176 protein-coding genes and 1 pseudogene are annotated in these 230,686 nt (G+C 44.4%); 111 read left to right on the top strand and 66 right to left on the bottom strand.

The window, feature by feature from the left end; genetic code table 11:
* Positions 1-93: IS3 family transposase (locus tag M1P97_RS10355; protein WP_249388746.1), on the top strand; the 93-nt coding region annotated here is incomplete at its 5' end.
* A 347-nt stretch (positions 94-440) separates the two neighbouring features.
* Here M1P97_RS10355 and M1P97_RS10360 read toward each other — a convergent pair.
* Positions 441-3,548 (bottom strand): glycoside hydrolase family 2 TIM barrel-domain containing protein, encoded by a 3,108-nt coding sequence (locus tag M1P97_RS10360; protein WP_249389034.1) that lies wholly within the window; start codon positions 3,546-3,548, stop codon positions 441-443.
* Positions 3,549-4,079: 531 nt separating this feature from the next.
* Positions 4,080-6,395 (bottom strand): beta-N-acetylhexosaminidase, encoded by a 2,316-nt coding sequence (locus tag M1P97_RS10365; RefSeq protein ID WP_249389035.1) that lies wholly within the window; start codon positions 6,393-6,395, stop codon positions 4,080-4,082.
* A 520-nt stretch (positions 6,396-6,915) separates the two neighbouring features.
* On the opposite strand from M1P97_RS10365, the gene M1P97_RS10370 reads away from it, so the two are divergent.
* Complete coding sequence (locus tag M1P97_RS10370; protein ID WP_249389036.1) at positions 6,916-10,842, top strand: hybrid sensor histidine kinase/response regulator transcription factor; 3,927 nt, start codon at positions 6,916-6,918, stop codon at positions 10,840-10,842.
* Between the two features lie 6 nt (positions 10,843-10,848).
* Here M1P97_RS10370 and M1P97_RS10375 read toward each other — a convergent pair whose 3' ends face one another.
* A complete protein-coding gene (locus M1P97_RS10375) occupies positions 10,849-11,514 on the bottom strand; it encodes a porin family protein (RefSeq protein ID WP_195375504.1) in 666 nt (221 codons plus the stop codon).
* Positions 11,511-13,310 (bottom strand): LysM peptidoglycan-binding domain-containing protein, encoded by a 1,800-nt coding sequence (locus M1P97_RS10380; RefSeq protein ID WP_195375505.1) that lies wholly within the window; start codon positions 13,308-13,310, stop codon positions 11,511-11,513. The genes M1P97_RS10375 and M1P97_RS10380 overlap by 4 nt, the downstream gene beginning before the upstream one ends.
* Positions 13,311-13,391: 81 nt before the next feature.
* Between M1P97_RS10380 and M1P97_RS10385 the strand changes: the two genes are divergently transcribed.
* The 7 genes from M1P97_RS10385 to nhaA all read left to right on the top strand — a co-directional run bounded on the left by M1P97_RS10385 (position 13,392) and on the right by nhaA (position 22,184).
* Positions 13,392-14,741, top strand: coding sequence for a T9SS type B sorting domain-containing protein (locus M1P97_RS10385; RefSeq protein ID WP_195375506.1), 1,350 nt, complete (start codon positions 13,392-13,394; stop codon positions 14,739-14,741).
* Positions 14,719-15,693, top strand: a complete 975-nt coding sequence (locus M1P97_RS10390; RefSeq protein WP_195375507.1) for a lytic transglycosylase domain-containing protein — start codon at positions 14,719-14,721, stop codon at positions 15,691-15,693. The genes M1P97_RS10385 and M1P97_RS10390 overlap by 23 nt, the downstream gene beginning before the upstream one ends.
* Positions 15,694-15,713: 20 nt before the next feature.
* Positions 15,714-18,554 (top strand): excinuclease ABC subunit UvrA, encoded by a 2,841-nt coding sequence (uvrA, locus tag M1P97_RS10395; protein ID WP_249389037.1) that lies wholly within the window; start codon positions 15,714-15,716, stop codon positions 18,552-18,554.
* 89 nt (positions 18,555-18,643) lie between these two features.
* Positions 18,644-18,862, top strand: a complete 219-nt coding sequence (locus M1P97_RS10400; RefSeq protein ID WP_028726734.1) for a hypothetical protein — start codon at positions 18,644-18,646, stop codon at positions 18,860-18,862.
* A 3-nt stretch (positions 18,863-18,865) separates the two neighbouring features.
* Positions 18,866-19,462 carry an IMPACT family protein gene (locus M1P97_RS10405; RefSeq protein WP_249389038.1) on the top strand — a complete coding sequence of 199 codons (597 nt, stop codon included), beginning with the start codon at positions 18,866-18,868 and terminating at the stop codon, positions 19,460-19,462.
* 103 nt (positions 19,463-19,565) lie between these two features.
* Entirely contained in the window at positions 19,566-20,771 is a 1,206-nt protein-coding gene (locus M1P97_RS10410; protein ID WP_075557180.1) for a cation:proton antiporter family protein, read from the top strand.
* A gap of 60 nt (positions 20,772-20,831) precedes the next feature.
* Positions 20,832-22,184, top strand: a complete 1,353-nt coding sequence (gene nhaA, locus M1P97_RS10415) for a Na+/H+ antiporter NhaA (RefSeq protein WP_195375510.1) — start codon at positions 20,832-20,834, stop codon at positions 22,182-22,184.
* Here the strand turns inward: nhaA and M1P97_RS10420 are convergent, their stop codons facing one another.
* On the bottom strand, positions 22,185-22,625 hold the full coding sequence (locus tag M1P97_RS10420; protein ID WP_249389039.1) for a hypothetical protein: 441 nt from the start codon (positions 22,623-22,625) through the stop codon (positions 22,185-22,187). It abuts the gene before it with no gap.
* A 29-nt stretch (positions 22,626-22,654) separates the two neighbouring features.
* Positions 22,655-23,305 (bottom strand): outer membrane beta-barrel protein, encoded by a 651-nt coding sequence (locus M1P97_RS10425; RefSeq protein WP_195375511.1) that lies wholly within the window; start codon positions 23,303-23,305, stop codon positions 22,655-22,657.
* A 250-nt stretch (positions 23,306-23,555) separates the two neighbouring features.
* On the opposite strand from M1P97_RS10425, the gene M1P97_RS10430 reads away from it, so the two are divergent.
* From M1P97_RS10430 to M1P97_RS10460, 7 genes are all read left to right on the top strand, one after another.
* Positions 23,556-24,539, top strand: a complete 984-nt coding sequence (locus M1P97_RS10430) for a tyrosine-type recombinase/integrase (protein WP_249389040.1) — start codon at positions 23,556-23,558, stop codon at positions 24,537-24,539.
* A gap of 628 nt (positions 24,540-25,167) precedes the next feature.
* A complete protein-coding gene (locus M1P97_RS10435; protein WP_195375198.1) occupies positions 25,168-25,761 on the top strand; it encodes a DUF3575 domain-containing protein in 594 nt (197 codons plus the stop codon).
* Between the two features lie 13 nt (positions 25,762-25,774).
* On the top strand, positions 25,775-27,205 hold the full coding sequence (locus M1P97_RS10440; protein ID WP_195375195.1) for a DUF3868 domain-containing protein: 1,431 nt from the start codon (positions 25,775-25,777) through the stop codon (positions 27,203-27,205).
* A 24-nt stretch (positions 27,206-27,229) separates the two neighbouring features.
* Positions 27,230-29,116 carry an Mfa1 family fimbria major subunit gene (locus M1P97_RS10445; RefSeq protein ID WP_249389041.1) on the top strand — a complete coding sequence of 629 codons (1,887 nt, stop codon included), beginning with the start codon at positions 27,230-27,232 and terminating at the stop codon, positions 29,114-29,116.
* 20 nt (positions 29,117-29,136) lie between these two features.
* Positions 29,137-30,159, top strand: coding sequence for a FimB/Mfa2 family fimbrial subunit (locus M1P97_RS10450; RefSeq protein ID WP_249389042.1), 1,023 nt, complete (start codon positions 29,137-29,139; stop codon positions 30,157-30,159).
* Positions 30,156-31,547, top strand: a complete 1,392-nt coding sequence (locus M1P97_RS10455; protein ID WP_195375192.1) for a hypothetical protein — start codon at positions 30,156-30,158, stop codon at positions 31,545-31,547. The genes M1P97_RS10450 and M1P97_RS10455 overlap by 4 nt, the downstream gene beginning before the upstream one ends.
* 12 nt (positions 31,548-31,559) lie before the next feature.
* On the top strand, positions 31,560-37,118 hold the full coding sequence (locus M1P97_RS10460) for a T9SS type A sorting domain-containing protein (protein ID WP_249389043.1): 5,559 nt from the start codon (positions 31,560-31,562) through the stop codon (positions 37,116-37,118).
* 60 nt (positions 37,119-37,178) lie between these two features.
* Here the strand turns inward: M1P97_RS10460 and M1P97_RS10465 are convergent, their stop codons facing one another.
* The 4 genes from M1P97_RS10465 to M1P97_RS10480 all read right to left on the bottom strand — a co-directional run bounded on the left by M1P97_RS10465 (position 37,179) and on the right by M1P97_RS10480 (position 41,081).
* On the bottom strand, positions 37,179-37,592 hold the full coding sequence (locus M1P97_RS10465; protein ID WP_249389044.1) for a DUF5675 family protein: 414 nt from the start codon (positions 37,590-37,592) through the stop codon (positions 37,179-37,181).
* Positions 37,583-39,892 (bottom strand): BT4734/BF3469 family protein, encoded by a 2,310-nt coding sequence (locus M1P97_RS10470; RefSeq protein ID WP_249389045.1) that lies wholly within the window; start codon positions 39,890-39,892, stop codon positions 37,583-37,585. The genes M1P97_RS10465 and M1P97_RS10470 overlap by 10 nt, the downstream gene beginning before the upstream one ends.
* A gap of 115 nt (positions 39,893-40,007) precedes the next feature.
* Complete coding sequence (locus M1P97_RS10475) at positions 40,008-40,466, bottom strand: hypothetical protein (protein ID WP_195375184.1); 459 nt, start codon at positions 40,464-40,466, stop codon at positions 40,008-40,010.
* 9 nt (positions 40,467-40,475) lie between these two features.
* Positions 40,476-41,081: a hypothetical protein gene (locus tag M1P97_RS10480; RefSeq protein WP_195375183.1), complete on the bottom strand. Its 606-nt coding sequence runs from the start codon at positions 41,079-41,081 to the stop codon at positions 40,476-40,478.
* Between the two features lie 411 nt (positions 41,082-41,492).
* On the opposite strand from M1P97_RS10480, the gene M1P97_RS10485 reads away from it, so the two are divergent.
* Together M1P97_RS10485 and M1P97_RS10490 are read left to right on the top strand one after the other, a co-directional pair.
* Entirely contained in the window at positions 41,493-41,930 is a 438-nt protein-coding gene (locus M1P97_RS10485) for an HU family DNA-binding protein (RefSeq protein ID WP_195375197.1), read from the top strand.
* Positions 41,931-41,972: 42 nt separating this feature from the next.
* Positions 41,973-42,071 (top strand): smalltalk protein, encoded by a 99-nt coding sequence (locus M1P97_RS10490; protein ID WP_195375182.1) that lies wholly within the window; start codon positions 41,973-41,975, stop codon positions 42,069-42,071.
* On the opposite strand, the gene M1P97_RS10495 is transcribed toward M1P97_RS10490, so the two are convergent.
* Positions 42,055-44,439, bottom strand: a complete 2,385-nt coding sequence (locus M1P97_RS10495; protein WP_394803903.1) for a penicillin-binding protein 1C — start codon at positions 44,437-44,439, stop codon at positions 42,055-42,057. The genes M1P97_RS10490 and M1P97_RS10495 overlap by 17 nt on opposite strands.
* A gap of 69 nt (positions 44,440-44,508) precedes the next feature.
* Positions 44,509-44,730 carry a hypothetical protein gene (locus M1P97_RS10500; RefSeq protein WP_249389047.1) on the bottom strand — a complete coding sequence of 74 codons (222 nt, stop codon included), beginning with the start codon at positions 44,728-44,730 and terminating at the stop codon, positions 44,509-44,511.
* Between the two features lie 131 nt (positions 44,731-44,861).
* On the opposite strand from M1P97_RS10500, the gene M1P97_RS10505 reads away from it, so the two are divergent.
* Positions 44,862-50,414, top strand: coding sequence for an alpha-2-macroglobulin family protein (locus tag M1P97_RS10505; RefSeq protein WP_249389048.1), 5,553 nt, complete (start codon positions 44,862-44,864; stop codon positions 50,412-50,414).
* Between the two features lie 45 nt (positions 50,415-50,459).
* Here the strand turns inward: M1P97_RS10505 and M1P97_RS10510 are convergent, their stop codons facing one another.
* Positions 50,460-50,954, bottom strand: coding sequence for a GAF domain-containing protein (locus M1P97_RS10510; protein ID WP_195375177.1), 495 nt, complete (start codon positions 50,952-50,954; stop codon positions 50,460-50,462).
* Positions 50,955-51,030: 76 nt separating this feature from the next.
* On the opposite strand from M1P97_RS10510, the gene M1P97_RS10515 reads away from it, so the two are divergent.
* From M1P97_RS10515 to M1P97_RS10530, 4 genes are all read left to right on the top strand, one after another.
* Positions 51,031-52,380 carry an MATE family efflux transporter gene (locus tag M1P97_RS10515; RefSeq protein WP_249389049.1) on the top strand — a complete coding sequence of 450 codons (1,350 nt, stop codon included), beginning with the start codon at positions 51,031-51,033 and terminating at the stop codon, positions 52,378-52,380.
* Positions 52,381-52,447: 67 nt separating this feature from the next.
* Positions 52,448-52,741 carry a nucleotidyltransferase family protein gene (locus M1P97_RS10520; protein WP_249389050.1) on the top strand — a complete coding sequence of 98 codons (294 nt, stop codon included), beginning with the start codon at positions 52,448-52,450 and terminating at the stop codon, positions 52,739-52,741.
* A 38-nt stretch (positions 52,742-52,779) separates the two neighbouring features.
* Positions 52,780-53,421 (top strand): cytidylate kinase-like family protein, encoded by a 642-nt coding sequence (locus M1P97_RS10525; protein WP_028726701.1) that lies wholly within the window; start codon positions 52,780-52,782, stop codon positions 53,419-53,421.
* Positions 53,422-53,594: 173 nt separating this feature from the next.
* Positions 53,595-54,365 carry a sulfide-dependent adenosine diphosphate thiazole synthase gene (locus M1P97_RS10530; RefSeq protein WP_028726700.1) on the top strand — a complete coding sequence of 257 codons (771 nt, stop codon included), beginning with the start codon at positions 53,595-53,597 and terminating at the stop codon, positions 54,363-54,365.
* Between the two features lie 100 nt (positions 54,366-54,465).
* On the opposite strand, the gene M1P97_RS10535 is transcribed toward M1P97_RS10530, so the two are convergent.
* Complete coding sequence (locus tag M1P97_RS10535; protein WP_249389051.1) at positions 54,466-55,428, bottom strand: hypothetical protein; 963 nt, start codon at positions 55,426-55,428, stop codon at positions 54,466-54,468.
* A 462-nt stretch (positions 55,429-55,890) separates the two neighbouring features.
* On the opposite strand from M1P97_RS10535, the gene M1P97_RS10540 reads away from it, so the two are divergent.
* From M1P97_RS10540 to M1P97_RS10560, 5 genes are all read left to right on the top strand, one after another.
* Positions 55,891-56,286 (top strand): DUF6769 family protein, encoded by a 396-nt coding sequence (locus tag M1P97_RS10540; RefSeq protein WP_249389052.1) that lies wholly within the window; start codon positions 55,891-55,893, stop codon positions 56,284-56,286.
* Between the two features lie 95 nt (positions 56,287-56,381).
* Positions 56,382-57,593: an efflux RND transporter periplasmic adaptor subunit gene (locus M1P97_RS10545; protein ID WP_195375231.1), complete on the top strand. Its 1,212-nt coding sequence runs from the start codon at positions 56,382-56,384 to the stop codon at positions 57,591-57,593.
* Positions 57,594-57,608: 15 nt separating this feature from the next.
* Entirely contained in the window at positions 57,609-60,746 is a 3,138-nt protein-coding gene (locus M1P97_RS10550; protein ID WP_195375232.1) for an efflux RND transporter permease subunit, read from the top strand.
* Positions 60,743-61,924, top strand: a complete 1,182-nt coding sequence (locus M1P97_RS10555) for a TolC family protein (protein ID WP_249389053.1) — start codon at positions 60,743-60,745, stop codon at positions 61,922-61,924. Before M1P97_RS10550 ends, M1P97_RS10555 begins: the two co-directional genes overlap by 4 nt.
* Positions 61,925-62,091: 167 nt before the next feature.
* Positions 62,092-64,107, top strand: coding sequence for an SUMF1/EgtB/PvdO family nonheme iron enzyme (locus M1P97_RS10560; protein WP_249389054.1), 2,016 nt, complete (start codon positions 62,092-62,094; stop codon positions 64,105-64,107).
* A gap of 182 nt (positions 64,108-64,289) precedes the next feature.
* On the opposite strand, the gene M1P97_RS10565 is transcribed toward M1P97_RS10560, so the two are convergent.
* Positions 64,290-65,240, bottom strand: a complete 951-nt coding sequence (locus M1P97_RS10565; protein ID WP_195375235.1) for an NAD(P)H-dependent flavin oxidoreductase — start codon at positions 65,238-65,240, stop codon at positions 64,290-64,292.
* Between the two features lie 113 nt (positions 65,241-65,353).
* On the opposite strand from M1P97_RS10565, the gene M1P97_RS10570 reads away from it, so the two are divergent.
* Positions 65,354-67,471 carry a M3 family metallopeptidase gene (locus M1P97_RS10570; protein WP_249389055.1) on the top strand — a complete coding sequence of 706 codons (2,118 nt, stop codon included), beginning with the start codon at positions 65,354-65,356 and terminating at the stop codon, positions 67,469-67,471.
* Between the two features lie 19 nt (positions 67,472-67,490).
* Entirely contained in the window at positions 67,491-69,608 is a 2,118-nt protein-coding gene (locus M1P97_RS10575; protein WP_195375237.1) for a M3 family metallopeptidase, read from the top strand.
* 75 nt (positions 69,609-69,683) lie between these two features.
* Here M1P97_RS10575 and M1P97_RS10580 read toward each other — a convergent pair whose 3' ends face one another.
* Both M1P97_RS10580 and M1P97_RS10585 read right to left on the bottom strand, forming a co-directional pair.
* Positions 69,684-71,003: a Na+/H+ antiporter NhaC family protein gene (locus tag M1P97_RS10580; protein WP_195375238.1), complete on the bottom strand. Its 1,320-nt coding sequence runs from the start codon at positions 71,001-71,003 to the stop codon at positions 69,684-69,686.
* Positions 70,981-73,566 (bottom strand): DUF5686 and carboxypeptidase-like regulatory domain-containing protein, encoded by a 2,586-nt coding sequence (locus M1P97_RS10585; RefSeq protein WP_249389056.1) that lies wholly within the window; start codon positions 73,564-73,566, stop codon positions 70,981-70,983. Before M1P97_RS10585 ends, M1P97_RS10580 begins: the two co-directional genes overlap by 23 nt.
* Before the next feature lie 286 nt (positions 73,567-73,852).
* Between M1P97_RS10585 and M1P97_RS10590 the strand changes: the two genes are divergently transcribed.
* Together M1P97_RS10590 and M1P97_RS10595 are read left to right on the top strand one after the other, a co-directional pair.
* Positions 73,853-74,092: a type II toxin-antitoxin system RelE/ParE family toxin gene (locus tag M1P97_RS10590; RefSeq protein ID WP_249389057.1), complete on the top strand. Its 240-nt coding sequence runs from the start codon at positions 73,853-73,855 to the stop codon at positions 74,090-74,092.
* A gap of 2 nt (positions 74,093-74,094) precedes the next feature.
* A complete protein-coding gene (locus M1P97_RS10595; protein WP_195375241.1) occupies positions 74,095-74,421 on the top strand; it encodes a helix-turn-helix domain-containing protein in 327 nt (108 codons plus the stop codon).
* A 48-nt stretch (positions 74,422-74,469) separates the two neighbouring features.
* On the opposite strand, the gene M1P97_RS10600 is transcribed toward M1P97_RS10595, so the two are convergent.
* From M1P97_RS10600 to M1P97_RS10640, 9 genes are all read right to left on the bottom strand, one after another.
* Positions 74,470-77,070 carry a beta-mannosidase gene (locus M1P97_RS10600; RefSeq protein WP_249389058.1) on the bottom strand — a complete coding sequence of 867 codons (2,601 nt, stop codon included), beginning with the start codon at positions 77,068-77,070 and terminating at the stop codon, positions 74,470-74,472.
* Positions 77,071-77,092: 22 nt separating this feature from the next.
* The gene (locus M1P97_RS10605) at positions 77,093-78,994 is read right to left on the bottom strand and encodes an AMP-dependent synthetase/ligase (RefSeq protein ID WP_249389059.1); all 1,902 of its coding nucleotides are present in this window, start codon (positions 78,992-78,994) and stop codon (positions 77,093-77,095) included.
* A 12-nt stretch (positions 78,995-79,006) separates the two neighbouring features.
* Positions 79,007-82,354 carry a transcription-repair coupling factor gene (gene mfd / locus M1P97_RS10610; protein ID WP_249389060.1) on the bottom strand — a complete coding sequence of 1,116 codons (3,348 nt, stop codon included), beginning with the start codon at positions 82,352-82,354 and terminating at the stop codon, positions 79,007-79,009.
* A gap of 680 nt (positions 82,355-83,034) precedes the next feature.
* Positions 83,035-83,580: a 7-carboxy-7-deazaguanine synthase QueE gene (locus tag M1P97_RS10615; protein WP_249389061.1), complete on the bottom strand. Its 546-nt coding sequence runs from the start codon at positions 83,578-83,580 to the stop codon at positions 83,035-83,037.
* Complete coding sequence (gene queD, locus M1P97_RS10620; protein WP_249389062.1) at positions 83,567-83,899, bottom strand: 6-carboxytetrahydropterin synthase QueD; 333 nt, start codon at positions 83,897-83,899, stop codon at positions 83,567-83,569. The genes M1P97_RS10615 and queD overlap by 14 nt, the downstream gene beginning before the upstream one ends.
* 494 nt (positions 83,900-84,393) lie before the next feature.
* Positions 84,394-85,938 (bottom strand): STN and carboxypeptidase regulatory-like domain-containing protein, encoded by a 1,545-nt coding sequence (locus M1P97_RS10625; RefSeq protein ID WP_195375247.1) that lies wholly within the window; start codon positions 85,936-85,938, stop codon positions 84,394-84,396.
* Positions 85,928-86,776, bottom strand: coding sequence for a FecR family protein (locus M1P97_RS10630; protein ID WP_195375248.1), 849 nt, complete (start codon positions 86,774-86,776; stop codon positions 85,928-85,930). The genes M1P97_RS10625 and M1P97_RS10630 overlap by 11 nt, the downstream gene beginning before the upstream one ends.
* Positions 86,773-87,324 (bottom strand): RNA polymerase sigma-70 factor, encoded by a 552-nt coding sequence (locus M1P97_RS10635; RefSeq protein ID WP_195375249.1) that lies wholly within the window; start codon positions 87,322-87,324, stop codon positions 86,773-86,775. Before M1P97_RS10635 ends, M1P97_RS10630 begins: the two co-directional genes overlap by 4 nt.
* A 53-nt stretch (positions 87,325-87,377) precedes the next feature.
* On the bottom strand, positions 87,378-88,652 hold the full coding sequence (locus M1P97_RS10640; RefSeq protein WP_195375250.1) for a carboxypeptidase-like regulatory domain-containing protein: 1,275 nt from the start codon (positions 88,650-88,652) through the stop codon (positions 87,378-87,380).
* Positions 88,653-88,807: 155 nt separating this feature from the next.
* On the opposite strand from M1P97_RS10640, the gene M1P97_RS10645 reads away from it, so the two are divergent.
* The 3 genes from M1P97_RS10645 to M1P97_RS10655 are packed head-to-tail and all read left to right on the top strand — an operon-like array spanning position 88,808 to position 91,233.
* Positions 88,808-89,995, top strand: coding sequence for an aldo/keto reductase (locus M1P97_RS10645; protein ID WP_195375251.1), 1,188 nt, complete (start codon positions 88,808-88,810; stop codon positions 89,993-89,995).
* A gap of 12 nt (positions 89,996-90,007) precedes the next feature.
* A complete protein-coding gene (locus M1P97_RS10650) occupies positions 90,008-90,868 on the top strand; it encodes a DUF6599 family protein (RefSeq protein ID WP_195375252.1) in 861 nt (286 codons plus the stop codon).
* Positions 90,869-90,879: 11 nt separating this feature from the next.
* Complete coding sequence (locus M1P97_RS10655; protein ID WP_195375253.1) at positions 90,880-91,233, top strand: MGMT family protein; 354 nt, start codon at positions 90,880-90,882, stop codon at positions 91,231-91,233.
* Between the two features lie 647 nt (positions 91,234-91,880).
* Here the strand turns inward: M1P97_RS10655 and M1P97_RS10660 are convergent.
* Entirely contained in the window at positions 91,881-93,089 is a 1,209-nt protein-coding gene (locus tag M1P97_RS10660; RefSeq protein WP_249389063.1) for a DUF4861 domain-containing protein, read from the bottom strand.
* Positions 93,090-93,267: 178 nt separating this feature from the next.
* Here M1P97_RS10660 and M1P97_RS10665 point away from each other — a divergent pair, with 178 nt between their 5' ends.
* A complete protein-coding gene (locus M1P97_RS10665) occupies positions 93,268-93,903 on the top strand; it encodes a hypothetical protein (RefSeq protein WP_249389064.1) in 636 nt (211 codons plus the stop codon).
* Positions 93,904-93,984: 81 nt separating this feature from the next.
* Here M1P97_RS10665 and M1P97_RS10670 read toward each other — a convergent pair whose 3' ends face one another.
* Entirely contained in the window at positions 93,985-94,206 is a 222-nt protein-coding gene (locus M1P97_RS10670; protein WP_075557227.1) for a (4Fe-4S)-binding protein, read from the bottom strand.
* Between the two features lie 13 nt (positions 94,207-94,219).
* On the bottom strand, positions 94,220-94,519 hold the full coding sequence (locus tag M1P97_RS10675; protein ID WP_195375256.1) for a GNAT family N-acetyltransferase: 300 nt from the start codon (positions 94,517-94,519) through the stop codon (positions 94,220-94,222).
* A 355-nt stretch (positions 94,520-94,874) separates the two neighbouring features.
* Here M1P97_RS10675 and M1P97_RS10680 point away from each other — a divergent pair, with 355 nt between their 5' ends.
* Positions 94,875-95,102, top strand: coding sequence for a winged helix-turn-helix domain-containing protein (locus M1P97_RS10680; RefSeq protein ID WP_195371781.1), 228 nt, complete (start codon positions 94,875-94,877; stop codon positions 95,100-95,102).
* Between the two features lie 83 nt (positions 95,103-95,185).
* Here M1P97_RS10680 and M1P97_RS10685 read toward each other — a convergent pair whose 3' ends face one another.
* The 4 genes from M1P97_RS10685 to M1P97_RS10700 all read right to left on the bottom strand — a co-directional run bounded on the left by M1P97_RS10685 (position 95,186) and on the right by M1P97_RS10700 (position 102,699).
* On the bottom strand, positions 95,186-96,808 hold the full coding sequence (locus M1P97_RS10685) for an efflux RND transporter periplasmic adaptor subunit (protein ID WP_249389065.1): 1,623 nt from the start codon (positions 96,806-96,808) through the stop codon (positions 95,186-95,188).
* A gap of 4 nt (positions 96,809-96,812) precedes the next feature.
* Complete coding sequence (locus M1P97_RS10690) at positions 96,813-98,276, bottom strand: TolC family protein (RefSeq protein WP_262923233.1); 1,464 nt, start codon at positions 98,274-98,276, stop codon at positions 96,813-96,815.
* Entirely contained in the window at positions 98,266-102,117 is a 3,852-nt protein-coding gene (locus M1P97_RS10695; protein WP_195371778.1) for an efflux RND transporter permease subunit, read from the bottom strand. Before M1P97_RS10695 ends, M1P97_RS10690 begins: the two co-directional genes overlap by 11 nt.
* A gap of 195 nt (positions 102,118-102,312) precedes the next feature.
* Entirely contained in the window at positions 102,313-102,699 is a 387-nt protein-coding gene (locus M1P97_RS10700; protein ID WP_195371777.1) for an HYC_CC_PP family protein, read from the bottom strand.
* A gap of 164 nt (positions 102,700-102,863) precedes the next feature.
* Between M1P97_RS10700 and M1P97_RS10705 the strand changes: the two genes are divergently transcribed.
* Complete coding sequence (locus M1P97_RS10705; protein ID WP_195371776.1) at positions 102,864-103,460, top strand: recombinase family protein; 597 nt, start codon at positions 102,864-102,866, stop codon at positions 103,458-103,460.
* Here the strand turns inward: M1P97_RS10705 and corA are convergent.
* From corA to M1P97_RS10720, 3 genes are read right to left on the bottom strand one after another with little or no spacing between them, the layout of a single operon-like run.
* On the bottom strand, positions 103,457-104,539 hold the full coding sequence (gene corA, locus M1P97_RS10710; protein WP_195371775.1) for a magnesium/cobalt transporter CorA: 1,083 nt from the start codon (positions 104,537-104,539) through the stop codon (positions 103,457-103,459). The two genes, M1P97_RS10705 and corA, sit on opposite strands and share 4 nt — an antisense overlap.
* A gap of 13 nt (positions 104,540-104,552) precedes the next feature.
* Entirely contained in the window at positions 104,553-107,024 is a 2,472-nt protein-coding gene (locus M1P97_RS10715; RefSeq protein WP_249389066.1) for an endonuclease MutS2, read from the bottom strand.
* Positions 107,025-107,039: 15 nt separating this feature from the next.
* Positions 107,040-108,464, bottom strand: a complete 1,425-nt coding sequence (locus M1P97_RS10720) for a PDZ domain-containing protein (RefSeq protein WP_195371773.1) — start codon at positions 108,462-108,464, stop codon at positions 107,040-107,042.
* 221 nt (positions 108,465-108,685) lie between these two features.
* Here M1P97_RS10720 and M1P97_RS10725 point away from each other — a divergent pair, with 221 nt between their 5' ends.
* Together M1P97_RS10725 and dnaJ are read left to right on the top strand one after the other, a co-directional pair.
* The gene (locus M1P97_RS10725; RefSeq protein ID WP_249389067.1) at positions 108,686-109,270 is read left to right on the top strand and encodes a nucleotide exchange factor GrpE; all 585 of its coding nucleotides are present in this window, start codon (positions 108,686-108,688) and stop codon (positions 109,268-109,270) included.
* 36 nt (positions 109,271-109,306) lie between these two features.
* A complete protein-coding gene (dnaJ, locus tag M1P97_RS10730) occupies positions 109,307-110,467 on the top strand; it encodes a molecular chaperone DnaJ (RefSeq protein ID WP_195371771.1) in 1,161 nt (386 codons plus the stop codon).
* Positions 110,468-110,545: 78 nt separating this feature from the next.
* Here the strand turns inward: dnaJ and M1P97_RS10735 are convergent, their stop codons facing one another.
* From M1P97_RS10735 to M1P97_RS10750, 4 genes are all read right to left on the bottom strand, one after another.
* A complete protein-coding gene (locus M1P97_RS10735) occupies positions 110,546-112,012 on the bottom strand; it encodes a catalase (RefSeq protein WP_195371770.1) in 1,467 nt (488 codons plus the stop codon).
* A gap of 246 nt (positions 112,013-112,258) precedes the next feature.
* Positions 112,259-115,393 carry an efflux RND transporter permease subunit gene (locus M1P97_RS10740; protein WP_249389068.1) on the bottom strand — a complete coding sequence of 1,045 codons (3,135 nt, stop codon included), beginning with the start codon at positions 115,391-115,393 and terminating at the stop codon, positions 112,259-112,261.
* A 7-nt stretch (positions 115,394-115,400) separates the two neighbouring features.
* Positions 115,401-116,516 carry an efflux RND transporter periplasmic adaptor subunit gene (locus M1P97_RS10745; RefSeq protein WP_195371768.1) on the bottom strand — a complete coding sequence of 372 codons (1,116 nt, stop codon included), beginning with the start codon at positions 116,514-116,516 and terminating at the stop codon, positions 115,401-115,403.
* A 170-nt stretch (positions 116,517-116,686) separates the two neighbouring features.
* The gene (locus M1P97_RS10750) at positions 116,687-118,087 is read right to left on the bottom strand and encodes an efflux transporter outer membrane subunit (RefSeq protein WP_195371767.1); all 1,401 of its coding nucleotides are present in this window, start codon (positions 118,085-118,087) and stop codon (positions 116,687-116,689) included.
* A 102-nt stretch (positions 118,088-118,189) separates the two neighbouring features.
* Here M1P97_RS10750 and M1P97_RS10755 point away from each other — a divergent pair, with 102 nt between their 5' ends.
* A complete protein-coding gene (locus tag M1P97_RS10755) occupies positions 118,190-118,597 on the top strand; it encodes an FKBP-type peptidyl-prolyl cis-trans isomerase (RefSeq protein ID WP_195371766.1) in 408 nt (135 codons plus the stop codon).
* Positions 118,598-118,642: 45 nt separating this feature from the next.
* Here M1P97_RS10755 and M1P97_RS10760 read toward each other — a convergent pair whose 3' ends face one another.
* The 3 genes from M1P97_RS10760 to M1P97_RS10770 form a co-directional block, all read right to left on the bottom strand.
* Complete coding sequence (locus M1P97_RS10760; protein WP_394803904.1) at positions 118,643-119,692, bottom strand: alpha/beta hydrolase; 1,050 nt, start codon at positions 119,690-119,692, stop codon at positions 118,643-118,645.
* A gap of 304 nt (positions 119,693-119,996) precedes the next feature.
* Positions 119,997-122,282, bottom strand: a complete 2,286-nt coding sequence (locus tag M1P97_RS10765) for an NADP-dependent malic enzyme (RefSeq protein WP_195371764.1) — start codon at positions 122,280-122,282, stop codon at positions 119,997-119,999.
* Positions 122,283-122,404: 122 nt separating this feature from the next.
* Complete coding sequence (locus M1P97_RS10770) at positions 122,405-124,351, bottom strand: DUF4132 domain-containing protein (RefSeq protein WP_249389069.1); 1,947 nt, start codon at positions 124,349-124,351, stop codon at positions 122,405-122,407.
* Between the two features lie 94 nt (positions 124,352-124,445).
* Here M1P97_RS10770 and M1P97_RS10775 point away from each other — a divergent pair, with 94 nt between their 5' ends.
* The 3 genes from M1P97_RS10775 (at position 124,446) to M1P97_RS10785 (ending at position 127,721) form a co-directional block, all read left to right on the top strand.
* Positions 124,446-124,799 carry a hypothetical protein gene (locus tag M1P97_RS10775; protein ID WP_195371796.1) on the top strand — a complete coding sequence of 118 codons (354 nt, stop codon included), beginning with the start codon at positions 124,446-124,448 and terminating at the stop codon, positions 124,797-124,799.
* An 85-nt stretch (positions 124,800-124,884) separates the two neighbouring features.
* Positions 124,885-127,185 carry a TonB-dependent receptor gene (locus M1P97_RS10780; protein WP_195371763.1) on the top strand — a complete coding sequence of 767 codons (2,301 nt, stop codon included), beginning with the start codon at positions 124,885-124,887 and terminating at the stop codon, positions 127,183-127,185.
* Positions 127,186-127,286: 101 nt separating this feature from the next.
* Positions 127,287-127,721: an HIT family protein gene (locus M1P97_RS10785; RefSeq protein WP_249389070.1), complete on the top strand. Its 435-nt coding sequence runs from the start codon at positions 127,287-127,289 to the stop codon at positions 127,719-127,721.
* 115 nt (positions 127,722-127,836) lie between these two features.
* On the opposite strand, the gene yihA is transcribed toward M1P97_RS10785, so the two are convergent.
* The 5 genes from yihA to M1P97_RS10810 all read right to left on the bottom strand — a co-directional run bounded on the left by yihA (position 127,837) and on the right by M1P97_RS10810 (position 134,526).
* A complete protein-coding gene (gene yihA / locus M1P97_RS10790; protein ID WP_249389071.1) occupies positions 127,837-128,439 on the bottom strand; it encodes a ribosome biogenesis GTP-binding protein YihA/YsxC in 603 nt (200 codons plus the stop codon).
* A 5-nt stretch (positions 128,440-128,444) separates the two neighbouring features.
* Positions 128,445-129,905 (bottom strand): sodium:solute symporter, encoded by a 1,461-nt coding sequence (locus tag M1P97_RS10795; protein WP_195371754.1) that lies wholly within the window; start codon positions 129,903-129,905, stop codon positions 128,445-128,447.
* 329 nt (positions 129,906-130,234) lie between these two features.
* Positions 130,235-131,548 (bottom strand): SpoIID/LytB domain-containing protein, encoded by a 1,314-nt coding sequence (locus M1P97_RS10800; protein ID WP_195371753.1) that lies wholly within the window; start codon positions 131,546-131,548, stop codon positions 130,235-130,237.
* An 8-nt stretch (positions 131,549-131,556) separates the two neighbouring features.
* The gene (locus M1P97_RS10805) at positions 131,557-133,554 is read right to left on the bottom strand and encodes an OPT family oligopeptide transporter (RefSeq protein ID WP_195371752.1); all 1,998 of its coding nucleotides are present in this window, start codon (positions 133,552-133,554) and stop codon (positions 131,557-131,559) included.
* A gap of 393 nt (positions 133,555-133,947) precedes the next feature.
* Entirely contained in the window at positions 133,948-134,526 is a 579-nt protein-coding gene (locus tag M1P97_RS10810) for an HdeD family acid-resistance protein (RefSeq protein ID WP_195371751.1), read from the bottom strand.
* Positions 134,527-134,669: 143 nt separating this feature from the next.
* Between M1P97_RS10810 and rfbA the strand changes: the two genes are divergently transcribed.
* The 39 genes and pseudogenes from rfbA (at position 134,670) to M1P97_RS11005 (ending at position 177,618) form a co-directional block, all read left to right on the top strand.
* Positions 134,670-135,545, top strand: a complete 876-nt coding sequence (rfbA, locus tag M1P97_RS10815) for a glucose-1-phosphate thymidylyltransferase RfbA (protein WP_195371750.1) — start codon at positions 134,670-134,672, stop codon at positions 135,543-135,545.
* On the top strand, positions 135,542-136,615 hold the full coding sequence (locus tag M1P97_RS10820) for a GDP-L-fucose synthase family protein (protein ID WP_195371749.1): 1,074 nt from the start codon (positions 135,542-135,544) through the stop codon (positions 136,613-136,615). The genes rfbA and M1P97_RS10820 overlap by 4 nt, the downstream gene beginning before the upstream one ends.
* Positions 136,616-136,628: 13 nt before the next feature.
* Positions 136,629-137,780 (top strand): GDP-mannose 4,6-dehydratase, encoded by a 1,152-nt coding sequence (gene gmd / locus M1P97_RS10825; RefSeq protein ID WP_195371748.1) that lies wholly within the window; start codon positions 136,629-136,631, stop codon positions 137,778-137,780.
* A 112-nt stretch (positions 137,781-137,892) separates the two neighbouring features.
* Entirely contained in the window at positions 137,893-139,044 is a 1,152-nt protein-coding gene (locus M1P97_RS10830) for an OmpA family protein (protein ID WP_195371747.1), read from the top strand.
* 100 nt (positions 139,045-139,144) lie between these two features.
* Positions 139,145-140,542: an undecaprenyl-phosphate glucose phosphotransferase gene (locus M1P97_RS10835; RefSeq protein WP_195371746.1), complete on the top strand. Its 1,398-nt coding sequence runs from the start codon at positions 139,145-139,147 to the stop codon at positions 140,540-140,542.
* Positions 140,543-140,611: 69 nt separating this feature from the next.
* Positions 140,612-141,034: a Holliday junction resolvase RuvX gene (gene ruvX, locus M1P97_RS10840; protein ID WP_195371736.1), complete on the top strand. Its 423-nt coding sequence runs from the start codon at positions 140,612-140,614 to the stop codon at positions 141,032-141,034.
* A gap of 3 nt (positions 141,035-141,037) precedes the next feature.
* Positions 141,038-141,595: a peptide deformylase gene (gene def / locus M1P97_RS10845; protein WP_129734030.1), complete on the top strand. Its 558-nt coding sequence runs from the start codon at positions 141,038-141,040 to the stop codon at positions 141,593-141,595.
* A gap of 23 nt (positions 141,596-141,618) precedes the next feature.
* Positions 141,619-143,166, top strand: coding sequence for an acyl-CoA carboxylase subunit beta (locus M1P97_RS10850; RefSeq protein ID WP_195371734.1), 1,548 nt, complete (start codon positions 141,619-141,621; stop codon positions 143,164-143,166).
* A 26-nt stretch (positions 143,167-143,192) separates the two neighbouring features.
* Complete coding sequence (locus tag M1P97_RS10855) at positions 143,193-143,519, top strand: acetyl-CoA carboxylase biotin carboxyl carrier protein subunit (RefSeq protein WP_195371732.1); 327 nt, start codon at positions 143,193-143,195, stop codon at positions 143,517-143,519.
* 46 nt (positions 143,520-143,565) lie between these two features.
* Positions 143,566-145,698 (top strand): tetratricopeptide repeat protein, encoded by a 2,133-nt coding sequence (locus M1P97_RS10860; RefSeq protein ID WP_195371730.1) that lies wholly within the window; start codon positions 143,566-143,568, stop codon positions 145,696-145,698.
* Positions 145,699-145,854: 156 nt separating this feature from the next.
* Entirely contained in the window at positions 145,855-147,810 is a 1,956-nt protein-coding gene (thrS, locus tag M1P97_RS10865) for a threonine--tRNA ligase (protein WP_195371728.1), read from the top strand.
* A 33-nt stretch (positions 147,811-147,843) separates the two neighbouring features.
* Complete coding sequence (gene infC / locus M1P97_RS10870) at positions 147,844-148,485, top strand: translation initiation factor IF-3 (RefSeq protein WP_249389072.1); 642 nt, start codon at positions 147,844-147,846, stop codon at positions 148,483-148,485.
* A 54-nt stretch (positions 148,486-148,539) separates the two neighbouring features.
* Positions 148,540-148,737: a 50S ribosomal protein L35 gene (gene rpmI / locus M1P97_RS10875; RefSeq protein WP_075557265.1), complete on the top strand. Its 198-nt coding sequence runs from the start codon at positions 148,540-148,542 to the stop codon at positions 148,735-148,737.
* Positions 148,738-148,846: 109 nt separating this feature from the next.
* Complete coding sequence (gene rplT / locus M1P97_RS10880) at positions 148,847-149,191, top strand: 50S ribosomal protein L20 (protein WP_022455800.1); 345 nt, start codon at positions 148,847-148,849, stop codon at positions 149,189-149,191.
* Positions 149,192-149,646: 455 nt separating this feature from the next.
* Entirely contained in the window at positions 149,647-151,821 is a 2,175-nt protein-coding gene (locus M1P97_RS10885) for a glycoside hydrolase family 20 protein (RefSeq protein ID WP_249389073.1), read from the top strand.
* Positions 151,822-151,864: 43 nt separating this feature from the next.
* Positions 151,865-154,108: a GH92 family glycosyl hydrolase gene (locus M1P97_RS10890; RefSeq protein WP_249389074.1), complete on the top strand. Its 2,244-nt coding sequence runs from the start codon at positions 151,865-151,867 to the stop codon at positions 154,106-154,108.
* Between the two features lie 461 nt (positions 154,109-154,569).
* Positions 154,570-156,486, top strand: a complete 1,917-nt coding sequence (locus tag M1P97_RS10895; protein WP_249389075.1) for a polysaccharide biosynthesis protein — start codon at positions 154,570-154,572, stop codon at positions 156,484-156,486.
* Between the two features lie 19 nt (positions 156,487-156,505).
* On the top strand, positions 156,506-157,558 hold the full coding sequence (locus M1P97_RS10900; protein WP_249389076.1) for an endonuclease/exonuclease/phosphatase family protein: 1,053 nt from the start codon (positions 156,506-156,508) through the stop codon (positions 157,556-157,558).
* Between the two features lie 3 nt (positions 157,559-157,561).
* On the top strand, positions 157,562-158,863 hold the full coding sequence (locus M1P97_RS10905) for a nucleotide sugar dehydrogenase (protein WP_249389077.1): 1,302 nt from the start codon (positions 157,562-157,564) through the stop codon (positions 158,861-158,863).
* A gap of 3 nt (positions 158,864-158,866) precedes the next feature.
* Positions 158,867-159,925, top strand: coding sequence for an NAD-dependent epimerase/dehydratase family protein (locus M1P97_RS10910; RefSeq protein WP_249389078.1), 1,059 nt, complete (start codon positions 158,867-158,869; stop codon positions 159,923-159,925).
* Between the two features lie 159 nt (positions 159,926-160,084).
* On the top strand, positions 160,085-161,551 hold the full coding sequence (locus tag M1P97_RS10915; protein ID WP_249389079.1) for an MATE family efflux transporter: 1,467 nt from the start codon (positions 160,085-160,087) through the stop codon (positions 161,549-161,551).
* A gap of 4 nt (positions 161,552-161,555) precedes the next feature.
* The gene (locus M1P97_RS10920; protein WP_249389080.1) at positions 161,556-162,686 is read left to right on the top strand and encodes a glycosyltransferase family 1 protein; all 1,131 of its coding nucleotides are present in this window, start codon (positions 161,556-161,558) and stop codon (positions 162,684-162,686) included.
* Positions 162,676-163,578, top strand: a complete 903-nt coding sequence (locus tag M1P97_RS10925; protein ID WP_249389081.1) for a glycosyltransferase family 2 protein — start codon at positions 162,676-162,678, stop codon at positions 163,576-163,578. Before M1P97_RS10920 ends, M1P97_RS10925 begins: the two co-directional genes overlap by 11 nt.
* Positions 163,572-164,678 (top strand): glycosyltransferase, encoded by a 1,107-nt coding sequence (locus tag M1P97_RS10930; protein WP_249389082.1) that lies wholly within the window; start codon positions 163,572-163,574, stop codon positions 164,676-164,678. Before M1P97_RS10925 ends, M1P97_RS10930 begins: the two co-directional genes overlap by 7 nt.
* Position 164,679: 1 nt before the next feature.
* Complete coding sequence (locus M1P97_RS10935) at positions 164,680-165,840, top strand: EpsG family protein (RefSeq protein ID WP_249389083.1); 1,161 nt, start codon at positions 164,680-164,682, stop codon at positions 165,838-165,840.
* A gap of 6 nt (positions 165,841-165,846) precedes the next feature.
* The gene (locus M1P97_RS10940; protein ID WP_249389084.1) at positions 165,847-166,812 is read left to right on the top strand and encodes a glycosyltransferase; all 966 of its coding nucleotides are present in this window, start codon (positions 165,847-165,849) and stop codon (positions 166,810-166,812) included.
* Between the two features lie 2 nt (positions 166,813-166,814).
* On the top strand, positions 166,815-167,630 hold the full coding sequence (locus M1P97_RS10945) for a LicD family protein (protein ID WP_249389085.1): 816 nt from the start codon (positions 166,815-166,817) through the stop codon (positions 167,628-167,630).
* A 3-nt stretch (positions 167,631-167,633) separates the two neighbouring features.
* Positions 167,634-168,857, top strand: coding sequence for a polysaccharide pyruvyl transferase family protein (locus M1P97_RS10950; protein WP_249389086.1), 1,224 nt, complete (start codon positions 167,634-167,636; stop codon positions 168,855-168,857).
* Between the two features lie 2 nt (positions 168,858-168,859).
* Positions 168,860-169,747 (top strand): glucosamine inositolphosphorylceramide transferase family protein, encoded by an 888-nt coding sequence (locus M1P97_RS10955; protein WP_455430305.1) that lies wholly within the window; start codon positions 168,860-168,862, stop codon positions 169,745-169,747.
* A 10-nt stretch (positions 169,748-169,757) separates the two neighbouring features.
* Positions 169,758-170,816: an acyltransferase family protein gene (locus M1P97_RS10960; protein WP_249389088.1), complete on the top strand. Its 1,059-nt coding sequence runs from the start codon at positions 169,758-169,760 to the stop codon at positions 170,814-170,816.
* Positions 170,813-171,541 carry an IspD/TarI family cytidylyltransferase gene (locus tag M1P97_RS10965; protein ID WP_249389089.1) on the top strand — a complete coding sequence of 243 codons (729 nt, stop codon included), beginning with the start codon at positions 170,813-170,815 and terminating at the stop codon, positions 171,539-171,541. The genes M1P97_RS10960 and M1P97_RS10965 overlap by 4 nt, the downstream gene beginning before the upstream one ends.
* Positions 171,534-172,586: an NAD-dependent epimerase/dehydratase family protein gene (locus M1P97_RS10970; RefSeq protein WP_249389090.1), complete on the top strand. Its 1,053-nt coding sequence runs from the start codon at positions 171,534-171,536 to the stop codon at positions 172,584-172,586. The genes M1P97_RS10965 and M1P97_RS10970 overlap by 8 nt, the downstream gene beginning before the upstream one ends.
* Positions 172,587-172,656: 70 nt before the next feature.
* Entirely contained in the window at positions 172,657-173,478 is an 822-nt protein-coding gene (locus tag M1P97_RS10975; protein ID WP_262923234.1) for an ATP-grasp fold amidoligase family protein, read from the top strand.
* A 14-nt stretch (positions 173,479-173,492) separates the two neighbouring features.
* Positions 173,493-174,047, top strand: coding sequence for an acyltransferase (locus M1P97_RS10980; RefSeq protein ID WP_249389092.1), 555 nt, complete (start codon positions 173,493-173,495; stop codon positions 174,045-174,047).
* A 17-nt stretch (positions 174,048-174,064) separates the two neighbouring features.
* Positions 174,065-175,159, top strand: coding sequence for a glycosyltransferase family 4 protein (locus M1P97_RS26370; protein ID WP_249389093.1), 1,095 nt, complete (start codon positions 174,065-174,067; stop codon positions 175,157-175,159).
* A gap of 267 nt (positions 175,160-175,426) precedes the next feature.
* The gene (locus M1P97_RS10990) at positions 175,427-176,416 is read left to right on the top strand and encodes an MraY family glycosyltransferase (RefSeq protein ID WP_249389094.1); all 990 of its coding nucleotides are present in this window, start codon (positions 175,427-175,429) and stop codon (positions 176,414-176,416) included.
* Between the two features lie 26 nt (positions 176,417-176,442).
* Positions 176,443-176,790 (top strand): hypothetical protein, encoded by a 348-nt coding sequence (locus tag M1P97_RS10995; RefSeq protein ID WP_249389095.1) that lies wholly within the window; start codon positions 176,443-176,445, stop codon positions 176,788-176,790.
* A 221-nt stretch (positions 176,791-177,011) separates the two neighbouring features.
* Positions 177,012-177,212 (top strand): annotated as a pseudogene (locus M1P97_RS11000) (UDP-N-acetylglucosamine 2-epimerase (non-hydrolyzing)); the annotation flags it as partial.
* A gap of 10 nt (positions 177,213-177,222) precedes the next feature.
* A complete protein-coding gene (locus M1P97_RS11005) occupies positions 177,223-177,618 on the top strand; it encodes a WbuC family cupin fold metalloprotein (RefSeq protein WP_122373262.1) in 396 nt (131 codons plus the stop codon).
* Between the two features lie 63 nt (positions 177,619-177,681).
* On the opposite strand, the gene M1P97_RS11010 is transcribed toward M1P97_RS11005, so the two are convergent.
* Genes M1P97_RS11010 through M1P97_RS11020 form a run of 3 tightly spaced genes read right to left on the bottom strand, consistent with a single transcriptional unit; the run spans position 177,682 to position 178,927 of the window.
* Complete coding sequence (locus tag M1P97_RS11010) at positions 177,682-177,987, bottom strand: hypothetical protein (protein WP_229058390.1); 306 nt, start codon at positions 177,985-177,987, stop codon at positions 177,682-177,684.
* A gap of 33 nt (positions 177,988-178,020) precedes the next feature.
* Entirely contained in the window at positions 178,021-178,482 is a 462-nt protein-coding gene (locus M1P97_RS11015; RefSeq protein WP_249389096.1) for a glucosaminidase domain-containing protein, read from the bottom strand.
* A gap of 4 nt (positions 178,483-178,486) precedes the next feature.
* Positions 178,487-178,927: an HU family DNA-binding protein gene (locus tag M1P97_RS11020; protein ID WP_195371680.1), complete on the bottom strand. Its 441-nt coding sequence runs from the start codon at positions 178,925-178,927 to the stop codon at positions 178,487-178,489.
* 389 nt (positions 178,928-179,316) lie between these two features.
* Between M1P97_RS11020 and M1P97_RS11025 the strand changes: the two genes are divergently transcribed.
* The 15 genes from M1P97_RS11025 (at position 179,317) to M1P97_RS11095 (ending at position 194,525) form a co-directional block, all read left to right on the top strand.
* Positions 179,317-179,769 (top strand): hypothetical protein, encoded by a 453-nt coding sequence (locus tag M1P97_RS11025; protein ID WP_249389097.1) that lies wholly within the window; start codon positions 179,317-179,319, stop codon positions 179,767-179,769.
* Between the two features lie 303 nt (positions 179,770-180,072).
* Positions 180,073-180,582: a hypothetical protein gene (locus M1P97_RS11030; RefSeq protein ID WP_195371676.1), complete on the top strand. Its 510-nt coding sequence runs from the start codon at positions 180,073-180,075 to the stop codon at positions 180,580-180,582.
* Positions 180,579-181,952: a replicative DNA helicase gene (locus tag M1P97_RS11035; RefSeq protein ID WP_249389098.1), complete on the top strand. Its 1,374-nt coding sequence runs from the start codon at positions 180,579-180,581 to the stop codon at positions 181,950-181,952. Before M1P97_RS11030 ends, M1P97_RS11035 begins: the two co-directional genes overlap by 4 nt.
* The gene (locus M1P97_RS11040; RefSeq protein ID WP_249389099.1) at positions 181,949-183,136 is read left to right on the top strand and encodes a DNA primase; all 1,188 of its coding nucleotides are present in this window, start codon (positions 181,949-181,951) and stop codon (positions 183,134-183,136) included. Before M1P97_RS11035 ends, M1P97_RS11040 begins: the two co-directional genes overlap by 4 nt.
* The gene (locus M1P97_RS11045; protein ID WP_249389100.1) at positions 183,133-183,399 is read left to right on the top strand and encodes a DUF4248 domain-containing protein; all 267 of its coding nucleotides are present in this window, start codon (positions 183,133-183,135) and stop codon (positions 183,397-183,399) included. Before M1P97_RS11040 ends, M1P97_RS11045 begins: the two co-directional genes overlap by 4 nt.
* Before the next feature lie 12 nt (positions 183,400-183,411).
* The gene (locus tag M1P97_RS11050) at positions 183,412-184,146 is read left to right on the top strand and encodes a YjbH domain-containing protein (protein WP_249389101.1); all 735 of its coding nucleotides are present in this window, start codon (positions 183,412-183,414) and stop codon (positions 184,144-184,146) included.
* The gene (locus M1P97_RS11055) at positions 184,140-185,369 is read left to right on the top strand and encodes a YjbH domain-containing protein (protein ID WP_249389102.1); all 1,230 of its coding nucleotides are present in this window, start codon (positions 184,140-184,142) and stop codon (positions 185,367-185,369) included. The genes M1P97_RS11050 and M1P97_RS11055 overlap by 7 nt, the downstream gene beginning before the upstream one ends.
* A gap of 34 nt (positions 185,370-185,403) precedes the next feature.
* The gene (locus tag M1P97_RS11060; RefSeq protein ID WP_249389103.1) at positions 185,404-186,639 is read left to right on the top strand and encodes a carboxypeptidase-like regulatory domain-containing protein; all 1,236 of its coding nucleotides are present in this window, start codon (positions 185,404-185,406) and stop codon (positions 186,637-186,639) included.
* 20 nt (positions 186,640-186,659) lie between these two features.
* Positions 186,660-187,442, top strand: a complete 783-nt coding sequence (locus tag M1P97_RS11065) for a polysaccharide biosynthesis/export family protein (RefSeq protein ID WP_195371665.1) — start codon at positions 186,660-186,662, stop codon at positions 187,440-187,442.
* A 12-nt stretch (positions 187,443-187,454) separates the two neighbouring features.
* The gene (locus tag M1P97_RS11070; protein WP_249389104.1) at positions 187,455-189,821 is read left to right on the top strand and encodes a GumC family protein; all 2,367 of its coding nucleotides are present in this window, start codon (positions 187,455-187,457) and stop codon (positions 189,819-189,821) included.
* Positions 189,822-189,835: 14 nt separating this feature from the next.
* The gene (locus M1P97_RS11075; RefSeq protein ID WP_195371661.1) at positions 189,836-190,591 is read left to right on the top strand and encodes a tyrosine-protein phosphatase; all 756 of its coding nucleotides are present in this window, start codon (positions 189,836-189,838) and stop codon (positions 190,589-190,591) included.
* Positions 190,592-190,603: 12 nt separating this feature from the next.
* Positions 190,604-190,891 carry an HU family DNA-binding protein gene (locus tag M1P97_RS11080; RefSeq protein ID WP_195371659.1) on the top strand — a complete coding sequence of 96 codons (288 nt, stop codon included), beginning with the start codon at positions 190,604-190,606 and terminating at the stop codon, positions 190,889-190,891.
* 495 nt (positions 190,892-191,386) lie between these two features.
* On the top strand, positions 191,387-191,902 hold the full coding sequence (locus M1P97_RS11085; RefSeq protein ID WP_249389105.1) for a DUF3575 domain-containing protein: 516 nt from the start codon (positions 191,387-191,389) through the stop codon (positions 191,900-191,902).
* A 14-nt stretch (positions 191,903-191,916) separates the two neighbouring features.
* The gene (locus M1P97_RS11090) at positions 191,917-192,924 is read left to right on the top strand and encodes a DUF3868 domain-containing protein (protein ID WP_249389106.1); all 1,008 of its coding nucleotides are present in this window, start codon (positions 191,917-191,919) and stop codon (positions 192,922-192,924) included.
* 32 nt (positions 192,925-192,956) lie between these two features.
* Positions 192,957-194,525 carry an Mfa1 family fimbria major subunit gene (locus tag M1P97_RS11095; protein ID WP_195371656.1) on the top strand — a complete coding sequence of 523 codons (1,569 nt, stop codon included), beginning with the start codon at positions 192,957-192,959 and terminating at the stop codon, positions 194,523-194,525.
* Positions 194,526-194,623: 98 nt separating this feature from the next.
* Here the strand turns inward: M1P97_RS11095 and M1P97_RS11100 are convergent, their stop codons facing one another.
* Positions 194,624-195,550 (bottom strand): magnesium transporter CorA family protein, encoded by a 927-nt coding sequence (locus tag M1P97_RS11100; protein WP_195371654.1) that lies wholly within the window; start codon positions 195,548-195,550, stop codon positions 194,624-194,626.
* A 195-nt stretch (positions 195,551-195,745) separates the two neighbouring features.
* Between M1P97_RS11100 and dnaB the strand changes: the two genes are divergently transcribed.
* On the top strand, positions 195,746-197,275 hold the full coding sequence (dnaB, locus tag M1P97_RS11105; protein WP_195371652.1) for a replicative DNA helicase: 1,530 nt from the start codon (positions 195,746-195,748) through the stop codon (positions 197,273-197,275).
* Between the two features lie 49 nt (positions 197,276-197,324).
* Here the strand turns inward: dnaB and M1P97_RS11110 are convergent, their stop codons facing one another.
* The 5 genes from M1P97_RS11110 to M1P97_RS11130 all read right to left on the bottom strand — a co-directional run bounded on the left by M1P97_RS11110 (position 197,325) and on the right by M1P97_RS11130 (position 203,069).
* Entirely contained in the window at positions 197,325-198,773 is a 1,449-nt protein-coding gene (locus M1P97_RS11110; protein ID WP_249389107.1) for a mechanosensitive ion channel family protein, read from the bottom strand.
* 325 nt (positions 198,774-199,098) lie between these two features.
* A complete protein-coding gene (locus tag M1P97_RS11115; RefSeq protein ID WP_249389108.1) occupies positions 199,099-199,617 on the bottom strand; it encodes a GNAT family N-acetyltransferase in 519 nt (172 codons plus the stop codon).
* A gap of 3 nt (positions 199,618-199,620) precedes the next feature.
* Positions 199,621-200,274, bottom strand: coding sequence for a 3-keto-disaccharide hydrolase (locus M1P97_RS11120; protein WP_122373225.1), 654 nt, complete (start codon positions 200,272-200,274; stop codon positions 199,621-199,623).
* Positions 200,275-200,298: 24 nt separating this feature from the next.
* Positions 200,299-201,987: an energy-dependent translational throttle protein EttA gene (gene ettA, locus M1P97_RS11125; RefSeq protein ID WP_249389109.1), complete on the bottom strand. Its 1,689-nt coding sequence runs from the start codon at positions 201,985-201,987 to the stop codon at positions 200,299-200,301.
* Between the two features lie 170 nt (positions 201,988-202,157).
* Positions 202,158-203,069, bottom strand: a complete 912-nt coding sequence (locus M1P97_RS11130) for a helix-turn-helix domain-containing protein (RefSeq protein WP_195371643.1) — start codon at positions 203,067-203,069, stop codon at positions 202,158-202,160.
* 225 nt (positions 203,070-203,294) lie between these two features.
* Between M1P97_RS11130 and M1P97_RS11135 the strand changes: the two genes are divergently transcribed.
* Positions 203,295-203,660 carry a putative quinol monooxygenase gene (locus M1P97_RS11135; RefSeq protein ID WP_394803906.1) on the top strand — a complete coding sequence of 122 codons (366 nt, stop codon included), beginning with the start codon at positions 203,295-203,297 and terminating at the stop codon, positions 203,658-203,660.
* A 71-nt stretch (positions 203,661-203,731) separates the two neighbouring features.
* Positions 203,732-204,766 (top strand): alcohol dehydrogenase, encoded by a 1,035-nt coding sequence (locus M1P97_RS11140; protein ID WP_249389111.1) that lies wholly within the window; start codon positions 203,732-203,734, stop codon positions 204,764-204,766.
* Between the two features lie 167 nt (positions 204,767-204,933).
* Here the strand turns inward: M1P97_RS11140 and M1P97_RS11145 are convergent, their stop codons facing one another.
* The 4 genes from M1P97_RS11145 to M1P97_RS11160 form a co-directional block, all read right to left on the bottom strand.
* On the bottom strand, positions 204,934-205,500 hold the full coding sequence (locus M1P97_RS11145; RefSeq protein WP_249389112.1) for a sugar O-acetyltransferase: 567 nt from the start codon (positions 205,498-205,500) through the stop codon (positions 204,934-204,936).
* Positions 205,501-205,614: 114 nt separating this feature from the next.
* A complete protein-coding gene (locus M1P97_RS11150) occupies positions 205,615-206,418 on the bottom strand; it encodes an alpha/beta hydrolase (protein WP_195371635.1) in 804 nt (267 codons plus the stop codon).
* A 37-nt stretch (positions 206,419-206,455) separates the two neighbouring features.
* Positions 206,456-206,965, bottom strand: coding sequence for an HXXEE domain-containing protein (locus tag M1P97_RS11155; protein ID WP_249389113.1), 510 nt, complete (start codon positions 206,963-206,965; stop codon positions 206,456-206,458).
* Between the two features lie 132 nt (positions 206,966-207,097).
* A complete protein-coding gene (locus tag M1P97_RS11160) occupies positions 207,098-209,512 on the bottom strand; it encodes an outer membrane beta-barrel family protein (protein WP_249389114.1) in 2,415 nt (804 codons plus the stop codon).
* Between the two features lie 151 nt (positions 209,513-209,663).
* Between M1P97_RS11160 and M1P97_RS11165 the strand changes: the two genes are divergently transcribed.
* From M1P97_RS11165 to M1P97_RS11175, 3 genes are all read left to right on the top strand, one after another.
* Positions 209,664-213,710, top strand: coding sequence for a hybrid sensor histidine kinase/response regulator transcription factor (locus tag M1P97_RS11165; protein ID WP_249389115.1), 4,047 nt, complete (start codon positions 209,664-209,666; stop codon positions 213,708-213,710).
* A 110-nt stretch (positions 213,711-213,820) separates the two neighbouring features.
* Positions 213,821-214,732: an Rpn family recombination-promoting nuclease/putative transposase gene (locus M1P97_RS11170; RefSeq protein WP_195371627.1), complete on the top strand. Its 912-nt coding sequence runs from the start codon at positions 213,821-213,823 to the stop codon at positions 214,730-214,732.
* A gap of 327 nt (positions 214,733-215,059) precedes the next feature.
* Positions 215,060-215,371, top strand: a complete 312-nt coding sequence (locus tag M1P97_RS11175; protein WP_195371625.1) for a helix-turn-helix domain-containing protein — start codon at positions 215,060-215,062, stop codon at positions 215,369-215,371.
* A gap of 44 nt (positions 215,372-215,415) precedes the next feature.
* On the opposite strand, the gene M1P97_RS11180 is transcribed toward M1P97_RS11175, so the two are convergent.
* The 3 genes from M1P97_RS11180 to M1P97_RS11190 form a co-directional block, all read right to left on the bottom strand.
* Positions 215,416-216,030 (bottom strand): flavodoxin family protein, encoded by a 615-nt coding sequence (locus M1P97_RS11180; protein ID WP_249389116.1) that lies wholly within the window; start codon positions 216,028-216,030, stop codon positions 215,416-215,418.
* Between the two features lie 98 nt (positions 216,031-216,128).
* On the bottom strand, positions 216,129-217,535 hold the full coding sequence (locus M1P97_RS11185) for an aldo/keto reductase (RefSeq protein ID WP_249389117.1): 1,407 nt from the start codon (positions 217,533-217,535) through the stop codon (positions 216,129-216,131).
* Positions 217,536-217,565: 30 nt separating this feature from the next.
* Positions 217,566-219,038: a 4Fe-4S binding protein gene (locus M1P97_RS11190; RefSeq protein WP_249389118.1), complete on the bottom strand. Its 1,473-nt coding sequence runs from the start codon at positions 219,036-219,038 to the stop codon at positions 217,566-217,568.
* A 170-nt stretch (positions 219,039-219,208) separates the two neighbouring features.
* Between M1P97_RS11190 and M1P97_RS11195 the strand changes: the two genes are divergently transcribed.
* Entirely contained in the window at positions 219,209-220,108 is a 900-nt protein-coding gene (locus M1P97_RS11195; RefSeq protein WP_195371617.1) for a helix-turn-helix domain-containing protein, read from the top strand.
* Positions 220,109-220,111: 3 nt separating this feature from the next.
* Here M1P97_RS11195 and M1P97_RS11200 read toward each other — a convergent pair whose 3' ends face one another.
* Entirely contained in the window at positions 220,112-220,618 is a 507-nt protein-coding gene (locus M1P97_RS11200) for a hypothetical protein (protein ID WP_249389119.1), read from the bottom strand.
* 155 nt (positions 220,619-220,773) lie between these two features.
* On the opposite strand from M1P97_RS11200, the gene M1P97_RS11205 reads away from it, so the two are divergent.
* Entirely contained in the window at positions 220,774-221,868 is a 1,095-nt protein-coding gene (locus M1P97_RS11205; protein ID WP_317190557.1) for an MBL fold metallo-hydrolase, read from the top strand.
* A 131-nt stretch (positions 221,869-221,999) separates the two neighbouring features.
* Positions 222,000-222,767, top strand: a complete 768-nt coding sequence (locus M1P97_RS11210) for a LuxR C-terminal-related transcriptional regulator (RefSeq protein ID WP_249389120.1) — start codon at positions 222,000-222,002, stop codon at positions 222,765-222,767.
* Here M1P97_RS11210 and M1P97_RS11215 read toward each other — a convergent pair.
* Entirely contained in the window at positions 222,743-223,648 is a 906-nt protein-coding gene (locus tag M1P97_RS11215) for a helix-turn-helix domain-containing protein (RefSeq protein ID WP_249389121.1), read from the bottom strand. The genes M1P97_RS11210 and M1P97_RS11215 overlap by 25 nt on opposite strands.
* Before the next feature lie 210 nt (positions 223,649-223,858).
* Between M1P97_RS11215 and M1P97_RS11220 the strand changes: the two genes are divergently transcribed.
* From M1P97_RS11220 to M1P97_RS11235, 4 genes are all read left to right on the top strand, one after another.
* Positions 223,859-224,962 (top strand): efflux RND transporter periplasmic adaptor subunit, encoded by a 1,104-nt coding sequence (locus tag M1P97_RS11220; protein WP_249389122.1) that lies wholly within the window; start codon positions 223,859-223,861, stop codon positions 224,960-224,962.
* 18 nt (positions 224,963-224,980) lie between these two features.
* Positions 224,981-228,163, top strand: a complete 3,183-nt coding sequence (locus M1P97_RS11225) for an efflux RND transporter permease subunit (RefSeq protein ID WP_249389123.1) — start codon at positions 224,981-224,983, stop codon at positions 228,161-228,163.
* Between the two features lie 18 nt (positions 228,164-228,181).
* On the top strand, positions 228,182-229,543 hold the full coding sequence (locus M1P97_RS11230; protein ID WP_249389124.1) for a TolC family protein: 1,362 nt from the start codon (positions 228,182-228,184) through the stop codon (positions 229,541-229,543).
* Between the two features lie 203 nt (positions 229,544-229,746).
* Positions 229,747-230,592 (top strand): aldo/keto reductase, encoded by an 846-nt coding sequence (locus M1P97_RS11235; protein WP_249389125.1) that lies wholly within the window; start codon positions 229,747-229,749, stop codon positions 230,590-230,592.
* The last annotated feature ends 94 nt before the right edge of the window (positions 230,593-230,686 follow it).

The raw sequence follows: 230,686 nt of genomic DNA on the forward strand, positions 1-230,686 counted from the left end.
GAATATATAGACTATTATAACAATAAAAGAATTAAAATCAGATTAAATGGAAAGAGTCCGGTGCAGTACCGAACTCTTTATCAAAATATATAGTAGATAACTTGTCCAACTTTTCGGGGTCACTTCACATTTCCGGAGGGGATTTTTTATGCCTTATATTTAAGGATAAGAAATCAATTCCGACACTTGAAGAAATAATTTCCGAAACTTAAAGAAGTAAGTTCCGACACTTGAAGAAGTTTGCATCGGAACATGAAGAAGTATCTTTCGACACTTGAAGAAGTCTGTTGCGTGAGATGAAGAAGTTTGCTCTTCGAGATGAAGAGGTCAGCGTCGTGAGATGAAGAAGTCAGTGACAATAGTAACCTTTCCCCTCTCAAGAGGGGAATCAGTTACTATCTGTCGCTTAAATAAATACTATAAATAGTTCATTTCTTCCCTTATTTCATCGGCCGAATAACAAACTCGAACGTTGTCTCTTCTACCGGAACCAGATACTGCGGCAATACACCCGGACCGCAGGTAGCTGTACCGACACCGGCCTGTACGGCATCCAGATGGACGGTCACGGTTCCGCTTCTTTTCAGTTGGTTGATATGGGTGGAAGCGTCAATGTTATTGTCGGTAAAAGGAACGATACTGAACTGCCAGGGGCGTGATGCCGTGACGTACAGTCCGTTGCCTGCCCCGTTGCTGATCTCCGCCCAACGCATATCCGTGCGGTTTCCGGTCGACTGCGGTTTGACGTACTGGTGGAACATCCGTTCGGCATCCGTATGATCGATGGCTATACGGCCGCTTTGGATACGGTCGACGTAGGTTTCACCGGTACGTCCCAGGTAGGATACCTGTGCGTATTCGGCAGGCATTTCAAACGTAAGTCCGATACGTGCCAGCGATTTGACGATAGCGGTATCCGGAGCGAAAGAGGTTGCTACCTTTACTGTGCCATCGGGGGTAAGTCTATAGTGCTGCGTGGCTGTCGCTACTGTCTCACCTTTGTCATTCAGTAGTGCTACCGTAGCCTGCACGCTGTTCTTTCCTGTGCGGAAAGCAGTTGCCTGCTGGGTGAGCTTGTCCAGTCCGGCCGCTTTCCACAGACGTGCACCGTTACGGTCGCGGTTGTCGTTGTCGGTGATCGGACGGTAGAGGCTGATCGTCATCGGGGTTGAAAACAGTTCTTTTCCGTCGAGCTTGTAAGAGGTCATCGCACCTGTTTCCGGTGAGAAGGAGATATTTACACGATTGTTGCTGAATGTGTTGTCGTTCTGTTTCAGGGCAGAAGCCTGAAATGCCGTGTAGTCCGGCTGGTAGTTTTTGTTGGCTGTCAGGACGAACTGGTCGTAAGCTACCTCGTAGGTAGAGGGGATGAACGGACGTGCCTGTTTGGGGGTCCAGCTCAGGTTGAGGAATACCTCTTTGCAGTTTTTCGGCAGGGAGGTTTTACCCAGTGTGAGCGTGGCTGTTTCGTGCGGGAGACAGTCGACGGTTTCCGTTCCCTGGCGTATGATCTGGCCGTTGTCGGTTATCAGTTGCCAGTGGAGGGTATATTCGTTCAGGTTGCTGAAGTCGTACCAGTTTTTGACGGAAAGGGTCAGGTTGCGTTCGTCCGTCAGTTTTGTTTTGATATACTGGTAGACTTTTTTCACTTCGTTCAGATGCGGATGCGGTTCGCGGTCGGCATTTACCAGGCCATTCGTACAGAAGTTGTCGAAGCTGGGGATACCTTTGGGGCCGTAATCGCCACCGTACGACCAGTACCAGTTGCCATCCTTGTCGATTTCGCGGAACGACTGGTCCACCCAATCCCATACACAGCCGCCTTGTGCCATCGGTTCGTTTTCGAATACGTCCCAGTATTCTTTCAGGCCGCCTACGCTGTTACCCATTGCGTGTACGTATTCGCAGAGGATGAAAGGACGGTAGATTTTCGGTTCTTTCTGGTTCAGATATTCCTTGATAACGTCTACGCTGCGGTACATGCGGCAGTAGATGTCGGTATTGTAGTTCTGTTCGGCACGTTCGTACTGGACGGGGCGTGTCTTTTCGACCGATTTCAACCAGTCGTATGTACGTTCGAAGTTGATACCGTTGCCGGCTTCGTTACCGAGCGACCAGATCACGATGCAGGGGTGGTTTTTGGAACGTTCGTACATGCGTTGCGTACGATCCATGTGTGCCGGCAGCCAGGTACTGTCTTTTGCCAGCGACTCGGGACCGTATCCCATACCGTGCGATTCGATATTGGCTTCATCGATCATATACAAGCCGTATTCGTCGCAGAGGTCGTACCACAGCGGATCGGTGGGGTAGTGGGAGTTGCGGACGGTGTTGATATTATGCTGTTTCATCAGGCTGATATCTTTCAGCATCAGTTCGCGACTGACCGTACGGCCCAGCTGCGAATGTTCGTGGCGGTTGGTTCCTTTGACCAATGTCGGTACGCCGTTTACGCAGAAGCGGCCGTCTTTGATCTCGGAGGTACGGAAACCTACCCGGCATCCGGTCAGTTCCGTTTCTTTTCCACCGGCATCTTTCAGCGAGAGGACGAGGGTGTAGAGGTTGGGGTGTTCCGCGCTCCAGGGGGTGACTCCGGGGAGGGTCGCTTCTTTGAAAGCGATGCGGTTATTTTCTCCGGCAGGGATGTCGGCTTCTTCTTTCAGGACCGTTTTGCCATCGGCGTCTTTCAGTTGATAAGTGATGCGGGAGCCGGGATCGGCTTTGCCTGCAATCTGAATATCGAGATTGAAGATACCGTTTTTATAGGTGTCCTTGTCGAGGGTGGAGATTACTTTGTAATCGGCAATATATTGTTTAGGCGTGCTGTAGAGGTAGACGCTTCGTTCGATACCGCTCAATCGCCACATGTCCTGGCATTCCAGATAGGAGCCGGAACTCCAGCGGTATACTTCCAGTGCGACGGTGTTTTCACCCGGTTGCAGCAGGTCGGTGATATCCCATTCGGCGGGTGTTTTCGAACCTTGGTTATAGCCAATCTTTTCTCCATTGACCCATATATAGTAGAAGGAGATAACGCCTTCGCAACAGAGAACGACACGACGGCCGTCCCATGTCTTCGGAATGGTGAAGGTGCGGCGGTAAGAGCCGACTTCGTTTTCGGCATAAGGGACGAGAGGCGGATTTTTCTTGAAGTTGAACATCGGATCGTCGAATTCGTAAGTCTCATTCACATAGATAGCCGTGCCGTAGCCCTGGCGTTCCCAGTTGCCGGGGACGTTGATGTCGGCCCAGCCGCCGGTGTAGAAAGAGGGTTTGTAGAAATCCTTCGGACGGTTGTCGGGGTTCTTTGTCCAGTGGAATTTCCATTTCCCGTTCAGGGTCTGATACCAGGGGGACGACTCGTGATTGCGTTCGGAGAGAGCTTTCTCGTTCTCGAAAGGCCAGACGTAGGCATGAGGGGCCAGTTTGTTCTGACCGATTGCGTACTGGCTTTGCCATTCAGGTTGGTTGTTGTCTGTTGCGCCTGAAACTGCCTGGGTGAGTCCCAGGCAGCACAGGGCAAAGATTGATAATAGAGTTTTCTTCATGTATTTATAGAATTAATTTGTTTCACTATTTGTCAGAATTGAATGTTACTTTTCTCTTGAAAGAAAAGTAACCAAAAGTTCAAGGCTGCACCGGCTTCGCTGCTATGGTGAAAGACTACGCTGTCGTCTGCGAACTCGCTTCGCTCAAACAGCGCAGCCTCCTCACGCTTCGTCTTTCCCCTTCGCGGACGCTCACCCGCCGAAGGCCTTTCAGAGAACGCAAAGCGTTCTTTGTGGATGGCCGATACCGACACCTTTATAATACAACAGGTGTTTTCGACTTTAACTGACAGTATCGGCCATCCTAAGAGGAAGCTCCGCTTCCTATGAAAGGCCTCAGCTGGCGAGCGTAAAGCGCAGCAGCCGTAGAGAGCGCCCGGAGCATCCGCTGTTTGAGCGAAGCGAGTTCGGAGGCGACAGCGAACGTAGGATGCGGAGTAGCGAACCAGGTGCAGCCTTGATCTTTTGGCTACTTTTGGATCAAGCCAAAAGTAGGTTCACCTTTTGCTAATCATCTTCATTTCTCCCCAATTATTTAATAATTACTTCATCTATATAAACCCAGGTATCCTGTCCGGGCCGTGTATGGCCTTCGGGGCATTTGCCGGGGTTCTGGAGGTCGACTTTCAGGTAACGGCCGGAAGCCTTCAGGTTGTCGAAGAGCTGGTCTTCGATGCGGATACCTTCACGAAAGATCTGTTCCGGTGTGAAGCTGCGTTCGGCTATCCGGCTGAACGTTTGGTTGTCGTCTGAAACGGAGAGGGCAATCTGTTTGGGCAGATGGGCTCCCATACCGTAGTTCGTCATACAACCGATCGTTACTTTGTCGAACGAGTCTGTTTTTCCCAGGTCGAGCGTGAAGGAGGCATTTTTGCCGTACCAGCCGCTCCACTCGAAGTCGGACTGTTTGTCGCTGCCTCTCAGGCCGTTTGTCAGACGGTAGCTCTGTTCGTTACCGTTCGTTACGGGACGGGCTGTGGCCTTGTTCCAGTGGAGCGGAAGGGTGAGCGTTTTCCCTTTCTGTTCACCGTTCATAAAAGTGGCAGCCTTGATAGTCAGATCGCCAGTCGCGATCAGTGAATCCTGGTAGAGCGTGGAGGTGGCCTGCGGTTCGCTTCCGTCTGTGGTATAGCGTACTTCCATATCCGGGCGGATGCAGGTGAGGGCAACCTTCAGGGTGTCGTTACTGCCGGTCACCAGATGGTCGAGGTTGAACATCGAGCGAGCATAGTTCACACCCAGGTAGTCATAATGTTGTGTCAATATATCCAACCGTTTCAGGAATCCGGGCCACTCTTTCCGGTCTTTTCCCGACCAGGCGATTTCGCCAACAGCAGCCAGGCGGGGGAAGAGGAGGTATTCGACATCATCGGCCGAGGAGCAGAATTCGGTCCACATACAACCCTGTACGCCGATCAGTTTTTTAGCTACTTCCGGCTCCCACTCGGGTTGTATCGGTTCGTATTTGTAGACATTTTCCAGGGTGTTGTTACCGAAATAGGTACGCGGTTCAAACCATTGCGGTCCCTGGTAGCGAATCAGGTACAAGACGCGGGCCGGTGTCATGATAAAACGGTGTCCCATCTGTCCGGCTTTGTAACCGGCTGTACCGAGTCCCTGCCAGCCCAGTATGATCGCGTCATCGGGTATTTTGCTGTTGGTCAGTTCATCCCATCCGATCACTTCACGACCTTTACTTTTCACGTAACCGGCCATGCGTCCCATGAAGTAACCCTGCAACTCTTCGATGTCGGTAAATCCCTCCGCTTTCATACGGGCCTGGCATAGCGGACATATTTTCCAGTATCTTTTGGATGCTTCGTCGCCGCCCAGATTGATATAACGGGAGGGGAAGAGAGCCATCACTTCATCGAGCACATCCTGCAGGAAAGAGAAAACCTTGTCGTTGCCTGCACAGTAGACGATTTCGGAGCCGTGTCCGCCCATTCCGGGGATTACATGGATCGGGTCTTTCACTACCGGACATGCCAGTTCGGGGAAAGCTGCCAGGGAGGAATTGGTATGTGCGGGCATTTCTATTTCGGGGATGATCTCTACCTGCCGTGCACTGGCATAGGCAATGATCTCCTTCATATCTTCCTGTGTGTAGAAACCACCGACGGGTGTCGGTTCACCGGCTTTTGCGTTTTTGCGTTGGGAGAAATCCTTTTCACGTTCTACGCGCCAGGCTCCCACTTCGGTGAGGCGGGGATATTTCTTTATCTCCAGACGCCATCCGTTGTCGTCCACCAGATGCAGATGGAGCTTGTTCAACTTCAACATCGACATATAATCGATGATTTTGATCACATTCTCTTTCGGGATAAAACAGCGGGACACATCCAATAACAGGCCACGGTAAGGAAAGCGGGGACCGTCCTGGAGTGTTACTGCCGGTATGTTCCATTGAATGCCTTCTGCCGGCGTTTTACTTTCGATTGCCGGAGGAAGAAGCTGACGGATCGATTGCACGGCGTAAAAGAATCCGGCGGCATCGGCTGCCTTAATTGAAATATGCGAGGGAGTTATTTCCAGTTTATAGTTTTCTTCAGCCAGTGCAGTATCCGTAGAGAAAACAATGGAGGCGGAAGTATCGGACGAACCGATATTGACTGTCGGGGTGAATCCGGCAGAAACGGTAAATAAGTCCGCCAATAATTCGGCAACAGTTTCTTGTTCCTGGTTCTTCACTTCGATAGTAGTAGATTTGCTGAATGTGAAATGGCCTTTACCGGTTGTTTGCTGTTCCGGTTGCGGGATGATGCCTGCTTCCGGCGAAGTCAGGGATGTACAACCTGTGGTCAACCAAACGGTAAAGAAAAAGAGGAGTAGTTTGCTTTTTGTCATTTGATATATTTTTTGAGTTAACATATTCGATGCATATTATTAGATTTTGTAGTTACAAAATTAGAGATATGCATGTCGCCCGATGTCTGGTTTTGTACAAAAATGTTCAATATTTGTCCAGAAGAAGGAGAAACGATTGATTTTTGGACGTTACTTGAAGGGTGTGAGTTCCGTAAGAACTTATGTCGTTTGTATTTAGAACAAAGATATAAAAGATTTTTTTACACAATGATTCTTTTCTTATACTTTCTATAACAAGCCGTTATTTCATCTTTTACCTGACTAGAGGAATAATCCGGTAAGAAGTCAGTCCGGAGAGGAAGATAAAACAAAAAGACAAAGGCAGTCTCATTTCCCAAAATCAATTCCATTTCGAATGATATTTTACGTATAAAATCTACCCGTGAAGTATATCTGGATTTAGGTTTATTCTTTAATGTTTTAATACTCTTTTGTTTATCGCAAAACGACATGAGTTCTTACGGAACACTGGTATTAACTTACTTAACAAACCTTTAAGATGTTAACTATAAATAGATATATCTATTCCTTCTTTTTCATTATTTATTGCCTGACTGTTGCGGAAGCTGCCCCTGAGTATTATTTCAAGCAGATTTCCCTTAGAGAAGGATTATCGGAATCTATGGTGAAATGCGTATTGACGGATCATAAAGGATTGATTTGGATTGGTACCCGTTTTGGGTTGAACAATTTCGACCGTGAACGCGTAAAAAGCTACTATCATGATAAAAAAGATCCTTTCTCCCTACCTGGCAACGATATAACTTTTCTGGTAGAAGATTCTTTATGGAATTTATGGGTGGCAACAGAGCACGGGCTGGTACTGTATGATCGGGAAAACGACGATTTTATCCCGGTGACAATCGAAGGACATACTTTGAATGTCTTTTCCTATGTGTCCCTTGAAGACGGTATCTTGTTCTTTGGACGGGGAACGTTTTTCAAGTATGATTATAAGGATAAGGAAATTATTCCTTTGCCTGTCCGTTCGTCGGAGAATATACGAGTCGCTTTCGAGAAAGCATGCCTTTATGACAAAGAGAATGATCTGGTTTTACTGGCATCCCGTTGGAATGGTTTATGGGAATACAATATGCGGACCGGAAGTTTGCGACGGGCCTCTTTTACTACAATGTATCAGATAGCAGCATTGTATGTAGACTCTTCGGGTTGTTTGTGGTTGTCTCCCTATGGTAAAGGGTTGGTTGGGTTCGATCGTAACAAGAAACAGATCTGCCGTTTGACAGCCCCCGGAGACCTATCCAATGGAATTATCCTCGACATAAAGGAGCGGGACGGAAAGCTTTGGCTGGCTACGGATGGGGGAGGCATTAACGTATACGATCCGGCAACAGCTTCGGTTACCGTAATCAACCATATACCGGGAAAGCCGTCTTCATTGCCCGAAAATTCTTTCTGGTGTCTCTATAATGATCCCGATAACAATATCTGGGTAGGAAGTATCAGGGGCGGCCTGATCGGGATGAAGGAGGTGTATATACAAACCCACCGGGATGTCTTATTGAATTCTGCGTATGGTCTGAGCGAGAAAGCGGTTGTCGGTATGTATGAAGATAAGGAAAATATAATTTGGTTGGGGACAGACGGAGGAGGAATAAACCGTCTGGATCCTCAGACCGGACGATTTAACCATTATCCTTCGACCTACCCGTCGAAAGTCGTCTCCATCATTGGTTTTGATGCGACAACGCTTCTTTATTCCGGTTTCGGGGAAGGCCTGTTCCTGCTCGATAAAAACAGCGGTACGGTAAAAGCTTATCCTGTTATGGATAAGGGGAAGCATGACTTGCTGTTCAGGACAGGCAAATCGGTCCATCTGTTGCGCCTGGACGATAACCGTTTTTATATGTTGGCAGACAGTGTTTATTTGTATGAGCAGTCTTCCCGCAAACTAAAGACTGTAAAAAACAGAAATCCCGGATTGACCGTTGGGTCTCTTTATGTGGTAGGACGAGAAGCAAATGTAAGTTATTTACGGGGCGAAACGGATCTGTTTGAGCTCGACCATGCAAGTAATACAATGCGTGCCATTTATTCGTCTGCTGATTCGACCGGTATAATTGCAGCAGCCTGCAAGGATTCCCGGGGATGTTTCTGGATTGGGACCACGGTAGGTTTGTTCTGTTACGATCCGCTTGCCAAAACGTTGATACCGGTAGAAAGTAATCGCTTTCCCGGGATCACTTCTCTCGGATTCGACAATGCCGGACGCTTGTGGATCGGAACACATAACGGCTTGTACGCCTATATACCGGATAATAGGAAAATAATGGTGTTCGGAGAATCCGACGGCGTATATGCTAACGAATACATATCTAAATCCCCGTTGATAACCCGTAAAGGCGATATTTATATGGCCGGGGTGATGGGAGTGGTGCATATTAAGAATAATATTCCTTTTCCCGAAAATCCTGATCCTGTAATAGACCTGCTGGATGTAACGTTGAATGGGGCTTCCGCCGGTTCCCTGGCAAGCCGGAATGAAAATACGATCCTTGTCCCCTGGAACTATACTTCCTTAATGGCAAAGATCATTATCCGTGAAAACGATCTGATGAGGAAAAAACTATTTCGTTATTATATAAAAGGAAAGCAGGAGGAGATGATAGAGTCGACTGAGCGTACGATTGCGTTTCATGCTTTATCTGTCGGAGAGTATGAAGTCTGGGTGTCGTGTAATAAGAAAAACGGGGATTGGAGTGTGCCGGTCAAATTGTTATCCATCGAAGTAACCCCTCCCTGGTGGCGTACGAACTGGTTCCTGTTCTGCTGCATCTTGTTTCTGTTAGCAGGCCTGTCCTTCATCTTCTGGCTGGTGATGAAAAGGCAGGAAACCCGTATGATCTGGGCGATGAAGGAACACGAACAACGGACTTATGAAGAGAAGATACGCTTCCTCATTAACCTGAACCATGAACTCCGTACGCCTCTTACCTTAATCTATTCCCCGCTTAAACGACTGTTGAACTCGGGAGAGATCACCAACACCGGCCATGCCCGGCAATTGGGGGATATCCTGAAACAGACCCGTCGTATCAAAGATATAATCAATATGGTATTGGATGTCCGGAAAATGGAAACCGGGACGGAGACGCTTAAGATCGGATCGTACGATCTGAACGAGTGGATTCGGCAGGTGGCAGATACTTTCAAAGGCGAATTGCTGTACAAGAATATTCGCCTCGAATACCGGTTGGACGACTCGATAGGCGAAATCCCCTTCGATGTGGCCAAATGTGAGATCGTCTTGTCTAACCTGGTCATGAATGCATTGAAATTCAGTAATGGAAACTCCTGCATTACCGTATCTTCCCGGCTTTTACATGATTACGTGCGAATCTCGGTTTCCGACCAGGGGATCGGCTTGAATAATGTCGACCTTTCCCGGTTGTTCGACCGTTTCTATCAGGGAGTGCACGGCAGGCAAGGCACAGGAATCGGCTTGTCGTATGCCCGCCTGCTGGTTGAAATGCATAAAGGACGTATCGGTGCAGCCAATAATACGGATAAGGGAGCTGTTTTCTTTTACGAGTTGCCTTTAGATAATACAACCGCTTCGATCGTTGCCAAACCTTACCTGAATGAACTGCTTGTCTCGTCTGAAGAGAAAGAAGATGCCAACGTCGACTTCTCTGTCAGAAAATACTCCGTGCTCGTTGTGGAGGACGAACCGGAACTGCGGAATTACCTGAAGACCTCTTTAAAAGAATACTTCAAGCAGGTGTATGTAGCCGAAGATGGAGCCGAGGCTTTCGAAATGGCTGTACGTTATTTGCCGGACATTGTTATCAGTGATGTCATGATGCCCCGGATGGATGGCTTTGAGTTCTGCCGGCAATTGAAAAGCAACCTTGAAGTCAGCCATATCCCGGTGGTACTGTTGACTGCCCGGACCGGCCATGCCAACACGGTACAGGGATATAAGGAAGGGGCGGACTTTTATCTGCCGAAACCTTTTGACCTGGAATTTCTTCTGGCCATAGCCCGTAACCTGTTGAAGAACCGGGAAGCTGTCAGGCTGCGGTATAAAGAGAGTAAAGAAATCGTTTTGCCCAAAGAAGATACCGTTAGTAATGCGGACGAGAAGTTTATGGAAAAGCTGAATGAGTTGATAAGCGAACACCTGGATAACCCGGAATTGGATGTGAACTTCGTGGCCTCTCAAATGGCGATGAGCCGTGCTTCGCTGTATAATAAACTGAAAGCCTTGACGGACGTCAGTATCGGTGATTATATCAATAAGTTCAGGATGGCCCGCGTGATGGAGTTGCTGGCTGATAAGGAGCTAAGTATTATGGAAGTTTCGGAGAAAGCCGGATTTACCAACCAGCGGTATTTCAGTACGGTATTCAAACAGGTCTATGGCACTACCCCGTCTAAATACCGTCAGGAGCATTTCTCCTGATGTTATTTATTTACGGATAGGCAGCAGGTAAATGACACGTGCAGAGATTACCTGGCTGGAGGCTTTGCTGAAGTCGTCGCTTTTACGTGTGTTAAACATATCTCCTAATGCGTAATAGTAGCGTCCTTCAAGCAGGAAATAACCGATACCGGTACGCAACTCGATACCCGGACCTCCGCATAATCCCCAGTCGAATTTCTTTTGGATAGGTAGGTTATGCTGGTAGTTGGCACCGTCGTTCTGGTTGGGTTCATTTGGATTTGTGCTGGTCTTATCGCTGATGGCATAACCTATCTTGGGCCCCAGGTTGACATAAAACTTAAACCGGTTGCTCCCGAAATAAATATGGGTGAAGAATGGGATTTCAAGGTAGTTGACCGTGCGAGCGTATTTATAAGTCGGATTGTTATCAAACTTTTCTTCCCAACCCTGCTGGCTGAAGTTCAACTCGGTCTGTAAGCCCAGGTTCTTTTCCGAATTCCACCGTAATACCAGACCACCGTTGTATCCCTGTTTCATCTTGGTCGACACCTTGGGACTGAAACTGACAGACGAAAAGTTCATACCGAACGAAGCACCGACAGATACTTCCTGCGGGAATTTACTTTGTGCCTTACTTCCGATAATAACGGCCAGGCACAAAGAGGATAGGATTATAATCTTTCTGATCATCTTACTTCACTGCGTGTTACATTGTAGTCGTTCTGGTAGTGAACGATAAATATGTTGGTGTTGATAAAACCTCCCCAGTTATTAACCCGTTCGAAGTCGAAGCAGGTCTGTATTCCTTTGTAGCGGATGTTACCCAGGTTGTTCTCGAAGTTGGAACCGTATTTGCGGATGGCATCGAAGAAGAACATACCGGTATCGAAGCCTAATATTCCGTATTTAGGGAAGTAGTTGATCAGGCTCTTGCTGTACCAGGTCTTGTATTTCGAATAGAAGTCCGATACTTCGGGTGCGAGATTGTCTGCATAGAAGTTACTATATATATAGGTATTCAATGCAAAGAAATCGTCGAGGCACTCGCGTGTATAAGTCTGCCATTCCGGATAACCGAACATGGTGATGTTGTATTCCGGCTTTGTCTCGGAAAGCATGCGCAGGGGCGATTTGAATTTGTTCAGCGCTTCCAGTGTGCCGGAAGTGGGGACGATAACGCTTCGTTTTTCCTTGCTCAACAGGGCTTCCATATCGGTCGGGAATGTTTCAGCCGAGTAAGTCAGTTCGCGCCAGGGGATATTCCGTTGTTTCATTTCAGCTTTGAAGGCTTTGATGAAATCTGTTTTCTCTTCCGTTCCGGGAACTTTCAACAGGATCACATTGTCGTTGGCAAACAAGTCGCATCCGGCCTGTGATGCTTTGGCATACAGGTAGGAGTGAGGGGTATTTACTTGGAATATGTTAGCATTGGATAATACGTCGTCGTTCTTGGATGTGAACGGAATGACGTATTTGATATTGTTCTTCTCTGCAAATTCGGCAACCGGACCGATCTGGTCGTTGTATACGGCCCCAATGATCAGGTTGGCTTCTTTCAAAGCATCGTCTTTCAGTACCTCTTTCAGTTTCTTTGTACCGCTGCCTGTATCGAATACGGATAGCTCGATCGAACCTCCGCTGTTACGAAGACTGTCGACTGCTAGCAACATTCCTTCGTAATACTCGATGAAACGCAGGGTATTGGCCGAAGGTGTCTTCTCGTTTGTCATAAACGGTAACAATAGGGCTACCTTGATCATATTTACCCGTTTGATCTCTTTGGGAGCGGTAAGCAGGGCATTCACGTCTCTTTCATGCATGACCGGAGCGGTTTCGGTAACGACATCTTTTGTCTCCACCGGTATTTTGATAACCATGCCGGCTTTTACACCGTCTTTCAGTTTCGGGTTCCGTTTGATAAGTTCTGCACTCGAAACGTTGAACTTACGACAGATACGATACATGGTTTCTTTCTTCTCGATCGTATATTCGATCTCCTTGGTGACGGTCTTTACCTCTTTGGTAGGCAACGACTCGATAGGAGTAGCCGGGATACGGATGGTTTTGCCGATCGTAAAAGTGGAAGTCGACAACCCCGGGTTAGCTTCGATGATGTCCGGACCGGGTACAGCATACCGGATAGACAACGAATAAAGCGTTTCCTTCGGTTGGATCGTATGATATAAGAAGTTTTCTTCCGTCTTTTCCAGTGAGGCGGAACCGGCATCCCGTTGCGGGATCTTTAAAGTGGCACCCGCCTTGATCGACTCGCGGCTTTCGGGGTTCAGACGATAAATATCATCTACCGTCACTCCGTACATAGTAGCGATGGAGTAAACGGTCTGTCCCCGCTCTATGGTATGATAAAATATATTATCATTTAGTTCGTTAGTAGTAATAATCCGTGCTCTGTTGTTTTGTGAATGCAAAGAAATACAGGCAAAACTCAGGCATAATGTCAATACGTATATACTAATCTTATTCATTTGCTGATTGGAATATTTGCCGCAAAGATAGTGTATGTCCGTATAAAATACTAATTTTGGAAGCTAATTAGGTTATAATATATGCAAAGGAATTGTTTACGAAAAGTGGTCGGGACACTCTGTTTTCTATTGTTGGTACTTGCAGCACATGCTCAAAAATATACGGTGACGGGGGGGCAAGGGACGCCTCTGCTGGCGACAACTGTTGATGACTTACAAGTCTATCTTGTCTATGGAATGGAAAATGTGGAGATACGATATACTCCCGTTGCAGGCAATCATAAATGGTACAAGTATAAAAATAAAGCATTAGGAGACGGTGTAGAAATACCTTCATTTATGGAAGGTGCCACCACTGTGGTTCGTAATATCGAAGAAGGGTATGGATATTATGTTATGGAGAATGATAATATTGCTACTGCTAAATATGTATGGATTATTGATTATAGTAAATATGCTTTTGATATCTCCAGTTTTCATGTGGATACAGAAAAGAGCAATTGTGATGGTATGTATTTGGCCACTTCCGGAGAAGTAAAAGATATAAAATATAGTCGTCCGAAAGGTGTTCCCGGAACGTTGGAGCGAGAGTTTGAAGTTACTTATCAAACGATGGATTATGAAGAGAATAGTTCGATGATGGTTACGAAAACAGTAACAGAAACTATCAATGATCCGTTTAAAGACAAAATAGGTCCTCCTTTCTGTGATACGGATGTGACGTTGTCAGGAGATTTGTTTGCCCGTCATTTCGGGGTGGGGAAAACTATAACCTCCGATGTCTATCAAGCCGTAGCAGTAAAGGCTACTATGAAAATAGATACCTTGTCCTATGCAAGCGATATCCCTAACATGGTAGTGAAAGGAGATAGTTTGTCGGCTCCTGTCGAGTTTAATTTTACAGCAATAGCCAATATTCCTGTAGCTGCTGTATTCAAGTGGTCAATCTTCCAGAAGAATGAGGGTACGGAGAATACAAAGCTATTGGAGCAGAACGGAAATAGAGAAGAAATCAATTATACCTTCAACCGGAATGGTACCTATATTGTTTCTTTAGAGGTATCAGACCGAACGTTGCAATGTACGGATATTCTGCCTGAGGTTACAATAAATATCTCAGACACCTATCTCGAAGTCCCTAATGCATTCTCTCCCGGAACGACTCCCGGTATAAACGACGAGTTCAGGGTAGCCTACCGCTCCCTTAACAGTTTCAAATGCTGGATATTCAATCGGTGGGGGGCAGAGATCTATCATTGGACAGACCCGTCGCAAGGTTGGGATGGTAAGAAAGGGGGGAAGTATGTGGCTCCCGGTGTTTATTTTTATGTGATAGAGGCAACCGGCTCGGACGGTAAGCGAATAAAGAAAAAAGGTTCAATTAACATTCTTAGATCAAAGAGAATAGATGATGAAATTATCGAGGAATAGTATATTTAGTTTTTTGGCAGGTGGCTTGCTTTGCCTGACGGCCTGCCTGTCGATCAGTTCTAGTGATTCGGAAAAAGTATTGGAGGGAAAGCCTGTCGTTATGGCGATGACGGCTTCACCGGATGTCCCTGCGTCTTTGGATTTTTGTGGAGAACCGATAGACCTGACCCGCTACAATATGCGTGAAGGGTTCGATCGCGAGTTGAGTAGTTTTACCTATTTCCATTCTACTACCATGCTGTTGATCAAGCGTGCCAACCGTTACTTCCCGGTTATCGAACCGATATTGAAGGCGAACGGTATCCCTGACGACTTTAAATACCTGGCAGTGATAGAAAGTCACCTCGACCCCCGTGTCTCTTCCCCTGCGCGTGCAGTCGGAATGTGGCAGTTCCTGGAAGGAACGGGTAAGCAATATGGCCTGACGGTCACGCCCACGGTCGATGAACGTTGTCATGTAGCCAAAGCAACCGAGGCAGCCTGTAAATACCTGAAGTCCGCCTATGCCAAATATGGGAACTGGCCCAATGTAGCCGCCTCCTACAATGCCGGTATGGGACGTATCTCCGGTGAACTGACCAAGCAGACGGCCGACAGTACGTTCGACCTCTGGCTGGTAGAAGAAACAAGCCGTTACGTTTACCGTATCATGGCTATCAAACAGATATTTGAGAACCCCTATAAATACGGTTTCGTGCTTCGTGCCGAAGACCTGTATAAGCCGATTGAATGTGAAGATGTAACGGTGTCGGCCGATATCCAGGACTTGTCTGAATTTGCACAGAAGAACGGGATCACTTATGCAGACCTGAAACGTTTCAACCCCTGGTTGCGCGACCGCAAGTTGCAGACTCTGGGTAAGACCTATACGCTTCAGATCCCCAAACAAAACGAGATGTATTACAAAACTCCCAACACCTATGTCCATCATTCGGGTTGGGTGGTAAGATAAAACGCCGACAGTAAAAAAGTATGAACGATAAGAATGCATTGGAGGGCGGACGTATTTCCGTTTTAGGCGCCCGTGTTCACAATCTAAAGAATATAGATGTAGAGATACCCCGTAACAAACTCACTGTCATCACAGGGATGAGCGGTAGCGGGAAGTCGTCGCTGGCTTTCGACACGATCTTTGCGGAAGGACAACGCCGTTATGTGGAGACATTCTCCGCCTATGCCCGTAATTTCCTCGGGAATATGGAACGTCCGGATGTAGATAAGATCACGGGACTGAGTCCGGTTATCTCCATCGAACAGAAAACGACCAACAAGAATCCCCGCTCGACAGTCGGTACGACTACCGAGGTGTACGACTTTTTCCGTCTGCTTTATGCCCGTGCGGGAGAGGCTTTCTCGTACCTGAGCGGTGAGAAGATGGTTAAATATACAGAGGAAAAGATACTCGAACTGATTCTGGAGCATTATAGCGGAAAGAAAACTTATCTATTAGCCCCGTTGGTACGTAACCGTAAGGGACATTATAAGGAACTGTTCGAGCAGGTCCGTAAGAAAGGCTATCTGAATGTTCGCGTAGACGGTGAACTGAAAGAGATCTTCCACGGGATGAAACTCGATCGTTATAAGATGCACAGTATCGAAGTGGTGATCGATAAAATGGTCGTTTCCCCTTCCGACGAACGCCGGTTGAAGGAAAGCCTGCGTATTGCCATGAAGCAGGGGGATGGACTTGTATTGATCCTCGATGCCGATACGGACGAAGTGCGCCATTACAGCCGCCAGTTGATGGACCCTGCAACGGGATTATCTTACAGCGAACCGGCTCCCCACAACTTCTCTTTCAACTCCCCCCAGGGAGCTTGTCCGAAGTGTAAGGGACTGGGGCAGGTCAACCTGCTGGATATGGAAAAGATCGTGCCTGATCCTTCTCTGAGTATCTATAATGGTGGTATAGTTGCTCTCGGAAAATATAAAAATTCATTGATATTCTGGCAGATCGAGGCCTTGTGCGAAAAGCATGGGGTAACTATCAAAACCCCGATCAAGGATGTCCCGGAAGAGGCGATGGATGAGATCATGAACGGTACGGACGAACGCCTGCAAATCAAGAATGAGTCGCTGGGTGCTTCCAACTATTTCCTGTCTTATGAAGGGGTTGCCAAATATATCCTGATGCAGCAGGACAGCGAAGCTTCCGCCTCTGCCCAGAAATGGGCCGGACAGTTTATCAAAATGACCACCTGTCCCGAATGTAACGGTCAGCGCCTGAATAAAGAAGCCTTGCATTACCGGATTGCCGGAAAGAATATCGCGGAACTGTCCGCTATGGATATTGCCGAGCTTTACGAATGGCTCGACGGAGTGGAAGAAAAACTCGACCAGAAACAGATACAGATCGCCACAGAGATATTGAAAGAGATCCGTTCGCGTTTGAAATTCCTGTTGGATGTGGGACTGGATTACCTCTCCCTCAACCGTGCATCGGCAAGCCTTTCCGGTGGGGAGAGCCAACGTATCCGTCTGGCAACCCAGATCGGTAGCCAACTGGTCAACGTACTCTATATCCTGGATGAACCGAGTATCGGCCTGCATCAGCGGGATAATGTGCGTCTGATCAATTCACTGAAAGAACTTCGTGATACCGGCAACTCGGTCGTTGTTGTGGAACACGATAAAGATATGATGCTGAATGCCGACTATGTGGTCGACATGGGACCGAAAGCCGGTCGCCTGGGAGGCGAAGTCGTTTACGAAGGAACGCCCCAGGATATGCTGAAAGCAGGTACGCTTACTTCGGCTTACCTGAATGGGGAAACGGAGATCGCCATTCCCGCCGAACGCCGTCCGGGAAACGGCAAGTTTATTACGATAAAAGGAGCCGGCGGAAACAACCTGAAGAATGTAAACGTAACCTTCCCGCTCGGAACACTGATCTGTGTGACCGGTGTATCCGGTAGTGGAAAATCGACCTTGATCAACCGTACCTTGCAACCGATCCTGAGCCAGCATTTCTATCGTTCGCTGGAAGATCCGTTGCCTTACAAATCGATCGAAGGTATCGATAACGTAGATAAGATCGTCAATGTCGACCAGTCGCCTATCGGCCGTTCGCCGCGGAGCAATCCGGCTACTTATACCGGTGTCTTTTCCGATATCCGTAACCTTTTTGTCGATCTTCCCGAGTCGAAGGTAAGGGGGTACAAACCCGGCCGTTTTTCGTTTAATGTATCCGGCGGACGCTGCGAAACCTGCAAGGGTAACGGCTACAAGACCATCGAAATGAACTTCCTGCCGGATGTATTGGTACCTTGCGAAGACTGTCATGGCAAGCGTTATAACCGTGAAACGCTTGAAGTCCGTTTCCGCGGTAAATCCATAGCCGATGTGTTGGATATGACGATCAATATGGCTGTGGAGTTCTTCGAGAATATCCCGACCATCCTCTCCAAGATAAAAGTCCTGCAGGATGTGGGATTGGGGTATATCAAACTGGGCCAGCCATCCACTACCTTATCCGGAGGGGAAAGCCAGCGTGTGAAACTGGCTACCGAACTGGCCAAGAAGGATACCGGCAATACCTTATATGTATTGGACGAACCGACTACCGGTCTTCATTTCGAAGATATCCGTGTCCTGTTGGGTGTCCTGAACAAGCTGGTGGAAAAAGGCAACACCATCATTGTGATCGAGCATAACCTCGACGTGATCAAATGTGCCGACTACCTGATCGACATGGGCCCCGAAGGCGGACGCAAAGGCGGCCAGGTCTTATTCACCGGCACTCCCGAGGAAATGATCAAGAAGAAAAACAAGAGTTATACGGCTCCGTTCCTGAAAGAGGAGTTGAAACGATAACCTGGCACAGGCAAGCTGGGAATCTGACATGCCTATCCCGGTTTGCCGGCATAACTAAGACAGAATAGTAACTAAGTAAAGACAGATATATGAAGAATCCTATCCAAATGATCAAGCAATGCGTAGAGAAGGAAGAACCTTACTTCCTGCTGCGCGGACAAGATATATGTGCTTTGGCGGCTATTGAAACATATTACGCTGAAGTAAAGAAAAATGTTAAAGATCCTTACTTCATAGAAGAGATCGAAGAGATAATGAAAGACTTCCGGGCCTTCCGGGAAGAGCAGCAAACCCATATTCCGGATTGATCGATGGCAGACGACAGTTACAGAACCATTAAACAAGTAGCAGAGGGCTATTACACAGAGAAGCGCAGCCGCTTTATCTCGTATGCCATCCCCGTGCGTACGGTCGAAGAGGTGAAGGAGCAACTGGATAAATACCGTAAACAATATTACGATGCCCGCCACGTCTGTTGGGCCTATATGCTTGGAGCCGATCGTCTGACTTTCCGGTCGAACGACGATGGAGAGCCGTCGTCCACTGCCGGTAAGCCGATCCTGGGGCAGATCAATTCCAACGAGTTAACCGATATCCTGATTGTTGTCATTCGTTATTTCGGAGGAATAGAGTTAGGTACCAGCGGCCTGATCGTCGCTTACCGTACGGCCGCAGCCGAGGCGATTGCCGCAGCCGAGATCGAGGAACGCACGGTGGATGAAGATATCACTGTCGCTTTCGAATATCCTTATCTGAACGGAATTATGCGGATAGTGAAAGAGGATAATCCTATGATCGTATCGCAGAAGTTCGAAATGGATTGCGAAATGACCCTCCGTATCCGAAAGGGAGAAGCAGAACGTTTAAAGAATCGATTACTGAAAGTGGAGTCGGCGTATCTCAAGTAAATTATTAATAATCTGAAACATGGGTTATCGGCTATTTTCGATTTGAGAGGATTTTCTTAATTTTGTTCTCTCAAAATCTAAACAAAAAATAGCTGATAGAATAATGAAGAAGATTCTTTTATTTTCTTTTTTCTTAGTGATTGGTCTGGTCGTGTCGCAATTTCTTCCTACGATGGTAGGAGAGAGTTATTCGATGGTGAAGACAGTATCCAATACACTATTGTATGTGTGCCTGGCCTTTATTATGATAAATGTAGGGCGGGAGTTTGAAATGGACAAAACCCGGTGGAGATCTTACACGGAGGATTACTTTATAGCAATGGCTACCGCTGCTTTTCCCTGGATATTTGTCGCATTGTATTATATGTTCGTCCTGCTTCCCGATATCTACTGGTCGAGTGGCGAAGCCTGGAAAGAAAACCTGCTGTTAAGTCGTTTTGCCGCACCTACATCGGCGGGTATCTTATTTACCATGCTTGCCGCTGCCGGATTAAAAGCCTCCTGGGTCTATAAAAAAGTGCAGGTGCTGGCTATCTTCGACGACCTCGACACCATTTTATTGATGATCCCGCTTCAGATCATGATGGTGGGGTTACGTTGGCAATTGGGAGTCATTATCCTGATCGTGATGGTACTGCTTATGCTCGGATGGAAAAAGATGGGTGCTTATAATATGCGTCAGGACTGGAAGGCGATCCTGCTCTATGCGGTTATAACGTTGGCCATTACCCAGGGTGTTTATCTAATTTCGAAACATTTCTATGGCGAAGAAGCCAGTATCCATATTGAAGTGCTGTTGCCGGCATTCGTATTGGGTATGATCATGAAACATAAGCATATCGATACAAAAGTCGAGCATAATGTGGCAACGGCCATATCTTTCCTGTTCATGTTCCTGGTGGGAGTCAGTATGCCGGTGTTTTTCGGTATCGACTTTGCGAAACAATCGGCTGAAGCGGCAACGATAACAGGAGCACAGCCCATGATGTCGTGGCCGATGATCCTGCTGCATGTCCTTATCGTTTCTTTCCTGTCGAATATCGGAAAGTTATTCCCGCTGTTCTTTTACCGTGACAGACGCAAACGTGAACGTTTGGCACTGTCCATCGGCATGTTTACACGCGGTGAAGTAGGAGCAGGGATCATATTTATTGCCCTGGGTTACAATCTTGGTGGGCCGGCCCTGATGATTTCTGTGCTTACTATTGTGTTTAATTTAATTTTAACTGGTATATTTGTAGTCTGGGTGGAGAAACTTACCCGCAGCGCCTATCAGCTTGAAATGGCAGAGAAGCAACAAAAAGAATAAGAGTTAGAATAATAAACGGAGACAGGGCAGCAAGCTGTCTCCGCAAACTTTAAATACAGAATGGATCGTACTATTAATGTTATCCTGAAACCATTGCGCCGATTCGCTACACAAAAATCGAGTGCCAGTTTTCTATTGTTTATGGCCACTATACTGGCTATGATATTGGCAAATTCTCCCTGGGCGCATGCTTATCATCACATCTTGTCTTATCCTATCGATCTTCAGATCGGCAAATTTGGAATGTTTTCGCACCACGGTGAACCGATGCCGATGCTGGCCTTTGTGAATGATGCCCTGATGGCTGTATTCTTTTTCGTGATCGGATTAGAGATCAAGCAAGAGGTCTTGATAGGTGAACTTAGTTCGATGCGTAAGGCAATCCTTCCGGTCATAGCTGCTTGCGGTGGTATGATCGTACCGGTTCTTTTCTATATCCTTGTTTGTAACACCTCCCCGGAAATACGTGGTGCTGCTATCCCGATGGCTACCGATATTGCTTTTGCTCTGGCCGTTTTGGGACTGTTGGGTAAACGGGTGCCTCTGGGAATGCGAATTTTCCTGACGGCACTGGCGGTTGTCGATGATATTGGCGGTATAATTATTATTGCTTTATTTTATAGCGGGGATATTGCCTATCAGCCGTTGTTGATTTCGCTGGCCTTGCTTGCATTATTATATGTAGGAGGGAAGATGCGGATAAATAATAACCTGTTTTATTACGTTGTCGGTTTCTTCGTATGGGTGTTGTTCCTTGAATCGGGCATTCATCCGACGATAGCCGGTGTGTTGGTGGCATTCACCGTCCCTGCCCGTCCGAAGATCAACCTGAACGACTTCACCTGCGATATGACCGGCTATCTGAACATGCTGGATTATACGGAGGTTCGCCAATCCAAGAAAGCGGCGGTACTGACACCGACACAGATACAGGTTCTGAATAATATACACTCGTTGGCCGATAGAACGATCAGTCCGTTGCAGAGTATTGCCGACAAGCTGCATCCGTTGGTAAACTACCTGATCCTTCCCTTGTTTGCGTTTGTCAATGCGGGTGTTACGTTTGGCGATATCCAGCCGGCATCGTTGGTAAATGTTCCGTTGGCTGTTGTTGCCGGTCTGTTTATCGGAAAGACACTGGGAATTTTTTCTTTCACCTATCTTTTTGCCCGTACGAGTATGGGCTCTTTACCGACAGGAATGACCCGTATGAATTTATTCGGTGTATCCATGCTGGGTGGTATCGGATTTACAGTAGCGCTGTTTATCGCCAACCTCTCCTTTACCGGCATGGGTGATACCGGCATCGATTTATTGAACCAGGCAAAACTCGGTGTTTTTGCCGGCTCATTCATCTCCGGCCTCTGTGGTTATCTGATTTTGAAGAAGGTGCTGCCGAAGAATGTAGTATAGTTATTCACTATAATGTACATCGAAACGTCCGAACGTCACACGTTCGCCTTCAAAGCGTCCGCTGATGATCTGTGAGTTGCTGTCGTATCGGGTAATAAAAACCTTTCCGTCGGGTAGCTTTTCATTTCCCCATGAGAATGAAGTGTAAGGAATCTCCTGGTTCTCGACCGGGTTTTCTATGCAGAAGCTGATGGCCAGGTCTGGCTTTACCCATACTTTGACATGCATGGTTTCATCGTTGGATATATAATCGAAATTGATAGAGGGGTTATTGAAGGTGCTGTATCTGCCGCCGACATATAACCAGCCGTCAACCAGGCATCCGAAAGTCTCGGCACCGGTGGTTGTCTCTTCCGGCATCACGGTGACATCCACTGTTTCATCTTCTGTGCAGGAGAAAAGAAAGGACAGAAAGCATAAAAGGAATATATATTTTTTCATGATGTGACGAATTTAATGGTTGCTTATAATTAGAAATGATATCCGAGACCCAACGATATGTTTAGTCTGGAGACTTTCAGCCGGTCTTCCGACGGGAACTTGACCTGGATTGTCTCTCCGTGATATCTGGAATTAACTTTCCTGAGATTAGTAAATACATATTGTATATCAGCTGAAATACCCCAGCGAGGCGTTAGCATATATTCTGCATTAGCCCCGATATTCCCGGCAATACGTCCCCCGGATACACGACGCTCTTTTTCGTATACCATACTGTTATTTTTATAACGCAGGTAACCGGTACCTAGATTCAGGCGTACATTCATCCGTTCGCTACTTAAACAATAGAAAGCAAACTGCGGTGCGATATAATGTGTATATACATGATCGGAACTATGCTCTAAAGAGCCTTTCGAACTATATCCGGAATAAAGAAAACCGAAGCCGATCCATCTGAAAGGATGTAAATAGTATTGTGCATCCCAAGAGATTCCCGAACAGAGATCCCGCTCATAGCTATGTGCCGGATTTGTCAAACCGGCTGTCCCACCTGGCATATTTGCATATCCCAGATGTAGAGATACAGAATGCATCTTATCCGTTGGTTCTTCAGCATGTAAGTAACCCGAAATTAGTAATATACAGAATGTGGTCAGATAAAGAAACTTTTTGGGCTTCATAAGAATTAGAGTTTATATGTGGCACAAATATATAAAAGATTATCGGTTGATCAGATACGCCGTTTAGTTAAAAAACGAAAGGCGCAAACCTCTGACAGGGGCAGCGCCTTTGTTTTATGGATAAACATTTGTCAGCGACCGACCGGATCGGCTCCTTTTTATTTGGAAAAGGAGCTAGGGATGGATATCTTTGGGGGGCGTATCTGCCGTTGTAAGGACGGTGATGGGTGAGTTTATAAATAGTATGGTAATGAAAGTAACACAAGAAAACAATCGAAAAAGAAAAGGCCCTTTGTTGTACGACTATATTCGGCAACGGGCGGAAAGTAAACAACAGATGGGTAAAAACAGTACAGCTGACCTCTATTTGGCAGTCGGTCGTCATTTTTACCGATTTCAGAGAAACAAGGATATGCCGATTCGTGATCTGACTCCCACTTTGTTAAATGACTTTCAGACCTATTTGCAGGCAAAAAGATTAAAGATCAATACGATTAATAGTTATCTGAGTAGCCTGAGGGCTGTCTACAATGCGGCTTTCGACGAACAGCCGTTTAAAATGAAGTATCATCCGTTTCATAAGCTGAAACTGAAACGCGATCTGACAGTCAAAAAAACGTTATCTGACCGGCAAGTAAAGAAAATGGCGACAGCTGATTTTCGCGACCGTCCCGATCTAACTCTGGCTACCGATTTGGCACTATTCAGTTTCATGGCTTATGGCATGCCTTTTGCCGATATGGTTCGTCTGACTCGAAAGAATATCCGAGGACAAGCTATAGTATACAACCGTCATAAAACGGGGATCGAGATATGTATTGAGATTACTTCCGGTATGTGGCAAATTATTCATAAATATGAGTCTTCCGAAAGGAATTATCTTTTTCCTGTGATGTTTGCATCTGCTACTTATCGGCAATACAAGGGGATGCTCTCTAATCATAATTCTGCATTGAAAGAAGTGGGTCGGCTTCTGTCGATTTCTGATAACCTGACCTCTTACGTAATGCGTTATACCTGGGCTTCGGAGGCTCGTCGTTTACATGTGGACATCGCCGTGATCAGCCAGGCATTGGGACATACCAATGAAAAGACAACCCGCGGATATTTTAATCGGATGGAACAGCCGGAACTGGATGAGGCCAATCAAAAGATTACGGCCCCCATTAGTAAAATACTGATAAACAAACAAAAAGGAAGAGGAGTTTATCGGATAGAAGGAACTTATTTATGAAATAAGAATAATATCATAAAGTCTTTTGAAAATCACGCATTATCATTCATCTCAAAATGATTACTGAATGCAAAGTTAAGATATTAGTTGTTAAAATGGAAACAATTTCTTACTATTTTATCTATATCTTTAGGTTTGTTTTCAGGCTAAATAAAGACTACTCGAAATTTATACTATATTTTATATAAATTCAACCGCTAAGTCTATACTAATATTAAATGGAAGAATGTTTAGACATAGCCGGTTAACCCCATCATGCTTTAACTTTTCTTTAGTAAAGATATCCTTACCTTTTTTGTAGAATTAAACATGCTTGAGCTTCCATTGCTGGTTTTCTACTCTTCATAATAGCTGTCGTTTCTTTAGAATTTATACTCTAAAATGGACAAGCCTAACTTATTTCATAAATAAGTTTAGGTTCATTATGAGGAATGAAAACATAAAAAAACAGGAAAATGTTTCTCTCGGAAACATATATAGCAACTATATTCTTTATATCCTGTAACAAACGCCTTCGACAAACAGACTCTCGGCTTGTGCAAGGTGAGTTCGCCTGGTATTAGAACCTTTACTCCGCGATTTTTGAATCGGCGAATAAAATAACTATAATAAAACAATAACTAGTATGATGAGAAAACTTATCTTGATGATGTTCCTGTTTGTGATCCCTCTGTCGTTCTACGCACAGGACAGGTTGACCGGAGAAAAAGGTTCGACCGTCGGGATCAAGACCAATATTCCATATTGGGGAGCAATGGCAACTTTCAATGCCGGTGCGGAGTTCCGCCTGGCACGTCACTGGAGCCTGGACATAGAAACCGGCCTTAATCCGTTCGACGGAAAGAAAGATGACGGAAGCTATGGCAAATCTCTCAAACATTGGAGGCTGCATCCGGAGATGCGCTATTGGTTCTGTGAAACATTTTACAAACATTTCATCGGGCTACATGTCCCGTACATATTATATAATGTATCGGACATCAAGCTGCTCGGTACCGAAAACGAACGCCACCAGGGTTGGGGCGCGGGTGTAGGTGTCAGCTATGGGTATTCCTGGTTGCTCTCCAAGCACTGGAACCTGGAAGCGACTGTTGGCGTGGGCTATCTCTACCTCGAATCGGAAAAGTACCCCTGTACCAACTGCGGACGCCGCCAGGAGTATGTCAAGAAGCACTATTTCGGTCCCACGCAGGCCGCTATCAACCTGATTTATCAATTCTAAATAGGAGCGCTTTATGAAAATGAACAAACATATACTGATCGTGACAAGCCTGCTGGCGGCAGCCGCCTTGCAGGCACAGGAAATCAAAATCAAGGACAAGATTGTAGAGAAGTCGGATGGCACTCTCGTGATCGGCATGACACTCGACTTCGGCGAAATCAAGGTTCCTTCAGACCGCAGCCTGGTCTGCACGCCGGTCATCTCGGCGGGCGACAGTATCCGTCCCCTGACGCCGGTCATCGTCAGCGGTCGTGACCGCCACATCCTATATGAACGGACCGACCGCACCTATACGACACACGACGAATACGAACTGCGCCGCGAGAACGGCAAGCCGCAGACCTTCGAATACACCACCCGCACGCCGATGGCTCCGTGGATGAAGAAGTCGGAAGTCGCCCTTGTTATCGACGAATGCGGTTGCGGTTGGGAGGCATTGCAGAACGACCGCTCACCGCTCTTCCCGATCAACATGGCCGAACCGGTTGTCCTGAAACCGCAGCTCGCCTACCGTACGCCCGAAGCCGAAGCGGTCAAGGCGCGTTCGATCGAAGGCAAGGCGTTCCTCGACTTCCCGGTCAACAAGATTACGATCTATCCCGACTATCGCAACAACCCGCGCGAACTGGCCGCCATCCGTGCCACGATCGAGTCGGTGAAGGATGATCCCTACGCCACCATCACGGAGGTGTGGATCAAAGGTTTCGCCTCTCCCGAAGGAACTTACGCCAACAACACCTATTTAGCAGAAAACCGTGCCAAGGCACTGCGCGACTACGTGAAAAGCCTCTACCGCTTCGAACATGCCACGTTCAGCGTCGACTTCGAGCCGGAAGACTGGGAAGGTCTGGAAAAGCGGCTGGAAGATATGAACCTGCCCGACAAGGCGGAACTGCTCGCCATCATCCGCAACCCGGAACCGCGCGACATGGACAAGAAGGAACTGAAGTTGAAGGTGCTGAACGGCGGTACCTCTTACAAGATCCTGTTGCGTGACATCTATCCCGCTTTGCGTCACTCGGATTATGTGGTGAAATACAACATCCGTAACTTCACTGCCGAAGAGGCGAAGTCGCTGATCTATACCGACCCGAAGAAATTGAGCCTGAACGAAATGTTCATGGTGGCACAGCTTTTCGAAGCCGGCAGCGAGAAGTATAACGAAGTATTCGAAATCGCCGTCCGCATGTTCCCCGACGATCCGGTGTCTAATTTGAATGCCGCCAACACCGCCATTCGGACGGGCCAGTTGGACCGTGCGGAAAGTTACCTTGCGAAAGCTGCCGAAGGCGACGAGAAACAGTTGGCGCTTGCCTCCGTCCGGATGCTGCGTGGCGACCTGGACGGTGCGGAAACCATCTTGAAAACGTTGCAAAACAGCTCGGTAGCAGGCGAAGCAGCTCGTGCGAACCTCGAACAAATCAAGGCGAAGCGTGCAGAATGAGTAATTTTCAAAAAATGATAGGGTATGAATATTACACATAAATTATTGGTATATGCCTGTGCAGTCGGCGGCCTTTTGTTGGTCGGCTGTTCAGACGAGTTTCGTACGGAACGGGACGATGGCGGCGACAAGTCGGTCGAGGAGAACTATTTCAGCCTGACGCTCCATTGCCCGGATGCCAAGGCGCCACTCACCCGTTCGAACCCGACAGGGGGCGAGAACGGCGACGGCTACGAGCCGGGACAGGACTACGAGACACGCATCGATGACCTGATGCTGCTCTTCTACCGGGGGACGGAGGGGGTGAACTCGCCCGCCTCGACACCGATCGACAAGATCATCTATCTCGACCGCGACGCCATGCAGGGCGACAACCGTACCGAACCGGTGCTGGTGGGACTGCCCGCCGGATGGTACGACCTGCTGGTTATCACCAACACCGGCAACATCCGCCCGCAGCTCAAGGACTTGACGCTCGGAGAAGTGCGTGACTTCCTGCAAAAGCGTGCGTGGATGGAAAGAAACGGCGAGTATTCACATTTCGTGATGGCGTCGGACGGTCATCTGGACGAGAAGGTCTACATCTGCGGTGACAACACGATCGATAACCCCGCTTCCGCAACGGTCGAGGTGGAACGTCATGCGGCACGCATCGACTACCTGCCGGTACATGACTATTTCGACGTGATGGACAAGACGGCGGGAGCGGCCCGTGTGTCGATTACCGGTGCCATGATCGTCAATAAGCTGGATGCGGGTTCGTTCATGGTCAAACGAGTGGTCGGAGCGGTGGCCGACGATGCGTTCGGACCGGCAAGCGCAGTTGAGTTTTTAGGCCTGGAGCTGCCTGAATGGGGCGACCACCAGACCAACTACGTGCTCGACCCGTGGAGCCGATACAAGACGATGGCGAATGTTAACAGCGAGATGTTCAACCCCAACTGGCCGGAGCGTCCCGCTTCGGACGGCAAACCGGCCGAAGCCCTCTATGAAAACTACTTTATGAGTTTCGGTACTTCGGCAGGTAACTGGCGTTTCACCAACGGCATGGGCGACCGCGTGGGCGAATGGTACCGCGTGGGCTACACGAAAGAAAATACGGTGGCGCGTGCCGACCAGTCGCCTTACTATTGTACAGGCGTGGTGTTCAGGACATTATACGGACCTAGAAAGTGCCTCTTCTACGATCCCGCCACCGGCACGACCGACTACCGCAAAGGACTGGACGGTTCGCCGTTTACCTTCTTCGCTTTCGGGGGCGCGATATACGGTTCGCCCGAAGCAGCGATGCTGGCTTTCACCGAAGGGGCGTTGGACGTCTCTACTTACGACTTCACGGGCAAGACCTGGGGCGACGTGCGTTCGCTGGCATCGAGCTTGAAGGAGGGCGACCCGACCGGATACCGCCGTTTCCTTTCAAGGCAGTTGAAAGACAAGGAATCATCGGCTGCCCTGACTGCTGCCGAAGTTTCGACATTGGCGTGGAAGGAATATATGTATACGACGTTCGGATATGCCTCACGTACGGACGGCACGCCGCAGGTCAATCAGGGCGGTAAAGACACGCGCCGTCTGTTGGCACGCTATGGTCTGCATACCTACGTGGACGGTGTTTGTTTCTACACGCACTGGATCCGTCATTCCAACAATAATGCCCCGTCGAAGGGGATCATGGAGTATGCCATTGTGCGCAACAACGTCTACAAGCTGCGCATCCGCGACTTCTACGGCCTGGGGGACGACATTCCCTACGAACCGCCGTTCGATCCCGAGGAGCCGATAGATCCGGATAAACCGGATGATCCGAAAGACCCCGAAGATCCGGACAAACCCGATGAACCGGAAAAAATCAAGATCGAAGTGATTGTCAGACCTTGGGGATCGCTACCGGACGAAACGATTTATTTTTAATGTATAAAAACAGGAGAACAATGAAATACCATAAGATACTATACCTTTTATTCCCGGTGCTGGCGGTTCTCGGCCTTGCCGGACTCTCTTCATGTGATTACATCCATAACGAACTGCCTCTTTGCCGGCACACGCTCCGTTTCGTCTACCGGCACAACATCAAACACGCCGACGCGTTTGCCTACGAAATGGTGAACCAGGAGCGCGAAAAGAACGTCCGCCTCTACATCTACGACGACAAGGGCGCGTTCCTTTCTTCCCGGCTGATCGAGGGCGAGGAACTGAAAAAGAACGAAGTAGACCTCAGCGAATTGGCTCCGGGCGACTACCGCCTGCTTGCCTGGGCGGGGCTGAACGATACGGATTATACCTGGACGGAACCTGCCGCCGGCTCTTCCATCGATGATTTCCGCATGGCGGTGAAGGCGGCTAAAAACCGCGTGGACCGCGAGTTGTCGGGCCTCTTCCAGGGCGAACTCGACTACACGATCCCTGTAGGCGGAGCGACCGACACCGAGTTTCCGTTGGTGAAGAACACCAACAAAATCCGTTTCATCCTGGTGGATGCCAACCGGGGCACGAAACTGGAGGAAGACGCGTTCGACTTCGTGGTCACCACCACGAACAGCGACCTTGACGCGCACAACGAACCGCAATCCGCCACACGCATCACCTGGCAGCCCTACCTGCAACAGGTGGAAACGGTCAAGTCGGCTGATAATGCGACCGTTTCATACGATGCCGTCTGCACCGAACTGAACACTTTGCGCCTGATCGACAACGCGACCGGTACGCTGAGTGTCCGCTATGCAAGCGAAAAGACGCCGTTCATCAACGTCGACCTGGCAGGTCTGTTGAAACTGACGCAGATCGCTTCGCACAAGTTGCCGGGGCAGGAATACCTGGACCGTCAGGACGAATATGTGCTCACCGCCTACGTGGATATTGCCGGTGGACGGGCACACTGCCTTTACGTGGTAGTGGACGACTGGATCGTCCGCCTCGAAGACGTGACACTTGGTAATGAGGAGATGGGATTATGAAAAGCCGACTGAATCAATACAAGAACCTGCCGCTGCTTGCCAGCCTGCTTGCTCTCATCGCGTTCGGTTGCGTGAGTGGCGAACGGGGGGCGGGGGGCGAACCCGACCTTCCCGAAATGGTGGAGGTGGATTTGCAGGTGGGCGTTTCCGATGCTTCGAAGTCGTTGCAGACGAAAGCCGCAGATGTAAATGCCTTGCCCGGCGAACAGATCAACTCGTTGGTAGTGTTTATCGTCAACGCTTCCGGCGAGATTGAAAAGAAATTCCAACCGGATTTGACAGGTGATGAACAGGCGGAGAAAGGCGAACTGACAAGCTGGAAGTCCGGTTCTTTTGAGATTACCGGCGGCCCAAAGAAGATTTATGCGTTTGCCAACTGGGAGTCGCTAAAAAACAATCCGTTGGGAAATGTTGTAAATACACCGGAAGGACTAGATATGCCGCCACTTCCCGCTTCCGTTTCTTGGGAATCCGGTGTTAATGACATTTCTAAGACATCAAAATTCCTCCCCATGAGCGTGCTGGAAGAGTGGGTTCCGGCAAAAGGGGTGAAACCGATTTATTTGGTTCGTTTAGTAAGTCGTTTGAAAGTCAAGATGCTCAACAGAACGAGCCATCCGATTACCGTTACAAAGTTGGCTTTAGGTAAGTTCAACACGGCAGGAAATCTTTTTGAAGCGGACAAGTTTTTGGCTCTGACGGGAGACGGTTATTCGATTGACAAGCCTTTCGAAGAAAACAAACAACTTGCAGCAAGCGAATCCATAGAATCCGATTGGTATTACGTGAACGAATCGGAAGCAGCCGACGGTTTTAAGGTGGAGTTGGAAACGAGTAGTGACAAACATCCAACAGATGATGATAACCCCCATCAAGGAACAAAGTACACCGCTCTTCGCCAGATCCCCCGCAACCATTTTTGGAACCTGAATATCGAGTTTACGCCTTATAAATTGACGCTTTTAGCCGTAAGCAATGAGAATCCGCCGATCGGAGGGTATCCGGAGTCTTCGGTTACAAGCGATGGTATAACCGATTTGGTTTGCACGGTATATGGTGGCGGTCCGTTTACGATTATAATTAAAAAGTTGTTTTCGCAGGAGGAAAGTGGAGAAACGGATCTTTCTGATCAGGTAACTTGGAGTATCGGAAAGGTAGATAAGGGCGATTTGTTGGCGGAAGCTCCTAATAAAATAGAGCAAGCCACAATAGATGGTGCATTACGTTATCAAATAACAGGCGGTCGCATGGTCGGTGCAGCCACTAAGGATCAGAGCGCGACTTTCGAACTGATAGCAAAGACAAAGAGCAACGGCAGTGTCTTGGCCACTTTCCAAATCCAGTTACGCTTTGCAGATCTATTTGAACTGACAACAGATAAAAACTAAATTCAGAATACGATGAAACGAAATAAAATAATATATGACAGATGGCTCCGGATGCTGTTCTTGTCGTTCGCCCTGCTGACAGGCGGGGGCGTTGGGATGGCTTGGGGACAGGAAACGACGAATAGACCGGTGATTAGCCTAAAGTTTTCAGAAGATCATGATAAAGTTCATGTGAAAGAAGAGATTATTTATGTTGATCCGGCTAAGCCACGTGTATTGTCGATACCAGTGTTGAATGTAAATACGAGGAACGATAACGATAAATCTTACAACTGGTTTGTTCATTGGTATGTAAAAAATGGAGATAAATTTATCAAAGAAAGAATAGGACATCACTCAGTAACTGTTACTAAAAACATGTCTGCTAATAGAGGTGGATCTTTGAGTATATGTAATGGAAAATCAGCAGGAAATACAGGAAATGCGGATCTGTACATAACACATGATTATTTTGTCAAAGTCAAAGAAACCGATGGCTTAATTTGGTCGAATCGATTAAAAGATTCAAATGTTATTCCGGAACAAACCAACGGCATTTTGAGTGAATATAAGCGTGGTCTAGGAATCGATGCCTCTACTATTGCCTATACATTGCCGAACGACTATGCAGATGGTGATGTTGTGTATTGTGATGTAAGTGTTTATCAGGATGGAATTTGGACACCTTCAAGTTCTTCTGATATCAAAGGAACATATGCAGAACCCACCTTGCTTAAACGATACAAGTATGTAATTAAAAAAGCGGAAGAGTGTCCTTCTTATATTCAGGAGAAAACAATTTATTATATCGATTTTCCGAAAGATGCAGAATCTATAAACTTATCTATGCCTTATACACCGGATAATTATTTTTGGAACGATGGGAAGGTTCACCAAGGATCAAAATTTCAATATCGAATAAATAGTGATAATGATGCCGATTTTAAAGATTTTCATCTTGTAACAAGAAAGGCAGACTTGGATTTGCAACAGACGCAGAAAATAGAAATAAACGATGCGCTTAAAAATGATTTTAAGGTTGATATACGAGCCATTTGTAATGAAAACACTCCCCATCAAAGTGGGGTTATTGCCACTTTCAATTTTCATCCCATTGAGAATGCCAAGTTCATATTGGAAGATGAGATAAATAAGGATAGTGATAGATGGCCCAGAGGGAATATTAAGAAATATGAACAAATAGGTATTGTTGATTTTGACCAAAAGTCTATTGTAAATGAGATTCAAGCAGGTGATAATATGTCAAATAGTCCTTTGGGCTCTTTCAACCAGTCTGAAACAAGTTATGGATTTATATATATAAATGGTAAGTCCCTATTAGACCAAAATTCAAAGTGTTATACTTCATATCCTGGAATGTATGGCTTGTTTAGAAGTGCGAATGTTGAAGGTAAGTCTAAACATGATGATCTTTGTTCTACTGGCGATGTAAATAGATACTATAAGTGGGTAACACCTTATATAGAAGATGTATACAAATATGGAAATAAAATTTATGAAAACAGAGAATTGTATGATCGAACTTATACAGTAACAAAGGAAGCAGGGGCGGCAAAATACGGTTATTTTTGTTATATTGATGCAACGGATGAACCTGGTACTTTGGTATCTGTACCAATAGAAGGTTCTATTTGTGGAAATACGGAGTTGACCGTAACCGGATGGTTAGCCGATATGACGCGCCCGGGATGTGACGTATGGGCTGATGGCAATCCTCTTCCGTTGGCTCCAAATTTGAATATAATATTAAAAGGAGTAAAAGGTCAAGAAGAAGTTGTTCTTCATCGTTTTACAACAGGAGATGCATTGACGGATTATAGAGATAATAAGCTTGGTCATTCAAATGCTCCTAATGTAAAAGCAGAGACCAAAGATAAATTTAATTATAACCTCATGAAATGGCAACAATTCCATTACAAATTTGCCGTTTCGGAAGATGAGATCGCCGGCTGTACCGAATTCTATTTGGAAGTCCAAAACAACGAGCCCCACACCGATGGAGCCGACTATGCCATTGACGACATCCGTATCTTCAAAAGAAAGCCGGAAGTTGAAATTATCCAAGCCGGTGACTTGTGTGATACGGAATTAAAAACAGTCAAATATGTAACAAGTTATAGTAATATAATGAGTGTAATGGGGTTGACTGCGAACGCAAAAGTGGAAGGTATAAATAAAGATGTTGAATGGGATGACAAGTTGCCTCAGGAGTTGAAAGATTATATAAGTAAAACATATCCTAATGGCGAAAGTGATGCAGTAGAATACTTTACAAAAATTTATTATTCCGTTTATGTGGAGGATAATTTAAATAGTCCTATTGAAATCGACTACGATGGTGACGGCATCCCGGAATCATGTCGTGTGTCTTATCTTTCCACTCGTAAGGAAGATATGAAATGGGTGGATTCGTCTTTTGGTTCGGATGGAAAAACATCGGAAGATAAAATCTATTCTCTTCCTCTTAATATTGGTAAGTCATTTGATCCCAGTAAAAAATATATAGCCAGAATTTCCGCTCAACCGATAGGTCACCCTAGTGTGCCTGCTAAGTGCGATGCTTGTGCTTTAACCGGAGATCCGTTTAGTATTTCTCTTACGGGAGATCGCTTTAAGATATTTGAAGGGGATGATTTGAATACTGAAATCTCATCGCCGGAAAATGCGGAGCAGGGGAAAACATATAAAATAGCCGGTAATTTCCGTTATTTGGGTGAAAATGGATGGGAAACAGTAGAAAATGCCAAGTTTGATTGGTTTATAGGAGATGTCGTGGAGTTTAATGCATCAACAGTGACTGTGAATAGTCAAACATACACAATAGCACAGGCACTAAGGGAGATTTCTACGAATCCGGATGGGAGTGAGGCTATAAAAAATGCTTTAACAACTTATGGAGGAGAATATCGTAAAGACAATGCGAGCGGGAAATTTGTCTTTAGTCAACCATCCTTTGAATACATAATGGCAAACAAATACCAAACAATTATAGGTTTGCCACAAGCTCAACAAAAAGATGGTAATGGTAATGTGATTGATGACCATTTGTATTGCCCTGACCCTGTCGTAATCCAATTAGGTCCGAATCCTCCGACTATCGAGCCGGGTGATCCCGACGTGCCCGATCCAGAGGACCCGGATGATCCCAAAGACCCTGAAGACCCGGACCCCAAAGATCCGAATAATCCGAACCAACCGGATGATTTTGGAGGTAAACATGTCCGGTCTGTCCGTGTCGGATTAGTCCAGATACAAGATATGCAGAAGAATGATGGTACATTGCGTATTCCGGTTCATTTCCGGAAGTCGGCAGAGGGTGAGAAATTTGCTAAGGATACAAAGACCGATATAACGGTTTTGAAGACTTCTGACACGAAATATAATAACTCAAAATCGGTTGCTACTCTGGAGGAACTTGTCGATAATGCTACAACAGCAGCCTGGGCTACGAATTATTTCAAAATCAAATTCACCGAAGAGGCTGTTAACAACTTCAAAGAAGGTTTTTGGTATATGGTGGATATACCTTATGCTGTAAAGGACAAAGATGATAAGACCGCTTATTCCGGTTCTTTCCAACTCACCCTCAAAATCGTCCCCGAATATGTGACGTGGGTAGGTAGTGCCGAGAATATGCACAACTGGAATAACGACGGACCAAAGCATTGGAGACGGTCTAATGATGTCGAGCTTTATATGCCGGCTGCAAGCGGAAAAAGTGCCGAGGCAAACGGTAAGCATCAAGAAGCCTACACTCCGATGCGTTTCACAAAAGTGACAGTTGCAGATAATAACAGTAAAGCTTATGCTGCCTATCCGTATTTGTACAAATTGGAAAAGCAACAGAGCCAGCCTATATTAAATATGACAGCTTCTAAGGAAATCGGTGCCGCCACTAAGAACATCGAATACGACTTGCTTGCTGATCCGGATTATGAGAAAGAATTATTTGGAAATGCTACGAATCCGGATAAGTCACAAGGGAATTCTTACGCTTGTGTCCGCTTTTACGGCAACACCTGCGACGATATCTACATCAAGCCCGAATCGGAAATCCTGCATACGGAATACCTGACCTACAACACGGCACGGGTAGACTACGAAATGGCTCCGAACCGCTGGTATATGCTCGCTTCTCCTTTGAAAGGCGTGGTGTCGGGGGATATGTATTTACCGACAGGTACAAGTGTAGGTAAGTATGCACGCCAGGAGACACCGGCGTTTGATGATATTACCTATGGGAATAATACAAATTATACCCGTTGGGCACCTGCCGTCTATATGCGCGGATGGGATAAAGCTAGTGCAACAGTTGTTCGTCCAGGTACTGGTTCTAATAATCAAGTTAATTATGGATTTATAGGTAATTGGTCGAACCTGTATAACGATGTAAATGTTCCGTTTACGCCGGGTACAGGATTCTCGATTGGGACGAAGACGGATAGAACTACTACATTAACTAACGATAAAGTATTGTTTCGTCTGCCAAAGGCTGATACTGAATATATGTATTATGGTAGTAATAATGGTACAGAAGGAGATAAAACAAAGTTGACAAATCGTGAAGGTAACGGCCGCTTCCATATCAGCCCTGATGAAAAAGGACAGAACGCTATTGAGTTTTGTGAGGTTTCCTCTACAGGCGGTATGTTCGGTAACCCGTTCATGTCGCATCTGGATATGGAGAAGTTCTTAAACGGTAAGTCACAAAATACCTACTATATCATGACCGCTACCGGTACAACAGCCAATATCTTGGGTGATCAATATTCCATATCAACAAGTGACGCAGATCCGAAGTTTGTCGCCCCTCTCCAATCATTCATCGTTCCGGATTTGCCTTCTGCCACTTTCAACACCAAGATGATTGCGAAAGCCCCGGCAAATGGTACTAATATCGGTTTGCGCTCCGCCACCGCTGCCCCGGCCGAAGACCCCCTGCCGCAATTACGCATCACCGCCACCCGTGACGGTGTACGCAACACCGCCGTCGTTGCCGGTTTGGTTACCGCTTCGGACAGCTATGTGGAGGGGGAAGATGCCGCCTTGCTGATTAACGAGGAAGTCGCCGCACCGCAGGTTTATACCCTTGCCGGTAGCCAGATGACGGCCATCAACGTGACACCGGAGCTGAACGAAATACCGGTCGGCATCCACGGCAAAGACGCGACCCCGGTAGAGCTGAGCTTCAAACTGTCGGGTGCCATGAAGAACGTGAAATTGATAGACAAACAAACCGGCAAGCGCTATGACGTGACCGACGGCCTGACGCTGACCGTTCCGGGCAACACCTCCGGACGCTACTTCCTGAACGGCTCCATCGCCACGTCGAACGAGATCATTGCCCAGGGCCGCATCATTTTCTACAACAGTGCCCCCGGACGGATCGATATATCTTCTGTTGATCCACTGAACGAAGTGACGGTCTACGACATTGCCGGCCGTGCCCTGCGCACCTTGCGCAACCTGAACACGCCGACCGCCTTTGTCGACCACCTCGCACCGGGCTTCTACGTTGTCCGCGCCGAAAGCGGTTCGCAGGCTGTCAGCGATAAGGTAGAAGTGAAGTAAAAGTGAAGTAATAGTGTTTCGTGTAATCCGTGCCTAAAAAAAGCAGGGGCCGCATGATAGTCAGTCAATATTAATCCACACCGCTTCTCCTTCCGGGCGTTCGGTAAGCCGGCGTATGATTCGGTGTTCCCAAATACGGGAATCGATGATGCGCCCGGCGCCCCGGTAGATGCCCGGAAGGATACATCCGGTGGTATCGGCTACGCTATTTCCTGCATGGATGCGGATACCTTCTGCCTGGGGTACATGGAGCAGCAGAGGCAGCCATCGTTTGAACTTCGGACTTTGGGTAACCACTACCGGATAACGTCCGTCGGGGATGGCAGTATGCCCCGCTACTTTCCGGTCCGGACGTCCCCAGCCGATATCGCGCCAGGTGGGTTCGAGTGTATCGCATAGATAGACTCCGTTTATGAAAAGTTCTCCTACCGTATAATCGGGCTGTTTTTCGATGCGTTTCAGTGTCATTTCCATTTTTCGTCTTTTTTGTATGTTGTCGTTTCATTCGTTGTATTTTTGGTGATGTAATGGCGGTACGCCCATTGCCGTAGCATATTATGTGTTCCACCGGCATCCATTCCCAGCTTTTGGCGCATGTGCACGGCATCTGTCAAGGTGAACTCGTCGGGAAGCAACTTCAAGAGGTTCATGCGCCCCGAACGCGTTTTCTCCTGAGGTTCCTCTTTTTTCATGGCCCGCTCGATGTCTGCCCCGAAAAACTCCATCTTGCACCAGAGGTCGTATTCCAGGCTCCATCGTGCGAACTCTTCAATCGTTTTGTCCCATTTTTGCCCACCTGCCACATAGAGTACACATGCCTTGAGCCATGCGATAACCGTAGCCCGGAAGCTAAGGTTTTCGTAGACACGGCTTTGTGAAAGTCGGCTCCGGTCGGCACACGCTTCGCTTAATTTTCTGGCCAAACGAAACGTTTCGGGACAATCTATCCGTCCTGTGGCACGACACAAGTTTCCGATGTAGGGGCGGAGCGCTTCATCAAAAGCCGCATCATACAATCCGTACACCGGCATGTCCGCTCCGATTTCCCGTTCGGGGATGGTACAAAAGTTGATACGCGAAATAGGGCCGTCGGTCAATACCTGCGAGAAGTAGTTTTTGCCTTTCCCGATGGTGGTAGTGGCATTCCAATTGAAACGGATGGTTACTTTTTCCGTGATCGACTGGGTGCCTACGCGGGTTTGTCCGTAACGGTTGCCGGGATCGAAAGCGAGGCACATGATTTGGAAGTGCTGGTTTCCGCGCCCTCCGCCGCGCAAGGCATCGAACTGGTCGATTTCATTCATCTTGGTATAGAGGAAATGACCGTCCGCTTCGGCAGTACGCATCACGAAGGCCGGGTTGGTCATGTCCGCGTCGATTTCCTGGATAATCAATCCTTCGGGGCGCGACCGCTTGTCTTTGTTGGCTCCTTTGGTATTGATTTCGTTTTTCCATTCCCGTTCACGGCGCAAGTTTTCCTCATCGCGCCGGCGGATATCTGCCATGATGCGATTGATGGGTTCGGTGATGCAATCCTTACCGGCTCCCGTACCTGCCATCAGGACGTTCATCAGGGTTGCCTCGTGCGCCACATTGTCTATATAGCGGAAAGAAACCCGGTGCAAATGGGCGGCCAATGCCGGGAATACGGCGTGTGCCACGGCCGGCTGATAGACTTCGGGCGTACGGCTCAAAAGCAGCTTGATCAATGCGGGGAGCTTCTTGGGCATTGCGGGAGGAACATTGTTAATTGAAAATTGAGAATTGAGAATTGAAAATTGTTTTGTGTCGTCTTCATTTTCAATTTTCAATTTTGCATTGTCAATTGCCAGGCGTACGGCCTCGGTCATCTCTTTCGGTGTGGAGTAAAACTTGGCGGTGCAGGCGGAGTGGATCACCCCTTTCATCTCTTCTTCCGACAGTCCGTAGCGGGGCATGATCCGGAGCATCAAATTTTCGTCATTATCTGCTATATAGCGCAGATGCGAAGCCAGGCGATGCAAACGGGTGTTGCGTTCCCCTATTTGCGGATCGCCTCCCGTAAGGAGAAGCCATTCGGTGATGATGTTTTGATACGGAACTCCTTTGAATAATGGACAGTTGTCCATGCCTTTGTCCATGTTATTGTCCATGTTCCTGTCCATACTCTTGTCCATAGGCAAATTAGTTTTGTCCATGAGAATCGCTTTGCGTTCGGCAAACAGGCCTGCTTCATCCAGATAAAGGATATAATCGCGAGGTACAAGGAACGAGCACCGTGCGAGATCTTTCACCGCCCCGTCATAGTTGCCGTCGCCCAACTGTTCCGACATTCGGCGTTGCGCCTTTTCCAACGAATAATTTTCATTTTTCAATTCTCCGTTTTCAATTGCAAAGACCAACCGAAGCCCTTCGGTGCTGGGCGTGACGTGTGCCAGTACTACTCCCAATTCTTTTTCACGCCCTTTTACGTGTGCGTCATAATATCCCTGTGGGTCGGCGATATGATCTACGTCGTACATGGAAAGGCCCGACGGCACGGCGTCGGCATTCAAGCGTCGCCCGTTCCTGAACGTAGCGTGCGGTGTAATGACCGGAAGCATTTTCTTGCGTTCGGCTTTCAACGTATCGAAATCTTCTTTCGACATTTCACCCCGCCTTGCGGCTTCCAGGGCATCCGTTATCTCGGCACATACCTGTGAAACCACAGGCGAATCGACCGCTTTTCGGAACAATTCGGGGGTACATTCGCATACCACCCGGCTTCTTACATTATTCGAAATTCCAAAACTCATAGCGTTAATTTTTTTCTTTTTCTTACAGGGGCAAATTTACTATCGAAGAAAAAGAAAAAACTACTCCGTAGCTGGTACGGCGTAGTTGCTATGGAGTAGGTATATTAGTTGTGTTTCAGTCGATTACGAGTTTGATTTTTTCAATAAAACGGATTGTCTTTGCCTGGTCTTGCGCCTTGTTGTGGGCCACGCGCAAGACTTCGGTTTTCATCCCCCATAACGTGCCGAACACTTGCCAAAGGTTCCGGATCTCCAGCTTCGTGGCAAGCAAACCCGCCAACACGCCCTTTTCGGTATTGGACAGATTCAGAGGCTGAAAACTTTCGTCAAGGATCCCCGCGTCTGTCAACCGGGAGAGAACTGCCTGTGCCTGGGGCGTGTTTAATTGACAATCAGGCTTTGCCGGATTGTCCTTTGGGGAATTGTCCGCTGCGGGGTGTCTGCTGTCAACAGCTTTGTCAACCGGATTGATATACACGTTCGTATTGTCGTGTATGTCAAACATCGGGGCATTGAATGTCACCGGTGCGTTGAACGACATGCCGGGAATTCCTTTGTGCGTATCTTCTTTCATATCGATGGATTATTTGTGGATGATGACCCTTTCGTTGTCTTTCACCTCATACGCGGGAGCGTTGAATTGTACCGCGCTTTCTGTCTCTTTCCTCCCTAAGGCAGACAACTGTTCACGCTCTTCGGGCGTCAGGTACTCATAAAGCGTAAAAAGGAAATTCTTCACGTTATTGACTTCCTTATTTTGCGTTGCGGGATATCGTGCCAATATCGGCAGGCAATCCGCCAGCGAATGTCGTTCGGTCTGTTTCCAGGTATCGAAATCGTTGCGTAAATTTTTTACTTCTTCTTGCAACTTTGTCATTTCTTTCTCTTTTTCAGCTGCATTTGCCCGCAAGTTTTTGATTGCCTCCACAAACACCAATACGGCTTGTTCCAGTTTATTGATTTGTTTCGCTTGTCTGTAAATTTCTTCTTTTTGACGTTCGTTTTGTACTCCCAGCTCTTGCACACGTTTTTCAAGGTAGGAGGTATGTTCCTCTTCCTTTGTGCTTCCTAGTACATTGTTAACCAGATCCATTGCATCTATGGTTTGGGCTTTCTCCGTTTTTGTGAAAGAGCTGGCTACTTGGTCTAGCTTTTCAAATAGTGTTTGTTCGGTAACTTGAGATCCCATAATTATCATGATTTGAGTTTCCGGGTAAATGTATGAAAAAAAGCGTTACGTTACAATTGTTACAATTATTTTTGTGACGTTTTTGTGAATTTGTTTATATAAAATATTATTATATATATAATAATATTTCCTCTTGTTTGTAGGTGCGGATTTTTAATTGTAACAATTGTAACGTAACGCTATCCGGGGGTGTGGCGCATCGCGGGGAGATAGTGAAATACAGTTTTTTTTCCCGCGAAATATAGTTTTCTTGTCCGGGAAACATGGGTTAACAGATTTTCACACCTTAGCCCTGTCTCTTTTTAGGCAAGAGGCGAAAAGGGTGGTACATTTGCAGTAGATAAAGTTCACTAACCCTTTAAAAACAATAGCATTATGGCAACAGGTGTTTTAAAATTCAGAAAAGTCAGCATGAAGACCCGCGCTAAAAACGCGGAAGGCAATTATGTAGAACAAACCAAATGGTACGGGCGCACCGCACCAGACCGTACGGTTGAGTTTGAAGACTTCATTACCCACATGAGCGAGCACAACAGTCCCTATTCGCGTGGGGTCATCCGTGGTGTGTTGACGGATATGTTGGATTGCTTGAAAGAGATGGTGTTGGACGGGAGGAACGTGCGCTTCGGCGACCTCGGGCTGTTCTCGCTCTCCATGTCGTCGGAAGGGGCCGACACACGTGAGAACTGGACGGCCGCACAGGTCAAAGGCGTTCGCCTGATTGTAAGAAACACGAAAACGTGGAGTAATGCGGAACTTCGTAAGAAGGTTAATTTTATGGAATTGATGCCTTACGAGGGCGATGCGAAGAAAGATGAAGAAGAAGATGATCGTCCGGTCATCGAATAGGATTGAAAATTAAATAATTACTAACCCTTAAAAACTGAGTTTATGAGCAAGAACAAGGAGGTTTGGAAAATCGTCATTCAAACCATTATCACGATTCTGACGGCTATTGGTACTTCGTTGGGAATTACATCGTGCATGTAAACAGTATCTTGCGCTGGTTGCCCCAACCATCGATCAGCGTAAGTACATGTTTGCCGGACGGGACCCGGCAGGCGATCTGGTGGTCAGGTCCGGTGGTTTCGCCGAGGTAGGTGTCGTCGAGATGCCAGTAGATGGTTGCCTCTTCGCGGGCGTGGGCGGCTTTGAAGATAAACTTTTCACGTTTGCCGGAGAAGCCTTTCGGCAGGTATAAGACGGCATTATGTTCCGGGTAGATCAGTTCGATTTGCCCGGAACTTTTTGTTTGTTCGCATCCCGGTTGGATGGGCGGGAGGGGAACATAGTCGATATGGTAATTACGGTAATAATATTCCTGGGACGGAGGGAGAACGAACCAGGGACGGGCGATCATCCGGTCGACCGGATAGCAGGAGCTGTTTACGCGGAAACGTCCGTTGGCCGAGAGATGTATCAGTTTATGGTAAGGGCATACCGGGGTGTTAATACCGGAACGGGGGATATACAGGGTATCCGCCCGGTCGCATATCTGTGATGCTTTATGGCCGCTGCTGCGGCAGATGGCTACCTCTTCCAGTTCATCGTACGGCTTGTCGAACCAGCTACCGCCGGGAAGCAAGGAGAACAGGTCGAACAAGACAGGGGCGGCATTGCCTACACCGGTCAGTCCCGGGCGGCCTTCGCCCGATGCGTTTCCTACCCATACCCCGACCACATAACGGGGAGTCGTACCGATGGCCCAGGCATCACGTCCTCCGTAGCTGGTCCCTGTTTTCCAGGCAATCTGTTTCATCGATTCGAATTGTTGCCAGTCGGCTTCCTCTTCCGGACGGCCCAAGGCGGACATCGCTTCGTAGGTGAACCAGATGGAAGCGGCTGAAAGAAGGGGTTTGTCGGTAAGACGCGGGTCTGCGATCGATTGGATTGCCCCCGTAGGGGCGGTTCGCGAACCGCCCTTACCCGAACCGCCCGTACCCGAACCGCCCGTACCCGAACCGCCCGTACCCGAACCGCCCGTACGTGGCAGGGCAGTTAATGGGTGGATATCCTCCGGATTATATCGCCCGTTGTAAAGGCGGTAATGCGTGAGCACCCGGGAAAGGGATGCGTACATTCCCGTGAGGTCCCATAAGGTTCCTTCGGCTCCTCCGAGGATCAGGGAGGCCCCGTAGTGTTCTTCCGAAAAGCGGAGGGTGGTCATTCCCAATGCTTTCAGCAGTGTCATGAAACGTCCGGTGTTGTATTGCGATAACATGCGGACGAGGGGAACATTCAGCGAACGTTCGATAGCGCGGTGGGCGGGGACGGCCCCGTTGAATGTCTTATTATAGTTTTGCGGCATAAAGCCATTGATATTTAACGGAACATCGGAAACAAGGGTGGAAGGCAATATCTGCCCATCATGCAACATTCCGGCATAGAGGAAGGGTTTCAGTATACTTCCCGTGCTGCGGGGAGAGGTGATGACATCTACCTGGTTTCCCCGTTTCTCGTCGGCTTTGAAGCTGGCGTTGCCGGCATAGGCCAGCACTTCGCCGGTTTCGACATCGGCGATGATGGCAGCGAGGTTATGGATATGGTTGGAACTATATTCAAGGGCGTAACGGTTGACCAGTTCCTGTGTCTGTTTTTGCAGGGAGTAATGTACCGAAGTCGTGATACGTGTTCCGGGGGTAAGGGCGGCAAGCCGTTCCAACAGGTGAGGGGCTTCGTCGGGCAGGGGGACAGGGGCTTCCGGCAGGGGTTCCATGCAGGACAGTTCGTATTCGGTGCCCGTGATGATACCTCTTTCTTTTAGAGTGGACAGGAGGTTGTCGCGTTTCGCTTTCAGTTGTCTGCGGTTTCGCCCCGGATGTATCAGCGCGGGCGAGTTGGGCAGGACGGCGAGTGTGGCGCTTTCCGCCCAGGACAGGTCGGAGGCACTACGTCCGAAATAACGCCAGGCGGCTGTTTCGAGGCCGACTACATTGCCGCCGAACGGGGCATGGGAGGCGTATAGGCCCAGTATTTCTTTTTTGCTGTGGGTCGTTTCGAGGAAGAGGGCCCAGCACATTTCGATACTTTTCTCATAAACGGTACGGTCTTTGTTTCCTCTGGCGATACGTGCCAGTTGCATCGTCAGTGTACTTCCTCCGCTGACGACACGGTGATGCCGGGCATTCAGGTAGGCGGCACGCAAGATAGCTGTCACATCGATCCCGGGATGATAGAAGAAATGCCGGTCTTCATAGGTGGTCAGGCAGGTGACGAATTTCTCCGGCAGCGAGTCCGTAGCCGGAAACCGCCATTGCCCGTCCGGCGCAATACGTGCTCCCAACAGGTTGCCTTCCGAAGAATAAAGTAAAGTAGAATAGGGAACGGGAAATAAAACACGGGGAACCAGGAGGAACATGATGCCCCATAGGGATAAGAAAAATAGGATAGGATATAGTATCCGGGTTTTATTTATCGTCATAATGACCTAAGGGATGATACTTTCCCATATATTGTTGATGTCTTTCACTTTTGTTGTTTTCCCGTTACTGATTTCTTTTTCTGCTTCTTTGATTCGCTTGATTAGTGCTAGATCGTTAGTGCTTTTTGCGAGATGATCCATTAAGTCATCAATATCTTTTGCCGTATATACTCTACCTTTAGCAATATCATTCAGTGATCGGTCAATATTGTTTCTTTTTCTTCCCATATATTTTGTTTTAGTTATTACAAATGTAGTCCTTTTTTGCAAATAACTCATTCCTTTTAAAAAATAAATATGTACATTCGTGAATTGTCTGATTGGCTAAGAATAAGTAGTAACCGTTAATTGAATAAAATATGGCAAGGTATCTTTATTGGGTGTGTTTATGCTATTTGCTATGCTTGTTTAGTAGTTGTAATACAAAAAGTGCCGGGGGAGAGGCGGAGGAGCTGCCTTTTAATCCGCATGTGGAAGCATTTACTTCCGGCAAGATATCCCGGTATACGCCGGTCTATCTGATCTTTAACCAGGATATCGCACAGGATAAACTGAATAGTGACGGGTTGAGTAAGCTTGTCCGTATAAAGCCCGAGGTGGCCGGTGAGTTTTCTTTTGAGAATAACCGGACTATCGTATTCAAACCGACCAAAGCATTTGAACGGAATACAACCTATAAGCTGACTGCCAACCTTTCCGAATGGTTCGACGTGACTGGTAAAGAGAAGGAGTTCGCCTTTGAATTTTCCACCTTCCCGCTGGCACTTCGTGCAAACCTGGAGTCGATGGATATCAATGCAAAAAATGAGAACGGTTATGATATAGTCTGTACCCTATTTACTCCGGATAAGGAAACACCGGAGACGGTCGAGCCACTCGTGCGCTACTCGGAGAAAGCGGATGCGGTATGGCAGCACAGTCCCGACGGTAAGAAACATCAGGTGACCTTGCAGAATGTACAAGCCGGCAGTGACGGCACGCGGACATTCACCCTTTCGGTGGCTCCCAATAAATCGGGGGTGGCGGAAGACAAACTGCTTACCGTCCCTATTCCGGATGTGAACGATTTCGACGTATATGACGTGGCCTATGTGACAGAACCTGAACGTTATGTGGAAGTGACGTTCACCAAAGACCTGGACGTTTCGCAGGACATGCAGGGACTGGCTTTCATCGCAGGAAATACATCCGAGACGGTCAACGTGGAGGGCAACCGCCTCCGCCTCTATCCCGACAGCCGGCGTAAGGGCGTTATGAATGTACACCTGACCCGCCAGATCCGTAGCAAGAACGGGCTGACACTGAAAGAAGACGTTACCCGCCAGATCGAGATCAACACCTCTTTGCCCGACGTTAAGTTTATCGGACAGGGAGTAGTCATCCCGCAATCCACCGAACTGCTGGTACCTTTCCGGGCCGTTTATCTTCGGGGAGTGGTGGTTCGCGTGATAAAGATACTGGAACAGAATATCGGCCAGTTCCTGCAGGTGAACAACCTGGACGGGACTTCCGACCTGATGCGCGTAGGCCGTCTGGTTGCCCGTAAGACGATCTTCCTGGATGAAGACGGCAGCGACCTTTCGCAGTGGAACACCTATGCCGTCGACCTCAAGAAACTCATGGAGCCGGAGCCCGGAGCCATCTACCGGGTAGAGCTTTCTTTCAATAAAGACCTGTCGGCCTATCCTTGTGACGACTCGGTAAAAGTATCGCGCGAACAACTTCTGGCTGAAGACGAGATCAAGTTCAAGGAAGAAAGCTCCCGCTTTGATGATGGCGGTTACTATTATTATAACGGCGATTTCAACTGGAACGATTACAACTACAGCGAACGGAATGATCCTTGTTCGAACAGCTACTATTATAATAAGGTAGAGGGCAAGAACGTATTGGCCACCAACCTGGGACTGATGGCAATGGCCGGCGAAGACAACGAAATGACGGTATTGGTACATAACCTGCTCAGTACGTTTCCCGAAAACGGTGTCAATGTCTCCATCTATAATTACCAGAACCAGGTTCTGGCTTCCGGTACGACCGACAACAAAGGAGAAGTGAAACTGAAGATCGCTTCCGGTAAACCTTTCTATATTATAGCCTCGCAGGGTTACCAACGTTCCTACCTGCGTGTGGATGGAGGTTCGGCATTGTCGTTAAGTTCGTTCGACGTATCCGGTGAAGTGGTACAGAAAGGGATCAAAGGCTTTATCTACGGTGACCGGGGCGTATGGCGTCCGGGCGATACGCTTTTCCTTAGCTTTATGCTGAACGACCGGGCAAAGAAACTCCCCGCCAACCATCCGGTAGTGATGGAACTCTATAATCCGTTGGGACAGCTTTACCTGCGTAAGACACAGACACGCGGCGAACTGGGCGTTTATTCTTTCGCCATGCCGACCGAACCGGATGCACCGACCGGAGCCTGGAATGTGAATGTAAACGTAGGCGGTGTAAGTTTCACCAAACGTCTGCGTGTGGAATCGATCAAACCGAACCGTTTGAAGATAGACCTGTCCATCGGTAAGGGCGGTTCGCGAACCGCCCCTACGATATTGCGGGGCGAACCTCTGAACGGACGACTGCATGTGGAATGGTTGCAGGGAGCAACGGCAAGGAACCTTAAATACGATATCCAGGGAACCTTTATCTCGACCCCGACCACCTTTAAGGGCTATAAGGATTTCTATTTCGACGATCCGTCGAAGGTCTTTAACAGTGAAGAAAGTAAACTGATCTCCGGTACGACCGACGACAAGGGGGATGCTACCGTACAGGCCAGGTTCGAGATCGGTACGACCGCTCCGGGCATGTTGATGGCTAACTTCGTGACCCGTGTCTATGAAGAGTCGGGCGATTTCAGTATCGATGCGAACAGGATGCTTTATTCTCCTTACAAACGCTATGCCGGTATCAAGTCGCCGCAGCAGACACGTGAACAGTTGAATACCGGAAGCAATTATACGTACGAAGTCGCTTCGGCCGACTATCTGGGAAATCCGCAGGCAAACACGGAACTGGATGTGCAGGTATATAAGGTATATTGGTACTGGTGGTGGAGTTCGGACAACAGCAGCCTGGCTAACTACGTATCCGATTCTTATAATAAGCCGGTCAAGCAATTTACCGTCCGTACCGGCGAGAACGGCCGGGGCACCTTCCGGCTCTCGTTCAGCAACGAGGAATGGGGTACCTATTTTATCTCCGTGAAGGATAAGGAAAGCAAACACTCCACCGGAGTAATGAGCTATTTCGACTGGCCGTATAACGAAGGACGCCGCAACGCCGATGGTAGCGAGTCGGCCAATATGTTGAGCTTCAAAACAGATAAGGATAACTATCAGCCGGGCGAGAAACTGGTTATCACCATCCCGTCCGCCAAAGGAAGCCGTGCCGTTGTCAGTATCGAGAATGGGACGAAGGTTCTATCCGTTACCGAACATACCTGCGACGACCGGCAGACAACGATCAAGCTGGATGTAACCAAAGAGATGCAGCCGAATGCATACGTCTACGTCACGTTGTTGCAACCTCACGGGCTTACGCAGAACGACCTGCCGATCCGTATGTACGGCGTCGTACCTTTCACGGTGACTTCTCCCGAAAGCCATCTGTATCCGCAGATCAGTGTGCCCGACGAGATCAAGCCGGAAGCCAAATACGAAGTGGTCGTCTCGGAAAAGGACGGTCGCGAAATGGCTTATACGCTGGCTATCGTCGATGAAGGTCTGCTCGACCTTACCCGCTTCCGTACACCCGAACCCTGGAAAGCCTTTAATGCCCGTGAAGCATTGGGCGTAAGTACCTGGGATATGTATAACTATGTGGTCGGTGCTTACGGCGGACGTATCGAGCAACTGTTCAGTATAGGTGGCGACGATGCCCTGAACAAAGGGCCGAAAGCCATCGTCAACCGTTTCAAACCGGTGGTGCGGTTCGAAGGCCCGTTCCTGTTGCGGAAGGGGAAGCAGCAGCGTCATATCTATACGATGCCGAATTATAACGGTCGTGTCAAAGTAATGGTCGTAGCCGGAAACGGTGAGGCTTACGGGCATGCCGACAAGAGCGTATTCGTACGTAAGCCGGTCATGCTATTGGGTACTTTGCCGCGCGTGATCGGTGTAGGAGAGGAGATGGTCGTACCGGCCACCGTCTTTGCTACTGAAAACGGGGTAGGTGACGTTACTGTGTCAATCAGTTGTTCCGGTAATATGGAGATACTGGGTTCGGCAACCCGGCAGCTTAACTTCACTGAGATAGGTGACAAACAGGCTTCGTTCCGCATTCGGGTAAAAGACAGGCCGGGGGCCGGTCGGGTGACTGTTACGGCATCGGGCAAGGGCGACAAGTCTGTCTACACGACCGATATCGAGATACGTTCCGTCAGCCGTCCGCAGGTGAAGGTACTGCCTGTTACCCTCGAAGCCGGTAAGTCCTGGAAAGAAACCGTTAAGCTCCCCGGCATGGGGGGTACCAACTCCTTGTCGCTGGAAATGTCGGATGTGCCGCCGTTGAATCTTTCTTCCCGCCTGTCATACCTGATCGGGTATCCGCACGGGTGCGTGGAGCAGATCACATCGAAGGGCTTCCCGCAACTCTATGTAGGTGAGTTTGCCTCCTTGACGAAGCAGCAACAGAATACGACCGAAAATGCGGTGAAAGAGGTGATCCGCCGCCTGCGTTCTTACCAGACCGTAGATGGAGCATTCTCTTACTGGCCCGGTGGTACGAGCAGCAACGGATGGGGGACAGTCTATGCCACCCACTTCCTGTTGTCGGCCGAAGCGAAAGGATACCTGGTTCCCGACGGGATGAAGCGTAATGTTTTGAATAACCTGCGCCGTGTTGCCCGCGACTGGAAGCCGGTAAGCTCTTACTATTCCCGTTCGGAAGAAATGACACAGGCTTATCGTTTATATGTATTGGCCTTGGGGCAGGTGCCCGAAGTAGGGGCGATGAACCGTCTGAAGGAAAACAAATCGCTGGCTCCGATGAGTCGTTGGCTATTGGCTTCCGCCTATGCGTTGGTGGGCCGTACCGATGTGGCGAAAGGTTTGATAGAGAAAACAACGGAAGTGAAAACGGATTATTCCGGTTACGACCTGACTTTCGGTAGCGACTTGCGCGATCAAGCCATCCGGCTGATGACGCTGACCTTATTGGGCGATGGCAAAGAGGCTGCCATACTGACCCGCGATATCTCGAAAGTGCTTTCGTCGGACGACTGGCTGAGTACACAGTCGACGGCCTTTGCCCTTGTTTCTATTTCCGAATACATGAGTAAATATAAGGTGTCCGGCACGATGGACTTTACCTATGCCTGTGGCGGAACGACCGAGAAGGTAAGCACTTCCAAAAATATCTGGACGGAAGTCTTGCTCGATAAGGCCGCAGCTTCTGCTTCCGTAGAATTGAAGAATACGGGCAAGTCTACCTTGTTCGCCCGTGTCATCACCGAAGGCGTTCCGGCACAAGGCAAGGAGGAAGCCTATGCCAACGGCCTGTCGATGGCAGTCAGCTATACCGATCAGGAGGGGCGTGCGGTAGATATCACCAAGCTGCCGCAGGGAACGAACTTCGCCTGCGTAGTCACCGTAAAGAACCCGTCTGCACGTGGTTACAACAACCTGGTGTTGACGGAGATCTTCCCAGCCGGCTGGGAAATCCTCAATACCCGCTTCCTGGGTGAAGGGGCAGCCGACAGCAAGACAGCCGGTATCAACTATCAGGATATCCGCGATGACAAGGTGTATAGTTATATCGATCAGCTGCCTTCCGGTCGCCAGGTGACGGTAAAGATCAACCTTTGTGCCGTCTATCCGGGACGGTTCTATCTGCCGCCGGTCTATTGTGAAGCGATGTATGATAATCTGATCCGGGCGAATACGGAAGGGAAAGAGGTTGTCGTTGAGTAGGCATAAACTAACTGTTAAGTAGGGAGGAATGCATTAGTTTCTCCCTTATTTTGTGTTAGCCGGATAGGTAGCCGCAAGTCTTTGGCATATAGCTTCCAGATAGAAGGCATCCGTTTCATCGAAACTGTTCAACGTATCGCTGTCGATGTCGAGTACGCCGACCGCTTTGCCATCATGGATAATAGGCACCACGATCTCCGACTTGGAGGCGGAGTTGCAGGCGATATGACCGGGAAACAGCTCTACATCCGGTACAACCAGTGTACGTGCCTCTTTCCATGCCGTACCGCAAACGCCTTTTCCGATGCGGATACGTGTGCAGGCCAGTGGCCCCTGGAAAGGTGAGAGTACCAATATATCTTCTTTTACCCTGTAAAAACCCACCCAGAAGAAACCGAATGTCTGTTTCAGGGCTGCCGCGATATTGGCCATGTTGGCAATAACATCCGTTTCGCCGGCCAGTAACGACTCTATCTGCGGGAGCAGCGTCTGGTATTGCTGCTCTTTATTTCCATTGCTTACGATCAAGTTTTCTGCCATCTTTTAAACTATTATAGTAAAGCAAAGGTAAAAATTAATCGGAAATATCCGTACCTTTGCACATCAATTGGTTTTTATGACAAAACAAAACTCTCCCTTGGTACTGGGTACCGAACGTATTGGAAAACTGCTTACGCAGTATGCTATTCCGGCAATTATCGCCATGACAGCCTCTTCGCTTTATAACATGGCAGACAGTATTTTCATTGGTCATGGGGTTGGCCCGCTGGCTATCTCCGGTCTTGCCCTGACCTTCCCGCTGATGAACCTGGCGGCTGCTTTCGGTTCGCTGGTAGGTGTGGGGGCTTCCACGCTGGTGTCGGTGAAACTGGGACAGAAGGATTACGACGGTGCGAATAAGGTGCTGGGTAATGTGCTTGTATTGAATGTGCTGCTGGGGCTTGCCTTTACCTTTGCTTTTTTGTTTATGCTCGACCCGATCCTCTACTTCTTCGGGGCAAGCGAGAACACGATAGCGTATGCCCGCGACTATATGGAGATCATTCTCTATGGTAACGTAATCACTCATATGTATCTGGGGCTTAATGCCGTGTTGCGTTCATCCGGTTTCCCGAAACTGGCCATGTATGCCACGCTGGCCTCGGTCGTGATCAACTGTGTATTGAATCCGATCTTTATCTTCGGCTTCGACTGGGGAATCAAGGGATCGGCCTGGGCAACGGTCATATCGCAGGTTATTTCGCTGACAGGGCAGTTTATCCATTTTTCGCGTCCCACGCAGCTGCTTCATTTTAAGAAAGGCATTTATAGATTAAGGAAGGAGATTGTCAAGGGTATACTCTATATCGGTATGTCCCCTTTCCTGATGAATCTCTGTTCCTGTCTGATCGTAATCCTTATCAACCGCGGACTGAAGGAGTATGGCGGTGATATGGCGATCGGTGCTTATGGTATCGTAAACCGTATTATCTTCCTGTTCGTGATGATCATTATGGGCTTCAATCAGGGAATGCAGCCGATTGCCGGATATAATTTCGGTGCCCGCTTGTATCCTCGTGTGACGGAGGTGACGAAGCTGACGATGAAGTGGGCTATCGGGGTGGCTACGGCCGGTTTCCTGTTGTGCCAGTTGTTCCCTACACTGATCGTCAATATGTTTACTACGGATGACGAGTTGGTGAAAGCTGCTGTGTTTGGCCTGCATATCGTGTTTGCTGTTTTTCCGATCGTCGGTTTCCAGATGGTGGCGACAAACTTCTTCCTTTCGATCGGCATGTCGAAAAAAGCCATCTTCCTGTCGCTTACCCGGCAGATGTTATTCCTGATCCCCTGCCTGATTATCCTTCCCCGTTTCTTCGGAACCCTGGGGGTCTGGATCAGTATGCCCGTGGCCGATACGATCGCCACAATAGTTACGGCAATTGTACTGGTTAATCAATTCAAGCAGTTTAAGAAACAGAATTAAGTGGATTATCTGCTTGTAAATGAAAATAAGAAATCCTATCTTTGTCTTGTTACGAAAGAATTTTAGAATGAAAACAAAGGCTGAATATTTGGAATTGCTCCGTTTGTATAAACAGCAAATGGCAGATCGGTACGGGATTATCCGGCTGGGTATATTCGGTTCCGTGTCTCGTAACGAACAGAAGGAAGATAGTGATTTGGATGTTTGTGTGGAGATGAAGGAACCGGATGGTTTTATCCTCCTTAATATTAAGTACGAACTGGAAGAATTACTAAAGTGCAAAATAGATATAATCCGTTTGCGTGATAATATGAATGCTTTACTGAAACGGAATATCGATAGAGATGGCATCTATGTGTAGGGAGGGAGCGACTCTTAAAAGAAAATACTGAATAATTTATGGATAACAAGATCATATTGACTATTGGCCGTCAATTTGGCAGCGGTGGTCGCGAGGTAGGACAGAAGTTGGCTAAGGCATTGGGTATCGCCTATTATGATAAGGAACTGATGGCTGTGGCTGCTAAGGAGAGTGGTTTGAGTGAAGAGTTTTTCGAAAAGGCGGACGAGCGCGCTTCGAGCGGATTGTCTTATGCTTTTACGATGGGGTATTCATACATGGGGATGTTTACGCCTTACAACGATATCCTGTCCAACGACGGGCTGTTTAAGTTTCAGAGTGATGCTATCCGTAAACTGGCTGCCGAGCAATCATGCATACTGGTAGGGCGTTGTGCCGATTATATCTTGCGGGACGATCCGGATTGCCTGAGTTTCTTCATCCATAATAATATGGAAAACCGCATCCAGCGTATTCTCGAGTACCAGCCCGTAACTGTGGAACAGGCAAAAGAATTGATGGCGAAAACGGATAAATCGCGTGCCGCCTACTATAATTATTATACCAATAAAGAGTGGGGCGTAGCCTCTTCCTATAATTTCTCTATCGACGTATCCGTACTGGGTGTAGACGAAACCGTAGAGTTCATGAAAAGCTTTGTTGAACGGAAAATGGAAAAGCGGCCGCCACATTTCGGATAATTTACTATCTTTGTCCCTGACTTATCATAGGGGTGCCTTAATATACAGGCTGAGATTATACCCATAGAACCTGCCCGGGTAATGCCGTGAAGGGAGAATCGGTAGAATTGCTAAATAAAGGAGAGCTTAACCTCTATGTGCTCTCCGATGTTTAAACACTAATTATTATTGTAATGGAACAAATCGTTTCAACAGGGATTATTGACTCTTATTTTGCAAAACTGAAGAGCAACTTATCAATTGACGTGGCTATCGTAGGTGGTGGTCCTTCCGGTATCGTAGCAGCTTATTATCTGGCTAAAGCCGGTAAGAAAGTGGCACTTTTCGACCGTAAACTGGCTCCCGGCGGAGGTATGTGGGGCGGTGCCATGATGTTTAATGATATTGTTGTGCAGGAAGAAGCCATGCCGATCGTGAAGGAACTGGGCGTTACTTATCACGATGCCGGTAACGGTACTTATATTATGGACTCGGTTCATACAACTTCCGCCCTGATCTATCAGGCAACCAAAGCGGGGGCTACTATCTTCAATTGCTATTCGGTGGAAGATGTAGTGTTCCATAACGACGCCGTAGCCGGTGTTGTTGTAAACTGGGCCCCTGTTATCCGTGAGGGTATGCATGTAGACCCGCTGACTATTATGGCGAAAGCCGTACTGGAAGGTACAGGACACGACTGCGAAGTGGCACGCACAGTTGCCCGTAAGAACGATATCCGTTTGAATACCCCGACAGGCGGTGTGATCGGTGAACGTTCACTGAACGTGGAGCTGGGCGAACAGACCACAGTAGAGAATACAAAGGAAATCTATCCGGGATTATTCGTTTCCGGTATGGCAGCCAACGGGGTAAGCGGCAGTTTCCGTATGGGCCCTATCTTTGGCGGTATGCTGATGAGCGGCAAGAAAGCTGCCGAGCTGATCTGCGAAAAGCTCGATAAATAATACGAAGTAAGAAAGTATTATAATAAAGAAGGACGGTTATCCTGTTATCAGGGTTTCCGTCCTTTCTTACTTATAGTAACATAAAAACTCATGTCTTAAGTCACATCTTCTCTACGATCTCCCGTTGTTTCTTGAAGAACTGTATTCGTTGCATCTCACCGCTTTCGGATATCATTGTCGAGAATTTCCTTAGCGACTGGATCCATTCTTTCATGCTTTTGCACATGTCTTTGTCACTCGAAGTGATCGAGTTGATAGAGAATATCCGGATCAGGCTTAGTTGCAGACTGGAAGTCTCTACATAGCTGTAAGTCGCTTCGAAGTTGATGTTGGATATATAAATATGTACATCTTTCCCGGTTTCGAATTTCCCTTTGGATGCGATATTCTCCAAGTCGTCCAGTAACTGTAGGAGTTCCTCCTGTAGTTTGATTACTTCCTCATCAGTAATAAGATGGATACTTGCAAAATATTTAATATCGTTTACCAGATAGAAAAACATCATGCTGTCCCATATATAGTTTGTTGTTTGTATATATAAGGTAGCATTCACAAAATCCTTTTGTGCCTGTTTCAACTCATCAGAGATACTTAGCTCTGAAAAGTATTTTACGCAATTTACTTTCTCATTCTGATACATCCATTTGAATAGGCGGAACTTTGACAAGTTCTCATATTTCAGATAAAAAGTCTGTGGTATCATGTTTGACGCAGTACTCAACTCCGAAGTCGGATCGTCGTGTAGCGACTCAAACACTTTCAGATAGTGGTTAAGAAGAGTATAATACGTTTTGATAGGATCTGAATAATGTAAAAGATTCAGGTCGAACATTGCGTTATTAGTATAACTTATCCCCACGATCTGGACCAGAGAAACCCCCAGTTTCTTTGAAATGATGGAAGCTTCGTTGAGTGTGAAAGGAACTTCACCGCGTAACCTGCGGTACACAGCTTCTTTTCCTATATATAGAATATCCATAAGAGTATTCGCGAGGTTTACTCCGTCGGGTATTTTATTTTTCATCACCTCGATCAGGTTTGTATTTAATACATCTGCATTCATTAGCAATTCTCCCTTTTAAAAATATATATGTTCATTAAATAAACAATATACAAGATGTTTTGTTTCGGAAAACGCAACAAACCTGTTTGGGGCAATGCCTGTGTTTCGAATATCCGTCAGATAGATATCGTGTATATACGAATAAGAAATAGCTACAGGCCAAAATACCTTATATGCGAAATAAAAGTCCCGTTTTTGTGTAGTAAATTCGCATATCTCAATGAAAGAGAGAAAGCATTAGAATGGATGAACTTTATTTTATTTTAGTCTTAGAATTTTTGTTTATAAATTATTTGACCTAACCAAACATTTGCTTGTATAATCAGAATGAGTAGACCACTAATGCTAATACCATGACCAGCAGCCCGGCTGAGAGTTTGCCTCTCGGCCGGTTTTTTTTATTATATTTCTCGCGTTTGCAATTGTGTTGCAAAATAAACTTCCTATTTTTGTAGCAGAATTATGAAAGTGAAAGAAAAGATAATCCGTTATGTTATGTTGGTGGCAAGTATTGTCATGCTGCTTTCTGTGGCGGTGCCTCATCATCACCATAGTAACGGGTTGCCTTGCTTTAAATCGCTGACAACCGATACCCATAGCCACAAGAGTACTTCTTCGCACGACTGCGGATGCAACGGGCATAACCAGGCACTCTTTACTTCACTTCTTTCTCATGCGAGTGATCTCGATGTCAGTCACTTACTTTTCCCTTTGCAAGTTTTATTTGATTATATTAACCCTCCCGAACCGGCCTTCTGCGGACAACTTTTTGATCGTGGCCGAGCCTTTTATATTGAGTCCCTGCATGATACATGGATAACGTGTGCAAGTGGACTGCGAGCCCCTTCTGTGTTATAATTGTTATCGGTTAGAGCGAACCTTATTCGCTTTCCGGTGTTTCTATCTAAACGCCGGACTATTGTCTATTTGCATTAATAACACATTATAATACAATGAGAAAGATATATTTATTGTGGGTCTTATGTGCCTACCTATTAATAGGCTGTAGCGGTGGAGCTACCAAGCAGGACGAACATGATCATGAAGCACATGAACATGAAGAAGGACACGATCACGAACACGAGGGACACGATCATGAAGGACACGATCATGGCAAGGAAGCTGCCTCAGGAGCACATGCCAATGAGATCATTTTCAAAGAAGAATTGGCTAAGGCTGTCGGTTTACAAACAAAGGTAGTGGAACCGGCTCCTTTCACGGATGTAATAAAGACCAGTGGAAGTGTATTGGCAGCACAAGGTGATGAGACGACTGTGGTTGCAACAGTACCCGGTATAGTTACTTTCGGTAGCCTGTCATTTGTAGACGGTGCGGCAGTACGTAAAGGTCAGGCTATCCTGAGCCTGGCGTCCAGTACGCTTTCGGATGGGAACGTGGCGGCCCGTGCCAAGTATGCATACGAGAATGCCAAGAAAGAATATGAGCGTATGGAACAATTGGTGGGCGATAAGATCGTTTCCGCTAAAGACTTCGAACAGGCCCGTTTGAACTATGAGAATGCGAAGGTCGCCTATGAAGCGATTGCCGGCAAACAAACGGCCAATGGCGTATCGGTAGTTTCTCCGATGAACGGTTACCTGAAGAATTTGCAGGTGAAAGAAGGTGATTATGTGGCGGTAGGGCAACCGTTGGCTACTATATCGCAGAACAGCCGCCTGGTACTTCGTGCAGAAGTTTCGGAAAAGTACTATAAATATCTTCCGGCCGTTCAGTCTGCCAACTTCCGTACGCCTTATGATGAGATAGTCTATAAGCTATCCGATCTTCACGGACGTATACTTTCTTATGGAAAGGCTTCGGATAGCAATTCATTCTATATTCCTGTCACTTTCGAGTTTGATAACAAGGGAGCGGTAATACCCGGTTCGTTTGTGGAAGTTTATCTGCTGACTTCTCCGATTGAGGATGTATTGAGTGTTCCTGTTTCCGCCCTGATAGAAGAACAGGGCATTTACTCCGTGTTTATCCGCCTGGATGAAGAAGGATATCAGAAACGGGAAGTGAAACCGGGGGCCAACAATGGTTCGGAAGTACAGATATTATCCGGGTTGAAGCCTGGTGAAACGGTAGTTACACAGGGTGCTTATCAGATCAAACTGGCATCTGCTTCCAATGCTATTCCTGCTCATACTCATAATCATTAATGGGAGGAGCACTATATGTTGAATAAAATTATATATTACTCGCTGCATAACAGGCTGGTAGTCCTGATCTGTGCTTTGCTATTGATGATAGCGGGAACCTATACGGCCTTTCACACGGATGTAGATGTGTTTCCTGATCTGAATGCTCCTACCGTAGTTATCATGACGGAAGCTAATGGTATGGCACCTGAGGAGGTGGAACGCTTGGTTACTTTTCCTGTGGAGACGGCGGTGAATGGTGCTATGGACGTACGCCGTGTACGTTCTTCTTCCACTACCGGTTTTTCTGTCGTATGGGTGGAATTCGATTGGGGAACGGATATCTATCGGGCCCGTCAGATCGTATCCGAGAAACTGGCCGTAGTGGGTGAGAGCCTTCCTGAGAATGTAGGTAAACCGACGCTGGGCCCGCAGTCTTCTATCCTGGGTGAAATGATGATCATCGGCTTGACGACTAAGGATAATGGAAATGCCTCCGTCAGTACGGGCGGTTCGCGAACTGCCCCTACGGAAACCGCCACCACCCAGATGGATCTGCGTACGATTGCCGACTGGACGATCCGTCCGCGCCTGCTGTCGACCGGCGGTGTGGCACAGGTTGCCGTGATCGGTGGCGATATTAAAGAATATCAGATATTGCTCGATCCTGCCCGCATGAAACATTACGGAGTGGGGCTTAATGAGGTTTTGACCGTTTGCCGTAATATGAATCGTAACGCAAATGGTGGTGTACTCTATGAATATGATAACGAGTACATTATCCGGGGCGTTCTTTCAACTTCCAAAGCGGATGAACTGGCTAAAGGGGTAATAAAAACAGTAGACGGTTTCCCTGTTCTGTTGGAGGATGTGGCAACCGTAAAGGTCGGAAGTAAAAGTCCCAAACTGGGTACGGCTTCCGAACGGGGGAAACATGCCGTACTGATCACTGTCACCAAGCAACCCAATACCAGTACGATCGACCTGACGAATAAGTTGGACGGTATTGTTGCCGACCTAAGAAAGAGTCTGCCTTCGGATGTGAATGTGTCTACCGATATTTTCCGTCAGAGCCGGTTTATCGATAGCTCTATTAATAATGTAAAGAACAGTCTGTTTGAAGGTAGTATCTTCGTTGTGATCGTGTTGTTCCTCTTCCTGATGAATATCCGGACGACGGTGATCTCTTTGGTTGCGTTGCCGTTATCGTTGCTGGTTTCTATTCTGGTGCTTCATTATATGGGAATGACAATCAATACGATGTCGCTGGGAGGTATGGCCATTGCGATCGGTTCGTTGGTGGATGATGCGATTGTCGATGTGGAGAATGTGTATAAGCGGATACGGGAAAACCGGATGCTGCCGCCCGACGACAGGCGTTCGATACTGGAGGTCGTGTATGATGCTTCCCGTGAAGTCCGTATGCCGATCCTGAACTCTACGCTGATCATTGTCGTAAGTTTCGTCCCGTTGTTTTTCCTGCATGGGATGGAAGGACGTATGTTGGTTCCGCTGGGTGTCGCATTTATCGTAGCGCTTTTTGCATCGACCGTCGTAGCGCTTACACTGACTCCGGTATTATGCAGTTATCTTCTGAACCGTAAGGCGACTGATCAGAAGATAGATAAAGAAGCGTGGGTAGCCCGTAAGTTGAAAGAATGGTATGGCGGTGCACTGAAAGTGGCGTTGGTGCACAAGAAAACGGTACTGGGTTGTACTATCGGCTTGTTTGTAGTGGCACTGGGTATCTTCTTTACGCTGGGGCGTAGCTTCCTGCCTCCCTTTAACGAGGGATCTTTCACGATCAACGTAAGCTCTTTGCCGGGTATCTCCCTGGATGAGTCGGACGAGATGGGACACCGTGCAGAACAACTGCTGATGCAGGTTCCCGAGATCCAGACTGTAGCCCGTAAGACCGGACGTGCCGAACTGGATGAACATGCTTTGGGTGTGAACGTATCGGAGATAGAGGCTCCTTTCGTATTGAAAGATCGTAGCCGGGAGACTGTTATGAACGATGTTCGTAAGAAATTGTCTACCATCAGCGGGGCCAATATCGAGATCGGCCAGCCTATCTCTCACCGTATCGATGCTATGCTTTCGGGGACGGAGGCCAATATTGCCATCAAGCTGTTCGGTACGGATTTGAACCGTCTCTTTACGATCGGTAATGATATAAAGAACTCCATTCAAAGTATCCCCGGCCTGGTAGACCTGAAAGTAGAGCAGCAGATCGAGCGTCCGCAGCTGACCATCACACCCAAACGTGAACTGATGGCTAAGTATGGAATATCGTTGCCGGAGTTTGAAGAGTATATTAATGTGATGCTGGGTGGCGAGGTAGTCAGCCAGGTATATGACGACGGTAAGACTTTCGACCTGACCGTTAAGACTTCGGACGAAAGCCGTGCCACGATGGAAGATATACGCAACCTGATGATCGATGCAGGAGGGAAGAAGATACCGTTGAGCTATGTAGCGGAAGTACGTTCGGTGACCGGCCCGAATACGATCAACCGGGAGAATGTGCAACGTAAACTGGTTATCAGTGCAAACGTGTCCGAACGCGACTTGCGTAGTGTGGTAAACGATATCCAGAATAAGATAGGCGGTTCGATCCGGTTACCCGAAGGCTATCATATCGAATACGGCGGCCAGTTCGAAAGTGAGCAGGCGGCCAGCCGTACCTTGCTACTCACCTCGTTGATGTCGTTGCTGGTAATCTTTCTGTTGCTTTACAACGAGTTCAAGAATGCCAAGGAAAGCGGTGTGATCCTCTTGAACTTGCCGCTGGCGCTGATCGGGGGGGTGTTTATCCTGTGGATGACTTCCGGTGAGATCAGTATACCGGCCATTATCGGTTTCATCTCGTTGTTTGGTATCGCTACCCGTAACGGTATGTTGCTGATAAGCCATTATGCGCAGTTGCGCAGTGAGGGTTTTTCAATACATGATGCGGTGATACACGGTTCGCTGGACCGTCTGAACCCGATCCTGATGACGGCATTGAGTTCGGCACTGGCTTTGATACCGCTTGCATTGAACGGTGATCTGCCGGGTAATGAGATCCAAAGCCCGATGGCAACCGTTATTCTGGGTGGTTTATTGACTTCTACCTTCCTCAACGGCTTTATCATTCCTATTGTTTATCTTTTAATGAATAAGGAAAAATGAAACAATTCATAATAATAGCGACATTGGTATCTGCCGTATTTTCGGTTAATGGACAGAACTCCATTGATGCGGTCTTACGCAGTGTTGAAGCCAATAACAAAGAATTACAGGCGAACAGCCAGCTGACTGTATCGAAGAAGCTGGAAGCCAAGCTCGATAATAACCTGCCTGATCCGTCCGTTTCGTATGTTCATCAGTATGGCAACCGGGAGGGGATGGGAATCCAGGGGGAACTGGTCGCTTCCCAGTCGTTCGACTTTCCTTCGGTGTATGTGCAGAAGAATAAACTGGCGAAATCGAAAGCTGCCAGTTACGATAATCAGGGAGCAGAGTTCCGCCAGCAGATCCTGTTACAGGCAAAAGTGCTTTGCCTGGATCTGGTCCTGTTGAACCAGCAGAAAGCGTTATTGGATCAGCGCCGGCACAATGCGCAGCAGCTGTCCGAACTGTATGCGATGCGTCTGCAGTCGGGGGATGCCAATATCCTGGAGACAAATAAGATAGACCTGGAGTTGTTGAACGCAAAGACCGAAGCCCGTATGAATGAAGCTGCCCGTATCGCCAAATTACAGGAACTGGCAACGTTGAACGGCGGAATTGCCATCGACTTCACGGATACGGCTTACAGGCAGACGGATGAAGTCCTGTCGTTTGAAGAACTGCGTTCGGAAGCGATCACTTCCAATCCTCAACTGTTGACTTTGAAGAGTGAGCAGGTAGCTGCCCAACGTCAGTTGAGTGTCAATAAAGCGAAAGGACTGCCGGGTTTTGAACTTGGCTATCGTTTGAATACAGCGACAGGAGGCGAACGTTTCAATGGTTTCCTGGTGGGTGTAAGTATCCCGTTGTTCTCAAACCGGAACAATGTACGGCAGGCAAAAGCCCAGTCGCTTTATACCGACCTGCAACTGGAAAGTACTACCTCTGCCGTTGAGAGCGAATTACATCAATTGTATAATCAATCGCTGGCGTTGAAAACTTCTATGGACGAATATAATACCGTCCTGAAAAGTCAGAACAACCTGGCATTGCTGAATAAGGCGATCCAGACCGGGCAGATTAGTATGATCGAATACTTTGTGGATGTGACTACGCTTTATCAAAGCATGCAGAATTATATGCAGTTGCAGAATGAGTACCAGAAGGTAATGGCACAATTATATAAATACAAGTTGTAGACTAGTATTTGTTATTTTGCAAATTGTCAGGTTTGAAACAATATAGCAAACCTTGTAGGGGCAGGTTCTAAACCTGCCCTTTTTTGTATATAGATATATCGTTAGGTATTGTATTTGGAACAATATATCTATCTTTATTCCTTGAAATCAGAAAACAACGAATGAAGATGAAAAACACTACAATCTTATGTTATAGCCTTTCTGCCCTGCTGGCTACAGCTTCCTATGCCCAGGAAAAGAACAGCCTGGGAATGGAGTTCGTACGCATACCGGAAGGAACCTTCCACATGGGCGGCCACGGATTGGGAGAAGATTATGACGAAGCCCCGGTCCATCCGGTAACGATAACAACCCCTTTCCTGATGGGTACTACCGAAGTGACGAATGCCCAATATGAATCTTTCGATCCCACCCATAAAAAACTAAGAGGAAAATACGGTCTCTCAAAGGGAGATGATGAAGCCGTCGTCTTTGTAAACTATCTTGAAGCCCAGGCCTTCTGCGATTGGTTATCGAAAAAAGAAGGTAAAACTTACCGTCTGCCGACAGAAGCGGAATGGGAATATGCCTGCCGTGCCGGTACATACTGGAGTTTCTGGATGGACAACGGGCTTCATGGCGTATACCATAAGAACCAGCAAAATGTCTGGGGAACAGACTCAACGATCAACCTGACAGTAGGAAAGACCCCGGCTAATCCTTTCGGCTTGTATGATATGCACGGAAATGTGGAGGAATGGTGCAGCGACTGGTACGGTCCTTATGAACCATCAGCACAGACAGATCCTGTGGGGCGTGCCGACGGATTATACCGGGTGACACGTGGCGGAAGCCATAGCACCCCTGAAAAATTCCTGCGTTCAGCCAATCGTATGGCCATGTTGCCCGAAGATAAACATTGGCTTACCGGCTTCCGTGTAGTACAGGCCGACAGGGCTGCTACACAACCCCTTCCGGCTATCGAACCCGTTGCCGGACAAGTGATACAAAAGAAACATCACTGGGATGCTCCCCTGAAAACACCTTTCTTTAGTGAACCTCTGGTCTATGTAAAGACTCCTGACTGTTCGTCCGGTGTACCATTCTATAAACATAATCATTGTCCTGCTGTCAGTTGGTGTGATAATGGCGATTTACTTGCCATCTGGTTTACCTGTAATGAGGAATCGGGTCGTGAAATGGTTATTCTGGAAAGTCGCCTGGTAAATGGTAATACGGAATGGACCGAACCGCGTGAATTCTTTCAAGTGCCCGACCGGAACGTGACGGGCTCTTCCCTGCTGAATAACAATGGAACACTGATCCATATGAACGGGGTGGAGGCTGCCGGAACCTGGGAAACCTTGGCAATGGTCATGAGAACCAGTACCGACAACGGTGAAACATGGAGCCGCCCGCGTTTGGTCGCTCCCGAACATGCCCGCCGCCATCAGGTGATAGCCGGTTCATTCAAAACGAAAGAAGGTTGGCTGGTACAAGCCGCCGATGCAACTCCCCGTAGTAACGGAGGCACTGCTTTTCATCTCAGTAAAGATAACGGTCTGACCTGGGAAGATATGGGTAAGACTAATCCCGGCATTTTCGAGGCGGGAGCTTCTGGCGGAACCATTGCCGGTATCCATGCCGGAGTGGTTCAACTGGCAGACGGCCGCTTTATGGCCTTGGGGCGTGGGGACGGGATTGTGGGTAAAGACGGCCTGGAACGTATGCCCATGAGTATCTCGGAAGATAACGGACGTACCTGGACATATAGTGCATCCGAGTTCCCCCCGATCGACGGTGGCCAACGTCTCGTATTGATGCGCCTGAGAGAAGGGCCCATCCTTCTGGTCTCTTTCACCAACCATCCTTTCCGTTTGAAGAATGGTCTGAACGGGATGACTTTTAAAGATGGAAGCGGTAAAGAATATACAGGCTACGGAATGTATGCCGCCCTTTCTTTCGACGAAGGGAAAACATGGCCGGTGAAGAAGTTACTGACAGATGGCAAAAAACGTTTTATGGATGGAGGAGCATGGACCGGTTTCTTTGAAATGGATCAGACGCATGCCGAACCACTTGGTTATCTGGCGGCAACACAGTCGCCCGACGGGATCATCCATCTGTTAAGCAGTAAGAACCATTACCGGTTTAACCTGCCGTGGTTGCTTGAAAATACAGGCTTTCAAGGAAAAATAAAGTGATCCCTTCGGTTTTGCCTGAATAGGTTATCAGTCAGGGACTTGCAGTTTCCTTAATTTTTTCAATAAGGAAACTGTAGTTTCCTGCCCGGGGAACTGCAATTTCCTCGGCAGGGAACTAGCGTTTCCCAGGCAAGAAATTCCAGTTTCCTAACGAGGAAATTTTCAGGACACCGGATACTCGGTTAGAATAAGTTTGCTTCGTTGTTCAGTCCGGCAAGTGCTTTCCGATAATCGGCAATAAGTTCTTCCATCACTTCGCTGACTGTCTGTTCTTTTCTGAATAAGGCGGCTACCTGTCCGATCTCCAGTTCTCCCTCTTCCAGATTACCTTCGAATATACCTTTTTTGGCTCTGCCTTTGCCAAGTAAAGCGCGCATATCTTCTACGGATGCACCTTGTGCTTCGGCTTCTTCCACTGCCGTTTTGAAATTACCTTTAGCCAACCGGGTAGGAGCGAGCTTCTTCAATAATAGCTTCGTGTCTCCCTCATTGAGACTGAGGCAAAGCTGTTTGAAATTTTCATGAGCGGAACTTTCTTCCGTCAGGGCAAAACGGGTACCGATCTGTACACCTTCCGCACCGAGGGCAAAAGTAGCCAACATAGCATCACCGGTGCCTATACCTCCGGCGGCTATCAGTGGGAGAGAGGTAGCCCGGCGCACGGCAGGGATCAGGCAGAGCGTCGTCGTTTCTTCGCGTCCGTTATGTCCCCCGGCTTCAAACCCTTCGGCAACAACTGCATCGACACCTGCCTCTTCACACTTGACGGCAAACAAGGAACTGCTTACCACATGGACCACTGTCATATCATGTTCTTTCAGGAAAGGAGTCCATTTCTTAGGACTTCCGGCAGAGGTGAAGACTATTTTTACTTCTTCTTCCACCAGAATATTCATCAGGTTCTCTATTTCCGGGTACATCAGCGGGACGTTCACACCGAAAGGCTTGTCGGTAGCCGCTTTACATTTGCGGATATGTTCGCGCAGCATGTCGGGATGCATAGAACCGGCGCCGAGCAATCCCAGTCCCCCGGCATTGCTGACAGCCGAAGCCAGTCTCCAACCGCTGCACCAAACCATCCCACCTTGTATGATGGGGTATTTTATACCGAATAAGTCACATATTCTATTCATGGTTACTCTATTTATATTGTTAGAAGAGCAAAGTAAAATAAAACTTCCCTATCTTTGCACTACCTATTATATAATTAATGTAGACATAAATTAATTCTTACAATATCATAGTTATGAATAAAACGCTTATGGCTGCCAGTCTGGCAGTAGTCTTAGGAGCCTGCAACTCCTCAAAGAAAAGCGATGTAGCCGAGTCTACACCCAATCCGTTTTTTACAGAGTATACGACACCGTTCGGTGTTCCTCCTTTCGATAAGATAGAAGTGGCACATTATAAGCCCGCTTGTGAAAAGGGAATGGAAGAACACAAAAAGGAGATCGATGCCATTGTCAATAATACCGAAAAGCCTACTTTCGAGAATACGATTGCGGCTCTCGACCGGGCAGGTGAGTTGTTAAATAAGGTCATGTATGCTTTTGGTGGACAGTCAAGTGTGAACACGACCGATGAAATACAGGCGCTTGAACAGGAGTTTTATCCGATCCTGTCTGCCCATTTTGACGATATCAATCTGAACCCAACTCTTTTCGCCCGTGTGAAAGCGGTTTACGACCAGAAAGCATCACTGAACCTGGATAAAGAACAGGCCAGATTGCTGGAAGAAACATACAAAGGTTTTGTGCGTGGCGGTGCAAACCTGGATGCAGACAAACAAGCGAAATTGCGTGAGCTGAATGAGAAGATTTCTGTGCTGGAACTTACTTTCGGACAGAATGTATTGAAAGAAACGAATGCTTTCAAATTGGTAGTCGATAAGAAAGAAGATCTTGCCGGCCTGCCTGAATCAGTGATTGCCGCTGCTGCTGAGGCTGCCGCTGCCGATTCGATGGAAGGCAAATGGGTATTCACCCTTCATAACCCGAGTGTGATGCCTTTCCTGCAATACGCAGACAATCGTGCGTTGCGCGAAAAGATGTTTAAGGCTTACATCAACCGCGGAAACAACAACAACGAAAATGATAATAAGAATGTCGTTAAAGAACTGGTCGCCGCGCGTCTGGATAAAGCGAAGTTGTTAGGGTACGAAGACTTTGCAGCTTTCGTGCTGGATGAGAATATGGCTAAGAATGAAAAGAACGTGTATAACCTGCTCGACCAGGTCTGGACACCGGCATTGAAAAAAGCGAAAGAGGAACTCGCGGATATTAATGCTGAAATCAAGAAAGAAGGAGGTAACTTCGATGCAGAAGGTTGGGACTGGCGTTATTATACCGACAAAGCGCGTCAGGCAAAATTCAATATGGATGAAAACGAAGTACGTCCGTATCTGGAATTGAACAATGTGCGCGAGGGTGCTTTCTATGTTGCTAATAAATTGTATGGAATAACCTTTACGGAAATTAAGGATATCCCGAAACCGGATCCGGATGCTTTCGCTTTCGAATGTAAGGACAAGGACGGTTCTTTACTGGGTGTCCTTTATATGGACTTCTATACTCGTCCGGGTAAAAGCGGCGGAGCCTGGTGCGGCAGTTACCGTTCGCAGACCTACAAAGATGGAAAGAAAGTTACCCCGGTCGTTACGACTGTGTTCAATTTCAGCAAACCGGTTGCCGGACAGCCTGCTTTGTTGAGCGCGGATGAAGCTGAAACTGTCTTCCATGAATTCGGTCATGCGTTGCACGGATTGTTCTGCGATGTTCATTATTATGGTGTTTCGGATGTTCCCCGTGATTTCGTCGAGCTTCCTTCACAGGTCAATGAACACTGGGCGTTCGAACCGGAAGTCTTGAAAGTATATGCCAAACATTATCAGACAGGCGAAGTGATCCCGCAGGAACTGGTGGATAAGATCGTAAAGAGTGGTAAATACGGACAGGGTTTTGCTACCATCGAATACCTGGCAGCTTCTTTGCTGGATATGGATTATCATATTCTGAAGGAACAACCGGTAAATATGGATGTAGAAGCCTTTGAAGCCGATGCGATGAATAAACGCGGATTGATCAGCCAGATTCCTCCCCGTTACCGTACTACTTATTTCAGTCATACAATGACAGGCGGATATACTGCCGGTTATTACAGTTATATCTGGGCGGAAGTGCTGGATGCCGATGCTTTTGAAGCTTATAAAGAAACGGGTGATATCTTCAACCAGGAAGTGGCTCAGAAATTCCGTCAGTACATTCTTACTCCCGGCGGTATCGACGAGGGAATGGATATGTATAAGAATTTCCGGGGCAAAGAACCCAATGTGGAACCGTTACTTAAAAACAGAGGTTTAAAATAAGAAACTTAAACAGAACAACATGAAGAAAATGATTATGGCAGCCGGTATTGCCGTTGCACTTAGTGCCTGCAATTCGTCCGAGAAGAAGTCGGAAAACACAGCTCCCGGGGATATTTTCCTGACGGAGTTCACTACCCCCTTTGGAGTACCTCCATTTGATAAAATCACACTGGAGGACTATATGCCTGCCTTTAAAGCAGGGATAGCCGAACAGCAAGCCGAAGTTGCGGCTATCACAAACCAGCCCGAAGCACCAGACTTTGAGAATACGATTGTTGCCCTCGACCAGAGCGGTGAGACATTGCGCCGGGTCAGTGCCGTCTTTTATGGTCAGAACAGTGCCAATACGAATGACGAAATGCAGGCTGTGAGCCGTGAATTGTCACCGCTGTTGTCGAAAAACAGCGACGATATCCGTATGAACGCAGACCTGTTCAAGCGTATCAAGACGGTTTATGATAACCAGGAAGCGATGAACCTCGACAAGGAACAGAAAAAACTGTTGGAGGAGACGTATAAGAGTTTCGTTCGTGGCGGTGCAAACCTCGATGCGGAAAAGCAGGCCCGCTTGCGTGAACTGAACAGCGAGATCTCCATGCTTCAGCTTACTTTCGGACAGAATATGCTGAAAGAAACCAACGCTTTCAAGCTGGTGATCGACAATAAGGCCGACCTGGCAGGCTTGCCCGAAAGCCTGGTATTAAATGCCGAAGCGGCTGCCCGTGGCGCCGGAATGGAAGGTAAGTGGCTTTTCACCCTGCATAATCCGAGCGTAATGCCTTTCCTGCAATATGCAGATAATCGTGCTTTGCGTGAAAAGATATTCAACGGTTACATCAACCGTGGCAATAACGGTAACGATGCCGATAATAAAGAAGTCGTACGTAAACTGATCTCTCTTCGTCTGGAAAAGGCCAAACTGATGGGATACGACGATTATGCTTCTTTCGTTCTGGAAGACCGGATGGCAAAGACATCCGATAAAGTGTATGCCCTTTTGGATGAGATCTGGACACCGGCTATAAATAAAGCAAAATCGGAATTGGCCGACATCAATGCCGAGATAAAGAAAGAAGGCGGTAACTTCCAGGCTGAAGGTTGGGACTGGCGTTATTATTTCGAGAAAGCAAAGAAGGCAAAATTTGACCTGGACGAGAACCAGGTGCGCCCGTATCTGAAACTCGAGAACGTGCGCGACGGTGCTTTCTACGTAGCCAACAAGCTGTATGGAATTACATTTACTCCGATAAAGAATGTCCCTCTTCCACATCCCGATGCAGAAGCATTCGAATGTAAAGATAAAGATGGTACACATCTGGGTGTATTGTATATGGACTATTTCCCGCGTGCCAGCAAAAGAGGTGGTGCGTGGTGCGGTACGTATCGTTCGCAAACCTACCAGGATGGCAAGCGTCAGGGACCTGTTGTTACGATTGTTTGTAACTTCTCGCAACCTTCTCCCGGCCAGCCTGCTTTGCTGAGTGCCGATGAAGCGGAAACACTGTTCCATGAGTTCGGACATGGTTTGCATAATCTTTTCAAAGATGTACATTATTATGGCGTATCGGGTGTTCCCCGCGACTTCGTGGAGTTGCCTTCACAGATCATGGAACATTGGGTATTCGAACCGGAAGTGTTGAAGGTTTATGCCAAGCATTACCAGACAGGTGAAGTGATCCCTGCCGAACTGATTGAAAAGTTGGATAAGAGTGGCAAATACGGACAAGGATTTGCAACAACCGAATACCTGGCAGCTTCCTTACTGGATATGGATTTCCATGTATTGAAAGAAGTACATGACGGTGCAGACGTAATGAAGTTTGAAGAGACTGTCCTCGGTGAACGTGGCTTATTGAAGCAGATCCCGTCCCGCTATCGTACGACGTATTTTAATCACACGATGGGCGGTGGCTACACAGCCGGTTATTACAGCTACATCTGGGCGGAAGTGCTCGACTCGGATGCTTACCAGGCCTTTAAGGAAAGTGGCGATATCTTCAATCCTGAAGTGGCTGCTAAATTCCGTACGTATGTCCTGACACCGGGCGGCATCGACGATGCGATGGATATGTATAAAAACTTCCGTGGTAAAGAACCTAATACAGATCCGCTTCTGAAGAACAGAGGACTGAAATAAAAATATTGAGTTTATATTGTAGGAAGCTGTATCAAAAGACATTTAGATACAGCTTCTTTCTTTTTGAAGGTTTCTTTACTTTTTCAAAGCATACCTTTTCGGATACCCGAAGAAGATTGCCAATAAGGCGCCGAATCCTAATAAGTAAGGATAATATAAATACTGCATGATCTCGATAGGAGAGACACCGCCAAGGCCGGCAGCCATCAATAGTTGAGCCCCATAAGGGATAATACCCTGCACGAAGCACGAGAATATATCGAGTAGGCTGGCACTACGGCGTGGATCTACATGGAAACGGTCGGCTACGTCTTTGGCGATCGGACCGGCCATTATCAGGGCGATCGTATTGTTTGCCGTACAAAGATTGGCGAAGCTGACCAGGGCGGCAATACTCAGTTCGGCTCCTTTGACGGAACGGATATGCGAAGTCAGTTTCAGGATAATCCAGTCGATACCTCCGTTATAGCGTATCATTTCCAGCATACCACCAGCAAGCAGAGTAACGATAATCAGTTCACCCATGTTGGTGATACCGAGTCCCATCGAAGCTGTCCATCCCCATACATCGAAGCCTCCGGTGAACAATCCTACAATACCTGACAACAGGATACCGATAAACAATACCAACATCACATTTACTCCGAAGATAGCCGTAACAAGTACCACCACATAAGGGATTACTTTTGCCCACTCGATGGTGCCGGCTACATAGTGGCTGTCCATTCCGCTTCCTATCAAAATGTATATTATACCTGTTATGATCGCTATCGGAAGGGCAATACGGATATTCACTTTAAACTTATCGTTCATGTTGCATCCTTGTGTACGGGTTGCAACAATGGTTGTGTCTGAAATAAACGACAGGTTATCGCCGAACATAGCGCCGCTGACCACTACACCGAGCATCAGGGCATCGGGCATCCCTGTCTTGGTGGCAATACCTACTGCCACGGGAGCCAGAGCGACAATCGTTCCGACGGAGGTGCCTACGGAGATGGAGATAAAACAGGCTGCCAGGAAGATACCCGCGGCCAGCAGGTTACCGGGTAGGATCGACATGGCCAGGTTGACGGTCGCATCTACGGCTCCCATCGACTTGGCTGTCTGTGCAAAAGCGCCGGCCAGAATGAAGATAAGCACCATCAATATGATGTTGGTGTTGGCTGCTCCGCGACAGAACTGTTCGATGCGGTTGGATAGTTTGCCTCCCTTGGATATAGCGATGGCAACTACCGACGAGATAACAAAAGCTACCGTGATAGGCATCTTGTAAAAGTCGCCGGCCAATATCGAAACAACCAGATAGGTAAGCAAAAATACCAATAGCGGTATAAGTGCCCATGCATTCGGTGCATGATTTAATGGAGAACTAGAAAGAGAATCGTAACGCAATACGCACCCCTCCTTTCTTTATATTAGGTTCATTCAGGTAGGTCAGACGACGGTAATAGTCGATACGCAGTATCTTGAAGATATTTTCAAGACCGACACTTGCTTCCATGTAAGGTGTATTACCCAGAGGACGCGTGCCGTCGGGCAATATGAACAGGCCGGGAGTCATTGTCGGGTTATTCTTGTCGGTCAGACCGCCATAGATCCCATTAAAAGAGATTACTTCGCGAAGGCGTAACCACTTGACACCCGGTATACGGTTCAGTATCCATCCTTTCATATAGTAAGTGGCATTGAATGACACATACTGGTCGGTCACGAATTCCAATGCGTTCATCATGTGGAATGCTTCCGGCTGAATGGTGATCGACTGGTTGGTATTCGGCAGTATCAATAGAGGGAAAGGTACTTTGTTCCATACTTTTCCGGCTTTCAACTGTGTATCGATATGGCCGAATGAGGATAGCCAGATACGCTTTTCGGCACTGAGTTCCGTATGATTGTAGTTATATTCTCCGCCTAATACCCCTTTCAGACCCAGTTGATGGGACAGTTTGAATACAGGGGCATCTTTCGATAGGTTGAATACCGACTCTTTTCCGGAACGACCGTCATAAGAACGTTCTCTGGGGGCAAAACGAAGCTGTGTCCCGATTTCAGAGGTTGTGATACTTTTCTTATGGATCAGAGTACCATTTGCATCCTGTTCTATATATTTCAGTGTACCTGCTGCCTGGTTATTCTGGTTATATACCCACGATCTCCAGGTCAGGCCGTTCAGCCATTCCTTTTCATACTGGAACATCGACTTGCGGATATATTGCATCTTGGTCACAGGTTCACCCACTTTCCAGGCAACGAAGATGTTATCTTTACTGGTAAAGAGGAAGTCCTGTCCCGGAGTATATACATCATATTCCTGAATGAAGGAGAGATTGTTTACCGGGCTTTCTCCTTCATGGTAGAGTTTTTTATTGAAGCTGTGGGTCAGCTTGACATTATACTTCAGTTTACGGTCGTTCGTTCCGTAGGCCAGATAACCGCTGGCGAACCAATACGGGTTGAGGTTAGCTGTTGTCATACCTCCGACACGCAGGCGTACACCTTCCAGGCTGTTACCACTGATGGTCGTGTTCATCGGCCCGAAGTCGAACTTTGTCGATTTTTTGTCTCCTGCCGTAGGGATATACCCGGATATAAGTATCTCTGCCGTTTTGATGATTACGTTGAATGCCGGCACTTTGCGGAGTTGTGCCAACAGGTCGTCGAGTGCGTTCTCCTTTTCTTTCAGGGGAATATGACGGTTGTTGACCCAGAACGTATCGGGTTGTTCGATTGCTACGGGCAGGGTATGGAGCGGCCCCAACAAGTTAAAGACGGAGTCGGCCTTTTCGACGTTGAAGTTATATTTCTCGTAATTCCTTAATTGGTGTGCATAGAGTTGTTGTGCTCCTTTCACAATATAGAAATTAACGTAAGTGTTTTCGTTCTTGACAACCCAGGTACTGTCGGGCATGCGTTCGAACTCCTGTTCGATACGAAGTTTATCCACCCAGTTGAGGTTGATATTTACCGGTGTATTAAGCAGGAATTTCTTTACTGCATAGTTGCCGTCCAGTGTAATATATAATCTCCCGGTAAAACCGTAACTCTGGCTGTTGACCGGAACAAAGGCCAGGTCGACACATTTATCACCTCCTATATCCAGCGTATCCATGATGTAATACTTGTAATAACTGGTGGCCAGAGTAGAGGATAGCGGGCTGACAAAACGGTTCAGCAGGATATTGATGTTATTGTCGAAGATATTGATACCTTGGAATATTTCTTCCAGGTTAGAGGTGATGCCGCCACCATCGTCCAGCGTCTGGTCGACACCTTGCATACGTTTCCCTTTGACGATTGTCTTTTCGGTTTTCGGTTGCTTCCGGTAGTATTTATCCGCAATCGTTTCCCGTACGGAAAGGGTCAGGATCGGTTTTCCGTTGAACTCGGATGTGTCGAGATAGTTTCGGATGAACTTAAATTTCTTCATGAACTTGTTCTTCTCGAAGTCCGGGTTGAAGTCGTCCAGCGAGAGGGATAGTTTCTCGTAAACTTCCGTTTGGTATTCGTCTTTTGCTTCGATACGGTTATCGTTTTTATGCTCGATCACTTTCTTGATAAGTTCGACAGCCGGATTATCTTTGCGGGTATATTTTTCCCTTTTGGGCTTTACTACGACTTCCGAAATCTCGAAAGCGGTAGGACGTATCTTTATATCGAGACCATCGTTCTTCTGGTCTTTTTTCAGGTCGATCACTTTGGTGTCGTATCCCAGTGATGCAAAGGCCAGTTTATTATACCCTTTATCATTTTGCAGGGTAAACTTTCCGTTATCGTCGGTCATTGCACCGATCGTGGAACCGTCGAAATAGACGGATACGAAGGCCAAAGGCTCTCCGGTAATTGAATCTTTCACAATACCGGATGCAGAAGTAATGCTTTGAGCATATAAAACAGAGAGACCAGTCACTGCCTGCAATAGAACCAACAGCAATATAAAGCGAATTCTTTTTACCATGAAACTAACGTTATTCCTTCTCGGATAATGCAGTTGGCAAAGGTACTCTTTTTCTTTAGAGGGAAGGAGTATGCCTTATTAATAATATTTAATCAAGGGGGATGATAATGAAGAGGGAATTTATTGGAGGAGTTAATTAATTAGTTAACTTTGCGGATGTAATACTAAAATCGTAACTATGAAGTATAAGCGTGATCTTATCCTGTATAAGGATTATTTTAATGACTTCTATGGAGGTTTGTCATAGGAAGTCGAAAAAAAGGTAGATTATATTCTATGGGTAATAATGACGGAAGATATAATTCCGGCTAAGTATTTCAGACATATAGTAGGAGTGAAAGGCCTATATGAAATACGTATAGAATATGAGGGAAATATATATCGCATTTTTTGTTGTTTGGATGAAGGGCAAATAGTTGTTCTATTCAATGGCTTTCAAAAGAAAACGCAAAAGAGTCCGTTGCAACAGACCAGGCAAGCACGTAAAATCATGAATGAATATTTAAAGGAAAAGAAAGGAAAGTAATTATGGAAGAAATATATTTGTCAGAAGAGAAGAAGAAGCAGATTAAAGGTTGTCGTACTTTCGGAGAGTTGTTGGATGTCAAATATGGTCTGGAAGGAACTCCTGAACGTAATCAGTTCGAAGAAGAAGCACAGGCTTTTATCCTGGCCGAACGTCTGAAGGAAGAACGTCTTAAAGCCGGTCTTACTCAGGAACAATTAGCTGAAAAGATCGGAACAAAGAAAAGCTATATCTCACGTATTGAGAATGGCAAATGTGATGTGCAACTATCCACCTTATATAAGATATTCCGTGGATTAGGAAAGCAGATAAGCGTAACAGTTCTGTAAAGAAAAACAAGGGCTCTGATTGGAAGATCAGAGCCCTTGTCGTATCAACTAGTAAGCATCTACAATGCTTTGACTTTTCAGTTGCTTGTCGAATGCTGCTTTATCGAGCTGGGTGGTTACGTGGATCGTAACAGGTTCGTTCGGTAACAGGTCGAAATAATTGTCGGAGAAGAAATTGTCGATGCCGTCGATATTGAGGAATACGGCACGGGCAAAGACGTTGCTCTCGACAGTTACATCGTAGCCATCACCAGAGGGAACGGAAGTCATCTGTATATCCGCTTTCGGGAAGTCGATGTCTTTGAAGCGAGTAAAGAAATAGTTATTAGAGATAACTTCTGCCTCTTTACCGCTCTCGATGAAACGGGCATTAACTACGACTTCGTTCGGTTGCTTTCCGCCAAGTACGCTTTCAACCGGAGCAGAGAACTGTATTTTGCTGGTATTGGCAGGCAATGTTACATTACTTTTCTTTTCAAATAAAACATTGCCTTTCAGATCCATCACACGGATATCCAGTTTCCCTTTGACGGCTTTCAGGCGATCGGAAATTATCCAGATATTCAGTTGGCCGTCTTCTGCTATCGGAGAAACCAGGATATCCCGGAATGCCTTTTTGGTAAAGTAATGCTGGGCTTTCCAACGGCCGTAATAATCGCGGCTGGACCAGGAAGCCACAGGCCAGCAGTCGTTGTGCTGCCAGTAGAGCGATCCCATATTGTACGGCATCATGCGACGATGTGCTTCCATAGCAGTCTTCATGGCATCACCCTGCAACAGGATACTCATATAGAGTGTGGAGGGGAAGTCCTTCGGTTTGCGGTATTCCTCCAGAGTGATGTTTTCAATACGTGAGTTGGCAATCTGGCCTCCCCGTTGGTGTGCCATCATCACATCCGAATAAATATCGTGGTCGCGTTCCTCCGGTGCATATTTTAATACGGATTGGTATTCGGGGAATGACTGGAAACCATATTCGGAGAAGAAGCGGGCTCTTACTTTGTTGAAGTGAGACACAGAGTCGACGCCTTGCCATACACCCCAGTAATGCGCATCACCGTTCGGATTCCAGTTCGGTTTTCCGCTTTCGCACTTGGCATCCGGATCACCTCCGTAGGGAGAGGAAGGCCAGTAGAAGATATCGGGATCATACTCTTTTACAACATCAGCCAGGATAGTATTAAAGAGCTTTTTAGTGTCGTTGCGTAACTGTTCCGTCACACCGTATCGATCGAACTTCTTCATCCATCCCCAATTGAACCAGGCCGTGTGTATTTCGTTATTACCACACCAGATAGCCAGGCTCGGATGATTACGCAGGCGGATCACATTGTCGATTGCTTCCTGACGGATATTCTCTTCCAGTTCAGGTGTCAACGGATAAACGCTGCAGGCGAACATAAAATCCTGCCATACGAGGATACCGTATTTGTCACACAGGTCATAGAAAATATCTTCCTCATAGATGCCGCCTCCCCATACACGAAGCATGTTCATATTTACATCGACAGCGTCCTTGATTGTCTTTTCATATTGTTCGGCTGTTACGCGCGGCAGGAAGTTATCCTGTGGAATATAGTTGGCCCCTTTCATAAAGACGGGGACACCGTTCAGTTCGAAATAGAAGGTATGGCCGTCCTTATCCGGCTGGTTGATTACACGGATGCTACGGAGTCCGAGGTTGGTCTTGTGGGTATCGACTACCTTGTTGTCCATACGGATCGTTGCCGTGAACGGATACAGATGCGCTTCCCCCAGTCCGTGCGACCACCAGAGTTTCGGGTTGTTTACTGTCAGGTTGGTTTCGATCAGGTTGATTCCTTTCTTCACCTGAGCTTTCTTTGTCCAGGTTGTCTTGATGCCATCCGCCTTGATGTCCAGGGTTACTTCCCCATCTTTGTCGGCAATTACCTGTACGCAGGTTTTGATGTCGGCACGTTTGGCCGCCACGCTGGTCTGGTCGTAGAAGATATTGTCGATACGGGCATCATTCCAACCGATCAGGTAAGCCGGACGCCAGATGCCGCTGGTCACGATACGTGGACCCCAGTCCCAACCGTAATGGTAACCTGCTTTACGGGCGAATATGCTGACCTTTTTATCGAAGATACCACCGTTCTCGGACTGGTCGTTGCCGGCTTCTACCGGAAACTTCAATGCTTCGAATTTCGGCAGGTCTACTTTGATAGGAGAGTGGAAGTAAACGCGCAACTCATTACCGTCTTTCTTCAACAATCCTTTGACAGGGACACTCCATTCACGGAACATATTGTCGGCTTTCAGGATGCAGGAGTCATTCAGATAAACATCTGCGTATGTATCCAGCCCCTTGAAGTCAAGCTCGATATTATCTTTGTCGAATACATCCGCAGACACGTTCAGTGTCGTTTTGTATTCCCAGTCTTCTTTGTCTACCCATTGTATGTTCCGTTCGTTGAGGCGGTAGAACGGATCATCGATAATCTTGTTATCCATCAGGTCGGTTTGCACCGTTCCCGGTACGGTAGCCGGATACCAGTTATTGCCGCGTACCTGCTTAAAGGTCCAGCCTTTATCGATGTTTTGTTTAGCTACACCGTCTGCCAGGGCCGGAGAGGTCGTTGCCAAAGCGGCCAGGGCGACAGCGGATACTACAGTTTTGTAACGCATGGTTGTTGTGTTTAGTAATTCTTTATAGCGACTTCAAATTCTCTGCATTTACCGGGTTCTTGCCTTCCGGTGTGTATAGATGGTCGATGCGGTCGGCATACGTCTTTTCAACTTTACCGCGTACGATCTTCATGGTGCTGTTTACCAAACCGTTCTGTTCGGTAAAAGGTTCGGGAAGGACAGCGAATGTTGTCGGTAGCCAGCGGTCGGGAAATAGGGTAGACAAGTCGCCACCTTTACGGAAACGGTCTATCTGGCTTTGAAGGATACGGATGGCTTCTTCTTTGCCTTTTTCCGAGTTGAGATCCAGTTGGTGATGCGCCAGATGTTTCTTCAGACGATCCTTGTTGGGGACGAGCAAGGCAACGGTATAAGGATTCTGGTTATTATATAGCAGAAGCTGGTCGATACAGGATGAATGTTCGACCAATGCCTCCTCGATACCTTCCGGGCTGTATTTCTCACCGTCGCTACCGATCAATAAACTTTTGAAACGGCCTAATACATACAATAGCCCGTCTTTGCCCATATATCCCATATCGCCGGTATAAAGCCAACCGTCTTTGACGGTATCGGCTGTCGAAGACGGGTTCTTCCAGTATCCGGCCATTACGTTTTCTCCGCGGATAACGATTTCACCTTTCTCACCGAGCGGAAGTTCTTTGCCGTCCAGGTCGCATATTTTGAGATCGAGCGGCTGTACCAGTACCCCGCTGCTTCCGAACTTATGATGACGCGGCCCATTGGTAGAAATGACCGGAGTCGCTTCACTCAGTCCGTAGCCCTGATACATCGGCAGACCGATGGCATAGTAGAATTTCTGCAGGTCTTTATCCAGTAGTGCACCGCCGCCGATAAAGAACTTCAACTCTCCGCCGAAGTTCTCGCGAACCTTCGAGAAGATCACACTGTCGAACAGGCTGACAACCGGTTTCAATAGGAACCGCCAGCCGCGACCTTTATCATCCCCACCGTCTCCGTTGTAAGTATAGGCCACATCCAGTCCCATGTGAAACAGGCGGTTAACCATATTGCCCTGTGCACGGATGCCTTGCTCGATGTTTTTCTTGAAGTTCTTGGCCAGTGCCGGGACACTCAATATCAGGTAAGGTTTGAACTCCTTGATATTTATCGGGATATTCTTCAATGTCTCCATTCCCGTCTTTCCAACCTGTACCGTGGCAACGGAGGCTCCTTTATACATAAATATATAGAAACCGACCACATGCGCGAAACAATGGTCGAGGGGAAGGATAACCAATGTACGCCAGGTGTCGTCGATATCCACGCAGGTAAGCGATTGTTCGACATTGGCTGTATAATTACGGTGCGTCAGGATCACCCCTTTCGGATCGGCAGTCGTACCGGAAGTGTAGGTGATCGTAGCATAGTCGTCATTCGTAAGCGATCGGCCGATAGCCAGGAATTCTTCCAGGGGATGTGCCTGAAGATATTCCGTCCCCATTTTCATCACTTTTGAAAGCGGTATCTCTTTTTCTTTGTATTCCGGTTGGTCATCGAAAACAATTACCTGACGGAGCAGAGGCAACTTGTCCATAATGGCCCGTATCTTCTTCAACTGGTTGCCTGAAACCAGGATGTATTTCACATCGGCATGCGTCAGGCGAAATAATAGGTCGTTGGCTTCTTCCAGTTTAATGGAGAGGGGCACGTTGGTGGCTCCGGCGTAGAACATGGCCAGTTCGCCTATAATCCAAGCATTGCGGCCTTCGCTAAGCAAAGCCATATTGTCACCTTTATTTACTCCCAGGGCAACCAGTCCGGCTCCGAGAGTGTATACCTGATCCCTGACCTGTGTGTAGGTGGTAGGCTCAAATTTGTCCTTTGTCTTTTCCCATAGGAACGGGTTGTCGGGGAATTGTTTCACCGAACTCTCAAAAAGGTCTACCAATGTTTTTTTCATGACATCTTTGTTTTAGGATTTCTCAATTTCTTCAAGCAGTGCGCAGGCGGTTTCTACTGTACTGACATTCTTTACTACGATACTGCGCTTACCGTTCACATCCCGGATCATACATTCGCGGGGATGTTTCTGTATGAATGCCAGTAATTTATCGAATGCTTCGCTCTGGTAATACGGGCTGTCCTGGTTAGCAACCAGGAAGATACTCATCTGTCCTTTTTTCAGGACCAGTTTCTCCATACCCAGTTTCCTGGCTATACGGCGAAGGCGTACGATACGGATCAATTCTTTTCCTTCTTTCGGTATTTTACCGAAACGGTCTTTCAGGCGTTCGGTAAAGGCAAGGATATCACGTTCCTCTTCCATCTTATCCAGTTCGCGATAGAGCGAGATACGCTCCGAGTCGTTAGGGATATAGGTAGGAGGGAACATCAGTTCCAGATCACTTTCGATATATGTCTCGCGGATATATTCGCTGCCCGAATCCCGTTTGCCGTCGTCTGTGTCGGCATAGAGATCGGCGAACTCGTCGCTCTTCAGTTCGTCTACTGCTTCTTCCAGAATCTTCTGGTATGTCTCGTAACCGAGGTCGGCAATGAAACCGCTTTGTTCGGCTCCCAGCATATTTCCGGCACCGCGTATATCGAGGTCTTGCATGGCGATATGGATACCGCTTCCCAGCTCGGAAAAGTTCTCGATAGCTTGCAGGCGGCGACGTGCTTCCTGAGTCAGCGAAGAGAGAGGAGGGGAGAGCAGGTAACAGAAGGCTTTGCGGTTGCTTCGTCCCACACGTCCGCGCAACTGGTGCAGATCGGACAAACCGAACTGCTGTGCATTATTGATAATTATGGTGTTGGCATTCGGAACGTCGATGCCGCTTTCCACGATACTGGTGGCGATCAGTACATCGTATTCGTAGTTCACGAAGTCGAGGATGATCTTTTCCAGTTTATCCGGCTCCATCTGTCCGTGGCCGACAGCTATGCGGGCATCGGGGACTTCCCGGCGTACAAGCTGTTCTATTTCGTAAATGTTCTGAATGCGGTTGTTGATAAAGAACACCTGTCCGTTACGGCTCATTTCGAAATTGATCGCCTCGCGGATAATGTCCGGGTTAAAACGTTCCACTTCCGTTTGTACCGGATAACGGTTGGGCGGCGGAGTCGTAATGCTGCTCAGGTCGCGTGCACCCATCAGTGAGAACTGCAACGTTCGCGGAATAGGCGTAGCCGTCATGGTCAATGTGTCCACATTCACCTTCATCTGGCGAAGCTTTTCTTTGACGGAGACACCGAACTTCTGCTCTTCGTCGATGACCAGCAGTCCCAGGTCTTTGAACTTCACATCTTTGCTGACGATACGGTGTGTGCCGATCAGTATATTCACTTTTCCATCCGCCACATCATTCAATGTCGCTTTGATTTGTGCCGATGTCCGGGCCCGGCTGATATAATCGATCCGGCAGGGGAAATCTTTCAGGCGTTCAGAGAAAGTCTGGAAATGCTGGAAAGCCAGTACCGTAGTCGGCACTAACACAGCTACCTGTTTATTGTCGGAAACCGCTTTGAAAGCAGCTCGGATAGCTACCTCGGTCTTTCCGAAGCCCACATCACCGCAGATCAGACGGTCCATCGGGCGTGAGTTTTCCATATCTTCCTTTACATCGGCCGTCGCTTTCATCTGATCGGGTGTATCTTCATAGATGAAGCTTGCTTCCAGTTCGTGCTGCATGAAACTGTCGGGCGAGTAGGAGAAACCTTTTTCCTGTTTGCGCTGGGAGTAGAGGATGATAAGGTCGCGGGCAATATCTTTGACCTTTTTCTTCGTTTTCTCCTTCATCTTTTCCCAGGCTCCCGTTCCCAGTTTGTTCAGTTTGGGAGCTTCACCGCTGTCTTTCCCTTTATATTTGGAGAGTTTGTGAAGCGAATGGATGCTGACAAAGATAATATCGTTATTCTGGTAGATCAGTTTGATCGCTTCCTGTATCTTGCCGTTCACTTCGGTGCGCACCAGTCCGCCGAACTGTCCGACGCCGTGATCGATATGTACGATGTAATCGCCTGTGCTGAACTGGTTCAGTTCCTTGAGCGACAGTGTGAGCTTCCCGCTTCGTGCCTTTTCACTTTTCAGGTTGAATTTATGGAAACGGTCGAAGAGTTGGTGGTCGGTGAAAAGACAGATGCGCAGGGTCTCGTCGGCAAAACCTTCGTGTATGGTCTTGTTGACCGGCATGAAGGGGATATTCTCTCCCCGGTCTTCGAAGATGGCCCGGATGCGGGTAGCCTGCTTTTCTACGTCGCTTAATATATATAATGTATAGCCGTTCTCCAGATAACTCTGGAAAGAACTGCTTACCATATCGAAATTCTTATGATAGATAGGCTGTGCCTGTGTATTGAAAGACAGTGTTGCATCGGCAACGCCTGTGGGTCGTACCCCGAAATGCATCCGGCGGAAGTTTAATGCTGCCCGAAGGAAATCCTTCCCTGTCACCAGTTTGGCACGCATCATATTGATGTCGGCAAACGACTCTTCGTCTCCTACCACCGGCTCTTCGTTCCAAAGGCTGTCGATCCGTTCCTTTGTCCAGGCCAGGTCTTTAGTCGCCAGGATCGTTTGGGCCGGCAGCGAGTCGAGCAGCAGGGTATTGGTACGGTTGCTCTTGTTCATTTCCGGAACGATATAGATACTTTCCAGTTTCTCTTTGGATAGCTGCGTTTCCACATCGAATGTACGGATCGTTTCCACCTCTTTTCCGAAGAAGTCGATACGGTAGGGAAACTCGTACGAGAAAGAGAACACGTCGAGGATACTCCCGCGGAGGGCGTATTGTCCGGGTTCGTATACATAATCGACCTGCTCGAAACCATACTCGTCGAGAACATCGGAAACAAACATGTTGTCCAGCTTCTCGCCGACGCTGATCTTTAGTGTGTTCTTTTTCAGTTCGTCGCGCGATATAACCTTTTCAGCCAGTGCGTCGGGGTAGGAGACGATAACGAACGGTGCTTCCGGGTCTTGCAGGACACTGAGCACTTCGGTGCGCAGGATCTCATTTGCCGGATCGACATGTCCGTATTTGATTGCCCGCCGGTAAGCGGAAGGGAAAAAGTAAATATCGTTGCTTCCGGTCAGCTGTACCAGGTCGTGATAAAAGTAGCCGGCTTCTTCCTGGTCGTTAAGTATGCACACATAGCTTCCCCTTCTTTTTAAAAAAAGAGAAGCGATTGTCATTGCTGCGCCCGATCCGTTTAACCCTTTGAGGAATATATTGTTTGACGTATTATCGTTCAAAAGGGCATCTAAAGCGGTTATCTGTGGGTGGGCGCCAAATATCTTAAGTAATTCTTGTACCTCCAATAGACTGATTGAAAATTGATAGTTGATAATTGAAAATTATGTAAGCGCAAAAATACGGAAAATGTTGTAATCATATTCGTTAAATCAATGAAAATATCAACCTTCGCCTCTTAGTTGGGGATTGGAATAAATTGTAATTTTATTCTAGGCGGCTTTCAACAGCTCTTTCCCTTCTTCGATTATCCCGTCAAAAAATAGGTCTTGCCATGATTGTAATAAATTTATCAAAAGTGAATGTTTTAGTTATTGTCAGATATGAGCTATCATTGAAGCTATCCCCTTATCAAAGAGACTCCGCCATTACAGGTTCATTTGCCGTCTGCTTTAGCTGACGGATTACAAGTTGTTTCTCCTTCTTTGGCTTTAGCCACATTTCTCTGTAAATAAAGAGACTGTTTAAAATGGGACTAAAGTCCAGAGAAATAGATCATTTACGGATCCGTCAGTTAAAACTGACGGCAAATAAACCTGTAACTAAGCCTGCCTTATTAAGGACAGTTAGCCGGTGGGCACATAAGCTCATATCTTGCTATAATAGCTCAATTATTTCTATACTTGATAGCTCATATCCTTCTACATCCGAGCGCGAAGCCCAATTATTCATTATTAATTATTCATTATTAATAGAAAAAGGCTTCACCTTTTTCTACATTAGAATACCCTTTTATATATGTAACCGATCAAGGTATATCGATCAACTTATGGGTTTGTAAACTAAGTTGCCATTCCGGATGTTGCAAAATGTATTTTACTATCTCTGCCGTATTTCTACATGAACAAGGTTGTATGTAATGATGTTTTGCCGGCAGGTCGATGTAGGCCGATAGATCCTGGCCCAGATAGACTACCTTTACTTCATCCATCTTGTCAATGCAGATTGGTGCTCCTTCTTTGGGTGAACAGGTTACCCAGTCGATATTTTCTGGTAGTTTCCGGGTTCCGTTGGTCTCTATACATACGTATTTACCTGCTTGGTGGAGCAGGTCGATGAACTCTTCATCGATCCATAAAGAAGGTTCTCCACCGGTCAGAACGACCAGGTTGGACGGATAGACAGAGATAGCCTTGATGATTTCTTCATCAGACATCAATGTCCCTTCCTCATGTTCTGTATCGCAAAAACCACACTTTAGGTTACATCCTGAAAAACGGATAAAGATTGCCGCCTTTCCTGTGTGATAACCTTCGCCTTGCAGGCTGTAAAAAATCTCATTAATCTTTCTCATAGATCGCTGTGTTTGATTCTGATTCTTTTATTTCTACTTTGTAGCAGGTGGGTAACTGGTCACAGATCCACCGTGCAATGTTCTCTGCCGTCGGGTTAAAGGGGAGAACTTCGTTTAGATTTTGATGATCGAGCTTGCTCTTGATAATTTCTTTGATATGGCTGAAATCGATTACCATACCATCGGCGTTCAATTCTTTCGAGCGACAATAAACTGTGATGATCCAGTTGTGACCATGCAGGTTCTCACATTTGCTGGAATAGGAAAGTTTCAGGCTATGTGCTGCTGATACCTCCATTCGCTTAATTACGGTATACATGGGAAAAAGATAATTTAAACGTTTATACTCTGTACCTGATGTCACCTTGATACGGGTACAAAAATACACAAAATACAGATGCAATCATCAGCTCCCTACCTATCGTATTTATTAAAAAAACATTTGTATATTTGCAAGTATTAGAATGTTAACTCCCTTTCTTTGCGAGAAGGAAAATAGATATAAAGTAGCAATAAGTAAAAATACTTGCGTTATTTTGCTTGCTATTCGATAAAATATGTGTGCATTTGTGCTGGTAAACCAATATTTAAGTGACGGGAGAAAATGTTAAAAAATAGAAGAAGCTGCAAATAAGTTTCGATAATCTTAAAAATATGTTTTATAATATCTTTTTTAATTTGCCCAGTAATATAAAATCCCGCATCTTTGCATGCAGATAACCTAAACAATCTTTTTGCCTTAAAGACTAATACCTATTAAAAACCTATAAAGAGGGCCTTTGAGAAAAGGCCCTCTTTATGATTTTTAAGCCCTTAGTAACCTGTTTCTTCTATCTTCGACGATATTTTACCTATTGCTTCATTCAGTTTTTCTTCCGGTGGAATGACATTAAAGTTTCCCCAAAAACCTTCATCATAGCTAAATTTTGTTTCAGAAAAGACGGTTCGGGTCGATAATGTTTCTTTTCGTGTAAAACGGTTAACATTAACAGTATCTGTTTTACATATAACCATTTCGAACCAGACGTGTAGGGGCGTGCTACCGAAGATCTGCTTCTTTCGTTTTATTTTGAAATGCAGGTCGCCCCTTACATGATTAATATAATAAGTTCCGTTCCAGGGTTTGTAAGTAACGGTGTAAATAACCTTTTGGGGTATGATTTTCAAGTTTCGGCTCTTCTTTTCAACCAGCATGCCGGCAGCCTCTTTCACGTATTTGGGATGCAGTTCGAATTCGGCACGAAGTAGTGCACTGTTCTCTGCATCGATATATAAGTTTCCTTTGTAGAGCGGCAAAGTGATAAAGTCGCGTTGTTCGAAAGAGATCACGTTGGCCATCCGGTTGTCTATGACCGTTATATCTGAATGGGCAAAGACATAAGGATAGTTTATCTCGCTTTCAGGCATCAGGAAATCAGGCATATCCTTCATTACATCCAGCATAAGACTGGCATTGAGTCCTGATTTCATTTTAGCAATTACCGTGTCTTTATCCTGGTTGCTGGAGATACGCCGCATCTTTAAAAGTTTTAACTGATCGGTCCCGGGACGGTTCGTATAAGCCGTTTTATAAATTTTAAAAATGCCTTCTGTCAGGCTGACGAACTTATTTTTCCGTTCGATCCCTTCCCGGTAGAACGAGGTCATATAGACCGGTTGTTGCGAATAGTTTTCCTCCTTTTTATCCTGCATTTCGCGTAATAATCGTAGAGGGTTCGCGATGCGGACCACTACTTCCTGCAGTGAAATGACTTTGGGCTCCAGGGTAAGCATACTGTAACGCTCTGCCAGCAACGATGCTGACATTTCGAGCGGCTGATAACCTAAATGAGAAAAAGAGATTTGGGATTGGCGTAAAGAGTCCGGCAGACGGAGCCTGAATTCTCCTCCCTGGTTGGTGATGCTTCCGATTGCCTCCTCACTGATACCGACAGTGGCGAAGGGGATAGGCTCGTTCGTATATTTGTCGCGCAGCAGACCTTCCAGTGTGAAATAACGAATACTGTCCGGAAGAACCGGTTCTGCTTCTGTCGGAGTCGTTTTTATGGGGGGGGAGATCAGTATGTGATTTCCTATCACCCGGAGCCCTAGTTCTTTATTGCCTGTGATCAGGTAGATAGCTTCCCTGACGGAATATTTCCCGCCTGGTATTTTGACTATCTGTTCATTGTTGATAATTTTACTGTCGTAGATGAAAAGGTAACCGGATTGTTCGGATACTTCTCCCAACAGATGGTAAATCGTTTCCTTGTTTTTGGAAAGGTGAATGACACGATCGAGAATATCGTTATCGTCCGCCTGCAAAGGAACTGCTACGACTAATAGCAGTCCGATGAGGAAGTAGAGGTTAGTTCTCATGCAGCGTAAATACATTCTTATCACGTGTATATTTCAGGTTCAAGGCTGCGCAGATCAGTTCCGCTATGCTCTCCGGCGAATTGTTGGAGAAAGTAACGGTGAGTGTCCGGCTTTCTAAAGCAGGTATGGCCTGCAAACGTATATCCCCCGTGTTGAGGTTGATAATACGGAGGATGTCGGCCAGTCGTTCGTCTTTGAAACGTATTTGCTGTGTTATCTCGGAGAATTGTTCCGGGTTTTTCGTTTGGCTTACCTGAAGCTTACGTGAAGAGAGGGTTGCCGTTTCACCGGTTTTTACATATACATCCTGCCCGCTCTTTTTCAGCGTCACCTTCACCATTCCCCGCTGTACGGAGAGTTCGAAAGGTTGCGAGCCGTCGCTTTTCACATTAAAAGCTGTTCCGAGTACTTCGATACGTGTATCTTCCGTTTCGATCAGGAAAGGCCGGGTACGGTTTCCTGCTATATCGAAAAGAGCATTCCCTTGCAGGGATATTTCTCTTTTATCCGGCTGGAAATGTTCCGGGTAATGGATCGCTGCGTTCCCTGCCAGATATACGATGGAACCATCTTCAAGTGTGGTGGCCAGCGTTATTGTTTCTTTATTTTGCCGGGTAAGCAGGTTACGGTCGATAACCTTTTCTGTCTGATTGAAATAGTTTATTGATAAATATGTGCAAAATAATATGACAGCCGCTGCTGTCCATTTGAATGCAGTCAGACGAAGCGACGGACGAGGTGTCTCCGCTTGGGTGATCAGACCGTCCTTCTCCAGGCGATTGTAAAGTGTTGTCCATGCCTGGTCCGTTTTTCTGTTGTTCTTTTCTTTCCGAGTCATACTGTTTGTGTATAATTCTCAATTTCTTTTCTGAGCATCTGAAGTGCCTTTGTCATTTCGGCTTCCACTGTTTTGACCGACAGGGAGAGGGTAGAGGCTATCTCTGCATATTTCTTTCCCTCGAAGCGGTGCATCCGGAAGATGCGAAGCCGACGTTCCGGCAGCCTCTTGAGTGTGTTGTTTATCAGCGTTTCCAACTCTTTGTATTCCAGCTGATCCTGTGGGTCGGAAGATTTACTTTCCTGATCTCCCGAAAGTACGTTATCGCGGTATCGGTTGCGTACTTCCAGATGTTCACAGTATTGGAGAGCCTGGTTGCGTACTGCCCCGTACAGGTAACTTTTGATGGAGCGGAACACTTGCAGTTTCTCTTTTTCTTTCCAGAAAACATAAAACAACTCTTGAACAATTTCTTCGGCCACGTCCCTGTTACCCGTGATACCTGCGGCATACAGGCAAAGGGGGGAGTAATAGAGCCGGAAGATACCTTCAAAAGCTTTGACATCCCCCTCTTTAATCTTAGTAAGTACGAATAAATCGTTCAGCATGCCGTGGATCTTAATAATTAGAGTCCTTCAAATGTACGAAAAGATATTGAAATTTATTTCTGTTGCTTTTTTAATTTGTTTACAGCACTGTCCAGCGATTCCGTAGGTTCGATGATATTGTAAGCACCCCAGAAATCTTCGTCCATAAAGTTTTCCACTTTGTCGGACAGCGACTGTGATTCTTTAAATGCCATCTTGAACGGGATACCGCCTACGTTGTCCTCTCTACCATCTGTCACGACCATTTCCGAAATGATGGTGTAGTTGGTTGAGAACAGTTTACGTTTCCAGTCACATTTAAATCGTACCCCGTTGCGTACATAGTTCAGATAAGTTACACCATTCCTTTCTTTATAAGTAACCAGGTAGGCCACTTCAAGCGGGCGGAAACGTAATCCAAACGGTTTCTTTTTGAGGATGGCCTGGGTCGCTTTGTTGCGGTCGTCCATACTCAGGTTGAATTCTGCACGGGTAAATGAGAGTCGTTCCTTGTCGATGTAGAGTTTTCCGTAATACAGGGCATACGGCATGATGACCTGGGGCTGGAAACTGATTACATACTGCGGACGGTTATCGATATTGGTTGATTCTTCCATTTTGAAAGTATAATAAGGCAGGCATTCCAGGTCGAGCATTACATCCGGATTCTTCACAATATCGACATAGATCGACATGTTTGGACCACCGAGCAACTTAACGGCCAGTGTGTCGCTTTTTTTCTGGCTCAACAGCTTACGACCTTTATATATCTGTACCCGGTCGCGGTCTGCCGACTCGTTATACGGGGTTTTGTAGACATCGATCACTGCTTCCGATATGTTGATGTATCTTTTTCCCTTTTGGGCCGTTTCACGATAGAAACCGGTCAGCATATTCGTTTTTTTGCTGTAATTTGCCGGGATCTTCCGGATCGCTTGCTCTACGATGAGACGAGGGTCGCTGGCATGGATAATAATCTCGTCGAGCATGTTCTCGTAAGGAGTCATCCAGACGGTCAGGTCGGAGATATTATTGCCGTTGACTTCTACTTTATTATTATAGTATCCGATATGCGATACTTCTACCGCCTTTACATGAGAAGCATCTTTGATCTTGAAAGAGAATTCCCCTTCCTCGTTGGTGATGGTACCTGAGTTACTGCCCGGGATGGAGATATTTACATATTCCAGCCGTTTCTTGTTTTGCTTGTCTTTAACGACTCCGCTTACGGTGATGTATTCGGCGTTGGCATCGTCGCGTTCCAACTCTTGTGCCTGTAGCGGACTCATCCCTGCCACTAATAATATGATCAGCAAAAACCGGACGGATTGTCTATACTGCGTTTTCATTTCTATATTGTTTTAAAGGTGAATATTACTCGTTTGTATTACTAAGATCGTTCAGGAAGTAAATACCCTATGGAAAAAACGAATTATTTTGATAAATCTTTCTATATTTGTGAGGCACAGGCGGATAAATACACACACACATAATTATATATCCTATGAAAACCAAACGTGTTAATCGAAGAGATTTTTTCAGGCTTTCAGCCACTGCGGGTGTTAGTGCCATAGTTGTTCCGGGTGCTGCGGCCGCTGCCCGTACCGGTCTGTTATCCGGTAATGAGAGTGAAATCCCTGTCCGTACGCTTGGCAGGACGGGTGTAAAACTTCCTATCCTGAGTATGGGAGTGATGCGTGCCGATAATCCGAATGTGGTAAGGGCGGCCTACAATTCCGGCATATTCCATTTCGATACGGCTCATGGCTACCAGAATGGAAAGAATGAAGAGATGCTGGGGAAGTTCTTTACCGGCAAAGCTCGCGACAGTTTCTTTATTGCAACAAAAGGGAAGTTCGATTATCCCCTGAAAGAAGATTTCGAAGAAACGTATGGAAAACTGATGGATCTCAGTCTGCAACGCCTGAACATGGATCATGTAGACCTGTTCTACACACATGCACTGGATAAGGTGGAAGAGGTGAAAGACGAACGTGTGATTGCCGTCCTGAAGAAATTTAAGGAAGAAGGAAAAACCCGTTTCATCGGATTTTCTGCACATGCCGGTAAGCCGGAACTGCTGGATGCCGCTGTCGAAACCGGAGTGTATGATGTGATCCTGCTGAGTTATAATTTCAAGCTCTCTAACCTGAAAGAAACGGAAGACGCGATAGCCCGTGCCGCCAAAGCCGGGATCGGACTTGTTGCGATGAAGACCATGACCGGAGGAACCGAAGATGCCGCAGGTAAAAAGAAGATTAATGCCGAGGCCTGTCTGAAATGGGCCTGGAAGAATGAACATATAACGACTGCCATCCCCGGTTTTTCCAATTACGACGAACTGGAGGAATGTCTGGCGGCCGCCCGCAATCCCGAACTGACTTCCGGCGAACAGGAATATCTGGCTTCCCTCTGCGGACAGGAAATGTTGTATTGTCAGCAATGCGGAAAGTGCCGAACGCAATGTCCCGAACATCTTCCTATTCCTGATATTATGCGGGCTTATATGTATGCCTATGGCTATAAATATTCAAGAATGTCGAAAGAGACACTGGCGGAGTTGGAGCTTTCACCGGATATCTGTTCCAACTGTGAGACCTGTCAGGTGACTTGTCCGTCCGGTTTCGATGTATCGGCAAAGATTGCCGCTATCACACCGGTTATGCAGGTGCCGAATGAATTTCTGACTTAATAATACCGACATATGAGATACATTAATTATTTATTGCTCTTGTTTCTTTTACCTTTTTATCCGTTAAATGCCCAGACATCTGACGAGTTGAAATCGTGGTTGCCGGCAGTGGATGGCTGGACCATATCGGAAGAGGTGGAAGTCTTCAATCCCGATAATTTGTTTGACCGGATCAATGGGGCAGCTCCGCTTTTTATCGAGAATAATTTCAGGGAAATGACTTCGATGGAGTATAAGAAGGGGGCTGATTATATTACTATACAGGCCTACCGGCATGCAACACCGGAAGATGCATTCGGCATGTATTCTTCAGAGCGTTCGTCCGATCTCGCATACCTTCCGATAGGAGGAGAAGCGCAAGGGGATAAGACCAATCTGTATTTCTTTGCCGGGAATATGTATTTAAAGATATGGAGTAATTCCGCCGGGGATGTATCCGGAGAATTGCAGACGATAGGAAAGGGATTGGCTGAAAAGATAGATCCGAATGCCGCTTATCCGTTGGCAGTCCGTTTGTTTCCGAAAGAAGGTAAAGTGCCTTATTCAGACAGTTATATAACTTCCAATTTTATCGGTCATGAGTTTCTGCGTGCCGTTTACACTGCAAAATACGAATGCAACGGACAAAGTTTCCAGTTATTTATACTGGATGGAGGTAGTGCGGAAGGAGTAAAAGAGGTATTGACGCAATATATGGCTTTCACCAAGCAGTCACAGGAATTGAAAGAGGGTGAACTGCTTATAAAAGACCGGTATAACGGAGATATCCCGTCTATCTGGAAAGGACGTTACCTGATCGGTCTCTTCAATGAGAATGGAGATACGATAACCGGCGGGGATAAACTATTGAATGAAGTGGCGGGAAAACTTTAATGATTTTGTAAATGTCAAACTTTGATAAGGCAGACTTTATACAGGCTGTCTACCAGATGGTAAAAACGGTTCCGTACGGGCGTGCCACCAGTTATGGGGCAATAGCCCGTTCCATCGGTTACCCGAATATGTCGCGGATGGTCGGGACTGTGTTAGGTAATTGCAATAGTGAGGAAACGGGTATCCCTGCTTACCGGGTAGTAAACAGCCAGGGGATTTTATCCGGCAAAGATGCTTTCGGCACTCCGACTGAGATGCAAGAGAAGCTGGCAGAAGAAGGTGTTATGGTGGAGAATAATCGTATCAAGGATTGGAAGCATGTGTTCTGGGATCCGATGAAGGAGATTACCTCCTGTTTCAGTTGACAAGTGACAGTTAGGCTTCGCGATCGAATATAGGAGGAATTGAACTTCTACATGAACGAATATTGTCCAATAGAACTGTCATACTATCATTTTTGACTTTTTGCGTATTGAAATCCAATGCTTACAGACTATGATGGTTCGTGTGATAGTTCCATTTTTAACCATCATACTATCATAAAACAGCCAGACAAAGCCGACTGGGTATGTGACTTATTTTCAGCAAAGTAGGGACTTTTCTTTTCTGAGACCCGTGTGTGAAGGGTACTGGGATCCGGGTCTCAGCATCGTTCAAACCCGGGTGTAAAAAGGCCTGAAAAGGGGATCTCAAGTAGAAAGATAAGTAGTTTTCCTGAAAATAAGAGCCATATTTGAGCAAAAGATGTAGTGTACTATCGGAAAACAGCAGGCATCTGATCGTTTTTAATCCCTTTTTTTGCGATGCATTATCTCAAACAGGTCGATAGTTTATGATAGCGCCTTCATCCTGTTTTTATGAAGCTGATATTTAGTGTTTTAAACTATGAACCCACCTTTCTGATTACCTTCAGTATATGAATGCAATCTGAAAGGTGGGTTCATTTGTAACTGTTTGAATATTAGTGGATAAATGCCAATATGAATGATCTGAATGCAAATTCCTGAAAAACTTACTTAACAGTTACTTGCAACGGTTGCTTAACCTTCTGGGCAAATTCCTGCACATACTTAAACCATTCGGCAGAGTTCCGGAAACCCCATTTACTCCATCCGGCTCCGGTGTAATATGTATATTCGCTTCCCGGTGCATAAGTCGTATATGCCAGTACGTGGCCGTCTGCTCCGCGTTGTTTCTTTTCAGCATCGGAGAAGTTGACCGCTTTTGCATCACTGAGCTTTTCCGGGAATACAGCGCCAACGAAGATTTGTCCGTTTGTAGCATCTTCCGGGTCTGCATAAGCGATATAACCATTGGCTGCGTCAGCCTGATAATCTGTGCTCGGTTCATGTAGAACGATACCGGTTACCAACGGGGTCGGTTCGTTCAGGTTGGCAAACGAAAGTGCTATTTTATTCATCTGTGAACCGGCATCCAGGGAAAGTATGCGCGTTTCGATAACATTGTCATTCCCTTTTACAGTCAGCGGATTATAAACCAGCTTAACAGTGAAGCGCAATGGGCCGTTATCCAGGATCTCATACTCTTTATAGCAGTACGGATAAACAATAGAGTCGTTAGCCAAAAGGGCGGAAGTACCTGCACCCAATGTCGGGCCTACCTTGTAGTAATCCAGTCCGTTGCCATGATCGATGTGATAAGAGATGGAGTTTGCCAATTCCTGCGCCGCCTTCTTGTCTGTCTTTCGCAACTCGGCGATTTTGGCTCTCGACTCCGGATTCAACTCTGTCTTGTAACGCATGTCGACTACTGGCTCCGATACACATTTTACCCAGATATCATATCCGAAAGCCTGTTCGCCGGTAGCCTGTAAAGCCGGACCATAGGTACGGAAAGCGATACGGTCGTTTTCCCAGGCAATATCATCCACACGTTCCGGATAGAACTTACCGCAAGCTACAATGGCTGGCTTGTCTGGTGTGCCCGGTTTGATTTGATAAGTAACGTTGCTGTTTGCGTTCACATCAACGGGGAAAATAATTTTATTGTCATAGGTGATCTGGTAAGGGATCTGCGTACCGTTGTTGTCGGAGATGATGAAAGATTCACCATTCAACTTAGCTACTGCCTCCATTGAAATCTCTGTGATTTCGTTTGAACGGGCAATGGAAGAGGGGTTTGTAACTGTGATGTCCACGCTCTTTTCCTGTGTACAGGCAAAAGCGCTGGCAGCCAGAAATAGGGAAATAATCTTTTTCATACAATATTATAGTGTTAGTTCATAAATATTTCGTTACAGGTAATCTTAGAATGAAACCGGCAGTAAAAGTAGGAATATTCGGCAAGTTTACAAAGCTGATTTATGGTAAACAAAATAATTTCTGTTCGATGATGCTTCCGGTCATGCAGTATACTGTTCTTTTTATCGTTTCTATTATATGATGTTGAAGCAATGTTTACTTATTCTGATGTTGATGGGAGTCCCCTATGTCCGGTTGTATGCGCAGGAGTGGAGTGAAGAGGACTCAGTGTGGTTGTCGGGTATTCTGTCAGGAAAAGATACGATCCGTATCAATCCGGAATTTCAGAAAGCGATCCGTAGCGGTACGTTCATTCATCTGGAAGATGAACCCGGGCAGCAAATACTGGAAGCACCGGCGGAGTTGCCTATCCTGAAAGACTTTTCCGAATATCTGCGGGCGGATACGGACAGCATACATAAAAATCTGGATTATAAATCGATGCCTCCGAGCGTTTTTCGCCTGTATGTAATAGAGTTGGATACCGGTATGAAAATAAACAAAGAAGCCTATACACCGCCTCCCGCACGTTTTATTGATAAAAAAGAAATACAGATCGGAAAGCTTCCGGTGACGGCAGCGGCAGGAGGGAGGAATCTCTATTCATCGGATGTGGTGAAAGATGGGCAGAAACGTGGTACGGTAGGCGGATCGGTGAAACTTTATTTCTCCTTGGACGACATACTGAAATGGGTTTTCTCTAAAAAGGAAAGAAACAAGCGTCGGAATCGTAAACGGGATGATACATGGCGTTATTATAATTCGATGCCCTGACAGCCGTGTTTTTTTTCAGATAATAAAAAACTCCCGCCGGTATGTAAACAAATTCGGCGGGAGTCTGAAATTAAGTTATTGCTATTCTTTTTTATTAAGCCTGTAACTAAGTGCTCCCGACGGACATTTGTTGATCTGTGCGATCAGTTCCTCCGTAGTTGCATTTTCAATTTTTATCCAGGGTCTTTCCTTGGGGTTGTATACCTGTGGTAATGTTTTTACACAAATACCTGCATGCTTACACAATTCGGGCTGCCAGATAATGGTCAGCTCGCCATTTGAATATTCAATTTTCTTTCCCATACTCTATATCGCTTTATCCTACATTAATACCTTTCATAACTATATGTCGCCAGTCCGGATGCTTTTTAATATATCCTGCTACAAAAGGACATAGCGGCACCAGGCGTAACTCCTGCTTTTCGATATCCTTCAGTACTTTTTCGACCAGTTGGCTCCCAACACCTTTTCCTTCCAGTTGGACCGGAACCTCCGTATGTGTGAGATAGATTTCTCCCGTTTTATTTTTGATATACTCGATCTTTGGAATCAGTTTGCCAATATGAAACTCGTATTGATGATCCTCCCTGTTATCAATTAATTCGTAATCGTCCATTTTATACTCTTTTATTAATGTTCTGTTATATTTCAAACATTTTATGGAGAAGCTTTGTTTGGGATATTTTCGATTTTCTTTGGCCAAGTCCCTGATAACGAGATGATGTTAGGAGCCTGTTTCTGATTGTAAGTTATAATTCGTTTATTCTTACGAATTAATATGAATATATGCTGTTTGGTGAAACTTTTATTGTTTGTGATCTGTTTTATAATAGTAAAACAAAGTCATTTTGTTATCAAAGAGGGAATAATTGATGAATAATGGTATAATTGACTAATAAGGAAGTAAAATGGAACACCTCTGTTTTATTTTTAATTGTTAGTTTTAGGTCACATATCAAAAATGGAGTGTTATGAATAAGAATGACGTTGGTTCAGATGCCGGTAAGATCTGGCGTTTGCTTGCAGAAAGGGGCAACATGTCCATCAGAAAGATTGGAGAAATGACTCATTGCAGGGAGTCTGTAATTTTTCTTGCTTTAGGTTGGTTAGCCCGGGAAAACAAAATACGTTTCCGGAACGAGGGTGGCGATATGCTGTTTGTTGAAATAAATATTCCACTGACAGAAACGTATTATTAAACAGGGAACTGATATTTTAGGCGCAACGAATAAAGGGATACAAATAAGTTGTAGCCCTTTTTTTGTTGCGCCTGTCTGTGTTCCTATTTCCGGTAATGACAGCAGGCCGGAAGCTTGTCGTAAACATTTTGGTCTGCCTTGTACTTGTCATTGTCGTGCCCGGCTGCAGCAATGGCTTTGGCTATGGCATCGACAGATGTTTGTTTAGGGTCAAACTGTAAATGTACCATCTGGGCATCTTTGTCCCACATGGCGGACGAGACTCCTTTAATACTCTTGGCTGTATCTTCGATACGTTGTTTACACATATCGCAGGCACCTTTTACTCCGAACATGGCATGTTCGCTTTGTACATTGGAGGCTTGCATAGAATGTCCGGCGTGCCCGGTCATCGGTTGTGCAGCGTTTCCGTCATTGTTCATCATAGAAGGTTTTCCTTCCAGCTGGGCACTGGCATCGATTGAAAAGACCCCGTTTGTCACAATTTCTTCTCCATCGGATAATCCTTTCAGTATGACATAAGCATTGCCTAACGACGGACCCAATTCTACTTCCCGCATCCGGAAAGTGGGTGTGGAGATGTCCGGCTGTTTGACATATACTATTGCGCGTTTTCCGGTCCAAAGTACGGCTGTCTGTGGAACGACGATCTGGTCTTTGTATCCTTTTAAAGCTGCATTGACAGTAGCTGTCGCATACATTTCCGGTTTTAGTTCCATCTGGGGGTTGGATACCTCGACACGTACCCGGGAAGTACGGCTGGCAACGTTTACAATGGGGTCGATAAATGCGATCTTGCCTTTGTATACTTTGCCGGGAAGAGCCTGCAAGGTGAATTCCACCGGGTCGCCTTTACTTAAAAAAGGCAGGTCGACTTCGTAAGCATCGAACATAGCCCATACCTTGGAAAGGTTGGCTACATCGAATAGGATAGCTCCTTGTGATACATAATCTCCCTGGCTGACCTTTTTCGATATGACGATACCGCTGGTGTTTGATTTGATTTCTACTAACGGGGAAGTAGTATCCGATTGCTCGATGGCTGTAATTTGTGCATCGGTCATTTTCCAGAGTTGCAGTTTTTCTTTGGCCGCCTGGATCAATGCCGGTTGTTGCATTTTTATAGCTTCCAGTAATTCCTGCTGGGCTGTAAATAGTTCCGGCGAGTATAAGGTGGCAAGTGTCTGGCCGCTACGTACGGTTTCTCCTGTAAAATCGACGGCAAGGTTTTCGATGCGGCCTCCTACATGAGCTGTCTGCGATTGAAGACTCCGTTCGTCCGGTGCTATTTTGCCATAGAGACGTACTTGTTTTACCGGATTTTCTTTACTGACACGCGATGTTTGTACATCGGCCAGCGCCATAGCTTCTTCCGATAACTGAATAGACGAAGGATCGATGTTTTCGTTATTGTTACCGCTTTTGCGTACAGGTATCAGGTCCATGCCGCAGATAGGACATTTACCCGGTTTATCCTGTCGGATCTGAGGATGCATGGAACAGGTCCAGACCCCGTTTTCATCCTGTTGCAGATCGTGGCTATGGGAATGCCCGGCTATGCTGTCATGGGAATGATCGTGATGGCTGCTGTCAGTCTGCGGGGTGGAGGAGGGGCTGAATAATAACCAGCCGACTAATAATCCTGCAAGTGCGAATATTATATATTGAACTTGCTTTGTCTTGATCCATTCTTTTATCTTTTTCATACGATTAATCATTTAATGAGGTTGCTACTAACTTTTCCATGCCGGCTACCATTGTGTTGTATTCGGCAACTGCTTCACTTTTTTTGAGACTGTAATCCAGTAACTGGCGTTCGACTTGTATAATGTCGGTGAGGCTGGTCACTCCGGCTGAGAATTCTCGTACCATCAGTTGCCAGGTGGATAAAGCCAGGTTTTGCTGTTTTTTATATAAGCTGACTTTACGGGCTGCATCTGCCAGTTGTTGTTTGACTGTCTGATACTCGGCCTGCAACTGGTTCAGCGTATTTTCGTATTTTAGCTCACTTGCCTGGCGGTAATGTTTACTTTCCCGTTGTTGTGCGTTATATTTCTTTCGGAAAATGGGGATACTTATCTTGAACATGGGCATGACCATATCCATTCCGTTCATGTCAGGCATGACCATTGCATTATCTGATTTACCGACTACCGAATATTGCAGGCCGATACCGAACATCGGATAACTCATCTTCTTATCCATTATTGCTTTGGCCTTATAGGCATTCGCCTCTGCTTCCAGCATCGATAACATCGGGTTGGCCAGGATAATGCTGTCGGTCATCGTTTTGTCATCTGCCAGGAAACGAATTTGTATCAGTGAGTCGGGTATAGCCACTCTTGTCTGTTGATCGCGGTTTAATAAGGCATTGAACCGGGCTTCAGCTGCGGTACGGTTGGAGATAATTACTTCCAGATTATTCTCAAGTTCTGCTTTTTCTATCTGGATACGCAATACATCTGACATACCTCCGGAAGAATTTCCTGTCCCCATGGGGCTTCCTCCCATGCCGGACATTCCGCTATTATTGGATGCTGGCATGGCTGTTGTTGGCGAAGTATTACCTGTTCCTCCCATATTGCCCATACTGTTTCCGGATGAGGCAGGTACAGCCTGGGGGGTATTGGCTACAGGTGGAGTTACTGTCGGTGTGGAGGGGACACCGGGTGCGGAGAAACGCTTAAGTGCCAACTGTTCCAATTGCTCCAGCAAAATAAGATTTGCCTGTGTATTTTTATACTGTTCATTCAGATTACATAGTTGATACCACTGGCTTTTGACCTCATAGAACAGGTTGTTTCTGGCATCACGGAATTGATCGTAGGCCATACGTGACATTTCTGTCGCTTCGTTACGTGCTGCTTTTTGTGTTCCGAACCAGGGAAACATCTGCATGAGTGTGAAGTCTGCAATCTGTTTTCCTCCCAGTGTTTCCATGGGTTTTACAAAAAGGCCTATATCCAATTCCGGATCGGAGTAGGCTCCCGCTTGTGGAATTTTTTCCAGTGAAGCTTTATAAAGGGCGAAGTTGGAGTTGACCAGCGGATTATTGCGAGCGGCTGTTTCCAGATAATAAGCAAGGCTATCTGCCTGCTGTGAATATCCGGATAAAGTACCGAGCAGTAAGGCGATACCGATCAGATATAGTTGTATTTTGAGATTATTCTTCATCGCTTGTATCATTTTCAATGTTTTGTTTCTTTTGTTCTTTCTTAATTACGCTCTCACGCCACCAGCATTGCAGGACGGGTACGACAAACATGGTCATAGACTGTATCAGCATTCCCCCGAAGGTGGGTATTGCCATCGGCACCATGATGTCGGCACCTTTTCCTGTCGAGGTCAATACCGGAAGTAAGGCAATCAGTGTTGTTGCCGTTGTCATGGCGGCCGGTCGTACACGTTTTAATCCGGCAGTAACAACGGCTTCCCGTATAGCCTCTTTCGTACGGGGATTTTGCCGGAGGAATGTTTGGTGGATGTAAGTACCCATCAATACACCGTCGTCGGTTGCAACACCGAACAAAGCAATAAACCCGACCCAGACGGCAACACTCAGGTTGATGGTATGCATCTGGAAAAGATCCCTCATATTCTCTCCGCCGACGGAGAAGTTCATAAACCAATCCTGTCCATACAGCCAAAGCAGGATAAATCCTCCGGCAAAGGCAACAAATACACCTGAGAAGTGGATAAGAGAGGCTGTAACCGTCTTGAACTGGAAATATAAGACCAGCAGAACAATCAGTAATGCCAGAGGCACTACAATTGCCAGCCGCTGGGTAGCCCGTTCCTGTTGCTCATAGTTCCCTGCAAACTTGTAAGATACCCCTTTGGCCAGAGTCAGTTCACCATCCTTTATTTTTTGTTCAAGTAAGCGGGTGGCTTCTTTAACCACATCGACCTCTGCTTTACCGGATATTTTGTCGAAAATGACATAGCCGACCAAGAACGTGTTTTCACTTTGTATCATTTGGGCTCCACGGGTATAATCGATATCGGCCAGTTCTTTCAATGGTATCTGGGCTCCCGTTGCCGTAGGAACCAGTAACATAGACAATGCTTCCGGGTTATCCCGCAATTCGCGGGCATAACGTAGGCGGACCGGAAAACGCTCCCTTCCTTCGACCGTTGTCGTCAATACCATTCCACCGACAGCAGCACTTAATATTTCCTGCAAATCTTCTACATTCACTCCATAACGCGCCATGTTGTCCCTGTTTAAATTGATTTCGAGATAAGGAGCTCCTACCGCCCTGTCATAGAATACGGAGGAAGGGATTACGGAAGGCACTTCTTTTAATGCCTGCTCGATAACCTTACCGCTCTGTTCGATCGTTTCCAGGTCGGGACCGTATATTTTCAATCCCATCGGGGCACGCATACCGGTCGACAACATAACGAGACGGGCCTCGATTGGCTGCAACTTGGGAGCTGAAGTAAGACCCGGCAGATGGGTGACATTTACTATCTGTTGCCAGATATCGTCTGTGTTTTTTATTTCCGGACGCCATTGGCGGAAATAGTCTCCTTTACTGTCGGCTATCAGACTGTCTTTGGGAATGAGCCGGAAACCGTCAGCCGGATTGTATGTATCGCCGTTTTTCAGCATGTAGGCACCCTGTTTATTAACCTTGAAACGTCCCCTTTGCCCGTCTTCATTCAGAATGTATTCAGGACGATAGTTTATCGTATTTTCAAACATTTGTGCCGGAGCAGGGTCGAGGGCTGAGTTGACGCGTCCCCATTTTCCGATGGCTGTCTCCACTTCCGGAATGGCTGCCAGGCGTTTGTCGAGCGCTTCGATATAATCGAGGTTTTGTGCAATTCCGGTATGAGGCATGCTGGTGGGCATCAGGAGGAAGGAACCTTCATTCAGGCTGGGCATAAACTCTTCGCCTATACCGGGAAACTCAGCGGATGCTTTTTCCCAGAAAGTTGTCTGGCGGAAATCTTTCCATCCCAGCGTTTCCATACCTGATGCAACGAATCCGAATGTTTTATTAAATCCTATCCATATAATGATACCGAACAGGATTGTTGTCGTAGGAATGATCATGAACTGCCAACGGTGACTGAGGCACCATCTTAATATCTGTTCGTAGTAGATCACCAGCAACCATAGGAGGGTTAAGATGACAACGATACAAGCCGCTACGAAAAGTATGTTGGAGAATAATCCGGCCTGAGGTCCCATCGGTAGCCATTCTTCCGACAGATAATAAACTGCCACTAGTAAGGTGATACCTATATTGATATAGTTGCTAGTCTTCGGATTTTTCCAGTAGGAGACAAGAAGATTGTTTAGTCCGACAGCCGTAAGGCCAAGTACCGGAATACTACTGTAAATGATTGACAAAGCAATGCCTGCTACAATCAGGAGGTAATTGGCTATCTTTCGTATCGATCTGGAATTGATCCGGACAGAGAACAGCAAATAAGAAAGTGTCGGCAGGAGGATCAACCCTAGTATGAAAGCGGATGCCAGTGCATACGTTTTAGTATAGGCGAGGGGAGAGAACATTTTCCCTTCCTGAGCCTCCATGGCAAATACAGGTAAAAAACTGACTATTGTGGTGATCATAGCCGTTGCTATGGCTCCGGATACTTCACTGACAGCCTTGTAGATAAGGTTGATCAATGCTTTCCCGCCTTTGATACTCTTGTTCTCCGGCATTTCCATATAACGAATAATGCTTTCTACAAATACGACCCCTACATCGACCATGACTCCGATAGCAATGGCAATACCGGACAAAGCAACAATGTTTGCTTCTATCCCGGTGTATTTCATGATGATAAATGTAGCCAGTACGGCCACTGGGAGCATACTTGCTATTACTACGGATGCGCGCAGGTTAAGGACCAATACAATGATTACGATGATACAGATCAGTATTTCGTGTGAGAGCGAAGTTTCAAGTGTTCCGATCGTTTCTTTGATTAGGCCGGTCCGGTCGTAAAAAGGTATGACATTAACCTTCGACACAGTGCCGTCCGCCAGTGTTTTTTGAGGAAGACCGGCTTCTATTTCTTTAATCTTAGCTTTAACATTGTCGATCACTTCCAACGGATTCGCTCCGTACCGGGCGATAACAACTCCCCCCACGGCTTCTACGCCTTCCTTATCCAATCCGCCACGCCGGGTACCCGGACCGATATTCACGAAAGCTACATCCGATATGCGTACCGGTACACCGTCCCTGACGGTTACGACAGCTTTTTCCAGGTCAGATACATCTTTAATATAGCCAAGCCCACGGATCAGGTATTCTACCTTGTTGATCTCCATCGTTTCGGCACCGATGTCGAGATTACTTTTCTTTACGGCATTCATGATATCCATGACGGAAACGTTGAAGGCGCGCATGGCATCCGGGTTCAGTTCTATCTGATATTCTTTTACAAAACCTCCGGCAGAAGCCACTTCCGATACTCCTTCGGCCGCGGAAAGGGAGTATTTTACATAGAAATCCTGTATGGTACGCAATTCTTCGGCATTCCAACCGCCGGTAGGTTTCCCTGTCTCCGGGTTTCTGCCTTCCAGGGTGTACCAGTATATTTGACCCAGAGCTGTGGCATCCGGACCTAATGCCGGTTGAACGCCTTCCGGCAAGGTGCCGGATGGCAGTGAATTCAGTTTTTCCAGAATCCTTGAACGACTCCAGTAGAACTCTATATCATCGTCGAAGATGATGTAGATGAACGACATCCCGAACATGGAGCTACTCCGGATACTTTTTACTCCCGGAATCCCCAATAGGGAAGTGGTCAGTGGATAAGTGATCTGATCTTGTATATCTTTTGGCGATCGCCCCATCCATTCGGTTGCGACGATCTGTTGGTTGTCACCGATATCCGGGATTGCGTCTACCGGGATCGGATTACGCGGAATAATACCTCCGTGCCAGTTGAAGGGAGAGGTCGATATACCCCAGACAATGACTAATATTAATAATAGAATGGTTACAACCCTGTTATCAAGGAAATAACGGATTATTTTATTTAGCATAGAATGATGTTTTAATCAAAATGATTTAATTAATGCATAAAATCTTGTTGCAATGGGTAGGCTTTGTTTTCCAAAGAATACCGATGCATGTAAGCTTTCCTCTTGCGTTATACAAAAGGAACAGATAATTCTTATTTATTGTTTATTGAAGTATAAACAAAAATAGGTATGTCCGGTCTGTAAAACCGGTATTAATTAAATCAGAAAGGAACAATTGCGAATGCATAGCTCTGCGCCACTACATTCGGGTGGGGATTTAAAAAAGGAAAAGGACGAAATTGATTCATCTGTCTCAGACAAAACCAAAAGTTCCCTTATATTGAATAATAAAGATAGAGTGACCGGCGTATAATCGAAAGTCGGCATCTGGTTGACATTCTGGTCGACAGTCATCTTGATCAACTGTGTCTCTGTCGAGCAGCAATGATGTGATTGCTGCTTCTCCTTGCAGGAAGGGCATATATCCGTCAGCCATAAATCCACTTCTACCAGTTTACCCATACAATGATGGATATTCAGAGCTATTCCACTGGAGACTCCGATATATAGAATTGTTAATATGACTAAGATATATTTTTTCATAATTGCAAAGATATAACAGTTTCTCCGGATTAAAATATAAAATGTATGGAGAGCTTATTAAAGAATGTTTCATCTTGCTGTCAGTCACATTTTCTTGTTGTATCTTCACGGCGTAAACAAAAAATATATTTTGCATATTCAATATATTAAGAGGTAAAATTTTTATGGTAATAGCTTATTTAAGAGTAACTATAGGCAAGCAGCATCTTGAAACACAAAAAGATGAAATTGAACGCTATGCAGCAGCAAATGGTTTTGAGGTCAATAAATGGATAACGGATATTATTGATGAAAAAAGAAAGGAGAAAGAGTCGTCATTAAGTCGTATCATAGACCGGATGAAACAAGGGGATAAGGTGATCATTACTGATATTGCCAGGTTTGGCCGTACCTTATCCGAAGTGATGACTCTTTTAGGCAAATGTATGGCGAAAGGTATTCATGTATGCAGTATAAACGATCGTTATATTCTGGATGACGGTTTGAATACGACGGTAGTATCGGATACGTGCAATCTGATTTCTGAGATCGAACATAACCTGATGTCGATCCGGACGAAAGAAGCATTGAATCATAAGAAGGATAAAGGACTGCAGTTAGGACGTCCGAAAGGTACCGATGCCAAACAGTCTTTGTTGGATGCCAATAAAGAAGAAGTGATGAATATGCTCGAGAGAGGCGATACGGTCGTGATGATCTGTAAGCATTTCAATGTTTCCAGAAACACTTACTATCAGTTTAAGAGGAATTACGGACTTTAAAACCAGTCCTTTTTCCTCATATATATCCAGGTGAGCAAACCGGTAAGAAACATGACACTCCAGGCTATTCCATAACCGTATTTCCAGTCGAGTTCAGGCATCAGTTTAAAATTCATACCCCATACGCCGACAAGGAATGTCAGTGGAATGAACAAGGTAGACACAACCGTCAGTCGTTTCATGATTGCATTCATGCGCAGGTCGTTGTTTGATATATAGAGGTCTACTAATGACGATATGATTTCCCTGCAACTTTCGGTCGTTTGTATCACAAACTGCAACTGGTCGGATAAATCGGTATAGATCGGTAGCATATCCGGGCTGATTATTCCGTTCTCCGTACGTAATAGTTTGGGGAACTGTTCTTTCAAAGGCTGGCTGTTCTTTCTGATGACCATGTATTCATGACGGCGCTGCTGTATCAAAGAGCCCATATTCCCCTGATCGTTTTTTATGTCGAGCAGGGTTTCTTCAATATCTTCCAACATCTCTTCTACTTTGGATGCCGTTTCTACCAGATTAGCGATAATTGTATTCAAAAGGAAAGCCAGTAACAATCCACTACCTTTCTTCCGCAGACTCAGCATATTCGATTCAAGTGCTTTCATTGTACTGGCAAATATCGGATTGTTGGTCTCAGTAAAAGAGATGACAACATTATCTGTGACCAGTATACTGATATGCTCGGAATGCATTTCCATATTAGCATCGTAATAGCTGGAGTTTAGGATAATTAGCATGTGATTGGCATACTCTTCGATCTTTACTACATGTTGAGGAGTCAGGATATCTTTGGCATCCAGGTTATGGAGCCCGAAATCGTTTACGATACGCGTGATTGCATCCGAATCGGTAAGCCCGCTTACCTGAAACCAGTTAACTTTGTTGGGATCGGTCAGTTTATTGAACGAAGTCGTTCCTTTCTTGACTTCTGCCGTGTGGATTCCTTCAGCATTGTATTGTGTGAGACGAATGTCGGTTACAGTTTCATGTTCACCGGCATAATAATATTTATCCGACAGATGACGGTTTGAAATATGTCTGTGCCTGCGCAAATGCGTTCCCTCTTTTCGTCTCATAACTACAATTGTTTTAATCCAGTTCTACAACAGTGATACCTGCACCGCCAAACTGAACATGCTCATCGTGGTACTGCCGGACTCCCGGAACCGAATGCAGATAGTCGCGTATCAGTTGTCGCAGGATACCCGTACCCGTGCCGTGCAGGATACGTACCCGTTCTGCTCCGACCTGGATGGCATCGTCAATGAAATAGGTGACAGTTTGCAGTGCTTCATCGCCCCTCATACCTCTAACATCTATCTCTTGCTTAAAGTTCAGTTTTTTCTCGTGCATATGGTCTGTCGTGCCTACACTGACAAAGGTACTTTTTTGAATTTCCTTTTTGATCTGGCCTTTGCTGACCTTTTCCAGTTGTTCGAGTTTCACAGTACTCTTTATCATACCGAATGCCACAACGGCTTGTTTCCCCTGAAGTTCCATAACCGTTCCTGCAGAAACCTGTCCTTTTAAACGGACATTGTCGCCTACTTCGATCACATCGCGGTTGAATGTCTGTTTGGCAGTAGGAGCATTTTGCTTTTGCTTTTTCCGCTCTTTCCGCTCCTGTAGTTTCGCTATTTTGCGTGCAATCTTATCGTCTTCCTCTCCGGTCGATTCGATAGACGCTTTGAATTCTTCCAGAGCTTTACGGGCAAGCTTGGTCTGCTCTTTTTCTGCCTGAGCTTCTTTGATTTCGCGAACTGTATTTTCGATTTTGGCATTTGCTTCGGCCAGTATTCGCTGTGCTTCGGCTTTTGCTTCACGCATGATCTCTTTACGTTGCTTATTTACCTCTTCCAGATCCTTTTCGTAGCGGGACGTGATATCTTCCAGCTTTTTCTCTTGCTGGCGGATATTTTGCCGTTTGCTTTCCCAGTAACGTTTGTCGCGAACGATATCCTGAAGATATTTATCCATATCGATATAATCGGAACCGACTTTGGCTGAAGCATCCGCAATTACATCTTCCGGTAATCCGATCTTTCGTGCAATCTCTACGGCAAATGAACTACCTGGATTTCCGATAGACAGTTTGAACAACGGTTGCATCAGATGACGATCATATAACATGGCTCCGTTTACAATACCTTCGGTATCTTCAGCGAAATGTTTAAGGTTCTGATAGTGGGTAGTGATCACTCCGAAACTATGGTTCCGGTTGAACCGGTCTAACAGGGCTTCGGCAATAGCACCTCCGATCTGTGGTTCTGTGCCGCTACCGAATTCATCGATCAGGATGATCGTCTTTTCATTACAGTTCCTGACGAAATATTTCATATTGGTCAGGTGCGAACTGTATGTACTCAAATCATTCTCGATACTTTGTTCATCACCTATATCAATAAATATGCTGGCAAAAATCCCTGTGCGCGAACTTTCATGTAAAGGAATTAATAACCCGCATTGCAACATATATTGTAGCAAACCTACTGTTTTCAGACAAACCGATTTACCTCCGGCATTCGGGCCGGATATGATCAACATGCGTTTCTTTTCATCGAGTGTGATGTCAAGGGGAATAACCTGCTTGTTCTGTTTCTGAAGCGACAGATACAGGAGAGGATGAACCGCACGTGCCCAATCTACCTGTTGTACGTTTTCCACTACCGGTTTGATTCCTTTCACCTGTTCGGCAAAAATAGCTTTGGCACGGATGAAGTCGATATCTGCCATAAACTCATACGAATACAGGATATCCGGAACCATCGGACGGACTATATTGGTGAAATCCGTCAGTATCTTCATGATTTCACGGCGCTCGTCACCTTCCAGTTCCCTTACACGGTTGTTGGCTTCAACAACTACTTCCGGCTCGATGAAAACCGTCTTACCACTGGCCGATTCGTCATGTACAATTCCTTTTATCTTTCGTTTGAAAGCCGGAGCTACAGGAATCATCAAACGTCCGTCACGCATGGTAGGGGCTACGTCTTTGTCGACTACCCCTTCCGACTGCGCACTTCGTAAGATCGATTGGAGGCTACGGGAAATACCGCTCATCGTAGATGTTATCTCTTTTCTTATCTGTGCCAGTGTAGGAGATGCATTGTCTTTTACTTTCCCGAACTTATCCAGGATAGAGTCTATTTTCCCGATCAGTTGTGGAAAAACGAGTATGTCTCCGGCCAGTGCCGTAAGTGCAGGATAAGCAATTTCCTCATCCTCTACAGGACGGAAGAAACGAACGATATCGTTGATTGTTTGTAAAGAGCGTTTCAGGTCGAACAATTCTTTTTCATCCAGCCAGGTTCCTTCCGGTCGTATCCGCTTCAGCGAATAACGAACATCAAAGAAATAGGCAGCAGGAAATTCCTGTTCTCCATGTAAAATACGGACAAACTCATCGGTTTGTTCCAGACGTTCAATAACGGTTGAATAATCTGCCGAAAAATCCATTTCGGCTACCCGCTCTTGTCCCAGCGGGCTTAAACATTTATCGGAAATTAAACGGCGAACTTTATCGAACCCCGTTTTTTGTTCAAAGTTTTGTGGATATATCACGTTAGTTAATATGCTTTATTTTATCTCCACCGTAATCTCCCTGCGGATAGTAGGGCGGACGATGATTTCCATTTTGTTCTTACCCCTTTTGATGTCGAACGTACAGGCATTGTTTCCTGCCGGATTGACATACGGAGCATAATAATACAGGTAGGAGAAGGCTCCTACATTGCCGGAACTTTGCAAGGCGTCGGCAACCTGAGAGTATTTGAATGTATCCCAGAACATACAACGTTTAAACCCGTTAGCATCCGTAAACTGTGTTTTCGGATCGCGGTATTTCATTGTCTTTGATATGAAGTTCTTATAGCCGGCTGTAAATTCTTCAGCGGAATAATTCATTTTGTTTCCATTGATCTTTTCGATCACATCACGCGGGCGAAGGCCGGAGGCATAAGCCGGTGAATTACGGTCGACATCCGTAACCAGTTCCAGGCGGTCGATATCGTAACTGATACCCGTATAATTATAGGTTTTTTGACTAACCTTATATTGTACGTTGCGGCCATATTTTACATACGGATACTGCATCAGCATTAACGGTGCATGGATGCGGGCGTATTCTTCCAGACGATAGGAGTCTTCCAGTAATTCGTTAGCCTCGCATTCCCAGATGATACGTCCGGGAACAAATGCCTGGTCGATCATACGGAAACCGAACTGCAACAGATATTCTGCTTCTGCTTCCGCAGCGGAATTACCCAGGAACGGGAAAGATTCCATCTTGCTTTGAGTGAAATTATAGCGGTAGATGGGCTCTTTGTTTACCATAATCACATTTGTTCCTTTGAAATTCGGGTTTTTGTCAAAGAAATAAAATGTCTGTATCAGGATATCCGGTTGATCGATATCAAGTACCATCCCTTTTTTTATCAGTTCTTTCTCGATGCATTCGTTGATCGCAGTTTCCAGTTTACGGTTGTTTTCGTCGATCGCAGCAAAAGCAAATGTTTTGAATTTACTGAAATTGACAGAGTCGGGTGTAACTACCGTTTTGAAGGGGCATGTAAAAGTCCGTTCGCCGGTTGTTTCCAGACTATACATCGAGAAGGCAGATGCCAGCTGGTCTTCCATTATTGAGTTGATCTTTTTACAGTCTTTCTTTACCATTACCTGTTTGGTTGGAACGGAAAGATTACTGATCGTGAGAATCACTTCATTTTTACCTGCCGGATTGAATAGTTCAGCAATCTCCTGGGGGGATACTTCCGTTGTGACTACTCCGTCTATCGCTTCTATCACATCACCTTGTTTCACCCCGGCTAACTCTGCAGAAGAATAGGGGATTATTCCCGTTATTACGGGTTTATCTTTCCCCCAGTTTTTACTTTGGCTGATATCATATGTAAATCCTAATCTGCAAATGGATGCATTCCGGTTCTGGGCATAGCCGGTCATAAATACAAACAACAGTAATATGGATAAAATAATTCTCTTCATAATGTCTGAAATTCTATTATTAGTATTAAAATGCCTGTTTAAATCTAAATATACAGGCAAAGGTAAAGATATTTTTGTTGTCTATGAATAGTTGGCAGCATATTTGATGTTATTCCAGTGCATGACAACAGGGATAACTTTATCTATACAGTCCGTATTGGTAGATAAATAACGTTGTATATGGCTGACAATTAGGTAATAATAAAAACAGTAAGATAGTTATGAGCAAGATGAATTTTAACGGAAAGAAAGAAACATCTGAAAAAGATGAGTGTTTGAATCAGGATGATGCGACAAATTTGCAGCACGAACAGGAAAATGCGGCAGAAGAAACTGCACAGACTGACAATGTGACCGAAGAGTTGGATGCGTTGGAGAAGAAGTATAACGAACTGAACGACTCTCACCTGCGCTTGATGGCCGAATTTGACAATTATCGTAAACGCACATTGCGTGAAAAGGCTGATCTGATCAAGAATGGTGCTGAAGCAGCCCTGAAAGGATTGCTCCCTGTTGTCGATGATTTTGAACGTGCATTGCAAAATATCCGTAACTCAGACGATGTTGAAGCTGTAAAGGAAGGAGTAGAACTTATCTATTCGAAATTTATGGCTTATCTGGCCCAGCAGGGTGTAAAAGCCATAGAGGCGGTAGGACAACCTTTCGATACCGAAATGTTTGAAGCTGTGGCTACTATTCCTGCTCCGGAACCTGGCCTGAAAGGAAAAATCCTCGATTGTATCCAGACCGGTTATACTTTAAATGACAGAGTGCTGCGTCACGCTAAAGTAGTAGTAGGAGAATAAGCAACGTGCTAACGGGCAAATAACAACAATACAAAGATGGCTAAAAGAGATTATTATGAAGTACTGGAGGTAGAAAGAACTGCCACAGTAGAAGAAATTAAGAAATCATATCGGAAAAAAGCGATTCAGTTCCACCCTGACAAGAACCCTGGTGACAAGGAAGCAGAGGAGAAATTCAAGGAAGCTGCCGAAGCATATGATGTATTGAGCGATCCTCAGAAACGTCAACGCTACGACCAGTTCGGACATGCCGGAGTAGGAGGTGCTTCTCAGGGAGGTGGCTTTGGTGGAGCCGGAATGTCAATGGAAGATATCTTCTCTCAGTTCGGAGACATCTTTGGTGGACATTTCGGTGGCTTTGGCGGTTTCGGTGGTTTTGGAGGAGGTTCTCGTGGAGGCCGCCGGGTGAACCGTGGATCGGATTTGCGTGTGAAGGTAAAACTGAACCTGAAAGAGATTGCTAACGGAGTTGAAAAGAAGATTAAGGTTAAGAAATATGTTTCTTGTAGCAAATGCCACGGGAGTGGTGCCGAGGATGATCATAGCAGTAAAACCTGTGATACATGCCATGGTAGTGGTGTAGTAACACGTGTTGCCAATACGATCCTGGGGCAGATGCAGACGCAGTCTACTTGTCCGACTTGTGGAGGTGAAGGAAAGATCATCACAAAGAAATGTAGTGAATGTAACGGTGAAGGTATCATGCGTGATGACGACATCATTACAATCAATATTCCGGCCGGTGTTGCGGAAGGAATGCAACTGTCGATGAGTGGTAAAGGAAATGCTGCCCGTCATGGAGGTATAAACGGTGACCTGTTGATCCTGATCGAAGAAGAGCCGCATCCTGAATTGATTCGGGATGAGAACGATTTATTATATAATCTGTTACTCAGCGTACCTCAGGCTGCACTGGGAGGAAATGTTGAAGTGCCGACTATCGATGGTAAGGCGAAGGTGAAAATCGAACCGGGTACACAACCGGGTAAGGTACTTCGTCTGCGGAACAAAGGACTTCCTTCGGTGAACAGTTACGGGACAGGTGACTTGTTGGTCAATGTAAGCGTATATATTCCGGAAACGTTGTCCGCATCAGAAAAAGAAACATTGACGGGGCTGGATAATTCACCGAATTTCCAACCGAATCGTAGCATGAAGGAGAAGATATTCAGCAAATTCAGACATATGTTCGACTAAAAATAGAGAATGCCCCTTTACCTTCCGGTATCGTGGGCATTCTTTTTTTGAACAGAATTTATCAAGTGGGTACTTATACTATCTTGTTTCCTTCAATGCATCTTCCAGGCTGATACCCAGTGCATCGGCAACACCTTTGCCATAGGCCGGATCGGCTTTGTAACAGTTGCGTACGTGACGTTGCTGGATGAACAATTCGGCTCCACCGATCTGACGGGCAGTGTTTTCGAACAGAAGCTGTTGTTCGTCGGCAGGCATCAGGCGGAACAGGTCGCCTGGCTGGCTGTAATAATCGTCATCATATTCACGTTCGTTGTAATTGTAGATATCGCCGTTGGCTTTCAAAGGCGGTTCTTTCTTTTCGGGGGAATCCTGCCATTCGCCGTAGCTGTTCGGTTCATATCCTTTTGTCGAGCCGTAGTTGCCGTCTACGCGCATAGCTCCGTCGCGATGGTAAGCATGGAAAGGACAACGGGGTTTGTTTACAGGTATTTGTTCAGAGTTTACACCCAGGCGATAACGCTGTGCATCACCATAAGAGAACAGACGGCCCTGAAGCATTTTGTCAGGAGAGAAACCGATACCTTCTATCGTATTGATCGGGTTGAAGGCAGCTTGTTCCACATCTGCGAAATAGTTTTCCGGGTTACGGTTCAGTTCGAGAATACCTACGTCATGCAGCGGAAAGTCGCCGTGCGGCCATACCTTTGTCAGGTCGAACGGATTGATACGGTAGTTTTCTGCCTGTTCTTCCGTCATCAGCTGGATCTGGAATTTCCATTTAGGGAAGTCTCCTTTTTCGATGCTTTCAAACAAGTCACGCTGATGCGATTCACGGTCTTTGGCGATGATTGCTTCCGCCTCCTGGTCTGTCAGGTTCTTGATTCCCTGTAATGTTCTCAGGTGGAACTTCACCCAGATACGTTCGTTCTTTGCATTGATAAAGCTATATGTATGGCTACCGAAACCATGCATGTGACGATAAGAATAAGGGATGCCACGCGGGCTCATTGTGATGGTGATCTGGTGTAATGCTTCTGGCAGCAAAGTCCAGAAGTCCCAATTATTATTGGCACTACGCATATTTGTTTTCGGATCTCTCTTAATGGCATGGTTAAGATCGGGGAACTTTAACGGATCGCGCAGGAAAAATACCGGTGTATTGTTTCCGACTAAATCCCAGTTACCTTCTTCTGTATAAAACTTCATGGCAAAACCACGGATATCGCGTTCGGCATCAGCAGCTCCGCGTTCGCCGGCAACGGTAGAGAAACGGACGAAACAGTCTGTCTTTTTACCGACTTCACTAAAGATCACAGCTTTTGTGTATTTAGTGATGTCGTGTGTCACGGTAAAGGTTCCGAATGCTCCGGAACCTTTGGCATGCATGCGTCTTTCGGGAATGACTTCGCGGTCGAAGTGGGCCAGTTTCTCCAAAAACCAAGGATCTTGTAATACCATTTGTCCGCGCGGACCTACTGTCTGTGAATTCTGATTGTCTGCAACGGGGCGACCGTTGGCAGCTGTTAGCTTCTTGTTCTCCATAATTGAATTTTTGTTTGTTGTATATAACGTTGTTTACATGATATCGTTCGACATTAATGTAACCTGTTTTATACAAGTATTGTTTTTAATTTATTGAACAAATATAAAATGTTTTTAAGCAGGTATCAAATAGTAAATATTGATGTGTAAATAGGCGTGGTTTATGAGCCGGAGGAAAAGAATAACGGTTGCCCCGAACAGATCGGGGCAACCGTTACTATTTGAATGAAATATCCTCTTTTTATGTCAGGATTTAATATCCGTTTTAGGTTTGTCGGATTTATCCAGCCATTTTTCCTGTATGGTTTGCATCCATTCGTAGAAGCTTGGGATGAAAGCGGTGGCGAAGATCGTATTGATCGCCATACCGAATACGACGGCTGCACCCAATGAGACACGGCTGGCAGCTCCGGCCCCGGTAGCGAACAGCAACGGCATAACACCCAATACGAAAGCGAACGAGGTCATCAGGATCGGGCGCAGGCGGACGTGTCCGGCTTCGAGGGCCGATTCGCGGATGGAATTACCTGCGGCACGGTAGTCGCGGGCAAACTCGACGATCAGGATACCGTTCTTTGCGGAGAGGGCTATCAATAGGATAATACCGATCTGGGTGTAGACGCTGACAGGCACGCCCATGATGAAGCAACCCAGAATAGCACCCAGTAACGCGATCGGCAATCCCAGGATGGCCGCCAGCGGACTTGTCCAACTTTCGTACTGTGCCGAAAGAACGAGGAAGGCAACCAGTAATGCCATGCCGAAGATCAGGATCGTAGTCGATCCGGCTTTCGTTTCCTGATAGGCGACGGAGGTCCATTCGTAACCGAAGTTATCGCCCAGTTGTTCCTGTATCAGTTCTTCCATGGCCTGTATGGCTTCTCCGGAACTGTATTTCGGGTTGGCGATACAGGTGATGGAGGCGGAAGAATACATATTATACAGGTTGATCTGGTCCAGCCCCAATTGTTGTACGGCTTCTGTAAAGGCGGAGAAAGGAACCATTTTGCCGGCACTATTCTCCAGGCTTAACCGCATGACGTCGTCAATCACTTTCTGGGCCTGTCCGCTGGCTTCGATCTTCACCTGGTAGATACGTCCGAACTCGACAAAGTCATTTACATAGGCGGCTCCCATGTAATAACTCAACGTCGAGAATACATCGCTCAATTGTAATCCCAGCAACTGTACTTTATCACGGTCTATGTTCAGCCTGTATTGAGGTACATTTGCTTGATACATACTGGACAGGTTCAAGAGTTGGGGCTTGGTATGATAGGTTTCCAGCAATGTCTCGATGGCATGCTGCATTTCGGTCGGCCCCAGGTTCTTGCGGTCTTCCAGTTGCAGTTGCAAGCCGCCGGAAGCGCCCAGGCCGGGGATAGCAGGAGGGACCAGGGCAAATATCTGCGCCTCCTGGATGCCATAGGCTTCCCGATTGAAGCGGGTGACGACATCTTGTGCCGTATGGCCTTTCCCTTTCCGCTCATTCCAGTTTTTCAGTACGACGAAATAGGTTCCGGCATTCGATAATTCGCCGCCTCCCATCACGGAGAAACCGCTGATACCCATATAGGTTTTGACTTCCGGATAACTGTCGAGTATCTTGTTGATCTTCCGGCTTACTTCTTGTGTACGGGGCAGACTGGATGCCGGAGGCAACTGGGTTGAAACCAGGAAGTAACCGTCGTCTTCTTCCGGAATGAAGGTAGACGGCCAGCGAATGAACAGAATGGCTGCTGCGGCTGAGACGATCAGGAAGATAACCAGTGTGACGATCTGATGTTTCAGCATGCGATCGACCACGTCGTCGTAAACCTTTTGTGTCTTGCCGTATACTTTATTGAATGCTTTGAACACGAAAAATGTCGGTTCTTTTGTGACTTGCAGGAACAAGGCGCAGAGAGCCGGTGTCAATGTCAGCGAGTTGATGCCGCTCAATACGGTTGCGGCTGCGATGGTCAGGGCGAATTGTTTGTAAAGCTGCCCGGAGATACCGCCTATAAAGGTCGTCGGGATAAATACCGCCAATAAGACCAGTACGACACCTACGATCGGTCCGACAATTTCGCCCATCGCTTTGGTCACTGCTTCGCGTGCCGTATATTTCCCCGTATCCATGTATCGCGACGAGTTCTCGACGACCACGATCGCATCATCTACCACGATGGCAATAGCCAGGATCAACCCGAATAATGTCAGGGTGTTGACCGAGAATCCCAGTGCCCCCATTACAGCCAGTGTTCCTATCAATGAAACAGGGATGGTGAGGCAAGGAATAATCACTGCCCGGAAGTTCTGGAGGAACAGGAAGATAACCAGGACGACCAATGCAGTTGTCTCCAGGAAGGTTACTAATACTTCATCGATGGAGGCGTTTATGACTTCCGTCGTGTCGAGCGTTACGTTATACTCAACGCCTTGCGGCAGGGTGGCGGCTATTTCTTCCATTTTTGCCCGTACGGCTTTGGATACTTCCAGCGAGTTGGAACCCGGTAGCTGGTAGATGGCAATCGCTGCTGCCTGTTGTCCTTTCAACTGGGAGGTCACATTATAAGAAGAACTGCCCAGTTCGATACGGGCAATATCTTTCAGGCGGAGTATTTTTCCGCCTTGTTCGGTCCGCAGGATGATATTTCCGAACTCTTCCGGAGTGGTCAACCGCCCTTTTACCGTCAGGGTATATTGATAAGGATTATTTGCCTGCGCGATCGGTTGTCCGACATAACCGGCGGATACCTGCCTGTTCTGCGTAGAGATGGCCTGAAAAACCATGTCGGGCGTCAGGTTACGGATACGCATCACTTCGGGATCGAGCCAGACACGCATGCTGTAGCTACCGGCTCCCATGACACTGACCGAGCCTACACCCGGCAGGCGGGCCAACTGGTCGGTCAGGTTCAGGCTGGCGTAGTTACTCAGGTAGAGCCCGTCATAGAGGGGATCTTTAGAGGTCAGTGAAAGCATCATTACGATGTTGGACGATTGTTTTTTAGTAGTGATCCCTTGTACGATCACGGCTTCCGGAAGGCTGCTTTGCGCGATGCTGACGCGGTTCTGTACCATGACGGTCGCCATGTCGATATCCGTACCGACTGCAAATGTGATGGTCAGTGAATAGGCGCCTGAGCTGGAGGAATTGGAGCTCATATAGAGCATTCCGTCCACCCCGTTCACCTGTTGTTCGATCGGTAAACCGACAGTTTGTGAAACCGTTTGTGCATCCGCCCCCGGATAAACAGCCGAAACCTGTACGGTAGGCGGCGTGATATCCGGATATTGGGCGATGGGTAATACGTTGAGTGTGACCAATCCCGCTACCACAATGATCAGGGCAAGAACGGTGGCAAAGATCGGCCTGTTTATAAAGAATTTTACCATGACGTTCTTATTTTATAGGGGTAATACTCATTCCGTCTCTAACTTTCAATAAAGCGGTAGTGACGTAACGTTCGTTCGGTCCGATCCCGCTGATGACCTGCCGCAGCGTGTCGTCCACCAGTTGTCCCGGTTCTATATGGCGGTATCGTACGATATTGGAATCATTGACGATATAAAGGTATTTTCCCAGCTGGTCGGTACCGATGGAGGCATCGCGCACCAGGACGGCGTCTTTCTTCTCGCTGTAAGGGAGGGTGATGGTGACGTATAATCCGCTTTTCAGTTCCCCGTCCTTGTTATCGAGATTGGCACGGACATTCAGTGTTCCGGTCGAGAGGTCTACGTTGGGAGAAAGGTAATCCAGTCGGCCTGTGTAGTTTTGCCGTCCGTTATCTCCCAGATGTACGGAGATTGTTTCGGGCAGTTTCACGGTGGAGTCGTTCTGAGCGGCTGTGATCATCATCTTCATAAACTGGTTGTCCTCGATGTTGAAGTTTACATACATCAGGTCGTCTTTATACAAAGTGGCCAGTGTGACAGGTTGGGCCGCTCCGTTTATATAATTACCGATATCGTAACTGGCGCGTGTGATCCGTCCGTCGAACGGGGCGCGGATATAGCAATATCCCAGATTAGTCCGGGCAGTATTCAGTTCGGCTTCCGAATTACGTACGGAGGCTTCCATCTCTGCCACGGTCGATTGGGCCTGCAAGACCTGGATCTGGCTGACGGCCCCGCTTTTAGCTGCTTCTTTCATTCGCTCATAATTGCTCTGGGCATAGTCCAGTTGGGCTTTGGAAGTTTTCAGTGCAGCTTCTGCCTGGGTGACATTATCTTTATAGGTATCCGGTTCGATCACGAAGATGAGGTCTCCTTTCCGGACTTTACTACCTGGTTTGAGATGTGAAGTCTGGAGGTATCCGTTAACGCGGGATACGAGGTTTACCATCAGCTCGGAGCTTAAATAACCCGGATAATCTTTAGTCAATGTAATATCTTTAATCTCCGGTGTTGTTACGCTGATGGACGGGGCTGGCATTTCTGTCGGCTGCTTTTTCCCTTTGCAGGATGCCAGCAGAAGGAGAGACAGGGAGACTAGGGCGATTTTAGTTGTTGTATTCATATTTATAATTATTAGTTTTGTGGATGATCTCTTCATCCCGGCGTTATTGGATAACTGACTTTGTGTTTTGCCATACCTATGGCAGAACTCTGCCAAGCCTGTGGCAAGACTCTGCCAAGCTGATGGCAGGGCTCTGCCATGCCTGTGGCAAAATCATTTGATGCAGGATCTCAATCACTACTCCAGCCTCCGCCGAGCGCCTGATATAGCATTATCAGGTTGAGCAGCGAGGAGCCTTTCGCTTGCGTCAGTTGATTCTCGTAAGAGAGCAGGGAGCGTTGCGCGTCCAGCACGTTCTGGAAAGGCGTCAGTCCCTGTTTATAGAGGTCGAGCGAGAGGTCGAGCGTCTGCTGTCCCTGGTTGACTACTTCGCGGAGGGCGACGATCTGTTTGACCGAGTTCTTATAGGCATTCATTGCATTGTCGACTTCCTGTACGGAGGTGAGCACTGTCTGGTTAAATTGGCGTATCGTCTCATCCAGCTGGGCTTTGGCAAGCCGGGTGGATTGTGCCAGTTTCCCTCCCTGAAAGAAATTCCAGGAGATAGCCGGAGCGATCTCGTAAGTCAGGCTGTTGTGATTGGCAATCTTGTCGATATCATGCGAAGCAAACCCGATCGAACCTTTGACAAAGACCTGAGGCCACCAGTCGGATTTGGATGCTCCCAAAGTGGCAGCCTGTGCATTCACCTGGCGTTCGGCCGAACGGATGTCCGGACGGCGGAGAAGCAGATTGGCAGGGATACCGATGCCGACCGTCTCGATGTAATTGGGTAATGGACGAGGTGTATCCATCAGGTGTTTTACATCTTGGGGATATAATCCCATCAATACGGCTAGCGAATTGGTATATTGGATAATACCTGCTTCCAGTGCCGGTAATGACGCCTTGGTGCTGTAATAGACCGATTGCGCCTGTGCCACATCCAACTTGGAGACAAGTCCGGTTTCGTATCTTTTCTTCGTGATCTCTACGACGGCTTGCTGAGACAGGCAGTTTTGTGTCACTACCTCCATTTCCTGCTGCATCTCCCGCAGATTGATATAAGCCGTAGCCACCTGGGCACAGAGGGAAACCATCACGGCATTATACTCTTCTTTCGACGCTGCAAAGTTTTCTTTTTGTGCTTTCACCCGGTTACGGATACTGCCGAATACATCCAGTTCCCAGCTCATGGAGAGTGCAGCATCGGCATATTGGCTCGTTGTCTGTGGCAGGCTACCGGTGTTGCCGCTGGTCTGCTGTCGGTTCCATCCGGCAGAAAGTCCGAGGGTAGGTGCGTAGCTACCTTGCTGTATACGAAGATTGGCTTTCGCCATAGCGATACGATCGGCCGCCATTTGCACAGAATAGTTCTGTTTCACGGCTACGTCGATCAGGGAGTCCAATACCGGATCATTAAAGTTTCTCCACCAGTTATCTTCAACGGGGAGAGTCTGTTGGAAATTACTGTCGTTTTCCTGCCACGCTTCCGGCAATGCGTGATCGAGGTACTTATGCTCCGTCTGTGCCACTAGCGTCATTGGGAAAAAAAGACAGAGCATAGCATAACACCATGTACTTATGTGCATAATTTTTTGTTTAGATTTAATTCATAACAGCAAAAGGAACGGATTGGTTTTAAATGAAATGGGTTATCTTTGCCGACAAAGTGAAATTAACAGGAAGGAAATATGGCCAAAAATAAGAAGGAAGAGTATAAAGAAAAGAATATTCAATTCCTGACGGAGATTGCTTTGCAGGAAGGCGTTGTAAAGTTACCGGGAGGTGTGTTATATAAAGTGGTGGAGCAGGGGACAGGTTCTGTTTCTCCACAATTGAGCAGTGTCGTTTCCGTCCATTACCGCGGTACGTTGATCGATGGTCGTGAGTTCGATAACTCCCGGCAGCGCAACTGCCCTGAGGCGTTTCGCCTGAATCAGGTGATAGAAGGATGGCAACAGGCTCTTCAACAAATGCATGTGGGAGATAAGTGGATCATATATATTCCCTATACATTGGGATATGGCAATCGTCCGTCCGGTCCGATCCCTGCTTTTTCAACATTGATCTTCGAGGTGGAATTGCTGGGTATATCTTAGTTGCCGCCGTAACAGCTACGGCGGTAACAAGAATTCATCGATCTATCATTTCAGATAGTTGTTGAAGAATATTTCTATCTTGTCGAAAGGGATTATATCCATACGGTCGTATAAATCTACATGACTCGCTCCGGGGATAATCATTAGTTCTTTGTTGTCGCCCTGTAACTTTTTGAATGCATCCTCGCTGAAATAGCGGGAGTGGGCTTTCTCTCCATGCATTACAAGAACGGCGCTGCGGATCTCATCGCTGTATGAAAGCAGCGGCATGTTGATGAATGGCAAAGCCGATGTTTTGTTCCAGCCATTATTCGAGTTGAGTGAGCGGGGATGATAACCGCGTTCGGTCTTGTAGTAGTCGTAGTAGTCCTTCACAAACTGCGGAGCATCGGCGGGTAGCGGATCGATTACACCACCGGCAAGCGCATACGTACCGTTCTTTGCATCCTCTGTCCGCTGAGCGTTGAGTTGTTTGCGGAGTTCGTAACGGGCGTCGGCATCCATCGAGTCGAAATAACCGTTGGCATTGACGCGACTCATGTCGTACATCGTCGAAGTTACCGTTGCTTTGATGCGGGTATCGATAGCCGCCGCATTGAGGGCTAAGCCACCCCAGCCACAGATCCCGAGGATACCGATACGTTCGGGATCAACGTCGTCGCGTGTCGAGAGGTAATCGACTGCTGCACTGAAATCCTCTGTATTGATGTCGGGAGAAGCTACATATCGGGGTTCGCCTCCACTTTCGCCTGTATATGAAGGGTCGAAAGCGATGGTCAGGAATCCGCGCTCGGCAAGCGTCTGTGCATAAAGACCCGACGACTGTTCCTTTACTGCGCCGAACGGGCCTGAGACAGCGATGGCAGCTAGTTTGCCGATTGCATTTTTCGGTACATACAAATCTGCTGTAAGCGTGATGCCGTAGCGGTTGCGGAAAGATACTTTACTGTGATTTACTTTGTTGCTTTGTGGGAATACTTTGTCCCATACCTGCGTTAAATTCTGATTTTCGTCCATCGTTATATCTGTATTAAAATTGTTACTTGCTGTTTCGGATGCATCCATCGTTGCAACAATACAAAAGCATGCGACCATTGCTATGCGTAGTTTCCTGAATGAATTTCTTGCCATACTTTTAATGTTTAATTGTGTAAAGTAATTCTTTATAAGTTTCATGTTACAAAATTAAAGGATTAAAGCAAGCGGCTTTGTACCAAAATCAATGATAGATTTACCTGATTTACGGATTTATTACATCTAGTGAATACAGACAGGTGAACAGGTGGAGAATAGTAGTAGAAAAGGAGTAAATACCTGTAAAAAGAAAAAGTACGGAGTAAATGTCTTACCCCGTACTTTCTTATGTTTTAGTAAAATAGAAACCTATTGTTACTATTATTTATTCTCCTTTCTCAATCTGCTCCTGTACGATAGCATCTACAACTGCAACCGTTGTCAGGTTGACGATGTCGCGTGTAGAGCTTTCTACATCGGTGAAGTGGATCGGTTTGTTCAGACCCATCTGGATCGGGCCGATCGTTTCGGTGATGCCCAGTGTATCCAATAATTTGTAAGCACCGTTGGCAGAACTTAAGTTGGGGAATACCAAAACGTTTACGTCTTTTCCTTTCAGCTTATTGAAGGGATACATATCGTCACGCAGCTTTTTATCGAGAGCGAAGTTAACCTGCATTTCTCCGTCGATCATGATCTCCGGATGGTTTTTGTGCAGATAATCGATCGCATCGTGTACTTTCTGCGGGCTACCTTGCTTATCTGAGCCGAAGTTGGAGTAAGACAACATGGCCATTACCGGATCGTGTGCAAAGAACTTAACTGCATCATGTGTAAGACGGGCGATGTCGATCAATACTTCGGTGGAAGGATGGCGGTTGATCAATGTGTCGGATATAAAGAAAGTACCTTTCTTGCAAGTCATAATGTTCATAGCTCCGAAATGCTTGTACGACGGACGGATACCGATAATCTCTTCTGCAAGTTTAGTCACTTCCGAATAGCGGCTGTAAACACCGGTTACAAATGCATCAGCATCACCGGTTGCCACCATCATCATACCGAATGCGTTACGGCCGACCATCTTTTCGCGTGCTTCGGAGAAAGTGACGCCTTCGCGTGCTCTTTTTTCCGATAGGATGCGTGCATAACGGTCGCGGCGTTCTTCTTCGCGGTCGTGACGTAAGTTTACGATCTCGATACCTTCCAGACTCAGGTTCTCTTCTGCCGCAATCTTAGCCAGACGTTCTTCGTTGCCTAGGAGGATCGGGTAGCAGATACCTTCGGCTTTTGCCTCTACGGCAGCTTTCAACATATTGACATGGTTGGCCTCGGCGAATACCACACGTTTCGGATTGGCTTTGGCCATATCGGTAAAAGAACGAAGCATCTTGTTATCGTATCCCATCATTTCACGCAGATGGTTGGCATAGCCATCCCAGTCGGTGATTGTTTTGCGGGATACCCCCGATTCGATAGCGGCTTTGGCCACGGCTACTGATACACGTGTCAATAAACGGGGATCGAGCGGCTTCGGCAGGATATAATCGCGTCCGAAAGAGGTCCGTTTCAGTTTGTAAGCTGCATTGACAACATCGGGAACCGGCTCTTTCGCCAATTCGGCAATAGCGTGAACAGCAGCCAGCTTCATCTCTTCATTGATCGCTTTGGCATGTACATCCAATGCTCCACGGAAGATATACGGGAATCCAAGTACGTTATTGATCTGGTTCGGATAATCGGAACGTCCGGTTGCAAAGATGATATCCTTGCGGGAGGCCATTGCGTCGGCATAGGAAATTTCCGGATTCGGATTAGCCAAAGCGAATACGATCGGATTTTCATTCATGCTGCGAACCATGTCCTGAGTCAATACATCGGCAACAGACAATCCAAGGAAAACATCGCAACCGGCAACTGCTTCCTGTAATGTTTTGATGTCCCGGTCGGTTGCAAATTCCTTTTTGGCTGCATTCAGGTCGGTACGATGGGTAGAAATAACCCCTTTACTGTCGCACATGACGATGTTCTCTTTACGGGCTCCTAACAATACATATAATTTTGTACAGGAGATCGAGGCAGCTCCGGCACCGTTGACAACGATCTTTACTTCTTCGATTTTCTTTCCTGTCAGTTCCAGTGCATTCAACAGGCCGGCAGCTGAAATGATGGCGGTACCATGCTGGTCGTCATGCATTACCGGAATATCCAGTTCAGCTTTCAGGCGGGTTTCGATCTCGAAACATTCGGGTGCTTTGATATCTTCCAGGTTGATTCCTCCGAATGTGGGGGCAATAGCTTTCACGGTCTGAATGAATTTCTCCGGATCTTTTTCGTTCACTTCAATATCGAATACATCGATTCCTGCGAAGATCTTAAACAGTAATCCTTTTCCTTCCATAACCGGTTTGCCGGCAAGCGGACCGATATCACCTAAACCTAAAACGGCTGTGCCGTTGGATATTACAGCAACTAAATTCCCTTTTGACGTATATTTATAAGCATCAAGCGGATTCTTTTCTATTTCCAGACAGGGTTCGGCTACTCCGGGAGAGTAGGCGAGCGACAAATCAGTTTGTGTACTATAGGGTTTTGTCGGTATTACTTCAATCTTTCCGGGTTTACCTTCCGAATGATACCGTAGTGCATCTTCTTTTGTAATCTTTGCCATAGACTTATGATATTAGTATATTTAATACATGTTTTGAAAACGACTACAAAAGTAACAAATTATTAGATATCTGGTACTGATTGCTTACAATTAGTTGGTGTTAAATTCGTATAATCTTGCACTCACAAAACAAAAACTTTGACTAATACATCAAGTAAACTACTGATGAATCGTTCCGGAATGGAGGAGATCGGTATTCTCTCGTCTTCGGGTAGCTCGATCGTGTCTGGGTCGGCCCCTTCTTTGTAAGGAGAGAACGATAACTCTTTTATAGTGCAGGTATTTTCTTCATATTCGAAAGGAAGCCGTGCGGCGATATCCAACGACTTGTCTATGATATAAAGAGTTTGTTCCTCTATCCGGGAAATCAGATCTCTCGATTCAAATTCGTATATACTACTCAGTCGAACCGTTCTTCCGGCATAACGGGAGATTTCGTTACCTTGTTTTTCCGAATCACTTAAACGATGAACCGGAGTTGCTAGTTGAGGCAATAAAGGTTCGATCCTATTATCATGCAGTTGCTTTTCCCATTGGCTTGTCAGGTGGTCGTCCAACTCTACCGGGTGAACGAGCGAAACAACGGCATTTGCAGGAAGGATAAATTCTTTTTGATCTGCCGTTATCAGGCTTCCGTCTTCCAGATAGCGGAAAGATTCCTGTAACCGGCCTTCTTTATATATACCCCAGATCAGGCCGTTTGTTATATAACGGAATATCGGATTTTCGACAAAAATGGTTTGCCATATCTCGGCAGGCCAGGTTCGTCCGTTTTTCAGCACTTGTTCGAGCCGTCTCCTTTGGACGGTTGTTTGTGTCTTGACCTGTTTCTTCAGACCGGCCATTTCCTCTTTTGCTTTTTCTGCTTTTTCCTTATCGTCATGTTTCAAGGGAGCAGGGAGGGATTTACTGGTTTTTTGTTTGGTGGCGTCGAAGACGGATATCGAAAAGTCCGGCAATAGTGTCAGGCGTAAGATACGGTGACCGTAATCGATCTCTTTTTCTCCGAGGCGATTGAGACCGAATGTTGGAATGAGCCGGTCTGCCAGTTCGTCGATTGTAAGACCCCGGTGAATTGCGACCTGTTGGAATGCTTTCAGGGCTTCACGTCTGTATTTTCCCTCCGGCATCAGTTCGATCCATTCATCGAGAATTCTCAGTGCAGGGGGCGTAGCCTTCAACCCTAACAGGCCAAGCGTATAGCTGACAAGACCTTTGCGGCCTTTCTTCAGCCAACTCTTTAATAAGGTATGTAAGCGTTCGAGTTGTTGTTCGCTACCATAGAAACAATAAGGAGCCAGAATACCTTTCCTGTTGGCCTCTGCACCATCATCCAGCCAGAACTGTAAGAGTTGCTCCAGTGAGGCATACCATTCCGGCTGATTGAAAAACGGAACGATCGAGTCGCAGTCTTTTAACCGGATAGCCTGGGGGAATGCCATATATTCACTTAATATGTAGCGGACAACCGGGCGTGGCACAAAATCGGAACCGTCTGACCACGGGATCATCGTGTAGGGCTTTAACGGCAACCAGGCTATCTGCATGGTACGGTAAAGCTCAATGTGTTTGCTGCAGTAATCGATAATTTCCTTTTTGTTCTTGAATTTGATTTTAGCTTTGGCATGCGTATTATCCCAGAACCTGAACAGTTGTTTGGCCCAGTTCTGGGCTTCTTCGCTAAGTTTCGGAAATTTTTGTTCTATCGATTCACGGGTCTTTTTCTCTTTGGTACTTATGACTCTCTCAATGTATCTCCGAATTAGTTTGGAGTCTTCAGTGAGCAGGTTCAGTAACGGTTCGTAGTCCGTCAGATTGCAATCGGAATAAATCTTATTTATCCAGATCTGTTTTTTCTTTTGGGATATATCACTCCCCAGAAAGTCATATGCTACTTTTTTGTGTTTACGGATCAATTCGTCTAACGGCATCTCCTGAAGAGATTCAATCAGACTGATATTGGAAGTGCTATGAGCTTCGCAATAGGTATCGAACAACATATAAAGAGATTCATGCTTTTTACTCAAATATTCTTTAGGGGTGCTACCCGGCTTTTCTCTTTTCGTCATACTATTTCTATTTGTAAATCATCCTGTTATTATGGATAAGAACAAAAGTATAAAAATTATTTGTAACTTTGCGCCTTCTTAAAAGAATATGGGTGTGAAAGAAAGGATGGGTAAATATATGAAATGGCTGCTACCGGTGATCTTCATTGCGTATTATAGCAGTATTACTTTATTTATCCATGTCCATATAGAGAACGGTACCACAATTGTCCATTCGCACCCTTTTGGAAAGGTGAGTGGCGGTGTTTGCCATCATCATGCATCCTTATCTGAAATACAATTATTTCACATACTGACTACCATCAGTGTGGAAGATGGTGCAGTTCATGCTTATCATCTTGATTTCCATGCATTACAAATTGCCGAAATAGTAGAAATGCCGGTCTGTCCGGATTGTCTGGTCCCTGTTAAGGGGAAGATTTTTCTCCGTGCCCCTCCTGTTGTCTGATAAAATATAAAGCATCGGGTACTTTCAATCAGAAGATGCCCGACCGCAGATTAGTACATTAATATATTTATCAGAACAAATTGCAATGAATAAGATTTTTATACTTATACTATGCCTGTGCTGTGTCGTTACATCAGCATGGGGAGATGATACTCCTGCCCTGAACCCTTCGGATGCCAATATCGTAGGGCATATACTGGATAAAGAAACAGGAGAACATTTAGCCTTTATCACTGTCTTTCTAAAAGGTACGACTATTGGTACGACGACCGATGCTACCGGACATTATTATTTGAAGAACCTGCCTGAAGGAAAGTTCACATTGGTAATGAAAACCTTGGGATATAAAACTGTAGAGAAACCGGTTACCTTGAAGAAAGGTAAAACACTGGAAGTAAATCTCGAAGTGGAAGAGGATGCCGTCTCTTTGGATGGTGTCGTTGTCTCTGCCAACCGGAATGAGACGACCCGCAGGTTGGCTCCTTCTCTGGTGAATGTGCTGGATTCGAAAACATTCGAGACAACACATGCGACTTCTCTGGCGGACGGTCTGAATTTCCAACCCGGTGTGCGTGTGGAAAACAACTGTCAGAACTGCGGTTTCCAGCAGGTGCGTATCAATGGTCTGGAAGGTCCTTATACGCAGATACTGGTAGACAGCCGTCCTATCTTTAGTGCGTTGACTGGTGTATATGGTCTGGAACAGATCCCGGCTAATATGATCGAACGTGTGGAGATCATGCGTGGAGGGGGATCGGCTCTGTTCGGTTCTTCTGCTATTGCCGGAACAATCAATATTATCACTAAGGAACCGTTGAGAAATTCGGCACAGATCGCCCATTCGTTGACAATGATTGGTGGCGACCGTCCGGATAACAATACGACGATAAATGCTTCGCTGGTTACGGACGACCATAAAGCCGGTATCTATATGTTCGGGCAGAACCGTTATCGTGGTGCTTATGACCATGATGGCGACGGATATACCGAACTCGGAAAACTGAATGCCCGTACACTTGGCTTTCGTTCCTATCTGAAAACAAGTACCTATTCGAAGCTGACTTTCGAGTACCATAACATCAACGAATACCGTCGTGGCGGTGACCTGTTGGATTTACCTCCTCATGAAGCGAATATCGCTGAGCAGACGGAACACAATATTAATGGTGGCGGCTTGAAGTTCGACTTGTTTTCGAAAGATTACAAACATCGCCTGAATGTGTATACTTCGGCCCAGCATACAAAGAGAAACAGTTATTATGGTGCCGGAAAGAACCCGAATGCGTATGGCAGCACAACGGATATGACTTTTGTGGGTGGTGCGCAATATTCATATGAGTGGGAAAAATGTCTTTTTATGCCAGCCGAGTTTACCGGTGGAGCCGAGTATAACTATGATGATTTGCAGGACAAGATGTTGGGCTATCATCGTACGATCGAACAGACGGTACATATCGGTAGTGTCTTCCTGCAGAACGAATGGAAGAATGAAAAATGGAGTTTTCTTGTCGGTGCGCGTATGGACAAACATAACCTGATCGACCATGCGATATTCAGTCCGCGTGCTAATGTCCGTTTTAACCCGACCAGCGATATAAACCTGCGTATGTCTTATTCAAGTGGTTTCCGTGCTCCTCAGGCATTTGATGAAGATTTACATATCACGGCTGTTGGTGGTGATGTGGCAATCATACAGATATCCCCGGATCTGAAAGAAGAAAATTCGCAGAGTGTTAGTGTGTCTGCTGACTTTTACCGTCGCTTCGGTCCGGTGCAGACAAACTTCCTTGTTGAAGGTTTTTACACAGACTTGCGGAATGTTTTTATTCTGGAAGAAATAGGACGTGATGACGATAACAACCTGTTGATGGAACGCCGTAATGGTAAAGGTGCCCGCGTGATGGGTATTAACCTGGAGGCAAAGGCTGTATATTCCTGGATGCAGATACAGGCGGGTGCAACCGTTCAGCGTAGTCGTTATAAAGAGCCGGAAACATGGAGTGAAAATGAAAATATAGCTCCTCAGAAGAAGATGTTCCGTTCACCGGATGTGTACGGTTATTTCACTTCTTCATTTACTCCGGTAAAGCGTCTGACTGCTTCGTTGACGGGTACTTATACCGGTAGTATGCTGGTTCAACACCTGGCTGGTTATATACCGGAGGATAAGGAAGAAAAGACAAAGGATTTCTTTGACCTGAATGTGAAGGTGGCTTATGATTTCCCTCTTTACAAATCGGTTACTTTACAGGTAAATGCCGGTGTTCAGAATATATTTAACTCTTATCAGGATGACTTTGATAAGGGGCCGGAGCGGGATGCGGGATATATTTATGGCCCGGGTATTCCGCGTAGTTATTTCATCGGTTGTAAGATTAGTTACTAAAATTATCATATTGGTATGTATAAAAGCCCGGTAGAAGTTTCTTGCTTTTGCCGGGCTTTATGTTTACTTTCGCAGGAATAATAAATGAAATCTGATATAATATGAAATTAAGTGATCCCAAGGATTGTTTGTATTGCGCGAACAATCAGACTTTGAACAATCTGATGATTGAAATTGCTCCGTTATCGGTATCCCGGCTTTTCCTTTTCAAGGAACAAACCTATTATGGCCGTTGCCTGGTTGCATACAAAGATCATGTACATGACCTGAATATGTTGAGCGATGAGGAACGGAATGCGTTTATGGCGGATGTGGTAAGGGTGACACGTGCCATGCAGAAGGTCTTTAACCCGCAGAAGATAAACTATGGTGCCTACTCGGACAAACTTTCACATCTCCATTTCCATCTGGCTCCCAAATATGAGGATGGTCCCGACTTTGGCGGTACATTTACAATGAACCCTCAAAAAGTTTATTTGTCGGATCAGGAGTATGAAGAGATGATTGCTAAACTAAAAGAGGCAATTGGAGGTTGAGGTCGCACGGCAATTATACTTGGTGAAGCGTAACCTTACGGAGTGGACAATGTCCACTCCGGCATAATTGTGGCGATATCCATGCAACCTGATACCATCTCGCTCCCGGATAAGTTTAACCTTTTAAACTTTTATTTATTTCATCAATATAATTGAGAATTTCATCGCGTCCTTCTTTTTTCTCGGAAGAAGATAAGAGAATGGGAGGAAGTTCTTCCCAGGTTTCCAATAATTTTTCCTGATAGGCCTTCAGGTTTTCTTTCAAACGTCCTTTGCTTATTTTATCTATCTTGGTGAAGATGATTGAGAAAGGTACGCCATTCTCTCCTAGCCATTCCATAAATTCGAGGTCGATCTTTTGTGCTTCATGGCGACAGTCAAGCAATACAAAGAGGTTGGTCAGTTGTTCGCGTTCCAGGATATAATCTTCGATAATCCGCTGGATATTCTCCCGCCCTTCTTTTCCGCGCTGGGCAAAGCCATAACCGGGAAGGTCGACCAGAAACCAGTTGTTATTAATCATAAAATGATTGATAAGCAATGTCTTACCAGGCTTCTGCGAAGTCATGGCCAAACCTTTCTTGCCGGTCAGCATATTGATAAGGGAGGATTTGCCTACATTACTTCGCCCTATAAAGGCATACTCCGGAAAGTTTCCAGCGGGGCATTTCTTTACATCCGTGTTGCTGATAACAAATTCTGCACTTTTAATTTCCATATTAGTTAATCTTTTATTGATTTATATTTTACTGAGGCCACCCATAGTCCAAAGAAGGTGATTGCACCGTTTACCATCAACATTTCGTAACCGAAGGCATAGCCTGTATATTGTTTCACCAGATAATCCGTAGCAAAGCAGATCAGTGGTGAGAGAATACATATATAAGGAACATATTTGTCACGTGGTTGTTTTTTTGTGAACAGGCCAAAGACAAATAATCCGAGTAAAGGACCATACGTATAAGACGCGATCATGTAAATAGCATCGATCACACTACGACTGTTTACGGCTTTAAAGATAAGGATAATTATTGCAAACAACACCGAGATAAGTAAATGAGTCATTAACCGGGTACGTTTGGCTTTGTTTGCTTCTTCCTTTTCTACTCCCAGAATATCAACGCAAAAGGAGGTGGTAAGTGCCGTCAGGGCAGAGTCGGCACTGCTGAATGCTGCTGCGATGATTCCGATGGTAAAGAAGATCAGGATAGAATGTCCCAGTATTCCGGAGGTACAGAACATCGGCAGGATATCGTCATTCAGTGCAGGCAATGCAATGTTTTGCTGAGCTGCCAGTGATATTAACAGGACACCCAGCGAAAGAAACAGGAAATTGACTGGTGTGAAGGCAAATCCATAGGTGTACATATTCTTTTGCGCATCTTTCAGGCTTTTGCAGGACAGGTTTTTTTGCATCATATCCTGATCCAGTCCGGTCATTACGATGGTAATAAAGATGCCGCTGAAGAATTGTTTAGCGAAGTGTTGTGTACTATGCCAGTCATCAAATTCAAAAATACGGAAATGAGGGCTGGCTACCAGTGTTTGTACCATACCATCCATATTCAATTCCATTGCATCTTTCACCTTCCAGATTATAACGATCAGCATGGCAACCAGGCAGAGGGCCTGGAGCGTGTCGGTCCAGATGATGGTTTTAATACCACTTCGATAGGTGTAAAGCCAAACAAGGAATATACTTATTACGACAGTTATCCAGAAAGGAATATTCCAGGTACTGAATACGTAGTGTTGCAAGATAAGGACAACCAGATAAAGCCTTGCTGCTGCTCCTACAATTTTGGATAGAAGGAAGAAAGAGGCTCCTGTCTTATAGCTTCGCCGTCCGATGCGGTCACCCAGATAGGCATAGATGGAAGTCAGTTGCAGTTTATAATAAAGCGGCAGAAGAACTTTGGCAATCAATATATACCCGAAGAAAAATCCCAGGACCGTCTGCATATAAGTCATATCTATACTACGCACCATTCCCGGAACAGAAACGAATGTTACTCCTGAGAGCGATGTCCCGATCATGCCGATAGAAACTATATACCAGGGAGATTTACGGTTACCAAGAAAAAAAGCATCGTTACTGGTGCTCTTTCTTCCAGTGATCCATGCGATGAGTAATAGGATACCAAAATAAATAGCAATGATCGAGAGAATTATATAGCTGTTCATTTATCGGGACTTATTTAAGTAGAGCAGGGGAGCATCCCCCGTCAAATGTTCGGTGACAAAGATAGCTATTTTTATATAAATGTAAGCTTTTTATCACGACTCTCCTGATCGGAGTAAGGTCCATTTTATCGGTATAATTATCCTTTTCGTGGGTAAATTACACCCGTTAATCTATTTTGTTTGCCACCTTGTAGCTTTGTTTGTTCCTTTGTAACCGTTAGAGCTCGTGAGAGTCAAGACAAACCGGCTACAACTCGTAGCCGATAAGATAGGTAAACACAAAAAAAGGCCGCTATCGTGAGATCAGCGGCCTTTTTAGTATTTCAAGTTTAATATCTTTTTTCAATTTGTGATCCCCGGAAATAATGTGCTAATATTTCCGTATAAGAATATCCTTGTGCTCCCATTACCGCAGCTCCGATCTGGCAAAGCCCCACACCATGACCCCATCCGGCCCCAGTCAGTATAAAACGTTGAGGGATATTGATACGGATATCTTCTTTGTCTATCACGAATGCCGAACTGTAAAGATGCGTTTCTGATAATGTACGCCGTATCTCCAGCTCCTTACCGATCGTATATATCCGGCGTGTTCCTATAATTTTCAACTTTTCTATCCGGCCGGAAGTACCCCTTTCCAGTGGGATAAGGTCTTGTATCTCGCCGAAATCGATACCGCTTTTACGATGGATCAGTTCGGCCAACTCAGCCTGGGTATAAGAGATTCGCCAACGGTAGAAATTGGTTGTTTCCTGGTCGTAGTTATTTAATACCTGGCTCAGTATCTCTTTGTCGGTGGTGTTACAAAATGCTTCCGGTGAATTGCGTATCCACATTTCAGCTTCGATTGGATCGGTCAGGTCCGGATAAGAGGCTTCTTTACTGTCACGTATAGCTGTCAGATAAGAGCGAGGCACCGGTTCCCAGCAATGTTCGAACTGTTCGGTTACGCCTCCGCAACATTTCGAGAAGCGGGTATCGCAAATAGATTCACCATCCGTTAGGATCTCACCACGGGTTTCATGAATCACTTCCCGGATAATTGGTGTCGAGGCCCGGGTGATACCCTGGTAACGCTGGCAATGATCATCGGCACATACATCGAACATCGTATGGTCTTCACGGTCGTACCAACGGATTAACTGATCATGTTCACGATGACAACTCCGGTATTTCTCCGAAGTATTGCCCAAGCGGAAATTCTTTTCTATCTGGGCTAACAGCCAGCTGCGTGAGATGACGGCATGTGCTTTCAGCAATTCCTTCGACGCGGTAGCACTCATCTCCGACGAGATAACACTGGTGAGGTATTCTTCAACATCGATACTGTTGATTACAACGATGCCTTCATTTCCTGCTACCAGGTTCAAAGACCCTTTGAAGCGTTGATCCTCCTGGCGCTGCCAGTGGAAATCAACTCCGATTGTAACGGCCTTCAGGTCGAATGAGGAGTCTGGTGAAGCCGGTTCAAAGAAAAGTTCCTTGTACAGTTTGCCGTTGTATACAATATTCCCGTTTACGAACAACGCTCGTTGTTCCCCGGTCAGGAAGGCACTATTCTCCGTATGGATATACTCTCCGTTGAATACGAAAGAGACAGCCTTCTGCGTCATAATCCCAACATTAACTACCGGTGCATCCATTATTTATCTTATTCTTTTTTTGCTTTCAGTGAACTTATCGCCAGGTAAGCCATCAATGCTATATACATTACAACAGCTAACGGCTCCGCAAAGTTCCCTTCCAGCCATTTCTCATTAACAAGGTTGATACCGCCGAATCGTAAGGCAGCGCTGATAACTCCCATCAAAGCACCTCCGGCAATGAATCCGGAAGCAAGCAGCGTCCCTTTCTCCAAACGTACTGTGTTAAGTGCCTGGTCTTTACTGCGGCTTCCTACATACCAGCTGATGGCTCCCCCGATCAACAACGGAGTGTTTAGTTCCATCGGGATAAACATACCCAGTGCGAAAGCCAATGCCGGAATCTTACAGAAATTCAGGATAATGGCCAGTACGGCTCCAATACCGTAAAGCACCCAGGGTGCTCCCGAGCCACTCATCAGTGGCTCGATAACAGCTGCCATAGCGTTGGCTTGGGGTGCAGCCAGTTGTCCGGTTGTAAAACCGTATGTCTGGTTTAGGATCAGGATTACACCACCTACGGTAGCGGCTGAAACAAGTGTTCCGAGGAATTTCCAGGTCTGCTGTTTGGCCGGTGTACTTCCCAGCCAGTAACCGATTTTCAGGTCGGTAATAAAACCGCCGGCCATAGACAATGCTGTACAAACAACACCTCCGATAATCAATGCCGATACCATACCTGCAGTTCCTTTCAGACCTGCAGCAACCAGGATAATCGACGATAAGATCAGTGTCATCAGTGTCATCCCGGAAACCGGGTTGGTTCCTACGATAGCAATGGCATTGGCTGCAACAGTTGTAAACAGGAATGCTATAATACCGACGATCAACAGACCGATCAAGGCATAATACCAGTTATCCAATACTCCGAAGTGGAAGAACAGGTAAGTAACGATTAGCGTAGCAAAAATACCGATCGTGATGATCTTCATCGATAAATCTTTCTGTGTACGTATCGTTTCCATATCAACTTCCGTATTTTTACCTTTCAACTCTTTGGCAGCCAGGCCGACAGCCCCGCGAATAATTCCCCATGAATTGATAATACCGATTACACCGGCAGTTGCAATACCTCCGATACCGATATGGCGGGCGTAAGTAGTAAATATCTGTTCTGCGCTCATACTGCCAACTGTTGCTGTGATTGCGTCATTTCCTAAAGTCAGCACGTCTGAGCCGAAAAAAGCAGACATTAACGGAATAATAACTAACCATACCAGGAATGAGCCGGCACAGATAATTGCGGAATATTTCAAACCGATGATATAACCGAGTCCCAGTACGGCTGCTCCGGTATTTACTTTCATTACCACTTTTGCTTTGTCTGCCAGCATTTCACCGACTCCGACAATACGCGTGCTTATTGTTTCGCTCCACCAACCGAAGGTTGCTATAATGAAATCGTACAGACCGCCGATCAGACCAGCCAGAATAAGAGGTTTTGCCTGACTGCCGCCTTTTTCACCGGAAACCAGCACCTGCGTAGTGGCTGTAGCTTCCGGGAACGGATATTTGCCGTGCATATCTGAAACAAAGTATTTCCGGAATGGGATCAATAATAGGATACCAAGAATACCTCCCAGCAACGAACTCATAAATACTTCAAAAAAGTTGATGGAAATCTCAGGATATTTATCCTGCAAGATATAAAGGGCAGGGAGGGTGAAGATGGCTCCGGCTACGATTACGCCGCTACAAGCTCCGATAGATTGGATAATAACGTTTTCCCCCAATGCATTTTTTCGCTTAAGTCCACTCGATAAACCTACGGCAATGATGGCGATAGGAATAGCAGCTTCGAATACCTGTCCGACTTTTAATCCCAGATAGGCAGCAGCGGCACTGAATATTACGGCCATTACCAGCCCCCAGAATACAGACCACGGAGTCACTTCCTTGTATTGCTTCTCGGGTGACATAATGGGGTTATAAACTTCTCCTTCTTTGAGTTCTCTGTAGGCATTTTCCGGTAGCCCGCTTACCTTTTCTTCATCTTCCTTCTTCACGGTGACTATTATTTTTTAGTTAGATTTAATCTGAAATGTGTTTTCCCGTTTTTTATAGCGTTACAAAACTACGTTATTTTTTTTATTGAACAAATGATTAAGGCAGGTAAGAATGGTAGACAGGGATATTTAGCAGATGTTCGGGAAGAATAGTTCTATTATTGCTGTGAAACAAAAGCCCCACCTTTTTGACATGAGTGGGGAAAACACCCCATTTATGTGGGGAATAATACCCATATATATGGGGGAAAAGTCCCATTTAAGTGGGGAAAAAACTCTACTGTAGCAGAGTTGCCGTTCTTCTGTAGTATGAAATAATCCCGTATACATAATAACAGGAAATGTGTTATTACATATACAGGATTCTATTTATAACAAAGTTATCCGTAAGAATTACCGGGTACTATTTTCATATCTCTTATGTAAGCTTCTCAGTTCAAAAGAGAGCATAACCCGGAAAATACCGATGATAAGCAGTGCGTAGGCAATCATATAAACTAGTGTGAAAACTCCTAATCCCGGTTGCCAGATAATTGCAATACTGCAAATAATAGCCAGGATACCGAAAGCCATATACCAACCCCAGTTGCCGGTTCCGAACCGTTTCAGGTCCATTGCATAACCGGTAGAGGAGAAGCCTCTAAACATTAGCCAGAAAGCCAGGATGAAGGGAAGGACAGTCATACTTAGCCCCGGACTAGCCATCAGATAAATACCGAGTATCAGATCAATGATACCACCGGCCAGATACCAACCCCAGCTGGAAATATGCTTCCGATTCGATACGGCAAACAGTATCTCGAGCGTACCGCTAACGAACATGGCAACACTGAAAAGAATACTTAAAGCAACATAACTGGCCAGTGGTGTAAACATTAGGCATATGGCAATCAGGATATAGAGTAATCCCAGGAGAAGTGAAACCCACCAATTCTGTACGGCGGAACTAATTTTTTCGTTAAATGCATTCATATTGAGTAACTTTTAAAAATTAAAGAATTTATACTGTAACAAAGCTTAGGAAAGAAAGGTTTTAAGGTAAAGGCAAACCGGAATATTTTATATACATTTGTCCTCTGTTAAAATAAATTATACACAAGAAAAAGTCTGCTCTTATGAAAGGTATTGTACTGGCAGGAGGTTCGGGTACCCGTTTGTATCCAATCACCAAGGGTGTTTCCAAACAATTGTTGCCGATTTATGACAAACCGATGATCTATTATCCAATATCCGTTCTTATGCTGGCCGGAATACGGGAAATATTGATCATTTCTACTCCGCAGGATTTGCCGGGATTCCGTCGGTTACTGGGAGATGGTTCGGATTATGGTGTCCGTTTTGAGTATGCTGAGCAACCTTCGCCCGATGGTTTGGCACAAGCTTTTATTATCGGGGAGAAATTTATTGGAAATGACTCGGCTTGCCTGGTTTTAGGCGACAATATTTTCTATGGACAAAGCTTTACGGCTATGTTAAAAGAGGCCGTTAACAATGTAGAGAACGAACAAAAAGCAACCGTGTTCGGTTACTACGTGAACGATCCGGAACGTTATGGAGTAGCCGAATTCGACAAAGACGGGAACGTATTGAGTATTGAAGAAAAACCGGAAGTTCCGAAATCGAACTATGCTGTTGTTGGACTCTATTTCTATCCGAATAGAGTGGTTGAAGTGGCGAAGAATATTAAGCCGTCATCCCGTGGGGAACTGGAGATCACAACAGTCAATCAGGAGTTTCTGAACGATGGAGGACTAAAGGTGCAACTGTTGGGGCGTGGTTTTGCCTGGCTCGATACAGGTACGCACGACTCGCTTTCGGAAGCTTCTACCTTTGTCGAGGTGATTGAAAAACGTCAGGGACTGAAAGTCGCTTGTTTGGAGGAAATAGCTTTCCGGAAAGGCTGGATCGATGCGGTTAAACTGAAAGAGCTTGCTGCCCCAATGATCAAGAATCAATATGGTCAATATTTATTGAAACTGATAAAGGAATGAATAAAGATAGTAAAATATTTGTAGCTGGACATCGTGGCCTGGTTGGATCGGCAATTTTGAAAAACCTGCAACAGAAGGGGTATACGAACTTTGTTTTGCGTACGCATGCAGAGTTAGACCTGACCGATCAGTTGGCAGTAAATGAATTTTTTGCTGCTGAGAAGCCAGAATATGTGTTCCTTTCGGCAGCTCATGTCGGAGGAATTATGGCAAACAATGTGTATCGTGCGGATTTTATTTATATCAATCTGATGATACAGAATAATGTGATCCATGCCTCTTATATTAATAAGGTAAAGAAGCTCCTGTTTTTGGGTAGCACCTGTATCTATCCATGTGAAGCTCCCCAGCCAATGTCGGAAGACAGTCTATTGACATCGCCTCTGGAATATACCAATGAACCATATGCTATTGCAAAGATCGCAGGGATAAAAATGTGCGAAAGTTATAACCTGCAATATGGTACCAATTATATCGCTGTGATGCCCACGAATTTGTACGGTCCAAACGATAATTTTAACCTGGAAACTTCTCATGTCCTTCCGGCTATGATCCGTAAGATCCATCTGGCAAAATGTTTGCATACAGCCGACTGGGAAGCGTTACGCAAGGATTTGAACACACGTCCGGTAGAAGGAATATCAGGTGATTCTTCTGAAAAAGATATTTTGGCTATCCTTGAAAAGTATGGAATTTATCCGGGTAGAGTGGAACTTTGGGGAACGGGAAAACCGCTTCGTGAATTCCTTTGGAGTGAGGAAATGGCGGATGCTTCCGTTTATATAATGGAGCATATCGATTTCGCAGATGTCCGTTCTGATGGTAATGAAGTCCGTAACACGCATATTAATATAGGTACGGGAAAAGAATTATCCATTAAAGATGTGGCTACCCTGATCCGGGAAAAGATCGGTTTTGAAGGTGAGCTTACCTTTAATTCATCCAAGCCCGATGGAACTTTGCGAAAGTTAACCGATGTAAGTAAACTACATGCCCTGGGCTGGCGTCACCGAATAGAGATTGCCGAAGGAGTAGAACTTTTGTATAACTGGTATTTGAACAAACAATAATAAACTTAGTATAATGAGTAAAGTCGCTTTAATAACAGGTATAACAGGACAGGATGGAGCCTATCTGGCTGAATATCTTGTAAAGAAAGGGTATACCGTACATGGTATCAAACGTCGTTCGTCTATGTTCAATACAGATCGTATCGACCATCTCTATCAAGATCCGCATATCGAGAACAGAAACCTGATCCTTCATTACGGTGACCTGACCGATAGTTTGAATCTTACTCGCATTATCGGTGAAGTACAACCGGATGAAATATACAATCTGGCAGCTATGAGCCATGTGAAAGTAAGTTTCGATACTCCCGAATATACCGCTAATGCCGATGGTTTAGGTGTTTTGCGTATTCTGGAAGCCGTCCGTTTGTTGAATCTGACACAGAAAACCCGTATTTATCAGGCGTCAACATCCGAACTATATGGTTTGGTGCAGGAAGTTCCTCAGAAGGAAACTACACCTTTCTACCCGAGAAGTCCGTATGCCGTAGCAAAACTTTATGGTTACTGGATAACTGTCAACTATCGTGAAGCGTATAAAATGCATGCATCCAACGGTATTTTGTTCAATCATGAATCGCCTTTACGCGGTGAAACTTTTGTTACCCGTAAAGTAACCCGTGCCGTATCGCGCATAGCATTGGGTATGCAGAAAAAAGTTTATATGGGAAACTTATCCTCTAAACGTGACTGGGGGCATGCGAAGGATTATGTTCGTGCCATGTATGCCATTCTTCAACAGGATGAACCTTCTGATTATGTAATTGCTACGGGAATAACCACGACTATTCGTGATTTTGTCAGTAAAGCATTTGAAGAAATAGGCGTAGAAGTTATTTTCAAAGGTGAAAATGTTAATGAGGTAGCATCATTAAACTATATTGACGAAAAAATGTTTATAGAGAAAGTGGGTGAGTCTTACCTCGAAAGTTTTAAAGAACGAATAGGAGAGGATGTTGTTGGAGTTGATCCGCAATACTTTCGTCCGACTGAGGTGGATTTACTTATCGGGGATGCAACGAAGGCCCGTACCCGGTTGGGATGGGAACCAAAATACAGCCTCGATGCCCTTATTCAGGATATGATGCAGAATGATATCAAACTTATGAAAAAAGAGTCTTACCTACGGGAAGGCGGGTACAAAATTCTGAATTATTTTGAATAAATTAAGAACAAAATATAGATTTAGTTTGTTTTAATTGAAAAAAGAGTTAATTTTGCTCTAAATTTGAGCGTTATTTGAGGTAATTGATTGTTTAATTAAAATGTTGATGAATATGAAGACTAAAGTATTACTTTTGGCTTTGTTGTCAGGTTTCGTTTTTTCTGTGTCTGCACAGGAATTTAAACCACAAGTTGGTTTTAGTACTGAAAAAGGGTATAAGACAAATTTCAAGAAAAACAAAGCTGGCGACAATTGGTTTATTTCTGTTGCTGGTGGTGCAAGTATTTTATTAGGTGACCAGAATAATAAAGCAGATTTTGGTAACCGTTTGAATTTTGCTCCTCAGTTCTCATTTGGTAAATGGTTTAATCCATATCTGGCTTTCCGTGCTCAGTTGAACGGTGGTGTTTTACATGGATTTTATCAGAATGATGCCGATGCTACTTTGATGCAGCATAATAAATATGCAGCTGCTCACGTAGATTTGTTATGGGATGTAACTAATTTCTGGGGTGTTTATAACGAAAAGAGAGTATTCCGTTTGATCCCTTGGGTTGGTTTTGGTTATGCACAGCGTTTCAAAACTACAGAATCTGCTGAATTTGCAAGAACTGAATCTCCTACATTGAATGCCGGTATCCTTACTGCTTTCCGTTTGAGCAAACGTGTTGATTTGAACGTGGAAGTTCAGGCTTCTTTATTGAACGAACAGTTTAACCGTATTTCTATGTATCACCTGACTGACGGTATTGCTCAGGTAAGTGCAGGTTTGACATTCAAATTGGGTAAAACTGATTTCGAAGTATTGGAACCGATGGATTACGCTTTGTTGAATGACCTGAACAATCAGATCAACTCTCTGCGTGCTGCTAACGATGAGTTAAGCAAACGTCCGGAGTCTTGTCCTGAATGCGAAGAAGTGGTAACAACTGTTGTAAACAATTACGTTGACAATGTAGTATATTTCCGTCTGAATAGCTCTAAGATCGACAAGAATCAGCAGATCAATATTTACAATACTGCTGAATTCATGAAGGGTAGCAATACTCCGATCAAGGTTATCGGTTATGCTGATAAGAATACAGGTAACTCTAAGTATAATATGGGTCTTTCTGAAAAACGTGCTAAAGCCGTTGCTAAAGAATTGATCGAAAAATACGGTATCAACTCTAACCAGATCACTATCGAATGGAGAGGTTCGGATGAACAGCCGTATAGCGAAAACAACTGGAACCGTGTTGTTATCATGTCTGCAAATAATTAATTATTTTTTAATTATATCTGAAAAAGGCTGCACATTATGTTGTGCGGCCTTTTTTTTGCACGGATTTATGATTACTTTTGTGGAATTTTAGAATATAATTATGGAATTCGACAAAAAACATGGCTACCTTATCCAATGGTGTATAGGAATGGGCGATTTGCTTGTGATAAATCTGCTGTTCTTTGCTGTCTATTATGGTTTGGGGGAGTTTTATACGAAAGCGATATCTTATAGCCTGAGAGAGGTGATTCTTCTATTGAATTTTTGTTATTTTTTCTCTCTTTATTTTATCCCCATGCAATTGCATGTGGCGGTTGTTTTTATCGATAAGATCGTTCAGCGTGCTTTTGCCCTGATATCTATACAGGTCTTTTTGTTTGCTACCTGTCTTATATTCCTGAATATCGGTGATGTCTTGGCGACATTCCTGTTGGTCTATTATGTAATTACGGTTGTGGTCTTTTCGCTTTGGCGTGTTTTGGTTCGTGTTACTCTGAAAATGTACCGGAGAAAGGGATACAACTTTAAGAAAATTATTATTGTCGGAGCCGGAAAGAATGGTATGGAATTGTATCGGGTCATGAAAGATGATCTGTCATACGGTTTTAATGTAATGGGCTTTTTCGATGATAACTTATCCTTGCAAAGTGCATTGCCAAACTATCTGGGAATGACACACGAAGTGGAGGACTATGTTCTGGCAAACGATATAGACGAGGTGTATTGTACATTGCCGGGAACACAGGATGAAAAGATATTGCGGATAATGAATTTTGCAGAAAAGCATATGATTCGTTTCTATATTGTTCCGGAGTTTTACAGGAATATAAAGAAGAGCCTTGTTATGGAAATAATGGAGTCGATTCCATTGTTGGCTATCCGCCGTGAACCATTGCAGGCTGCTTATAACCGGGCTTTAAAACGGTCTTTTGATATTATTTTTTCTTTGGGCGTTTTATTGACGATCTATCCTGTGCTTTATGTTATCATCGGAACTCTGATAAAGATAACTTCACCGGGGCCTATCTTTTTCAAACAAAAACGTACAGGTCTGTATGGGCAGGATTTTGAGTGTTATAAATTCCGTACAATGCGTGTGAATGCTGATGCCGATAAATTACAGGCCGCAAAAGATGATCCCCGTAAAACCCGTGTCGGTGATTTTCTTCGCCGTACGAACCTGGATGAATTTCCCCAGTTTATTAATGTATTGAAAGGGGAAATGTCGGTAGTAGGGCCCCGTCCTCATATGCTGAAACATACAGAGCAATATTCTGCCCTTATCGATAAATATATGGTGCGTCACCTGGTAAAGCCGGGAGTTACAGGATGGGCGCAGGTAACCGGCTACCGTGGAGAAACAAAAACATTGGAACAGATGGAAGGCCGTGTAAAGAGGGATGTGTGGTACATCGAAAACTGGTCGTTTTTCCTGGATCTGAAGATCATTGTAGTGACGGTTTTGAATATGTCAAAAGGTGAAAAGAATGCCTATTAAACTTATAAATTGCACACTTTTTATGTATTTGTGTAATACGAATGCATATTTGTGCTATCTTTGCAGCCGATGGGAAGGATACTAGCAATTGATTATGGCCGGAAGCGTACCGGGATTGCTGTTACGGATACTTTGCAAATGATTGCAAACGGTCTGACGACAGTGCCAAGTGGTGAACTTGTTACCTGGTTATCCGGTTATGTATCTAAGGAACCGGTTGATCTGTTTGTTGTCGGTCAACCTAAGCAGATGAATAATGAACCCTCCGAGAATATGAAATATGTAGAGGCTTTTGTTACACATCTGAAACGAACTATCCCGGATATTCCGGTAGAATATTATGATGAGCGTTTTACTTCTGTTCTGGCACATAAGGCAATGCTTGACGGTGGTTTAAAGAAGAAGAAAAGACAGGATAAAGGTTTGGTAGATGAGATCAGTGCCGTTATTATCCTACAATCATATTTAGAAAATAAAAAATATCAGTTTTAGTTTATGATTTTACCAGTATACTTATATGGTCAGCCCGTATTAAGAAAAGAGGCTGAAGATGTTCCTAAAGATTATCCCGATTTAAAACAATTAGTGGCTAACATGTTTGATACCATGTACAATGCCGACGGAGTTGGATTAGCAGCTCCCCAGGTGGGATTGTCGCTTCGTCTGTTGGTGATCGATGCCGATGTGATGGGGGACGATTTTCCCGAATGTAAAGGATTCAAACGTGCGATGATCAATCCGGATATCGTGGAACGTAGCGAAGAGGAAATTTCAATGGAAGAAGGCTGTCTCAGTCTTCCGGGAGTACATGAAAAGGTATCCCGTGCTAAAAAGATCCGGGTGAAATATCTGGATGCGGATCTGGTGGAGCACGATGAAGTAGTGGATGGTTTTGCAGCCCGTGTGGTACAGCACGAATGTGAGCATTTGGAAGGCCATGTGTTCATAGATAATGTGTCACCTATCCGTCGCCAATTGAATAAAGGAAAACTAAATAGTATTATTAAAGGGACTGCTCGTTGTTCATACAGAGCAAAAGCTGTCGGTAAATAATAAAACTCTATTAAATAATCAGTATGACAGATTTAAGTAAAAACATTCAGGCCCTCAGGGAGAAGAAAGCCGTTGTAGAGATGGGTGGAGGCGAAGCTGCTATCGAAAAGCAGGTCGCTATGGGTAAACTTACTGCCCGTGAACGTATTCTTTCCTTGCTGGACAAGAACTCTTTTCATGAGTACGATTTGTTTGTTAAGCATGATGGTCGCGATTTTGGGATGGACAAGAAGGACTTTCCGGGTGACGGTGTAGTTACAGGTACAGGTACTATCTTCGGTGCTCCGGTATGTATCTATGCACAGGACTTTACGGTTGCCGGTGGTTCATTAGGCTTGCAGCATGCCCGTAAGATCACGAAGATCATGGACCATGCACTGAAGATGAAATGTCCGATTATCGGTATCAACGACTCGGGAGGTGCCCGTATTCAGGAAGGTGTTGGCGCTTTGGCCGGATATGGTGAAATATTCTATAGAAATACAATTGCCTCAGGTGTTATTCCTCAGATATCTTTGATCCTGGGCCCGTGTGCCGGTGGTGCTGTTTATTCTCCGGCATTGACAGACTTCGTGTTTGTAGTGGAAAACATCTCTAAGATGTTTATCACCGGTCCGAATGTTATCAAGACTGTGTTAGGTGAAGATATCTCTATGGAAGACCTGGGTGGTGCCCGTGTTCATGCGGAAACAACAGGCAATGCTCACTTCTATGCCCTGAGTGAACAGGAATGTTTCGATCAGGTAAAACGTTTGGTAAGCTTTATCCCTTGGAATAATACAGACCGTGCTAAAACGATAGAAGCTAAAGAACCATCTGCAATGTTGAACATTGAACAGGTTGTTCCTGCTGATCCGAAGCAGCCGTATGATGTTCGCGACGTTGTTAAGTGTATTGTTGACGATTCTGACTTCCTGGAAGTACAGGAATTGTGGGCTGCCAATATCGTAGTCGGCTTCGGTCGTATGGGGGGCGAAACTGTCGGTTTCGTTGCTAACCAGCCGATGGTACTGGCAGGGGTATTGGATTGCGACAGTGCCGACAAAGCCGCTCGTTTTATCCGCTTCTGCGACTCATTCAATATTCCTATCATCACATTGGAGGATATGCCGGGTTATCTGCCGGGCGTAGACCAGGAACATGCCGGTGTGATCCGTCATGGAGCAAAGGTGTTGTATGCTTATTCTGAAGCTACTGTGCCTAAGATTACCGTTATCTTGCGTAAAGCCTATGGTGGTGGTTATATTGCAATGAACTCTCGTCACCTGGGTGCCGACTTTATGTTTGCATGGCCGAGTGCAGAAATCGCTGTAATGGGACCGGAAGGTGCAGCAAACATTATCTTCCGTAAGGAGATCATGGAAGCTGAAGACCAGAATGCAATGCGTCAGGAAAAAGTAAAAGAGTATATTGAGAAGTTCGCTAATCCTTATGTGGCAGCTTCAAAAGGATTTATCGATTCTGTTATCGAACCGAAAGAGACACGTGCGTTGTTGCTTCACGCTTTGAAACTTTCTGTTTTGAAAGAGGAATACAGACCAGCTAAAAAGCACGGAATTCCTCCGTTCTAATTGAATCCGTAATATACTTTTGGAATATGGAAAATAAAGAAAATGAATATGTGGATTTTGTAGTTACCGCCCGTAAATACAAAACGCTGCTTACAGAGAAATATAAGAACCGTAAGATGTGGCATAAGCCCTTCGTCGGTGATGTGATTTCTACTCTTCCGGGTACAATTGTGAAGATTCATGTGGAAAAGGGACAACAGGTTGAAGCCGGTCAGTTACTCCTTATCCACCAAGCGATGAAGATGTATAATCGTATCGTAGCTCCGGTGTCCGGAGTGGTTGCCGAATTGGATGTAAAAGAGGGAGATAAAATTACAAAAGATCATTTGATGGTAAAAATAGAGCCTAAGTAAGATAATTTACTTATTTTTGCCTCACTCAAGTTGATATTTAGAATAGATGAAGAAGGCAATACTCTTTTTTATATTACAAATATGTTCACTTTCGCTGGTAGCACAGATCAATACGGACCGTGTACTGGCCATAGGACGTAATGCTTTGTATTTTGAGGACTATGTCCTGTCAATACAGTATTTCAATCAGGTAATCAAAGCGAAGCCCTGGTTGGCGGAACCGTATTTTTACCGTGCAGTAGCTAAAGTGAACTTAGATGATTATAAGGGTGCCGAGGAAGACTGTACATTATGTCTTCAGCGGAACCCTTTTTTAGTGCAGGCTTATTATGCCCGCGGAATAGCTCGTCAGAGCCAGGAAAAATATGCAGAGGCCATAACTGATTATGATAAAGGTCTTGAGTTTAAACCCGAAGACCGGCAGATGCTCGTCAACAAAGCCGTTGCCAATATCCAACGGAAGGATTATGACGAAGCGGAAAAGACATTTGATGTGCTGATGAAAGCGCATCCTAAATACTCGATGAATTATCTGACACGTGGTGCCATGTACAGCGAGAAAGGAGATACCGTAAAAGCGCTTGCCGATTACAACAAGGCAATCGAGATGGATCCTTATTATGCTCCGGCTTACGGGAACCGCGCTATTTTGCTTTATCAGACAAACAACCTGAAAGATGCACTCGCCGATTTGAATGAGGCGATTAAATTAAATACCCGTGAAGGCGGATATTACATTAACCGTGGTCTGGTGCGTTATCAGATGAACGATCTTCGTGGCGCTATGGCCGATTATGACCAGGTTATCAATATGGATAAGAATAACCTGATTGCTCGCTTCAATCGTGGTTTGCTTCGCTATCAGGTAGGAGACAACAACCGGGCTATTGAAGATTTCGATGTAGTCATCCAGTTGGAGCCGGATAACTATATGGCCTATTACAACCGGGCTTTACTCCGTTTTGAAACCGGTGATTACCGGGGTGCCATACGCGACTTCGATGTGGTGCTCGGACAGTATCCTAACTTTACTCCCGGATATTTCAGTCGCTCTGATGCCAAACGTAAGATCAACGATGCGGTAGGTGCCGACCGTGACTACTGGACTGCTATCGAAATGGAAAATAACGCCAAGAAAAACCAGCAGACAGGAGGACAATCCGGAACAGCTACGGCTTCAAACAGTGGAACAGGGCAGGGGAACAATTCTTCCTCTTCGGGTAGTAAAGACGAAAATACCCGTGAAAAATCGGATAAGAATATCAGCAAGTTTAATCGCCTGGTGGTATATGATAAAGATGAAGAACGGAGAAATAAATATCAGAGCGATGTTCGTGGACGTGTACAGGATCGTAATGTCCGTGTGGATCTCGAACCTCAGTTTGTCCTGACATATTACGAAAAAATTGATCCGATCAAAAAGATTGTCTATTATGATAAGATGATTGAAGAGTTCAATGCCCGTATGATTCTGTCGCGTAAACTTCGGATCACCAATGAGGAAGCAGCCCTTACGGAAGATCAGATTGCTGTACATTTTGCATCGATCAATGATTTTTCTGCTAAAATAGAGGCCAGGCCTACCAATGCGGATGCGTATTTCGGCCGTGCTGTCGATTATATGTTGGTGCAGGACTTTTCCGAAGCAATCAAAGACTTCAATAAAGTAGTAGAACTTGATCCTACCTATACAATGGCTTATTTCAACCGTGCAGTAGTACGCTATAAGCAATTGGTTTACGATATGTCTCAGGCGTCGACAACGGATGACCTGTCTGCTTCCATGGGAAGTATGAACTTCAATATTGGTAAGAATCAGTCTTTGTCGAGAACACCGTCCGATCCTTCATCGGCAAGTGTAAAAGAGAATAAGAGAGCCTACGAGCATGAAATGATCACACGCGATTATGATATGGTTATCCGTTTAAATCCAGGCTTTGTTTACGCTTACTTCAACAGGGGAAACCTGCGTTGTGTACAGCGTGACTTCAGAGCTGCTATTCAGGACTACAACGAAGCGATCAAGCGCGATCCCGACTTTGCAGAAGCTTACTTCAATCGGGGGTTGGCACGTTTATCTCTGGGCGATGCCAATCAGGGTATTGCCGACCTAAGCAAAGCTGGCGAACTCGGTATTATAAATGCTTATAGTATCATTAAGCGCATGACAAGCAACTAATGTATATTACTTATTAAGTTCAAAACAGATATGGTTTGCCAACAAAACATGTCTGTTTTGGGTTTAAAGCATATATCTTTTGGCGCAAAAGGATTATTTTACGAAAAAGAATGCTAAATTTGCATCCTAATTATAAAGAATTATAGAGAACAGATTATGATAAAGATTACATTTCCGGATAATTCCGTAAGAGAGTATGCCGAAGGGACTACTGCAATGCAGATTGCAGAAAGTATCAGTTCCCGTTTGGCTCAGGAAGTTTTGGCCGCAAGTGTGAATGGAGAAACATGGGATTTGACTCGCCCTATTATGCAGGATTCGACAGTGAATCTGTTAAAATGGGATGACGAAGAAGGTAAACATGCATTCTGGCACTCAAGTGCCCACCTGATGGCAGAAGCCCTGCAGGAGCTTTATCCTGGTATCAAATTCGGTATCGGTCCGGCTATCGAGAATGGATTCTACTACGATGTGGATCCGGGTGAAGTTACAATCAAAGAAGGCGATTTTGCAGCTATTGAAGCAAAAATGCTTGAACTGGTAGCCAGAAAAGAAGAAATCAAACGTCAGGACATAACCAAGGCAGATGCCATGAAAATGTTCGGTGACAGAGGTGAAGAATATAAAACTGAGTTGATCAGTGAATTGGAAGATGGTAAGATAACCACCTATACACAAGGCTCTTTTACCGACCTGTGTCGTGGTCCGCACTTGCCTAACACTTCTTACTTGAAAGCTGTTAAGATTCTGAGCGTGGCCGGTGCTTATTGGCGTGGTGATGAAAAACGTAAACAGTTGGTACGTCTGTATGGTATCACTTTCCCGAAAAAGAAAATGTTGGATGAATATCTGACATTACTGGAAGAAGCGAAGAAGCGTGACCACCGTAAGATCGGTAAGGAACTGGAATTGTTTACATTCTCTACTGCAGTAGGAGCAGGTTTGCCTTTGTGGTTACCTCGCGGTACTCAGTTGCGTTTGAAACTGGAAGATTTCCTGAAACGTATTCAGAAGAAATACGGTTACCAGCAGGTGATGACTCCGCATATCGGAGCCAAGCAGTTGTATGTGACATCAGGTCACTATGCAAAATACGGTAAGGATTCATTCCAGCCGATCCATACTCCGCAGGAAGGTGAAGAGTTCCTGTTGAAACCGATGAACTGTCCTCACCACTGTGAAATTTTCAAATCGTTCCCGCGTTCATACAAAGACCTGCCTCTTCGTTTTGCAGAGTTCGGTACCGTATACCGTTATGAACAAAGTGGCGAGTTGCATGGTTTGACAAGGGTGCGTGGCTTTACTCAGGATGATGCTCACTTGTTCTGCCGTCCGGATCAGTTGAAGGATGAATTCCTGAAAGTAATGGATATTATCTTTATCATCTTTAAGGCTCTTGACTTTGAAAACTTCGAAGCACAGATTTCCTTACGTGATAAAGTAAACAGAGATAAATATATCGGATCGGAAGATAACTGGGAAAAGGCTGAAACCGCTATCATCGAAGCTTGCCAGGAAAAAGGCCTGAAAGCGAAGATTGAATATGGTGAAGCAGCATTTTATGGACCGAAGCTCGATTTTATGGTGAAAGATGCTATCGGCCGTCGTTGGCAGCTGGGAACAATCCAGGTGGACTATAATCTACCGGAACGTTTCGAACTGGAATATACCGGAGAAGATAATAAAAAGCATCGTCCCGTAATGATCCACCGTGCACCGTTCGGCTCAATGGAACGTTTTGTTGCCGTATTGATCGAACATACCGGCGGTAAGTTCCCGTTGTGGCTGACTCCGGATCAGGTTTGTATCATGCCTATCAGCGAAAAGTTCAATGATTATGCATGGGGCATTGCCCGTCAATTGGAAGAGCAGGATATCCGTGTATTGGTAGACGATAGAAATGAAAAAATTGGCCGTAAGATTCGTGATAACGAATTGAAACGTATTCCTTATATGCTCATTGTCGGAGAAAAAGAAGCAGAAAATAATGAAGTTTCTGTAAGAAAACAGGGCGAAGGTGATAAAGGTTCGATGAAAATTGCTACCTTTGCAGCGCTTTTAAACGATGAAGTAGAGGAAATGATGAATCGTTGGCAGAAAAATAATAAGTAAATAACTAATAACGAGGAGAATAAATCTTTTTGAATGAAGAATGACAATCTGAAAGAACAGTACAGAATCAACGAACGTATTCGTGTTCGTGAAGTTCGTTTAGTAGGTGACAATGTAGAACCGGGAGTATACCCGATCTCTCAGGCTTTGAAAATTGCCGGAGATTTGGAACTTGACCTGGTAGAGATTTCACCCAATGCTGCGCCCCCCGTTTGTAGAGTAACCGATTACCAGAAATTCCTCTATCAGCAGAAAAAAAGACAGAAAGAGCAGAAAGCCAAGTCAGTTAAAGTTGTAGTGAAGGAGATTCGTTTCGGACCTCAGACTGACGATCATGATTATAACTTTAAGTTGAAACATGCCAAAGGATTTCTGGAAGAAGGAGCAAAGGTTAAAGCGTATGTGTTCTTTAAAGGACGTTCCATTCTTTTCAAAGAGCAGGGAGAAGTATTATTACTTCGTTTTGCCAATGATCTGGAAGAGTATGGTAAGGTAGAACAATTACCGGTATTGGAAGGTAAACGTATGATTATCATGCTGACACCTAAAAAAGCAGGAGCTCCGGCAGCTGCACCGAAATCGGCAAATGCAGCAGGACCTGCAAAACCTGTGGTGAAGAAAGTTATAACTCTGAAGCCTAAGACTGAGTCTGAGGCTGGAGAAAATGAAGAATAAGAAAAACCGCCCGTTAGAGGGTGTCAAGTTTAATAATTAAAACAAAATTGGAAAATGCCTAAGATGAAGACTAATTCCGGTGCCAAAAAGAGGTTCGCCCTTACCGGAACAGGAAAGATCAAAAGAAAACACGCTTTTAAAAGTCACATTTTGACTAAGAAGACTAAAAAAGCTAAGAGAAACCTTACTCACACAGGCCTTGTAGCTTCTGTTGATGTAAACAGTGTTAAGCTAATGCTTGGCATGAAGTAATCTTCTTAAATTAAGCGAGTTTTACAAAGATTTTTATTAACCGAATGTATTTAGCAAGTAAGATCATCAAAAATTAAGATGGCGCTAACATTCAAAACAGATTAGAATTATGCCTAGATCAGTAAATCATGTTGCTTCAAGAGCAAAAAGAAAACGGATTTTAAAACTTACCAGAGGTTATTATGGTGCACGTAAGAACGTGTGGACCGTAGCAAAGAATACCTGGGAAAAAGGTTTGACTTATGCTTTCCGTGACCGTCGTAACAAGAAACGTAACTTCCGCGCATTGTGGATCCAGCGTATCAACGCGGCTGCACGTTTGGAAGGTATGTCTTACTCTCGTTTGATGGGAGCTTTACACGCTGCAGGTATTGAAATCAACCGTAAAGTGTTGGCCGACCTGGCTGTAAACCATCCGGAAGCTTTCAAAGCAATCGTTGCTAAAGTAAAGTAATTGATATATCATAATGTCAATAGGAGAAGAGTCCTCGTTTGGGGACTCTTTTTTTGTTTACTTTTTGCAATTCATACGTTTTGAAACACTGAGAGTTTACTTTTTTATTCAATATTTAAGGGGAAATACTTAGCATTTTGTTTGGTATATTCAAAGCCTTTACATATCTTTGTAATAAGAAAAATGAGTTAGCCGCACTTGTTCGATTGGGAAACTCATCAGTTTATTTTAATTCCGAGACACAGCTCTTGTCGCTAATGGCGGGCCGCACCCTTCGGGGATGCTTCGCACAGCGGATTACAAAGGTGGCAAAGCACTCAAATCCTGTCATACGGAGTTTGTTCATATCTACGGTGCGGCTTTCTTTTCATATAAAGGGAAAATCTCTTACGGGATTTTCCCTTTTTCTTTGTATATTTACCGCACCAAGAATAAATACACAAAAACTGATTATTATGTTACTGCCAAAACAATCGCGCATGACGATGACAGGTGTCACCGTAGTGTGTTCTTTGTTTCTTTTTGCTTGCTCTCCGAAAGAGACAGTGCAACTGAACGTAATCCCGCTGCCTGCACAGGTCAGCGCATCGGGAGGTTTCTTTAAAGCTGATAGTGCTGCAGTCTTCTCTTCTGAAAAACCTGCAAATGTCCATTTTATTGTGGATGAATCATTAGGTGGAAATCCGGAAGGATATCGACTAACTGTCAATGAAAAGGGTATCGACTTGAAAGCGGCTACCGAAGCGGGTCTGTTCTATGGCGAACAGACACTCCGCCAGTTGTTCTCACCGCAGGGTTTTCCTTATGTTACCATACAGGATGAACCCCGTTTCAAGTATCGTGGGATGCACCTGGATGTGTCGCGCCATTTCTTCCCGAAAGAAGAAGTCTTTAAATTGTTGGATGTAATGTCCTTTTATAAATTGAATAACCTTCACCTTCATCTTACGGATGCCGGTGGCTGGCGTATCCGGATGGATAAATATCCTAAGCTGACAACAGAAACGGCTTTCCGTACAGAATCCGACTGGAGGAAATGGTGGGATGGGAAAGATCGTAAATATCTGCCGGAAGGAACTCCGGGAGCTTATGGAGGCTACTATACCAAAGACGATATCCGTGCGATTGTTGCCTATGCAGCATCCAAACATATTAATATAATACCGGAGATCGAGTTTCCGGGTCACTCGGAAGAAGTCCTGTTTGCATATCCGGAATTGAGTTGTTGCGGTATACCTTATAAGAATGGTGATTTCTGTATTGGTAATCCCCAGTCATTTACTTTTATGGAAGATGTACTGGATGAAGTAATCGAGTTGTTCCCTTCCGAATATATTCATATCGGTGGTGATGAAGCGGGTAAAGGTGCCTGGAAAACCTGTCCGAAATGTCAGGCTTTGATGAAGAAGAACGGAATGAAGAGTGTCGACGAACTTCAGAGTTATATGATCCATAAGGCTGAAGATTATCTGATTTCCAAAAATCGTAAACTGATCGGTTGGGATGAAATCCTAGAAGGCGGTCTGGCTCCTGAAGCGACCGTTATGTCCTGGCGCGGTGAAAGTGGTGGAATTAAGTCAGCCCGTATGGGACACGATGTAATCATGACACCCGGTAACTATATGTATTTCGATTTCTATCAGGCAGATCCTAAAACGCAACCGTATGCCATTGGCGGATACACTCCGATTAAAAAAGTATATAGCTATAACCCGGTTCCGGCAGATTCGCTTACAGCTGAAGAGAGTAAGCATATTATGGGAGTTCAAGCCAATACCTGGACGGAATATATTCAGGATGAAAAGCATTTGGAATATATGATGTATCCGCGTGCCCTGGCTTTGGCTGAGATAGCCTGGTCGCCTCAGGAAAAGCGTGAATGGGAAGACTTCAAGCCACGCATGAATGCTCATATCGGAAAATTACAACAAATGGGTATTAATACATTTACCCTTTCTGACGAACTTGAAGTAACGATGAAGGTCGACACGGTCAATAAACAGATCGAAGTCTTTCTGGATGCAGAAAAGTATCCGGCTGAAATTCGTTACACAACAGATGGAACTGTTCCCACCGCTTCTTCCTTCCTTTACGATGGTATGATTATGGTAAAAGATTCAGCTTATATCAAAGCGGCTATCTTTAAAAATGGAGAGTTACAAGGTACTCCGACCGAAAAGAAAGTCGATTATCATCGCGGTATCAACAAACTCATACATTATAATAGTAAGCTATATCCCGGCTATATGGCCGGCGGCATGAATGCCCTGCTTGACGGATACCGTGGTGGACTAACTTATCTGGATGGTCGTTGGCAAGGCTATCTGAACGATTTGGACTGTGTGATCGATATGGAAGAGACAACCGATATCCATAAAGTTTCAGCCCGCTTCATGCAACTGATCGGTCCGGGAGTGTATCAGCCGGCCAGTGTGGAGCTGCTTACATCTGAAGATGGAACAAACTTCACCTCTCAGGGCATTATTCCGACAACAGCATCTAACAAAGATCCGGAGCTATCTTTCCAGGAATATACTTTCAATGGTGAATGGAAAGCCCGTTATGTCCGCTTGAAGGCTATCGAAGCCAATAATGGATTTATCTTTGTGGACGAGATCGTCGTTTGGTAAATCGATACGCATATATTTAAATTATTAACTAAATAAATCAAGAATGAAGAAGCAAGTAATGAGCCTCCTATTGTGTGGAAGCCTGATGGCAGCAGCACAACAGCCGGTAGATTATGTAAATCCCTTTATCGGGACCAGCAACTACGGGACAACCAATCCCGGAGCCATCTGTCCCCAGGGTATGATGAGTGTCACTCCATTCAATGTGATGGGGTCGGAGAGTAACCGCTTCGATAAGGATAGCCAGTGGTGGTCGACTCCCTACTCATCCGACAACGATTTCTTTACAGGTTTTGCTCATGTAAACCTGAGTGGAGTCGGTTGCCCTGAATTGGGGAGTCTTTTACTGATGCCTACAGCCGGCGAACTGAATGTAGACTACAAGCAATACGGCAGTAAATACAAAGACGAAACTGCCCATCCGGGATACTATGGTAACGTCCTGACCAAATACAATATTAAAGCTGAAGCAACAGCCAGTATGCGTACAGGACTGAGCCGTTTCACTTTCCCGAAAGGGCAAGGCAATATTCTCCTGAACCTGGGTGAAGGACTTACAAACGAAACCGGAGCAACTGTCCGTATGGTCAGTGATACGGAGATCGAAGGAAGCAAACTGCTGGGAACATTCTGTTATAATCCCCAGGCTGTTTTCCCCATCTATTTTGTTATGAAGGTGAGTAAAGCCCCCAAGCAAGTAGGTTACTGGAAAAAACAGCGTGAAATGAAGGGGGTAGAGGCCGAATGGGATATCTATTCCGGCAAGTATAAACTCTACACCAAATACAACCGTGAAATGAGCGGTGACGATATCGGCGTATGGTTCACCTATGACACAGAGGAAAACGAAGTCATTGAAGTGAAGATGGGTGTCTCTTTCGTCAGCATAGAAAATGCCCGCCTGAATATGAATACGGAGCAACCCGATTTTAACTTCGACAAGGTAAGAAATGCCGCAAGCACTATGTGGAACAACGACCTGTCTCGTGTTAAAGTAGAAGGAGGCTCTAAAGATGATAAGACAATTTTCTATACGGCTCTCTATCACCTGTTGATCCATCCGAATATTATCCAGGATGTAAACGGTGAATATCCGATGATGGAAAGCCTGAAGGTCGGTCATACAACTGGTAATCGCTACACTGTATTCTCTTTGTGGGATACATATCGTAATGTTAGCACCTTGATGACTTTACTCTTCCCCGAACGTCAGTTGGATATTATCCGTACCATGATCGATATGTATAAGGAAAGCGGTTGGCTGCCTAAATGGGAACTCTATGGACGTGAGACTCTGACTATGGAAGGCGATCCTTCTATACCCTATATAGTAGATGCCTGGATGCGCGGTTTACGTGACTTCGATGTAGAAACAGCTTACGAAGCGATGCGTAAAGGAGCTACTACTCCCGGCGAGTTCAACCTGCTTCGTCCGGACAATAATGATTATATGAGTAAAGGATATGTTCCTCTTCGTGAACAGTACGATAACTCTGTTTCACACGCTCTGGAATATTATATCGCTGATTGGAACCTATCCCGGTTTGCCAAGGCATTAGGCAAGAAAGAAGATGCTAAATTGTTCCATGACCGTTCAATGGGGTATAAACACTATTACAGTAAGGAGTTCGGTACACTTCGTCCGATCCTGCCTGACGGAACATTCTATTCACCTTTCAACCCGAAACAAGGTGAAAACTTCGAACCTAATCCCGGTTTCCATGAAGGAAGTGCCTGGAACTATACATTCTATGTACCTCACGATATCCCCGGTTTGGTTAAGTTGATGGGAGGACAGAAGAAATTTGTCGATAAGCTACAAATGGTATTTGATGAAGGTCACTACGATATGGCTAATGAACCGGATATTGCCTATCCGTATCTGTTCAGCTATTTCAAAGGCGAAGCTTGGCGTACACAGAAACTTGTTCGTGAATTGTTGAATAAGTATTACCATAATGCGCCGAACGGTCTCCCCGGTAACGATGATACCGGAACAATGTCGACCTGGGCTGTATTCTCTATGATGGGATTTTATCCTGCCTGTCCGGGAGATATGGATTATGTGCTTACTTCACCGACCTTCAATAAAGTTACTATCGACTTGAATAAGAAATTCTATCCGAAGGGAGAATTGGTAATCGAATCCATGCATCAGAGCCCGGAAGATATCTATATAAAGGAAGTGACGGCAGGAGGAAAGAAGTTGAAAGGTTATACCATTTCTCAAGAAGAACTGGTAAACGCTGGAACACTTAAATTTATTTTGGAAGATACACATAAGTAGAGGAAAGAGATTCTTAATAAGAAAACCCTGGGAAGTTATAATGCTTCTCAGGGTTTTTTATGTTCAAAAAAGACTATGTCATGCATAAATATAGGAGATTGAAGTGTTTCAGAATGTAAATTAAGAAAAACTTTGAAAAGCTCTAAAAATCAAAATGACTAGAAAAAACGATCGTTTTTTCTAGTCATTTTTTTGTGCTGCAAATGTAAGTGATATTTGTTGAAAAACAAAGAGTTTCGAGAAATTTATCTATTTGTTTTCCAATGTTTTAATTTGATTTTTTCAAAATACCGCATCAATCATGGGTTAACAAAAATTTGCCAAGATGGAGTGACTAAAAAAAACGATCGTTTTTTTTAGTCACTCCAATTGCCTTTAACTATAAGAACATCAGTAGTTTATGTAAGTTAGCCGTTTGGGACTGACGAACCTTTTCACATAATACCCCTAATTTACAACTTATGAATATCAATGGTTTTGCGCTAGTATTATCACGTGTTAAATTCTTTAACCGTTGGATCGTCTTATTTATTGATTTATTTTTATCAATTCTGGCTACTGCGACTTCCCTGTCATTTCTATGGTATATTCTGGGGACGGAGCTTGTAGACGATTCTCTTTTTCATATATTATTTATTTCCTTTTGTGCCAGTCTGGTCAGTTTCTTTTTATGCCAGACTTATAAAGGTGTGATCCGTCACTCTGCTTTTACTGAAGCAGGGCGTCTGGCTTTATCATCCTTACTAAAGGTACTCTTCATTGTCGTTTTGGTTTATCTGACCACGACGATTCAATCTCCTCGTGAATTAGCGTTGGGAGCCGTAGTCGACTTGTTCCTGACATTCTTTCTCTTGACTATTCTCCGTGTTTTCATGATTATTTTCTATACGATTATAGTCAATAGTGTATCCTCAAATCAAGGAAAGCTATTGATTTATCAAGCTGATAAACCCGGAACATTCTTGTTTGATGCATCATTGAATGACAAATTACCATATAAGGTATGCGGATTTCTTCGTTTTGGAGATTATAAACGTTTACGTGTAGGTAAATGCTGTATTTATTCAATCAAAGAGCAGGTAGACTTTAACCATTTGGTTAACCGGAAAAATATCAAAGCGGTCTTGTTCACCGACTATCGTTTGGTAAAGGAGGAGAGTGAACGTCTGGTCCGCTACTGTGAGAAGAAAAAAGTTCGTATGTTGATACTTCCTTCGGTCGACGAACTGAGAAAAGGAAAAATCAACTTTCATAACCTGCCTGAAGTACATATAGAAGATTTGCTGGGTCGTGAGGAGATTTGTATCAATATGACAGAGATCGTCGCTTCCCTGAAAGGAAAAGTCGTACTAGTTACCGGAGCTGCCGGTTCTATAGGCAGCGAACTTTGCCGCCAGTTATGTACCTTCGACCTAAAGCAGCTGGTCCTGTTCGACAGTGCCGAAACCCCCATGCACAATATACGCCTGGAACTGGAAGAAAAATTTCCTCAGGTAGAATTTACTCCTGTAATGGGAGATATCCGGATGATCGATCGTGTTGAATCTGTTTTCCGTCGTTTTCAGCCTCAGTATGTATTTCATGCTGCCGCCTATAAGCATGTACCTTTGATGGAGGAGAATCCCTGTGAAGCCGTTCATACGAATGTATACGGTACGCGTAATGTAGCGGATATGGCAGTCAGGTATAATGTCGATAAGTTCATTATGGTTTCTACCGACAAAGCTGTCAACCCGACGAATGTGATGGGAGCTTCCAAGCGTCTGGCAGAAATCTATGTACAAAGCCTGAGCATCGCTATCAGTAAAGGTTTGCATCCGGGTAAAACCCATTTTATCACCACCCGTTTTGGAAATGTATTAGGCAGTAACGGCTCCGTCATTCCCCGTTTCCGTGAGCAATTAGCGAAAGGCGGTCCTTTAACAGTCACCCATCCCGACATTATCCGTTATTTCATGACGATCCCGGAGGCGTGTCGTTTGGTACTGGAAGCAGCCTTTATGGGTAAGGGAAATGAGATATTTGTCTTTGATATGGGTTCTCCTGTAAAGATCGCCGATCTGGCTCGCCGTATGATTGAACTGGCAGGTCTTATCCCCGATGAAGATATAGAAATCCAGTACACCGGTCTTCGTCCCGGCGAGAAACTATATGAAGAACTTCTGGCAACGAAAGAAAATACCCTCCCTACGAATAACGCCAAAATATATCGTGCCCAGGTGAGAGAATATGACTACGAAGACATTTGTAAGGTCATGAATCCGTTGATTGATTTGGCGATCAAAGTAGATAAAATGGGTACAGTTAAGTATATGAAAGGGATTGTACCGGAGTTCAAGAGTAAGAATTCGGTATATGAGGTGCTGGATAAGGAATAAATATCTATCTTTTATACCTTTGAAAAGTTTAAATAACTTTTTTCAGATATTCTTTGTTTTCTTATCCATTCTTTGTTTGATCGGAGGACGCTATGTTGAAGGAATTTGTATCTGGTTTTCTCTTCTGACTTTGGCTATTTGGCCGATATTGGCAGCCAATCTCTTGATGGGAATCATACAATTATTCACAAAGAGTAAATGGAGATGTTCTATTTCTCTCTTTGCCATTTTGCTCCACACCGATTATTTGCTGGCAATTTATCACCCTCCCTTCTGGAATCAGCAAGAAATAGTAGACTCGGAAGTAACCCCATTGACTGTAGTTACTTACAATACCAGTCACTTTTATTGGGGCAAGAAGTACACAATGAATGAAGCTGCCGCTTATATAAAGGAGCTTCAGCCCGATATTGTTTGCTTCCAGGAAGCACCTGATGATGGCTTTTACCACAGTGACAGTATCCGATACGCTTTTGATTATGTTTTGTATAAATATATCAGCCGGCGTACCGACCATTTACCAACAACGATTTACAGTCGTTACCCCATTCATTCGGTAAAGGCTCTTTATTATGAAAATTCTCAGAACATGTCATTGATAGCTGATGTACGGATAAACAATCAATACATTCGTGTAATCAACAATCATTTCGAGACAACAAGCGTCAATTCTTATATAAGTAGAATCATTGCACCTAATAAAGAATTCAAAGTCCGTATGAAAGCTGTCAAAGAATTGATTCTGAAAATGAATAGCAACAATAGGAAACGAGCAGACCAAGCAAATGTAATTCGTACTGAGATTGAAAATTCTCCTTATCCGGTACTTGTTTGTGGAGATTTTAATGATACACCGGCATCTTATGCATACCATCAGGTCCGAAAAGGTCTGACTGATGGCTTTAGGGAATGTGGTAGTGGTTATCAATATACATTTCGACAATTGCATAAGCTTTGGCGGATAGATTATGTTTTTTATTCGAAGTTGTTGAAGGGGAGGGAGTGTTATTCACCGGAAACCTCTTATAGTGATCATAATATGGTAGTTTGGAAAGGAATTATAAACTTGTAAATCATGAAAATAGCAGTAGCAGGAACAGGTTATGTAGGTCTTAGTATAGCCACACTTTTGGCGCAGCATCATCGAGTGGTGGCAGTCGATGTCATCCCTGAAAAAGTGGATATGCTGAATCGTAAAGAGTCACCAATTCAAGATGAATATATCGAGAAATATTTGGTCGAGAAATTATTGAATTTGACAGCAACGCTTGATGGGGCGAAAGCCTATCGTGATGCAGACTTTGTCATAATCGCGGCTCCTACTAACTATGATCCGGTCAAGAATCATTTTGATACGCATCATATCGAAGATGTGATCGATTTGGTGTTAAGCGTCAATCCTAATGCGGTCATGGTGATTAAATCCACTATTCCGGTAGGCTATTGCCGTAGCCTGTATGTCAAGTATGCAAGCAAGGGTATAAAGAAGTTCAACCTGCTGTTCTCTCCGGAGTTCCTCCGCGAAAGTAAAGCGCTCTATGATAATCTTTATCCAAGTCGTATAATTGTAGGCTCTCCTAAAATAATTGGCAACGATCAGTTTGAAGAAGAAGACGAAGCGATCAAAGCCGTTGCCGATATCCCGGCACTGGAAAAGGCTGCCCATACATTCGCCTCTCTTTTGCAGGAAGGAGCAATCAAAGAAGACATTCCTACACTTTTTATGGGAATGAAAGAAGCCGAGGCAGTAAAACTCTTTGCCAACACTTACCTTGCCCTTCGCGTAAGTTATTTCAATGAGTTGGACACATACGCCGAAGTCAAAGGCTTGGATTCAAAGGCAATCATCGAAGGCGTAGGCCTTGACTCACGCATCGGAACACACTACAACAATCCGTCTTTCGGTTATGGCGGCTACTGTTTACCTAAAGATACAAAACAGTTGCTCACTAACTACCAAGACGTCCCCCAGAACATGATGTCGGCCATAGTGGAATCCAACAAGACCCGTAAGGACTATATTGCAGATGCTGTGCTACGAAAAGCGGGATATTATGCTGAGAACGGTCAGTGGGATGTAAGCAAGGAACAGAATTGTGTTATCGGTGTATATCGCTTGACGATGAAATCCAATTCGGACAACTTCCGTCAGTCTGCTATTCAAGGGATCATGAAGCGCATCAAAGCAAAAGGTGCGGAAGTAATCATTTATGAGCCGACCCTTGAAGATGGCACCACATTCTTTGGTAGTAAAATCGTTAACAACCTTGATGAATTCAAGGTACAGAGCAAGGCTATCATTGCCAATCGTTTTGACGACTGCCTAAAAGAAGTAGAAAGTAAAGTCTACACGCGAGATATTTTCAGAAGAGATTGAGATATGGTAGAGCATAATGTAAATCTTGAAGGTAAGACTGTTCTTGTGACAGGAGCCGCAGGTTTTATTGGTAGTAACCTTGTCAAACGTCTTTTTCAGGATGTTCAGAACATTAATGTTATCGGTATAGATTCTATCACCGACTACTATGATGTCAACATCAAATATGAACGTTTGAAAGAAATCGAGGCATTGAATCGTGATTGGACATTTGTGCATGCTTCTATAGCCGATAAAGACGCAGTAGAAAAGATATTCACGGAGAACGATATTACTGTTGTTGTGAATCTTGCAGCCCAAGCAGGTGTCCGTTATAGCATCACTAATCCCGATGCTTATATCCAAAGCAACCTCATAGGCTTTTACAACATACTCGAAGCCTGTCGTCACCACGAAGTGGAACATCTTGTCTATGCCTCTTCTTCATCGGTGTATGGCAGTAATAAGAAAGTGCCCTATTCAACAGACGATAAGGTCGATAACCCGGTGTCTCTTTATGCTGCCACCAAGAAAAGCAATGAACTTATGGCTCATGCCTACTCTAAACTATACAACATACCATCAACAGGTTTGCGTTTCTTTACCGTTTACGGTCCGGCCGGCCGTCCCGATATGGCATACTTCAGTTTCACCGATAAACTTGTGAAAGGTGAAACTATCAAGATCTTTAACTACGGTAATTGCAAACGCGATTTCACCTATGTGGATGATATAGTAGAAGGCGTTGTCCGCATCATGCAGCACACTCCTGAGAAGCAGAATGGTGAAGATGGTCTGCCAATACCGCCGTACAAGGTGTATAACATCGGCAATAGTTACCCGGAAAACCTTCTTGAATTTGTAACCATCCTCCAAGAAGAGCTTATAGCAGCCAAGGTTCTCCCGGCTGATTATGATTTTGAGGCACACAAAGAACTTGTACCAATGCAGGCGGGAGATGTTTCTGTTACATACGCTGATACAACTTCTCTTGAACAGGACTTTGGTTTTAAACCATCTACAAGCCTCAGAGAAGGTTTGAGAATATTTGCCCAGTGGTACGCAAAGTATTATGGTACTTAACGAATAACAAGTCTACAGTCAAAATTATACAACGTAATTTATTTTGTGTTTTTCTAGTGGTAGTAGTTAAGGATATAGTAAATGTCAGTACAAAATCAGTATATTACGAATACTAATAACAAGAGAATAGCAAAAAATACTCTCTTCCTCTATATCAGGATGGGAATATCAATGATTGTTCAGTTATATACTTCAAGAGTTGTGTTACAGAATCTTGGTGTAACTGACTATGGTGTATATAATGTTGTTGCTGCTTTTATAATAGCTTTTACTTATATAAGTGGTCCACTTGGAACAGCAACTCAAAGGTTTTTAAATTTTGAATTAGGCAAAAAACAAGATAGTAAAGTAGAGTTGGTCTTTAATATTAGTTTATATATATATATAATATTGGGTATATCGTTTTTTCTTATAGTAGAAATAGCCGGAATATGGTTCCTAAATAATAGAATGCAAATACCTATTGATAGATTAAATGCAGCAAACTTTGTGTTTCATATGTCTACTCTGTCAATAGTGTTTAATTTACTTAAGACTCCTTTTGAATCTCTTATTATAGCTCATGAACGTATGGCTTTTTATGCATATGTTTCAATAGTTGATGTATTGCTAAAGTTGCTCAATGCAGCCTCCCTGATATGGTTTACTTTTGATAAACTAAAATTGTATTCAGTGAACTTACTTGTAATATCTATAGTCATATTGTTTTGTTTCATCATTTTTTGTAATAAACAATTCCAAGATATTAGTTTCAATAAATTATGGGATAAAAATATATTTAAAGAAATGCTATCATTTTCAGGGTGGAGTTTATTTGGATCAATTGCAACCATGACTTCTAATCAAGGTTTAAGCATTGTTTTAAATCTTTTTTATGGTGTAGTTATAAATGCAGCAATGGGAATAGCAGGTCAAGTTAGTTCTGCAATAACACAATTTGCAACGAATTTTCAAATTGCATTCCGTCCGCAAATTGTGAAGTATTATGCATCTAATGATATACAAGTTCTTAAATCTTTAATAAACAGGACATCAAAGTACTCATATCTATTATTGTTTGTTCTTGTCTGTCCTTTATGTTTCAATATTGACTTTGTCTTAGAAAAATGGTTAGGAAATGTACCTGAGTATGCTGCTGTATTTTGTATCTGTATGTCTGTATATACATTAATTGATACATTGTCAGCACCAATGTGGATGGCTATACAAGCAACTGGAACAATTAAGAAATATCAACTTGTTATTAGTTCTGCAATGTTTCTTAATATTATTTTAGCATATGTTTTTTTAAAACTAGGGTTTAGACCTTCGATAGTTCTTGAGGTGAAGTGTGTATTAGATGTTTTGTATTTATGTATCCGTTTATATTTTCTAAAAATATTGATATCTTTTTCAATTATTGATTATATTAAAGATACAATTATAAAAATACTAACAATAACAACTCTATCCACATTGCCAATGGTTGTATTGAATATGTTTTATTATGAAAAGAGTTGGAAGTTTTTTTTAATATCTAGTACACTTTTTGTTATTCTAATTTCAATAGAAATATGGTTGATAGTTTTAGGCAAAGGAGAGAAAGATAGATTAAGAAGTTTTGTTGTTTCGAAAATAAAAAGATAAGTACATGGATAAGCCAATTAGAATTCTTATTTTGGATAGTGTAATGGATCGTGGAGGTGCTGAAGCTATGACTATGAATTATTATAGAAATATTGATAGAACAAAAATTCAGTTTGATTTTTTAGTTCATCGTCAATATCGTGGAGCTTTTGAAGATGAGATTGAGAATTTAGGAGGTCATATTTATCGAATTTGCCCAAATTATCCTCATAACTATTTTAAATATAGAAAGGCATTTAGGAAGCTATTAAAGGAGCATCCTGAGTATAGGATAATCCATTGTAATATGATGGAATATGGATTATTTGCATATATGGAGGCAAAACATCAAAATATTCCTATAATTATTTCACATGCTCATACTTCTTCTCCAAAACAACAATATAATATAAAAGCACTAACCTTACTTTTATATAGAAAATTATCACTTAAATACATAACTCATAAGTTTGCCTGTGGAATAAATGCTGCCAAATGGGTCTTTGGTGAATATAATATAGAAAATGTATATTATATGCATAACGCAATAGATGCTAATGTATATAGATATAGTCTAAAAATTGAAGCAGAGGTAAGAGCTGAGTTCAATATTGAAGGAAAATTTGTCGTAGGTCATATAGGTAGATTTTTCAAACCTAAAAATCATCCATTTATAATAGATACATTTGCAAAAGTTGTTCAAAAGGATCCAACTGCTGTATTAATGTTAGTAGGAGGGGGAGAGTTAGATGATATGCTGCTGAATAAGACAAGGGAACAAGTCCGTAGTCTTGGCTTGGAGGATAAGGTTATTTTTACAGGTGTAAGAACAGACGTTTATCGTTTGCTTCAGGTTTTCGATGTGTTTTTTTTCCCATCTTTGTATGAGGGATTCCCAGTTGTAATGGTTGAAGCACAGGCTGCAGGTTTAAAATGTATTGTATCAGATACGGTACCCACTGAATGTGATATAACTGGTTCTGTAGAGTTTTTATCTTTAGCGGAAGGTTCAGATGTTTGGGCACAGCGTATTTTGTCGTATAAAGGATCTTATACCAAAAGTGATACGTTTCAGCAAATAGTTGATGCTGAATATGATATTAAGTCAAATGCTGAGAAATTGCAAGATTTTTACATTACACAATATGGCAAATAATAAAGAAGAACTACTTACAATTATTACTCCTACATATAATCGAGGCTATATTATAAACAAAGCTTTTGAGAGCTTACAAAAACAATCTGATACTAACTTTATATGGATGATAGTAGATGATGGGAGTACAGATAACACAGAGCGTCTTGTTAGTGAATTTATATTAAAATCATCTTTCCAAATAGTGTATATTAAGCAGAATAATGGAGGTAAACATAGAGCACTTAATACAGGCATAAAACAAATTGTCACTGAACTTACTCTTATACTTGATAGCGATGATTATCTTTTGCCAGAGGCTGTAGAGATAATTCATCTTTATTGGAGAGAGGTTCGAGAAAATAAAGATGTGGCTTATATGTCTTTTTTGAGAACTTATCCTAATGGTCAGATCATAGGAGATAATTATCCAGAAGAATCCATAATATCTGATCATATTACAATGTGTATAAACGGAAAGGTAGGGGGGGATAAATCTGAAGTATACAGAACAAGTGTTTTGAAAGATAATTTATTCCCTGAGATTGATGGTGAAAAATTTTTGAGTGAAGGTGTTGTATGGAATAGAATAGGTAAACAGTATAAGACATATTATAGAAATCTTCCGATTTATGTAACAGAATATCTTGAAGACGGTCTTACTAAATCAAGTATGAAGTTACGTTTAGCTAACCCAATTGGTGCCATGATGTTCGCTAATGAATGTATATCTTCTGAATATACACTCATGAACCAAATAAAGTATGCGATATTGTATGATCTCTTTTATATCTCAGCATGTAGGTTACAGACTCTTGGTCAATGTGAAACAAAGTTTGATTTGCTAAGATTAGCTACTTTTCCAATTTCATTGGTTTATTATATTAAACTTAAGATTTGTGGATTATGTTAAGAGTATTGCAAGTAATTGAAGGACTTTATGCTGGGGGTATGGAATCAATGCTAATGAACTACTTCCGCAATTTTAAATGTGGTGAAATCGTTTACGATTTTCTTATATTTTCTCCTAAGGCTCATTTTGATAATGAAGTAGAAGCTTTAGGAGGACGTATTTTTAGATTAACGCCAAGAAGAAAAAATCCATTAAAGAATTATTATGAACTCTGGTGTTTCTTCAAAAAGCATCCAGAGTATCAAATTGTGCAGATTCATCAAGGCGTAACTTATTTTGCACCACACATCTTTTGTAATCTTGCGCATGTGAGACATATTATATCTCATACACATGGAATGAATCCAGATTGGATTAAAAGACAAGGACCTTTTTGGGAATTAATTACACAACGACTTATTAAGAATTTGGCTAATGAATATATCGCTTGTTCTAAAAGTGCGGCTCATCAGATTTTTCCTTCATCTATTTCTGAATGTGGTGGATATACTTTAATGAATAATGCCATAGATATTAAAAGGTTCTACTACAATGAGACAAAAAGAATAAACAAACGAAAAGAACTGGGTGTTGATCAGTTTCATGTAATTGGTCATGTTGGGAACTTTACTTATCCCAAAAATCATCTTTTTTTGATTAAGGTATTTAATGAAGTTATAAAAAAAGATGATTCTGCTATACTGCTACTAGTAGGCGAAGGCGTTGGTAAGCAAAATATTATTGATCTTGTTGATGAATTGGGACTTAGGGAAAAGGTTAAATTTCTTGGCAATAGAAGTGATGTTGATGAACTTCTGCTAGCTTTTGATATGTTTTTTTTCCCTTCTTATTACGAAGGTCTACCTGTGTCCCTGATTGAAGCACAGGCTACAGGTATTCATTGTGTAGTTTCAGATACAATTACAAGAGAAGTTGAAGTAACTCCAAATATAAAATATCTTTCGCTTAATGATAATATAGATACTTGGGTGAATAGTTTGATTGATTTTAACTATTTAAGATCTGATGAAGGACAAAGGATTACTGCGGCGGGTTATAATATAGAATGCGAAGTTGAGAAGATAACTCAATTCTATAAATCACTTGATAATAAATGCTGATATGATTGTATATGTAATATTATTGATATTTGTACCTGTTCTGAGTATTCCGGTGAATTTTATAGCGTTATTACGAGCTCCAAAAGGAATAAATGCGGTTAAACATACATGCTTTTTTACCATCGGATTAGCTTTTTTAGCATTTCATGTTGTTCCAAACATGGAAATGGATCTATATCGATATTATTTGCGTATGGATCAAATGTTAGAACTTCAAACATTGGATGTAATACGTGAAGAGATATCTTCATTTAATACAGAGTTTATTTCTTATTATTTAATGTTTATAATTTCTAAAACGGGTTTATATGGCCTTTATCCTGCGCTTTCAGTTGCATTTACATATTCTATCAGTTTAGGAATAGCAATTCAGGTTTCTAGAGTACGTAACTACACAGTTTCAGAAACTCGTTTAATTATATTGCTTCTTCTTACTTGGCTGTCCTCTGATGCTATTGTCTCAGGTATTAGATATAATATGGCATTCTCAGTACTACTATTAGCTGTATATTATGACTATTTCTTGGGGAAAAAGAATGTATTATCTTATAGTTTGTATTTTGCAACTCTTTTAATACATTCAAGTTTCATTGTATTTGTTTTTTTTAGGATTTTGATGCCATTTCTAAAACGATACAAATTATTACGGTATATAGTGTTTTTAATATTGGCAACTTGGTCTTTATATTTCGGTTATCTCGCAGATATGGCAAGTAATTTATCATTTTATAATGATGGATATTTGACAGAAAAAATTGAAGGATATAGTTTTATGCATGAAGGAGGCCGTATAGGAAAGTATATAGTAAGATATGCTAAATTACTGATCTGTGTAATTATTTCAATTGTTCTAATAAAGAAGAAGGAAACAAATGAAAACAAGAAAACAATAGAACTTTTCAATACGTCAAATGCTTTACTTGTTGTTGGCTCTCTTAATAGATTGATTTATGTATCTCGATTCTTTCAGGTTTTTACATCGTTTGTACCCTTTTATATAATTGAAGTCATTAGGAGTATTAGCAAGGGGGAAAAAATCTTGTTTTACTTGATAATCTTTATGTGTAGCTTGTTTTTCATATATGATCAACAATCAATTCTAGGCTTTAAGTTAAGTAATAGCTTTATACATTTGCTTTTTACACCAATATTTTTTATTTGATATATTATGAGTTCAAAAGTTAGTATAATCGTCCCAGTATACAATGTCGACAGATATCTTGATAATTGTATACAATCGATAATTAATCAAACATATCATAATTGGGAGTTGATCATCATTGATGACGGATCAACAGATAATTCACCACTACTATGTGATTTGTATAAGGAACATGATCAAATTATTGTAATACATCAGAAAAATGGAGGGTTATCTAATGCACGTAATACAGGTATATCAATAGCATCTGGTGATTATCTTTATTTTGTGGATAGTGATGATACAATTGAGCCAAATACCATAGAAGATCATGTTAGAATGATGGATAAATATAATTTGGATATTGCACTATCAGATGTATATATCCTCAGTGAGGATGGAAAGAAGCGGCCTTGTTCAAAAGGAAGGTACAAAGAGAATGTAGTATTATTAGGTGAGGATTATTTAGCTAAAAGAATATCAGAACAGGATTATTTTATAATGGTATATCTTGGGATGTATAAGTCTTCATTTATAAAGTCTAATAATCTTTATTTCTGTGATGGTATAGTGCACGAAGATGAAGAGTGGTCACCAAAGGTTTTAATTAAGGCGCAAAGAATTATGTACTCTTCAAAATGCCATTATAATTACATTCAACATGAGCAGTCAATAACAAAGTCCTCTAATAAAATGAAGAATCTCATCTGTACATTCTATATTTGTGATGTACTTGAAAAATTCTTTTTATCAACACCACTTTTTAATGAGGAAAATAGAAAACTGTATTTGGATATGCTTGCTCGGCTCTATATGTCTATGAGTTGTTGTGGAGAGGTTCCTACCGAGTATTATAAAAAATTCGATAAAAGATTTCCGCAAAAATATGCATATTTAGAAAGAACAAAGAAGCAAGTTGCTCTTTATTCTCTAAATATACACCTGTATCGGTACATTAGAAAATTTATAGATAGGATTAATCATATAAGGTGATTATGGGTAAAGTAATTGAGACTAAAGAGCTTAGGAGTTTACTCCTTGATTTGTTAGATTATTATGTTGCGGTATGTGAAACTAATAATCTACGTTATTTTTTAGGGGGAGGTACAATATTAGGTGCAGTACGTCATAATGGATTTATTCCGTGGGATGATGATATAGATGTAATGATGCCAAGACCTGATTATGAAAGGTTTATTGAAATAGTCACGAAATCTCCAAACCGTAAATATTCATTCATATATCATAAAAATTTTAAGAACTATGGCTTTACTTTTGGTAAGATACAAGTGAATAATACGGTATTAGTTGAGGGAGATTTATTTGAAAGGTTTGGTCAAGTTGGAGTTCATATAGATGTTTTTCCTATTGATGGTTTACCTGATACAGATAAGGATATTCAAAAGCATTTTAGCACAGTAATGGCTTTTCGCGATGCAGTTGCTATTGCTACTACAAAGCCTATATGGTGTAAGCCTTATTTAAAAAAAATTATTCGAATGACATTGTTTTATACCATATTTCAGTTAGTAACTCCTAGACATATTATTTCAGTACTTGAACGTATTTTGGCTAGATATAACTATGATAACTCAAAATATGTAGCTGCTCTTGTTGGTAGTTATGGACGAAAAGAATTGATGAATAAAGAACAAATAACTGATTTTATATTGTGGAAGTTTGAGGACAAACAGTATAGGATTCCTGTAGGTTATGATAAGTATCTAAAAGACCATTATGGTAATTATATGCAACTACCACCGATTGAGAAACAACATGGCCATTCAAACCGAACTGTATATTGGAAGTAAAAAATGAAGAATATAATAATATTTGGACTTCAATTTGAATCCAATCTGGGAGATCAAGTTATAGGTCATTGTACATCGTATTTGGTAAAAAAGGCGTTGGCTGAGTTAAACATTCAAGACGATGTACGGGTGAAAGATGTTGATATGTTAGGTCGCACATCTCATCAGGTTGCGACTATAACTAGAACTAAATCTTCAATTTTTAAAAGAATTGTTAAAGATTTTCTACCAGCATCAATAATAGATTTGATTAATGCTAAGAGAAATGCGAAAAGTGATAAGAATAATGCTCCAAGGGTAAGACTTAGGACTGTTCAAATAGCAGAGAAGGCTATTGATAGTGATACAGTAGCGATTATTTTTGCAGGGGGGGGGCTTATTAAATATAAAGCACAAGAGTTTTATTTGTTAATTGATGTTATAACCGAGATTGCTGACCGTAAGTCTATTCCTGTCATGTTGAATGCTGTAGGCGTAGAAGGATTTGATTCGAGATCAGAAAAATGTAGAATTCTCAAAAATGCATTGAATAGAGGTTGTGTAAAGGTAATTACTACGCGAGACTATATTGAATTGCTAGATGGAAAATATATAGAAGCCAAACATATCCATACAAGACGTGTTCCAGATCCAGCTTTGTGGGTTGATGATATTTACAAGTCTACAGTTGGATCACCTGGAATTATAGGGCTTAGTGTTGCTCGTTCCCATATTTTCGTTGAACATGGTATTAGGGTTACTCGTAATGATTTGTTAAAGTTATGGAAAGGCATCACAGATGAATTGGATAGAAAGGGAATCAGATGGAAATACTTCTGTAATGGGACTTTTGCCGATTTTGAGTTTCTTCAAGACCTGAAAAAAACACAATACTCATCATGTAAGTTTGATGAGATTGCATTTGAACGTGCCGAAGATCCGCAAACTCTAGTAAATCAAATATGTAGTTTTAGTACTATTTTATCAACACGATTGCATGCTGCAATTATCAGTTATGCATACCGTGTACCGGTAGTACAGCTTGTGTGGAATGACAAACAAATATTATTTGGAAAAAGTATAGGCTACGAAAATAGATTTATCAGAAGTACAGATTTTACCCCGAAGTATATTACAAAGGTTGTGGCTGAAGCCGAACAAATGCGGTATAAAAACTATGAAGAGAAAAATAATAGAGAAAGCACGTATATTGAATTGCGATCATTTATAAATAAGTATACAAATTGAATATGTCTTTTCTATCAAAACTATTGTATGATACAGTATATGCTGTAGCCTATAGGAAAAACGGAGTTTCTGAGAGTTATCGAGTGATTGATACTAATTGGAGGTATTGGTATGCCGACCCTATCTTATTTCAGGATGGTGATAATCTTTGGCTGTTTGTAGAAAGAATGGATAGGATTAGGCACAAGGGGGTGATCAGTGTTAGCAAATATGAAAATGGTAAATTTGGTAAGTTTCAAGATGTATTGGAAGAGAAGTTTCACCTATCTTATCCTATGATTTTCAAAAAAGATGATTCTATATATATGATACCGGAGACAGCAGATTCAGGTAAAGTCATTTTGTATAAATCTAGTGCATTTCCGAAGCAATGGAAACAGCATAGAGTCTTATTGGAAGATTGTAGAAATGTTGATACAAATGTGTTTTTTTTTGAAGGGCATTGGTATCTGCTAACATGCGAAATGGATGCAACGATGGGAGCATACACGAGGCTTAAACTTTATGGTGCAGATAATATTGAAAATGGAATCATTAATCCAATAGATACTTATAACTCAAATTCTATATTTAAATTTGATTGTAGAGGTGGTGGTCAAATATATTTTAAAGATGATAAATGTTATCGTCCTGTGCAATGTGGTGACGAATCTACATATGGTAAATCATTACGTATAGATAACATTAAAATTTCAAATGGATTACTGATTTCAAATAAGGAATTTAATATTAATCCTGAAGGTATTAATATTAATAAACATCTTAATATAACAGGAACTCATACGTATGGACAATGTGATGATATTGAATTGATTGATATTAAAATATCAACTATGGCCAATCCAATTGTACAGACGTTGAAGATTATGAGAAAGTTACTATATTACTAAAAGACTCCTTATGGCAAAAGAAAGAATTCAATATATAGATATAGCTAAGGGGATTGGAATTTCTCTTGTTGTTTTAGCACACTCAAAATTTCCGCTTAATCATTTTGTGACAATGTTTTATTTGCCTATGTTCTTTTTTATTTCTGGTTGTTTTTATAGTTCAAAATCGGGTTTAAAGAACTTTTTGTGGAAGAAGACAAAACAGTTGTATCTGAAGTTCGTTTATATTGGTATAATATTGTTATTATTACATCCTATTTTTATGAAATTTGGGTTTTATAATTCTATTATTCCGGACGAATTTCAATCAAATTATATAAAAAGTATTCCAATTTATAGTATGAATGATTATTTAGAGAAAACACTAGAAATATTAGCACTTAATGTTCCGGAACAATTAATGCGACCTATGTGGTTCATTGGTGCATTATGGATTGCGGTTATAACACTCAAACTTTTAGATTTTTTTGTGTTTACTAAAGTTACAAATAAATATATTGAACCATTAGTTGTAGCAATAGTATTTGCTGTAGGTTATTATAGCAAATTACCTTCTTTTATCGGACAAGGTTTTGTATCCATGTTATTTTGTTGGCTTGGTTCAAAGTGTATGAGGGAGAAGCTTTTAGATAAATTGATTCAATTTTGCAGGCTAAAACAAGTGTTTATTGTCCTTGTTGGTTTTGTTATTTGCGGAGTTGCTTCTTTGAAAACGGATCTTATCATGATGGCAAATATTTACACGAGTTGGTGGACAATGCTTATTACTTCTTGTGTGGGCACAATAGCAATGCTTTTAGTATGTTACTGGATTTCAGGTTCTGTTTGTGGTAAAGTGTTTTCGTATATTGGACAACATACTATAGCCATATTGTCAATGCATATGATATGTTTTAAATTCGTAAATTGGATAATTATTTATACAACTAACCTTAATGATATATATATGGCTGCATATCCGATTATCACTAATGATGGACTATGGTGGGTCGCATATTCCGTTGTTGGATTAACCATTCCATTGTTTATACAATATTTATATAATACGATAAAAATAAAACTAATATGAATATAGCAGTTATTTTTGCTGGTGGTGTTGGTACAAGAATGCGAAGTAAAGACTGTCCCAAACAATTTCTTGAAATCTACGGTAAACCTATTATTATACATACATTAGATATTTTCCAACAAAACCAAAATATTGATGCTATAGTAATAGCATGTGTAGAGGAATGGATTCCATATCTTAAGGAACTTATTGAAAAGTTTAAGATAGGAAAGGTCAAAAAAATTGTTCCAGGTGGTGAGACTGGACAGTTATCGATATATAGTGGTTTGTTAGCAGCAAAAGATGTTTGTGGTAATTCTAATACGATTGTTTTAATTCATGATGCTGTAAGACCATTAATTAATAGTGAACTTATTGATCGGAATATTGAATCTGTTAAAATATATGGTTCTGCAATTACTGCAGGCGTTGTGAAAGAAACAATTGTTGTAGTAGACGATAATTTTAATATTCTCACTGTGCCTGATCGTGCTCATTCAAGAGTTGCAAAAGCTCCTCAATCTTTTTATTTAAAGGATATAATGGATGCTCACCAAAAAGCTATTTCACAGGGAATTAGAGACTCTATTGATAGCTGTACACTTATGAAATACTATGGTTACGAGATGACCATGGTTGATGGTCCTTACAATAACATCAAGATTACTACATTGGAGGACTTCTTCACAATGAGAGCTATTTATGAGTCTAATGAGAATCTTCAATTCTACCTTGATAATGAATAAAAGCATGAGTATTTTACAAGATGATATGAATCTTATACTTCAATGCAAAAGTATTGATTTTGAAGTGTTCAGTAATAAGAGCATTCTGATTACAGGCGCAACAGGCATGATTGCTTCGTATTTGGTGCATTCTTTTATGCGAATGAATTCAGGAATGGGGCTAAATATAGATATATATGCTTTAGTTCGTAATGAGACTAAAGCAAAAAATAAATTTCAGCAGTATATAAAATCTAGTAAGTTTCATCTTGTTGTTCAAGATATTGCTGAGCCTATAAATATTACTGAATCTATCCATTTCATTGTTCATGCTGCTGGTGGAGCTAGTCCGTTCTTGATTCAGAATGATCCTGTTGGTATTATTAGAGCAAACACAATTGGAACATTTAATGTACTTAACTTTGCAAAAGAAAAGTGCGCAAAGGTTCTTTATACCTCTACAAGAGAAGTGTATGGAAAGGTGGAAGGTATAAGTGAGTTGAAGGAGGATTCTTTTGGATTCATTGATCCTCTCGACCAAAGGAGTTGTTACCCTGAATGTAAACGTATTGGAGAACAACTTTTGAAGAGCTATAGTATTCAATATGGCGTAGATTTTTGGTCTGTACGTATTGCACATTCATACGGACCTGGGATGAGTATTGAAAATGATGGACGTGTAATGTCTGATTTCATTTCGGATGCAGTAAATAAACGTGATATTATTCTCAAAAGCGATGGGCGGGCATTACGAGCTTTCTGCTACATAACAGATTGCATAACTGCAATACTAACAATAATGTCTAAAGGCAGATTAAATGAGGCATACAATGTCGCAAACGAAGCAGAAGAATATCCTATAAAAGAAGTGGCTCGTATTATTACTAAATGTTCTCCAAAGTCAATTAAAGTTGTTTTCAATATCCCGGAAAAGGTTAGTGTTGCCTATTGCAATTATAAGAGAGTAAGGCTCAATACTAATAAATTGTTAGATTTACAGTGGACACCTCGTGTAACATTGGAAGAAGGCATTTTAAAAACATTAGAATCTTATGAACGGTTATAAAAAAATTGTAAGAAATCAAAAGTTTCGATTAGTTATTCTAAAATTCTTTTCTTTTATACCAGATAGGTATATGTTGACATTTCAATACAGATTGAAATTGGGTAGATGGCCTAGTTTCGAGACACCAACAAGATATACAGAGAAACTACAAATATATAAAATGAAACATAGAGATCCACTTATGGGTGTCTGTGTTGATAAGTTTGATGTGCGAGAGTATGTTACAAATACCGGATTATCCAATATATTAAACAAATGTTTTGGAATTTACGATAACGCTAATGAAATCAACTTTGATGCTCTTCCTAATAAATTTGTCGCAAAGACAACAGATGGTGGAGGTGGTAATAATGTTTATATCTGTAAAGATAAGAGCCGCGAAAATATCTCTGCTTTAAGGTCATTATTAAATTCTTGGTTAGATGTAAAAGATTATAATGCGGGTAGAGAATGGCCGTATACACAGATTAAAAAGAGTCGCATTATTATAGAAAGGTTGATAGAAAGTAATAATATCGAAGGTGATCTACCTGATTATAAGTTTTTTTGTTTTAATGGAAAAGTGTTTTGTTCTTATATGACGAAAGGGTATGATCTTGATCATAGTCCTTCTCAACTGGGTTTTTTGGATAGAGATTTTCATCTTTTAGACGTTTCTAGAACAGATTACCTTCCAATGAAAGAACAGCCTTTAAAACCCAAAAATTATGAAAAGATGGTAGAATATGCAGAGATTCTATCAAAGCCGTTTCCTCATGTGAGAGTAGATTTTTATAATATTGAAGGATCTATATACTTTGGAGAATTAACCTTTTTCACAGCAAGTGGTTATATACAATTTGTACCAGATGCTTTTGATATGAAGTTAGGTGAAAAATTTACTATCTATTGATAATTTTACCAATTATGATTTATAAGGTTTGGATCAATATATTACCTTTGATACGAGGTCTATTTACAATATTTACATGGCGAGTTATTCGAAGAAATGTTACTATCGGTCCTAAAATACGGCGTGGCTGTCGTACTTCATTAAGATTTTATAACAACGCAACTGTGAAAATATCAAGAAATATTAAAATATGTGATGGCGTAGAGATTGCCGTTTTGGAAAAAGCAAAACTTAGGATAGGGGAAAATGTAGGTATAGGAAGAAATAATTCAATTATCTGTCGTGAAGCTATTACAATTGGAGATGGAACTATTCTTGGACCTAATGTATTGATTTTTGATCATAATCATCTATTTTCAATGAATGATGGTGTAGACCAGCGACAATATACTACATCTCCTATTATTATAGGGGCAAAAACATGGATAGGGGCAAATGTTGTGATACTGCAGGGAGTACAAATTGGTTGCAATGTAACCATTGGTGCTGGATCTGTAGTGGCGAAAGATATACCAGATAATTGTATAGCAGTAGGTAATCCTTGCCGTGTGATTAAATCAATTGAATAATTAGAAATGGACATATAGTGGAAAAGAAAAGAATTCTCTTTTTAGCAAATCATTTTATAACTCTTTACTCCTTTCGTAAGGAGATAATTAATGAGATAGTGAAACTAGGTCATGAATTGTATCTTTCACTTCCAAAGAGTGAGGAGAATAAGTATTTTGAAGATCTTGGATGTCATATCGTTGAGACTGAAATTGATCGTCGTGGAGTGAATCCAATAAAGGACTTGAAACTTATTTGCTTCTATAAGAAGATGATCCCTCTAGTGAATCCTGATATTATCTTTAGCTATACCATTAAGCCAAATATCTATGGAACAATGGCAAGTAACGGAAAGTATAAGCAGGTGTGCAATATAACTGGAACAGGTGCTACATTTTTGAAGAGGAGTTTTATAAGTATAGTTTGTGAGATTCTTTATAAATTGAGCATAAAAAAATGTTATAAGGTATTTTTTCAGAATACCGGAGATAGAGATTTCTTTGTTGAGAAAGGTCTTGTGAAAAATAACTATGCTATGCTTCCTGGTTCTGGGTGCAATCTTCAGCAACATGCATTCATGCTACTTCCTGAGGATGATGAGATTCGTTTTCTTTTCATCGGTCGTGTGATGAAGCTTAAAGGGATTGATCAATATCTGCAGGCAGCTGAAATAATTACCAAGAAGTATCCTAAAACCAAGTTCTATATTGCAGGTTGGAATGAGCAGCCGGAGTATATGAAGTTGGTTAAGGAAGCTCAGAAGGCTGGTTCAGTAGAATATATAGGTTTTCGTAAAGATATCGACCTGTGGATAGAAAAGTGTCACTGCACTATTCTCCCATCTCATGGAGGAGAAGGGGTGCCTAATGTATTACTAGAGTCTGCTTCTACAGGTCGAATATGCATCGGTTCAAAGATTAATGGAACTATGGAAGTGATTGATGATGGCAAGACTGGATATCTCTTCAATACTGGTGATGGTAATGATCTTGCACGTCAGATTGAAAAGTTCATTCTACTTTCTTCTGAAGCAAAAGCCGCAATGGGTAAGGCTGGACGTGAGAAAGTAGAAAGAGAGTTTGATCGACAAATTGTCGTAAGTAAATACTTGGAAGAGGTAAAAAAGGCATAGTAATTTTTTATATCATCTTTCATCTTTAAAATAGTTTTATATAGATTCGTCCAATAAGTAGTATTGAATGGAGAAAGAAATGCTTCGGAATGGGATTGGTATCGTATCATGTTAAAGATATACAAGGATGTTCACTCAAATCATCGAAAACATAAGAATACTGACAATTTTATAATTTATCAATTTCAAAAATAAAAAGCCCAATTGGTAGAGTTAAATATATGTTAATTCCATTTTGCTAATGAGTTATTGAAAAATAGTCTAATTATGATGGTATATATCCTAATTTTCATTCTGCTCCTTTTGGCAGAACTAATCTATTTCTGTATCGCCGACAAGTGTAATATCATCGACAAGCCTAACCAGCGTAGTTCTCATTCAAAGGTGGTTCTGCGTGGGGGAGGTATTATCTTTCTGGTCGGTACATGGGTGTGGAGCTTTTTCTATGGTTTCCAGTATCCATGGATGTTGGTAGCGATGACTTTGGTGGCCGGAATATCGTTTGCGGATGATATTCATAGTTTGCCAGATAGTTTACGCCTTGTGGTGCAGTTTGTGGCGATGGGATTGATGTTCTATCAGTTGGATATCCTGCATCTGAATATGTGGTGGATCGTATTTCTTGCCTCGATAGTATGCGTGGGAGCGACGAATATCATCAACTTTATGGATGGGGTGAATGGAATTACGGGAGGGTATTCGTTGGCAGTGCTTGTTCCGTTGCTGTTGATGAACCGGAAGATCCAGTTTATGGAGAGTTCTTTTTTGGTTGTAGCGATCTTGTCCGTAATGGTATTTTGTCTGTTCAATTTCCGTCCGAAAAACCGGGCGAAGTGTTTTGCCGGAGATGTCGGTAGTATTGGAATCGCCTTTATCCTATTGTTTTCGATTGGAAAATTAGTGATACAGACCGGAGATATAACTTGGTTGTCTTTTCTTGCTGTGTACGGGGTGGACGGTTGCCTTACGATCTGCCATCGGATTATGCTTCATGAAAACTTGGGAGAGGCACACCGGAAACATGCGTACCAGCTGATGGCAAATGAATTGAACATGTCTCATCCGGTAGTCAGCCTTATTTATATGGTCTTGCAGTTGGCCGTTTCTTTGATCATGGTATATGCTTTGCCGGATCAAGTGCTTGCTCATTGGGTTTATTTGGGAATAGTGATCGTCTTGTTGGCTGTGGCTTATTTCTTGTTCATGAAGAAATATTATCATCTGCATGAGAAATATCTGGAATCACTGAAAAAGTAGAACGATTGTTGAGTAATAAAGAAAGTATGGATATACAAACGATAGATAAGAATCTGCTTACAAACCTTCATCAAAAAGCTGTTGTGAATGAGCGGAAATGTATGAACTTTGACTTACCGATAAAACCTGATACATGGCGAGTTGATATATCCAAAGATGTAATGACTTTGCGGGAATATAAACTTCAAGAATTACACCGGATTACCAAATCTTTGGTAGCTGTGTATGATACAGAGAAAAGTGAGTGTGTGATGCTTAAAGATTTGTTGGAAAAGGTGACAGCATATACAATGGAAGCCATAAAAAACGGAGGACCATTCTATACTACATCTGAAGTTTTTGATTCTATTGACCGGAAATTTGGATGGAAGTAATTTGGACGGTGTTGTTGCTGTTTCCGCGCTTGACGCGGGATCACAGAAGAGCTTCCCTGTAAATATCTGATTGATAAGATATGTCTTTCTGTGTTCCTGTGTCAAGTGCAGGGATATGTCAACCCACCAGCACCTTATAAAGACTGCCGATGCCTTCCTCTAACATCAGGGTGTAGCCTGAGAGGTCGAACCAGTTGGCTTCGGAGGGGGGCGGGGAGAGAGACAAAGGCAACTTCATCTTAGCTGGCATTACGACCGAACAGGTGTTGCAAGCTGTGGATGTAGCTGTCGAGATGAATAAAGACGGTGCTTTAGGAATTCCTGTTCCTAATTATGTGGATGAAAATGTATCGGTGAAGGTAGTCAAGCTAATTCAGAGCTATACCGGAGTCGTTAATAAAATGGTTTGGAGGAAATATTGAAATAAAAGTCATGCAACTAATTAATTCAACCTTATTAAATGAAGTGACGAAGCAGGCTCAGGAATCCCCCCGCTTGCGTATGAACTGTAATTTTCATGATTCTTTGGATGCTAAAGCCCAGCGTCTGCTGAATGCGTTGGAGCCGGGGACTATTTTACCGATTCATCGCCATCCGCATACGGCAGAGACTTATTTGCTGTTGCGTGGGAAGATTCGGGTGATGTTTTATAATGATAAAAAAGAAGAAACAGAGTCGACCCTGTTGGATCCTTTGGTAGGAAGTTTTGGGGTACATATTCCGGCTAATCAATGGCATACATTGGAGGTGCTGGATAGCGGTTCTGTGTTGTTTGAAGTAAAAGACGGTCCCTATACTCCGTTGGGGGAAAACGATTTGCTGAAGTAAGAAAATAAGAAGGGAGTACCTCCCTCATATCGGCATGAAGTGCACTCCCTCTTCTTATATCGCTTACGCAATAAACCATTTATACAAACACCCGGCCCCGCCCATCAGCATCAGGCTATATCCTGACATTCCGAGCCAGTCGGCTTGGGAGGATTTGTTTCCCCAGTCTCCCTGGGCGAGAGCGAGAGTATCGCCCCGATGCAGGTCAGGGTCACTTCCGTCTCCCGCATCAGGAGGGAGAGGAGGCTCAGGAGGAGCAGGCAGAGGATGAGGACAGGGGCAGTCACCGGCTGCCGGCTTTCGCTTGCGGGGGAAGATGATCCGGGCAAGGCTGGTGAGGAAGTTGAGAATTGTTTCAAGGACATTCATGGGAATTGATAATTGAAAATTGATAATTGAAAGTTAATTGCCGATTAGCCGTTCTATCGACTTACAGATCGACACCAGCATACGCTGATAGGCAGCACGGTTGTCGCCGTTCACTTCGCTGATGTATTTGCTGTAGGCAATCTCTTTGGCGTAGGCCGAAGGAGAGAAGGTGAGCGTGGCAGCCACAGGATAGGCCGAGTGGATCAGACGGGCGAAGTCGAGAAAACTATCTTCCGCAGTGAGATACCTGCGGAACCAGAGGGACGGCCGATCTCCTGTGGCAGACAAGTCTGTCCGGCCACCATCCCAGAAAGGATTCGTACGGCCGTAGGCGGTGATACCAAAAAAGTTATTATACTCCCTGGCGAGTTCGCTTTCGCCCCAGCCGGTTTCGATGGCCGACTGCGCCAGGATAATGATCGGATTCATTCCGAACCGCTCTCCCGCCCGTTGGGCGAGAGGTAGATATTGTTGGATGTAATTTTGCTTTGTCATACTATTATTCGATTACCGGACGGTCATCTTCACCTTCCGGGGGAGTGGTACCCGGAAGTACCCATTTTTCAAAACTGGCATCGCGAACAAGGTTCATTAACATCGTTCCGGGATAGAATACGATATGAGCACGGTTGAACAAAGAGGTTTTAAACTCTTCTTCGGTTGTAGCGCCTTTGCTACCGGCTACCATACGGAAACTACCGAAATCGCCCAGATGAACCGATTCACCGTCGGCAAGGGATTCATTCATGACGGTGATAAAACCGTCTAATACCAGCAGGATATCACCGCGACTGGCTGTACTGTATTTGCTGATACGAGCGCAGATACGGTTCAGATCGACTTTTTTGGTGATACTGGTCTGAGCAAAATAAAGCTCGGCTCCTGCGGCTGCATCTTTGCTCATGTCTTTACGTTTGACAAGTCTGTACTTTAAAGGCATAGATTTAAAAAATTGATAATTGAAAATTGATAATTAACAATTGACAATTGGGGTTGATACTTGAAATTACTTGTTGGTTATCGATAACATTACAAAGGTACGACGGACTGAAAACCCGCAGACAGATAGGGGCGGTTAGGGGGAGTTAGGAGTAGATAACGACAGTTAATTAATCGGTTTTAAACCATAGGTGTTTCGACGTTAAAACATATATGTTTTGCAGTTGAAACATGTATGTTTTCAGTGAAAAAGGTATATCATTTCACAACCTTGCAGGCTATATGGATGCCTAATCGGAGAATGAATATGATTAACAAAATAAACAAGCAAATTGTACAAAGAATAATCGGATTTTTAAAAAGGTGGTTCGTGAAATAACAGGGAAATATTTGTCGTATCCTTCCTTGGAGGAGTATCTTGAAGATGTGAAAAATAACAGCCATTATATTTTATTGCTGGCTTTATTACTGGGTGATCCGGAGATAAGAAAAAAGAAAACGTGGAATGCCCTGGCTAAATCGTTTTTCAATCATTACAGGGAGAAGATACTGGAGCATTGTGGCTATGATATCGGACCGTCCAATCTGGAACGTATCCGGGTGAAAGAATCGAAATTGTTTATCGAGTATATGTCGGGTATGTTTCGAAATGAGATGTTTGAGGAGTGTTCGTATGAGGAATTAGCCAGACTGATTAATCTGGTGTTCAATACCGGCTACGAACAATCCTACATTTGTAATCTGTTGAAAGCCGCGAATGAGGATTATCAGCAGATCCATGACGGAATCAGAATGGAAATAAAGCGGGAAGCCGCAGGGAGAGATGGATTTTTAAATAATTAATCGGTTGAAACATAGCTTGTTGGGTTGTGAGATATACGCTTAAAATAGTTTTTTTATTACGAAACCTGGTATTTATCTTTGTTTAAGCGTTGATATGCGATTTTATTTTTTGAAAAAATTGAAGAATTGCCTATTTATAAATTTCTTTCTAAAAGAAATACTTCTTACTATATTAAAGAGGAACCGTTGCCGGTCGAATAGAACCTGAATAGGAGGGAGACGAAAGGATATATAATTCAATGGCTTTTGCAAATAGAAAGCGTATAACAACGTAAATACTAACAAACATTAATATTTACGGTTATGAACAAAGATCATCAAGACTGTAACCAGGTGACGGATTTCCTGGGGAAAGCATTTATCAAAATGCCGCGTAAGTTATTAAACATGTCTATCCATCCACAGAAAAAAAAGCGTCGGTTGGCCCTTATGTATATGGCACTGATCACGTTGAGTTTCTTTCGGGATGGAATAGTGACGCTGGGAAAAAATAAACATGTTTGCCGCAGGGGAGAATATGTGGGTACTTATTGGGAACTGGCCCGTTTCACGGCTATCAGTCTCGGTTCGGTCGGTTATTACCTGAAGATACTTGAAATGGAAAAACTGATCGTGTTGAATGCAGTAAAGGGAGGTACCCGTATCGGAATTTGCAACTATGATCTTTTCTCCGGGAGTGAATCGGATAAGGACAGCGGACAGGCGGCTTTGACGGAAGAAGTCGGATATAAGATGGCCGCTGTAGAACGCACAATAGGAGGACGGAGCATGCAGGAACTGGATCGTGGGAAAGAAAGGGGGAACGTCGGATGAATACAGATAATACGGATACAGCAGGTATGACTGTTGCCGAACTGGAAAGTACACTGGTTTGTTGCCTGATGACTTCATTGGATGCTCCGATGCAGGTTTCTACGATGTTAAGCAAGGAGATGTTTTCGGATAAATCGCTGGGATTTGTTTTCGGTGTAATCATGGACTTGTACGATCAGGGCGTGCAGCCGGATATGATGACGGTTGAAACCGAAATGCACCGGCAGGATGAGGCTCGCTGGAAAGAGCTGAAAGGGCTGTCGTTTCTGCTTCCGGCTATGCTGAATGTGCGCAATGCGGAGAATGTAATACATTATGCCGAAGAGGTGAAACGGCAATATAAATTACGCTGCCTGATACAGTTGTTCGTGACGTTGAATTTTAGTTCCGCGAAATTCGATGCCGATCCCGACAAGCTGATTGCGGAAGCGGAACAGTCGTTGCAGGAACTTCGGCGCGACACGGCCGGGGGAAAAGTGATGCGTACGGTAGGAGAATTGGCGGAAGAAGCTTTGCAATGGCATACCAGGCGTGCCGGGGTTTCGGAGGATGTGAGCCGTTTATTGACCGGGATAGAGGAACTTGACTATGTAACGGGTGGTTTACACAGGGGCGAAATTATTATTCTGGGTGGTCGTCCGAGTGACGGGAAGACTGCGGTGGCACTTCATATAGCCGTCAATGCGGCGAAGGATGGGAAACATGTCTGTTTGTTCAGCCTCGAAATGTCGGATTTGCAGATGCTGAACCGTATCCTGGCCGGTATGACGGATGTGGATCCGGATCATTTGCGGATCAGCGGACTGACCGGTAGGGAGCTGGAGCAATTGAAAGAAGCGAGCCGCAAGCTGGAACATCTTCCTCTCTATATGGATTATACGCCTTGTAACGCCGTCAGCGATATACGTGCCAAAGTGATGCTGAAAAGCAAACAAGGGGAGTGTGATCTGGTGGTAATCGATTATTTGCACCTGTTGTCGTCTGTCCGTCAGAAGAATGAAACGCAGGATCAGGTCGTGGGGCGCAATGTAGTTGCCCTGAAACAGCTGGCCCTGGAGGCCGATTGTCCGGTACTGCTTGTTTCGCAGATGAACCGGGCCTGTGACACACGTGCCGACAGGGCGCATATTCCGGTGATGAGCGACCTGAGGGATTCGGGTACGATCGAGCAGGTGGCGGATTGTGTCGCTTTTGTTTACCGTCCCGAGAAGCATGGCATTACGAAAGATGAACGGACGGGTGAAAGCCTCGTAGGAGTGGGCAAACTCTATATTGTGAAGAACAGGAACGGAGCGACCGGCATTGCACGGTTCCGTTATAATCCTTCATATACAAAAATCACGAACTATCGTAATACCGCAACATCATGACACATCAGGAAATAAACGATATAAAACAGTCGGCTCCACAGATTGAAGAGGTCATCGGACGGTATGTGCAGCTGACACGGAAGGGCAAAAGCCTGCTAGGGCTTTGTCCGTTCCATGAAGATCACCATCCTTCTTTGGCCGTCAATCCGGAGAAGCAATATTTTACCTGTTTTGCATGCGGGGAGAAAGGGGATGTGATCCATTTTTTACAGAAGATAGAAGGGGTATCGTTTGGGGAAGCGGTGAAGAAATTAAAAATTGAAAATGGAACATTGAAAATTAAATCCGAAGTCAAACCCGGAGTCAAATTGACAAACCCCGTTTGTGAAACAGAAAAATTTTCAATTTTCAATTCTCAATTTTCAATTGAAAAAAACCTTCAGTTTTTTTCGTCTCTCCTTCCTGCCGCTTCCGGGGACTCGGACCTGACTCCGACCTGGCTCGATTTTGGGGTAGGAACTTCACCGGCTATGGTTTCCGGGGAATGGAAAGCGATGCGTAACCGTCTGGTATTCCCGATACGGGATGAAGAAGGCATACTGGTAGGATTTGGGGCGCGTCGACTGACGGAGGTCCCTGGCTCTCCTAAATATATCAATTCGCCGACCAGTGAACTTTATCGTAAGAATGAGATCCTTTACGGATTGCATATCGCCCGCAAGGCAATCAGGGAAAAGCAATACGCCATATTGGTGGAAGGCTACAAAGACGTGCTGGCGATGCATGCAGCGGGATTCAGTAATACAGTGGCGCTTTGCGGTACGGCTTTATGCGACGGTCATATCGTGTTATTGAAGAAATATACATCACGGGTGCTGGTGATGCTGGATGCAGATACTGCCGGAAGAAAAGCTTCGGAAAAGGCCGTTTCCCTTCTTAGGATGCAGGGTATACGGGCTTACGGGATAGAATTGCCGGAGGGAGAAGATCCCGACTCGTTGTTCCGGCTTTGGGGAAAAGACCGGTTTACCGGTTATCTCCGGAAAAAAAATGTACAGGACTCGCCTTCGGAAGAGGCTTTGTTATTGGAGCGTATCCGGACAGGGATACAGAGGTTGTCCGGCATTACGGATACGACACAAAGGATGCAAGCACTTCATCGCCTGAATATCGGAATCGCTCACCTGACCGGTCTGTCGCGGAGGCAGAAACGTCCGGCCACTATGGACTGGAGGTGGGTATGAAACGGGAAGATGAAAAAGACAAGATAAAGTCTGTGGATGAAGAGGAAAGAAAGTGGAAGAACCGCACTTTTACCTGGATGGAACTGGGCGTGTTGTATAGTCCGACACTGACTCCCGCGGCCGCTTCCCGCCGGTTGAAAGCTTGGGTGATGGCGAATGGCGGTCTGATCCGTTGCCTGACAAAGGCCGGTTGGGACCGTACGCAACGTATTCTTACGCCACGCCAGGTAGGGTTTATTGTGGAGGTGCTGGGAGAACCTTAAAAGAATATGTCGATGATGAATATATCGATCCGGTTAAAAAAACTGATTCTATCTGCCTGTTTGCTGTTGATGGCAGCCGGCCTTCACGCTCAATATTCATTGGGAGTGACGGGGTTGTTGACAATCCCGACAGCGGACATGCAGGCAGACGGAACCTTTATGGGAGGGGCTGATTTTCTGCCTGAAGCAATGATGCCTTCCAACTGGGATTATAATACCGGAAATTATTTTGTGAATATAACTTTCCTGCCGTTCGTGGAAGTGGCCTATCGTTGCACATTGCTTCATGGGGAGTTCGAGAAGGGGAGTAAATGGAATCAGGATCGTTCCGTATCATTGCGTCTTCGTCCCTTGAAAGAGGGGAAATGGTGGCCGGCCATCGTGGTGGGATCGAATGACGCGTTTACCACCGGCGAATTGAATATGTTTAAGAGTGCCGCAGGCAACCGCTTTTTCTCGTCTGTATATGTTGTCGGGACAAAGCATCTGTTATTGGGCGGCCATGACCTGGGCTTTTCCCTGGGAGGGAATATCCCGTTTCGTAAAGATAGTTACCGGAAAGGTATTTTCGGTGGAGTCGGTTATAGTCCGGCTTTTTTGAGGCCTGTTACACTGATGGCCGAATATAATGCGGAAGCGGTTAGTATAGGGGCTGCCGCACAGCTTTTCAATCATTTCTCCTTACATGCTTTTTGTTACGATTTCAAGGCTGTCTCTGCGGGGATAAGGTACGAATTTAAATGGTGAAAATATATCATATACTTTGTTTACTTCTTCTGGGCAACCTGTTCTGTTGGAAAGGGAGTGCGACGGTGGAGGATAGACTTGTCAGTCTCGGTATGGAGAATGTAAAGGTTGTGGCACAGGCTGACGGGCTTTGTATCGCTTATGAAGACAATGTGTACCGGGGTACTTATCGCGGGTTGTTTGATGTGATCCGGACATTGCTGAATGATCCGGAGGTCGAAGGAGATCTACGGTTGGTCGTATTGGAAGAGCGGATACCTCAGATTACCGTATCGTTAAGTCGGGAAGCCTTGGTCGCTTACCGGCAGAAAGAGGTATCGCCGGCAGCTGTGATGAAGGGGCTGACGATCAGTTACGATACGGATGAGGTGATGAAGATTTTGAAAGGGGCGAAAGCGGTGAACCGCTCGGCCGGAAAGATCGATCTGGTATTGTACCCGCAGGTCAAGCTGCAAAACTCCTGGATGGATAAAATATACGGAACGGTGTTGAATATCGCTCCGGCAGTGGAAATAGGACTTTGGAAAGGAGCCTCTTTTACCGGGCAGGTGATATTCCCGGTGTGGAATAACCAGGTGGGGGAGATGGATTATATTCGTGCAGGGATGCTGGTGATGCGCCAGGAGATCCGTTTACCGAAAAATGTATTTGCCACCTTGAGCGTGGGCAATTTTAACCAGAACCGGATCGGTGTGGACCTGGATATTTTGTATCGAACCAATTCGGATCGCTGGGCTTTCGGGTTGACCGGAGGACTGACCGGTTCGTCTACATTCTACGGCGGCAAATGGGAGGTGACACAATGGAAAAAGGTCAGCGGGGCTGCTTTGATCCGTTATAACGAACCCTATTATAATCTGCAATTCGACTTATCGGCCCACCGCTATATCTATGGCGATTATGGGGTGCGTGGGGATTGTAGCCGCCATTTCGGGGAGGTGACGGTTGGTTTGTTTGCCATGTATTCAGGTGGGGAGGCGAACGGCGGTTTCCATTTTGCTATTCCCCTGCCACGTAAAAAACGCAGTAAACATAAGGCTGTGCGGGTACGATTGCCGGAATATTTCGACTGGCAGTATGAAGCACAGTCCGGCCCCTGGTATACTTCACGGAAGCTGGGACGCTCTTACAAAACACGTCCGGATGAAAACAGGAGCCGGGGGTATTACAATCCTGATTTTATAAAAGATAACCTGGTCGATTTGGCTGAACGGTCAAAATAGTATCATAATAATTATAAACAAAAAAGAAGACAAAATGAGAACGAACAAGTATTTGGTTGTCAGCATGGCTATGTCTCTTGCTGTGACAATTGGTGTAGGATTTAGTTCCTGTAAGAAAGATGAACCGACTCCTGTCATTGTGGAAAATCCGCTGGATGCGGAGGTCTATTATATTGCCGGGACAGTGACGTCGGAGAGCAATGCTCTCGAGGGGGTAAAAGTCAGTGCTTCGAATGCTGAAGCGACAACGGCTGTGGATGGTACATTCCAGTTGGAAATGAAATCGAAAGACGACTGTGTCGTTACTTTCGAAAAGAGTGGCTACGTGACAGTGACGGCGGAAGTCGGTTTCCCGGCGGATGCTAAAAAACAAAGTATCGTATTGCTGTCACAGGAACTGGAGACAAAAAATCAGCCGGTGACGATTTCCCCCGATGCAGAACAGACAGTGATAGAAATAAAGCAGAAGATGATCGAGTTGACTTTTCCGGCAGGTGCGGTCAAATCGGCAACAGATGTAACGGTGACTGCTTATAAAGAGGGGGCTAAAAAGACCCAGGCAGGTACGGTACGTGCCAGTCTTTCTACTGTAAACTGTGAACCCGACGGGCAGATATTTGAGAAACCGGTTGAACTGCGGATGAAAAACCCGGCAGGCAAGGGTGTCTATTTTGCCGATGTAAAACATTATGTGGAAAAGAATGGCGTGTGGAGTGAGACAGGAGCAGCAGATTATGACGGCAACGGATATTATGTGACTTCCATCGACGGATTTTCAAATCACTCGTTCGGTGTGCCCTGCTCGTCACAGAAAGGAACTTCCAAGACTGAAAATCTGAAATCGATTGTGATTGACAACCTGGGGAAAATGGATTCGCAGGAACAGACGATCGATGTAACATCGCATTTTGGATGGAAAATAGACGGAACGACAAGCGATTTGTTAAAGAAGCAGTTGGCTGGTTTGAGCGATAGCGATATTACTGCTTTATCCGGTGCTGTCGAACTGACTCTGGCATCGTTGGTAGGGGGAGCTCCGAGTGTCGGCGAAATGACATTGAAGCGTGATGTCAGAATAAGCGGCGACATGAAAACGACTGTTTCTATCGTCGAACGGACAACGACAACCGTATTTGGTTTTCCGGTCGTATTCGGAGGGCAGACTGTGGCTTTGACTATTCCGGTTGTTAAATACGATGGGGTAGACCTGGTTATAACAACTGAAAAGGGAGCAAGTCATGGAACACATTCCGGTGGCTCTGGTGAATAAATAATCCGAAACAGAAGAGTATGAAGGTGAAATATGTAACTTATCTGGTAGTCTGCATGGCGGTGTTTTTATCCGCCTGCACGTCTACTAAGAAAATTATTTATCTGCAGGATGTCGTTCCTTTAAAACAGCAGGAGATCGAGCAGAAATATGAAGTGATTATCCATAGTGATGACCTGCTGGCTATTATGGTGAACAGCCGCGACCCGGAACTGGCCTTGCCATTCAATATGCCGATGATAACTTATCAGTTGGGCTCTACTAGTGGCGGTCAGCAACGTGTGTTAGGCTATCTGGTGGATACGAACGGCGATATCGATTTCCCGATTCTGGGGCAGATCCATGCGGAAGGGTTGACGCGTATGCAATTGACGGAGCTGATCAAGAACAAACTGATTGAAGGCGACCTGATCAAGGACCCGATCGTGACGGTGCAGTTCCTGAACTTTAAAATATCCGTGATGGGCGAAGTAGGCCGTCCGGGTAGCTTTACTATTTCCGGCGACCGTATCACCTTGTTGGAGGCGTTGAGTATGGCGGGTGACCTGACCATATATGGACGTCGTGACAGGGTAGGGGTGATCCGTGAAAACAACGGAAAGCGTACGATCCTTTTCCATGACCTGCGGTCGGCAGATATATTTAACTCTCCTTGCTATTATTTGCAGCAAAACGATATTGTGTATGTGGAACCGAACAAGGCGAAGGCAGGTCAGAGCAGCATTAACCAGAATAACTCCATCGGTGTCTGGGTGTCTGTCATTTCATTGCTGACGACAATAGCGGTATTAATATTTAAATAATCGGAGAACCTAATGAATTCTGAACAAGAAACTACTTATTTGAGAGGGGAAGAAAACGAACTGAATTTGAAAGATCTTTTCCATATTGTTCTGATTAACTGGTATTGGTTCCTTTTATCCGTTCTGATTTGTTGCGGAGCGGGCTTCCTGTATCTGAAATGGGCGCCGAAAGTGTATACGCGTACGGCTTCGGTTCTGATAAAAGACAACAGCAAAGGAGGCGGTCTGAGTGAGTCGGCTGCTTTTGAAGAGTTGAACATGTTCAATGTCAAAAGCAATGTGGATAACGAAGTGTTGGTGTTCAAGTCGAGGCGGTTGATGAATAGCGTGGCCGAACGGCTGAACCTGGATATCGGTTATACGGTGAAGGACGGGTTGCGTACGGTTGAACTGTATACCCAGTCGCCCATTGCCGTGCAGTTTCCGGAAGCGGAGGCGACACAGGCTTTTTCGTTGAATGTGACACCTTTGACGGCGACGGAAGTGATGTTGTCGGATTTTTCAACGGACGAGACAAAAATGTTGAAGGTGGCGTTGAACGATACGGTGATTACATCTATCGGAAAGCTGGTGGTTACTCCGACTTTATATTATTCGGATAAATATTTCGGCAAGCCGGTGGCTGTTGTGAAAAAGAACAGGGTGGATGTCGCTTTGGGTTATAGTAATGCCCTTCAGGTTGCATTAGCCAGTAAAACGGCAACGATCATCAACCTGACCTTGCAGGATGTTTCTATTCCACGGGCAGAGGATGTATTGAATATGTTGATCGCTGTCTATAATGAAGATGCGATAAACGACAAGAACCAGGTGACGGTGAATACTTCCAATTTTATCAATGACCGTCTGATCATTATTGAAAAAGAATTAGGAAGTGTGGACGCCGATATCGAGACTTATAAGCGGGAAAACCAGTTGACCGACATCAGTTCCGAAACAGGGATGTATCTGCAGGAGAGCAGCCAATATAGCCAGGAAGGACTTGGCTTGGAGAATCAGGTGACTTTGGCTAAATATATCCGCGATTACCTGATAGACCCGCATAAAAGCTCGGACCTGATACCGGCTAATTCCGGTATTGCGGATGTGAATATCGAAGGTCAGATCAGCGAATATAACGGTCTATTATTGAAACGTGACAAACTGATCAGCAACAGCAGTAACAAGAATCCGGTGGTGATGGACCTGAACAATTCGTTGGTTGCGATGAAGCAGACTATTATCCGGGCTATCGATAACCTGATTGTCGGACTGAATATCAAAATAAAGAATATCAAGGAGCGGGAGGCACAGACCAGCCGCCGTATTTCGGCTGTACCGACGCAACAGAAATATGTGTTGTCGGTTGAGCGTCAGCAGAAAATTAAGGAAGAGTTGTATCTCTACCTATTGAATAAGAGGGAAGAGAATGCTTTGTCGCAGGCAATTACCGAAAGTAATGCCCGTGTTATCGATGCGGCTCAGGGGAGCAGAAACCCGGTAGCACCAAAATCGATGATGATTCTATTGGCGGCTGTGGTGCTTGGACTGGCTATCCCGTCGGGGATTATTTGGTTGCAGGTGGTTATGAACACGACTGTACGTACACGCAAGGATATAGAAGATGCCGTATCGATCCCGTTCCTGGGAGAGATACCTTTACGTGACAAGAAGAATAAAGATGAAATAGTCGTGCGTGAAAACGGGCGTGACAGTATTTCGGAAGCATTCCGTATTGTACGTACGAATATGGATTTCATGCGTGTGAAAGCGAAGGATATGAAAGTGGTGATGTTCACTTCTTTCAACCCGAATGCCGGTAAGACATTTGTGTCGATGAACCTGGCCATGAGCTTCGCCTTAACCAGTAAGAAGGTGATACTGGTCGATCTCGATATTCGTAAGGGTACCCTTAGCAGCCATGTTAGTAACGTTACTAACATGGGGATAACTAATTATTTATCCGGGAAAGTGGATAATATCGATTCTATCATTGGAAAAGGAGAACTAGCGGAAAACCTGGATATCATTCATACCGGGCCTGTACCTCCTAATCCGTCCGAACTATTGTTGAGCACTCGTTTGGAAACCCTGGTCGAAGAGTTGAAGAAGCGGTATGATTACATTATTCTGGATAATGTGCCGGCCGGTTTGGTGGCCGATGCGGCGATTGTAAATCGTGTGGCTGACCTGACCATTTATATCCTGCGTGCCGGATTGATGGATCGCCGGCAACTACCTGAGTTGGAAAAACTGTATAAACAGGATAAATTCAAGAATATGAGTCTGATCCTGAACGGTGTACGCTATAACCATTCAGGTTATGGATATGGATACGGATATGGATACGGTTATGGCTATGGCTATGGGTATGGATACGGGAATGAAAAGAAGAAATAAATATTGAATTTGTTATGTTAACCTGGATTGTACCAAAGAGAAACATTCTTTATACCACATTGCTCGAGGGAATGACAGATGTGCATGCGCATCTGCTTCCCAATGTGGACGGGGGATCGGAGTCCTTAATGGACTCGATAACCGCATTGGAGAGAATGAGGGAGGTCGGTGTGAAACGGATCTTCCTTACTCCCCATATTGCGGAAGAGTGTACGAATAATTCATTAGAACTTTTACTGGCAAAATATTCCATTCTGAAAGAGTGTTGTCCTGCGGATATTGAATTATATCTGGCTGCTGAATATATGCTGGATAATGGTTTTGATGCCCGCAAGAGGGGAAAAGTATTGACTTTCCCCGGTAAGCAGATATTGGTGGAGACTTCCCGTTTATCGGCACCCGAGAAATACCTGACCTTTTTATTCGATCTTATGCTGGAAGGGTATAAGCCTGTTATCGCTCATCCGGAACTGTATCAGTATATGACGCAGGATGATTATTCTTTTCTGAAAGACAAGGGGTATAAATTCCAGTTGAATTTGTTCTCGTTGGCCGGGTTGTATGGAAAACAACCCCGATCGGTTGCCCGGAATCTGTTGGATAAGGGATATTACGATTATGTGGGTTCGGACTATCATCGGCTGGCCGATTATGAAAAAGGCCTGAAAAAGCTCTATTTGTCAGGAAGCCAGATACGACAAATCTACAAACTATTTGATAATAACGATTTGCTTTGGAACAGTGGATCGTTGGCGGAACAAAAATTTTAAAACTGTAAAGATATGATGAACAAAAGAGAGTTGATATACTCTATCGCAGAAAAGACAGGGTATACGCAAAGTGCTGTACGGAATGTTTTGAATACCTTCATTGACACGGTATTTGAAGAAGTTAGATCCGAAAACAAAGTAAGGATAGGTGGCCTTGGAGTTTTTTCTCCTATACTTCAGAAACCGCGTCCTGTCAGGAATCCACAAACAATGGAACCCCTGATGCTTGCCCCCAGAAGTACCGTGAAATTTCGTGCAGCGGATGACCTGGTCAGAAAACTGAATAAAGAGGAAGAGTAGCTGCTTCAAGCTTTCATCCGGTTGACTATTTAACTCTGTATTTTCCGATATTATTTCAATTAAAGTCGGAAAATACAGAGTTTTTTTATGCTGAATTCATAAAGATCCGATGTAATGACTAAAATAAACGAACGTTTTTTCTAGTCATTTATTTGGTGCAAATATATTTTATATTAAATGAAAAACAAAGCGTTTTTTATCTTTTTATTTCATTGAATTACAGAAAGATATATGCTATTTTTCGAGAAGTTACAATAATCATATTATCTTGAATTTTCGTTTCGGAGTAATGACTAGAAAAAACGTTCGTTTATTTTAGTCATTATTTTTTTATTAAAATGTGAGTAATATAATCTGATATAGTATTAATATTTTTCTATAACATCTGATATGCGATATAAAAGTAATTATATAGTTGTTTTTAGTATTATTATGATAATGTGTCGTAGGGTATTTGTAGGGCTTTATAGTCCTAAGAATCTGATTTTTATAATAATGATTATCAGTTCTTTATCTAAATTGAACTGTCAGAATATTGCAGTGAAAACAAATATACTTTATGATTTGACGTCGTCTTTGAATATCGGGGGAGAAATAAAATGCAAAGATGCCTATTCGTTCAGTTCTATCATCAGTTATAACCCGTGGACTTTTGCTGATAACAAGAAGATGAAACATCTGCTTATACAACCGGAATTCAGAAGATGGTTTGGTGAAGTTTTTCAGGGAAGTTTTGTAGGTATACAGGCCCATTATGCGCGTTTTAATTGGGGAGGAATATTGTCTGATTATCGTTTTCAGGGAAATCTGGTCGGTGCCGGAATTTCTTACGGATACCAATGGATGATAAGTCCGCTATGGAACCTGGAAGCTGGTATTGCTTTGGGGTATGCTTATCTGAGTTATGATAAATACGGGCAGGAAAAAGGAATGCCCCGCATAGAAAAGGCGCATACCAATTATGTGGGACCGACACAAATAGGCATATCTCTAATTTACTTTATACAATAAAAAAAACAATAAATATGAAAATCAATCCGCTCGTGTTGTTGGGCTTATTTTTTATTTGCAACTCCTTATATGCAAAGGATATTGATGTGGAGATAAAATCGCAGTCATGTTTTGTGAAAGGTGATTCGTTGATGGTATCGGTGAAATGTATTGTCAATACCCATGATTTCACATCAGACGAATCGCTTACCATTATTCCGGTGATAAAAGAGAACAGGCAGGAGAAAGAACTTGCGCCTGTCTTGTTGAACGGTAAAAAAAGACATCGCATATATGAACGGAACCGTGTATTGAATAAACGAAAAGGTATTGAAGGGGAGAAATATTTTCTTGTCAGGGAGCTGACGGGAGAATCCCCTTGTGAAGTGATCTATAATACTTCTGTTGCTTCCGAAAATTGGATGCGTATGCCGGAACTGTTTTTGAAGGTAAACAGGCTGGCTTCTTCCGGGGAAATTGTCCGGGAAACGGTCGGTCTGAAAGGATCGGGAAGGTCACCGGAAGTAAAGAATACTGTAATCAATGATGTTACACCTTCGCCGAAGGTTTCGGAAGTATCCGGGTTAAAAGCTTCATATATTTCTCCGGAAAGTGATGCGACCGATGTCCGGAATCAGAAAGAATTGAGTTTTAACCTGGAAGAGGCCAGGGTGGTGGCGGAAATGAATCCCCAGATGCTTTCTTTACGCGAATTGTATATGGTGGCGTTGAGCTATAAAAATGAACCGGGGAAATTTTATCAGATAATGGAAACGAGTGTAAAGATTTACCCGGCTCATCCGGTTGCCAATCTGAATGCGGCAGCGGCTGCTATCGAGCAGGGGAACTGGCAGGCAGCCGGGGAGTATCTGCGGATGGCACCCCATGAAACCCTGGCTTATAAAAATTGCAAAGGGGTGTATGAGTTGATGACCGGAAATCTGTATGAAGGCATTCGTCTGCTGAAAGCGGCAAAAGCGGAAGGATCGGAAGAGGCCGGTATGAATTTGGCTGCGTTTTTTGAGAATAATAAACGTCATTGAATGTATAATTATTTACTAAGTGCTTTTATCATATGAAAAACAACTTTTTTGTAAAATCAGCAGGACTGTTATGCCTGGTATTGGGCTTGTCGGGATGTATTAACGATGCAGATGTATTACCGGAAGATAATTCCGGCTTTGTAGACGAGGGAGAAGGAAATGTCCGGTTCGCTTTTGTCGTTCCTAACAGTTCTTCGACCAAAGCCGGTGGGGCGGAAACTTCGGGTATTTATGAAACCGGTACTGCCAATGAGTATAATGTAAAGTCGCTTACCGTTTATCTGTTCAATTCGGATACGAAGGCTTTATATAAAAAGATCTCGTTGGAGAATATAACCCGTACGGCAGGACCGCAGGTTTCGGAAAATGCTTCTTCCGGAAACCAGAGTGAACATATCGTAAAGTACACGGCTAACAGGGTCTTGATAGATCCGGGTACGTATGATGTTTTTACGGTTGCCAACGGGGATGTGACAGGTTCTTTCAATACGGAGAATGAGTTTATCAACCTGGTGGACAGATCCACCTATAAAGACGGCTTCGGGGTTTTGACCGAGGATGGTACTTTATTGATGACAGGGCGTGCCGACAATAGCGGTTTATATGAGGGTACTACGGATTCGAATTTGAAAGTGACTGTCCGTGAGATTTTACCGTCGGAAGATCCTACTATTATAACTATAAATCTGGAACGGGCTATGGCTAAAGTATTGGTCGGACAGTCGAAAGAGAAATACGATCTGACGACCGGCGATGGCGATAAATATGTTTCCATCAGCCTGTCCGGATTCCAGTACATCAACTTAAGCCGTTGGTTTTACACCTTCCGTCATACGGCAGTCCTGACGGCAAACCGGGTTCCTTCTTCCTATACCATTACAAACGGAAATTTCGGGGAGATAAATCCTGTTAACGGGTATGTGATCGATCCTTATTTCTTCTCGAAAACGATAGATGGGGCTACCGATTTCGATAATACGGACGGATATTATGCTTATCCATTGAAGACGGTTGCAGAAAACTGGCAGTCTGTACCGGTTAATTCGTTCCATGGTTTTTACTGTCTTGAAAACTGTATGTTTAAAACGAACCAATTGAATGCTTATTCCACCGGAGTCCGGTTTAAGGCCAGTTTTACACCTGAGACTCTTTGGGGAGAGAATAAGGAGACGACTGATGCGAGACCTGATGTTATCTATTATGCGAACTATAAATTTTATACCGGCATCCAGGCAATGAAAGATGCCGGATTCAAATTGGATGGTATTACGGAAGGATCGACCGATGAAGAGCTGGCAAAAGTGTTTGTGAAACGTTACCGGAAAGATCCGGAGGTGTCGAGCTACTATTGCTATTATAATTACTGGATCAGACATCTGGATAATAATAAGGAGAATGAGATGGGAGTCATGGAGTTTGCGATTGTACGCAACAATATTTATCGTTTGCTGGTGACCAATATCTCTGGACTCGGCACGGGAACTCCGGAGATCGATCCGGAAAAACCGGATGAATATGAAGCTTATCTGAAAATGGATTTTAATGTGTTACCCTGGATTGTCCGGAATCAGGGAGGAGACGGAGGCGCAACCCTTAAATAAGTATATATTGTTGTTCAGGAGACAGTGATTGTTTCCATGAAAACAGGCCAGGTAGCCACGGTTTATTCCGTGGCTATTTTTTTATTGCAATAACAATATCAGAACCACTTGATCCTCTTGAAGATAAAGAATGCCAGTGCCGACAGGGTGATGGAAAAGAGTACGATCACGACAAATCCGTGCGGTAGTTCTTCTACATAGTTGATCACATTCATGCCGTAGAAGCTGGCTATCAGTGTCGGAACCATCAGGATGATCGATATGGAGGTCATGCGTTTCATGATGGTGTTCACATTGTTGGAGATGATGGAGGCGAAGGCATCCATCGTTCCGGTAAGGATATCGCTGTAAATGTTCACTGTGAGATGCGCCTGCTTCAACTCGGTTTCCACATCTTCCACCAGTTCGGCATCCATATACATCGGTTCCTGGAAAATACTTTGCAGCTTCGAGAGCATCACTTCATTTCCACGGATGGACGTATTGAAATAAACCATACTTTTCTCCAGCTTCATCAACCGCAGCAGGTCTTCGTTACGGATACTTTTCTCCAGCGCTTTTTCGGCACGTGCCACTTCGTTGTTGATCTGTTTCAGATATTTCAGGAACCAGACGGCAGACGAATGGATCAGTCGCAGGATCAGGTCGTATTTGTGACGTACGACGAGTTCTTTGCGCCGACTGTAACGAATGAAATCGGGCAATAATTCCGTCTTATGATAACAGACGGAGATAATGATCTCGTTATTCGTGATGATGCCGATCGGGACAGTTGTGAAAGGTATGCCGCTTTCGGTGCTCTGTACCGGGATACGCAGGATCGTCAGCAACCAGTTCCCTTCATACTCGATACGCGGACGTTCGTCGGTATCCTCGATATCGCTCAGGAATGATTGGGGTACGTGAAATTGGTTTAAAAGGTATTGGATATCTTCAGGGGTAGGGCATTCTACATTTACCCAGCAGTCGGGAAGCCACTTGTCTTTTTCCACAAAGCCGGCTTCACAATAAAGAAACGATCTCATTATTGCCTCCTTTCGTTGTTGATACGAACAGAGGTAATAAGAAACCTCCGTCCGCTAATTTTTGTTTGTTAATGTTTCTCGCGGAATACTGTCGTCCATAATTAGTTAATTACTTTTTACGGCTGCAAAGGTAGAAAAAAGGAATGAATACCAAATAAAAATCGTATTTTTGGCATTCGAAAATTACTAAAGAGAATGGCAGAAGGAACTAAAAATACCGGAAGAGGAAACTCCGGAAGGGGGAAACAAAAACCTGTTGTAGTGTCTGATATGGGACGTCTGCAGCCACAGGCTCGTGAGTTGGAAGAGGCCGTTTTAGGTGCCTTGATGCTTGAAAAAGATGCTTATTCGATCATCAGTGAGATCTTGAAGCCGGAATGCTTTTACGAAAAGTCGCACGAGATGATCTATGCGGCTATTGTGGATCTGGCAGCCAGCCAGCGGCCGGTCGACATGCTGACGGTGACAGAGCAGCTGAGGAAACGCGGCGAACTGGACCAGGTGGGCGGACCGTTTTATATCTCGCAGTTGACCGGCAAGGTCGCCAGTAGCGCGCATATCGAATATCATGCCCGTATCATCGCACAGAAATACCTGGCGAGAGAGTTGATCTCTTTCACTGCGATGATCCAGGGAAAGGCTTTTGACGAAACGATCGACGTGGAAGACCTGATGCAGGAAGCGGAAGGTAAACTGTTCGAGATATCCCAGCGAAATGTAAAGAAGGACGTAACCCAGATCAATCCCGTTATCAAGGATGCGATGGATTTGTTGCAGAAAGCGGCGAACCAGAAGGAGGGTCTGAGCGGTACGCGTACCGGTTTCGATGCGCTGGATAAGATCACTTCGGGATGGCAGAATTCCGACTTGATCATTATCGCTGCCCGTCCTGCGATGGGTAAGACGGCGTTCGTACTTTCCATGGCGAAGAATATGGCGGTGAACCATAATGTGCCGGTTGCCTTGTTCTCGCTTGAAATGAGTAACGTCCAGTTGGTAAACCGTCTGATCGTAAACGTATGTGAGATCCCGGGCGAGAAGATCAAGAGCGGACGTTTGGAAAGTTATGAGTGGGAGCAGCTGGACTTCAAGATCAAGGAGTTGTATGATGCACCTATCTATGTGGACGATACGCCGAGTCTTTCGGTGTTTGAGTTGCGTACCAAGGCACGCCGTCTGGTGCGTGAGCATGGGGTACGATGTATCATCATCGACTACCTTCAGTTGATGAATGCGAGTGGTATGAGTTTCGGCAGCCGTGAGCAGGAGGTAAGTACGATCTCCCGTTCATTGAAAGGGTTGGCGAAGGAGTTGAACATACCGATCATCGCACTGTCGCAGTTGAACCGTGGTGTGGAAAGCCGTCAGGGAGCCGAAGGAAAGCGTCCGCAGTTGGCCGACCTCCGTGAATCGGGAGCGATCGAGCAGGATGCGGATATGGTTTGCTTTATCCACCGTCCGGAATATTATAAGATCACGGAAGATGAGCGTGGTAACTCGCTGGTCGGTCTGGCGGAGATCATTATCGCCAAGCATCGTAACGGTGCGACAGGTGATGTGCGTCTGCGGTTTAAAGGCGATTATGCGAAATTTATGAATATAGATGAGGATGTTGCCGTACGCGAGTTCTCATCGAATATGAACAGTGAAGATCCGTTACCTCCGATACCGCCTGCCGGTGCAGATTTCCTGAACCAGGGCAGCAGCAGCGAGGTTCCGTTCTGATCAGTCGAGGATAAGATCATGTGCGCCTGTTCCCGGATTTGAAGCCTGCTTAATTCGTTTTCGTCTCTTCTTCTTTGGGGATCGTAGAAGCATTGCCATTGCGGAACGCCGTGTAATGGGGGGACATGATCTCTATGCCTGCCTTATCGAAATAATCCTGGATATTCTGATGAAGGGCGGAATAGATGGTCGTCATATTGTTCGCCTCCTGGATATAAGCGTTGATCTGGTAGACAGGGTAGAAGTCGCTCAGGGCCGTTTCGAGAACGAAGGGAGCCGGTTCGGGCATCACGCCGGGTGTTGCTTGGGCGGCATCTATCAGAAGTTGATGCACCTTGCGCCAGGGGGCATCGTAGCCGATCGTTACCTCCGAGTGGATGATCAGCCCGTAAGTGCGTGCCGACGAAGTATAGTTGACTGTTTGTGATGACATGATGAAGGAGTTCGGTATCGTCACGATCTCATTCTTGATGGTGCGCAGACGGGTGACGAAGGCGGTCTTTTCGATCACGTTGCCTACCGTGTCGTTCAGTTTGATCCGGTCGCCTTGCTTGAAGGCGCGCATATAAGTAATCACGAACCCGGCAATAATATTCCCGATCACCGTGCTGGAACCGAGCGAGACGATTAGCCCGACAAAAACGGATACTCCCTGAAAGACACCCGAATTGGCTCCCGGCAGGTAAGGATAAATCATCGCAATCATAAAAGCATACAATAGGAAACGGACGATATGATAGGTCGGCATCGCCCAGTCCGAATAAAAACCGTTAATCTTCAACCTGCCCGCATCTATCTCCGTGGCAAGGAAGCGGATGCCCTTAATGACGTATTTTATGGCCAGGCAGATTACGATGATCGTGAAAAGATTAGGGATATAGCCGAGGATGCCTTCCAGGATATCCTTCACGGGATTCCAGATATAATAGGCGATCTTATACGCCAGTTCTTTTGTCTGCGGGAAGATGGAGAAAAGGATCGGTATCGTTAAAACCAGCAGGATGAACAATAGGAGATAGCGGAGGATATTCGCAAGGAAGATCAACAGGGAGACCTGTTTCTGCGTATCCAGTATCTCATAATTCTGTATGGAGATTGGTTTCAGCTTGGTATCTTTCAACTGCTGGATGCGGTTTTTCAGTTTCTTGTAAAGCCAGGAAGATAGGCGGAACAGTAGGAATTGTCCCAGCAATACCAATACGAAATAAAAGATATGTTTCCCCGTCTGCCACCAGCTGTCGTGATATTTCATCTCTTTCTCTTTGGCGACCGACTCTTTCCGCAGCGAGTCGAGTTTCTGTATCTGTCCGCTTTTCAGCTTGAAAGTCGCATCGTATTTTTGCAACCCGGACGAGGCGATAGAGTCGGAGTCGGCATGTTCCGTCGTTATTTCGTCAGCCGAAAAAATATCCTTGATGACCTTTTGCAATTGCGCCTGCCCCGTTATATGCATAACCAATAGTAGCAGAAGAAGATATAATGATCTGTACAGTCTCATGTCGGCGTTCGTTTTTATTGTTGACTTAGATACAACAATGAAGAAGCTAAATTGTTACGTTAGATTTGTGGAGTTGATCAATAACTTCAAACGTGGAGAGCTTATCGAAGACAATCTTTACGGGTGGTTTTGGCTGGACTGTTGGTGAGACTTTGGTCGTAGTTGCTAAATTGAGAAATCTGCTTTACTTTTATTGACGAGGGTGTGTCAAAACACCCAAAACAGAAAAATCACCCCTGTCACAAGTATCTGTAGCAGGGGTGATTTTGTTAAAAAGAGGGTTTTGACACACCCTCGTTATTTTTTCAGACTGATTCGGGACCGTTTATTCAACCCGCACTTCCCCTGTAATCCCTTTCAGGCTGCTGGGGACTAACTCGCATCCCATGACATATTCCGCCGGAATACTCTTGTGTGTCAGTCCGAAATCAGCGATCGACTTAAAGCCAAGCCGGTGATAGTAATTCGGATCGCCACACAGGAATGCCGCCTTATATCCCATCTCTTTGCCGAGTTTCAGACCTTCCCGCATAAGTGCGCCGCCGATACCCTTGCTTCGATATTCCACGGCAACCGAAAGCGGAGCAACCAAGAGGACGTCGAACCGGCTGCCGTCCGGTTGGGTGATATACGTATTGGTCAACATGATATGACCGATCAGCTTGCCACCTTCTTCGGCTACCAGCGCCAGTTCGGGAATGTATAATTTACTGTTATTCCTTAGATTGACAGCGAAGTCCTGTTCGTCCCCGTCAGTGACTTTCGCCGTTTCGAATGCCGTCCGGATCAGGTCGTAGATAGCCGGGTGATCTTGCTCCGTCTCTTGTCTGATGATGTATTCCATAAATTACCAGGGAGTGAGCGTCACATTACGGAACTCCACTTCTTTCCCTTCGCTCTGCAAGCCGATGTAACCGTCTTTCTGCTTGTTCCATCCCGTGTTCTGGTAAACGCCGTTGATGTAGACGTTGATCTTACCGTCTTTCACGTAGATGTTGGCTTCGTTCCACTCTCCGGCAGGCTTCTCGCTGCTGGGAGCGTTCTTTTTCACTACCGGGAAACCGGGACGAGGTTCGCCGGGCTTGCCTTGATACTGTGCCAGGTCGGAACCGCCCAACAGGACGAAATCACCGGCGCTGCCTAACATCAGGTTACATTCGATACCGTTCGGGAACGGATTCTTCGGCTCGGCGATCAACAGGAAAATTCCGCTGTTCGCACCCTGGTCGCCATTCGGCCAACGCCATTCCACATGCAACTTATAGTTGTCGTATTTCTCTTTCGTGTACATGTAACCGAAAGGCTGTCCTTTGATCTTTATCACGCCGTCGCCTACGGAATAAACCTGTTCGGCCGGAACGGAATTTTTGTCGACGACAAAGTTCCAGTTGGAAAGGTCTTTCCCGTTGAACAACTTGATTGTTTTCTGTGCGTTAGCATCGCTTCCGAAACAGAGGAAAGCGGCAGCGATAGCCGCCATGCAGAGCATTCTTTTTTTCATGGTTCTAAATGAATTATAAAGTAATTAATCAACAATAAGTTTACGGTAACGTACGCGCTTAGGCTCTGTGTCGCCGCCCTGTTTGCGCTTGTATTCTTCATATTCGGAATACGTTCCTTCGTAGAAGACCACATTCGAATCGCCTTCGAACGACAGGATATGCGTACAGATACGGTCGAGGAACCAACGGTCGTGGGAAACGACAACGGCACATCCGGCGAAGTTTTCCAGACCTTCTTCCAGTGCACGCAGCGTGTTCACGTCGATATCGTTGGTCGGTTCGTCCAGCAGCAGCACGTTGGCTTCGGCCTTCAGCGTGATGGCGAGATGCAGGCGGTTGCGTTCTCCACCTGACAGGACACCGCAAAGTTTTTCCTGGTCGGCACCTGCAAAATTGAACCGTGACAGGTAAGCACGCGAGTTGATCTCTTTTCCACCTACGCGGATAAATTCCTGTCCTCCGGAAACAACCTGGAAAACGGTCTTTTTCGGATCGATATCTTTATGTGTCTGGTCGGCATAACCTACTTTCACGGTTTCGCCCACTTCGAATGTACCTTTGTCGATGCTTTCCATGCCCATGATCATCTTGAACAGCGTTGTCTTACCGGCACCGTTCGGGCCGATCACACCGACGATACCGTTCGGAGGAAGCATGAAGTTGAGGTCGTCGAACAACAGTTTCTCACCGAAAGCCTTCGCTACATGCTGTGCCTCGATCACCTTGTTACCCAGGCGCGGACCGTTCGGGATAAAGATTTCCAGTTTGGCTTCGCGTTCTTTCTGGTCCTCGTTCAGCAACGCTTCGTATGAGTTCAGACGAGCCTTACCCTTGGCCTGACGGGCTTTGGGAGCCATTTTGATCCATTCCAGCTCGCGCTCCAGCGTCTTGCGGCGTTTGCTAACCTGCTTTTCTTCCATAGCCATCTTCTTCGTCTTCTGATCCAGCCAGGAAGAGTAATTGCCTTTCCAGGGAATACCTTCGCCACGGTCGAGTTCCAGAATCCAGCCTGCCACATGGTCGAGGAAGTAACGGTCGTGCGTGATACAGATCACTGTACCGGCATATTGCTGCAGGTGTTGTTCCAGCCAGTCGATCGACTCGGCATCCAGGTGGTTGGTCGGTTCATCGAGCAGCAACACATCCGGCTGCTGAAGCAACAGGCGGCAAAGGGCAACACGGCGGCGTTCACCTCCTGACAGCGTATCGACTATCTGATCTTCGGGCGGGCAGCGCAGGGCATCCATCGCACGTTCCAGGCGGCTGTCGAGGTTCCAGGCATCGGTCGCGTCGATCTTGTCCTGCAATTCTGCCTGACGGGCGATCAGTGCATCCATCTTGTCGGGATCTTCCAGCACTTCCGGATCTCCGAATTTTTCGTTTACTTCTTCGTATTCTTTTAATGTGTCTACAATATCCTGTACGCCTTCCTGTACGATTTCTTTCACAGTCTTGCCTGCTTCCAGTTTCGGGTCCTGTTCCAGGTAACCTACCGAATAGCCGGGCGAAAACACCACTTCTCCCTGGTATTCTTTTTCAATGCCTGCGATGATCTTCAGCAAGGTAGACTTACCGGAACCGTTCAAACCGATAATACCGATCTTGGCTCCATAGAAGAAAGACAGATAAATATTCTTCAATACTTGTTTCTGGGGCGGGAAAGTCTTGCTCACGCCAACCATCGAGAAAATAATTTTCTTATCGTCTGCCATATTAATTAAAGTATGTTTATTAATTTTTTTTCCAGGACAAACTTACGGAAATATCTTCAGATTCGAAAATAGCTTTATATATCTCTTTATATTTTCTTCTTTCGCTGAATTATCTGTTTTCTAGGTTTATTGTCTTCAGGAAGAAGCTGTATACAGTGTTTGATGTCTTTTCAGTTCTGTATCCGATATTCATTGGGAGTTATTCCAACTACCCGTTTGAACATACGGCTGAGATGTTGTGGATACTGAAAGCCTAGGTCGTAAGCTATTTCGCTCATCGTTTTGTCGGATGAGAGTAATTTTTCCTTTGCCACTCCTATTACTCGGTCCTGTATATACTCTGAGGCGGTACGTCCTGTTTGTTTACGTATCATATCGCCAAAATAGTTGGGGGAAAGGAAGACCTTGTCGGCGAAGTATTTCACGGATGGCAATCCTTCTTTTTGCGGTGCGTCTCCCTCGAAGTAATCATTCAGTAACTGTTCGAAGCGGACGATGATGTCGCTATTCACTTCACCACGTGTTTGAAACTGACGTTCATAGTAACGCATACAGTAGTCGAGTAATAATCCGATATTGGCACAGATCAGGCGGCGACTGTGTTTATCGATGGCATGTTTCAGTTCGTTTGAAATATTCTGTAAGCAGTCCATGACAGTTTGCCGCTCTTCTTCGGAAAGATGGAGTGCCTCATTGGTTTCGTAAGAAAAGAAAGAGTAGTTTCTGATTTCCTGACCGAGGGCGGTACCACGTATCAGGTCGGGATGAAAGAGAATACCGTGTGCATGAGGCTGTATGTTCGGGAGCATTTCCAGGTCAGTGACTTGTCCCGGAGCGAAGCAGACGATAGTCCCATCCTGATAGTCATAATATTGACGACCATATTTGATGTTACCGCATTTGACATCTTTCAGGAATAGTGCATACACCCCGTAGCGGAACCAGGCTCTTTCTGGCCATTGCGTGGATTGGGTCAGATCGACGACACTCACCAAAGGATGCTGGGTTTCAAGTCCGAAGATCTTGTTGTAACGATCTACACTGTCTAGTTCGATAATTTCATCTTTATTGATCTCTTCCATATCACTTTCTGTTTTAATACATGGCAAATGTAGTTTTTTTCTTTATACGATTTCCACCGTTGTTTCAGAATCCGTGATTAAGGTATAATTATCTGTAAAATATATACAATCCCGGTGTTTCAGGCACTCTATTTTTGTGTCAGAATAATTAAAATAAAGATAATCTGATAAATACGTCGTAATATGAAAAAGTTTTTATTAATTCCATTGATGCTGTTGGCCGTTATGTCGATGGCTGCCTGCGGGGGAGCGGACGATGATCCGGTGATCGCACAAGAAGCTAAAAATATGGTACGCCTGTCGAAAATAACAGTCGATCCGGAACGGTTGGCTGAATATAATGCTTATCTGAAGGAAGAGATAGAAGCATCCATGCGGTTGGAACCGGGTGTACTGCTACTTTATGCAATGGCTGAAAAGGATCATCCGAATAAGGTGACTATACTTGAAATCTATGCGGATGAAACTGCCTATAAAAGCCACATCGAAACACCTCATTTCCAGAAATACAAACAAGGAACGCTCGATATGGTAAAACATCTGGAACTGATCGACACTACTCCGTTGATCCCCGGGTTAAAAATAAAATAGTTATATGGATTGTTATGCCTGTTTTTGATTTCTCTATCTTTGTGAAGTCTATTCACTAACAGAAAGAGATTATGCTTGCATACACATATATTGAACATGGTAAATTCGAACTGCGCGAGAAGGCGAAACCGGAAATAAAAGATTCACGTGATGCCATTGTGCGTATGACGCTGGGTAGTATCTGTACGAGTGACCTGCATATTAAACACGGTAGTGTACCACGTGCCGTACCCGGAATAACGGTAGGGCATGAGATGGTCGGTATTGTGGAGCAGGTAGGTCCTGATGTTATTTCCGTCAAACGGGGGGACAGGGTAACCGTAAATGTAGAGACATTCTGTGGGGAATGCTTCTTCTGCAAACATGGGTATGTCAACAACTGCACAGATCCCAATGGCGGTTGGGCTTTAGGATGTCGTATAGACGGCGGTCAGGCAGAATATGTCAGGGTTCCTTATGCTGACAGTGGATTAAACCGTATTCCGGAAACGGTTAGCGACGAGCAAGCTCTATTTGTTGGTGATGTGTTGGCTACAGGTTTTTGGGCAGCCCGCATTTCGGAGATTTCCAATGATGATACAGTACTTATCATTGGTGCCGGTCCTACCGGTATCTGTACATTGCTTTGTGTCATGCTGAAGAAGCCGCGACGTATCATTGTCTGTGAAAAGTCCCTTGAAAGAATCCGGTTTGTCCGTGAACATTACCCGGATGTGCTGGTGACGGAACCCGAAAACTGTAAGGATTTCGTCCTTCGTAACAGCGATCATGGCGGTGCAGATGTAGTCCTGGAGGTAGCGGGTAGCGAAGATACTTTCCGTTTGGCGTGGGATTGTGCCCGACCCAATGCGATTGTCACCGTTGTTGCCCTCTATGATAAACCCCAGCTTCTTCCTTTACCGGATATGTATGGAAAGAACCTGACCTTTAAAACTGGGGGCGTGGACGGTTGTGATTGTGCCGAGATTCTCGAATTGATCGAACAAGGTAAGATAGACACCACTCCGCTTATTACTCACAAATTTCCGTTGAATGAGATTGAAGAGGCTTATCGTGTCTTTGAAAATCGTTTGGATGGGGTTGTGAAGGTGGCTATTTCGGTTTAGTGATACAATAAAAAAGTTTTCAAAATAAATCCTTCATTCCTTCATGTTGTTGTATTAACTTGATTGTGTAGTTTTTATAGATGAAGGATATTTGTCAGGATGAAAGAATGAATGATTTATTTTAGAAAATTTTTGTTGAGATATTTTTGAAGATGTGATGCTCCGTTTTATATTTCTATGTTCCGAATGAACTTGGCCGGAACGCCGCCAACTATCGTATTTGCAGCCACGTCTTTTGTTACGACTGCTCCTGCTGCTACAATAGCATTGTCACCGATGGTTACGCCTTGTAAAATAGTGGCATTCGAACCGATCCAGACATTTTTGCCAAGTACAATGGGAGCAGGATAGGTTGTCTTCCGGTCTTCCGGTGTAAGGCCGTGGTTGAGGGTAGCGAACACAACGTTGTGTCCGATTTGACAATCATCACCGATGGTAACACCTCCGTGATCCTGAAAGTGACAGCAGGCGTTGATAAAAACGTTTTTACCTACCTGGATATTTTTCCCGAAATCAGTGTAGAACGGAGGAAATACACGCAGTGTCGGATCGACTTCGTATCCGAACAATCGAGAAAGTAATGCCCGAACCTCGTCGGGGTTATGATAGGAACCGTTCAGTTCGAAGGTGATACGCCGTGCCTCATTGCTCATCTCATCCATGAAACGATGGATTTCCGGTGTATTGAGTGGTCCCCGTGTCCGGACAACCTGTAAAAAATCGTTGAGTATCATAAGCTTAATTTTTAGATGTATATTTTCATAATGCAAAATTACAAGGAATATACATCCTGTTCTATACCCAAATCAGGGGAAAGATTACCCTTTTTACGGTTTTATACTATTCTACTATTCCTTTGTACGTTTACCATAAAATTCCAAATATTTTTCTATATTGGATTTTATATATTCAATACTATGATGGCCCGGGAATACGTGGTTTTGAGAATTAATAGCTCTCTTTTTTAATATATCCTGTAAAATTGAGCAACCTTTATAGAATTCACCTTCATCTTTATCTCCTGCATCTAGGTAAACCTCAAGGTCGAGGATTATTTTGTTGTTACGGGCAATAGATATAGGATCATATTTTTCCCAAGTATCCATATCCTGAAAATAAGGCATATCTTCTTTTTCTAGAGTTAATTCTAATGAGGGCATATGACCTCCCACTTTTGAAAAAAGATCCTGATGCCGGAATGCATTATGAAGAGCTGCATATCCTCCAGCCGATGCACCGCCAACGAATCTACTTTTTCTATCTCGTATTGTGTTGAAGGTATTGTCTATGAAAGGAATTATTTCATGTATAAAGTAATCTTCATACATTCCAAGGTTGATAATTCTTTCATTGTAAATGGAATCAGGAATATCTTGGCTGTTAAAAGAAGAGTTTATACCACGACTATTTTCAATTCTTGGACAAACAATAATTAGTGGCTCAATATTTCTGTTATGTATAAGTAAATCTGCTTTAGGTTGTATATCAACTTCAAACATTATATTCTCGTTGCCACTTCTTCCGTGTAGAAAATATAATACAGGAAGGGGAGGGGAAGTTTCATAGTTTTTGGGTAAGTATACACAAACTTGCATTTCTTTTCTAAGAATATTACTATAAAAGATTATTTTCTCGATTTTAGATCTATCCATTGTTTTTATTGATAAGTTATTATGTAAAAGTACATGATTATATAAGTTTATCTAGTTTAGGTGTTATCTTGTGAACCAATATTAAATTAGTAATAGCAACCAATAATCCTATGGAGAAACAGATTGCAATTTCTTTGAAGGAAAATGAATGAACGATGTAATCGATCCCGATAATAATATAGGGAATAGATAAAATAGAGGTTATTATGACAGGAATATATTTTCTGATAATTATAAATTGAATGATATGTATGCCTATATGAAAAGCAAATGCGGTAAAAAAGGCTAGCCATGCATAAGGCCATTCAAAAAGTAAATAAATTATTGTGGCTATACTAATCAGTATGAATTCTTCTGCGACTGCTAATGCAAAGGAAGGCACGGACATTATTTCTAAATGGTTGATTTGTTCTCTAAATCGGGGATATTTAGCTTGTAACCATGTACCATTTTTTGCAAACCATGCTTTGAAGCCTATTATCTCTTCAAAGTCATGCATCATAAAGACGAGAGGTAACAGATATATAATGATTTCAGAATTGCCCATTTACTTTGATTTTGAATTGCAAAGTTATTGAAATTTCAATAAGAATGTTGATATTCCAAAATTCATTTGTATGAAGGGTGTACCATCTTGTAGTCCTTTATACGGACATTTGGCACACCCTTAAGAGCTCTTTTAATGATTGGTTCCTTCAAACAGATCTCGGTTATCCCGTGAGTTCTGTGAACCTCTTTTGAAATTATTGAATGTATAACTGATAGACAAAGTTATAACCGGATAATCCGGTCGTATGCGTGTAATGGATTGTAGGTCTGCTGTTGTAATATCGCTTCTGTAACGGGCAGAGTTGAATATATCCCGGAAAGAAAGTGTCGATTGCAGGTTGGGACTGAAGAGTTGCTGACGGATTGCCAGATTGACGAACCAGAAAGCGTCCGAGCGTCCCTGCGTCGTAACCGACGGACCTACGAAGTTACCGTCCAACTGGATGCGAGTGTTCTTAAATACACGGAACATATTATTTAATGTAATATCATAATTAGTACTGGTCTCTTTCTTTCCACCCGATTGAATATCGTTCACTACCTTATAGTAGTAAACGTTTCCGTTTACATTCAGGTTCCACCATTTGTTAATCGTTAGTTGTCCGTTTAATTCGATACCCAGTGCATGGTCGTTTCCGACATTTGCCATAGAGTCGAGGGTCACTCCGGCTTGATACGGGACACGCAAGCGTTCGATCTTATCTTTTCGCGACCTGTAAAACAGGCTGGATTGTAATAACTGTTCTCCGAAGTTCTTTTTGTAATTCAGTTCAAAAGAATGTATATATTCAGGCCGGATGTCTGGATTTCCGATCTCGGCTGTGTAGTAATCGCGATACGTGATATATGGCTCCATGTAAAAGAGTTCCGGACGGTTGGTTCGGTACGAATAGGCAAATGTCAGTTTCTGTTCATGGGGAAGTGTATATCCGATATGTACGGAAGGAAAAACTTCGAAACGGTTCACTTTTCGATTTGCTCCTTCGATGGAGCTGCGTAATACCTGGTGCGTATGTTCGCCCCGGACGCCGACCTGTGCATCGAATGCCTTATAACTATCGCTGCCTATCAAATAAACCGAATGGATACCACGTTGAAAATAGAATGTGTTGTAAATATCTTCGCGCCAGTAGAACTCCTTTTTCTCCGGGTTCCAGAACTGCATACTGTAATCGCCGTCTTCCAGGTAAGAATGATACTGATAGCCGCTCTCCAAATGACCGGTCTTACTGTAAGGATATTTATAGTCGACATTACCCCGTACCGTCCAACGTATTTCATCCTCCCAGGCACGATGTCCCTGTTGGCGTTGGTCACTTTTATCAAACAGGTCGCTCTGGAAATACTCCATAGGATTTCCTTCATATCCTAACATGAAACTGCCGGAAAGTGCATGTCCATCGTCATTAAACTTATGGGAAAATCCGGCTTTCCCGATATTGACTGTCGAATGCAGGTCGAATTCATCGCGGCTGTTGAAGTTGTGCGGGACGGATTCGCCGGTAGCGTCTTTGCGGGTTTCCGTGTAGTCCAGGTTGCCGTCACGGGTGAATTTGTCGTAAACGACCTGCAACTCTGCGTTGACGGATGTTTTCGGAGAGAAAGAATAATCGATGCCTCCGCGCAATCCGTAATGGTAGTTCTTCCCTTTTCTGGGACCATGAGAGATGGATGTTGTTGTTACATCATCGACAATAGTTGTTTTTTGCTGATCGAAGTGGCTTTCCCGGATCGGTTGGTTCCAATGCCCGGCAAAATGCCATTGCAATTTATTCAATTGCTGGGAGATAAGGAAATCGACTCCATTGGAAAGGGCTGTACTGCCATACATATTCGCCATACCGTTAATACCCTGGCGTTTATGCTTTTTAGTGACGATGTTGATCATGCCGACTTCACCATCCGTATCATAACGTGCCGATGGGGTAGTGATGATTTCCACATTTTCTATCTGTCCGGCCGGTATCTGTTGCAATGCCTGTGTACCAGAATAGAAGCTCGGCTTTCCATCGATATATACTTTAAAGCCGCTACTCCCTCTGAATGTTACGTCACCATTGACATCAACCCGTATGGAAGGAGTGTTTTCAAGAATATCGACAGCCGTACCGCCGCTTCCCATCAGGTTGTTGGATGCATCGATGATCTTTTTATCCAGTTTATAGATGATCTGCCTTTTCGTACCTTCCACTACGACTTCGGATAATCCGACTTCCAGTGGTTGCAATTCGACAATACCCAGGTCCAATATGGGCTGGGAGGGGTGAAGCGTAATCGTTTCACGGGTATAGACATCATATCCGATCAACCTGACCAATAATGAATATTCCCCGTCGTTAATATCCGTTATCAGGAAAGATCCGTCTGTTCCGGATAGCGTACTGGAAACAGCTGCCGTTTCCCCTTTCTTTAATACTATGACATCCGCAAATTCGATCGGATTGCCTGTGCTTTTGTCCCGGATCATCCCTTTTATCCGGGGAGAAACAGCCATAACGGAATGGAAGCTGAACACTAAAAGAATAAGAATTAAAGTACCTTTCATGATGATATGTTTATGATTGATGTCGCAAAACTAATCAAGTGCTTTCTATACGGAGAAGAGATAATAGGAGATCTGATCGGCGTGTCATGGAGAGAGATACATTTGTCACTGTCAGACATAGCGGAGACAGGAAATAAGACTATATTTGTCTATGTTTTCATTCTTCGATATAGCTATTAGGAAGAGAACTTTCTATTGTTTTCTTTTCTTATCGGCCCTTTTACTGATCGCTCCGTCGGTGAAGGGTTTCAACCTGCGGAAAATAAATAACGCAGAAAACCTTTCCAGCAGTAACATCTTTTCATTCTATCAGGACGAAAAAGGTTTTATGTGGATAGGTACGAGCCGTGGGGTAGATATCTATGATGGAAAACGTATTATAAAGTACAGCCCCGGGGACGGCGAGAAATATTTTGCCGGTAGCCGGATTGAGAAGATAGAGCAGACCGGTGGGAAGGTCTGGCTTCAGACTTATCACGGACTATATAAGATAGACTTGAAAACCTCTGTCACCCAGTCGTTCGATATGTTTAACCGGATAGCTTTCCTCGATAAAGACAGTCGGGGAAATATCTTCCTGGTACAGGGTAACAATAGCATTTATTATACGCTTAAAGATCAGGAACAGTTTGAGCAAAAGTTCATACCCGATCTGGCAGCAAACGATATAGCCGATTTCTTTATCGATGATTCCGATCGATTGTGGATTTTCCGAAAGAACGGCGACAACATTTGTTTTTCCATTCAGATAGACGAGCAGGGTAATGCGAACCTTTTCCCTTTGCCAGGTTATAAGCATTCCGCCGGTATCGTCTATTGTGCGAACGAAGATAACCTTTCGTATTTCGTGGATAACACATATACGTTGTATGAATTCGATACATCCTGTTGTAAAGCATTTCCTATATATCATTTAAAGGATTATCTTGCCGGAAAAGACAACATCACATCCCTTCTGAAATTCCATGACGACTATTTCATTGGTTTTAAGACGAAAGGGCTATCCTTGCTTAGGAAAGGTGAATATGGTTATCATTTCGATACATTGGAGATTACCGGCGGAATCAACTGTCTGCGTAAGGATAATTATCAGGATATGATTTGGGTAGGAACTTCAGGACACGGTGTGTTTACCTGTTCGGAAGACCTGTATTCCATCCGGTCCGTCCTCCTGAATGATCTTCCGTTAAAATTGCGCCAACCTATAAATGCTTTGTTCGTAGACAAAGAGAATACTTTATGGTTGGGTAGCCGGGGAGACGGCATTCTTCGTGTTTTTGATTTTCAACCGGATAAAAAGGTGGAAGATCACCGTATGGAACTGATCTCTACTTCAAATAGTGGGTTACGGGATAATACGATCCTTTCTTTTTCATCCAGTCGACAGGATAACCTCTGGATCGGAAGTGAACACGGACTCAGCTATTTTAATCGGATAGAAAAACGTATCATTCCTATTCCTGTGCTATATGGGAATAGAAATGTAGAATTCATATTCGATATATATGAACGCGACTCTCTGCTGTGGATATCTACGCTTGGCATGGGGATCATACAGGCGACACTCGAATGGCGGAACAGCTATCCTTTAGTAACTGTTGTAAAACAATTCACAGTCAGGGAAGATGACGAGTTTACCAATCGTTTTCAATATATCTATCCGGAAAACGATTCTATTTTATGGTGCATGAATAAGGGAGAAGGCTTCTTCCGGCTGAATATCGCTACATCTACCTGGGAAAATATCCGTTTTAAAGGAAATACGATCAATGAAACCAATGTTATACAGAAAGATTATCACGGAAACTATCTGGTCGGAACCAATTTCGGGTTGGTAAAGTATGGTCCGGACGATTATAAATTATTGAATGAGATCAACAAATACCCAACCAACAGCATTTATAGTATTCTTCCTGATACCATTGCCGGTTATTGGTTAAGTACCAACCGGGGGCTGATCTTGTATAATACAGACCAGGAATTGTTCCGCACTTACGATCATCATGACGGTCTTTCGATACTTGAATTTAATGAAGGTTCCTCTTTCAAAAACGAAAATGACGGGACGCTTTTCTTCGGAGGAACCAATGGCTTTGTTACTATCCGTCGCAATTATTATGATGAAGGGCAACACTATATGCCGCCAGTCTATTTTAGGACGATCACTATACGGGATAGGCAGTACCCTGTTGAGGAATTTATGTCGCAGAAGGGAAAAAAGACGATTCTGAAACTATCGCATGACGAGAATTTCTTTTCGCTCTCTTTCTCTGCGACCGACTATCTGAACGGTAATGGTTATTCCTATTATTATAAGTTGGATAGCGGTGAAAAGGAATGGACTTCCAACGGAAGTTCCGATATAATCACTTTCGCTGACCTTCACCCGGGGAATTATACATTGTATATAAAGTACTACAATAAAGTATTGGGAAAAGAAAGTTATATCTATAAACTAAATATCGAAGTTTTACCTCCGTGGTATGTTTCATTCTGGGCCCGATGCATTTATTTTTTACTATTACTGGTTGTGACAGGGCTTGTCACCCGGATATGGATCGTTTACAATAGAAAGAAAAAAGCGGATCGTCTGCAGAAGATGGAACAGAAGCATAAAGAGGAAATATACGAGTCCAAGCTCCAGTTCTTCACAAATATATCCCATGAGTTCTGTACGCCGCTTACGCTTATCTACGGCCCTTGCAACCGTTTGATGGAGCAGAAGAACTTGAGTGAACCCGCCCGGAAATACACTTCCATCATTAAGCAGAATGCCGAGAGGCTGAATTCGCTGATACAGGATCTGATCGAATTCAATCGGATCGAGTCGGGTTATAAGAAACCCGTAATAATACCTGTCGATATAACCGCTTTAGCCAATAAACTGGCAGATTCATTCACCGATATGGCGGAATCGCATGCTGTAAGATTTGAAAAAGAGATATCCCTTTTTATTCAATGGAACTCCGACAAGGATTTTATTGTCACCATCCTTCTCAATCTTTTATCCAATGCATTCAAATATGCGGAAAACGAGAAGAAAGTAATTGTCAGGATCGGAATCGATTCTAATAATTTGTATATCACTGTCTCCAATACCGGAAAGGGGATAGCAGCAAAAGATATTCCTACTCTGTTTGACAGATACCGCATTTTGCAAAACATTGAACAAAGCGACAATACTTCGTTCTGGTCGCGTAACGGGTTAGGTCTGGCAATCTCTTACAATATGGTGCATTTGCTTGGCGGAACGATTGAAGTAGAGAGTATCCCGGATGAATGGACACATTTCAGGATCAAGCTGCCTTACCTCGAAGCTTCTCTTGCCGGATCGAGCGAGGAGACGGCTGTATCGTTGCCTGATTATAATCCGGAACGTACACCTGTTTGGCAAATCCCTGAAAGTCCTATCGACACATCGAAACCGACATTGCTTGTCGTGGATGATGAAATAGAAATCCGCTGGCTTATCTTCGATATATTCAGGGACGATTATAATGTATTGACAGCTGCAGGTCCTATTGAGGCCTCTGAAATATTAAAAGATATACACCCCGACCTTATCATTTGTGACGTGATTATGCAGGGAACAGATGGCCTGACCTTTTCGCGGCAGGTAAAAGAGGATGAAACAACTGCTCATATCCCTTTTATCCTGTTATCGGCTCGACAGGATATTGAAGGGCAGACTGCAGGGCTGAATGCCGGAGCAGAACTTTATATAACCAAGCCGTTTAATGTGGATTTTCTGAAATCTTCCGTACAACGCCTGCTGGAGAGAAAAGAAAGTCTCCGTGAATATTTCTCGTCTCCATTGAGTTCATACACGTTAGAGAACGGAAAGCTATCCCATAAAGAGCATAAGAAATTTATTAATGATATATTGAAGATCATTAATAAAAATCTAAGAAACAAAGATCTGTCTGCCCAATTGATCGCTGAGAAAATGAACATAGGTCTTCGTACCTTTTACCGTAAGCTGGAAGAGATTGAAGAGATCACTCTTGCCGAACTGATCAATAACTGTCGGTTACTGAAAGCTGCCGATTTGCTTATAAAAACAAAACTGACCATCGATGAAATAGTCTTTCAATCCGGCTTCACCAACCGCTCTACCTTTTATCGGGCATTCTCAAAGAAATATAATTGTACCCCGACGGAGTATAGAAAACAACAGGATGGTTCGATGAGCAAATAAGGGCGGATCAGATTAAAACTTATAAAAATAGTTACATACCTATAACCAATCTATAAAATAATTATCTATATTTGCCCATATTTATTAACGGATATATAAAACCATTAGCTATGAACAAATTTATCAATCCTTTCTCGGATTACGGCTGGAAAAAGATTTTCGGCAGTGAAGTAAGTAAAGATCTTATCATCAGTTTCCTTAATGAAGTCATTCAACAGGAAGTAATCGTAGACATCACCTTTCGTAATGTAGAGATGCTTGGTTTGAAACAGGACCAACGGCGTGCCGTGTTCGATATTTTTTGCGAGAATGAAAGCGGAGAAGTTTTCATTGTCGAAATGCAAAAAAGCCGTCAGAAATACTTCTCCGACAGAGTACTGTATTATGCATCCTTTGCTATCCAGCAACAATCCATGATTGTAAAAGAGAAGTTGGAAAAGGAACCGGATGAAAGGATTCGTAAACGATGGAACTATCATATCAGTAAAGTATATGTCATTTGCGTACTGAACTATATCATGGAACCGTCGCGTCCGGAGAAATACCGTTGGGATATTGTGCGTATGGATCGTGAACTGAAGATTCCTTTCAGCGAAACGCTTAATGAAATCTATCTTGAAATGCCGAAATTTGTATTACCTTTGCATGAGTGTGATACGCTTTATAAGAAGTGGTTATATGTATTAAATAATATCGAGATCATGGAACGATTACCCGAAGAACTGAACAATCAGATATTCCGTAAACTGAAAAGTATCGTGGAAGTAGAGCGTATGACTCCCGATCAACGACTGGAATATGAACTGAGCCTCTCCGTCGAACGTGACCTTTCTGCTGCACTCGATACTAGTTTTGACGACGGTATGGAGAAAGGAATAGAAAAAGGTAAGGCAGAAGGCAAAGTCGAAGGTAAGGCAGAAGAACAACGTCTTATTGCTGCCAATTTTAAAAAGCAGGGAATTAATATTGAAACAATTGCCCAATGTACCGGATTGTCGGTTGAAGAAATAGGCGAATTATAGTTTCTATTGTTTGTTAATTAAATCAGCCAGATTGTTTAATGCATAACAATCTGGCTGATTTTGTGATTATGTGCTAGATTATCAATTCTTTGGCAATCTTCGTTAATTTATTTTTTATCAGTTGTTTTCTTAATGAAGAAAGATTTCCTTGTAGTAATATGTCTGAATCTTTGGCATATAATGACGAAACTCCTATGCTCGCCTTTTTGTCTGATTTGGATAGTGAGGTAGAATTCTATATGCCGATTAAATGCAAAGGAGCTTGGAGGCAGACCGTTCTGGAATTTGCAGGCTGTATTCGATGATAGTGCAGGACTGATAAAAGAGATGAATAAAGAAGCAGATATCAATGGGAAACAAAGAGGTGCAGTTTCTATTGAAAGGCTGAACAGGGAACTGGGAGTAAACTATAAATGGTTAGAACGTAACTTCTCGGAGAAGTTAGGTATAACACCGAAAACATATATATCGTTACAGCGTTTTATCAATGCTTATGTTTCCCTTCTTGAAAAAAAAGAGGATTTGACTGACATTGCAGTCAATAATGGGTATAGCGATACGAACCATTTTATTAAAGATTTTAGGAAATATACAGGACAGACTCCTATACAATATTTACGCATGTATAAGGAGATTTGAGATAATAGCTCATTATCTGCCCTGTATAGGAAAAACAGATAATATTATCTGATAAAGTTCGTTATTTGCCGCTCTTCAGTTTCCGGCAATGGCTGTGCCCCGGCTTTTATGTTTTTCAGTAACCAGGCCATATTCTTACCGAGTGTCCGCATGATTTGTAAACCTTCGGCATCCTGTACAGCCTCGCCGGGCAAGCGGCCGTGTATGATGTTCCAGTATTGCGAAGAGACGACAGGCATGCTGTTGATCGTAAAATATTTGTTCAGCCGGTCGATGGTAGCGCTGGCTCCGCCACGTCGACAGACTGCAATTGCGGCTGCCGGTTTGTATGTAAGCATATCCGAACAGGAATAGAATACTCTGTCAAGGATGGCACAAAGCGAACCGTTAGGCCCGGCATAATATACGGGAGAACCTACTATCAATCCATCTATATCCTGAAGATTTTCACGTATCTCTTCATACAGTTTATCTTTGAAAACGCATCTTCCCAATTCGTTGCACTTGTTACAGGCAATGCAACCTTGTACGGCTTTATTGCCGAGTTGGATGATACGGGTTTCGACGCCATTTTGTTCCAAAGCTGTTGCCACTTCTGACAAAGCCAGAAATGTATTCCCCTCTTTCCGGGGACTTCCATTAATAAGTAACACTTTCATATATATAATCTTTATTGGACAAAAGTAGCAGTTTTAAGACAATACTCTGTTCTTTATTCGTTCAAATTGTTTTTCTTTTTAGCTCATATATCCGGTTGCTATAATAAGTTTTGTTTCAACTGTTCCGTATATTTATCTATACGTAACAACTCTTTCGGAATATCGATGTTTTGCGGACAATGCGGATTGCACTGGTTACAGCCGACACAATGATTAGCCTGGCGTAACCGGGGAACACTACGGTCGTATCCGACAAGGAAAGCACGACGCGCTTTCGCATAATTTTCATCCTGTCGGCTTTCCGGAATATTTCCGGCATTGATACAACGGTTGTAATGCAAGAGGATTTCCGGTATATCCAAACCATACGGACAAGGCATACAATATTTGCAGTCATTGCAGGGGATAGTAGGATAACGGAGCATTTGTACGGCAGTCTCTTCCAGAAAAGCCAGATCGTTATCCGTCAGCGGTTCCAGCGGGGAATAGGTACGGAGGTTATCCTGCAGATGTTCCATATAAGTCATTCCGCTTAACACAGTCAATACACCCGGGAATGTTCCGGCGAAACGGAAAGCCCATGATGCGACACTCGACTCGGGACTGCGCTGTTTCAGTTTCGCTGCAATATGGTCGTGTACGTTCGAGAGACGGCCTCCCAGTAACGGTTCCATGATGATGGCGGGGATGTTCCGTTTCTGTAATTCGCCGTATAGATATTCAGCATCGGTATTCCGGGTGTTGACCTCTTTTGCATGTTTCCAGTCAACATAGTTGAGCTGTATCTGGACAAAGTCCCATTTAATTTCGTCCTGACGGGAGAGGAGGTAGTCGAAGACTTTGATATCTCCATGATAAGAGAAACCCAGGTTGCGGATGCGGCCTGCTTTTCGTTCTTCAAGCAGAAAATCGAGCATACCGTTATTTATATAACGTCCTTCGAAATACTCCATGCCGTTTCCCATACCGATACCGTGCAACAGGTAATAGTCGATATAGTCGACTTGCAGCTCTTTCATTGAGTTACGATACATAGCCATCGAGTTTTCACGGCTCCATGTCTGGGGCGCGAAGTTGGATAATTTGGTGGCAATATAATAGGTATCACGCGGATAACGGCTGAGAGCGATACCTGTGGCATGCTCCGAACGTCCTTTACAGTATGCAGGCGATGTGTCGAAATAGTTGATACCATGTGCAATGGCGTAGTCGACTAGACGATTGACCATTTCCTGGTCGATCTCGTCGCTGCTGTCCCTTGCACTGCTGTTGGAAACTGTCGGCCAACGCATACAGCCATATCCTAACAAGGATACTTTATCACCTGTCGTGGGCGTGGTGCGGTAGGTCATTTCGGCAGGAATATCCCCGGAACCGTTTCCCCGGAAGGAAGCGTTTCTGTCCGGTTTGCAACTATAAAGTGAGGCTGTCGATGCCAGCGTACTGCCGCCTAATACTTTCAGGAATCTTCGTCGGTCTATATTCTTTTTGTTATTTTCTTCCATGATGTTTTGTTTTGATGATTTTCGGGTATATTAAATGGTCCGGTGCATTTCGTGTCCTTCCACATAGATGGCACTCAGCGGACGGGAGGGACAAAGATGTTCGCAGGCCCCGCAACCGATACAACGTTCGGTATTGATAACCGGTATTTTCGGCGAGTCGAGTGCTTCGGGATCTTTGGGAACCATCTGTATAGCTGCTGTCGGACAATGGCGGGCACAGTTCCCGCAATCGACACCGTCGGTATTGACTACGCAAAGGTCTTTGATCCATACGGCATGTCCGATCTGAATAGCTGATTTGTCGGCTACGCTGATCGGCTGTATGGCGCTGGTAGGACATACGTCTGCACATTTGGTACATTCCGGCCGACAATAACCGAGTTCATAGGACATTTCCGGTTGCATCAGGGTCATAAGGTTACCGGATGGACGCAGTACCTGGTTGGTACAAACGGATACACATAATTGGCAGGCAGTACAATGACCGGTGAAGTTTCGTGCGCTTAATGATCCGGGAGGTGTGATAGGAGTGCGGCGTTCCGGCTTTTGTTTGTCTTCGATCGGAGCTAAACCGCCATCTACATTCTTTTCGGGTTTGACTTGCGCCTTCAATGTGGCTGATACGGCAAACAGGGTAGCTGCCGATAAAAAGTGACGGCGTGAAGCAGAGGGTTTCTTGGGCAGCGATTGTCCCGGTACATATTTCAGGGCATTCCGGCGACATTTTCCGATACAATCCATACAAGTTACACAACGGCTGTAATCGATCCGGTGTTCTTGGGTATCGATGCATGCAGCCTTACAATTCCGGGCACATAATCCGCAACCGTTACATTTTTCGGTATCGATAACCGGTTTGAAGTAAGAATACCGGGCAAGGAAGCCGAGAATGGTTCCTACAGGACAAATGGTATTGCAGTAAGTTCGTCCGTTACGCCACGCCAATATAGCCAGTACGATAAATGTTATGATGGCTATAGTGAAAGTGGCTATTCCTTTCATCCAAACATCTACCGTATAAAAAGCATAGCTATCCATCCGTTCGGCGAGATAGGCGAGTCCATTGTTTGCCCATTGATAGAAAGGTGCGAACAGGTTGGAGGCGATCCGCCCATAGGCACTGTATGGAGCCAGCAAAGCCAATAGCGAACCGAAACCTCCAATCATCGCAAGTATAAACATAGCAAGTATCCCATAACGCAACCAGCTAACCGACGGTGAATACGAAAAACGGTTCTTCTTTTGTTTTCCGGCTATCCATGAAACAACATCCTGAAATACCCCCAGCGGACAAATAATCGAACAGTAGATCCGTCCGAACAGTAATGTCAGGACAACAAGCCCTATCACTATTCCTATATTCACCGCCAGCAATGCCGGAAGGAATTGTATCTTCGCCATCCAACCGAACCACTGATGTATTGTCCCCGTGAAGTCGAGGAACAACAAGGTGATCAGGGTAAAGAAAATGACGGCGACAGTTAGTCTGATTTTTCTTAACATATACTTCTCTGAATATTTTGTTGATTATTACTGATGCAAAATTATTCTTGTTTTTCCCGTTAACAATTACACATATTACAGTTATATATACCATTATTACTGATTTGCCGTGACAGATGAAAAAATGAAGCAAAAAACATCTAACTTTGTGAAAACAAAACAGAAAGCATATGATGGAAATTAGAGAAATGGATCACATTTATCAGTATAATGACCGGATGGGACTGGAAACACTACATCCGCTGATCAGTATTGTCGACTTTTCTAAATGCGAACTACAGGTAGAGAGTGCACGTATAAGATATGGCTTTTACTCAGTCTTTTTGAAGGATGTGAAATGCGGTGACCTGCAATACGGACGTAATTATTATGACTATCAAGAGGGTACGATGGTTTTCACAGCTCCAGGGCAAGTGGTAGGTGTTGCCCGGAAAGGTGAATATATCCAGCCGAAAGGATGGGCGCTGCTTTTCCATCCTGATTTGATCCGTGGTACTTCTCTCGGCCGTAACATTAAGAATTACCGTTTCTTTTCTTATGAAGTATATGAGGCACTTCATCTTTCGGAACAGGAACGGCAGATAGTAATCGATTGCCTGAAAAATATAGAACTGGAACTACATCATGGAATAGATAAGCATAGTAAAATGCTGATCGTTTCGAATATCGAACTGCTATTAAACTATTGCGTCCGTTTTTACGACCGTCAGTTTATTACCCGTGAAAATGCGAATAAGGATACACTGGCAAAGTTCGAGAAGATTATGAACGACTATTTCCAGTCGGATAAACCGCAGAATATCGGACTGCCATCCGTTCAGTATTGTGCCGACCAGTTACATCTTTCGGCAAATTATCTGGGTGATCTGATAAAAAAGGAAACGGGTAAATCTGCGCAGGAGCAAATCCAGCTATATCTTATCGATATGGCAAAAGAGAAAGTGCTCGATACCAGCCGTTCCATCAGTGAGATCGCTTATGAATTAGGCTTTAAGTATCCGCAACACTTTACCCGTTTGTTTAAAAAGTGTGTGGGAACTTCTCCGAATGAGTATCGGATGCAGAATTAAGTTTTATTTCTTTTTACGGGTAGCGAAAACTTTAGCTAAAGTGATCCATTCCCCGTCTTCGTTGATGGCAGTACTTCGCCAGGTAAAAGAATTGTCTGTAATATCAGAGAATATCCATTTCATACCTTGCGAAGTTATCTCCGTCAGGACAATTTCGTCCCCTTCTTTCCGGGCTTCCAGCCGGGCACATTCTTCCGGGCATCCGTAGAAGATTTCCCAAATACATTTTTCCGGATTAAATAACCTGAGAGTAGTCCCGTAAGCTGCGTCCGGTTGGATATCGATCAATCTTTCTGTTCGCGACGGAACAATAAAGACATCTTGTACTGCCATTCCGTCGAGTACCCATGAAAAGATCCATTCTCCTTTTACGCGTCTGGGAGTAGGTGTGTTGAGGTGGTCGTTCCAATCAAGATCCCATTCACCGATCACTTTACCAAAGAAATTGTACTCTTCCGGTATTCTTTCACTCTTTCCTTCGCTGACTAGTGCTGCTTCAAATTCTTTCATGATTCCTTATTTAATTTGATTCAAGGTTTAATATTTAACAAAGATAAGCGAAAATCAACAAATAAGAACAGTGATAAAGGTAAAAATATCAGTAATCCATATACCATACTTCTGAAAAAAGGGATGTACTTTTGTTTTATATAAAATGAGTTGATATGAAAATAAAAAAAAGAGGATATATGGTAGCAGGACTTATAATAGGTATAGTGATCGTTTTGGGAGTGGCAGTGGTCGCCTTTATCAATCGACCGGCTTTCGGACGTCTGCCGCAGGGGGAGCGACTGGAAAGGATAAAGCGTTCGCCCCAATATAAAGATGGAGAGTTTCAGAATATACATCCGACGACGTTAATGACTTCCGATAAAGGTCTTTTACACAGCATGTGGGATTATTTGTTCTTAAAGCCTGACGGACTGAATCCGGATGTTCCGGTTCCGGCGATCAAATCCGATTTGAAAAACTTGGCGGACGATTCGAATGTAATGGTCTGGTTCGGCCATTCTTCCTATCTGCTTCAATTATCCGGTAAACGAATTTTAGTCGATCCGGTGTTTTGTATGGCTTCTCCGGTTTCCTTTGTCAATAAGCCTTTTAAAGGAACGGATATATATAAACCGGAAGATATGCCGGATATCGATTATCTGGTTATTAGTCATGACCATTGGGATCATTTGGATTATCAGACGGTAATCCGGCTGAAAGATCGTATCCGTAAAGTAATCTGTCCTTTAGGTGTGGGTGAACATTTTGAATATTGGGGATTCGATAAGAGGAATATTATTGAACTGGACTGGTATGAAAGTGCGTTGCCGGATGAGAACTTTACGGTCCGTTGCCTGCCAGCCCGTCATTTTTCCGGTCGCGGACTGACATCGAATAAGACTTTGTGGGCTTCTTTTCTTCTGGAAACTCCTTCGTATAAAGTCTATATGGGAGGTGACAGCGGTTACGATACTCATTTTGAAGAAATAGGCAACCGGTATCCGGATATCGATCTGGCTATTCTGGAAAACGGACAGTACAATGAGGGATGGCGTAATATCCATATTATGCCTCAGTATTTGGGACAGGCAGCCAAAGATTTGAAAGCCCGTAAGGTTGTGACTGTCCATCATTCCAAATACGCATTAGCCTCACACCGTTGGGACGAACCGTTGAAAAACGAAATAGAGATGGCTAAAGAAAACTCTTTGGAGCTGATCGTTCCGGTGATCGGACAGGTGGTTGATATCTCTGCTACACATTACTGATAAATCAACTTTAATACTCAGGCTCGGAACAAGGACATTTAGTTAAGCGGGTGAAGCAGGCAAACAAAAATCCGCTAACTTTGTGTCGGATCGATTAAAAAAGGAAAGAAATATTTCAAGCGTATATAAATATGTCATCATCTAAAGAAACACTCGGGGAAATGTGGGCCCGTCAGCAGATATCGGATCAGGATGTTGATTATGGTTTGTGGACGAAAAGGAGAGAGGCTTTGCGACAGATGGCAGAGATGAGTCATAGTTGCCTGTTTACTGTAGACGTTTATAAAGAACAATACGATTTTGCATCAGATAGTTTTGCCGATATTTTTGGTTACAATCAATCTCATATAAGAACGATAGAAAGGCAGGGTGATCTTTTGGAAGAAAGAATACATCCGGACGACCGTGACAGAATGCTTGAATTGCAGATCAGGCATAGCCGGTTCATTTATTCTCTTCCTGTGGAAAGAAGAAATGATTTCCGGAATGTTTATCAATTTCGTATGCTTAATGCAAGTGGTAAATATATAAATGTGATCAGCCGTACCCAGGTTACCCAGCAAGACCGAAATGGTAAGGCCTGGATTGTAATGGGAATAATGGATATTGCTCCCGATCAAACACCATTGGAAACGGTTAAATATTCAGTACTGGATTTGAAGAACGGGGAGTTGATCTCTGTTCCGATGACTGATAATGGTGATCTGTTATTGACGAAAAGAGAAATGGAAATATTGCAACTGATCCGTCAGGGGCTGCTGAGTAAAGAAATAGCCGACCGGTTGAATATAAGCATATATACAGTGAATAATCACCGTAAAAATATCCTGACGAAACTCAAAGCGAACAATATTCTAGAAGCAATCAATCTACTTCATTCCTCTATTGCTTCGCGATAACGAGCCGGAGGCATACCCAGATGTGCCTTGACATACTTTCCGAAGAAAGACTGATTGGGAAAGTTGAATTCCTCCGCAATCTCTTTGATAGATTTGTCCGAGTGTTTCAACCGGTATTTGATATGTTCGATAGCACTTTCGTTGATCAGATCCAGCGGGGTTCTGCCACATGTGTTCTTAACGACCTTCGACAAGTATTTGGGGCTGTAAAAAAGCGAATCGGCAAAATAGGACACCGAACGGTGCATACCGTTATCTGCCGATAGTTTTTCAATGAATCTCCTAAGAATATAATCGGCCTGTTTGAGTCCTTCCTTCGGTTGGTCGGAGTCTGCCTGGTGAGCTTCCTTACCGAGAGCTCCCAGCATTTCGCAGAAAAGTGCAGAAAACAGATGCATCATTACTTCCCTATGATAATGATGGGGAGCATCGTTTATTTTCTCGATGATTAGATTCTTGTAACAATTGAAAATCTCATTTTTATCTTCACCTACGTGTTTTACCGGATTGTTATGGATATAGATGGCGGTATTCCAGGTAACTTTCTCCATTTTAACAATACGTTGCAGGAAGCGGGTAGAAAAGCCGGCCATCCTGATCTTATTCTTAGGGCTTATCATCGTATGGCTTATAACAGTATTAGGAAGACCGAGTAGTAAATCGCCATCTCCCAACTGAAAAGTTCTGTTGTTTATATCGAGTTGAATATATCCTTCTATGCAAAAAGCCAGTAGAAAACATCCCAGTCTTACCGTATCGTTACCGGTGGGAGCATCTTCCAGACTGTTTATTATTGCAAAGTCATCATCCACATAATCGATGATATGTTTGTTCGTTTTAAAGTCTTCAATGTCGACTGTTTTGATGTTCTTCTTTTCCATATTCTCTTTTTTGTTTCTGCAAATTTGGCGAATAACAGGATAAGTAATATGTTCTATTTCACGTCTTTAGTGTTCCATATCGCTTTATGGTATGTAAAAAATGAGTTAAGAAATGGGAAAAGGGGAAAATGAAACATTCTTGAGGGAAAATGGGGCACTACGGCTGTGTTCCTTTCGTCTACATTTGCTCCAGTTTTTAATAGCAAACATATGAATAAAGTAAGCAAAAAATGGATACGGCTGATAGGGATTGTCGGTTGTACAGTGTGGATGGCATCCTGTAAACAAGCTCCGGATGCACAGGTAAAATCCTCTTATGCAATCATGAAAGTGGCGCCTACGGATAAAGAACTTTCTACCCCTTATTCGGCGACGATACGTGGGCGACAGGATATCGATATATATCCACAGGTATCGGGGACTATCGAAAAACTTTATGTAACGGAAGGTGAAAAAGTACGTCGTGGGCAATTACTTTTCATCATCGACCAGGTGCCTTATAAAGCGGCACTTAAAACGGCTACCGCCAACGTGGAAGCAGCACGTGCTGCACTGGCTACTGCCGAACTGACCTACAACAGTAACAAAGAGCTGAATACCCAGAAGGTAGTTTCGGATTTCAGCCTGAAGACAGCGGAAAACTCTTTCCTTACAGCCAAAGCACAATTGGCACAGGCGGAAGCCCAGGAACTGAGCGCGCGTAATAATCTCTCTTATACAGAGGTAAAAAGTCCCTGCGACGGTGTTGTAGGAGCATTACCTTATCGTGCCGGTGCTTTGGTGAGTCCCAGCATGATGCAAGCATTGACTACGGTCAGCGACAATTCGGATATGTATGTTTATTTCTCTATGACAGAAAATCAGTTGTTGTCACTGACACGCGAATACGGTAGCATGGATGATGCGTTGAAGAGCATGCCGGAAGCGGAGTTGAAGCTGAACGATAATTCGGTTTATGACAAGAAAGGTATTATAGAATCCATCAGCGGAGTGATCGACCGCCAGACAGGTACGGTAGTAGCACGCGTGGTATTCCCCAATGAATCGCGGTTGCTTCATAGCGGAGCATCGGGCACGGTAGTGATACCGAGCATTTATAAAGACTGCATCGTGATCCCACAGGGAGCTACCGTTCGTTTGCAGGATAAAACCATTGTATATAAAGTTGTAGACGGCAAGGCTGTCTCTACCCTGATAACGGTATCCGGGATTAACGACGGACGCGAATATGTGGTATTGAGCGGACTGAAAGCCGGTGATGAAATTATATCGGAAGGTGCCGGATTGATACGTGAAGGAACTGTCGTAAAATAAAACAAGGAGAAAAAGAGTATGAAAGGTAACATATTTATAAAACGGCCGGTGATGGCTATATCCATCTCCGTGCTGATCCTGGTCATTGGGCTTATTTCGCTCTTTACGCTGCCGGTGGAACAGTATCCCGACATTGCACCTCCTACGGTATATGTCACTGCTTCTTATACCGGAGCCGATGCTGAAGCTGTGATGAACAGTGTCGTCATGCCATTGGAAGAGAGTATCAATGGGGTAGAAGATATGATGTATATCACTTCTACTGCCACTAATGCAGGTTCAGCGATCATACAGGTTTATTTTAAGCAAGGAACTGATCCTGATATGGCGGCTGTCAATGTACAGAACCGTGTATCTAAGGCACAGGGACTTTTACCGGCAGAGGTAACAAGAATCGGTGTGGCTACACAAAAACGCCAGACCAGTTTCCTGCAGATCGGAGCTTTGGTTTGTAACGATGAACGCTACGACCAGACCTTTTTAGCCAATTATCTTGATATCAATGTTATTCCACAGATTAAACGTATAGAAGGCGTTGGAGATGTAATGGAATTGGGTGATACTTATAGTATGCGTATCTGGTTGAAACCGGAACGGATGGCGCAATATGGCCTTGTCCCTTCGGACGTAACGGCAATATTGGGCGAACAGAATATCGAAGCACCCACCGGTTCATTAGGAGAGAATTCGGAAAATGTTTTCCAATTCACCATGAAATACCGTGGACGCCTGAAGAGTGTCGAAGAATTTCAGAACACAGTGATCCGTTCACAAAGCGATGGTTCCGTACTTCGCCTGCAAGATGTGGCCAGTGTGGAACTGGGTACATTAATGTATAGCTTCCGCAGTGAGATGGACGGTAAACCCGCCGTTATGTTTATGATTTTCCAAGTAGCAGGATCAAATGCAACTGCTGTCAACAAAGAGATAACCGCTCAGATAGAGAGAATGGGGGAAAGTCTGCCGGAAGGTACGGAATTTGTAACGATGATGAGTTCGAACGACTTCCTTTTCGCCTCTATTCATAATGTGGTGGAGACACTTGTCGTTGCTATCCTTTTAGTAATCCTGGTCGTATATTTCTTCTTGCAAGACTTTAAGAGTACGCTTATTCCGTCTATTTCTATTATAGTTTCATTAGTCGGAACGTTTGCTTGCCTGGTGGCGGCAGGATTCAGTCTCAATATCCTGACACTATTTGCCCTGGTGCTTGCCATCGGTACGGTAGTGGATGATGCCATTGTGGTGGTGGAAGCCGTGCAGTCTAAGTTTGATGCCGGATATAAATCCTCCTATCTTGCCACAAAAGATGCGATGGGGGATGTGACAATGGCTATTGTCTCCTGTACCTGTGTATTTATGGCCGTATTTATTCCTGTGACATTCATGGGAGGAACATCAGGCGTATTCTATACACAGTTTGGTATTACGATGGCCACCGCCGTAGGTATTTCTATGATTTCAGCTTTGACTCTTTGTCCGGCCTTATGTGCTATAATGATGCGCCCATCGGATGGAACAAAGAGTGAGAAGAGTATCAACGGGCGGGTACGTGCCGCTTATAATGCTTCATTCAATGCAGTATTGGGAAAATATAAAAAAGGTGTCATGTTTTTTATTCATCACCGTTGGATGGTGTGGACATCATTGGCAGCTGCCGTTGTTCTATTGGTTTATCTGATGAGTACAACCAAGACCGGGCTTGTACCGCAGGAAGACCAGGGCGTTATCATGGTCAATGTCAGTACCTCACCGGGAAGCACGTTGGATGAAACAAATAAGGTAATGAATAAACTGGAGAATATCCTGAGCGAAACACCTGAGATAGAACATTATGCCCGTGTGGCAGGTTATGGGCTTATATCCGGTCAGGGAACATCTTACGGTACCATCATTATCCGTTTAAAAGATTGGAGCGAGCGAAAAGGAGAGGAACATAGTTCCGATGCTATCACGGCACGCCTTAACGCACAGTTCTATGAGATCAAAGATGCACAGATATTCAGTTTCCAGCCTGCTATGATCCCGGGATACGGTATGGGTAACTCCCTTGAACTAAATCTTCAGGATAAGACAGGCGGTGATATGACGGTATTCTATAATTCGGTGATGGAGTTCCTCGGAGCATTAAACCAACGGCCGGAAGTTGCTATGGCATATACCTCTTATGCAATGAACTTCCCACAGGTAACAGTAGATATCGATGCCGCCAAATGTAAACGGGCAGGTATCTCTCCCAGTAGCGTACTCGATGCCTTGGGTAGCTATTGCGGAGGAGCTTATATCTCCAACTTCAACCAGTTTGGTAAAGTATATCGTGTAATGATGCAGGCTTCTCCCGAATATCGACTGGACGAACAGTCGCTGGACAATATGTTTGTTCGTAGCGGAACGGAAATGGCTCCGATAAGCCAGTTTGTGACACTGACGAAAGTACTTGGACCGGAATCAGCCAATCGTTTTAACCTGTATAGTTCCATTACGGCAAATGTGAATCCCGCTGAAGGCTATTCATCCGGGGAAGTGCAAAAGGTTATCGAAGAGGTAGCTGCACAGACTTTACCGACAGGTTATGGTTACGAATACGGCGGTATGGCACGTGAAGAAGCCGGCAACAGTGGTGCACAGACCGTTTTCATTTATGCTATATGTATATTCCTTATCTATCTGATCCTGGCTTGTCTTTATGAGAGCTTCCTGGTTCCGTTTGCCGTTATCTTCTCCGTACCGTTCGGGTTGATAGGTAGCTTCCTGTTTGCCAGAATATTCGGACTGGAGAATAACATCTATCTTCAGACAGGTGTGATCATGTTGATCGGTTTATTGGCAAAGACAGCTATTCTGATTACAGAGTATGCGATAGAACGTCGCCGCAAAGGAATGGGTATTGTAGAATCGGCCTACTCGGCAGCCCAGGTTCGTCTGCGTCCTATTCTGATGACAGTGTTGACGATGATTTTCGGTATGCTTCCGTTGATGTTTTCCAGTGGTGCAGGAGCTAACGGTAACAGTTCGTTGGGAACAGGTGTCGTAGGCGGTATGGCTGTAGGAACACTGGCATTATTGTTCGTAGTTCCTGTGTTCTATGTCATTTTCGAATATTTGCAGGAGAAGATCCGCAAACCGATGGAAGAAGAAGCCGACGTACAGGTGCTGCTGGAACAGGAAAAGAGCGCTATTGAACGTGGTGATATTGAATAATCAATAAATAAAAGGAATATGAAAAAGATAATTCTGCTAACAACCGTATCTGCTCTACTGAGTAGTTGCGGCATATACAGTAAATATAAACCTGCTACCACCGTTCCCGACCAATTGTATGGCGAGGAAGTGATGGTAGAGGATACCGTCAGCTTCGGCAATATGGATTGGCGCGAGCTCTTTACGGATCCGAAACTGCAACAACTTATCGAACAAGGATTACAGAATAATACCAATTACCAGTCGGCACAACTCCGCGTAGAAGAGGCCGAAGCTACGCTGATGTCGGCTAAATTGGCATTCCTCCCTTCTTTCGCCTTTACTCCGCAAGGATCGGTGAGCAGCTTCGACGGGCATAAGGCAACGCAAACTTATTCGTTGCCTATCACTGCCAGCTGGGAACTTGATATTTTCGGACGTATGCGTAATGCAAAACAGCAGGCGAAAGCACTTTACGCTCAGAGCCAGGATTATCAGCAGGCCGTACGTACGCAGCTGATAGCCGGGATAGCCAATACCTATTATACATTATTGATGTTGGACGAACAGCTTTACATCACCCGGCAGACGGAAGAAGCATGGCAGGAGACTGTCGCTTCTACCCGTGCCCTGATGAAGGCCGGCCTGACTAACGAATCGGCCGTATCACAGATGGAAGCTACGTATTATCAGGTGCAAACTTCTGTTCTTGACCTGAAGGAGCAAATCAATCAGGTGGAAAACAGCCTTGCCCTTTTACTAGCTGAGACTCCACGGTATTACGAGCGTGGAGTATTGGAAAGTCAGCAGTTCCCGGAAAGTATCTCTACCGGTATTCCTATACAGATGTTGGCTAACCGCCCTGATGTACGTATGGCTGAACGCACATTGGAAGCTGCCTTTTACGGCACCAATCAGGCTCGTTCCGCTTTCTATCCTTCGATAACCCTGAGTGGTAGCGCCGGATGGACAAACAATGCCGGATCGATGATAGTCAACCCCGGCAAATTCCTCGCATCGGCAGTTGGTTCGCTTACACAGCCACTGTTTGCCCGCGGGGAGATTATCGCCCAACATCGTATAGCCAAAGCGCAGCAGGAAGAAGCTGCCCTCTCATTCCAGCAATCGTTATTGAACGCCGGAAGCGAGGTGAACGATGCCCTTACAGCTTGCCAGACCAGTAAAGAGAAGAGTCTCCTCCTGGAAAAGCAGATCGCTTCGTTGGAAGTAGCCCTGAAAAGTACTTCCCTGTTAATGGAGTATAGCAACACAACCTATTTGGAAGTGTTGACTGCCCGGCAAAGTTTATTAAGTGCACAACTAACCCACACCGCCAATCGGTTCACAGAGATACAAAGTATAATTAATCTCTATCGGGCTTTAGGCGGTGGACGAGAATAAGCCCACTGTTTTTATTTTTTTCTTACAATAAGAAGGACTGCCTGGAAAGTGATTTTAGGGCAGTCTGTTTTTTTGTTCCGGTTGTTTTGGATAAATTAATTTGAAATCTGTAATAATGGTATGTTATTCGGTTATTTATATAATACGGGATTATTTGGAAACAGATACTTTTGTATCAGTAAAACAATAAACGGTTAAAGATTATGAAGACAGTAAAATTAAACAATGGCATTGAAATGCCGATTTTAGGTTATGGCGTTTATCAGGTGACACCTGAAGAATGTGAACGTTGTGTATTGGATGCTTTGAGCGTAGGTTATCGCTCTATCGACACGGCACAAGCCTATTTTAATGAAGAAGGGGTAGGGAGTGCAATCAGCAAAAGTGGTGTTCCACGGAACGAATTGTTTATAACAACCAAGGTTTGGATCTCCAATGCCGGATATGAAAAGGCAAAAGCGTCTATCGATGAGTCTTTGCGTAAACTACAGAGTGATTATGTCGATCTACTCCTGATACACCAACCTTTTGGAGATTATTACGGTACTTATCGTGCTATGGAAGAGGCTAATAAAGAGGGTAAGGCACGTGCTATCGGAGTGAGTAACTTTTATCCTGACCGTTTTGTCGACCTGGCAGAGTTCTGCGAGATAAAACCTGCAGTCAACCAAGTGGAAACACATGTCTTCAATCAGCAAATAGAACCCCAGAGGATCATGGAGGAATACGGAACCCGGGTCATGTCATGGGGACCGTTTGCAGAAGGTAAAAATAACTTCTTTACGAATGAACTATTGAAAACAATTGGTGAAAAGTATGGAAAGTCGGTTGCACAGGTTGCTTTACGCTATCTGATCCAACGGGATGTAATCCTTATTCCGAAATCTACTCATAAGGAGCGTATGATTGAGAATATGGAAGTGTTTGATTTCTCCTTATCAGAAGAAGATATGCAGGCTATTACCACGCTTGACCAAAAAAAGAGTCTGTTTCTCTCTCATACTGATCCGGAAATCGTAAAATGGATGATTAATATGGTAAAAAAGTAATCATAGTAAAATCTGCTTACTGTTTGTTATATAATCTATTACAGTTTCCTCGTAGTTCCTTGCTTTGGAAACTACAGTTCCCTCAGCAGGGAAC

The organism is Parabacteroides leei (genome assembly GCF_023369805.1).
GTDB lineage: Bacteria > Bacteroidota > Bacteroidia > Bacteroidales > Tannerellaceae > Parabacteroides > Parabacteroides leei.

Bases quoted from the DNA above. Each gene is read 5' to 3' on its own strand.
- M1P97_RS10695 (WP_195371778.1), bottom strand. From the start codon at position 102,117: ATGCTAAATAAAATAATCCGTTATTTCCTTGATAACAGGGTTGTAACC.
- M1P97_RS11160 (WP_249389114.1), bottom strand. From the start codon at position 209,512: ATGAAAGGTACTTTAATTCTTATTCTTTTAGTGTTCAGCTTCCATTCC.
- M1P97_RS11145 (WP_249389112.1), bottom strand. From the start codon at position 205,500: ATGATACTCAACGATTTTTTACAGGTTGTCCGGACACGGGGACCACTC.
- M1P97_RS10360 (WP_249389034.1), bottom strand. From the start codon at position 3,548: ATGAAGAAAACTCTATTATCAATCTTTGCCCTGTGCTGCCTGGGACTC.
- M1P97_RS11120 (WP_122373225.1), bottom strand. From the start codon at position 200,274: ATGAAAAAAAGAATGCTCTGCATGGCGGCTATCGCTGCCGCTTTCCTC.
- M1P97_RS10955 (WP_455430305.1), top strand. From the start codon at position 168,860: ATGTCTTTTCTATCAAAACTATTGTATGATACAGTATATGCTGTAGCC.
- ettA (WP_249389109.1), bottom strand. From the start codon at position 201,987: ATGGCAGACGATAAGAAAATTATTTTCTCGATGGTTGGCGTGAGCAAG.
- M1P97_RS10535 (WP_249389051.1), bottom strand. From the start codon at position 55,428: ATGAATGCAGATGTATTAAATACAAACCTGATCGAGGTGATGAAAAAT.
- M1P97_RS10680 (WP_195371781.1), top strand. From the start codon at position 94,875: ATGAATAAGAATGACGTTGGTTCAGATGCCGGTAAGATCTGGCGTTTG.
- M1P97_RS10950 (WP_249389086.1), top strand. From the start codon at position 167,634: ATGAAGAATATAATAATATTTGGACTTCAATTTGAATCCAATCTGGGA.
- M1P97_RS10510 (WP_195375177.1), bottom strand. From the start codon at position 50,954: ATGGCAGAAAACTTGATCGTAAGCAATGGAAATAAAGAGCAGCAATAC.
- M1P97_RS10740 (WP_249389068.1), bottom strand. From the start codon at position 115,393: ATGGTAAAATTCTTTATAAACAGGCCGATCTTTGCCACCGTTCTTGCC.
- M1P97_RS10385 (WP_195375506.1), top strand. From the start codon at position 13,392: ATGCAAAGGAATTGTTTACGAAAAGTGGTCGGGACACTCTGTTTTCTA.
- rfbA (WP_195371750.1), top strand. From the start codon at position 134,670: ATGAAAGGTATTGTACTGGCAGGAGGTTCGGGTACCCGTTTGTATCCA.
- M1P97_RS10605 (WP_249389059.1), bottom strand. From the start codon at position 78,994: ATGAAAAAAACATTGGTAGACCTTTTTGAGAGTTCGGTGAAACAATTC.
- M1P97_RS11200 (WP_249389119.1), bottom strand. From the start codon at position 220,618: ATGAAAGAATTTGAAGCAGCACTAGTCAGCGAAGGAAAGAGTGAAAGA.
- M1P97_RS10650 (WP_195375252.1), top strand. From the start codon at position 90,008: ATGAGATACATTAATTATTTATTGCTCTTGTTTCTTTTACCTTTTTAT.
- M1P97_RS11085 (WP_249389105.1), top strand. From the start codon at position 191,387: ATGATTATCAGTTCTTTATCTAAATTGAACTGTCAGAATATTGCAGTG.
- M1P97_RS10380 (WP_195375505.1), bottom strand. From the start codon at position 13,310: ATGAATAAGATTAGTATATACGTATTGACATTATGCCTGAGTTTTGCC.
- M1P97_RS10550 (WP_195375232.1), top strand. From the start codon at position 57,609: ATGTTGAATAAAATTATATATTACTCGCTGCATAACAGGCTGGTAGTC.
- yihA (WP_249389071.1), bottom strand. From the start codon at position 128,439: ATGGAAATTAAAAGTGCAGAATTTGTTATCAGCAACACGGATGTAAAG.
- M1P97_RS11180 (WP_249389116.1), bottom strand. From the start codon at position 216,030: ATGAAAGTGTTACTTATTAATGGAAGTCCCCGGAAAGAGGGGAATACA.
- M1P97_RS10770 (WP_249389069.1), bottom strand. From the start codon at position 124,351: ATGACGAAAAGAGAAAAGCCGGGTAGCACCCCTAAAGAATATTTGAGT.
- M1P97_RS10595 (WP_195375241.1), top strand. From the start codon at position 74,095: ATGGAAGAAATATATTTGTCAGAAGAGAAGAAGAAGCAGATTAAAGGT.
- M1P97_RS11140 (WP_249389111.1), top strand. From the start codon at position 203,732: ATGCTTGCATACACATATATTGAACATGGTAAATTCGAACTGCGCGAG.
- M1P97_RS10365 (WP_249389035.1), bottom strand. From the start codon at position 6,395: ATGACAAAAAGCAAACTACTCCTCTTTTTCTTTACCGTTTGGTTGACC.
- M1P97_RS10905 (WP_249389077.1), top strand. From the start codon at position 157,562: ATGAAAATAGCAGTAGCAGGAACAGGTTATGTAGGTCTTAGTATAGCC.
- M1P97_RS10720 (WP_195371773.1), bottom strand. From the start codon at position 108,464: ATGAAGAGAATTATTTTATCCATATTACTGTTGTTTGTATTTATGACC.
- M1P97_RS10990 (WP_249389094.1), top strand. From the start codon at position 175,427: ATGATGGTATATATCCTAATTTTCATTCTGCTCCTTTTGGCAGAACTA.
- M1P97_RS10625 (WP_195375247.1), bottom strand. From the start codon at position 85,938: ATGAGAACTAACCTCTACTTCCTCATCGGACTGCTATTAGTCGTAGCA.
- M1P97_RS10975 (WP_262923234.1), top strand. From the start codon at position 172,657: ATGTTGACATTTCAATACAGATTGAAATTGGGTAGATGGCCTAGTTTC.
- M1P97_RS10425 (WP_195375511.1), bottom strand. From the start codon at position 23,305: ATGAAGCCCAAAAAGTTTCTTTATCTGACCACATTCTGTATATTACTA.
- M1P97_RS10600 (WP_249389058.1), bottom strand. From the start codon at position 77,070: ATGCGTTACAAAACTGTAGTATCCGCTGTCGCCCTGGCCGCTTTGGCA.
- M1P97_RS11230 (WP_249389124.1), top strand. From the start codon at position 228,182: ATGAAAAAGATAATTCTGCTAACAACCGTATCTGCTCTACTGAGTAGT.
- M1P97_RS10545 (WP_195375231.1), top strand. From the start codon at position 56,382: ATGAGAAAGATATATTTATTGTGGGTCTTATGTGCCTACCTATTAATA.
- M1P97_RS11040 (WP_249389099.1), top strand. From the start codon at position 181,949: ATGACACATCAGGAAATAAACGATATAAAACAGTCGGCTCCACAGATT.
- M1P97_RS10855 (WP_195371732.1), top strand. From the start codon at position 143,193: ATGGAAAATAAAGAAAATGAATATGTGGATTTTGTAGTTACCGCCCGT.
- M1P97_RS10835 (WP_195371746.1), top strand. From the start codon at position 139,145: ATGGAATTCGACAAAAAACATGGCTACCTTATCCAATGGTGTATAGGA.
- M1P97_RS10725 (WP_249389067.1), top strand. From the start codon at position 108,686: ATGAGCAAGATGAATTTTAACGGAAAGAAAGAAACATCTGAAAAAGAT.
- M1P97_RS10560 (WP_249389054.1), top strand. From the start codon at position 62,092: ATGAAAAACACTACAATCTTATGTTATAGCCTTTCTGCCCTGCTGGCT.
- M1P97_RS10675 (WP_195375256.1), bottom strand. From the start codon at position 94,519: ATGGACGATTACGAATTAATTGATAACAGGGAGGATCATCAATACGAG.
- M1P97_RS11065 (WP_195371665.1), top strand. From the start codon at position 186,660: ATGAAGGTGAAATATGTAACTTATCTGGTAGTCTGCATGGCGGTGTTT.
- M1P97_RS10980 (WP_249389092.1), top strand. From the start codon at position 173,493: ATGATTTATAAGGTTTGGATCAATATATTACCTTTGATACGAGGTCTA.
- M1P97_RS10940 (WP_249389084.1), top strand. From the start codon at position 165,847: ATGAGTTCAAAAGTTAGTATAATCGTCCCAGTATACAATGTCGACAGA.
- M1P97_RS10455 (WP_195375192.1), top strand. From the start codon at position 30,156: ATGAAAAGCCGACTGAATCAATACAAGAACCTGCCGCTGCTTGCCAGC.
- M1P97_RS10895 (WP_249389075.1), top strand. From the start codon at position 154,570: ATGAATATCAATGGTTTTGCGCTAGTATTATCACGTGTTAAATTCTTT.
- M1P97_RS10925 (WP_249389081.1), top strand. From the start codon at position 162,676: ATGGCAAATAATAAAGAAGAACTACTTACAATTATTACTCCTACATAT.
- M1P97_RS10645 (WP_195375251.1), top strand. From the start codon at position 88,808: ATGAAAACCAAACGTGTTAATCGAAGAGATTTTTTCAGGCTTTCAGCC.
- def (WP_129734030.1), top strand. From the start codon at position 141,038: ATGATTTTACCAGTATACTTATATGGTCAGCCCGTATTAAGAAAAGAG.
- M1P97_RS11210 (WP_249389120.1), top strand. From the start codon at position 222,000: ATGTCATCATCTAAAGAAACACTCGGGGAAATGTGGGCCCGTCAGCAG.
- M1P97_RS11165 (WP_249389115.1), top strand. From the start codon at position 209,664: ATGTTTTCATTCTTCGATATAGCTATTAGGAAGAGAACTTTCTATTGT.
- M1P97_RS10915 (WP_249389079.1), top strand. From the start codon at position 160,085: ATGGGAATATCAATGATTGTTCAGTTATATACTTCAAGAGTTGTGTTA.
- M1P97_RS11015 (WP_249389096.1), bottom strand. From the start codon at position 178,482: ATGACAAAGCAAAATTACATCCAACAATATCTACCTCTCGCCCAACGG.
- M1P97_RS10830 (WP_195371747.1), top strand. From the start codon at position 137,893: ATGAAGACTAAAGTATTACTTTTGGCTTTGTTGTCAGGTTTCGTTTTT.
- M1P97_RS11045 (WP_249389100.1), top strand. From the start codon at position 183,133: ATGAAACGGGAAGATGAAAAAGACAAGATAAAGTCTGTGGATGAAGAG.
- M1P97_RS11100 (WP_195371654.1), bottom strand. From the start codon at position 195,550: ATGAGATCGTTTCTTTATTGTGAAGCCGGCTTTGTGGAAAAAGACAAG.
- M1P97_RS10780 (WP_195371763.1), top strand. From the start codon at position 124,885: ATGAATAAGATTTTTATACTTATACTATGCCTGTGCTGTGTCGTTACA.
- gmd (WP_195371748.1), top strand. From the start codon at position 136,629: ATGAGTAAAGTCGCTTTAATAACAGGTATAACAGGACAGGATGGAGCC.
- M1P97_RS10755 (WP_195371766.1), top strand. From the start codon at position 118,190: ATGGCCAAAAATAAGAAGGAAGAGTATAAAGAAAAGAATATTCAATTC.
- M1P97_RS11205 (WP_317190557.1), top strand. From the start codon at position 220,774: ATGAAAATAAAAAAAAGAGGATATATGGTAGCAGGACTTATAATAGGT.
- dnaB (WP_195371652.1), top strand. From the start codon at position 195,746: ATGGCAGAAGGAACTAAAAATACCGGAAGAGGAAACTCCGGAAGGGGG.
- rplT (WP_022455800.1), top strand. From the start codon at position 148,847: ATGCCTAGATCAGTAAATCATGTTGCTTCAAGAGCAAAAAGAAAACGG.
- M1P97_RS10495 (WP_394803903.1), bottom strand. From the start codon at position 44,439: ATGTTCCTCCTGGTTCCCCGTGTTTTATTTCCCGTTCCCTATTCTACT.
- M1P97_RS11235 (WP_249389125.1), top strand. From the start codon at position 229,747: ATGAAGACAGTAAAATTAAACAATGGCATTGAAATGCCGATTTTAGGT.
- M1P97_RS11090 (WP_249389106.1), top strand. From the start codon at position 191,917: ATGAAAATCAATCCGCTCGTGTTGTTGGGCTTATTTTTTATTTGCAAC.
- infC (WP_249389072.1), top strand. From the start codon at position 147,844: ATGAAGAATGACAATCTGAAAGAACAGTACAGAATCAACGAACGTATT.
- M1P97_RS10450 (WP_249389042.1), top strand. From the start codon at position 29,137: ATGAAATACCATAAGATACTATACCTTTTATTCCCGGTGCTGGCGGTT.
- M1P97_RS10930 (WP_249389082.1), top strand. From the start codon at position 163,572: ATGTTAAGAGTATTGCAAGTAATTGAAGGACTTTATGCTGGGGGTATG.
- M1P97_RS10570 (WP_249389055.1), top strand. From the start codon at position 65,354: ATGAATAAAACGCTTATGGCTGCCAGTCTGGCAGTAGTCTTAGGAGCC.
- M1P97_RS11110 (WP_249389107.1), bottom strand. From the start codon at position 198,773: ATGAGACTGTACAGATCATTATATCTTCTTCTGCTACTATTGGTTATG.
- M1P97_RS10745 (WP_195371768.1), bottom strand. From the start codon at position 116,516: ATGAATACAACAACTAAAATCGCCCTAGTCTCCCTGTCTCTCCTTCTG.
- M1P97_RS10615 (WP_249389061.1), bottom strand. From the start codon at position 83,580: ATGAGAAAGATTAATGAGATTTTTTACAGCCTGCAAGGCGAAGGTTAT.
- thrS (WP_195371728.1), top strand. From the start codon at position 145,855: ATGATAAAGATTACATTTCCGGATAATTCCGTAAGAGAGTATGCCGAA.
- M1P97_RS11030 (WP_195371676.1), top strand. From the start codon at position 180,073: ATGAACAAAGATCATCAAGACTGTAACCAGGTGACGGATTTCCTGGGG.
- M1P97_RS11190 (WP_249389118.1), bottom strand. From the start codon at position 219,038: ATGTTAAGAAAAATCAGACTAACTGTCGCCGTCATTTTCTTTACCCTG.
- M1P97_RS11055 (WP_249389102.1), top strand. From the start codon at position 184,140: ATGGTGAAAATATATCATATACTTTGTTTACTTCTTCTGGGCAACCTG.
- M1P97_RS10700 (WP_195371777.1), bottom strand. From the start codon at position 102,699: ATGAAAAAATATATCTTAGTCATATTAACAATTCTATATATCGGAGTC.
- M1P97_RS10515 (WP_249389049.1), top strand. From the start codon at position 51,031: ATGACAAAACAAAACTCTCCCTTGGTACTGGGTACCGAACGTATTGGA.
- M1P97_RS11010 (WP_229058390.1), bottom strand. From the start codon at position 177,987: ATGAATGTCCTTGAAACAATTCTCAACTTCCTCACCAGCCTTGCCCGG.
- M1P97_RS10850 (WP_195371734.1), top strand. From the start codon at position 141,619: ATGACAGATTTAAGTAAAAACATTCAGGCCCTCAGGGAGAAGAAAGCC.
- corA (WP_195371775.1), bottom strand. From the start codon at position 104,539: ATGAGACGAAAAGAGGGAACGCATTTGCGCAGGCACAGACATATTTCA.
- queD (WP_249389062.1), bottom strand. From the start codon at position 83,899: ATGTATACCGTAATTAAGCGAATGGAGGTATCAGCAGCACATAGCCTG.
- M1P97_RS10470 (WP_249389045.1), bottom strand. From the start codon at position 39,892: ATGAGTTTTGGAATTTCGAATAATGTAAGAAGCCGGGTGGTATGCGAA.
- M1P97_RS10890 (WP_249389074.1), top strand. From the start codon at position 151,865: ATGAAGAAGCAAGTAATGAGCCTCCTATTGTGTGGAAGCCTGATGGCA.
- M1P97_RS10435 (WP_195375198.1), top strand. From the start codon at position 25,168: ATGAGAAAACTTATCTTGATGATGTTCCTGTTTGTGATCCCTCTGTCG.
- M1P97_RS10540 (WP_249389052.1), top strand. From the start codon at position 55,891: ATGAAAGTGAAAGAAAAGATAATCCGTTATGTTATGTTGGTGGCAAGT.
- M1P97_RS10490 (WP_195375182.1), top strand. From the start codon at position 41,973: ATGAGCAAGAACAAGGAGGTTTGGAAAATCGTCATTCAAACCATTATC.
- M1P97_RS10555 (WP_249389053.1), top strand. From the start codon at position 60,743: ATGAAACAATTCATAATAATAGCGACATTGGTATCTGCCGTATTTTCG.
- M1P97_RS11170 (WP_195371627.1), top strand. From the start codon at position 213,821: ATGAACAAATTTATCAATCCTTTCTCGGATTACGGCTGGAAAAAGATT.
- M1P97_RS10945 (WP_249389085.1), top strand. From the start codon at position 166,815: ATGGGTAAAGTAATTGAGACTAAAGAGCTTAGGAGTTTACTCCTTGAT.
- M1P97_RS10500 (WP_249389047.1), bottom strand. From the start codon at position 44,730: ATGGGAAGAAAAAGAAACAATATTGACCGATCACTGAATGATATTGCT.
- M1P97_RS10565 (WP_195375235.1), bottom strand. From the start codon at position 65,240: ATGAATAGAATATGTGACTTATTCGGTATAAAATACCCCATCATACAA.
- M1P97_RS10525 (WP_028726701.1), top strand. From the start codon at position 52,780: ATGGATAACAAGATCATATTGACTATTGGCCGTCAATTTGGCAGCGGT.
- rpmI (WP_075557265.1), top strand. From the start codon at position 148,540: ATGCCTAAGATGAAGACTAATTCCGGTGCCAAAAAGAGGTTCGCCCTT.
- ruvX (WP_195371736.1), top strand. From the start codon at position 140,612: ATGGGAAGGATACTAGCAATTGATTATGGCCGGAAGCGTACCGGGATT.
- M1P97_RS10370 (WP_249389036.1), top strand. From the start codon at position 6,916: ATGTTAACTATAAATAGATATATCTATTCCTTCTTTTTCATTATTTAT.
- M1P97_RS10375 (WP_195375504.1), bottom strand. From the start codon at position 11,514: ATGATCAGAAAGATTATAATCCTATCCTCTTTGTGCCTGGCCGTTATT.
- M1P97_RS10420 (WP_249389039.1), bottom strand. From the start codon at position 22,625: ATGAAAAAATATATATTCCTTTTATGCTTTCTGTCCTTTCTTTTCTCC.
- M1P97_RS10960 (WP_249389088.1), top strand. From the start codon at position 169,758: ATGGCAAAAGAAAGAATTCAATATATAGATATAGCTAAGGGGATTGGA.
- M1P97_RS11135 (WP_394803906.1), top strand. From the start codon at position 203,295: ATGTCGATGGCTGCCTGCGGGGGAGCGGACGATGATCCGGTGATCGCA.
- M1P97_RS10530 (WP_028726700.1), top strand. From the start codon at position 53,595: ATGGAACAAATCGTTTCAACAGGGATTATTGACTCTTATTTTGCAAAA.
- M1P97_RS10970 (WP_249389090.1), top strand. From the start codon at position 171,534: ATGAATAAAAGCATGAGTATTTTACAAGATGATATGAATCTTATACTT.
- M1P97_RS11060 (WP_249389103.1), top strand. From the start codon at position 185,404: ATGAGAACGAACAAGTATTTGGTTGTCAGCATGGCTATGTCTCTTGCT.
- M1P97_RS10475 (WP_195375184.1), bottom strand. From the start codon at position 40,466: ATGAAAGAAGATACGCACAAAGGAATTCCCGGCATGTCGTTCAACGCA.
- M1P97_RS10965 (WP_249389089.1), top strand. From the start codon at position 170,813: ATGAATATAGCAGTTATTTTTGCTGGTGGTGTTGGTACAAGAATGCGA.
- M1P97_RS10750 (WP_195371767.1), bottom strand. From the start codon at position 118,087: ATGCACATAAGTACATGGTGTTATGCTATGCTCTGTCTTTTTTTCCCA.
- M1P97_RS10800 (WP_195371753.1), bottom strand. From the start codon at position 131,548: ATGGATGCACCGGTAGTTAATGTTGGGATTATGACGCAGAAGGCTGTC.
- M1P97_RS10440 (WP_195375195.1), top strand. From the start codon at position 25,775: ATGAAAATGAACAAACATATACTGATCGTGACAAGCCTGCTGGCGGCA.
- M1P97_RS11070 (WP_249389104.1), top strand. From the start codon at position 187,455: ATGAATTCTGAACAAGAAACTACTTATTTGAGAGGGGAAGAAAACGAA.
- M1P97_RS10635 (WP_195375249.1), bottom strand. From the start codon at position 87,324: ATGCTGAACGATTTATTCGTACTTACTAAGATTAAAGAGGGGGATGTC.
- M1P97_RS10505 (WP_249389048.1), top strand. From the start codon at position 44,862: ATGGCAAGGTATCTTTATTGGGTGTGTTTATGCTATTTGCTATGCTTG.
- M1P97_RS11150 (WP_195371635.1), bottom strand. From the start codon at position 206,418: ATGGATAGATCTAAAATCGAGAAAATAATCTTTTATAGTAATATTCTT.
- M1P97_RS11080 (WP_195371659.1), top strand. From the start codon at position 190,604: ATGATGAACAAAAGAGAGTTGATATACTCTATCGCAGAAAAGACAGGG.
- M1P97_RS10460 (WP_249389043.1), top strand. From the start codon at position 31,560: ATGAAACGAAATAAAATAATATATGACAGATGGCTCCGGATGCTGTTC.
- M1P97_RS11020 (WP_195371680.1), bottom strand. From the start codon at position 178,927: ATGCCTTTAAAGTACAGACTTGTCAAACGTAAAGACATGAGCAAAGAT.
- M1P97_RS11195 (WP_195371617.1), top strand. From the start codon at position 219,209: ATGATGGAAATTAGAGAAATGGATCACATTTATCAGTATAATGACCGG.
- M1P97_RS11175 (WP_195371625.1), top strand. From the start codon at position 215,060: ATGAATAAAGAAGCAGATATCAATGGGAAACAAAGAGGTGCAGTTTCT.
- M1P97_RS10520 (WP_249389050.1), top strand. From the start codon at position 52,448: ATGAAAACAAAGGCTGAATATTTGGAATTGCTCCGTTTGTATAAACAG.
- M1P97_RS11215 (WP_249389121.1), bottom strand. From the start codon at position 223,648: ATGGAAAAGAAGAACATCAAAACAGTCGACATTGAAGACTTTAAAACG.
- M1P97_RS10670 (WP_075557227.1), bottom strand. From the start codon at position 94,206: ATGGGAAAGAAAATTGAATATTCAAATGGCGAGCTGACCATTATCTGG.
- M1P97_RS10935 (WP_249389083.1), top strand. From the start codon at position 164,680: ATGATTGTATATGTAATATTATTGATATTTGTACCTGTTCTGAGTATT.
- M1P97_RS10685 (WP_249389065.1), bottom strand. From the start codon at position 96,808: ATGAAAAAGATAAAAGAATGGATCAAGACAAAGCAAGTTCAATATATA.
- M1P97_RS10485 (WP_195375197.1), top strand. From the start codon at position 41,493: ATGAAGACCCGCGCTAAAAACGCGGAAGGCAATTATGTAGAACAAACC.
- M1P97_RS11115 (WP_249389108.1), bottom strand. From the start codon at position 199,617: ATGGAATACATCATCAGACAAGAGACGGAGCAAGATCACCCGGCTATC.
- dnaJ (WP_195371771.1), top strand. From the start codon at position 109,307: ATGGCTAAAAGAGATTATTATGAAGTACTGGAGGTAGAAAGAACTGCC.
- M1P97_RS11220 (WP_249389122.1), top strand. From the start codon at position 223,859: ATGAATAAAGTAAGCAAAAAATGGATACGGCTGATAGGGATTGTCGGT.
- M1P97_RS10410 (WP_075557180.1), top strand. From the start codon at position 19,566: ATGAAGAAGATTCTTTTATTTTCTTTTTTCTTAGTGATTGGTCTGGTC.
- M1P97_RS11095 (WP_195371656.1), top strand. From the start codon at position 192,957: ATGAAAAACAACTTTTTTGTAAAATCAGCAGGACTGTTATGCCTGGTA.
- M1P97_RS10765 (WP_195371764.1), bottom strand. From the start codon at position 122,282: ATGGCAAAGATTACAAAAGAAGATGCACTACGGTATCATTCGGAAGGT.
- M1P97_RS10690 (WP_262923233.1), bottom strand. From the start codon at position 98,276: ATGAAGAATAATCTCAAAATACAACTATATCTGATCGGTATCGCCTTA.
- M1P97_RS10810 (WP_195371751.1), bottom strand. From the start codon at position 134,526: ATGAATGCATTTAACGAAAAAATTAGTTCCGCCGTACAGAATTGGTGG.
- M1P97_RS11155 (WP_249389113.1), bottom strand. From the start codon at position 206,965: ATGGGCAATTCTGAAATCATTATATATCTGTTACCTCTCGTCTTTATG.
- M1P97_RS10655 (WP_195375253.1), top strand. From the start codon at position 90,880: ATGTCAAACTTTGATAAGGCAGACTTTATACAGGCTGTCTACCAGATG.
- M1P97_RS10390 (WP_195375507.1), top strand. From the start codon at position 14,719: ATGATGAAATTATCGAGGAATAGTATATTTAGTTTTTTGGCAGGTGGC.
- M1P97_RS10885 (WP_249389073.1), top strand. From the start codon at position 149,647: ATGTTACTGCCAAAACAATCGCGCATGACGATGACAGGTGTCACCGTA.
- M1P97_RS10660 (WP_249389063.1), bottom strand. From the start codon at position 93,089: ATGAAAAAGATTATTTCCCTATTTCTGGCTGCCAGCGCTTTTGCCTGT.
- M1P97_RS11185 (WP_249389117.1), bottom strand. From the start codon at position 217,535: ATGGAAGAAAATAACAAAAAGAATATAGACCGACGAAGATTCCTGAAA.
- M1P97_RS10910 (WP_249389078.1), top strand. From the start codon at position 158,867: ATGGTAGAGCATAATGTAAATCTTGAAGGTAAGACTGTTCTTGTGACA.
- M1P97_RS10585 (WP_249389056.1), bottom strand. From the start codon at position 73,566: ATGGTAAAAAGAATTCGCTTTATATTGCTGTTGGTTCTATTGCAGGCA.
- M1P97_RS10920 (WP_249389080.1), top strand. From the start codon at position 161,556: ATGGATAAGCCAATTAGAATTCTTATTTTGGATAGTGTAATGGATCGT.
- nhaA (WP_195375510.1), top strand. From the start codon at position 20,832: ATGGATCGTACTATTAATGTTATCCTGAAACCATTGCGCCGATTCGCT.
- M1P97_RS10735 (WP_195371770.1), bottom strand. From the start codon at position 112,012: ATGGAGAACAAGAAGCTAACAGCTGCCAACGGTCGCCCCGTTGCAGAC.
- M1P97_RS11075 (WP_195371661.1), top strand. From the start codon at position 189,836: ATGTTAACCTGGATTGTACCAAAGAGAAACATTCTTTATACCACATTG.
- M1P97_RS10820 (WP_195371749.1), top strand. From the start codon at position 135,542: ATGAATAAAGATAGTAAAATATTTGTAGCTGGACATCGTGGCCTGGTT.
- M1P97_RS10760 (WP_394803904.1), bottom strand. From the start codon at position 119,692: ATGGTCGCATGCTTTTGTATTGTTGCAACGATGGATGCATCCGAAACA.
- M1P97_RS10405 (WP_249389038.1), top strand. From the start codon at position 18,866: ATGGCAGACGACAGTTACAGAACCATTAAACAAGTAGCAGAGGGCTAT.
- M1P97_RS10705 (WP_195371776.1), top strand. From the start codon at position 102,864: ATGGTAATAGCTTATTTAAGAGTAACTATAGGCAAGCAGCATCTTGAA.
- M1P97_RS10640 (WP_195375250.1), bottom strand. From the start codon at position 88,652: ATGAAAACGCAGTATAGACAATCCGTCCGGTTTTTGCTGATCATATTA.
- M1P97_RS10795 (WP_195371754.1), bottom strand. From the start codon at position 129,905: ATGAACAGCTATATAATTCTCTCGATCATTGCTATTTATTTTGGTATC.
- M1P97_RS10445 (WP_249389041.1), top strand. From the start codon at position 27,230: ATGAATATTACACATAAATTATTGGTATATGCCTGTGCAGTCGGCGGC.
- M1P97_RS10465 (WP_249389044.1), bottom strand. From the start codon at position 37,592: ATGGAAATGACACTGAAACGCATCGAAAAACAGCCCGATTATACGGTA.
- uvrA (WP_249389037.1), top strand. From the start codon at position 15,714: ATGAACGATAAGAATGCATTGGAGGGCGGACGTATTTCCGTTTTAGGC.
- M1P97_RS11225 (WP_249389123.1), top strand. From the start codon at position 224,981: ATGAAAGGTAACATATTTATAAAACGGCCGGTGATGGCTATATCCATC.
- M1P97_RS10630 (WP_195375248.1), bottom strand. From the start codon at position 86,776: ATGACTCGGAAAGAAAAGAACAACAGAAAAACGGACCAGGCATGGACA.
- M1P97_RS10785 (WP_249389070.1), top strand. From the start codon at position 127,287: ATGAAATTAAGTGATCCCAAGGATTGTTTGTATTGCGCGAACAATCAG.
- M1P97_RS10400 (WP_028726734.1), top strand. From the start codon at position 18,644: ATGAAGAATCCTATCCAAATGATCAAGCAATGCGTAGAGAAGGAAGAA.
- M1P97_RS11005 (WP_122373262.1), top strand. From the start codon at position 177,223: ATGCAACTAATTAATTCAACCTTATTAAATGAAGTGACGAAGCAGGCT.
- M1P97_RS10860 (WP_195371730.1), top strand. From the start codon at position 143,566: ATGAAGAAGGCAATACTCTTTTTTATATTACAAATATGTTCACTTTCG.
- M1P97_RS10430 (WP_249389040.1), top strand. From the start codon at position 23,556: ATGAAAGTAACACAAGAAAACAATCGAAAAAGAAAAGGCCCTTTGTTG.
- M1P97_RS10590 (WP_249389057.1), top strand. From the start codon at position 73,853: ATGACGGAAGATATAATTCCGGCTAAGTATTTCAGACATATAGTAGGA.
- M1P97_RS11130 (WP_195371643.1), bottom strand. From the start codon at position 203,069: ATGGAAGAGATCAATAAAGATGAAATTATCGAACTAGACAGTGTAGAT.
- M1P97_RS10995 (WP_249389095.1), top strand. From the start codon at position 176,443: ATGGATATACAAACGATAGATAAGAATCTGCTTACAAACCTTCATCAA.
- M1P97_RS10665 (WP_249389064.1), top strand. From the start codon at position 93,268: ATGATGTTGAAGCAATGTTTACTTATTCTGATGTTGATGGGAGTCCCC.
- M1P97_RS10480 (WP_195375183.1), bottom strand. From the start codon at position 41,081: ATGGGATCTCAAGTTACCGAACAAACACTATTTGAAAAGCTAGACCAA.
- M1P97_RS10575 (WP_195375237.1), top strand. From the start codon at position 67,491: ATGAAGAAAATGATTATGGCAGCCGGTATTGCCGTTGCACTTAGTGCC.
- M1P97_RS11050 (WP_249389101.1), top strand. From the start codon at position 183,412: ATGATGAATATATCGATCCGGTTAAAAAAACTGATTCTATCTGCCTGT.
- M1P97_RS11035 (WP_249389098.1), top strand. From the start codon at position 180,579: ATGAATACAGATAATACGGATACAGCAGGTATGACTGTTGCCGAACTG.